The sequence below is a fragment of the Mucilaginibacter sp. P2_A4 genome, assembly GCF_056405015.1.
This window is the reverse complement of sequence record NZ_JBFUCX010000005.1, coordinates 57,672-288,357: the sequence shown is the minus strand read 5'-3', so window position 1 is coordinate 288,357 and position 230,686 is coordinate 57,672. Positions and strand designations below refer to the sequence as shown.

202 protein-coding genes and 4 tRNA genes (2 of these 206 only partly in view) are annotated in these 230,686 nt (G+C 41.1%); 78 read left to right on the top strand and 128 right to left on the bottom strand.

Annotated features, from left to right (window positions below):
• The 3 genes from AC1DYB_RS12345 to AC1DYB_RS12335 form a co-directional block, all read right to left on the bottom strand.
• Positions 1–2,042, bottom strand: partial view of a BatA domain-containing protein gene (locus AC1DYB_RS12345; protein WP_477435254.1) — the 5' portion only. The gene continues 7 nt to the left of window position 1, outside the view; the window shows 2,042 of its 2,049 coding nt (coding positions 1–2,042); it begins with the start codon at positions 2,040–2,042; its stop codon lies beyond the left edge, outside the window.
• A 178-nt stretch (positions 2,043–2,220) separates the two neighbouring features.
• Positions 2,221–3,639 carry an alpha-L-fucosidase gene (locus AC1DYB_RS12340; RefSeq protein ID WP_295718023.1) on the bottom strand — a complete coding sequence of 473 codons (1,419 nt, stop codon included), beginning with the start codon at positions 3,637–3,639 and terminating at the stop codon, positions 2,221–2,223.
• 126 nt (positions 3,640–3,765) lie between these two features.
• The gene (locus AC1DYB_RS12335) at positions 3,766–4,878 is read right to left on the bottom strand and encodes a twin-arginine translocation signal domain-containing protein (RefSeq protein ID WP_477435252.1); all 1,113 of its coding nucleotides are present in this window, start codon (positions 4,876–4,878) and stop codon (positions 3,766–3,768) included.
• Positions 4,879–5,077: 199 nt separating this feature from the next.
• Between AC1DYB_RS12335 and AC1DYB_RS12330 the strand changes: the two genes are divergently transcribed.
• From AC1DYB_RS12330 to AC1DYB_RS12320, 3 genes are all read left to right on the top strand, one after another.
• Positions 5,078–6,466, top strand: coding sequence for a sensor histidine kinase (locus AC1DYB_RS12330; protein ID WP_477435250.1), 1,389 nt, complete (start codon positions 5,078–5,080; stop codon positions 6,464–6,466).
• An 80-nt stretch (positions 6,467–6,546) separates the two neighbouring features.
• The gene (locus AC1DYB_RS12325) at positions 6,547–6,924 is read left to right on the top strand and encodes a response regulator (protein WP_295718029.1); all 378 of its coding nucleotides are present in this window, start codon (positions 6,547–6,549) and stop codon (positions 6,922–6,924) included.
• Positions 6,924–7,967, top strand: a complete 1,044-nt coding sequence (locus AC1DYB_RS12320) for an adenylate/guanylate cyclase domain-containing protein (protein ID WP_477435248.1) — start codon at positions 6,924–6,926, stop codon at positions 7,965–7,967. Before AC1DYB_RS12325 ends, AC1DYB_RS12320 begins: the two co-directional genes overlap by 1 nt.
• A gap of 98 nt (positions 7,968–8,065) precedes the next feature.
• Here the strand turns inward: AC1DYB_RS12320 and AC1DYB_RS12315 are convergent, their stop codons facing one another.
• On the bottom strand, positions 8,066–8,944 hold the full coding sequence (locus AC1DYB_RS12315; RefSeq protein ID WP_295718033.1) for a YitT family protein: 879 nt from the start codon (positions 8,942–8,944) through the stop codon (positions 8,066–8,068).
• Positions 8,937–9,533 carry an HD domain-containing protein gene (locus AC1DYB_RS12310; protein ID WP_477435246.1) on the bottom strand — a complete coding sequence of 199 codons (597 nt, stop codon included), beginning with the start codon at positions 9,531–9,533 and terminating at the stop codon, positions 8,937–8,939. The genes AC1DYB_RS12315 and AC1DYB_RS12310 overlap by 8 nt, the downstream gene beginning before the upstream one ends.
• Positions 9,534–9,661: 128 nt before the next feature.
• On the opposite strand from AC1DYB_RS12310, the gene AC1DYB_RS12305 reads away from it, so the two are divergent.
• The 6 genes from AC1DYB_RS12305 (at position 9,662) to AC1DYB_RS12280 (ending at position 15,101) form a co-directional block, all read left to right on the top strand.
• Positions 9,662–10,369 carry an SDR family NAD(P)-dependent oxidoreductase gene (locus AC1DYB_RS12305; protein WP_477435244.1) on the top strand — a complete coding sequence of 236 codons (708 nt, stop codon included), beginning with the start codon at positions 9,662–9,664 and terminating at the stop codon, positions 10,367–10,369.
• Position 10,370: 1 nt separating this feature from the next.
• Positions 10,371–11,432: an oxygenase MpaB family protein gene (locus tag AC1DYB_RS12300; RefSeq protein WP_477435242.1), complete on the top strand. Its 1,062-nt coding sequence runs from the start codon at positions 10,371–10,373 to the stop codon at positions 11,430–11,432.
• A gap of 107 nt (positions 11,433–11,539) precedes the next feature.
• On the top strand, positions 11,540–12,220 hold the full coding sequence (locus tag AC1DYB_RS12295) for a MarR family winged helix-turn-helix transcriptional regulator (protein WP_477396018.1): 681 nt from the start codon (positions 11,540–11,542) through the stop codon (positions 12,218–12,220).
• A gap of 66 nt (positions 12,221–12,286) precedes the next feature.
• Entirely contained in the window at positions 12,287–13,132 is an 846-nt protein-coding gene (locus AC1DYB_RS12290; RefSeq protein ID WP_477435240.1) for a 4-hydroxy-3-methylbut-2-enyl diphosphate reductase, read from the top strand.
• A gap of 42 nt (positions 13,133–13,174) precedes the next feature.
• Positions 13,175–14,413: a dicarboxylate/amino acid:cation symporter gene (locus AC1DYB_RS12285; RefSeq protein WP_295718043.1), complete on the top strand. Its 1,239-nt coding sequence runs from the start codon at positions 13,175–13,177 to the stop codon at positions 14,411–14,413.
• A gap of 73 nt (positions 14,414–14,486) precedes the next feature.
• Positions 14,487–15,101, top strand: coding sequence for a trimeric intracellular cation channel family protein (locus tag AC1DYB_RS12280; protein ID WP_477435238.1), 615 nt, complete (start codon positions 14,487–14,489; stop codon positions 15,099–15,101).
• Here AC1DYB_RS12280 and AC1DYB_RS12275 read toward each other — a convergent pair whose 3' ends face one another.
• The 10 genes from AC1DYB_RS12275 to AC1DYB_RS12230 all read right to left on the bottom strand — a co-directional run bounded on the left by AC1DYB_RS12275 (position 15,102) and on the right by AC1DYB_RS12230 (position 29,045).
• Complete coding sequence (locus tag AC1DYB_RS12275; protein WP_477435236.1) at positions 15,102–15,896, bottom strand: PI-PLC domain-containing protein; 795 nt, start codon at positions 15,894–15,896, stop codon at positions 15,102–15,104. It abuts the gene before it with no gap.
• Positions 15,897–15,996: 100 nt separating this feature from the next.
• Positions 15,997–18,279, bottom strand: coding sequence for a GH92 family glycosyl hydrolase (locus tag AC1DYB_RS12270; protein WP_477435234.1), 2,283 nt, complete (start codon positions 18,277–18,279; stop codon positions 15,997–15,999).
• Positions 18,280–18,381: 102 nt separating this feature from the next.
• Positions 18,382–19,887 (bottom strand): RagB/SusD family nutrient uptake outer membrane protein, encoded by a 1,506-nt coding sequence (locus AC1DYB_RS12265; RefSeq protein WP_477435232.1) that lies wholly within the window; start codon positions 19,885–19,887, stop codon positions 18,382–18,384.
• 23 nt (positions 19,888–19,910) lie between these two features.
• Positions 19,911–23,276, bottom strand: a complete 3,366-nt coding sequence (locus AC1DYB_RS12260) for a TonB-dependent receptor (RefSeq protein ID WP_477435230.1) — start codon at positions 23,274–23,276, stop codon at positions 19,911–19,913.
• A gap of 339 nt (positions 23,277–23,615) precedes the next feature.
• Positions 23,616–24,821, bottom strand: coding sequence for a FecR family protein (locus tag AC1DYB_RS12255; RefSeq protein WP_477435228.1), 1,206 nt, complete (start codon positions 24,819–24,821; stop codon positions 23,616–23,618).
• A 92-nt stretch (positions 24,822–24,913) separates the two neighbouring features.
• Positions 24,914–25,555 (bottom strand): RNA polymerase sigma factor, encoded by a 642-nt coding sequence (locus AC1DYB_RS12250; protein WP_477435226.1) that lies wholly within the window; start codon positions 25,553–25,555, stop codon positions 24,914–24,916.
• 177 nt (positions 25,556–25,732) lie between these two features.
• Positions 25,733–26,329 carry a TMEM175 family protein gene (locus AC1DYB_RS12245; protein ID WP_477435224.1) on the bottom strand — a complete coding sequence of 199 codons (597 nt, stop codon included), beginning with the start codon at positions 26,327–26,329 and terminating at the stop codon, positions 25,733–25,735.
• 21 nt (positions 26,330–26,350) lie between these two features.
• On the bottom strand, positions 26,351–27,565 hold the full coding sequence (locus tag AC1DYB_RS12240) for a glycoside hydrolase family 88 protein (protein ID WP_477435222.1): 1,215 nt from the start codon (positions 27,563–27,565) through the stop codon (positions 26,351–26,353).
• Between the two features lie 157 nt (positions 27,566–27,722).
• A complete protein-coding gene (locus AC1DYB_RS12235; RefSeq protein WP_477435220.1) occupies positions 27,723–28,370 on the bottom strand; it encodes a LamG domain-containing protein in 648 nt (215 codons plus the stop codon).
• A 33-nt stretch (positions 28,371–28,403) separates the two neighbouring features.
• On the bottom strand, positions 28,404–29,045 hold the full coding sequence (locus AC1DYB_RS12230) for a hypothetical protein (RefSeq protein ID WP_477435218.1): 642 nt from the start codon (positions 29,043–29,045) through the stop codon (positions 28,404–28,406).
• 134 nt (positions 29,046–29,179) lie between these two features.
• Between AC1DYB_RS12230 and AC1DYB_RS12225 the strand changes: the two genes are divergently transcribed.
• The gene (locus tag AC1DYB_RS12225; protein ID WP_477435216.1) at positions 29,180–30,460 is read left to right on the top strand and encodes a hypothetical protein; all 1,281 of its coding nucleotides are present in this window, start codon (positions 29,180–29,182) and stop codon (positions 30,458–30,460) included.
• Positions 30,461–30,466: 6 nt separating this feature from the next.
• On the opposite strand, the gene AC1DYB_RS12220 is transcribed toward AC1DYB_RS12225, so the two are convergent.
• The 6 genes from AC1DYB_RS12220 to AC1DYB_RS12195 form a co-directional block, all read right to left on the bottom strand.
• Positions 30,467–30,715 carry a hypothetical protein gene (locus AC1DYB_RS12220; protein ID WP_477435214.1) on the bottom strand — a complete coding sequence of 83 codons (249 nt, stop codon included), beginning with the start codon at positions 30,713–30,715 and terminating at the stop codon, positions 30,467–30,469.
• Positions 30,716–30,904: 189 nt separating this feature from the next.
• Positions 30,905–33,118 carry an outer membrane protein assembly factor BamB family protein gene (locus tag AC1DYB_RS12215; protein ID WP_477435212.1) on the bottom strand — a complete coding sequence of 738 codons (2,214 nt, stop codon included), beginning with the start codon at positions 33,116–33,118 and terminating at the stop codon, positions 30,905–30,907.
• Between the two features lie 9 nt (positions 33,119–33,127).
• Entirely contained in the window at positions 33,128–34,066 is a 939-nt protein-coding gene (locus tag AC1DYB_RS12210) for a nucleoside hydrolase (RefSeq protein WP_477435210.1), read from the bottom strand.
• Positions 34,067–34,072: 6 nt separating this feature from the next.
• On the bottom strand, positions 34,073–35,383 hold the full coding sequence (locus AC1DYB_RS12205) for a hypothetical protein (RefSeq protein ID WP_477435208.1): 1,311 nt from the start codon (positions 35,381–35,383) through the stop codon (positions 34,073–34,075).
• A gap of 424 nt (positions 35,384–35,807) precedes the next feature.
• A complete protein-coding gene (locus tag AC1DYB_RS12200; RefSeq protein WP_477435206.1) occupies positions 35,808–37,478 on the bottom strand; it encodes an alpha-amylase family protein in 1,671 nt (556 codons plus the stop codon).
• Positions 37,479–37,589: 111 nt separating this feature from the next.
• The gene (locus tag AC1DYB_RS12195; RefSeq protein WP_477435204.1) at positions 37,590–37,967 is read right to left on the bottom strand and encodes a winged helix-turn-helix transcriptional regulator; all 378 of its coding nucleotides are present in this window, start codon (positions 37,965–37,967) and stop codon (positions 37,590–37,592) included.
• A gap of 95 nt (positions 37,968–38,062) precedes the next feature.
• Here AC1DYB_RS12195 and AC1DYB_RS12190 point away from each other — a divergent pair, with 95 nt between their 5' ends.
• Positions 38,063–38,437, top strand: coding sequence for a DoxX family protein (locus tag AC1DYB_RS12190; RefSeq protein ID WP_477435202.1), 375 nt, complete (start codon positions 38,063–38,065; stop codon positions 38,435–38,437).
• Between the two features lie 457 nt (positions 38,438–38,894).
• On the opposite strand, the gene AC1DYB_RS12185 is transcribed toward AC1DYB_RS12190, so the two are convergent.
• From AC1DYB_RS12185 to AC1DYB_RS12055, 27 genes are all read right to left on the bottom strand, one after another.
• Positions 38,895–40,196: a sensor histidine kinase gene (locus AC1DYB_RS12185; RefSeq protein WP_477435200.1), complete on the bottom strand. Its 1,302-nt coding sequence runs from the start codon at positions 40,194–40,196 to the stop codon at positions 38,895–38,897.
• Positions 40,180–41,553 carry a sigma-54-dependent transcriptional regulator gene (locus AC1DYB_RS12180; RefSeq protein ID WP_477435198.1) on the bottom strand — a complete coding sequence of 458 codons (1,374 nt, stop codon included), beginning with the start codon at positions 41,551–41,553 and terminating at the stop codon, positions 40,180–40,182. The genes AC1DYB_RS12185 and AC1DYB_RS12180 overlap by 17 nt, the downstream gene beginning before the upstream one ends.
• Positions 41,554–41,574: 21 nt before the next feature.
• A complete protein-coding gene (locus tag AC1DYB_RS12175; RefSeq protein ID WP_477435196.1) occupies positions 41,575–42,762 on the bottom strand; it encodes an ABC transporter permease in 1,188 nt (395 codons plus the stop codon).
• Positions 42,763–42,788: 26 nt separating this feature from the next.
• Positions 42,789–44,018, bottom strand: coding sequence for an ABC transporter permease (locus tag AC1DYB_RS12170; protein ID WP_477435194.1), 1,230 nt, complete (start codon positions 44,016–44,018; stop codon positions 42,789–42,791).
• Between the two features lie 22 nt (positions 44,019–44,040).
• Positions 44,041–44,706 (bottom strand): ABC transporter ATP-binding protein, encoded by a 666-nt coding sequence (locus tag AC1DYB_RS12165; protein ID WP_477435192.1) that lies wholly within the window; start codon positions 44,704–44,706, stop codon positions 44,041–44,043.
• A 96-nt stretch (positions 44,707–44,802) separates the two neighbouring features.
• On the bottom strand, positions 44,803–46,260 hold the full coding sequence (locus AC1DYB_RS12160; RefSeq protein ID WP_477435190.1) for a TolC family protein: 1,458 nt from the start codon (positions 46,258–46,260) through the stop codon (positions 44,803–44,805).
• 14 nt (positions 46,261–46,274) lie between these two features.
• Positions 46,275–47,522 (bottom strand): efflux RND transporter periplasmic adaptor subunit, encoded by a 1,248-nt coding sequence (locus tag AC1DYB_RS12155; protein ID WP_477435188.1) that lies wholly within the window; start codon positions 47,520–47,522, stop codon positions 46,275–46,277.
• Positions 47,523–47,982: 460 nt separating this feature from the next.
• A complete protein-coding gene (locus AC1DYB_RS12150) occupies positions 47,983–48,321 on the bottom strand; it encodes a response regulator transcription factor (protein WP_477391998.1) in 339 nt (112 codons plus the stop codon).
• A 464-nt stretch (positions 48,322–48,785) separates the two neighbouring features.
• Positions 48,786–49,568 carry an NIPSNAP family protein gene (locus AC1DYB_RS12145; RefSeq protein WP_477435186.1) on the bottom strand — a complete coding sequence of 261 codons (783 nt, stop codon included), beginning with the start codon at positions 49,566–49,568 and terminating at the stop codon, positions 48,786–48,788.
• 197 nt (positions 49,569–49,765) lie between these two features.
• Positions 49,766–50,536 carry a 3-keto-disaccharide hydrolase gene (locus AC1DYB_RS12140; protein ID WP_477435184.1) on the bottom strand — a complete coding sequence of 257 codons (771 nt, stop codon included), beginning with the start codon at positions 50,534–50,536 and terminating at the stop codon, positions 49,766–49,768.
• A gap of 16 nt (positions 50,537–50,552) precedes the next feature.
• The gene (locus tag AC1DYB_RS12135) at positions 50,553–51,428 is read right to left on the bottom strand and encodes a sugar phosphate isomerase/epimerase family protein (protein ID WP_477435182.1); all 876 of its coding nucleotides are present in this window, start codon (positions 51,426–51,428) and stop codon (positions 50,553–50,555) included.
• Between the two features lie 50 nt (positions 51,429–51,478).
• Positions 51,479–52,369 carry a hydroxypyruvate isomerase family protein gene (locus tag AC1DYB_RS12130; RefSeq protein WP_477391994.1) on the bottom strand — a complete coding sequence of 297 codons (891 nt, stop codon included), beginning with the start codon at positions 52,367–52,369 and terminating at the stop codon, positions 51,479–51,481.
• A 14-nt stretch (positions 52,370–52,383) separates the two neighbouring features.
• Complete coding sequence (locus AC1DYB_RS12125; RefSeq protein ID WP_477391993.1) at positions 52,384–53,634, bottom strand: nucleoside permease; 1,251 nt, start codon at positions 53,632–53,634, stop codon at positions 52,384–52,386.
• Between the two features lie 30 nt (positions 53,635–53,664).
• On the bottom strand, positions 53,665–54,090 hold the full coding sequence (locus AC1DYB_RS12120) for a c-type cytochrome (protein WP_477435180.1): 426 nt from the start codon (positions 54,088–54,090) through the stop codon (positions 53,665–53,667).
• Between the two features lie 177 nt (positions 54,091–54,267).
• Complete coding sequence (locus AC1DYB_RS12115) at positions 54,268–55,548, bottom strand: MFS transporter (RefSeq protein WP_295718111.1); 1,281 nt, start codon at positions 55,546–55,548, stop codon at positions 54,268–54,270.
• A 256-nt stretch (positions 55,549–55,804) separates the two neighbouring features.
• The gene (locus tag AC1DYB_RS12110; protein ID WP_477435178.1) at positions 55,805–56,857 is read right to left on the bottom strand and encodes a sugar phosphate isomerase/epimerase family protein; all 1,053 of its coding nucleotides are present in this window, start codon (positions 56,855–56,857) and stop codon (positions 55,805–55,807) included.
• A gap of 9 nt (positions 56,858–56,866) precedes the next feature.
• Entirely contained in the window at positions 56,867–58,018 is a 1,152-nt protein-coding gene (locus tag AC1DYB_RS12105; protein ID WP_295718114.1) for a Gfo/Idh/MocA family protein, read from the bottom strand.
• 176 nt (positions 58,019–58,194) lie between these two features.
• Positions 58,195–58,761, bottom strand: a complete 567-nt coding sequence (locus AC1DYB_RS12100; protein WP_477391990.1) for a gluconate 2-dehydrogenase subunit 3 family protein — start codon at positions 58,759–58,761, stop codon at positions 58,195–58,197.
• Between the two features lie 144 nt (positions 58,762–58,905).
• The gene (locus tag AC1DYB_RS12095; protein WP_477435176.1) at positions 58,906–60,336 is read right to left on the bottom strand and encodes a Gfo/Idh/MocA family protein; all 1,431 of its coding nucleotides are present in this window, start codon (positions 60,334–60,336) and stop codon (positions 58,906–58,908) included.
• Positions 60,337–60,357: 21 nt separating this feature from the next.
• Positions 60,358–62,037 (bottom strand): GMC oxidoreductase, encoded by a 1,680-nt coding sequence (locus tag AC1DYB_RS12090; RefSeq protein WP_477391988.1) that lies wholly within the window; start codon positions 62,035–62,037, stop codon positions 60,358–60,360.
• 250 nt (positions 62,038–62,287) lie between these two features.
• Entirely contained in the window at positions 62,288–64,003 is a 1,716-nt protein-coding gene (locus AC1DYB_RS12085; RefSeq protein ID WP_477435174.1) for a GMC oxidoreductase, read from the bottom strand.
• Positions 64,004–64,006: 3 nt separating this feature from the next.
• The gene (locus AC1DYB_RS12080) at positions 64,007–64,561 is read right to left on the bottom strand and encodes a gluconate 2-dehydrogenase subunit 3 family protein (RefSeq protein WP_477435172.1); all 555 of its coding nucleotides are present in this window, start codon (positions 64,559–64,561) and stop codon (positions 64,007–64,009) included.
• Positions 64,562–64,729: 168 nt separating this feature from the next.
• Positions 64,730–65,641, bottom strand: coding sequence for a sugar phosphate isomerase/epimerase family protein (locus AC1DYB_RS12075; RefSeq protein ID WP_477435170.1), 912 nt, complete (start codon positions 65,639–65,641; stop codon positions 64,730–64,732).
• A 159-nt stretch (positions 65,642–65,800) separates the two neighbouring features.
• Positions 65,801–67,330 (bottom strand): hypothetical protein, encoded by a 1,530-nt coding sequence (locus tag AC1DYB_RS12070; RefSeq protein ID WP_477435168.1) that lies wholly within the window; start codon positions 67,328–67,330, stop codon positions 65,801–65,803.
• Positions 67,331–67,569: 239 nt separating this feature from the next.
• On the bottom strand, positions 67,570–68,649 hold the full coding sequence (locus AC1DYB_RS12065) for a fatty acid desaturase (protein ID WP_477435166.1): 1,080 nt from the start codon (positions 68,647–68,649) through the stop codon (positions 67,570–67,572).
• A 252-nt stretch (positions 68,650–68,901) separates the two neighbouring features.
• Positions 68,902–70,812, bottom strand: a complete 1,911-nt coding sequence (locus AC1DYB_RS12060) for a tetratricopeptide repeat-containing sensor histidine kinase (RefSeq protein WP_477435164.1) — start codon at positions 70,810–70,812, stop codon at positions 68,902–68,904.
• A gap of 89 nt (positions 70,813–70,901) precedes the next feature.
• Entirely contained in the window at positions 70,902–71,468 is a 567-nt protein-coding gene (locus AC1DYB_RS12055) for an acyl-CoA thioesterase (RefSeq protein WP_295718137.1), read from the bottom strand.
• Between the two features lie 127 nt (positions 71,469–71,595).
• Here AC1DYB_RS12055 and AC1DYB_RS12050 point away from each other — a divergent pair, with 127 nt between their 5' ends.
• Positions 71,596–72,333: a hypothetical protein gene (locus tag AC1DYB_RS12050; RefSeq protein WP_295718139.1), complete on the top strand. Its 738-nt coding sequence runs from the start codon at positions 71,596–71,598 to the stop codon at positions 72,331–72,333.
• A 59-nt stretch (positions 72,334–72,392) separates the two neighbouring features.
• Here AC1DYB_RS12050 and AC1DYB_RS12045 read toward each other — a convergent pair whose 3' ends face one another.
• A complete protein-coding gene (locus AC1DYB_RS12045) occupies positions 72,393–72,758 on the bottom strand; it encodes a SpoIIAA family protein (protein ID WP_295718140.1) in 366 nt (121 codons plus the stop codon).
• A gap of 152 nt (positions 72,759–72,910) precedes the next feature.
• Between AC1DYB_RS12045 and queG the strand changes: the two genes are divergently transcribed.
• Positions 72,911–73,843 carry a tRNA epoxyqueuosine(34) reductase QueG gene (gene queG / locus AC1DYB_RS12040; RefSeq protein WP_477435162.1) on the top strand — a complete coding sequence of 311 codons (933 nt, stop codon included), beginning with the start codon at positions 72,911–72,913 and terminating at the stop codon, positions 73,841–73,843.
• A gap of 282 nt (positions 73,844–74,125) precedes the next feature.
• Here the strand turns inward: queG and AC1DYB_RS12035 are convergent, their stop codons facing one another.
• Positions 74,126–75,163, bottom strand: a complete 1,038-nt coding sequence (locus AC1DYB_RS12035) for an exonuclease domain-containing protein (protein WP_477435160.1) — start codon at positions 75,161–75,163, stop codon at positions 74,126–74,128.
• 130 nt (positions 75,164–75,293) lie between these two features.
• Between AC1DYB_RS12035 and AC1DYB_RS12030 the strand changes: the two genes are divergently transcribed.
• Together AC1DYB_RS12030 and AC1DYB_RS12025 are read left to right on the top strand one after the other, a co-directional pair.
• Complete coding sequence (locus AC1DYB_RS12030; protein WP_477435158.1) at positions 75,294–77,273, top strand: transglutaminase domain-containing protein; 1,980 nt, start codon at positions 75,294–75,296, stop codon at positions 77,271–77,273.
• On the top strand, positions 77,273–79,183 hold the full coding sequence (locus tag AC1DYB_RS12025; RefSeq protein ID WP_477435156.1) for a DUF3857 domain-containing protein: 1,911 nt from the start codon (positions 77,273–77,275) through the stop codon (positions 79,181–79,183). The genes AC1DYB_RS12030 and AC1DYB_RS12025 overlap by 1 nt, the downstream gene beginning before the upstream one ends.
• 828 nt (positions 79,184–80,011) lie before the next feature.
• On the opposite strand, the gene AC1DYB_RS12020 is transcribed toward AC1DYB_RS12025, so the two are convergent.
• The 6 genes from AC1DYB_RS12020 to AC1DYB_RS11995 all read right to left on the bottom strand — a co-directional run bounded on the left by AC1DYB_RS12020 (position 80,012) and on the right by AC1DYB_RS11995 (position 87,271).
• Positions 80,012–80,575, bottom strand: coding sequence for a C40 family peptidase (locus AC1DYB_RS12020; protein WP_477435154.1), 564 nt, complete (start codon positions 80,573–80,575; stop codon positions 80,012–80,014).
• A 225-nt stretch (positions 80,576–80,800) separates the two neighbouring features.
• A complete protein-coding gene (gene mutS, locus AC1DYB_RS12015) occupies positions 80,801–83,410 on the bottom strand; it encodes a DNA mismatch repair protein MutS (RefSeq protein WP_477435152.1) in 2,610 nt (869 codons plus the stop codon).
• A gap of 453 nt (positions 83,411–83,863) precedes the next feature.
• Positions 83,864–84,403, bottom strand: a complete 540-nt coding sequence (locus AC1DYB_RS12010; protein ID WP_477435150.1) for a carboxymuconolactone decarboxylase family protein — start codon at positions 84,401–84,403, stop codon at positions 83,864–83,866.
• 28 nt (positions 84,404–84,431) lie between these two features.
• The gene (locus AC1DYB_RS12005; RefSeq protein WP_477435148.1) at positions 84,432–85,001 is read right to left on the bottom strand and encodes a DUF417 family protein; all 570 of its coding nucleotides are present in this window, start codon (positions 84,999–85,001) and stop codon (positions 84,432–84,434) included.
• Between the two features lie 64 nt (positions 85,002–85,065).
• Positions 85,066–85,926, bottom strand: a complete 861-nt coding sequence (locus AC1DYB_RS12000) for a helix-turn-helix domain-containing protein (protein ID WP_477435146.1) — start codon at positions 85,924–85,926, stop codon at positions 85,066–85,068.
• A 94-nt stretch (positions 85,927–86,020) separates the two neighbouring features.
• The gene (locus AC1DYB_RS11995) at positions 86,021–87,271 is read right to left on the bottom strand and encodes a DUF2130 domain-containing protein (protein ID WP_477435144.1); all 1,251 of its coding nucleotides are present in this window, start codon (positions 87,269–87,271) and stop codon (positions 86,021–86,023) included.
• Between the two features lie 115 nt (positions 87,272–87,386).
• Between AC1DYB_RS11995 and AC1DYB_RS11990 the strand changes: the two genes are divergently transcribed.
• A complete protein-coding gene (locus AC1DYB_RS11990) occupies positions 87,387–87,779 on the top strand; it encodes a hypothetical protein (RefSeq protein ID WP_295710940.1) in 393 nt (130 codons plus the stop codon).
• A 211-nt stretch (positions 87,780–87,990) separates the two neighbouring features.
• On the top strand, positions 87,991–88,212 hold the full coding sequence (locus tag AC1DYB_RS11985; RefSeq protein WP_295710941.1) for a hypothetical protein: 222 nt from the start codon (positions 87,991–87,993) through the stop codon (positions 88,210–88,212).
• A 60-nt stretch (positions 88,213–88,272) separates the two neighbouring features.
• Here AC1DYB_RS11985 and AC1DYB_RS11980 read toward each other — a convergent pair whose 3' ends face one another.
• The 4 genes from AC1DYB_RS11980 to AC1DYB_RS11965 all read right to left on the bottom strand — a co-directional run bounded on the left by AC1DYB_RS11980 (position 88,273) and on the right by AC1DYB_RS11965 (position 92,123).
• Positions 88,273–88,848 carry a YceI family protein gene (locus AC1DYB_RS11980; RefSeq protein ID WP_295710942.1) on the bottom strand — a complete coding sequence of 192 codons (576 nt, stop codon included), beginning with the start codon at positions 88,846–88,848 and terminating at the stop codon, positions 88,273–88,275.
• A gap of 200 nt (positions 88,849–89,048) precedes the next feature.
• Positions 89,049–90,152, bottom strand: a complete 1,104-nt coding sequence (locus AC1DYB_RS11975; RefSeq protein WP_477435141.1) for a Gfo/Idh/MocA family protein — start codon at positions 90,150–90,152, stop codon at positions 89,049–89,051.
• A 159-nt stretch (positions 90,153–90,311) separates the two neighbouring features.
• The gene (locus AC1DYB_RS11970; protein WP_477435139.1) at positions 90,312–90,977 is read right to left on the bottom strand and encodes a hypothetical protein; all 666 of its coding nucleotides are present in this window, start codon (positions 90,975–90,977) and stop codon (positions 90,312–90,314) included.
• A gap of 318 nt (positions 90,978–91,295) precedes the next feature.
• Positions 91,296–92,123 (bottom strand): N-acetylmuramoyl-L-alanine amidase family protein, encoded by an 828-nt coding sequence (locus tag AC1DYB_RS11965; RefSeq protein WP_477435137.1) that lies wholly within the window; start codon positions 92,121–92,123, stop codon positions 91,296–91,298.
• A 248-nt stretch (positions 92,124–92,371) separates the two neighbouring features.
• On the opposite strand from AC1DYB_RS11965, the gene AC1DYB_RS11960 reads away from it, so the two are divergent.
• The 5 genes from AC1DYB_RS11960 (at position 92,372) to AC1DYB_RS11940 (ending at position 99,815) form a co-directional block, all read left to right on the top strand.
• The gene (locus tag AC1DYB_RS11960; RefSeq protein ID WP_477435135.1) at positions 92,372–93,199 is read left to right on the top strand and encodes an alpha/beta fold hydrolase; all 828 of its coding nucleotides are present in this window, start codon (positions 92,372–92,374) and stop codon (positions 93,197–93,199) included.
• Positions 93,200–93,446: 247 nt separating this feature from the next.
• Positions 93,447–94,526 carry an L-rhamnose/proton symporter RhaT gene (gene rhaT / locus AC1DYB_RS11955; RefSeq protein WP_295710948.1) on the top strand — a complete coding sequence of 360 codons (1,080 nt, stop codon included), beginning with the start codon at positions 93,447–93,449 and terminating at the stop codon, positions 94,524–94,526.
• A gap of 50 nt (positions 94,527–94,576) precedes the next feature.
• Positions 94,577–96,697: a bifunctional aldolase/short-chain dehydrogenase gene (locus AC1DYB_RS11950; protein WP_477435133.1), complete on the top strand. Its 2,121-nt coding sequence runs from the start codon at positions 94,577–94,579 to the stop codon at positions 96,695–96,697.
• 453 nt (positions 96,698–97,150) lie between these two features.
• Complete coding sequence (locus tag AC1DYB_RS11945) at positions 97,151–98,425, top strand: sugar isomerase (protein WP_477435131.1); 1,275 nt, start codon at positions 97,151–97,153, stop codon at positions 98,423–98,425.
• A gap of 1 nt (position 98,426) precedes the next feature.
• Complete coding sequence (locus AC1DYB_RS11940; protein WP_477435129.1) at positions 98,427–99,815, top strand: FGGY-family carbohydrate kinase; 1,389 nt, start codon at positions 98,427–98,429, stop codon at positions 99,813–99,815.
• A 206-nt stretch (positions 99,816–100,021) separates the two neighbouring features.
• Here the strand turns inward: AC1DYB_RS11940 and AC1DYB_RS11935 are convergent, their stop codons facing one another.
• Together AC1DYB_RS11935 and AC1DYB_RS11930 are read right to left on the bottom strand one after the other, a co-directional pair.
• On the bottom strand, positions 100,022–100,882 hold the full coding sequence (locus AC1DYB_RS11935) for an alpha/beta fold hydrolase (protein ID WP_477435127.1): 861 nt from the start codon (positions 100,880–100,882) through the stop codon (positions 100,022–100,024).
• Positions 100,883–101,157: 275 nt separating this feature from the next.
• Positions 101,158–102,006: a ThuA domain-containing protein gene (locus tag AC1DYB_RS11930; protein WP_477435125.1), complete on the bottom strand. Its 849-nt coding sequence runs from the start codon at positions 102,004–102,006 to the stop codon at positions 101,158–101,160.
• A 51-nt stretch (positions 102,007–102,057) separates the two neighbouring features.
• Between AC1DYB_RS11930 and AC1DYB_RS11925 the strand changes: the two genes are divergently transcribed.
• Together AC1DYB_RS11925 and AC1DYB_RS11920 are read left to right on the top strand one after the other, a co-directional pair.
• On the top strand, positions 102,058–102,261 hold the full coding sequence (locus AC1DYB_RS11925; RefSeq protein WP_477435123.1) for a hypothetical protein: 204 nt from the start codon (positions 102,058–102,060) through the stop codon (positions 102,259–102,261).
• A gap of 158 nt (positions 102,262–102,419) precedes the next feature.
• A complete protein-coding gene (locus AC1DYB_RS11920; protein WP_295710962.1) occupies positions 102,420–102,554 on the top strand; it encodes a hypothetical protein in 135 nt (44 codons plus the stop codon).
• Positions 102,555–102,784: 230 nt separating this feature from the next.
• Here AC1DYB_RS11920 and AC1DYB_RS11915 read toward each other — a convergent pair whose 3' ends face one another.
• Complete coding sequence (locus AC1DYB_RS11915; protein WP_295710965.1) at positions 102,785–103,024, bottom strand: hypothetical protein; 240 nt, start codon at positions 103,022–103,024, stop codon at positions 102,785–102,787.
• A 194-nt stretch (positions 103,025–103,218) separates the two neighbouring features.
• Here AC1DYB_RS11915 and AC1DYB_RS11910 point away from each other — a divergent pair, with 194 nt between their 5' ends.
• From AC1DYB_RS11910 to AC1DYB_RS11900, 3 genes are all read left to right on the top strand, one after another.
• Positions 103,219–103,551, top strand: a complete 333-nt coding sequence (locus AC1DYB_RS11910; RefSeq protein WP_477435121.1) for a YnfA family protein — start codon at positions 103,219–103,221, stop codon at positions 103,549–103,551.
• A 231-nt stretch (positions 103,552–103,782) separates the two neighbouring features.
• Positions 103,783–104,013 carry a hypothetical protein gene (locus AC1DYB_RS11905; protein ID WP_295710966.1) on the top strand — a complete coding sequence of 77 codons (231 nt, stop codon included), beginning with the start codon at positions 103,783–103,785 and terminating at the stop codon, positions 104,011–104,013.
• A 200-nt stretch (positions 104,014–104,213) separates the two neighbouring features.
• Complete coding sequence (locus AC1DYB_RS11900; RefSeq protein ID WP_477435119.1) at positions 104,214–106,448, top strand: tetratricopeptide repeat protein; 2,235 nt, start codon at positions 104,214–104,216, stop codon at positions 106,446–106,448.
• 195 nt (positions 106,449–106,643) lie between these two features.
• Here AC1DYB_RS11900 and AC1DYB_RS11895 read toward each other — a convergent pair whose 3' ends face one another.
• On the bottom strand, positions 106,644–107,006 hold the full coding sequence (locus AC1DYB_RS11895; protein WP_295710971.1) for a helix-turn-helix domain-containing protein: 363 nt from the start codon (positions 107,004–107,006) through the stop codon (positions 106,644–106,646).
• Between the two features lie 146 nt (positions 107,007–107,152).
• Entirely contained in the window at positions 107,153–107,464 is a 312-nt protein-coding gene (locus AC1DYB_RS11890; RefSeq protein WP_477435117.1) for a hypothetical protein, read from the bottom strand.
• A 255-nt stretch (positions 107,465–107,719) separates the two neighbouring features.
• Here AC1DYB_RS11890 and AC1DYB_RS11885 point away from each other — a divergent pair, with 255 nt between their 5' ends.
• Positions 107,720–108,058 carry a hypothetical protein gene (locus AC1DYB_RS11885; protein WP_477435115.1) on the top strand — a complete coding sequence of 113 codons (339 nt, stop codon included), beginning with the start codon at positions 107,720–107,722 and terminating at the stop codon, positions 108,056–108,058.
• A 162-nt stretch (positions 108,059–108,220) separates the two neighbouring features.
• The gene (locus AC1DYB_RS11880) at positions 108,221–109,093 is read left to right on the top strand and encodes an alpha/beta fold hydrolase (RefSeq protein ID WP_477435113.1); all 873 of its coding nucleotides are present in this window, start codon (positions 108,221–108,223) and stop codon (positions 109,091–109,093) included.
• A 73-nt stretch (positions 109,094–109,166) separates the two neighbouring features.
• On the opposite strand, the gene AC1DYB_RS11875 is transcribed toward AC1DYB_RS11880, so the two are convergent.
• Both AC1DYB_RS11875 and AC1DYB_RS11870 read right to left on the bottom strand, forming a co-directional pair.
• The gene (locus AC1DYB_RS11875) at positions 109,167–109,577 is read right to left on the bottom strand and encodes a hypothetical protein (RefSeq protein ID WP_295710978.1); all 411 of its coding nucleotides are present in this window, start codon (positions 109,575–109,577) and stop codon (positions 109,167–109,169) included.
• 220 nt (positions 109,578–109,797) lie between these two features.
• Complete coding sequence (locus AC1DYB_RS11870) at positions 109,798–109,992, bottom strand: hypothetical protein (protein WP_477435111.1); 195 nt, start codon at positions 109,990–109,992, stop codon at positions 109,798–109,800.
• Between the two features lie 188 nt (positions 109,993–110,180).
• Between AC1DYB_RS11870 and AC1DYB_RS11865 the strand changes: the two genes are divergently transcribed.
• Positions 110,181–110,882, top strand: a complete 702-nt coding sequence (locus tag AC1DYB_RS11865; protein ID WP_477435109.1) for a S24 family peptidase — start codon at positions 110,181–110,183, stop codon at positions 110,880–110,882.
• A gap of 78 nt (positions 110,883–110,960) precedes the next feature.
• On the opposite strand, the gene AC1DYB_RS11860 is transcribed toward AC1DYB_RS11865, so the two are convergent.
• Positions 110,961–111,272 carry a hypothetical protein gene (locus AC1DYB_RS11860; protein WP_477435107.1) on the bottom strand — a complete coding sequence of 104 codons (312 nt, stop codon included), beginning with the start codon at positions 111,270–111,272 and terminating at the stop codon, positions 110,961–110,963.
• Between the two features lie 488 nt (positions 111,273–111,760).
• On the opposite strand from AC1DYB_RS11860, the gene AC1DYB_RS11855 reads away from it, so the two are divergent.
• Together AC1DYB_RS11855 and AC1DYB_RS11850 are read left to right on the top strand one after the other, a co-directional pair.
• Positions 111,761–112,264 (top strand): GNAT family N-acetyltransferase, encoded by a 504-nt coding sequence (locus AC1DYB_RS11855; protein ID WP_477435105.1) that lies wholly within the window; start codon positions 111,761–111,763, stop codon positions 112,262–112,264.
• Positions 112,265–112,412: 148 nt separating this feature from the next.
• Complete coding sequence (locus AC1DYB_RS11850; RefSeq protein WP_477435103.1) at positions 112,413–112,814, top strand: hypothetical protein; 402 nt, start codon at positions 112,413–112,415, stop codon at positions 112,812–112,814.
• A 544-nt stretch (positions 112,815–113,358) separates the two neighbouring features.
• Here the strand turns inward: AC1DYB_RS11850 and AC1DYB_RS11845 are convergent.
• The 6 genes from AC1DYB_RS11845 to AC1DYB_RS11820 form a co-directional block, all read right to left on the bottom strand.
• The gene (locus tag AC1DYB_RS11845) at positions 113,359–113,661 is read right to left on the bottom strand and encodes an RNA recognition motif domain-containing protein (protein WP_295710988.1); all 303 of its coding nucleotides are present in this window, start codon (positions 113,659–113,661) and stop codon (positions 113,359–113,361) included.
• A 155-nt stretch (positions 113,662–113,816) separates the two neighbouring features.
• The gene (locus tag AC1DYB_RS11840) at positions 113,817–114,410 is read right to left on the bottom strand and encodes a hypothetical protein (RefSeq protein ID WP_477435101.1); all 594 of its coding nucleotides are present in this window, start codon (positions 114,408–114,410) and stop codon (positions 113,817–113,819) included.
• A 281-nt stretch (positions 114,411–114,691) separates the two neighbouring features.
• The gene (locus AC1DYB_RS11835) at positions 114,692–115,939 is read right to left on the bottom strand and encodes a BamA/TamA family outer membrane protein (RefSeq protein ID WP_477397379.1); all 1,248 of its coding nucleotides are present in this window, start codon (positions 115,937–115,939) and stop codon (positions 114,692–114,694) included.
• Between the two features lie 79 nt (positions 115,940–116,018).
• On the bottom strand, positions 116,019–116,480 hold the full coding sequence (locus AC1DYB_RS11830; RefSeq protein ID WP_477397381.1) for an RES family NAD+ phosphorylase: 462 nt from the start codon (positions 116,478–116,480) through the stop codon (positions 116,019–116,021).
• 140 nt (positions 116,481–116,620) lie between these two features.
• Positions 116,621–117,124 (bottom strand): antitoxin Xre/MbcA/ParS toxin-binding domain-containing protein, encoded by a 504-nt coding sequence (locus AC1DYB_RS11825; RefSeq protein ID WP_477435099.1) that lies wholly within the window; start codon positions 117,122–117,124, stop codon positions 116,621–116,623.
• Positions 117,125–117,238: 114 nt separating this feature from the next.
• Positions 117,239–118,123 carry a slipin family protein gene (locus AC1DYB_RS11820; RefSeq protein ID WP_295710997.1) on the bottom strand — a complete coding sequence of 295 codons (885 nt, stop codon included), beginning with the start codon at positions 118,121–118,123 and terminating at the stop codon, positions 117,239–117,241.
• A 353-nt stretch (positions 118,124–118,476) separates the two neighbouring features.
• On the opposite strand from AC1DYB_RS11820, the gene AC1DYB_RS11815 reads away from it, so the two are divergent.
• The 8 genes from AC1DYB_RS11815 to AC1DYB_RS11780 all read left to right on the top strand — a co-directional run bounded on the left by AC1DYB_RS11815 (position 118,477) and on the right by AC1DYB_RS11780 (position 125,768).
• Positions 118,477–118,938, top strand: coding sequence for a terminase small subunit (locus AC1DYB_RS11815; protein WP_477435096.1), 462 nt, complete (start codon positions 118,477–118,479; stop codon positions 118,936–118,938).
• A 45-nt stretch (positions 118,939–118,983) separates the two neighbouring features.
• On the top strand, positions 118,984–119,319 hold the full coding sequence (locus AC1DYB_RS11810) for a hypothetical protein (protein ID WP_477397388.1): 336 nt from the start codon (positions 118,984–118,986) through the stop codon (positions 119,317–119,319).
• Positions 119,297–120,253: a hypothetical protein gene (locus AC1DYB_RS11805; protein ID WP_477435094.1), complete on the top strand. Its 957-nt coding sequence runs from the start codon at positions 119,297–119,299 to the stop codon at positions 120,251–120,253. The genes AC1DYB_RS11810 and AC1DYB_RS11805 overlap by 23 nt, the downstream gene beginning before the upstream one ends.
• A gap of 164 nt (positions 120,254–120,417) precedes the next feature.
• Entirely contained in the window at positions 120,418–121,005 is a 588-nt protein-coding gene (locus tag AC1DYB_RS11800) for a hypothetical protein (RefSeq protein WP_477435092.1), read from the top strand.
• A gap of 172 nt (positions 121,006–121,177) precedes the next feature.
• On the top strand, positions 121,178–122,461 hold the full coding sequence (locus AC1DYB_RS11795; RefSeq protein WP_477435090.1) for a hypothetical protein: 1,284 nt from the start codon (positions 121,178–121,180) through the stop codon (positions 122,459–122,461).
• A gap of 114 nt (positions 122,462–122,575) precedes the next feature.
• A complete protein-coding gene (locus AC1DYB_RS11790) occupies positions 122,576–123,190 on the top strand; it encodes a DUF6712 family protein (protein WP_477397396.1) in 615 nt (204 codons plus the stop codon).
• Positions 123,190–124,122 carry a hypothetical protein gene (locus AC1DYB_RS11785; protein WP_477435088.1) on the top strand — a complete coding sequence of 311 codons (933 nt, stop codon included), beginning with the start codon at positions 123,190–123,192 and terminating at the stop codon, positions 124,120–124,122. Before AC1DYB_RS11790 ends, AC1DYB_RS11785 begins: the two co-directional genes overlap by 1 nt.
• Positions 124,122–125,768, top strand: a complete 1,647-nt coding sequence (locus AC1DYB_RS11780; RefSeq protein ID WP_477435086.1) for a GDSL-type esterase/lipase family protein — start codon at positions 124,122–124,124, stop codon at positions 125,766–125,768. The genes AC1DYB_RS11785 and AC1DYB_RS11780 overlap by 1 nt, the downstream gene beginning before the upstream one ends.
• Here the strand turns inward: AC1DYB_RS11780 and AC1DYB_RS11775 are convergent.
• Entirely contained in the window at positions 125,765–126,982 is a 1,218-nt protein-coding gene (locus tag AC1DYB_RS11775; protein ID WP_477435084.1) for a DapH/DapD/GlmU-related protein, read from the bottom strand. The genes AC1DYB_RS11780 and AC1DYB_RS11775 overlap by 4 nt on opposite strands.
• 263 nt (positions 126,983–127,245) lie before the next feature.
• Here AC1DYB_RS11775 and AC1DYB_RS11770 point away from each other — a divergent pair, with 263 nt between their 5' ends.
• The 3 genes from AC1DYB_RS11770 to AC1DYB_RS11760 are packed head-to-tail and all read left to right on the top strand — an operon-like array spanning position 127,246 to position 128,184.
• Positions 127,246–127,485: a hypothetical protein gene (locus tag AC1DYB_RS11770; protein ID WP_477435082.1), complete on the top strand. Its 240-nt coding sequence runs from the start codon at positions 127,246–127,248 to the stop codon at positions 127,483–127,485.
• Entirely contained in the window at positions 127,472–127,936 is a 465-nt protein-coding gene (locus tag AC1DYB_RS11765) for a lysozyme (protein WP_477435080.1), read from the top strand. Before AC1DYB_RS11770 ends, AC1DYB_RS11765 begins: the two co-directional genes overlap by 14 nt.
• Positions 127,933–128,184 (top strand): hypothetical protein, encoded by a 252-nt coding sequence (locus AC1DYB_RS11760; protein WP_295711047.1) that lies wholly within the window; start codon positions 127,933–127,935, stop codon positions 128,182–128,184. Before AC1DYB_RS11765 ends, AC1DYB_RS11760 begins: the two co-directional genes overlap by 4 nt.
• Before the next feature lie 73 nt (positions 128,185–128,257).
• Here the strand turns inward: AC1DYB_RS11760 and AC1DYB_RS11755 are convergent, their stop codons facing one another.
• The 14 genes from AC1DYB_RS11755 to AC1DYB_RS11690 all read right to left on the bottom strand — a co-directional run bounded on the left by AC1DYB_RS11755 (position 128,258) and on the right by AC1DYB_RS11690 (position 149,422).
• Entirely contained in the window at positions 128,258–129,331 is a 1,074-nt protein-coding gene (locus AC1DYB_RS11755) for a glycoside hydrolase family 76 protein (RefSeq protein ID WP_477435078.1), read from the bottom strand.
• A gap of 63 nt (positions 129,332–129,394) precedes the next feature.
• On the bottom strand, positions 129,395–130,555 hold the full coding sequence (locus tag AC1DYB_RS11750) for a glycoside hydrolase family 76 protein (RefSeq protein WP_477435076.1): 1,161 nt from the start codon (positions 130,553–130,555) through the stop codon (positions 129,395–129,397).
• A gap of 59 nt (positions 130,556–130,614) precedes the next feature.
• On the bottom strand, positions 130,615–131,751 hold the full coding sequence (locus tag AC1DYB_RS11745; protein WP_477435074.1) for a SusE domain-containing protein: 1,137 nt from the start codon (positions 131,749–131,751) through the stop codon (positions 130,615–130,617).
• Between the two features lie 40 nt (positions 131,752–131,791).
• The gene (locus AC1DYB_RS11740) at positions 131,792–133,423 is read right to left on the bottom strand and encodes a RagB/SusD family nutrient uptake outer membrane protein (protein WP_477435072.1); all 1,632 of its coding nucleotides are present in this window, start codon (positions 133,421–133,423) and stop codon (positions 131,792–131,794) included.
• Between the two features lie 10 nt (positions 133,424–133,433).
• The gene (locus AC1DYB_RS11735) at positions 133,434–136,832 is read right to left on the bottom strand and encodes a TonB-dependent receptor (protein WP_477435070.1); all 3,399 of its coding nucleotides are present in this window, start codon (positions 136,830–136,832) and stop codon (positions 133,434–133,436) included.
• A gap of 204 nt (positions 136,833–137,036) precedes the next feature.
• Positions 137,037–137,996 (bottom strand): FecR family protein, encoded by a 960-nt coding sequence (locus AC1DYB_RS11730; protein ID WP_477435068.1) that lies wholly within the window; start codon positions 137,994–137,996, stop codon positions 137,037–137,039.
• A gap of 143 nt (positions 137,997–138,139) precedes the next feature.
• On the bottom strand, positions 138,140–140,320 hold the full coding sequence (locus AC1DYB_RS11725) for a TonB-dependent receptor (RefSeq protein ID WP_477435066.1): 2,181 nt from the start codon (positions 140,318–140,320) through the stop codon (positions 138,140–138,142).
• Positions 140,321–140,396: 76 nt separating this feature from the next.
• Entirely contained in the window at positions 140,397–140,795 is a 399-nt protein-coding gene (locus AC1DYB_RS11720) for a hypothetical protein (RefSeq protein ID WP_295711063.1), read from the bottom strand.
• Between the two features lie 79 nt (positions 140,796–140,874).
• A complete protein-coding gene (locus AC1DYB_RS11715; RefSeq protein WP_477435064.1) occupies positions 140,875–142,593 on the bottom strand; it encodes a hypothetical protein in 1,719 nt (572 codons plus the stop codon).
• A 140-nt stretch (positions 142,594–142,733) separates the two neighbouring features.
• Positions 142,734–143,324: an RNA polymerase sigma-70 factor gene (locus tag AC1DYB_RS11710; protein WP_295711067.1), complete on the bottom strand. Its 591-nt coding sequence runs from the start codon at positions 143,322–143,324 to the stop codon at positions 142,734–142,736.
• Positions 143,325–143,538: 214 nt separating this feature from the next.
• Positions 143,539–146,091 carry a phosphocholine-specific phospholipase C gene (locus tag AC1DYB_RS11705; RefSeq protein WP_477435062.1) on the bottom strand — a complete coding sequence of 851 codons (2,553 nt, stop codon included), beginning with the start codon at positions 146,089–146,091 and terminating at the stop codon, positions 143,539–143,541.
• Between the two features lie 89 nt (positions 146,092–146,180).
• The gene (locus AC1DYB_RS11700) at positions 146,181–147,311 is read right to left on the bottom strand and encodes a TIGR03364 family FAD-dependent oxidoreductase (RefSeq protein ID WP_477435060.1); all 1,131 of its coding nucleotides are present in this window, start codon (positions 147,309–147,311) and stop codon (positions 146,181–146,183) included.
• A gap of 59 nt (positions 147,312–147,370) precedes the next feature.
• On the bottom strand, positions 147,371–148,732 hold the full coding sequence (locus tag AC1DYB_RS11695; RefSeq protein ID WP_477435058.1) for a DUF5690 family protein: 1,362 nt from the start codon (positions 148,730–148,732) through the stop codon (positions 147,371–147,373).
• A 3-nt stretch (positions 148,733–148,735) separates the two neighbouring features.
• On the bottom strand, positions 148,736–149,422 hold the full coding sequence (locus tag AC1DYB_RS11690) for an HAD hydrolase-like protein (protein WP_295711075.1): 687 nt from the start codon (positions 149,420–149,422) through the stop codon (positions 148,736–148,738).
• 151 nt (positions 149,423–149,573) lie between these two features.
• Here AC1DYB_RS11690 and AC1DYB_RS11685 point away from each other — a divergent pair, with 151 nt between their 5' ends.
• Positions 149,574–149,780, top strand: a complete 207-nt coding sequence (locus AC1DYB_RS11685; RefSeq protein WP_295711279.1) for a GDCCVxC domain-containing (seleno)protein — start codon at positions 149,574–149,576, stop codon at positions 149,778–149,780.
• Positions 149,781–149,792: 12 nt separating this feature from the next.
• On the opposite strand, the gene AC1DYB_RS11680 is transcribed toward AC1DYB_RS11685, so the two are convergent.
• Positions 149,793–150,371, bottom strand: a complete 579-nt coding sequence (locus tag AC1DYB_RS11680; RefSeq protein WP_295711078.1) for a helix-turn-helix domain-containing protein — start codon at positions 150,369–150,371, stop codon at positions 149,793–149,795.
• Positions 150,372–150,569: 198 nt separating this feature from the next.
• On the opposite strand from AC1DYB_RS11680, the gene AC1DYB_RS11675 reads away from it, so the two are divergent.
• The 9 genes from AC1DYB_RS11675 (at position 150,570) to AC1DYB_RS11635 (ending at position 163,668) form a co-directional block, all read left to right on the top strand.
• A complete protein-coding gene (locus AC1DYB_RS11675) occupies positions 150,570–151,154 on the top strand; it encodes a phosphonate degradation HD-domain oxygenase (RefSeq protein ID WP_477435056.1) in 585 nt (194 codons plus the stop codon).
• A 179-nt stretch (positions 151,155–151,333) separates the two neighbouring features.
• On the top strand, positions 151,334–154,645 hold the full coding sequence (locus AC1DYB_RS11670; protein WP_477435054.1) for a SusC/RagA family TonB-linked outer membrane protein: 3,312 nt from the start codon (positions 151,334–151,336) through the stop codon (positions 154,643–154,645).
• 12 nt (positions 154,646–154,657) lie between these two features.
• Positions 154,658–156,232, top strand: coding sequence for a SusD/RagB family nutrient-binding outer membrane lipoprotein (locus AC1DYB_RS11665; RefSeq protein ID WP_477435052.1), 1,575 nt, complete (start codon positions 154,658–154,660; stop codon positions 156,230–156,232).
• 70 nt (positions 156,233–156,302) lie between these two features.
• Positions 156,303–157,400, top strand: a complete 1,098-nt coding sequence (locus AC1DYB_RS11660; RefSeq protein ID WP_477435050.1) for an alkaline phosphatase family protein — start codon at positions 156,303–156,305, stop codon at positions 157,398–157,400.
• A gap of 23 nt (positions 157,401–157,423) precedes the next feature.
• Positions 157,424–160,165 carry a bifunctional YncE family protein/alkaline phosphatase family protein gene (locus AC1DYB_RS11655; RefSeq protein WP_477435048.1) on the top strand — a complete coding sequence of 914 codons (2,742 nt, stop codon included), beginning with the start codon at positions 157,424–157,426 and terminating at the stop codon, positions 160,163–160,165.
• Between the two features lie 25 nt (positions 160,166–160,190).
• Positions 160,191–161,006, top strand: coding sequence for a glycerophosphodiester phosphodiesterase family protein (locus tag AC1DYB_RS11650; RefSeq protein WP_477435046.1), 816 nt, complete (start codon positions 160,191–160,193; stop codon positions 161,004–161,006).
• Between the two features lie 334 nt (positions 161,007–161,340).
• The gene (locus AC1DYB_RS11645; protein WP_477435044.1) at positions 161,341–161,541 is read left to right on the top strand and encodes a hypothetical protein; all 201 of its coding nucleotides are present in this window, start codon (positions 161,341–161,343) and stop codon (positions 161,539–161,541) included.
• A gap of 69 nt (positions 161,542–161,610) precedes the next feature.
• Positions 161,611–162,099 carry a peptide deformylase gene (locus AC1DYB_RS11640; RefSeq protein WP_477435042.1) on the top strand — a complete coding sequence of 163 codons (489 nt, stop codon included), beginning with the start codon at positions 161,611–161,613 and terminating at the stop codon, positions 162,097–162,099.
• Positions 162,100–162,276: 177 nt separating this feature from the next.
• Positions 162,277–163,668: a Gfo/Idh/MocA family protein gene (locus AC1DYB_RS11635; protein ID WP_477435040.1), complete on the top strand. Its 1,392-nt coding sequence runs from the start codon at positions 162,277–162,279 to the stop codon at positions 163,666–163,668.
• A 582-nt stretch (positions 163,669–164,250) separates the two neighbouring features.
• Here the strand turns inward: AC1DYB_RS11635 and AC1DYB_RS11630 are convergent.
• The 6 genes from AC1DYB_RS11630 to AC1DYB_RS11605 form a co-directional block, all read right to left on the bottom strand.
• Positions 164,251–165,285: a DUF1735 domain-containing protein gene (locus AC1DYB_RS11630; RefSeq protein WP_477435038.1), complete on the bottom strand. Its 1,035-nt coding sequence runs from the start codon at positions 165,283–165,285 to the stop codon at positions 164,251–164,253.
• Between the two features lie 75 nt (positions 165,286–165,360).
• Positions 165,361–167,037 carry a RagB/SusD family nutrient uptake outer membrane protein gene (locus tag AC1DYB_RS11625; RefSeq protein ID WP_477435036.1) on the bottom strand — a complete coding sequence of 559 codons (1,677 nt, stop codon included), beginning with the start codon at positions 167,035–167,037 and terminating at the stop codon, positions 165,361–165,363.
• A 27-nt stretch (positions 167,038–167,064) separates the two neighbouring features.
• Positions 167,065–169,914 (bottom strand): SusC/RagA family TonB-linked outer membrane protein, encoded by a 2,850-nt coding sequence (locus AC1DYB_RS11620; RefSeq protein WP_477435034.1) that lies wholly within the window; start codon positions 169,912–169,914, stop codon positions 167,065–167,067.
• Positions 169,915–169,946: 32 nt separating this feature from the next.
• Complete coding sequence (locus AC1DYB_RS11615) at positions 169,947–171,803, bottom strand: RagB/SusD family nutrient uptake outer membrane protein (protein WP_477435032.1); 1,857 nt, start codon at positions 171,801–171,803, stop codon at positions 169,947–169,949.
• A gap of 18 nt (positions 171,804–171,821) precedes the next feature.
• The gene (locus AC1DYB_RS11610) at positions 171,822–175,343 is read right to left on the bottom strand and encodes a TonB-dependent receptor (protein ID WP_477435030.1); all 3,522 of its coding nucleotides are present in this window, start codon (positions 175,341–175,343) and stop codon (positions 171,822–171,824) included.
• A 223-nt stretch (positions 175,344–175,566) separates the two neighbouring features.
• On the bottom strand, positions 175,567–176,769 hold the full coding sequence (locus tag AC1DYB_RS11605) for a FecR family protein (RefSeq protein WP_477435028.1): 1,203 nt from the start codon (positions 176,767–176,769) through the stop codon (positions 175,567–175,569).
• A 188-nt stretch (positions 176,770–176,957) separates the two neighbouring features.
• Here AC1DYB_RS11605 and AC1DYB_RS11600 point away from each other — a divergent pair, with 188 nt between their 5' ends.
• The 4 genes from AC1DYB_RS11600 (at position 176,958) to AC1DYB_RS11585 (ending at position 180,514) form a co-directional block, all read left to right on the top strand.
• Positions 176,958–177,818: a chromate resistance protein ChrB domain-containing protein gene (locus AC1DYB_RS11600; protein ID WP_477435026.1), complete on the top strand. Its 861-nt coding sequence runs from the start codon at positions 176,958–176,960 to the stop codon at positions 177,816–177,818.
• 61 nt (positions 177,819–177,879) lie between these two features.
• Positions 177,880–178,869 carry a DUF1259 domain-containing protein gene (locus AC1DYB_RS11595; RefSeq protein ID WP_477435024.1) on the top strand — a complete coding sequence of 330 codons (990 nt, stop codon included), beginning with the start codon at positions 177,880–177,882 and terminating at the stop codon, positions 178,867–178,869.
• 29 nt (positions 178,870–178,898) lie between these two features.
• The gene (locus tag AC1DYB_RS11590; RefSeq protein WP_477435022.1) at positions 178,899–179,348 is read left to right on the top strand and encodes a chromate resistance protein ChrB domain-containing protein; all 450 of its coding nucleotides are present in this window, start codon (positions 178,899–178,901) and stop codon (positions 179,346–179,348) included.
• Positions 179,333–180,514 (top strand): chromate transporter, encoded by a 1,182-nt coding sequence (locus AC1DYB_RS11585; protein WP_477435020.1) that lies wholly within the window; start codon positions 179,333–179,335, stop codon positions 180,512–180,514. The genes AC1DYB_RS11590 and AC1DYB_RS11585 overlap by 16 nt, the downstream gene beginning before the upstream one ends.
• 13 nt (positions 180,515–180,527) lie before the next feature.
• Here the strand turns inward: AC1DYB_RS11585 and AC1DYB_RS11580 are convergent, their stop codons facing one another.
• On the bottom strand, positions 180,528–181,106 hold the full coding sequence (locus AC1DYB_RS11580) for an RNA polymerase sigma factor (protein WP_477435018.1): 579 nt from the start codon (positions 181,104–181,106) through the stop codon (positions 180,528–180,530).
• A gap of 445 nt (positions 181,107–181,551) precedes the next feature.
• Between AC1DYB_RS11580 and AC1DYB_RS11575 the strand changes: the two genes are divergently transcribed.
• Positions 181,552–182,265: a DUF4397 domain-containing protein gene (locus tag AC1DYB_RS11575; RefSeq protein ID WP_477435016.1), complete on the top strand. Its 714-nt coding sequence runs from the start codon at positions 181,552–181,554 to the stop codon at positions 182,263–182,265.
• Positions 182,266–182,364: 99 nt separating this feature from the next.
• On the opposite strand, the gene AC1DYB_RS11570 is transcribed toward AC1DYB_RS11575, so the two are convergent.
• Positions 182,365–184,923, bottom strand: coding sequence for a DUF5686 family protein (locus AC1DYB_RS11570; RefSeq protein ID WP_477435014.1), 2,559 nt, complete (start codon positions 184,921–184,923; stop codon positions 182,365–182,367).
• Between the two features lie 880 nt (positions 184,924–185,803).
• Between AC1DYB_RS11570 and AC1DYB_RS11565 the strand changes: the two genes are divergently transcribed.
• Together AC1DYB_RS11565 and AC1DYB_RS11560 are read left to right on the top strand one after the other, a co-directional pair.
• Complete coding sequence (locus AC1DYB_RS11565; RefSeq protein ID WP_477435012.1) at positions 185,804–186,574, top strand: porin family protein; 771 nt, start codon at positions 185,804–185,806, stop codon at positions 186,572–186,574.
• A gap of 320 nt (positions 186,575–186,894) precedes the next feature.
• The gene (locus AC1DYB_RS11560; protein WP_295711139.1) at positions 186,895–187,317 is read left to right on the top strand and encodes a response regulator; all 423 of its coding nucleotides are present in this window, start codon (positions 186,895–186,897) and stop codon (positions 187,315–187,317) included.
• A 706-nt stretch (positions 187,318–188,023) separates the two neighbouring features.
• Here the strand turns inward: AC1DYB_RS11560 and AC1DYB_RS11555 are convergent.
• From AC1DYB_RS11555 to AC1DYB_RS11525, 7 genes are read right to left on the bottom strand one after another with little or no spacing between them, the layout of a single operon-like run.
• Positions 188,024–189,379, bottom strand: coding sequence for an alkaline phosphatase family protein (locus AC1DYB_RS11555; protein ID WP_477435010.1), 1,356 nt, complete (start codon positions 189,377–189,379; stop codon positions 188,024–188,026).
• An 8-nt stretch (positions 189,380–189,387) separates the two neighbouring features.
• A complete protein-coding gene (gene eboE, locus AC1DYB_RS11550; RefSeq protein WP_477435008.1) occupies positions 189,388–190,593 on the bottom strand; it encodes a metabolite traffic protein EboE in 1,206 nt (401 codons plus the stop codon).
• 12 nt (positions 190,594–190,605) lie between these two features.
• Entirely contained in the window at positions 190,606–191,769 is a 1,164-nt protein-coding gene (locus tag AC1DYB_RS11545) for a 3-dehydroquinate synthase (protein ID WP_477435006.1), read from the bottom strand.
• Between the two features lie 34 nt (positions 191,770–191,803).
• The gene (eboC, locus tag AC1DYB_RS11540) at positions 191,804–192,691 is read right to left on the bottom strand and encodes a UbiA-like protein EboC (RefSeq protein WP_477435004.1); all 888 of its coding nucleotides are present in this window, start codon (positions 192,689–192,691) and stop codon (positions 191,804–191,806) included.
• Positions 192,692–192,696: 5 nt separating this feature from the next.
• Positions 192,697–193,680: a TatD family hydrolase gene (locus tag AC1DYB_RS11535; protein WP_295711148.1), complete on the bottom strand. Its 984-nt coding sequence runs from the start codon at positions 193,678–193,680 to the stop codon at positions 192,697–192,699.
• Between the two features lie 35 nt (positions 193,681–193,715).
• Positions 193,716–194,435 (bottom strand): EboA domain-containing protein, encoded by a 720-nt coding sequence (locus tag AC1DYB_RS11530; RefSeq protein ID WP_477435002.1) that lies wholly within the window; start codon positions 194,433–194,435, stop codon positions 193,716–193,718.
• An 8-nt stretch (positions 194,436–194,443) separates the two neighbouring features.
• Positions 194,444–194,806, bottom strand: a complete 363-nt coding sequence (locus tag AC1DYB_RS11525; RefSeq protein WP_477435000.1) for a transmembrane 220 family protein — start codon at positions 194,804–194,806, stop codon at positions 194,444–194,446.
• A 544-nt stretch (positions 194,807–195,350) separates the two neighbouring features.
• Between AC1DYB_RS11525 and AC1DYB_RS11520 the strand changes: the two genes are divergently transcribed.
• The 5 genes from AC1DYB_RS11520 to AC1DYB_RS11500 all read left to right on the top strand — a co-directional run bounded on the left by AC1DYB_RS11520 (position 195,351) and on the right by AC1DYB_RS11500 (position 198,222).
• On the top strand, positions 195,351–196,082 hold the full coding sequence (locus AC1DYB_RS11520) for an acyl-CoA desaturase (RefSeq protein WP_477434998.1): 732 nt from the start codon (positions 195,351–195,353) through the stop codon (positions 196,080–196,082).
• Positions 196,083–196,146: 64 nt separating this feature from the next.
• Positions 196,147–196,284, top strand: a complete 138-nt coding sequence (locus AC1DYB_RS11515; protein WP_477434996.1) for a hypothetical protein — start codon at positions 196,147–196,149, stop codon at positions 196,282–196,284.
• 1 nt (position 196,285) lies between these two features.
• Positions 196,286–196,609, top strand: a complete 324-nt coding sequence (locus AC1DYB_RS11510; protein ID WP_477434994.1) for a hypothetical protein — start codon at positions 196,286–196,288, stop codon at positions 196,607–196,609.
• Between the two features lie 48 nt (positions 196,610–196,657).
• Positions 196,658–197,743 (top strand): fatty acid desaturase, encoded by a 1,086-nt coding sequence (locus tag AC1DYB_RS11505; RefSeq protein WP_477434992.1) that lies wholly within the window; start codon positions 196,658–196,660, stop codon positions 197,741–197,743.
• A gap of 116 nt (positions 197,744–197,859) precedes the next feature.
• On the top strand, positions 197,860–198,222 hold the full coding sequence (locus tag AC1DYB_RS11500) for a nuclear transport factor 2 family protein (protein ID WP_477434990.1): 363 nt from the start codon (positions 197,860–197,862) through the stop codon (positions 198,220–198,222).
• A 94-nt stretch (positions 198,223–198,316) separates the two neighbouring features.
• Here the strand turns inward: AC1DYB_RS11500 and AC1DYB_RS11495 are convergent, their stop codons facing one another.
• The 4 genes from AC1DYB_RS11495 to AC1DYB_RS11480 all read right to left on the bottom strand — a co-directional run bounded on the left by AC1DYB_RS11495 (position 198,317) and on the right by AC1DYB_RS11480 (position 201,731).
• Positions 198,317–199,186: an NmrA family NAD(P)-binding protein gene (locus tag AC1DYB_RS11495; protein ID WP_477434988.1), complete on the bottom strand. Its 870-nt coding sequence runs from the start codon at positions 199,184–199,186 to the stop codon at positions 198,317–198,319.
• A gap of 156 nt (positions 199,187–199,342) precedes the next feature.
• The gene (locus AC1DYB_RS11490) at positions 199,343–199,954 is read right to left on the bottom strand and encodes a TetR/AcrR family transcriptional regulator (protein ID WP_477434986.1); all 612 of its coding nucleotides are present in this window, start codon (positions 199,952–199,954) and stop codon (positions 199,343–199,345) included.
• 362 nt (positions 199,955–200,316) lie between these two features.
• Positions 200,317–200,916, bottom strand: a complete 600-nt coding sequence (locus tag AC1DYB_RS11485; protein ID WP_295711168.1) for a hypothetical protein — start codon at positions 200,914–200,916, stop codon at positions 200,317–200,319.
• 23 nt (positions 200,917–200,939) lie between these two features.
• On the bottom strand, positions 200,940–201,731 hold the full coding sequence (locus AC1DYB_RS11480; protein ID WP_477434984.1) for a hypothetical protein: 792 nt from the start codon (positions 201,729–201,731) through the stop codon (positions 200,940–200,942).
• A 380-nt stretch (positions 201,732–202,111) separates the two neighbouring features.
• Here AC1DYB_RS11480 and AC1DYB_RS11475 point away from each other — a divergent pair, with 380 nt between their 5' ends.
• From AC1DYB_RS11475 to AC1DYB_RS11465, 3 genes are read left to right on the top strand one after another with little or no spacing between them, the layout of a single operon-like run.
• Positions 202,112–202,342 (top strand): helix-turn-helix domain-containing protein, encoded by a 231-nt coding sequence (locus AC1DYB_RS11475; protein ID WP_477392403.1) that lies wholly within the window; start codon positions 202,112–202,114, stop codon positions 202,340–202,342.
• Positions 202,339–202,671: a HipA N-terminal domain-containing protein gene (locus tag AC1DYB_RS11470; RefSeq protein ID WP_477434982.1), complete on the top strand. Its 333-nt coding sequence runs from the start codon at positions 202,339–202,341 to the stop codon at positions 202,669–202,671. Before AC1DYB_RS11475 ends, AC1DYB_RS11470 begins: the two co-directional genes overlap by 4 nt.
• A complete protein-coding gene (locus tag AC1DYB_RS11465; protein WP_477434980.1) occupies positions 202,664–203,614 on the top strand; it encodes a HipA domain-containing protein in 951 nt (316 codons plus the stop codon). Before AC1DYB_RS11470 ends, AC1DYB_RS11465 begins: the two co-directional genes overlap by 8 nt.
• A 204-nt stretch (positions 203,615–203,818) precedes the next feature.
• On the opposite strand, the gene AC1DYB_RS11460 is transcribed toward AC1DYB_RS11465, so the two are convergent.
• The 3 genes from AC1DYB_RS11460 to AC1DYB_RS11450 all read right to left on the bottom strand — a co-directional run bounded on the left by AC1DYB_RS11460 (position 203,819) and on the right by AC1DYB_RS11450 (position 205,203).
• Positions 203,819–203,891: transfer RNA gene (locus AC1DYB_RS11460), tRNA-Lys, on the bottom strand.
• Between the two features lie 95 nt (positions 203,892–203,986).
• Positions 203,987–204,059: transfer RNA gene (locus AC1DYB_RS11455), tRNA-Lys, on the bottom strand.
• 133 nt (positions 204,060–204,192) lie between these two features.
• Positions 204,193–205,203 carry a WD40/YVTN/BNR-like repeat-containing protein gene (locus AC1DYB_RS11450; RefSeq protein WP_477434978.1) on the bottom strand — a complete coding sequence of 337 codons (1,011 nt, stop codon included), beginning with the start codon at positions 205,201–205,203 and terminating at the stop codon, positions 204,193–204,195.
• A 140-nt stretch (positions 205,204–205,343) separates the two neighbouring features.
• Here AC1DYB_RS11450 and AC1DYB_RS11445 point away from each other — a divergent pair.
• From AC1DYB_RS11445 to AC1DYB_RS11430, 4 genes are all read left to right on the top strand, one after another.
• A tRNA-Leu gene (locus AC1DYB_RS11445) sits at positions 205,344–205,427 on the top strand.
• Positions 205,428–205,522: 95 nt separating this feature from the next.
• Positions 205,523–205,606 (top strand) — tRNA-Leu (locus AC1DYB_RS11440).
• A gap of 98 nt (positions 205,607–205,704) precedes the next feature.
• Positions 205,705–206,640 (top strand): alpha/beta hydrolase, encoded by a 936-nt coding sequence (locus tag AC1DYB_RS11435; protein WP_477434976.1) that lies wholly within the window; start codon positions 205,705–205,707, stop codon positions 206,638–206,640.
• A 62-nt stretch (positions 206,641–206,702) separates the two neighbouring features.
• Entirely contained in the window at positions 206,703–206,981 is a 279-nt protein-coding gene (locus AC1DYB_RS11430) for a hypothetical protein (RefSeq protein ID WP_295711175.1), read from the top strand.
• A gap of 50 nt (positions 206,982–207,031) precedes the next feature.
• Here AC1DYB_RS11430 and AC1DYB_RS11425 read toward each other — a convergent pair whose 3' ends face one another.
• Positions 207,032–207,400, bottom strand: a complete 369-nt coding sequence (locus tag AC1DYB_RS11425; RefSeq protein WP_477434974.1) for a SnoaL-like domain-containing protein — start codon at positions 207,398–207,400, stop codon at positions 207,032–207,034.
• A gap of 214 nt (positions 207,401–207,614) precedes the next feature.
• Between AC1DYB_RS11425 and AC1DYB_RS11420 the strand changes: the two genes are divergently transcribed.
• Positions 207,615–208,394 carry a DUF5995 family protein gene (locus AC1DYB_RS11420; RefSeq protein ID WP_477434972.1) on the top strand — a complete coding sequence of 260 codons (780 nt, stop codon included), beginning with the start codon at positions 207,615–207,617 and terminating at the stop codon, positions 208,392–208,394.
• 289 nt (positions 208,395–208,683) lie between these two features.
• On the opposite strand, the gene AC1DYB_RS11415 is transcribed toward AC1DYB_RS11420, so the two are convergent.
• The 4 genes from AC1DYB_RS11415 to AC1DYB_RS11400 all read right to left on the bottom strand — a co-directional run bounded on the left by AC1DYB_RS11415 (position 208,684) and on the right by AC1DYB_RS11400 (position 214,203).
• Complete coding sequence (locus tag AC1DYB_RS11415; RefSeq protein WP_477434970.1) at positions 208,684–209,985, bottom strand: anthranilate synthase component I family protein; 1,302 nt, start codon at positions 209,983–209,985, stop codon at positions 208,684–208,686.
• A gap of 64 nt (positions 209,986–210,049) precedes the next feature.
• Positions 210,050–211,327 carry an adenylosuccinate synthase gene (locus AC1DYB_RS11410; protein ID WP_295711181.1) on the bottom strand — a complete coding sequence of 426 codons (1,278 nt, stop codon included), beginning with the start codon at positions 211,325–211,327 and terminating at the stop codon, positions 210,050–210,052.
• A gap of 45 nt (positions 211,328–211,372) precedes the next feature.
• Positions 211,373–211,840, bottom strand: a complete 468-nt coding sequence (locus AC1DYB_RS11405) for a Fur family transcriptional regulator (RefSeq protein WP_295711183.1) — start codon at positions 211,838–211,840, stop codon at positions 211,373–211,375.
• A gap of 140 nt (positions 211,841–211,980) precedes the next feature.
• Positions 211,981–214,203 carry a RelA/SpoT family protein gene (locus tag AC1DYB_RS11400; RefSeq protein WP_295711185.1) on the bottom strand — a complete coding sequence of 741 codons (2,223 nt, stop codon included), beginning with the start codon at positions 214,201–214,203 and terminating at the stop codon, positions 211,981–211,983.
• A 110-nt stretch (positions 214,204–214,313) separates the two neighbouring features.
• Here AC1DYB_RS11400 and AC1DYB_RS11395 point away from each other — a divergent pair, with 110 nt between their 5' ends.
• From AC1DYB_RS11395 to bshB1, 3 genes are read left to right on the top strand one after another with little or no spacing between them, the layout of a single operon-like run.
• Positions 214,314–214,928, top strand: coding sequence for a DUF4294 domain-containing protein (locus AC1DYB_RS11395; protein WP_477392383.1), 615 nt, complete (start codon positions 214,314–214,316; stop codon positions 214,926–214,928).
• A gap of 2 nt (positions 214,929–214,930) precedes the next feature.
• Positions 214,931–215,431: a glutathione peroxidase gene (locus tag AC1DYB_RS11390; protein WP_477392381.1), complete on the top strand. Its 501-nt coding sequence runs from the start codon at positions 214,931–214,933 to the stop codon at positions 215,429–215,431.
• A 14-nt stretch (positions 215,432–215,445) separates the two neighbouring features.
• Positions 215,446–216,168, top strand: coding sequence for a bacillithiol biosynthesis deacetylase BshB1 (gene bshB1, locus AC1DYB_RS11385; RefSeq protein WP_477434968.1), 723 nt, complete (start codon positions 215,446–215,448; stop codon positions 216,166–216,168).
• A 78-nt stretch (positions 216,169–216,246) separates the two neighbouring features.
• Here bshB1 and AC1DYB_RS11380 read toward each other — a convergent pair whose 3' ends face one another.
• The 3 genes from AC1DYB_RS11380 to AC1DYB_RS11370 all read right to left on the bottom strand — a co-directional run bounded on the left by AC1DYB_RS11380 (position 216,247) and on the right by AC1DYB_RS11370 (position 219,452).
• A complete protein-coding gene (locus tag AC1DYB_RS11380; protein WP_295711192.1) occupies positions 216,247–216,684 on the bottom strand; it encodes a hypothetical protein in 438 nt (145 codons plus the stop codon).
• Between the two features lie 199 nt (positions 216,685–216,883).
• On the bottom strand, positions 216,884–218,215 hold the full coding sequence (gene lat / locus AC1DYB_RS11375; protein ID WP_477434965.1) for an L-lysine 6-transaminase: 1,332 nt from the start codon (positions 218,213–218,215) through the stop codon (positions 216,884–216,886).
• Positions 218,216–218,564: 349 nt separating this feature from the next.
• Positions 218,565–219,452, bottom strand: a complete 888-nt coding sequence (locus AC1DYB_RS11370) for a 1-aminocyclopropane-1-carboxylate deaminase/D-cysteine desulfhydrase (protein ID WP_477434963.1) — start codon at positions 219,450–219,452, stop codon at positions 218,565–218,567.
• 73 nt (positions 219,453–219,525) lie between these two features.
• Here AC1DYB_RS11370 and AC1DYB_RS11365 point away from each other — a divergent pair, with 73 nt between their 5' ends.
• Both AC1DYB_RS11365 and AC1DYB_RS11360 read left to right on the top strand, forming a co-directional pair.
• Entirely contained in the window at positions 219,526–220,566 is a 1,041-nt protein-coding gene (locus AC1DYB_RS11365) for an RluA family pseudouridine synthase (protein ID WP_477434961.1), read from the top strand.
• 158 nt (positions 220,567–220,724) lie between these two features.
• Positions 220,725–221,561, top strand: coding sequence for an aminotransferase class IV (locus AC1DYB_RS11360; RefSeq protein WP_477434959.1), 837 nt, complete (start codon positions 220,725–220,727; stop codon positions 221,559–221,561).
• A 300-nt stretch (positions 221,562–221,861) separates the two neighbouring features.
• Here AC1DYB_RS11360 and AC1DYB_RS11355 read toward each other — a convergent pair whose 3' ends face one another.
• The 8 genes from AC1DYB_RS11355 to AC1DYB_RS11320 form a co-directional block, all read right to left on the bottom strand.
• Positions 221,862–222,536: a DUF3050 domain-containing protein gene (locus AC1DYB_RS11355; protein ID WP_477435351.1), complete on the bottom strand. Its 675-nt coding sequence runs from the start codon at positions 222,534–222,536 to the stop codon at positions 221,862–221,864.
• A gap of 629 nt (positions 222,537–223,165) precedes the next feature.
• Positions 223,166–226,711 (bottom strand): ABC transporter permease/M1 family aminopeptidase, encoded by a 3,546-nt coding sequence (locus AC1DYB_RS11350; RefSeq protein ID WP_477434957.1) that lies wholly within the window; start codon positions 226,709–226,711, stop codon positions 223,166–223,168.
• A 114-nt stretch (positions 226,712–226,825) separates the two neighbouring features.
• Positions 226,826–227,713, bottom strand: a complete 888-nt coding sequence (locus AC1DYB_RS11345) for an ABC transporter ATP-binding protein (protein WP_295711205.1) — start codon at positions 227,711–227,713, stop codon at positions 226,826–226,828.
• A 26-nt stretch (positions 227,714–227,739) separates the two neighbouring features.
• Positions 227,740–228,474, bottom strand: a complete 735-nt coding sequence (locus AC1DYB_RS11340; protein WP_477434955.1) for a hypothetical protein — start codon at positions 228,472–228,474, stop codon at positions 227,740–227,742.
• Entirely contained in the window at positions 228,471–228,863 is a 393-nt protein-coding gene (locus tag AC1DYB_RS11335) for a GntR family transcriptional regulator (protein WP_295711209.1), read from the bottom strand. The genes AC1DYB_RS11340 and AC1DYB_RS11335 overlap by 4 nt, the downstream gene beginning before the upstream one ends.
• A 12-nt stretch (positions 228,864–228,875) precedes the next feature.
• Entirely contained in the window at positions 228,876–229,661 is a 786-nt protein-coding gene (locus tag AC1DYB_RS11330; RefSeq protein WP_477434953.1) for a hypothetical protein, read from the bottom strand.
• Positions 229,654–230,499 carry an ABC transporter ATP-binding protein gene (locus AC1DYB_RS11325; protein WP_295711212.1) on the bottom strand — a complete coding sequence of 282 codons (846 nt, stop codon included), beginning with the start codon at positions 230,497–230,499 and terminating at the stop codon, positions 229,654–229,656. The genes AC1DYB_RS11330 and AC1DYB_RS11325 overlap by 8 nt, the downstream gene beginning before the upstream one ends.
• A 177-nt stretch (positions 230,500–230,676) precedes the next feature.
• Positions 230,677–230,686 carry the end of an outer membrane beta-barrel protein gene (locus tag AC1DYB_RS11320; protein ID WP_477434950.1) on the bottom strand. The gene runs 2,708 nt beyond the window's last position, so 10 of the gene's 2,718 nt are visible here — the last part of the coding sequence; its start codon lies off the right edge, out of view — the gene reads right to left on this strand; it ends in the stop codon at positions 230,677–230,679.

The window sequence follows — 230,686 nt, the reverse complement described above, 5'->3', positions numbered from 1 at the left end:
GGTTGCTTTACAGCCTGCATATCGGGTTTAAAATACCTGATGAGCAAAATTTCGGCAGCCAGAAAAATCAATGCCAAAATTATACAAAGTTTCCATAATTGTGTACCTAAATTTGTTTCGGTAACAATACCTTTTAAAGAAGCATTACCACCTGTAATTAAGGTGGTTGCCTTTGGCATGATTTCTTTTAATACCGATGGGCTAAGGTAACTCATGTCAGATTCGCTCCTGTTATCATTAAAAGCCAGCGTAGCTACTGTGCTATCCTGCTTTTTTAAAGTGTAAATTCCGGGTTGATGCAACTGGTCTGATACATAGATCAGCGTACTCCCCTCCTGCTGCCGCACATCGGGAATGCTGCTTTGATCGCCTTTGCTTAGTTTGAGTAATTGTTTCCCGGTGACCTGCACAGGTGCTATCTCTAAAGTTTCGTCCTTCCCCAACGTGTAAAACAGCGGCAGATCATGCCCGCTTAATAAAGCGATCCTGAATAACACAGGCACAAAAAGCGCGTGGCGTGGCAGGTTGCTAAAATCTTCATTAAGTGGCACGGCAGATACGTAAACCTTGCCCCGGCCGCTACTATATCCGGCTAAGAAAGGATCACCACCCGCTAAAGTCATCAGGTTATCCGGGGTGCCTGCAGAAGTACTTAACTGAAAATATTTTTTAACCGTGGGCAGATCCGGATTTGCCGGAAAGTTCTCGAACACATTTTTAAATACCGGGCTTTGGCGGTTAAGGCCGGATACTTTGCCTGTTTCAGTAATAAGTTTCAAGGGATATGCAGCATTCATCGCCTGTAGAAACGAGCGATAGTTTGTCAATTGGGCATCGGCCGACGGAAAAACCATCAAAATACCACCTTTGGATACATAGTTTTTTAATTGTTGCGCCAATCCGGAAGATATGGCTTTAATATCGCTTAAAACAATTAATGGGTAGCTGTTTAATGCTGCGTAATCAACATTACCGTCGGGCGTGCGCCGAGCCTTAAAAAACGGGTCGGCCGCAAAAACAGCCTTAAGATATGGATCTGGAGTTCCCCCATCTATCAGCAAAACGGGCATCTGCTGTGCCACGTTAAAACTAAAGTAAAATTTATTATCAAATGTGATTGGGTTATCCTGCAGTTGCACTTCGCCCTGTTGCCAGCCGGCCTGCAAGCCCATAAAGGATAATGTATCGTTTTGTTTTGATCGTGCCGCAATGGTATAACTGCCTAAAGCTTTTTGTGCGCCGTTGATCAGTACTTTAAGCGGGATTTTCTGCGCCTTTTCATCGGCATAGTTATGTAGCTGAATAACCAGTTTCTCACTTTCGCCGGGGCGATGTATGGCGCTTAATAGCCAAACTGAATCAACAGCTACATTGGGCAGGTTACCGGCTTTAAGTTGAATTAAACTAAAGGCAATACCACTATCGGTTTTTAATGGCTTATCTGCCATGTTTTTTTGCAGATCGGAGATGATATAGGCCGATCTTGTTGCGCCGGGCTGCATTTTTAATAGACCCTGTTGCCTGCTGATGATCTGCTGCAGTGTACGGGTTTGGGGGCTGATCTTTACCTGGTCAACGGCATCATTAAATTCATCACGACTTAGCAAGCGTTGATGCCGCCCTTCAAAATCCTGAGTAAGTAATTGGAAACGATCATTTATATTATAGGCTGATGCTATTTCCCTGGCTTTTTGTTTTGCATCATCAAGTAAGGAGCCCTCCCGGTTGAGGGTTTGCATGGAGTATGAGTTATCTACAAAAACACTCACGGCATTTAGCCTGCCTGCGCTTACCGAGTTTTGGGCGGGAATAAATGGCCGGGCGAAAGCGAAGACCAAAAAGGCCAATGCCAGTAACCTGGAAGCAAGGATGAGCCGCTCCTTTAAATTTCTGCGGGACGATTGCTGCTCCTGGATCTCCTTTAAAAACTGAACATTGCTGAAATTAACCTTTTGAAACTTACGAAAGTTGAATAAATGAATAATGACAGGAATGGCCAGCGTAACTAATGCAAATAAAAAGGCCGGGTAGATGAAATGCATATGTGCGGATTTCAGATGTCAGATGTGCAAATATGCAGATTTCGAAAGCCAAACGTGCAAATCCCCCATCAGATGTGCAAATTATTATAAAGGTTAAAAAACAATAGCCTCATTTTTTTAAAATGAAGCTATTGTTTTTTAGGTGGTGAGTATTTGACTACTCATGACATCTGCACATCTATTTCGTTTCGTTATAAACACCAAATTCTGTAATGCTTGGCGCATCGTTATATGTTTGGATAGACATGCGCACTTTATCTCCCTTTACCTGGTTAAAGCGGTTAACTTTAACACGGCTAAGGTTTTCGCCCTCAAAAATTGTTTTCCAGGTAGTGCCATCAAGGTACTCCAGTTTGTATTTTTTAATATTGGCTTTACGCTCAAAAATCACCACGGTATTAAATGGCTGCCCTGGTTTTAAGGTAACCTCATACCATGGGCTTTTTACCCTTGGGTTTGATTGCCATGATGATTCAAAATCATCGTCGTTGGCAAAATCCATAATATTTGAGTCATCGCTCCAGCTTGAATTAGCCGGTACACGTTTAGCCAGGTTATGCGATATAATAGGAGGACCTGTTTCGCCCAATTTAGCCACCGGACCTTCATTTTTCCATAACTGCCCTATTTGTTTTAAACCAGCAAGTGCATTATCATCAAATAAGCCATCACTGTTTGGCGCCACATTAAGGATAAAGTTACAGCTGGCATTATTAAGAGGGATCAATACATCATTTACCAGCTTGGTTACATCACGTATTGGGGTTGTAGGGAAATCAGTTTTCCAGAACCAATTGGCTTGAATTGGCAAACAAGCCAATGCCGGCATTTTGTTGGTTTCTTTTGATACCCGCTGACCGGCACCCATTTCATAGGTTTTAATATCTGTATAGTATAAACCTTCGGCTGGGTATTTGGCGCCATTAAGATCCATCAATAAGCAGTTTGGCTGTATTGATTTTACCAGCTTATAAATTTCTTCAAACGGAACATCGTCATAAGAAATTCTTGACCATGGGGCATCCCATCCATCAATTATAAGTGCTTCAATCTGACCGTAGTTGGTAAGCAACTCTGTAATTTGCTTTTTAACCATGTCAATATGCTTTGGCTGGATCATGTTTGGGCGCAAACGGTGGTGTGTATCCAAAATTGAATAATACAACATCACCTTTAAACCCTGATCCCGGAATGCTTTAGTGTATTCCTTTACCACATCCCTTTTCAGCGGGCTATGCATCACGTTATAATCGGTAGTTTTGGTATCCCAGATACAAAAACCGCTATGGTGCTTTGTGGTAAGGCAACCATAAGTCATATTTGCTGATTTTGCAGCCTTTGCCCACTGTACACAATCCAGTTTTGTTGGGTTAAATAAAGATGCAGGTGTTTCCGGATCAGGCCAATCAGCGTCCTGGTAGGTTGGAATGTTAAAGTGGATAAACATTCCAAAGCGCAGGTCTACAAATTTTTGCTGCAATTCAGATAAGGGGAGCGGCGTTTTTGAAACACTCTGTGCATTTAGGTTGGAGGCACTTAAAATTAAAGCGCACAATAAAAATGAAAGTAGCCTTTGTTTAATTGTATTAATATACATAATTAGTAAAACGTTTTATCGATTTAAATCAATTTGATAAACAGCTAAGTTTATAAAAATTTATCAACCGACATCTATTCATTTTGGCATATTATTCAATGATATTGACAAAGGCCTCCAATCAAATTATACACGCGTTAATTTTACCGGCGCGGTATGGTAGGCATTCCACTGGCATACGTACACGTTTTTATCCTCATCAACACAAACATCATGACCATGCTGAAATACCGGGTTTGTAGCCTGCAAGGTGGGCTGTAAAACGCCATTCTTATATACAGGTGCCGATCCGCCGGGATTGGAAACTACTTTGTTATCCTTATCAAGCACGGTTACAAAACCCGAATAATCAAACCGCTGCCCAGCCGCATTTTTTGACCAGCAAACACCGGCATAAATATTCTGCTCATTCATTACCGCCCGGCAAACATACATTCCCGGCATATCAATGCGTTTGATGAACTTACCATCCATGGTGAATACTTTAAAGCAGTTTTCCTCGCGGGAGGTACAGATTAGTGTGGGGTTATTCTTATCCCGGGTATCTACCGTGATGCCATGCGCGTTAACCAGGTTATGATCTTTATTGGTATTATTATGCCCGCCAAAATGACGAATATACTGCCCCTTGCTATCATAATGAATGATATAATCAGATCCGTATCCATCGGCCACATAAATATCACCGTTGGGTGCAACAGCCGTTTCGGTGGGTTTAAAAGGCTCATTATCCTTGTAAACACCGATGGTGCGCGGATGCCCAATGGCAAAGATCAGCCTGCCATCAATTGTAGTTTTCAATACCTGGCCAGATTGCCCGTAGGAATTACCGGTTTTGTCCTGCGCCCAGCCGCAATCGGTCAGCAACAGGAAATCTTCGCCGCCTTCCTTGCTGATGGTTAAACCATGCCCGCCCGGTAAGGCTGTGCCCCAGTAATCCAACAGCTTGCCCGACTTATCAAATACAAGGATGTTGTTTTGTGTATGATCGCCCAGCATGATCAGGCGGCCCTTGCTGTCCTGTACCATCTCATGGCAGTTGGCCAGGGGGTTACTATTTACGCTGATTTTGGCCCATCCCTTATCAACTTTGTAAGTAAAACCACCATGACCTATGGTTTGCACATCGGGTTGCAAATCCTTATGCAGGATTGCAAAACTGTTATTTACCGGCCCGGCAGCTACCAAAGCTGTTGCTATGGCTGATTTTTTTATAAAATCTCTTCTTGAATTTTCCATGGTTTATAATTGTACATACATAATTACAAAGTTTATATGTCTTTTACAAATCTTACCGTAATAAAGCGTTTTAAAATGTAACAGATGGCTATATAAATAATCTATATGTTTATTAAATTCTGTTTAGTGCAAATAAAATATTAGTTTTAAATTGTTTGCTTTACACATACAAAACATCACAGGTGACACCTAATACTTTATGAGCATTACATTTGAACCACTTATAGCAATTTTAATAGCAACCCAGCTACGCAAGAAGATAAAGGCCGAAGGCACCAGGCCCGATTTAGCCCAATATATGCTTTATGCCATGTATGCCGCCGTTGCATTGTTATGCCTTGGGTTTACTTTTCATAAAACAACGTTAATTCTTTGGCTTGATCACCTCCTGATATTCGGGCTGGTAGCATTACCTTATGCTATAGATGAGTTTAAAAGTAGCCGTAACCTTAGTAATGCTATAATACCCTATGCTATAGCATCTTTTATTTCGGATGTGTTTGAAAAACTTTTCCCTAAGGTTTTTGAAAGCACTGAGGACTTTTTTCAAAGCGCCGTTGCGTTTGCTTTTTTATGGGCCTGTGCTATGTGGTTTATTAATCGTAAGCAAAATAAAGCTCTGGAAGTTGAACGCACCAAACGCAGAAATGAGGAAGAGCAAAACCGCATGATGGCCGCAATGAAAGTAAACCTGGAAAGCCAGGTTAAAGAACGCACGGCCGAGCTTACTCATCAGAAAGAAGAATTGCAGGGCGCCCTGGCCGAACTAAAAAGCACCCAGGCACAACTGGTACAACAGGAAAAGATGGCATCGCTGGGTGAGCTAACTGCCGGTATTGCCCATGAAATTCAAAATCCACTAAACTTTGTAAATAATTTTAGCGAAGTAAGTATTGAGTTACTGGAAGAACTTAAGGACGAAATATTAAGCAAATTGCCGGATGACGTTAAGCAGGAAGCGGATGACATCATGAGCGATATTACCCAAAACCTTACCAAAATAAACCAGCATGGCAAGCGCGCCGATGCCATTGTAAAAGGGATGCTGCAACACTCACGCACTACAACAGGTAAAAAAGAGCCCACCGATGTTAATGCCCTTGCCGACGAATACCTGCGCTTAAGTTACCATGGTCTGCGTGCTAAAGACAAAATGTTTAACGCCGGTATGAAAACCAGTTTCGACGAAAACCTGGGTAAAATAGAAGCTATTCCGCAGGACCTGGGCCGGGTATTGCTCAATCTTTTTAATAACTCCTTTTATTCTGTTGCCGAAAAGAAAAAGCAAAACATACCGGGTTATGAACCTACTGTAAGTGTAGTTACCAAAAAGGTTAAAAACGCGGCAGGCCTAAGCGCTGTTGAAATTACCGTAAGCGATAATGGCACCGGCATCCCTCAAAAAGTGCTGGATAAAATATATCAGCCTTTCTTTACCACCAAACCTACCGGGCAGGGAACAGGGTTAGGCCTATCAATGAGCTATGATATCATTACCAAAGGGCATGGTGGCGAGTTGAAGGTGGAAACAGCCGAAGGGGAGTTTGCCCGGTTTACTATTACCATTCCCGATATAAAAACTAATTAATAGTATACAATTGACAAGAATTGCCTTTCTTAACAACTTGTACAATAAACATAAAATTTAAATTGGAATAATACTTACTTATGAAAATACTTGTTGTTGACGATGAGGCTGATGTACAGCCGTTGTTTTTGCAACGTTTCCGCAAAGAAATAAAAAGTGGAGAAATTGGGTTTAACTTTGCGCAATCCGGAGAAGAAGCCATGACATTCCTGGCTGTTAACCATTCGGAAGTGGTATTGATCTTATCAGACATCAACATGCCGGGCATGAGCGGCTTAGAGCTTTTGGATAGAATAAGGCATACTTACGAAAAGCCACCGCCGGTGGTGATGATGATAACTGCCTATGGCGATGACGAGAATTACAAACGATCAATGGAATTAGGCGCGAATGATTTTTTGACCAAGCCGCTTGATTTTAATAATTTAAAAGAAAAACTTAAACATATAGAACAATAATGGCCAAGATACTGGTGGTTGATGATGAATCGGATCTGGAATTTTTGATAAAACAAAAATTCAGGAAGAAGATACGCGAAAAGGTTTACGATTTTGTATTTGCCCATAACGGTTTTGAAGCATTAGTTAAACTTGCCGAGGAACCTGATATTGATGTTGTGCTAAGCGACATCAACATGCCCGAAATGGATGGCCTAACCCTGCTCACAAAACTGCCCGAGGCTAACCCTATACTAAAGGCTGTAATGGTGTCTGCTTACAGCGATATGGATAATATTCGTACCGCCATGAACCGTGGCGCTTTTGACTTTGTATGTAAACCGGTAAATTTTGATGATTTGGATATCACCATCGAAAAAACCCTGCTACATGTAATTGAGCTCAAAAAAACACTCCAGGCCATAAAAGAGAACAATATCCTACGCATGTATGTGGATGAGAATGTTTTGAATTTTATGACCCATAAGGAGTTTGAAGCCAGTCTGCTATCTAACGAATCCATTGATGCCACGGTTATATTTATTGATATATGTGGTTTTACAGCGATATCGGAGCATGTACCTGCCAACACTGTTGTAGGCTTAATAAACAAGCTTTTTGATTTGATGGTGAAAGAAATTATAGCGCAAACCGGGCATATTGATAAGTTTATGGGTGATGCTGTCATGGCGGTTTTCAGGGGCGAATACCACCTTGACCGTGCCATAGACGCCGCTTTGGCCGTGAGAGAAAAAATGAACGCAGCCGAAGCCATAATTTATGGCGATAAAACTTTTAAGCCCGAGGTTTCTATTGGTATAAATTCCGGCGAAATGATATCGGGCAATATTGGTTCGGCATCTTTAAAACGACTGGATTATACTGTAATTGGCGATGCTGTCAACCTGGCCCAACGCCTGCAATCGGTAGCCAAAGCCAACCAGATCATTGTTACTGACGAGGTGTATGAAAAAGCAAAAGAATCGTTCGCTTTCAGTAAGATTGGAGAAGTAAGCCTGAAAAACAAGTTGAAACCTGTGGAAATTTATGAAGTAGTGAGTTAGTGAATGGTGAATTGAGAGTGGTGAATGGTTGCATCATTCATACTTTGCTTGAACGCTATTAACTACTCACAATTCACTACTTAACCATTCACTCAACGTTAATGTTCCCTTACGCGTTTCTTTAAAACTCCGCCGGCAGCTTCTTTAATACTGTTGGTAAATACAAAAGCCTTAGGATCAATACTGTGAACCAGGTTTTTTAGTCGGCGTACCTCAAAACGGGTTATTACGGTGAAGATGATATCAACAGGCTGGTGTACATCAAAGCTCCCTTTTAAAAAACCGCGTTCACCTTTATAAATGGTAATGCCGCGCCCCAGTTCCATTACCAGTTTTTCTTTGATGATCTCGCTTTGGCCGGATATGATGTTTACTGCAGTATATTCCTCTAAACCATCAATAACAAAGCTGATAGTGCGCGAAGCCGTGTAATAAGTTAATATAGAATACAACGCGGTTGGAAGCCCCAATTCAAAAGCTGCTATTAAAAAGATAATGATATTGATACCTAAAATAATTTCGCTGATGGTAAAGCTGCTGCGTTTTAGGGTGTAAAGAGCCAGTATCTCGATACCATCAAGGGCACAGCCTCCACGGATGGAAAGCCCTACTCCTAAGCCCATAAATACTCCGCCAAATATAGATACCAGCAACTTATCAGATGTAATGACGGGGTAAGGCACATATAACAGGCAAATGCCCAATCCTATAACACAAATAAAGGTTTTAAGCGCGAATGCCCGGTTTACCTGGAACATCCCCATGATGATAAACGGGATATTGGCTGCAATGATGACGAAAGCTATATTAATATGATATAGCTCATGAATAAGCAGGGAAATTCCGGTTACCCCACCATCAAAAAATTGGTTGGGGACCAAAAATCCTTTTAAGGCAAAGCCGCAAAATAAGATCCCAATAACTACGGTAACTACATCCTTAATTATTTCAGGTAAACTATGCTCCGGTTTAGACATGTATATTATTTAAATTTAACGCTTCAATTATTGCTTGCAGGTGCTTTTCCTTGGCAGCCGCCCTTAAAGCTATAGCTGTTTTGGTAAAGTAATGATGGCTTCTTAGAAAGCTTACCTGTTGTTTATCCCATTCCTGTTCATTTTGCAGGTGATGTGTTATTACAAGTTCCGAAAATAACCTTTTGCTGAGTATAAAAAAATCATTCCGGCCTAAATAATCCAAATCGGCATCACAAATAATTTCACCCAGTTTATTGCGTGGACTTTGCGGCAGCTTAGTCGCCATAATAATATCACAGATCGTCGCTATTTCACCAGGCGAATAATCAAATTCCGGCAAGTATTCACGCGCAATTTTACAGGAGCTTTTTTCATGATCATCATGCCCATACAGAAAACCGGCATCATGAAACAAAGCGGCGGTTAATAACAAAACAGTTTCATTTGCGCTTATCCCCTCACCTAATGCAATTTGTTTTGCCGCTGTATAAACATCTTCGGCATGTGTAACATTGTGGTAGTAAAAATTGGCAGGGAGTTCCCTTTTTATTTTATCCAGTATAAATTCCCTGGCCTTATCAATCTGCATTTTAATTAAATAGGCCGCTAATATAATAAATTGCCCTGCCAGGAACGGCTGAACGTAGAAAATTTAGGACTAATACAACAATGTATTAATAATTACAATATTAGTATATTTACATACAATAGAGGTGTATGGATTTTATAAACAAAAATATTTTAGTAGTTGGCGGCAGTTCAGGTATAGGATTCTCGTTAATTAATTTACTCTCTTTGGCTGGTGCAAAAGTTTATAATGCATCAAGAAATCCAGCAATTAATTGGCCTCAAGGAATAAATCATATAGCACTCGATGTTTTAGGCGACATGAGCATGTTGGCATCTCAACTCCCCGAACAATTGCATGGATTAGTTTATTGTGTTGGCAGCATTACCCTAAAACCATTTTTACGTGTAACTACCGATGATTTTTTAAATGACTACAAGCTTAACGTTATTGGCGCTGCAGGAGTTATTCAGCAAGCGCTTAAATCTCTAAAAGCTGCACCATCATCCATTGTTTTGATAAGTACCGTTGCCGTAAAAACAGGCATGAGCTATCACACCAGTATCACGGCAGCCAAAGGCGGCGTTGAAGGCTTTGCCATATCACTTGCCGCCGAACTTGCACCCCAGCTGATCCGTGTTAATGTAGTTGCGCCCTCATTAACAGATACACAACTCACACAAAATTTATTAAACACACCAGAGAAACGGGAAAGTGCAGCCAAAAGACATCCTTTGGGAAAATTTGGCCTACCGGGCGATATTGCATCTGCTATTGCGTTCTTATTATCAGACGAGAGTTCCTGGGTAACCGGACAGGTATTGGGTGTAGATGGTGGTTTGGGTAATTTAAAATAAAATGATCAATAAACTGATAACCGATAACGCTTTTTTATCGTCACAACGGCACGTTGGTGATGTGCCCGCCGACGAGTTCATTGCCCGCGTTTTTAATGAAGCCACGCAAAAAAAAGATCTTTACAATTGGCTAAATGAATTAAATAGCAACACGCAATTATCATTACCATCACTTTTCGCGGATGAGCAACTTGTTAAAGATACGTGCCAGCTCCCATTTTGGGCAGATAGTAAATTGATGGCCAAAGGTTCCGCCTTTTTTACCCGCCATGCTACTTTGATCATGAATTTACTTGGGCTACTATCGCTGCCCTATTGCTACGCTGCAGCAGATGGTGCAATGGTATTATATTTATCAGATAAGATACGCAATGATACAGGCAAACGCCTTTATGATACCGCTGAGTTTGTATGGACCGTTATGGCGCCCGGCGCCTTTGAACAAAATGGCAGAGCGTTTGCAGCTATATTAAAAGTAAGGTTAATGCATGCGGCCGCAAGGTATTACACCTTAAAATACAATACATGGGATAGTGCGTGGGGCAATCCAATAAATCAGGAAGATATGGCAGGAACAAATCTTGCTTTTTCATTAATAGTGATGAGGGGACTGCGTAAATTTGGTATTAATATCAGCGAAACCGACAGGCGGGCATTTTTACACTTGTGGCAAGTTATAGGTTATAAACTGGGTATTAAAACTGAATTATTGCCTGCAAATGGTAAAGAAGCCTATGATCTTGAACAAGCTATAAGGTCGCAGCAATTTAAAGCATCTGAACAGGGTAAGACATTGACAACCTCTTTAACAGATTTTTTTTCCAAACTGGAAAACATCACTCCTCTATCCCATAAAGAAACCGTGCAACTTATGCGCTATCTACTTGGGGATGAAGTTGCTAACCTGTTGGATATACCGAAAGGAAACCTACCCGATAGTACTATCCGGTTAATGCAGATCACTAATACTTTTAAAGATTTAAAACCGGTTGATAATCTTCATCATACATATCTGGACCTTTATTATCAATTTAAAAAAACAAACTTAACAGGGGCAAAATAATTGCACATTATTAATAAACAAACGTAATTGTATATTTACAAGTTAAAATAACTGCTACTTAAAATAGGCCCAATATGCTTATTTTAAATACCGGGTAAAATGAAGATATGAAATCGTACGAGCTGGCCCATCAAATGTTGAATTTAATAGAGGAATTTGAAAACCAAAATCCTGGGAAAGATCTTTCGCTCCAGAACTTCGCCGGCTTCTTTTTGAACCATGTAACGGAAAGCGTTAAGCCTATAGATTCTTCGGATGTACGATTTGGTGACCAGGAGCCAGAGGCGCAGCAATTGGCTTTTCAAATTGATAATGCCATAGGGCGCTTGGTGGTTTACATGAGCCGGTATGCAAAATTCTATATAAAAAAAGCGTTAGATAAAACACCTTTGCAAACGGCCGAAGACTTTACCTGCCTGGCCATATTACTTACGCACGATAACCTTTTAAAGGGCGAACTCATCAGCCGCAACATTCAGGAAAAAACATCAGGAACAGAAGTAATCAGGCGCTTAATTGCCGCCGAACTGGTGGATCAAACTGATGATGAAAATGATAAACGCAGCAAGCGCATTACTATTACTCAAAAAGGCAGGGAGCTTTTGTACGTAGTATTTAACGATATGAATAATGTTGGTAAAATAGTAACAGGCAACCTTAATATGCATGAAAAATTAACATTGCAATTTTTACTTCAAAAACTGGAAGACTTTCATTACGATGTTTATCAAAATAAAAACATCCACTCCAAAACCGACCTGCAAAAATTAGCGGAGGAAAATTCTTAATAGTTCAATACCATTCTAAATTTTATAATTTAATACAATATTGTATATTTGATTAATCGATCAAATATGCTGCATTTACAGGTTAGTATTGATAAAAATTCAGGTTTTTGCTTTGGCGTGATATATGCCATTGATATGGCCGAGCAGATCCTTGCCGAGAAAGGTTATTTATATTGTCTTGGCGATATTGTTCATAATGATGAGGAAGTAAAGCGTTTACAGCAATTGGGCCTTATTATTATTGATCACGAAAGGTTCAATGAACTACGTAATGAAGAGGTATTGATCAGGGCGCATGGTGAACCTCCTTCAACTTATCAAACCGCACTCAATAACAATTTAAAGTTAATGGATGCCTCTTGCCCGGTGGTACTCAAACTTCAAAATCGTATCAAAAAATCATATGACAGTGGTAAAGAAATATACATTTTTGGCAAAGAACGGCATGCAGAAGTTATTGGTTTGGTAGGACAAACCGGTAACCACGCAATTGTATTTGAAAAATATGACGAACTTAACGCTCATACACTCCCCGCAGAAATAACTTTATATAGCCAAACTACCAAAAGTACTACAGAATTATACCAGGTAAAAAACAGGCTTGAATCAAGGGGTATAAAAGTTGATCTCAAAGATACCATCTGCCGCCAGGTTTCTAACCGTGATGAGGAATTGAGAGGTTTTGCCTCGCGTTTTGATGTAGTGCTATTTGTTTCGGGCTCTAAATCATCTAACGGAAAAATGCTGTTCACAGCTTGCAGGGAAGCTAACCCGGCTACTTATTTTGTTTCGAGCCCTGACGATATTGATAATTCATGGTTTAAAGGAAAAGAGCAGGTAGGCATTTGTGGCGCAACATCAACCCCGATGTGGCTTATGGAAAATGTGAGAGACAAATTGCTTAAAATTTGAGCCGCGATACTTTAATGTTTTGCAAACGGCTATATTAGCTACATGAATAGTTGGTTCAAGAGTTACAAGGGCATTATATTTCTTATAGCAGGCATTACGGCGGGAAGTATCGCCGGTTTGTTTTTGGGTGATAAAGTAAACACTATTAAACCCATTGGCGATATTTTTCTCAACCTACTCTTTACGGCGGTTGTTCCGCTGGTTTTCTTTGCTATATCATCTGCTATTGCCGGCCTGGATGCCTCAAATAAACTGGGCAAATTATTGGGCATTACTTCGGTGGTGTTTATATCAACCGTACTTGTAGCCGCTGTTATAACCATTATTGCCATCTGGGTATTCCCGATACATCAACATTTAGTGGCCAGTCCTATTACCGAGGCCATCATTAAAAAGCCAATCGGCGATCAATTAACCAACCTATTTACCACTAGCGAGTTTTACCAGCTGTTATCCCGCAAAAGTATGCTGGCCATGATCATATTTTCTGTACTGATAGGCTTTGCCACCTTGCGTTCGGGCGAAAAAGGGGCCGCTTTTGGGCGCTTTTTGCATAGCGGCAACGAGGTATTTAAAAATATATTCATCCTTATTATGAAACTTGGACCAATTGGTTTGGGCGCTTATTTTGCCTACCAGGTTGGCGTATTCGGTCCGCAGTTATTTGGTGGGTATGCCCGTTCTATGGCTTTATACTACGGCGTGGGGGCGTTTTATTTTGTGGTGATATTTAGTCTTTATGCATTTATAGCAGGTGGGGTAGGCGCCGTAAAAAGATACTGGCGCAATAACATCATCCCATCGGCAACAGCGGTTGGTACCTGCAGCAGTATAGCCACCATACCGGCCAACCTTGATGCCGCTAAAAAGATGGGCATATCTGATATTATTGCCAACGTAACCATCCCGCTGGGTGCAACGCTGCATAAAGACGGTTCAAGCATCTCCTCTATTGTAAAAATGGCTGTAGTATTTGCCTTGTTTGGCAAAAGTTTTAACAGCGCCGAAACCATCGGTATTGCCCTGGCCATGACGGTTTTGGTGAGCCTGGTAGAAGGCGGTATCCCCAACGGCGGCTATATTGGGGAATTGCTGTTCATATCGGCCTATGGCTTTCCGCCCGAGGCCCTCCCTCCTGCCATGATCATAGGCACACTGGTTGATCCTATGGCCACATTGCTAAACGCCACAGGTGATACCGTAGCTGCTATGGTGGTTTCCCGCTTTGTAAATGGGAGAAACTGGATGTCATCCATAAGCCCCGGAGAAGAGGAACAATAAATTCGGATTTTGGCCTATGTATCTTGATTAAACCTAATAACTATATTTGTTAAATAAGCCTTAATACTTCACTATGCTGCACATCTTATACATCATAGCCATTATTGCCGAAGCCATGACCGCAGCCCTATCTGCCGGGCGACGGGATATGGATTGGGTAGGTGTTTGTATTATTGCCTGGGTTACCGCATTGGGCGGTGGTACTGTACGCAATATTTTGTTTAACCATTACCCCATGAGTTGGGTGGAGCACCCCGAATACCTGTTGATAACCGCAGGCGCTGCTATACTTGCAGCTGTAATAGCCAGGCTCATGACCAAAATGAAAACGCTTTTCCTATATCTTGATGCTTTGGGTCTGGTGGTATTTACCATTATAGGTTGCCAGATAGCGCAGCAAATAAACCTGCCTGCTACCATCATTTTATTAAGCGGCATGATAACAGGTTGTGCCGGCGGTGTACTGCGCGATGTGTTGTGTAACGAAGTACCTCTCCTATTCCGCAAGGAAATTTATGCAAGCGCATCAATTATTACAGGGGCCTTGTATTTGGGTATAGAATATTTAGGAGCACCTGCGGGTATTGCTATTGTTATTGCCTGTACCATTGGCCTTGCATTACGCTTGCTATCCATCAAATACAATTGGCAAATGCCCAAGTTTGTATATCGCGAGGAATGGCATTAACTAATTTAATTTCTTTTTATTCCTGTCATTTAAAAAGTTGCCCAGTTTCTCCACTTTATCGGTACCTATCACATCAACACCTAAGCCTATAAGGGCCTGCCATGCCGTTTTATTATCGGGCGTTTCCCAAAAGCGAATCATTTTGCCGGCATTGTGCACGCTATCAATTACACCAAGCAATTTGGCGGTTTCAACGGTGGAAATCTTGCCTGTGCCCTTCCATTGGCTATATTTGGTAAAATTATAACTCAACAGGCTAATCCGCTGTAATTGTTGCGTAGTAAAACCAGTTAAATGATCAACATCAAACGTTAACCAGGAGGGGTAATTAGCAAGCTCAACAGCCGGTGGCACCCCGCCAGTTATTACTACATGCAACCTGCCGGGCAAACCATTAACTGCAGCATAGTCCATTAATGGCTCCAACTCTTTTATAATCAATGGCATTAGGATGTGGTAATCCACTTTTAGGTCGATCAGAAGCCTTAACTGCCTTGCGGTATCCGCCTTTAATTTTTTTACCAAAGGATCGATATACATATTTTTTAATGTACGCTGTGGTTTGATATCTTTTTCTGCGTGTGCCACCATCGATTTTCCATCAACAGCAAACACGTCTGCTTCTATTGATCCGAAACCTTTATCGTAAGCGCCGTAAAATGGATTTTTATTGGCATAATCATTATGCGCATGGGCATCGGCCACGGTATAGATTTGCTTTTTTTGCGCAGAAACAACATTGGCAACGTTAAGCAACGCCGCCAATGTGATTGTTATTTTTAGTAGTTTGTTCATTAGCCCCCTACCCCCCTAAAGGGGGAATTAATAGTTAATTATTTTATTTATTAAAAGTTAAACCCACCATAGTTCCCCCTTTAGGGGGTTAGGGGGCCTTCTATTTTTCGTTCGATAACGAATATGGAACGTCACTGTCTTTTATCCCCCTTGTTTTATTAGGTTGGGGCGCCATGTTGAAATTAATAGTAGCACCTTTTAATAACTCCCTATGGCTTAACCAGGTCAAATCATAAGGCTTTTCATTAAAATTGATGGTATTGATGTACCTGTTGGCATAGTTGTTATTTGCCGCATTTATGGTTACAGTTTTACCATTTTCCAGCTTGAGTGTAATTTTCTTAAATAATGGTGCTCCTATTACATACTGATCGCTGGCAGGGGTAACCGGGTAAAAACCCATTGCCGAGAAAACATACCATGCAGAAGTTTGCCCGTTATCCTCATCGCCGCAATAACCATCCGGGGTTGCTTTATACAATTTGTTCATTACATCGCGTACGTGCAACTGCGTTTTCCATGGTTCACCGGCGTAATTGTACAGGTAAATCATATGTTGAATTGGCTGGTTACCATGTGCGTACTGCCCCATGTTCACAATCTGCATTTCACGGATCTCATGAATAGTTTCTCCGTAATAACTGTCGTCAAAAATTGGCGGCAGGGTAAAAACAGAATCCAATTTGGTTATAAATTGCTTTTTACCGCCCATCAGGTTAATCAAACCCTGGATGTCATGAAAAACACTCCAGCTGTAATGCCAGCTGTTACCTTCAGTAAAGGCATCGCCCCATTTAAACGGACTAAACGGCGTTTCAAATGAGCCATCTTTATTTTTACCGCGCATTAACCCTGTTGATGGGTCGAAAAGATTGCGATAGTTCATACTGCGTTTTTTGTAAACATCAGTTTCGGCAGCCGGCTTGCCTAAGGCTTTGCCCAATTTATAAATGGTAAAATCGTCATAAGCATACTCCAAAGTACGGGCTGCATTTTCATTGATCTTTACATCGTAAGGTACATAACCCAGTGTGTTATAATATTCAACACCCTCTCTGCCCGTGGCTGCAGGGCCCTTGTTATTGGCGCCATGAACCAGTGCCTCATACAGTTTATTAATATCGTACCCTTTACCGCCTTTTAAATAGGCTTCGGAAACTACCGAGGCTGAGTTATTACCAATCATTACGGCAGAATATCCGGGGCTCGACCACTCAGGCAACCAACCTCCTTCTTTGTAATCATTGATCAACCCTTCCTGCATCTCTTTATTGATAGAAGGATAAACCAGGTTCAGGAATGGATATAATGCTCTGAAGGTATCCCAAAAGCCAGTACCCGCAAATTTGTAACCCGGAAACACTTTACCTGTTGATGCACTGTAATGCACAATTTTATTATCGGCATCTATCTCATATAATTTATTAGGGAAGAAAACCATTCGGTAAAGGCAGGAGTAAAAAGTACGCGTTTGATCAATAGTACCTCCTTCAACAGTTAAGCGATTAAGCGTTTTGTTCCAAACATCTTTTGCTTTTTGTTTGGTAACATCAAAACTATCATTGCCTACTTCTCTTTTTAAGTTTAGTTCGGCTTGTTCTATACTAATAAATGATGATGCCACCCTTAAATGCACCTTTTCGCCATGGGCGGTTTTAAAACCTATCAATGCGCTTGCATGTTCGGCTTTCAATTCAAGACCATCGCTTAATGTAGTATCACTGTAGGTTTGTGCAAGGGTTATGGCCTTATCTACATAAATAACAAAATAGTTTTTGAAGTTTTTTAACGGCCCGCGGGCGTATTTGGTAGAGTAACCTACAATCTTTTTCTCTCCGGGGATGATCTTTACATATGAACCTTTATTCAATGCATCGATCACTATAAATGAGCTATCGGTTTTAGGATAGGTGAACCTGAACTGGGCCGCTCTTTCTGTGGGTGTAATTTCGGTTGTTACATCATGATCGGCAAGATATACACTGTAGTAATATGGCTTGGCTATCTCGGCTTTGTGCGAAAACCAGCTTGCACGGCCATTTTGAGAAACTTTTAGATGTTTGGTAACCGGCATAATAGCAAACTGCCCGTAATCATTCATCCAGGGTGATGGCTGATGCGTTTGTTTAAAGCCGCGTATTTTATGCGCATCATAAGTATAAGCCCATCCATCGCCCATTACACCGGTTTGTGGGGTCCAAAAATTCATGCCCCATGGTAAGGCAATGGCCGGGTAAGTATTTCCGTTCGATAAATCGTAATGCGAGTCGGTACCCATTAAAGGGTTTATATATTCAACAGGATCGGTCACTTTATTTACCTGCTGGGCAAATGAACTTGCAGCGGTAAAAAGGGAGGCAATAAGTACCAGGGCTTTCTTCATGCTTTTAAAATGATCTTTTTGGTAAAACGTTTAACCAGCCGTAAATATAAAAAGACTGGCACGTAAATGCCAGTCTTTTACAATCTTATTCACTAAATATAATTACCAGCCGGTATTTTGGGTTAACTTACTGTTTGTGCTTATTTCGCGCTGCGGAATAGGCCACAAGTAATACTGGGCTTTCATGGTAACATTCTGCTCGTTTTTAGTTGAGGTTGCGTCACCAAACGTATTGTTGATTACATCATAAACCTGGTGTGTGCGCTGAATATCAAAATAAGCTTTGTTTTCATAAGCCAGCTCATGATAGCGTTCTTTCCAAACCTCTTTACGGAAGGCATCCTGGGTTAAAGCGCCAATTGGGGCCAACTGTGCACGTGCTCTTATTTTGTTAAGTTGTGCAATAGCTACGGTATTAGGCGCGCCTTCCGCTTCGTTACTGGCTTCCGCGTAAATCAACATCGCTTCGGGCAGGCGTAAAAATGTCCAGTTTTCATCACATTGACCATTACCCAGAGCGCTCTCTACGTGAAAATACTTATAAAGGGCGTGTTCGCCAAAGGTTATAGTTGTACCGTCTTTATATGAAGGATAGCTTGAAAAATAAAACTGTCTTTCTTTGGTGCGTAAATCTCCGGCCTCATAACTCGCAACGAAAGCATCGGTTGGGATCATTGCGCCAAGGTGATCGTTATATGCGCCAACAAGTAAGTTGAACGGCAATGTCAGCGACGCAATTGAACTAGTAGCTACACCAACCAGGTAATTAGATTGAAAAATTAGCTCGCCCTGGTTTTTGTGTGCATTGTCATGCAGGTAATCATACTTATCAAATAAACTGTAAACTGTGCTATTTATTACCGGTAAAATTTCTGCAGCAGCTAAAGCATAATTTGCAGTCTTTTTAAGCGGGAAGCCCGCTGTAGTTAAATAAACACTGGCCAATAAAGTACGCACCGCAGTTAAAGATACCCGCCCTGTTTTATCTGATTCTGGTAAGCCAGATACCTCAGCAGCTTTAAGATCGCTGATGATTTGATCATATACGGCCGTTGTTGCTGTACGTGAAGGATAAAGATCAGGACTGTTGATGGTAACCGGGGTAGTAATTAATGGCACATCGCCATATAACCTTACCAGGTGATAATAAAAGAACGCCCTTAAAAAATAAGTTTCGCCCAATATTCTCTTTTTATCTGCATCGGCAAAAGGAGTAATTGCAGGAATATTAGCGAGCGCGATATTGGCATTTGAAATAGCGTTATAACTATTTTGCCATACATCCTCAAAACCCGGGTTAACCGCATCTGTACGGTTATTAATAACGTTGTTGTTGTTAACGCTTTGGCCTAATGATGTGGCGTGGCCGGCAAAAAGCTCCATGGTTATAAAAGGACTTTCGCCATAAGCATCGCCGTTTTGAAACATATACAGCTTTTGGTAAATACCATTAACAAAGGTTTGTGCCTGCGATGCAGTGGTAAAATAATTACTTTTCACAAAACCACCTTTATTGTCTTCAACAAGGTCTTTTTTGCAACTGCTTATTAATATGGTAAGAATCAGTAATGAGTAACCAATTCGGTATTTTTTTAAATTAAACTTCATAATAGTATGTTTTAACGTTTAAATTAGAAACTTGCATTTAACCCAAACAAGAAAGTTCTTGGTTTTGGATAATCATAAAACTGGATGCCCTGTGTGAAGTTGCTGGTGTTATTTTGATTTTGCGTACCTTGTGTATACGCGGTATTATTGTTGTAGGTAGAAACTTCAGGATCGTATCCGGTATATTTTGTGATTACAAACAGGTTTTGCCCTTGCGCATATATCCTTAGCCTGCTCAGTTTCAATTTAGATGTAATTGATTGAGGGAAGTTATATCCAAGAGTTACTGCACGGCCACGTATAAAACTACCACTCTCTACTTTCGTTGAATAGATCTCAGTTTGATAATAAACATAAGCTGGTCTGTCTTCTGCGATGCTGGTATTCTGATTGGTAGGTGTCCAGGCATTTAATACAGTTGCGTAGCTGTTGGCCTGACCTGTACGGTCCTGACCTGAGTGACGGGTTAAGTTCATGATCTGGTTACCATAGTTAAATTGCAGATCGATACCCAAATCAACCGCTTTGTAACGGAATGTGTTGCTAAATGTGCCATAACCGTCTGGTAAAGATTTACCTAAAATCACCTTATCGGCAGATGTAATTTTACCATCGCCATTTGTATCCTGTATTTTTAAATCGCCTGGCAATTTGTTAAACACCGATGCTTGTGATGCTTCTGCAGTTCCCCATGTGCCTAAAACCTTGTAGCCGTAAAAGCTGCCCGCAGGTAAGCCAACACGCATCAGGTTAAATTGCGAAAGAAAAGTTGGCGGAAGGAAGATATCATCATTAGATGCTCCTAATTGCAACACTTTGTTTTTCAGGAACGAGATATTGAAAGATGAGTTCCAGGTAAAGTTTTCTGATTTTACGTTAACCGTATTGATAGTTAACTCGAGACCTTTATTTTCTAACCTGCCGATGTTTTTGTATACGCTGTTAAAACCACTTGTTTCTGGCAGTGGGGCTTTAAGCAACAATGCCTTGGTTTTTTTCAGGTATGCATCTGCATCAATGGTAATACGGTTGTTGAACAGGCCGAATGAAACTCCTAAATCATATTCAGATGTTTTTTCCCATGATAAATCTTCGTTACCGATAGTAAATTGCTGGCTTCCGATTGCCTGCGCTCCGTTAAATACATAGTTAACGGTATTTATTTGAGCTTGTGACTGGTATGAGCCAATTTCGGAGTTACCTGTTAAGCCGTAGCTTAATCTGAATTTCAAATCAGATATGGTTTTGTTGTCCTTCAGGAAATCTTCCTGTGAAGCTCTCCACGCAACAGCTGCAGAAGGGAAAAAACCATTTTTTACATTTGTACCAAAACGAGACGAACCATCTCTCCTGCCTGTTAAAGTTAACAGGTATTTGTCATCGTACCCATAATTGATACGGCCAAATATTGATTCAAACTGATAGGCAAGATAATTTGACTTTGGTATGCCAGGTATTGAACCGGCACTTAAATTATAATACTGGTAATAATTATCGGCAAGGTTAGCGGTTGAAGCATACACCCCAGTTTGTTGAAAACTTGTTTTTTCATAACCTGCAACAACGTTTAATGTATGTACTTTGTTAAATACTTTATTATACGTTGCATAGTTATCCCATTGCCAGTAAGTATTGTTGGCCTCATCTATTGATGCAGAGCTGTAAGTTTGGTTTGCAGACGGCCCACCAACTAAACCACTTTGAAAATGTGGATTGTAGTTAGCAGATGTTGTTACACCAAGTACACTACGAAAATCCAGACCTGGAAAGATGTTAATGTTTGCATAACCATTACCACTAAATACCCTGGTTTTATACAGCGACTCTACCTCATTAGCTTGTGCTACCGGGTTATCACCACCTTCTAAATTAGGATAATCGGTACGCTTGCCATAAGTTCCGTCGGGATATTTAATTGGAATGAAAGGTACCATTTCAATTAACATACGTGGGATATTGTTACCACCTGCACCATCATCGGCCGTACGTTTATCCTGGTTGTTATAGTTTAATGTAGCGCCAACTTTTAACCATGGTTTAAGTTGGTTATCAAAAGTTAAACGCACGTTATAACGCTTAAGGTAGCTATTTAAAATAATACCTTCGTCATCTGCATAATTCAGGAACAAGCCGTAGTTGATATTATCTGAACCACCTGTAAATGCCAGGTTATGGTTTTGACTAACAGATGTGCGGGTTGTTGCTTTCTGCCAATCTACATCATATAACGGTTTCAGGTTTGAATCAAATAGTTTACCTATTAAAGCTGTACGTAATTTAACCGGATCCTGATCTGCATATTTACCTGATGCCCATCCTGTTGGATCATATTTTTTAATATTGGCGTAAGATAGGTCTTCAACAGCCATGAACTGCGCAGAGTTTAAAACCGGCAATTCTTTAGCCATATGGTTTATAGATACATAAGCATCATAACTAACCGTTCCGCCTTTTTTACCTCTTTTGGTTGTTACCAATATTACACCGTTTGCACCGCGTGTACCATAAATGGCTGTTGATGATGCATCCTTTAAAACGTCAATCGTTTCAATGTCGTTAGGGTTAATAGAGTTACCGCCTTCTGTCCAAACAACACCATCAACCACATATAAAGGGTCGGTATTGGTGTTGATTGAGCTATAGCCGCGTATGCGTATTTTAGTAGCACCACCCGGCGCACCAGAGTTGGTTGATACGTTTACACCGGCAATTTTACCGGATAGCTCCTGCTCAAGGTTGGTTTGAGGCCTATCTTGCAATTGCTTGCCACTAACACTACCAACAGAACCGGTTAAATCTACACGTTTAGATGTACCGTAACCAACTACTACTACCTCGCTTAATGTTTTTGGCGATTCTGCCAGTATAACGTTTAGGGTAGTTTTGTTGCCAACGGCCACTTCCTGCGTTGTGTACCCAATAAAGCTGAATACGAACGTTGCATTTGCCGGTGCGTTTAAGGTATACTTTCCGTTGATATCTGTCTGGGTACCAATTTCAGATCCCTTGATCTTAACAGATACACCCGGCAGCGGGCCTTTTTCATCAGATACTGTACCCGATACCTTTGTATCGGCAACTGCCGTTACAACAACATCCTTCTTTTTAACCACAATGGTTTCCTGGAAAATTTTGTAGGTTAAAGGCTGATCCTTAAAACATTGGTCAAGAGCTTGCTCCAAAGAAACACCTTCTACTTCAATGTTAATAGTACTCGCTTTTGATACATCCTGCTTATCATACATAAAATGATAACCGGTTTGTTTTTCGATTGCCCTCAGCACTTTTTCAACTGTGGTGTTCTTTTGGCGCAAGGTAACTACCTGGCTATAGGTTTTGGCGCTTACGTTGGTAAGTACCGCTACCATGATAATAACTGTTAGCTTCATAGCTAAAATTATTTTGGATAATTGGGGCCATACCAAAGGCGTGGCCTTAGAATTAAAATTCATAAGTTTGTAGAGTTTGGGTTAAACATTTACGTTCAATTCGTGGATTGTAATTTTGGGGACCCAGATTTTTAGCCGGGAAAGTACTGCGAATACTTCCCGGTATTTTTTTGGCTAATTTCTATATCATACATGATACGTTTCCACATATATGATAAACCGTTTTACCAATAGGATCCCGCCCTGGATTAACTTATTTTTTGTATTTCTTCCATCATATGGTTGTTTAAAGTGAACAATTGGTTGTTTATTGGTAGATTGTAATTGGGGTTCTTTATGTTACGGCAATACCGTAATGTGTTTATCTTCTATTTTGTAATTGATACCCATGTATTTAAGCATGCCCATTAATTCTGATGCTTTTACATTGCGCGATATTCTTCCTGTAAATTCTTTTATCGGCATCTTACCTGCAAAACTTACCTGTACATCGTACCAGCGGGCTGCCTGCCTCATGATTGTTTCAATTCCGGCATCCCTGAACTGAAAGATTCCCTCTTTCCAGGCAATGGCGTCATCTGCATCCGGGTTATCAATTACTTTTATAGGTCCATTTTGATTAAGCTGAGCCTGCTGACCGGGCTTTAGCATACTGAAATTCTGGCTATTGCTTATTTTTACCGAGCCTTCTAACAAGGTGGTTTTCATTACCGCTTCATCATTGTAAGCCATAATATTAAAATGGGTTCCTAAAACCTCCACCACTGTATTATTCACCTTCACCCTAAATGGCATTTTGGCATTTTTGGCAACCTCAAAATAAGCTTCGCCAGTGATTTCAACCTCCCTTGTTTTGCCTTTGAATACCGCCGGAAAGCTTAATGACGATGCGGAGTTTAACCATACCTTACTTCCATCATCCAGCACCAACTGATACTGGCCGCCTCTTGGCGTAGATACCGTGTTCATAGGAGCAGCCGAATTATCACCATTCTTGTCGGTTTCGTAAACCAACTGACCATCCCGGGTTTTATGAATACGCGCGGAGCCCTCGTTAACTAACAGACCATTTTTTGCACTATCAAGTGTTATGGTTTTGCCATTGGCTAAGGTCAAAATTGCCTTATTACCACCTGGTAAAACATCATGCGCCTGTTTTGCTTTGGCTATGTTTTTTTTTGCAATTACATTCTTATCCTGCCTCAATAATACATAGGCTCCAAAGCCAACAAAAACCATCATGGCAGCCGCAACCCCTAATTTTAGCCACAGCTGTTTTTTATTCGGCGGACGTATTGGATGAATATTATCATGGTCAGATTTACCCTGAAGAATGCTGTTTAAGATATCAATGCTTTTTGTACGATCAAAAAGAGGTCCATCAATTTCGAGGTTATCCCAGGCCTCATGAATAAGTGCAGCTACTTCCGCATCATTTGCAGATGAGTGAATGATCTCCATGAGTTCATCCTGCTCCTCTTGGGTAGCGGTTTGATGGTAATAACTATTAAAAAGGTAAGTAAGCCTCGCATTAACTGCACTCATACAGGTAGATGTTAGTTCATAATTTAAAATTGGCAAATGGAGTTGGGGTAAAACTCACATACAAGACAACAAAAGGGGTAAAAAAGGGGGTATTAGCTTTTAAAAAAAAATAAAAAAGTTTTTATTGTTATTAAAATAGCTGTAAAAACCTCCAGGTGGGTGCGCACATAATCGGTTATAGATGTAGTAGCTATCTGCAAATATTTCTTTACCGTTTCGCGGGAGAGTTTAAGCTGATCGGCAATTTCGGCATATTTGAGGCGGTTATGCCTGCTCAATAAATAAACCTTTTGCTGCTGAGGAGGCAGGTGGTCAATTGCCTCATCCAATAAATTATAATACATGCCGGGATCTTGCTCAACATTTAGCAGGTTAATACTGCTTTGTTCCAGCTTTTTTATCTGTATCCGTTCTTTTGCAAGTTTTTTAAGGCAATTAAGCGCGTAGTTTTTTGATATAACAAACAGGTAGGCTTTAAAATCTTCAATATTACCGAGGGTTTCGCGGGTCATCCATATTTTTAAAAACACATCCTGTACAACTTCTTCAGCCAGTTCGGTAGAGTTGGTAATGTGATAAATATGAGTACCCAACTGTTGGTGATACGCTGTAAACAATAAGCGAAAGGCATGCTCATCCCCTGCCGCTACCTTTAGAAGCAATTCGTTTTCATGATGAAGCTTCTTTGCTTTGGAAAGCAATTCGGGCTCATGGTCATAAGCAATATCCAACATAGGTAATGTATAGTAGTGGCAAATAACGATTAAAATTTAAACTTGCAACGCAAAATAATTTAGGCAAAACACTTCTATAACTACGAAGTTGCAAAATAGTTTATACTTTTTTAACAACAGAGCATCTATAAACGGCATTATTTCTGAAATTGAGGCAATTATAATTTATCTGTTGCATTAGTTTTCAGCGTCCGGATGATTGAGTTCCTTCTCAATTCTCCTATCGGGAATAAACCAGATGCCGGCAACCACTACATAAAGCGTAAAGGCGGCAATGGTATTTATCAAGCTTACACCAACAGCAATTGCGTAAATGCAAACCGATATTTTCCCTTTCCAATCCTCACCAAACGCCTGGGCAATCACAGAATGCTCACCATGGTGGCGGATAAGCTTTTTCACCAAAATAAGATAAGCGAAACTATTCATTATAAGCACAAATCCGTAACATGCTACCGGCCATTTGGCAAAATGATTTTCGCCCATCCAGCTTGTAACAAACGGTATCAATGATAACCAGAAAAGCAAGTACAGGTTGGCCCATAAAATGCCCCCGTTAACAGAGCGAACGGCCTGCAACATATGGTGATGATTATTCCAGTAAATACCAACATATATAAAGCTCAAAACATAACTCATAAAAACCGGAATGAGCGGCTTTAACGATTCAATGCTTTCGCCGTGCGGCACCTTCATTTCCAACACCATTATGGTGATAATAATAGCGATAACGCCATCGCTAAAAGCCTCTAATCTTCCCTTGCCTAATGCCATAGTTTTAGCTTAGCTGCTAATTTATTTTTTTTTATCGAATGCCTGGTATCTTTTCATAGCCTCAATAAAATAATAGTCGGCATAAGATAGCGGTACATCAATTTCTGTTCCTGCAGGGAAATGGCCTACGCTGTGTTGCAAAATAAAACCACCATTGGTACCAGCAGCAGCTTTGTAAGGCGGTGCAGAAAGTGTTTTTAATATTGTTTGAGCTACGTTAAAATACTCCTGCCCGTTTTTTGCATCGCTGTATGTGCAAAGTTCCAACAATGCAGAAGCCATAACAGCGGCTGCCGAAGCATCTTTAAGTGCATTGGGGATGTTAGTGGCATTATAATCCCAATATGGAATCTTATCGGCAGGCAGGTTTGGGTTGGTTAAAATAAAATGAGCTATATTTTGAGCCTGATCAAGGTATTTTTTATCATGTGTTTCGCGGTACAATACGGTGTATCCATAAAGCCCCCATGACTGCCCCCTGGCCCATGCCGATTCATTGGCAAATCCCTGGGCCGTTTTCTTTTCTTTTACCGCACCGGTTTGGGCATCATAATTAATCACGTGGTATGAGCTATAATCGGGCCTATAATGGTTTTTCATGGTAGTGTTGGCATGAGTAACCGCTATTTTATAATAGCTGGAATCACCTGTTTCACGGGTAGCCCAAAACAGCAATTCCAGGTTCATCAAATTGTCAATAATCACCAAATAATCGCCCGGTTTTGAATCCCATGATTTTATACATCCCACCACAGGATTAAACCTTGTTGATAAAGATTTGGCGCTGTTAACCAATATTTGCTTGTACTCCGGTTTCGGCTCAATTTTATTGGCATTGCCAAAGCTGCAATACATCATAAAACCCAAATCGTGCGTATGTGTATTAAACTGTTCCTTGGCCAGTACCCCCATAATGCGGTTAGCTTCAGTTAACAGTTGCTGATCTTTATTCTCCTGATACAAATACAACAAACTGCCCGGATAAAAGCCGCTACACCACCAGCCCGAATTGCTATTTTCCTGCTTGTTTACATCGGGATGATAGGTCTTAGGAAACTCATCCGGTCCTATCTGCTTTGCCAGCACTTTATATTGAGCATCTGCATCAGCAAAGTTTTTTTTAATAGTAGCTAAAAGCTCCTTTTGGGGTTTAAAGTTGGCCTGGGCTAAGCTTAAAAAGCTTAGCATGGTAAAGCATAAAGTACACAACAACGCTGGCAAGGTCTTGAATTTCATTAGGTATAGATTTGGCTGGTGCTAAAGTTGCACATTTTGGTTGAGATTTTAAACAGAATTTAATATCAACCTAAAAACAAGATCTGCTTCAATAGCCACTAAAATATTTCGTCAGCCAGAGCCAGGTAACCCACCCAACAACGCATTATATGATATGCTATTTGAGCGCCTTCACCACCAAATTTCTATAGGCCCCTAATGATGAGTTACCATGCCAGTAACCAACAGAGCCGTTTTTTAAGGATGCATCGAGCGGGATATATACCATTGATGGTTTGGCGGCATTGTTCACATACACTTCCATTTTACTGCCCATAACCACCACTTTTACATGAAACCAGCCATTGTGCGGCAGTACAGCTTTAGCCTGGTATTTTGTAGCTTCATAATCCCACCAGTTAAATTCGGCTTTCTTTTCGGGCATGTATTGTATGGCGTTGATGGTGCCTGATGATAAAGGCCGGAAGTAAACAGTTTCGTAATGATGGGCATCTTTGATCCTGAAGGCAAGGCCTATATAACCATTTCCCTTGCCGGCAAATGCGAGGTCGAACTCAATGATACCATCCTTAAAGTTCAGATTTTTAGGATAAGCCAGGCTACCCGATTTATAGTTGTCGATCTTCCTTTTTATCAACAATGCTTTTTGGCCCTGATACGCGCCAAATTCATAATCAAGTGTATCATTTTTGGGGATGATCCACTCTTTGGGTTTGATAACAGAAAGATCATACACCTGGTATTTTTGTTGGGCAGATACCTTAATGGATACAAGCAGAATAAATAGCAGTAATAGCTTTTTCATGATGATAAATCTTAATGAGGTTTGTATTGGTTTTTATTTAATCACAAGATTGGCAAAGTCGCCTGTTAATCCGTCTGCCCATAAGCCGATGAGGCCATCCTGCCTGTTGTTGAGCTTTTTAACTGTAAGGGAGGGGCTGGTAGAATGATCTACATAAACAACAATTTCATCAGCCCTTACTACAATACGCGCATGAAACCAGGCGATTGCAAGTGGGAATGGGTTTACCGCATTTTCATATACCAGGGGGTGTTCTTTTCTCAGCCTGTCCCAGGGATAATCGGGCATACTCATATATTGAACAGTATGCTTTCGCCTCAATGTATCCGGCGACTGGAAATTAAATGGCCTGAAATAAATGACATCGTAAGTAGTGGTGTCAATACCGTGAAAAGCAATTCCCAAAAAACTTTGCTGGAAAACATCCTTGCCTCTTAGATCAACATCAATTGTCCCGGTTTTAAAGCTGACCTCCTTAAGCCATACAATACCATTACAGGATAGGCCCTGCTTGGTGCCGTCGGTAAGTTCGGTTACACTTTGACGGGGAGTTACCACCAGTTTATGCTGCTTTAATAGGCTATTAAGATCATTGGTGCCATTTTGCTGTGCATAAACGGCTTTGTTAAAAAGAAAGGTGAGTAAAAAGAGCGTAAACAAAATATTGTTCTTCATGAGTTTAGATTTTAACTTTAGTCAAAAATTGCAAATTGTACTCAAAATAAAGCTTCATAAGCTTTTCAATTCTGTTCAAATTTGTTCAAACCTTTTTTGCATTTTTAGATACTGCATCATCACCTAAAAAATCAATGGAAAAAGAAAAACAATTGCTTTTATTATGCTGCCAGCTGATTGAGCAAACATTGAACTGGGGCGAGAGCAGTATTTGGAGCAATCACGATTTTGAACAACTGAGCAAGCTGATATTTGAAAAAACAAGAGTACAACTAAGCATATCAACCCTTAAAAGGATATGGGGAAAGGTGCGTTATGAAAGCTTCCCTACCTCGGCTACCCTCAACGCGCTGGCCTGCTTTCTAGATTATACCAGCTGGCGCGATTTCAGGCAACACCACCAGGTTAACGGCGTAATTGAGCAGGTAGCAATACCCCCGGAAGAGGAGGCCAAACCAGTCATAAAACCTTTAAAGAAAGGCTATAAATATCCCTGGCTCATTGGCGGTTTACTGATTGCCCTACTATGCTTATATTTTATCGGCACAAAAAAGAAAACAATAGTCGATGCATCAACAGTAAAATTCAGCAGCAGGTATGCCTCCGATGGTTTGCCAAACTCGGTAGTATTTCAATACGATGCGTCAGCCTTTCATTCTGATAGTGTTTATATCCAGCAATCCTGGGATCCGGGACGGCGCGAGCGGGTGCCCGGAAATGGTAAACAATATACATCCATCTATTACCATCCCGGTTATTTTTTAGCAAAGCTGATAGTGGATAAGCAGATTAAAAAAGAGACTACCGTATTCATCAAAACTAAAGGCTGGATAGGCATCGTTGATCATTTACCCGTGCCTGTATACCTATCGCCCGGCGAAATGACCGGGCATGGTTACATGGGTATTTCCGGAGATATTATGCAGAAAAAACTCGGCACCGGTGTTTTTAATAATACCTGGGTAAAATTCTCAAACGTGCGCGAGTTTCCCGGCATTAAGGCCGGGGATTTTACACTTGAATGTACTTTACGTAACACCTCAACCGCCGGTCAGTCCGTTTGCAATAAAGCTAACCTGACCATTTTAGGAGTTGGAGCAGCCATTGTAATCCCCATAGTAAACAAGGGCTGCATTGCCGACATAGGTGTTTTGACAGGCGAAAACTGGATAGGCGGGAAAGATCATGACCTGAGCGCTTTTGGCTGCGATTTTGCCCAATTTCAAAACCTTAAATGCAGCGTTAAAGATCATCGCCTAAAAATTTATCTCAATAACAAACAAATAATGGATGTTGAGCAAAAACACAACATAGGTCGCGTTGTTGGTATCAGATTTGAATTTGAAGGCCCGGGGCAGGTAAAACAATTTAAGCTGGAAACACCAGGAGCACCTGCCTATGAGGAGAAATTTTGAGGGCGGTCAGGATGTTAATTCAACCTTTTGGCTAAAATCCTCATAGCTTAATTTCCCTTTTCTTAACTGGCTGATATATTTAAATACACTCAACTTATCCAGTTCTTCCTGGTAACGTCCCCGTTCTATATCGGTTGCGGGATTATTCTGCAATTTTAAACGAATAGATATCCGGGATATATCCTCCTCTAATTTATCCAGGGGACAATTACGAAGATCATCAAAATTGCTGCGGGGAAACGGTATGCGGGGCATTAGTTTTTTACTTCCCTAAATTTACCGGGAAAGCATAAACATGAATTTAACTGCACATTATGTTTTTGTTATTTGATTAAGTTCAAAATAGCAACAGGGGTTAGCAAATGCTATCCCCCATCTCAATTGCAAAACTCCTCTGGGATATTATATCACGCTATTAGTTAAAACATTGGATTTAAACATCTACTACTCCCCCAACCCAAAACACACATACTGATCTCCGGATTTACTACCTATTTTGCCTCCACCACAAGCTATAACTACATATTGCTTACCATCTATGGCGTAAGTTGCCGGTGTGGCGTAGCCCGCCGCAGGTAGTTGAGCTTCCCATACTACTTTACCTGTTTTTTTATCAAACGCCCTGATCTTTTCGTCCTTAGTTGCAGCTATAAATACCAACCCACCTTTGGTAACAAGCGGACCACCATACAATTCTGTTCCGGTAACCGGGATGCCTTTTTTGGTCAATTCAGGATATTCACCTACGGGCACTTTCCAAAGCAGCTTACCGGTGGTGAGATCAACGGCATTAAGAGTGCCCCATGGCGGTTTAATGCCGGGGTATCCATCCTTATCCAAAAACCGGTTGTAACCGGTCATGGTGTAGGGAATGTCGTCAACCACTTTCTTTTCGGTTTTGGTACTGGCAGTACGGTCAGTTGTTGGTTCTTTGGCTAATGTTTTGGGGCTTTTCGCGTCCGGCAGTTTCAGTAGGAAAGCCAGCAACGCTTTTTTATCCTGTGACGCAAGCTGTTTAAATGATGGCATCATATTACGGCCGCTGGCGATGATCTGGCTTAATTGATCTTCCTTAAATTTGGCACCAATATTTACCAGCGACGGGTACGATGTACCGTTTCCCTTCAACTCCGGTCCGTGACAGCCTATACAGTTTTTATTGTAAACTACCTGCCCCATCCCTTTAAGCGAATTATCATTCGTTGCCTTTGGCACATTGATCATTACCTGCGCCCAGGGCATTTCGGAGCAGCTGATATACATGATCTTAGTTTCATTGTCAACCGCTGCACCGCCCCACTCGCCACCTCCGTCAAAACCAGGAAAGATCCATCCGCCTTCTTTAGCCGGCGGAGTAAACATGATGCGGTTTTTAACCTGATTATATTTATCCAGCATCTCTTTATGTACCTCGGGTGTGCGGTCGGTCACGTCCTCGGGGTTAAATATCTGTCGTGCAAAAGGCTGCGGCAAGGTAGGTATTGGCTGTGTAGGCCACGGCGCCTCGCCGGGCAAGGCTTTAGTAGGCACAAGTGTTTCCACTATCGGGAATACGGGTTTACCATTCGTCCTGTCGAACATAAAAATATAACCATGCTTGGTAATCTGAGCCACTGCATCAATCTTTTTGCCATCGTGGGTAATAGTTACCAGGTTTGGATTGGCCGGCAGATCGCGGTCCCACAGATCATGATGTACCACCTGGAAATGCCATTTTAGCTTACCCGTAGCAGCATCAAGTGCCAGTAGCGAATTGGCAAACAGATTTTGCCCCTTACGGAAACCACCGTAAAAATCGCCGCCTATGGATCCGGTCGGGATATAAACAACGCCTCTTTTTTCATCTAATGACATCCCGGCCCAATTGTTGGCACCGCCAAATTTCTTGTATGCAGCGGTATCCTGCCATGTTTCGTAGCCCTTTTCGCCGGGATGCGGAATAGTATGGAAGATCCATTTTAATTTCCCTGTAAGTACATCATACGCCCTGATATGTCCGGGGGCTGCATCTGCAGATTCGGCTACGCGGGTACCTACTATCAGCAGGTTTTTGTAAACTACGCCGGGAGTAGTGCCTGCTACAAATGATTTGGTATCACGGTCGAGGTTTTTAGTGAGATCTAAATATCCATTTTTGCCAAAAGACATTATGGGCGTACCTGTTTCGGCATCAATAGCGAAGGTTTTAGCGCCTACACTGTAGAACAGGCGTTTCTGTCCGACATCCTTATTTTGCCAGTAGATCACTCCCCTGCTTACTTTATAATAAGCCATCGGATCTCCGCTGTTGGTAGTATCAGCCTTTGCCGGATCAAAAAGCCATTTTTGCTCGCCTGTGCCTGCATCCAGCGCAAATAATTTCAATTTTGGACTGGTGCCATACAATACACCATCAACCATGATGGGGTTACACTGGTTCTGGCTTCTGTTGGCCGAGTCCTTATCATTGGTACTATAAGTCCACGCTACTTTTAACTTGCTAACGTTGCTTAGATTGATCTCCTGATCTGATGAATAACGATTACCCTCCTTTGAACCGGCGTAAGTGCCCCAGTTGCTGTAAGTTGCCCGTCCCTGGTGAGTTTTTGGATTTTTACACGACGCATAAATGCCTGCCGCCAAAAAAATGGCGGTTACAAATCTGTTCTTTATCATCATTGATTTATACTATTTTACAGTAAAAAGGTTCATCCGGTTCCAGAAATCCTGCTCCATAGCTTTAGCATCAATATTTTTATATACGGACACTTCACGCTGCTCGTTTTCGGGCGGACCAGTTGCTTGTATTTTTTCGGCTTTTGAAGGATCAAGGTAGGCCATTACGAGGGCCAGATCCCACATTACCCAAGTGTCTTTAGCCTCTACAAAATCCCAGCGGTTATATAACAGTGCACCTAATTTACCCTTGTCCTTTAAGTTAGTACGGCAAACGGCGCGATTAAACCTTAAGGCAATAGCGGTGTTGATGGGCATAACGGTAAGATCCAAACCTTTACAATTAAGTAACAGGTCAAAGGCATTCAAATCGTTACGCACATTAAACTCGCTTTTATCCCAAACCTTGCGGTCGCTGAAATAACGCGCGGCCAGTACATACACCCTTATTTTAGGGATGATAGTAGTATCCAGCTGAATAGCCGAGGCGATATTTGATGCTGCCCCGATGCACAGCACATCGAGTTTTTCGCCATCCTTAAGTTGGTGTACCGCTGCTATAATTCCTTTTTCGGCAGCAGAAATAACCGGATTTTTACCTCCCCATGAATGCCCTATAGTTCCCCTGCTACCCAAAGGATGGGGCACATCTGTTCTGGAAGTAAGTTGTAGTAATTGTTCATTCAAGTCCTGACTTAGTTGTACCGTATTGATATTTTTTGTGGAGTAATAATGCCATTTATCGCCAACCAGCATATCGGCATTATTGAAATGTGCCGAACTTAGGCCAACAACATTTACCTGCGGATCTTTAAGCAGGTAAGTGATGGCATACAGATCATCCATTTCATTACCCGTATCTGAATCAAGCCAGACAGCCTTTTTTTGAGCATAGCAGGTACACGCTATTAATATAGCTATTAAACTAACAGGGATGACTTTTTTGAACATGGCGGTTTATTTTTTGAGCAACTCTTCGGTGGTTACCTCATTGCTCAGCAATCTACCAAAAAGTTCCCATCGTTTTATCGGGTCTTTGGGCGTACCGCCATTTTTTTCTATGTAGTTTTTTACCATATCCAAACCGTAGTTATAATTGATTACGTAACTGCGGTATTTTTTAATAAAACTAATGGATTTGGCAGCCGTTTCATCATTCATCAAACAATATTTGGTAAGATAAGTGGTTGCTTTATCGCGCGACATGGTGTTGTTAATCAATCCCCTCGCGGCCTCGTTACGGGCATAATTTAGTGTACCTTTTATGGCAAGGGCCTTAAAATACAGGTTGATGCCAGCTGTATCCAAACCAGCTAATGGCAACAATACGTTTTTAGCAAACTTTACTTTTTCATCCCCCGGGAAAGCTACTTCAATACCGTAGTTAGCGCTCCCCTCGGCAACTAAACTTTGCGGGCTAAAAAGCGGGTACATGGATACTTCCACCCAACCCTTATCGTGGTACAGATTTTTCTCCAGCAACATATTGTACACGTGGTGACCGGGGTAGCTTTCATGGCTGCCCACATCAATTGCCCTGTCAATAAAAATTTTGAGATCGGTATTAATCTGTACCGTGCTTTTATAATTGCCCTTGTACCAGTTATAGCCACTCCATGGTTTATTAGTTACATACTCCAGCGTAAAAGCTTCGCCTGCGGGTAAAGTGTAGTGGGCCATAGTGCGTTTGCGGGCTTCGGCAATGGCAGCTTTAATCACCGGATCGAGTTTGTCTTTCGGGATGATGAATTTATTAGCCAGCTTTTGAAAACGGTCGTTCACCCGGCCTTTACCCGGCAAAATACTATCAAGCAAATTTACCTGCGCTTTAAAATAATCTTCGGTGTAAACAGGGGCAACTACGCCGAAAAGTTCCTTTGATTCTTCATCAAAGGGCCTTTCCTCGCCAGAAAAGATCCTGATGCGCCTGCTAAATGCTACCAGCTGATCCATAAGCCAGTTTGCACGTATTTTATTGGTATCTACTGCTGAGTTAGTGGAAATAATTTTCAACTCATTCATTAAAACATTGGTATTGGCCAGCAAACTATCCTTCGGAAACTCCTTTGCAGGCGCTTGCTTCGGCTTCAATGAATCCGGACCATAGTAGGCATCTACAAAATCAGTATCATATTGACCGATGGCAAGCCCCAACCTAACATACTCAATAGCAAGGCTATTAAGCTTCTTATTTTCCTGTTGCTGAGCCGGATCATGCCCGCATGACAGTATAAAAAGTATGGGTGTAAATAGCAATATTTTCTTCATGATAAATTGTCCTGTTCAGCGTAAATGTGGAACAAGATAATGATTACATTGTTTACGGAGGGAATTGAGTTCTGTATTTATGTTAATCAGAAACAATAAGACACTGATAATCTGAACGATAAAAGGTGAAAGGCGAATGGTGAAAGGTAAAAGGTGAAAGGTGAAAAGGTGAAAAGGTGAAAAGATTTACGAAGTTTTAAAAACTTCGTAAATCTGGGATTCTACAGTCTGGCTTTGAACGCGGGCAACCGACTCACCCCGGCTATGCTACGCTGGCCGACCCTCTCTTCACCTGCGGTGGAAAGAGGGTCGGGAAGTTTTTTTAAGCCCCTCTATGCGCAAAGCGGAGAGAGGGGTGACAAGCGAAGCGATGGTCGGGATGAGTCGACTCGACGCCATGCCTTGCAATTAAGCTAAGAACACTCTACGCCCAGTTAAACTCAACCAACTTACCATTCAGTTTCCATTTTTCGGGCAGCATGGTGTCCATCCAATCCAGTGGTTCGCCCAAGGGTTGTACTTTGGCGGCAGCGGCGAATGCTTTTTTTACGGCGGCCTTTTGTTCGGCGCCCATGGCCTCGGGTTGCCCCGAGACGAATAGTGGTGCACCACTTTCTGCCAATAGTTCAAGCCATTGTTTATTTCTCGCCCATTCAATTTTGGTGGTAAGGCCGACGCAATCCCCATCAACGGCATAAAACTTATTGTGCTGCGGCAAACGGAAAGCCAACGTATTTACGCCCATTTTGCGTGTTCTGCCCCATTCATTTCCGCTGGTATCGTCACCTATCCGGCACATTTCAAATATGCCTGCACTTAAATGACTCATCGTGTTACAACCAATCACATAAATACCATCACCCGCTGCCTCGCGGATGGAACGATATAAGTGGAGGATGATCTCGGCAGTGGTCTTACTCCTGTCGTTAAAATTCCAACCAGCCGATGTAATACTATCCTTCATATCAAAACCCCAGCGGCCAGTAATATCATAGGTGCTAAAATCATGCTTCACCATCTCATAGCCCCACTGCTTGTAAAAATCAAAGTTGCGTTTAACGCGCTCTATATTTTCGGGGATGGTTGGATCGAGGGTTGGATTTTTAGGATCGTCTCTGCCGGGGATCTTTGGAGCTAATAAACTTGCTTTTTCATCATGACGGGCACAAAGCGGGCGCATCCACAAACCGGGACGCATGCCCAGCTTTTTAATCTCATCGCCCAACAGGTGCATATCCTTAAATTTATCGTTGGGTTTAGAAAAATCATCATTCCAGCCGCCGTCGCCCGGTAATAAGGGCGAGTAGGTAGCCCAGCCTGCATCAATTACAGAAAATGGCTTGTTATTGGTATCAGTAACCAGCTCGCTCATCATAGCGGTAGTTTGCTTTATCAGGTCGAAATTGTTATTGCCATAAGCAAAGTACCAGTCATTGATACCATAAATTGGTTGTTTGGGCAAACGCGGCTTTTCGCACATGATACCACAAAACCGATGATCGGTACGGAAAGGTGTTTCGCCGGGCAAGCCATGTGAAGTAACAATATCCGCAGCATGCAAAGTACGATTACCCAGCAATACACCGTTACCGCCAGAATGTGTATCTAAATTAAGATCAAGACTATCGGCACCTAAACCCCACCAACAAATACTATTAGCGCCCGTTTTCACACCAAAACACGCTGTTTGTTTAGTATCGTGAATAATTACATACCATGGACTTTTGCTGCCATTAAACCCGGTTTTCCATTGCAGGTCGCCATAAGAGCGCTCCCAGTGATCGCCAAGATATTTTGCTGAAGAAGATGTATTGTGCTTCCATTTTAAACGCACCGAATTAAGCTGCTGGGTTGGCGATTGTATATATACCCCTTTTGCATTTCCATTGGCTTTAACCGTAACCTCGATATCCTTATAATTGAATTTGCTGCCGTTGGTACTCTTCAGCTTAAACCATTCCGTGCCGGATTGTGCCCAAACCTCATCGGGCAGATTGATGGCAGTTGTTTGGGTTGATGTTGCGTAAGTTAATCGACTAAATAATATAGCCGCGCCGGTAGTTGCTGTAAGTTTAATAAAATGTCGCCTTTGCATAGTAGATGTTTGAATTGGATATACAACATTACTAAAAGGATTTAGGGATTTAAAATGATTATATTAAAATTGGTTGAAATGGATAAAAAAACAGTCAATAAACCTTAAGGTTTACATGGCTTTCTTCCGGCTGGCTACTATCCGCTCGCGGTGCTGTAAACCCCATTTCATTAACTCCTCTATCACACTATTTAATGATCGGCTATATTCTGCAAGCTGATAGGTAACGGTGACAGGCCTGGTTGACTCAACTTTGCGGGTTAAAAACTCATTCAATTCAAGTTCCCGCAATTCCTTCGACAAAATTTTAGGGGTGATATCACCCAATGCGCGCTGGATATCATTAAACCGCAGGGGGCCATTTTGCAGGGCAACTATTAATGGCAGCTTCCATTTTCCATTCAGCACGTATAGGGTATCACGCACAGCGTTTATACTGGCGTTGCAGGCTTCGGGGGTATGAATGTGATTATCTGTAAGTGTTTCCATATTGATGAACTATCCTAAAGGATACCGCTATCCTTTGGGATAGTAGTATCTTATTGATAGCAAAGATACATAAGTTTGTATCACAAAATACAAACATGAAAGCTATTAAAATTACTTACTGGGTTACTACTTCTATTATTTCGTTAATGATGACCTACTCGGCCTTTGCCTACCTCACCAAGCCAGAAATGGCACAGGCATTTAAGCACCTCGGTTTTCCCGATTATTTCAGAATTGAACTGGCCATTGCCAAAGTGATAGCCGCCATATTACTTCTTGTTCCGGCTTTATCCAAAATAAAAGAATGGGCCTATGCCGGATTATTCATCGTATTTATATCCGCCTTTATCGCGCACTCAGCCTCGGGCGATCCTGTTGCTATGCGGGTGGCTCCGCTTATATTTTTGGTGATATTGGTGGTTTCTTATGTGAGTTGGGGGAGGAAGAATAAGGTTGCAGCGACAAAATAGTACTAATTGTCATCGCTGAGAATCCCCCAGGGATAAACCTAAAAAAATGGTGATGACCTATGGCAGGCAAGGCTTTTCGTAGAGACGCATATTTGCGTCTCCAGCTATACAGAGCGGATTTACATCGCCGATTTGCACGCGGGAGACGCAAATATGCGTCTCTACAAACAACACTAACAATCAGCGACTTACATAATCGTCATTGCGAGCGCAGCACGGCAACCTCGAAACATTACAAGGCGAATATGCACAGTTCGCGATTGCTTGCAATGTCATATTTGCAAAAAAACCTTTTGTCATCCTGAACGCAGTGAAAGATCTATTCGCAGACTTTACAGGGCGAAGAAGCATGGCGAATAATAGATCCTTCACTGCGTTCAGGATGACAAATCTTTTTAAACATTAATTGATCCTTTGCTGTCCCAGGATTTTATTCCTCGTGACATAACTTATTCAACTAATTAAACCACATCACAAACTCCGTTTGTTTCTCCGCAACAGTTTTTAAACTGAACTCAAAACCGTGATTCAGCAGGATTTCCCTTGTTAGGGTAAGCCCTATCCCCTGCCCGTCTTTTTTGGTGCTGAAGAATGGCGAAAAAAGATTAGTGCTTTGCTCGGCGGTTATGCCCTTACCGGTATCGGTGATGATGAGTTTTCTTTCACTGGGGATAAGTGTAAATTTCACCAAACCATCACCATCAATAGATTCAATGGCGTTTTTTACAATATTGATTAAAGCCTGCTCCAGCTGCTGTTCATCGGCCCGTATGTTTACGGCATCATCGGGCAGGTTAAATTCAAACCTAACTCCCTTTTCTCTGGCTTTAATGTCCATTAAGGTGGCGACAGACTGAATAAGCTTCTGAAGTACCATTGGTTGTTTATTGGCAGGCGGCAGCTTCACCAAATCGGCAAAGTTGCGCATAAATAAGTTGAGGTTTTGGTTACGGTCCATAGCTACCTGCAATGCATCTTTCAGGACATCAAACTCATGGCCCTCCCAAAGCTGGTGGGTTTTCATAGCCGATTGCATAATGGAATTAACAGGACCAATGGTGTTATTTACCTCGTGCGCCATCATCCTGATCACCTTGCCATAAACCTTTTTCTCGGCCGCCAGAATCTCGGCCGTCAAATCCTCTATCATGATAAAATGGCGAGAAAACCCTCTGTCTACAAAATGCGATTTCTGCAGTTTAAATGAGCTTACGCCATCCAGCTTTACTACCACGGTTTCGCCCGATTTTAATGCCCGCATTTGTTCAAATAAGGGGTGTTCCAATTCATGTATGGAGGTACCATGCAGTTGATCCTCTGCGATAGCCAATAACTGCAGGGCCTTGGGATTTATCTGCTGTATACGATCATCAAAATCCAATATAATGATGCCCGTTGGCGAAGTATAGATCAGCTTCTCTAAAAAGAAATGCTGCTGCTCCTGCCTTGTGCGTTCTGTTCTCAGCTCGTCCATCATCTGGTTATAAACATCAATCAGCGCATCTACCTCGTGTTTGCCGGTTGATAAAAATTTAACATTAAAATCCTTGTCCTTTATAGCTTCTACCCCCTGCATCAATAATTTTAAAGGGTTGATCAACTGCCGATAAAGCTGTACAGCTACCACAACCGAAATAAGCACAAACGCCTCTGAAGCAATAAAAAAGATCTTGTTTTGGTCAAAAATAAAATAGGTGAGCACAAGGATTAGCAGGTGCAGTATTACAACAAATAAAACATATTTAGTCCTCAGCTTCATCGTATGGTATCTGGTATTTGTCCAGCCGGCGGTATAGGGCACTTCGCGTAAGTCCCAGGGCCGCCGCGGCTCTGCTTATTTTATTTTTATGATGCTCCATGGCACGCTTTATCATCTCTACCTCAACTTCCTCCAAAGTTAAAGTACCTACACCCGGCAACTGCATGTTCCCTTTTTTTACCGGTGATAGTTCCAGTTGCGAACGAAAATCGTCAATACCAAGTTCGTCTTTTTTACTTACCAGTATAGAACGTTCCACCAGGTTTTTCAACTGCCTTATGTTGCCCGGTAAAGGTAAAGTTTGCAGCCACTTCATGGCCGATGGCGCCACAGATAATTTTGGCCTGTTATAGATCTCTTTTAAATTATTTATAAAAAAATCAACCAGTAAAGGAATATCCTTTGGCCGCTCGCGCAAGGCAGGCAGATAAACAGTGATGAGATTTATACGATACAACAAATCCTCCCTGAAAGTACCGCGCGATACCATTTCATTAAGGTTTTTGTTGGTGGCACAAACCACCCGGGTATCCAGCGTTTTGGTACGGCTGCTACCCAGCATCTCGTAGGTTCTATCCTGCAATACCCGCAGCAGTTTCACTTGGCTGCTGGCATCAAGATCGCCTATCTCATCTAAAAATATAGTCCCCTTATTTGCCATTTCAAAACGGCCTACCCTATCAAACCGGGCATCTGTAAAAGCTCCCCGGATATGGCCGAACATCTCGCTCTCAAACAAAGATGTGGAGATGCCGCCCAGGTTCACCTTTATAAATGGCTTGTTGCGGCGCAAGCTATTCTGGTGAATAGCCTCCGCTATTAATTCTTTACCCGTACCGCTTTCGCCCATGATGAGGATAGATGCATCAGTGGTGGCTACCCGGCCAATGGTTTCCAGGATATCCAGCATTTTAGCATCTTCTCCTATTATGTGCTGAAAGTTGTACGTTTTATCTAATTGCTTGCGGGTACGATGCTCCGTTTTTTTATCCTGCAGATCAAGCAGGGTTTTAACCGACTGTAAAAGGTGCTCGTTGTTCCATGGCTTATTAATAAAATCATTGGCGCCCAGCTTCATTCCTTTTACAGCCAGTTCGATACTTCCCCAGCCGGTTATCAGCACCACCGGAATAGCGCTGTTAACCTGTTTTATCTTTTCAAGCAAATCCATCCCCTCCCGGCCCGAAGTATCGATAGAGAAATTCAGGTCGAGAATGATCAGTTCAGGACTTTTTTTCTTTACGATCTTAATGGCCTCAGCGGGCTCTTCGGTACTTAACACATCATAACCTTCGCTTTTTAGCAGCAACAAAAGCGAGGTACGTACAGCAATATCATCATCAATAACCAATATCATAATTGCAGGTTAATATCGTAATTATTCTTCGTGTAAAGCAACTGCCGGATAAATTGCCGCCGCCTGCCTGCCGGGATACAATGAGCATAAAAACACCAGCACATATATAAATAATACAGAGAATAAAATGGCCATTAAATAAATACCTGCCGAAAGATCAAACACATTTAACAACGGGAACTGTACGGCAAAAAAAGACCCGATGATGAGCGAAAACGTAGCCAAAATCATTGATTCTGAGATCAATTGCGTGGAGACAGAACCACCAGAAGCACCAACCGCCCTGCGCAAACCAATTTCGCCCCGCCTTTTATTAATGTTATACCACAGTACACCAAACAGCCCAAGCGCCACATTAATTATTAAAAAACCTCCTACTATTGATAAAACTATCATAGGCACCAAAGTAAAATAGTTAATATCCTTGCGTTTATTTGCCAGGTGCTCAATCTCCACGTTGGAATCTTTCATGTAGTTGGCCAGTGTTTTATACAAACGGGCTTCAAAGGCGGCATCGGCATTAGGAGTAACTTGTACCATGATCTTACCCATCCACCTGAATGTGCCGGTATCAACGCGGTGATAAATGGCGTCGCCGGGCTTTGCATAATCACCCTTCATTTTGATGGCCTGTATCACCCCTATTACTCTTTTCTTATTTTTACCATCGTCACTTTCGTCAAATATTTTACCTATTGCCTGGTCTTTTCCAAATAATTTTTCCCTTAACTCATTATTTATCACAACCGAAGGCACTTTAGAAACAATATCTGTTTTGTTAAACCATCTGCCTTCAAGTAAGGTTCCGGTCATGGTTTTAAGGTAACTATCCTCGGCATTGTACATATCAACATGGTCATATGTTTTATGATTGAAGGTTGCCGAACCATTCCATGTATTTTGCGAAAAAGGAATATTATCGCTGCAGAAACTAATTTCTTTAACCTCCGGCATCGCTTTTACGGTTTGGCGCAAAGTTTGGTAATACATATTCAGCGAATCGGTGTTTTTTGTTTGCAGGGCGTTGTTATAGCTAACCGCCCATACATTTTCATATTCCATACCCATTGTTTTTTTATAGTTGCTATAGTAATACACCATCAGCGTAAATACTGCGAACAGCACCAGGAATGAAAAAAACATTTCGGACATCAATAAAAAGTTCTGTTTCTTTTTATTCCAGATGAGCTTAAATAAATGCTTAAACATAATATCTTAATTTAATGGTAAATGATTTATTGCGCTTTTAACGCAGTTACAACGTTTAGTTTTGACATGCGCCAGGCCGGATATACGCCCGATAGCAGCCCAAAAAAGAAGCAAATAAGCAAACCTATACCCAACACCGTAAAGTTGAGGGAGAGTATAAGGTTAGGAATCAGTTTCATACTATTTAAAACCTGTATCGCTATAAATGACAATACTATTCCTATAAGCCCCCCTAACAAGGTGAGTATAATATTTTCAACAATAAATTGGTAAACCAATGTTCCGGATGATGCGCCAAATGCCTTGCGCACCCCTATTTCTGATGAGCGTTCCATAATACGGGTAATATTGATGTTCACCAGGTTGAGCGTTGGCAAAAGTGTAACCAATAACGTAAATATGGTTATCGCGGTAAGTACTATGGTTACACCCGAAAGATCGTCGTTCCCGGTATCAACATAGCTTACAATATAGGGGTCGGCATGACTGGATATTTTGTAAAAATCTTTACTCTCCATAGGCAACCTTTTTACCAATCCTTCATATTCATCGTGCATGCGCTGTACATCGCTTTTTGAATTTGCAAGTAGTATCCCAAAGTAACCGCCCTGGTATCCCTTATTCTTGGTTACATCTGATTTTGATACCGTGTAAGGAAGGAAAATATCGCTATAGGTCATATAACTGGTAACAGGTACATTTTTAACTACACCTGTCACCCTGTATTTCACGTTATCGGCTTCAATATATTTGCCTACAACTGATGGCACGTCGCCAAAATACTGTTTCTTCATGTCCTCAGATATTACCGCAACCTTATCGGCATTGGCTAATTGCTGCCTGCTAAAAGCTTTACCCTCAATAAAATCATAATCCATAATATCCCAGTAATCGTTGTTGGTGTATTTGTAGCTCACGGCTATCTTTTTATTGTTTACATAGGTATTAGTACCGTTAAACATAGATGATATCCCCAGCTTAACCGGAGTTTTAAGGGTGCGTACATAGTGGTCGAGATAGTAAAACGACATTGTACCAGAGCTTTGACCGTTTTTTGATTTTTGCTGAATGCGGGATATGTATAACGATCGATCCCGTTTCCTGTCGGGGTAACTATCCCCGGCAATTTTATCTAAAAAGGCGGTAAGCACCAGTAATATGGTAAGCGTAAAGCTGATACCAAACAGGCTGATAAAGGTGAAGAACTTTCTTCGGCGCAATACCGCTATGGCTATTTTAAAATAATTTTTAAGCATAACATTATATTTAAGCGGTTAATTATTGAACTTGCGAACCATCAAACAGGCGCACCAAACGGTGTGTTTTGTGAGCCATATTTTCATCGTGCGTAACCATTACAATGGTGGTACCTTCATTACGGTTCAGGTTGATCAGGATCTCCATAATCTCGTTACCCATGGCGCTATCCAGGTTACCGGTTGGCTCATCGGCCAAAATAATGTCCGGCCTGCCCACAATGGCTCTTGCTATAGCCACACGCTGCCTTTGACCACCCGATAATTGGGTAGGAAAATGTTTAACACGGTTAGCTAATCCAACTTTTTCCAAGGCCTCTGTTGCCAGCCTTTTGCGTTCTTTAGCCCTGGTATCGCGGTATAGCAGCGGTAACTCCACGTTATCCAATACCTGCAGATCATTGATGAGGTGATAACTCTGGAAGATAAAGCCCAGTGTTTTATTCCTGAACTGAGCCAGCTGCTTATCATTTAGATTTTCGGTTGATTTATCGGCAATTTTGATCATCCCTTTTGACGGTGCATCCAGCAGACCCATAATATTCAGCAAGGTACTTTTACCACAGCCGGATGGGCCCATGATGGATAAAAATTCGCCTTTGGCAATATCAAGGCTTATGCTGTTAAGGGCCAGGGTTTCTATAGTGTCTGTGCGGTACACTTTTTCAATGTTTTGTAAACGGATCATATCTTTTTTAATTAGTGATTTGTTGAGTTAATGAATTAATAATTCGGCTGGTTAATTATGATTGACTCTATTAGTGATTTATTGAATTTAAATTATCTATTGATATGTGATTTTTTTGTTGGTTTCAAAATCGTAAAGTGACAGGTAGCGCAACTGGTAGTAGGCTCCCCAAAAATCGCGGAGCGAAGCTACATAATCCCGCTTGGCCTGGTCGTTCTCGCGGAAGGCTATGCCCAAATCTGTGATGCTCAGATCGCCTAAAACATAGCGTTCACGGGCTATCTGGTATTTTTCGGATGCAATACTGTCAGCCTCGGCGGTGTATACCAGCTGCTCTTTCATCACGTTAAAAAGCGATACCTGGGTTACTATCTGCTGCTTAAAAGTTTGCTTGTCCTGCTCAACGGCATACTCGGTAAATTGCTGGTTGGCCAATGCAGTTTTGGCGCGCGATTTTGAACGGCCCCAATCCAATATCGGCACGGCTAACTGTACCTGCAACACCTGCTGGTTTTGTGGATTTTTATAAACGCCGGGGATACTGGTTGCCGTATTTGAATAGCCCAGGTTAGCATTCAGTGTAGCAGTTAAACCATTTTGACCCTTTGCCTTGGCCACATCCCTTTTAGCTTCGGCAACACGCCTTAAAAACGCAATGGCATCCGAGCGATTAGAAAATGCTTCTGCCAACACTTTATCTGATGATACCTGCATCTGGCTGATGTTCTCGGGCACAGCCAGCACTATCTTCTCCTCTCCCTCCAGCCCGGTATAACTGCGCAGATTTAGGGTAGCAATTTCCATATCGCGTTTAGCGGTACCTACCGCCTTTTTTGCGTTGATCTGTTCCAGCTGCAATTGCAATATCTCGTTTTTTGATACCTTGCCCAACTCAAATTTAGTGTTGGCAATGTTCATGATCTTTTGCGTATTTACATAGTTGGTTTCGGCAATTTTTAAATTAACCTGGGCCAGTAACAAGTCGAAAAAGAAACCTTCAACATCTATAGCAATCTTTTCCTGCGCCTCTATATAGGCCTGTTTGCTTTCATTATATTTTAAGGGCTCTATTTTTTTGTCCCATTTAAGGCTGTTAAACTGGAAGAGCGGCTGGGTATAACCGATCCCGTAAGGGATACCATTGTACAGGATATTATGCCTGTCGAAATCATCAAACCGCTGCAGTTGGGTAGTACCATAAACAGTACCTCCTGTAGCCGTAATGCTTTGGCTAAAATTAAGTGCCAGCGATGAGTTATCATTATGAATAGGCTGAAACCTGATGGTACCATCGGGCTGTTGCACCTGCGTAAAAGATTTAGTATAGCCAGGCAGGATGCCGCTTAATGACAGCTGCGGCTGGTAATTTGATTTATAGGTACGATATTCCCAATACTTGGTTTCGCGCACGGTGGCAGCTTGCTTGGCAGCTATAGAATTAGCCTTCGCCATTTCAACCACTTGCTGTAAAGTTAAGCGCAGCGTATCGTTGCTGCCGCCGGCAAATAACTTTGTGCTAATGGTTAGCAATAATATGGAGTATAAAAGTTTCATTTGGGCTGAGGCTATTAATTCGTAATCGTTACTTCTTTTGAGTTTTTATATTCGCTCATGTCTGTTGTAATCACCACATCGCCGGGCTTAACACCATCCTGTATTTCCACATAATCAAAATTAGTGAGACCGATGTGCACCGTGCGCTTCTCTGCTTTGCCGTTGTTTACCACAAAAATATCCTGAACAGTTGGCCCCTTGAACGCTGGTCCGTTAGCCACCCGCATGATTTTATTATGCGTTGCTGTCACCAAAAAAACATCCACTTTCATGTTTGGGCGAAGCAGTTTGTTAGCCCGGTCATCTAACTGGATATCGAAAGAAATGATGCTATTTTGTATAGATGGGGATACATTGGTTACATGGCCGCGCAGCTGATTGTCGTTAATACGGATAATAACCGGGATACCACTATGTAACTGATCCATAGAATTATCTGATATACTGCCCGATACTTTGAAACTGCCCAGATCGGCAATACGGGCAAGCGTTTCGCCTTCATGCACATTTGCTCCAATATTCTTATTTACATAGGTGATAACACCGGCACGGGTGGCAACTACATTAGCCAGGTTTAATTTGCGCTGCAATGCGTTGATATCATTTACCTGGATATCGGCCGCTATCTGCGCTTCTTTAATCTCGATCTGCATGGTTTGTTGCTTATTCCTGATCTCGTTTTCCAGTTGTTTTTTCTCTAACTGAGCAACTTTCAGATTAAGCTCGGCCTGTTCAATCCCTTCCCGGGTGCCTCCGCCAGCTTTAAACAACCGTTTGGCATTTTCAACAGCATCAGCCAGGTTGCTGATCCGCAGTTGTTTGATATCGTTATTGGATTGAATATCGTAAAAGCTCTTGCCCAGATCGAGCTTTAACTTGCTAATCTCGTTACGCTTAGATTCCAGCGTAAAATTCAGTTTATCAAATTCTGTTTGCGTAGCCGATTTATCAAGTGTGAGTATCGATTGGCCCGGCTTAATTTTATTACCGGCATCCATCAGCGCGCTTTTTATTGATGCATTTATAGGGCTGGTAATGATCTCTTCAAACTCAGGCAAAACCTCGCCTGTAGCGTTAAGGGTATTTTCTATATTGCCTACCTCAACAGTAGCCATAGTTATCTCAGATCTTTTTACCGATGATTTGATGAATCCGCGAAGTACAACTATTAACAGTACCAATACTGTGATGCTTATAACTGCTATCAACGCTCCTTTTTTTCTTTTTTGCGATGATACCTCGAGCGTTATTTCCTTATCCATTGTGATATAATTTGCATAAGGTTTTGCAAGAGCCATACCAATTGCAATTAGCTAATTATAAGATAATTACAAATTTAATACTTTAAAAAAGTGATCGATATCGGACAGATTTTGTGATAATGAACAGGGGGCTGAGAGACTGAGGAATTGCTGCTGAGATGCGCGCAATCGCTGGGATGGTTTTCGCCGACAACCATCGGCAACAGCACATGAACGCCTGATTTAACCCCTACCTCCCCTTCCCCGAGGAAGGAATCGCACATTGCCCACGCCTTTTTTAGGTCTTCAGAAGACCTATAGCTCTAAGATGAACTATACAGGTCCTGTTTTTAAAGACAAGAATTAAATAACTTGTTGTGTTGGAATGTGAGATATTCCCTTTATAAATAAAAAGACATGGATATATATTAGCCCAAGGGATGAGCTTTTAACTTTTCAATCTAATCTGTCAATTAAAACTTTACAGCAACCGCCTTATTTTCCCCAACAGATCATCAATTTCAAAAGGCTTGGCAAGAAAGTCATCAGCACCAGCTTCGTAAGCAGAGCGCTCGATATCGCGGCTGGCAGATATCATAATAATGGGAATAGCTTTGGTATCGGCTCGTTGTTTAAGTTCACGACAAATATCGCGTCCGTCTGATCCGGACATCCAGATATCAAGCAAAAGCAGGTCAGGAAACTCCGTTTTCATATCCAAAACAGTAGCTCCATTTACCGTCGACGAAACCTCATAACCTTCAAAATCCAAGATGATCTCTACCGCATCCACAATTCCCGGATCATCGTCCGCAATCATAATCTTCTTTATAATTCCCACAAGAAAAACATAGCAAAAATCAGGCCTTTAATATTAATTTTTTCATCAAAATTTCACCTTTAAAAATGTAGCGTTAGCTTCCATAACTTTTACACGGACTGTGCAGAGAAAAAAATAGTATTTCATCAACTTCTCTATCGGCTGATAAAATCCAGCACACAAAATATAAAACACTGAAAATCTGCAACTTTAAATTTTAAAATGGCAATACATATCAAGGCATCCTGTCAATTCAGATTGAAAAAACCAGCGTAAAAATGCTGAATACTTGCAATTCCATCTTTCTTTTCTAAAACTGATAAAAAATGTTCTGGTTGCATTCGGCAAACATTTTATAGCGTTTGCGAGGAAAACTAACTGGACACAGTTGTTATTTCTTTCTCAGCATACAGTTGTCCTGTTTGCTGCATATAAATAAAATCGTGAACTCTATTTAAAGAACGTTAATAGTCTGAATAATCTGCCGGGTAAAGAAAGGTGATATCAACATGTGATACATTGTTCTGAAATTCAGCTTTTGCAGATAAGGTTTTCCAATATGCATCTTTGCCAAATGCATCCCAATGCTTATCCCTATCATCCTTATTATTAAAAGTAGTCATGTACATCAAATTCGGCATGTGGGCGCCTGATACCACCTCTGAGTAAAAAACCGCGTTAAAGCCGAGCCTTTTAAAAAGGCCTATTTCATCACCATCATTAAACATGCGCACTTTGTTGAAGTTATACTTTTCGGTAGCGCTTTCATAACTCCGCAATTCATATATCCTATCGGCTTTGTTTCCGGTAAGTAGCGGTACCGCCGGGGCAGGCATACCAGGGAAGGCGTGCAATATCATTATTTCTATACGGGTGTATGGGGCATCCTTATAATCCGCGTTCATATAGTCTTCTCCATCGGTAAAATACTTGGTATCTGCCTGTAGTTTTTTATCAATACCGGTAAGTTTATCCAACGAAGTAAATGGAGTATAAACATAAATACGCCTATCGGCAGTATCCTGTTTTACCGGCTTAAATACACCAACATTAGCAATCCCGGCCCTGTGCAAGGCTGGCAAATAAGCATCTTTTAAATAATGTTCTATTCTATTTTCCTGTTCAAAGGTTTTGAAATGATAAACTTTGAGCTCGTAATAATATCTTTTGGGAGAAGCAGAAACATTCGAAGCAAAAAACAGGAAGCTTAAAAGCAAAGTAATTAAGCGAACAGATATTTTTTTCATGTGGGTTTAAAATTTCGTAAATATAATAGGAAATAGCGTCAGGAGATAAGAATCATGATAAAAGACAATGCACAAAGAATGTAACAATATTAAGCTTTCCGAGACAATCTATTTCGGCATAACAATTTGCTTTTGTAAAATTAAAAAAGCCCGCCAACTAACGCTGGCAGGCTTCCTAAATATCAAAAGAACTTATTTTACAATTCTCTAACCCAAATATTACGGAAACTAAGCGGTTCGCTTTTGTCACCATGGGCTTGTAGTTTTATAGGTGCTGCACCATGCTTCTTACCTTCGTAAGATGGTTTACCTATGTATTGGGTTGGACCAAGCAGCTCAAAGTTATTTTCAACCAGTACGCCATTGAAAAACACAGTTGCTCTTGCAGATGATTTTAGTGTACCATCCTCATTAAATACAGGGGCTGTCCAAACTACATCATAAACATTCCACTCACCTGGCTTGCGACCTGGATTTGCCAACGGAATAACTTGTTTGTACAAACTACCGGCCATACCATTAACATAGGTTTTGTTGTTGTATGAATCCAAAACCTGCAACTCATAACCAGCATCACCTTTACCTAATGAGGCTAAAAAGATACCACTATTGCCACGGGCCTGGCCTGTACCGGTAATACTTGCAGGTACGCGCCACTCAATATGCAACTGATAATTAGCAAATTTCTTTTTTGTTTCAATATTGCCTGTGCTTTTGTTTACAGTAAGGATACCTCCTTTAACAAGCCATTTTGCCGGGGTTTGATCTTCAACAGATACCCATTCGTCAAGGTTTTTACCGTCAAACAAAATAACAGCGTCTGAGGGGGCATCCCCTAATACCTTAGCCGGAGCAACAACTTTTGGAATTGGCTCCCAGGTTTCGGTATCTTCTGGTTTAGCGTTTTGTGCATTAGCCATAAAGAAACTTCCGGCTAAAATGGTGGTTAATATTATTGAATATCTCATCTTATAATTGGTTTTATTAAATATGAAGCGTGTTTTTTAAGTATGCAGCACTTTGAGCGATACTTACGTAAGGATCAATATTGGTGTAGTTTTCCTGCTCAACAATAAAGTGTTTTACACCGCCAAGTTTAGCTTTGCCCAATATTGCTTTAAAGTCGATATCACCGGTGCCAATCTCTGTGTTCAGGTTAGGGTTGGTTTTATCCCTGTCTTTAATATGCACAAAGGTAAAACGACCCGGATGCTTTTCAAAAATAGCTAAAGGATCCTGTCCTGCACGTACTACCCAGTAAAGATCCATCTCCATGTTTACCAGTTTAGGATCGGTATTGTTAAGTATCACGTCGTAAAAAGTCGTGTCACCAACTGGCGCCCACTCAAAATTGTGGTTGTGGTAGCCTAATTTTAAACCGGCTGCCTTGCAAATTTCGGCGGCTTTGTTCATTTTTTCGGCAACGCCTTTACAGTCGTCAACCGTTTTAATAAAGTTATGGTTTAATGATGGCACAATAATATAAGTTTGCCCAATGGTGTTAGCTACATCCATGTACATTTTCAACTCGTCGGTTTTACCTTCGCCAAAATACGAATCCAAACCATAGTGACCGCTTGGGCTGCTCAATCCATTATCTTTCAATAGCTGACCAAAATCCTTGCTTGGCAAACTCCAGTAGCCTGTATCTTTATTATAGCCAAAGGTTTCAACTTCTTTATAGCCTGCTTTGGCCACTTTACCTATTACGCCTTTAACATCTTTAGGTAACTGATCGCGCAGACTGTATAATTGCAGACCTGCTCCGTTTTTTTCTTTTGCCGATAATAAAGACGGCGCCAACATCACACCCGCCGAAAGTAGACCGGCCTGTGCTAAAAATGTTCTTCTGGTTGTCATGTATTTCTTTTTGGTTTATGCTTTGTTTGAGTGTATTCTGACCCGAAGGTTTAAACGTCGCAAATATGTACCGCTTTACGGAGTGACGCAACCTTATCTTTTTGCTTGGGAATAAATTCCTGAGCCACAAAACCTTTATGCCCTGTTTCTACAATAGCTTTCATAATAGCCGGATAATAAAGCTCTTGTGATTCATCAATTTCATTACGGCCGGGAACCCCACCAGTATGATAATGATTAATGTAGGGATGATACTGACGAATGTTGCGGATCACATCACCCTCATCTATTTGCATATGATAAATATCAAACAGGAGTTTAAAGTGCTCTGAACCTAACCGTTTGGCTAACTCTGCACCCCATTCTACCCTATCGCATTGGTAATCTTTGTGATCAATTTTGCTGTTCAGCAACTCCATTACCAAAACAACATTATGTTTTTCGGCAAGCTCAACCATAGGTTTTAATCCCTCCACACAGTTGTTCCAACCGGTTTCGTTATCCTTACCACGGCGACTTCCGCTAAAACAGATGAGGTTTTTATAACCTGCAGCAGCAACTTTAGGAATCATCTCGCTATAGTTTTTGTGCAACTGGGCATGAAACTCTTTATCACCAAAACCATCGGTGAGGTTAATTTCGGCACCATTACACATAGACGAGAACAAGCCGTATTTTTGAAGCGTAGGCCAATCTGCCGGGCCAACCAAATCAATACCTTTTATACCGATATCTTTAGCTGCGGCACAAAGCTGCTCTACAGACATATCGCCATAACACCAACGACATACGGCATGATTAATATTACCTTTTAAAGCAGTATCAACAATCATTTCTTTTTCTCCAGATTTAAATGACGATAACATGCCTGCCGTGGTAATTGCGGCAGTACCCGTAACTATACTTTTTATAGCCGATCGTCTGTTTTGATTTGAGGTCATAGTTTATAAGTGGTTTATATCTCGGTTTGCGCAGATGGTTCCTGGATATCTAAACCAGGTTTGGTAGCTATATCGTTAGTATCCTTAAATAACAAAAGGAAAAATATCAACACAACAGCAGCAATACCGGCAGGAATAAGCCATATAGTTTGCCAGTTGTGTGAGGTAGCGGACGTTTGCCAATGATCTACTATCGGCCCTGAAATATAGGAGCCGATAAGCATCCCTACACCGTAAGTTGCCAGAGTTATAAATCCCTGTGCAGCACTTTTAAAGCGCTCGCCAGCTAAGTTATCGGTATAAATTTGACCGGTAACAAAGAAGAAATCATAACAGATACCATGCATCACAATCCCGGCAATCAGCATCCAGTAATTGGCGCCTATATCGCCATAAGCAAACAATAAATAACGCAGCACCCAGGCTAACATGCCCACGGCAAGCATTTTCTTAACGCCCAGCCTTACAAAAAACAAAGGCATTAAAGCCATAAACAAAAGCTCAGACATTTGCCCCATGGATTGTTTACCAGCAGCAGCTGTCACGCCCACTTCATTTAAGAAGGGGTTAGTAAAATTGTAGTAAAATGCCAGCGGAATACAAATTGCCACAGATGCCAGGAAAAATGTAAGGTATGACTTGTTTTTAAGCAGACCTATAGAATCCAAGCCGATGATATCGCCAAAAGATGTTTTTTGACCTTTTTTTACAGGAGGGGTATCAGGCAATGTAAAACTCAACAAGCCCAATATTAAAGAAGCTCCTGCTGCCATTTTAAATGTAAGCACCAGGGAGCCCGATTTTTCCCATCCAAGATAACCAATAACTAAACCGGCAACTATCCATCCCGCAGTACCAAATACCCGTATAGGAGGAAACTCCTTACTTGGATTTTGCATTTGCTTAAATGAAACCGAGTTAACCAATGCCAGTGTTGGCATGTATATGATCATGTAAAATAATATATTAGGATAAAACTTGTCAAAACTGGCAATGGTAGTTGCATAAAAAAGTGAGGCAGCACCAAGCAAATGTAAAACACCTAATATTTTTTGCGCCGAAAAGTATTTATCAGCAATAAGCCCAATAACAAAAGGAGCAATAATGGCTCCTAATGATTGTGTTGCATAAGCTCCGGCATTTTGTGTACCTGTGGCTTTTAACGTAACTGTTAAATAGGTGCCCATAGTTACAAACCATGCCCCCCAGATAAAAAACTCCAGGAACATCATTGTAGAAAGCTTTGCCCTTATTCCAGCGGTCATAATTTTGGGGTTAGATGAATCTGATTAAGATTATTTTTTTAATGATAGAATGTATTTTACTAATTCTTTTGCATCGCTTTCGGCAAGCGCTGCGTGTGGAGTCATGGCCATGGTACCCCAGTTACCGCTTCCGCCTGATATTACTTTTTTGGCAAGCATGTCGATGTTAGCTTCTGACGCTTCATATTTTTTGGCGATATCCTGAAAAGCAGGGCCAATAACCTTAGTATCTACCTTATGGCAGGTACCGCAATCATTTGCCGCTAATAACTTTTCGCCTGCCGAAGCTGTAGAAGTACCAGCAGCATCGGTAGCTGTTTTGGCTACAACTGTATCTGCATCAGCGGTTGTTGCTTTTGTTGAAGCAGTGCTGTCGCCGCCAGCTTTACTTGATGAATTGCCACCGCAAGCAGTAACTACCGCACTGATGCAGAGAATAAAAAATACCTTTTTCATTGAATTAATTTTTTAAAGTTATCGAAGCCAAAACTTCAATAAATAGTTAGTTGGTTAATTGGTATAACCCGCCAAAACTCCACCTGTTTTGATGCGTATTTTGAGGGATTATACTGTTTTTTAGTTGTGTTGTTAATTATCGTGAAAAATACAATTTTATTCTAAAAAAATCGACTGTTATACTACTACTGTGGCTAAAGGTGCTGTTTTTTTCTTTGCACGCATATAAAATACAAGTCCTGTAAAGGCTACTATTAAAACCAAAGGTATAGCGAGTGTAAAATGCAGCACATCTGGCCCGGCAAGGCTTTTGGCACTTTCCAGTGCTTTGGCCATATCTGTTCCGGGAGCTGCCGTTAAATATTTAGCAGGATCAGAACCGGCAGGCAGCTTTGAAATCACAATGCTATCATAGTATTTACCCATAATAATTGTCCATATAGATACCGCGAACATACCAGCTCCACCCATCAGGTTTAAACCCAATGCGCCGGATTTGGGGATATTTTCAGAAACAAAACCCAACATAGTAGGCCAAAAGAAACAAACCCCCATACCAAATATGATAGCCGCAAGGAAAATGATATCACCTGTCATAGTACTAAGCATAAAAAGCCCTATGGACGCCACAATGGTTGACATTAAAATTACTACCTGGGGAGAAAATAATTTAAGTATAGGCTTCGCGAAAGCACGACCCAATACCATAACACCTGTTTCTAAAGTGAGCAAAAGCAAGGCGTTATTAGTTACATTTTTTAGCAAAACATCAATCCATTGCCCGGTAAATAACTCTGTTATAGCAGTACCAAACATGCAAACAAACATAAAAATGAACAATGGCGAAGCAACTGCCTTATACATTCCGGCTGTTGATACACCTGCTGCAACACGTTCGGTTACAGGAAAATCAAGCCTCGAGAACAAATAACCATATATAGCGGTTGGTACCAGCATCACTCCTACCTGAACTTGCCAGTTAAGACCAATTAGTTTAAACAGTGTAACAATCAATGTACCTATTACGATACCTCCGGGAAACCATAAATGGAAATGGCTAAGCTTTGTTGTTTTGTTTTCGGTATATAATGAGGTTACTAATGGGTTACATGCGGCTTCAACTGTACCATTTGCTATGCCGATAACCAGGGTTGAGAAAAATAAGGTCCAATAGCCGGTAGCAAAAATGGTAAGCAAAATACCCACCAGGTGAAAAATAAATGCCATTAAAAGCAAACGTTTCATCCCAATAATATCTACAATAATGCCTCCTATTACAACAGCCAGCGGAAAACCCCAGAAAGCAGTTGCTGTAATTGTTCCTAATTGTGATGCGTTAAGTTCAAATTTTGTCCCCAGGTCGCCAAGTATTCCGGCCCGGATGCCGAATGACAAGGAAGTTACCAACAAGGATAAACAACTGGCTCTGAAAAGCTGTGTACGGTTAATAGTTTGCATTTAAATTATTTTAGGTTTTGATAATTGGTTAATTGGCAATGTTAAATCACTTGTCATGCAGGGTATTTGTCCCATCTTTTATCTTGCACGTAGTATTCAGCGTTACGAAGTTTTAAAACTTCGTAACGCTGATTGTCATGTTGAACTTGTTTCATCCCACCTGTGTAGGTTAATACCTGCATATCGCAGGCTTGTCCTGTGGGATCCCGAAACAAGTCCGGGATGACTTCATTATAATGTTGACTTCATTATAATATTATATTCCCAGCGTTTTCCGGTTTAGCGCGTCATCAGCACCTGATGCGGCAAAATCGTCAAAAGCGCGTTCGGTAACCCGGATGATATGGTTCTTGATAAATTCAGCTCCTTCGCGGGCGCCGTCTTCAGGATGTTTAAGTGCACATTCCCACTCCAACACAGCCCATCCAGGGAAATCATATTGCGTTAGCTTACTAAATATTCCTTTAAAGTCAACCTGGCCATCGCCCAGTGAGCGGAAACGCCCGGCACGGTCAACCCAGTTTTGGTAACCGCCATAAACACCTTGTCTCCCGGTAGGGTTAAACTCGGCATCCTTCACATGGAACATTTTTATGCGCTCGTGATACAGGTCAATATATTCTAAATAATCCAAACATTGCAGGATAAAGTGCGATGGATCATACAGCAGGTTTGCACGTTTATGTCCTTTTACTTTATCTAAAAACATTTCAAAAGTAATACCATCATGCAAATCTTCACCGGCATGAACTTCGTAACAAAGATCGATACCATTGTCCTCATAAACATCAAGGATAGGCACCCAGCGTTTAGCCAATTCTTCAAAAGCCGTATCAACTATACCGGCAGGGCGTTGCGGCCATGGGTATAGCATTGGCCAAAGCAGCGCGCCACTAAAGGTAACCGATGCTGCCAAACCTAAATTCTTTGAGGCGATTGCTGCATATTTCAATTGCTGAACAGCCCATTTTTGTCTTTCGGCCGGATTGTTACGTAATGGTTCCGGAGCAAAGCCATCAAATAAAGTATCATATACCGGGTTTACCGCTACTAACTGGCCCTGTAAATGGGTTGATAGCTCGGTGATCTCCAATCCGTGGCTATTAACTATACCTTTTACTTCATCAGCATAAGTTTTGCTTTCGGCAGCTTTTTGCAGATCAATAAAACGGGCATCCAGTGTTGGCAGTTGAACGCCTTTGTAGCCCAAGCCTGCAGCCCATTCGCAAATGGAATCAAGGCTGTTAAATGGTGCAGTGTCACCAATAAATTGTGCTATAAATATTGCAGGTCCTTTTATGGTAGTCATAATTTTTATTTAGATAGAAAATTCAGTCCACTTTTTATCTGATTTACCCGATGCTATTACATTTTCAATAAATGCCATACCACGTACCCCTTCCTGGATACCGGGGTAATCTTTTTCTTCGGGGGTAGCTTCCCGCCCATCTAAACCAGCTTTAATAGTTAAAGCAAAGTTGCGGTACAGGTTAGCAAATGCCTCCAGGTACCCCTCAGGGTGACCCGCCGGTGTGCGGGCGTTATGCTGCGCGAAAGAACTGGTGTAACCACCGCCTGTACGCCATACTTCCATAGGTTTATCAGTATACATCAGGGTTAATGAATTAGCATCGCTTTGGTGCCATTCAAGACCGCCCTTTTCGCCATAAACCCTTATTTTAACATTATTTTCTTCGCCGGCAGCAATTTGTGTAGCAGTAAGCACACCACTTGCACCGTTGTTGAATTTCAATAATGCAGCGCCGTCATCGTCAAGTTTACGACCCGGAACAACTACATTAATATCGGCACAAATTTGTGTTACCTCCAGACCGGTAACATACTCAGCCAAATTAAAGGCATGAGTACCTATATCGCCCATGGCACCTGCAATCCCGCTTTTACCAGGATCAGTACGCCATGAGGCTTGCTTGTTATCATCACCTTCTAAAAAGCTGCTTAACCATCCTTGCGGATACTCCACATAAACTTTACGGATGGTGCCAAGTTTACCTGCTTTTATCAATTGTTTGGCTTCCTTCACCATTGGATAGCCGGTATAAGTATGCGTTAAGCAAAATAGCCTGTCGCTTGCTTTTACCACTTTATCCAATTCTTTAGCCTCGGCCAAAGAAAAGGTCATTGGTTTATCCAAAACTACATGGAAGCCATTTTCCAAAGCGGCTTTGGCAGGATCAAAGTGTACGTGATTTGGTGTAACAATACTAATTACCTGTACACGCTCATCTTCTGGCAGTTGTTTTTCTTTTTCTATAAGTTCGGTATATGAACTGTATACACGGTTGGCTTGTAAACCCAGCAGCACACCGCTTGCTTTTGATTTTTCGGCATTACTGCTAAAAGCGCCACAAACCAATTCATATTCACCATCTATGCGGGCGGCGATACGATGTACGGCACCAATAAACGCGCCCTGCCCGCCGCCAATCATTCCTAATCTTAATTTCATTGTTTTTTGAGTGAGTGGTTGATTGGGTTGATTAAGTGAATGGTTAAAAATCCCAAGAACCAATTTATAAAGTGAATGGTTGATTACGTTAATTAGGTGAGTGGTTAATAAGGTAAAAAATTACCCGATACAACAACCACTCACCTAATTAACGTAATCAACCAAAAACCAATTCTTTAGGTTGCCCAGGCTTTATCGCCTTTTTTGTATGGCAAATTACCATCATATTTTCCGGGTACTGCAATATAGCGCAGGGCTTGTGTTGCACCGGGTTTTGAGGTGAAGAAACCCAACAGGGTTAATTCCTTCATCATCCTGAAATAATGGTTAGGATCCTCTGGCTTTTTGGTTTTAGTATAGGCTTTTTGTTCAATGTCAAGCGCTGTAAGTAATTCGGTGCGCTGATTTGCATCAGCCTCCATGAACTTCTTGCCAAACTTCTTTTTACTGGCTTCATCCAAATCAGAAATACCTTTTATAAAGATCTTCTGATCTGCCGGCGTATAACAATCCTGGACCATTACAGTCATAAAATTGCCTACATCGGCCGCTTTTGCACCCGGTGAAGAAGTAGCTGGCAAAATAGTTTCGCCAACCTCGTTCAGAAAAGCAACGTTGTCTTCATCAAACAGTTCGTTTACTTTTTTTGAAGTTGATTTACATCCTGAAATGAAAAACTCGGCGCCTATCACCGTGCCTCCCAGTATCAAACCAACCCTGGTAATTGCATCTCTTCTATTCATTTTTCTAATTATTGGTTTAGTGAATTAGCGATTTAGTGATTTTTTATTTGTTGATTTTGTGAGTTATTGAGTTTATGATTTCTGATTTACTGAAATTTTCATTCTTCAACCAATTCACTAACTCACTAATCCACTAATAATTAATTATGCTTTCAGTTCAAATCCCTGACGGTACTCGCGTTTGATGTATTGGTTAACATCTTCAAAATTGGTAACCTTCATTAATGAATTATCCCATACCAATTTTATACGTCCACCTTTAAGTTCATGACCACGTACTGCAAGGTTTGCCATTAGCAAAGCTTCGGTAAGCGGACCAGCATTATCAAACGATGAGCTAAGTTCTGTTTTACCGTAACCGGCTAAACAACCTTCAACCCATTGCGCGTAGTGACCGTTTGCACCGCCTTGTACACGAGCCCATTTCTGAGGCGCTTTGGCATCCTTAGTCCGCTCTGTTGGTAACAGTGTTGGAGCATCAGAATAAGTACTTGCGTACATTTTTCCTTTTGTACCAACAAACAGTGTTCCGTTACCTTCTTCGCCGCCAAATTTTTCACTTGGTAAAAGCTCTATCGGTCTTTCGGGTTGGATACCACCATCCATCCAGTGCAGGGTAACATCCCCCTTAGTTTTATCAGTTTTAGGGAATGTTAATGTAATGTGGCTTGATGGAGGGCAGCTCTCTGGGAAATGACCTTCTTTAAACTCATCAACATAAACACTACCAACACTTGCCTGTACATCCTTAGCGTATTGTATACCCAATACTCTAAATGGCGCTTCTACAAGGTGGCATCCCATATCGCCCAGGGCGCCGGTACCGTAATCCCACCATCCGCGCCAGTTAAACGGCACTAATTTATCAACGTAATCTTTTTTAGGTGCAGTACCCAACCACAGATCCCAATCTAATTCTTTTGGAATATTTGGTTGTGGTGCAGGCCATTGTATGCCCTGAGGCCATACCGGCCTGTTTGTCCAGCAATAAACTGTATGTACATCACCAATCAGGTCGGCATCATACCATTCAGATAGCAAACGGGTACCATCATTTGATGATCCCTGGTTACCCATTTGTGTAACCACTTTATATTTTTTTGCTGCTTCTGTTAATAAGCGGGCTTCCCAAATATCATGTGTCATTGGTTTTTGCACATATACGTGCTTGCCCAACTGCATGGCGCGATAAGTTATAATCGCGTGGTTATGATCCGGGGTAGAAATAGATACGGCATCAAAATGTTTGTGTTCTTTATCATACATCTCGCGCCAATCTTTATAGTACTTTGCCTTAGGGAAATCAGCACGTGATCTGGCCGCCCTTCTATCATCAACATCGCATAAAAAACCAATCTCGGCTTTACCGCTTTTATAAAAGTTAGCGATATCGCTTTGGCCTTTACCACCTGCTCCAACGCCAGCAATAACGAGGCGATCGCTTGGAGCTGTATAACCTTTACCGCCCAAAACAAAGCGCGGAACAATCATGAAACTTGCTGCAGCTATTGTACTGCTTTTAATAAAATCCCGCCTTGATGGTTGGGGTGTAGTTTGATCTTTTTCTTCAGACATAGGTATTTGCAATTATTAGAATTAGATTTCGTTTTTCTTTAAAGCTTTAACAGCATAGTCGGCCGCACGTGCGGTTAATGCCATATAGGTAAGTGATGGGTTTTGGCAAGCAGCTGATGTCATACATGAACCATCAGTAACAAACACGTTTTTAGCATCCCAAACCTGGTTCCACTCATTAAGTACCGATGTTTTAGGATCGCGGCCCATACGTGCTGTACCCATTTCATGAATACCACGGCCTAAGTATGGATTGCTGCTGTGTGTTTGCACATCTTTAGCGCCGGCTGCCTCCAATATCTCTCTGGCATCCTTTTCTATAGCAATACGCATCTTCAACTCATTTTCCTTCAATTCGGCATCAATAGCTACAACAGGCAGTCCCCACTTATCTTTTTTGGTTTTATCAAGCGTAACTTTATTATCATGGTAAGGCAATGTTTCGCCGAAGCCGCCCATACCTAATTGCCATGAACCTGGTTCGGTTAACGCATCTTTAAACTGTCCACCTATATTTAGTTCGGCAATATCCCTGCTCCATCCTTCGCGGCTTGCACCGCCCTGGTAACCAAAGCCACGAATAAAATCGCGCTTATCATTGCCAAGGTTTGCAAAACGTGGAATGTAAAAACCATTTGCACGCCTGCCGAAATAATATTTATCCTCATAACCTTCCATACGGCCAGATGCACCAACACCCAAGTGATGATCCATCAGGTTATGGCCAAGCTCGCCGCTGCTACTACCTAAACCGCCATCCCAAACATCAGTTGCTGAGTTCATTAAAACCCAGGCCGAGTTAATAGTTGAAGCGTTAAGGAATACAACTTTAGCAAAATACTCATAGGTTTGGTTAGTTTCGGCATCCAATACCTCTACTCCTTTTGCTTTTTTAGTGTCTTTATCGTACAATATTTTAGTTACGATGGACCATGGGCGAACGGTTAAATTACCTGTAGCCATAGCTGCCGGTAAAGTAGCCGACTGCGTACTAAAATATGCGCCGAAAGGACAACCCAACCAACATTTATTACGATACTGGCAGTTTGTACGATCATTATGTGGTACCGTGATATTGGCTGTACGGCCAATGATCATAGGGCGTAAATCTTTATAATATTCTTTTAAGCGCTTGGCAACGTCTTTTTCAACAACGTTCATATCCATTGGCGGCATAAAATCGCCATCGGGCAATATGGCAAGACCATCTTTATTACCAGATATACCTGCAAATTTCTCTGCATAGCTATACCATGGCGCAACATCCTTATACCGGATAGGCCAATCAACAGCGATACCATCTTTTAAGTTGGCTTCAAAATCGACATCGGCCCAACGGTATGATTGCCTGCCCCACATTAATGAGCGCCCGCCTACGTGGTAACCGCGAAACCAGTCAAATCTTTTTGTTTCGGTATAAGGACTATCCTTATCGCTTGCCCAATAATCAAGATTAACTTCATTCAGCGGATAATCGCGTTTTAAAACAGGATAATCCTCAATCATTTTTTGCGTACGCCCGCCCCTGTGAGGAAATTCCCAGGGATCTTTATTAGCGTTTACATAGTCTTTTATATGCTTGATATCGCGGCCGCGTTCCAGCATGATGGTTTTCAAACCTTTTTGTGTTAGTTCCTTGGCAGCCCACCCGCCTGAAATTCCTGAGCCAATGACTATAGCGTCATAAGTGTTTGCAGACATACGAATATATTGATTAGTTGTTTTGTTTATTAATTGGTTACTCCGCTAAATGTATGAATAAAAATTATTTTACAAATGGTTCATTGTGTTTTTTTCACACGATGTCGTCAGTTAGCAGTTTTCCGTTCATTGTTAGCAGTTCTTGTAAGTTGACGTAAGTACTTACCGGTTCTCCGAGTGTCGTTTTGCTAACTGCTAACTATTCTGCGTCCAACTGCAAACCGCAAACTGCCTACTGTAAACTGCCCCACTATATATTCCCCTTTTTCATCTCACTCACTGCATAGTCAACCGCCCGGGCCGTAAAGGCCATGTAAGTAAGCGATGGGTTTTGGCACGAGGTTGAGGTCATGCAAGCGCCATCTGTTACAAACACATTTTTAACGGCATGCATCTGGTTCCATTTGTTAAGCACCGATGTTTTAGGATCATTACCCATGCGGGCACCGCCCATTTCATGAATATCCAATCCCGGCGCGCGGTTGTCTGTACTGGCTTTTATATTGGTAAAACCTGCGCTGGTGAACATCTCCGTTAACTGCTCCACATAATCCTTCTTCATCTTCTCGTCGTTATCATCATACTCAACAGAAATTTTTAACTGCGGGATCCCCCACTGGTCTTTCAACGTTTTATCAAGAGCTACATAATTGCTTTCTTTAGGAATAGTTTCGCCCATCATATGCGATCCTACTTTCCAGCCGCTAAGGTTATCCTTCACTAAATTATCCTTCAGGCTGCTACCAACTCCATCCCATGGGCGTTGTTGATAACGGTACGCACTAAAGCCGGATGCATAGCCCCGTAAAAAGTTGGTTTCCTGTTTATATACATTACGGAATCGCGGAATGTAACCGCCACCTGCAGGATTACGGCCATCAGTTGTCCATTCTTTGAAACCATCATACTCGGCGCCAATATGTGCCGAATAATTATGAAAAGCCACATACTTACCCAATACTCCGCTATCATTACCTAACCCGTTGGGGAAGCGGTTTGATGTGGAATTAAGCAGTACTAAATTAGTATTTAAAGCCGCCGCATTTACAAAAATAATTTGCGCGTAATATTCAATTGTTTCTTTTGTGTTTGTATCAACAATGCGCACGCCGGTTGCTTTACCCAGTTTTTCATCGTAAATAATAGATTCAACCACAGAGAACGGCCGCAAAGTACAATGGCCAGATTTAAGGGCCCATGGTATTGTTGAGGCGTTGGCGCTAAAATATCCACCAAAAGGGCAGCCACGCTGACAAAGGGTACGTTCCTGGCATTGTACGCGCCCCTGATCCAAATGAATTTGGTTGGGCTTTGACAAATGCGCACAACGCGCGCTGATCACGTGGCGGTTACTGTATTTACTTTTTACGTGCTGACTAAAATACGTTTCGACGCTATTTAGCGGGAAAGCGGGTAAAAACTCACCATCGGGAAGTTCTGCCAGGCCATCTTTATTACCAGAAATGCCGGCAAATTTTTCAACATAGCTGTACCAGGGCGCAATATCTTTATAACGGATAGGCCAATCAACCGCGAAACCATCTCGGGCCGGGCCTTCAAAATCAAATTCGCTCCAGCGTTGGGTTTGGCGCGCCCAAAGGAGCGACTTACCCCCTACCTGGTACCCACGGATCCAATCAAACGGTTTTTCCTGAACATAGGGGTGCTCCTTATCTTTTACAAAAAAATGAGCGGCATCTTCACCAAAGGCATAGCAGCGGTTCACTATAGGGTTAGCTTCCTGCACAGCCATAGGCATTTCGCCGCGGTGCTCAAACTCCCAGGGGTACATGTTGGTTGTAGGGTAATCCTTAATGTGCTTTACATCGCGGCCCCGCTCCAATATCAGGGTTTTAAGGCCCTTATCTGTAAACTCCTTAGCAGCCCAGCCACCACTCATACCCGAACCTATAACAATGGCATCAAATGTTCTGTCCTTTACGCTATCTATATTTAAATTGGCCATTATTTATACTGCTTGCTTTTGTTTATATGGAAAATGCGCATTATACCGGCCAGGTACCAGTTCATAAATTACCTGCTTGGTCATAAAATATTGTGAGTTGGTGTAACCGTTTACGGTTTGCCCTTTTACTATGCCGTAAAACGTTTTTAATTCTGTAGGTATAGAAATACTTTTAGGGTCTTTATCTTTTTCAATGCTCAACAGCATTTCTTCGCGCTGCTTAGTATTTAGCCCTGCAAATGAATTATCGTATTTCTTTTTAACAGCATCTGTAAACTGCGCCATACCGCTCATAAACGCCTGCTGGTCTGTCTTTTTATAACAATCATCAAGCATCTTCAACACAAATAAATGCAGGTTTAAATCTTTTGCACCAGGTGTGTTTGTTTTAGGGATAATGGTCTCGGCCATATCACCTATCAGCTTTTCCTGATCCGTACTGATTTCAACATTTTTAAGGGCAATGGATGCTTTACCTTTTTCCTGCATACAGGCAGGTAATAAAGCAGCGCCCCCAATAATTAAAGCCAGATTTTTGATGACCGTACGCCTGTGCATATTTAGTAAATTGTTTTAGCAATACTAATTAAATTACCTGTGGTGTTTACAGGTTAATTTAACTTATCAGTTTGCTTGGGTTTATAAACGATTGTCAAACTTAATAATTTTCGTTTTAAAAGTAATGGAGGCAAAAATTAAATCTTTGGTTAATTTACTTCTTTACTATTAATAACCCCATTTTTTCATGATTTGTAAATCAATTTTTACACAATCAACCGGATCTTTGCCCTGGTATGCTTCCTGCTCAATGATAAAAAGTGAAGTTCCCCCCTTTTTGCTGGCTGCTTTTACTATTTCTTTAACAGGTAATATCCCTGAACCTAAAATGGTGCTTTCGGTATCATCTCCATCATGCACAGGTACTTTTATCTCGTCTTTTACGTGCATTGATTCAAAACGACCGGGATATTTGTTAATAAAATCGAGTGCATGACCACCGGTGCTCAGCATATTACCAATATCTATTTGCTGGGCTACCAAAGCTGGGGCAGTATTCTGGATGATATAATCATAAAGGGTTATATCACCAACTTTGGTGCTGATCTCAAAGTTATGGTTATGGTAACCAAATTTCATGGAAGATTTTTGACATAGCTCGCCGCATTTGTTAAACTGCTCCATGGCACGTTTCAGGGCATCAGTATCGGTCCTTACCTTTTCATCAAGCCATGGGCTGATCACAAATTTCTGTCCCATGGTGGCAGCATCTTCCACAGTATATTTCCATGCATCGGTAAAATCCTTTTTTGAATCATCCCAATGCTGGGCTGTCATTACGGTATGCCCACTCGGCATTTTTAGCGACAGATCGTCCAGTATCTTTTTAAATTCCTTTGCAGGATAACCATAAAACTTGCGGTCGACATAGTTGGCATGCTCTACGTGATAGTAGCCAGCATCCGCAATTTTCTTAAGCGTCCCCTTTGGATCAACTTTCATCGCATCGCGCACGCTATATAGCTGCACACCTACCCTTTGAAGTTTCTTTTCCGCGGCAAATAGGCTATCAGGTAATAAGGCCGCGCCTGCAACTGCTAAAGCGCCGGTTTTTAAAAATGATCTGCGTGTGGTTTGCATATTGATTTATTTTGGTTCGTGATTCGTGATTCGTGTTGCGTGATTCGTGTTCCGAGTTTCCTGTTGCGTGTTTCGAGGTTCGTGGTTCCTGTTGCGTGGTTGGTGATTTGGTTTCAATTGCGCGAACCTCGTAACCCGCAACCCGAACCTCCTATACCTCTACTTTTCTATCGGGAATACCGGGAACAGCAGATTTGAGTTGCTTACAAAAGCGATATGCTTACTATCAGGCGACCATGATGGCGTGTTGATAGTACCCTGCCCGCCATATAAATAGGCCACCACTTTTGAGGGGCCACCATCTACCGGCATCAATCTAAGAAATACGTGCTTATAAAAGGGATGATCGCCTGGTGCAACTTCGTTTTTCAGGAAAGTAATATAAACTATCCATTTACCATCGGGCGATACATGCGGAAACCAGTTGTTATAATCATCATTTGTTATCTGTGTTTGCTCACTACCGTCGGCTTTCATACGCCAAACCTGCATTAAGCCACTCCGTACCGAGTTAAAGTAGATGTATTTGCCATCGGGGGTATACTCCGGGCCATCATCCAAACCTATGGTTGTTGTCAGCCTTTCTTCGGGGCCGCCGCCAGCAGGTACGCGGTATACATCAAACTCTTTATTACGCTCCCCGCAAAATACAAGATACTTGCCATCGGGCGACCACCCATGCATATAGCTTGCACCAAGCCCCAAAGCGGTCACTCTTTTAGCGGTCCCTCCAGATGAAGGCACGGTATATCCTATAGATGGCCCGCCATCTCCACTGCTAATAACTAACATTTTGCCATCAAAAGAAAGCACATGATCGTTATTGCTATTTTTTGCAGGATTGGTATTTAAGACGGCAGGCTTGTTGGTTTTAAGATCATATTTATATAGCGAACCCTCACTGTTATAGATAAGCGATTTACCATCTTTCATCCAATTGGGCGCTTGTAATGAGCGCGGCGATTGATAAATAACAGTGCTGTTTTGAGTTGCGATATCAAGTATCTCGATACTGCTGCCAAGATATTGCTTATAAGGCACCAATGATGCCGGTGCCGGCGTAACTATCCGCACATTACTGAAGGTGGCTTTTTCCGTAACATCCGCATTGTGCGAGCAGATGAAGATACCAACATAAACCTCATCGCCAAGATCAAGGTCACTTACTTCTTCGGTAACAAACAGATCGCCTTTGCGTGCTACCGACATGGTATAAACATTGCCTTTACGTTCCAGCTGAATAACATCGGCGGCGGTAATACTTGCTTTTTTTTCTTCGGTAATACCGCTAACAGTTTTACGGTATTGCAACGAGGTTAATCCATCGCCATGTACCACAGCGTTGATATGTTTTGAATTAGAATCGAGCGATGTACGGATCATCAAACCAACCTTGCGGTGAAGCTCTACCCCTTTACCAATAAACGCGGCATTAGTACGAAGTATAAAATCGCCTTTTATCCGTTTCCATACAAAGTGAAAATCATCATGGGTAGCCCATATATTTGATCCTGAACCGCTGAGCTCATATTGCTGCAATTTGGCATCATATTGGGCACTGCCCTTGTGCTTAACTGTACCTACATCTGTTTGGCTATCAAAGATACCCAAGTCCTGTGCTTTTACTCCTTGATTAAAAAGCGCAAAGCACAACAAGCAAACTGATAAACAGAATATTTTAATACGCATTGGTTTTTGGTGTTTAAGTTACACTATAATTGGGTTCACTAAGATATAAATTCAGTTTGTAATTAAAATAATACTATTTTAACATTTACGCTCTTGTTGAACAAAAAAGGAGCAACCTTTTAAGTGTCGCTCCTTTTTTATTCGTCCAATTTTATGTTGAACTTCATCAATCCTCATCAGCAAAGCGTGTTGTTTGCAGGTAATCTGAATGCCCGGTAGTAACCGGTATGATGTCTTTTTTACTTTGCTCTCACCATCACGGGCTTTACTTCGGCATATTTAACCGCCGCTATTTGCACAATGGGTGTTTTAGGAAAATAGGTTAATAAAAATTCTTTTTTTGAGTCACGATATGAACTTACGGCGCCCAACATACTCATTAACTTTATGTAACACCAGGCCAAATCAAACTGATGTGGTTTGAAGCCGGAGCGCGCGCTTTTTGGATATAGGTGATGGTTATTGTGCCATTCGCCTGCAACGTAGCCCGGCCACAATTGGTTTATTGACATATCCTCCCGGTTATGGTCAACACCTTCCCTGCGTTTATCTTCTCCTTTACCATGGCCTTCATAATTAAATGTGCGTACGCCTACAGCCCACACACCAGCCGAACCAAATACAGCACAAGCCAGCGGGAAGCCACCCAACAGGTAAAATGCCCCGAACCAGAATCCCCAGTTAAGAATGATACCTGCGACGGTACGGTACGGATTGGCAATGGTACCCCACTTTTGATATTGTTTGTAGGTATTTGGTGTAACACCAACGTGCTTCATTAAGTTAATGCATTTTTTGTAGCTGGCCTCGTTCATGTTGCGTGCTATTGGCTGGTGATTTACATCGGCCAAAAAGCAATACAGAAAACCACCCTGTGCATTGTACGGGTCGCCCGGCTGATCAGATAAAGCATGATGCACATGGTGCGATACTGCATAGATCTCCTCAGGAATAATTTTAAGCGTAAGATTTTGCGTAAAAAAACGCCAAAAATTATTACGGAATGTATAAGCACAGTGCGTACAATACCTGTGGTGCCATATAGTACCATGGGTACCCATAATGATCATGCTGTAAACAAAAGCTACAATAAGCCCTGTTATACTAAAATATTTAAAAATGAATAAAAACAGGATTGGCGCCAGGCAAAGCACCAGGAACCAGCTTAAAAATGAAAGCCAGTTTTTTTTATCAGCAAATACATTAAGCCTGGAAAAAAATTCTTTTACGATTGTAGCATTGGTAGGTTTTGAAAGGTTACCATCCTTATCAGTCCAACCATACGAAGGTGGTTCGAGCACAGTGTTTAAGAAAGCCATTAAAAAAAAGGGGAGTTTAGTTTAAATTGATCGGGCGTTAATTAGATTGTCACAAGATAGTAAAAAACTACTATTCTCATCATTTTATAAAGATATAGATGAGTTTGCCAAATCCACCAATAAACTTAAAACGTTTTCGGAATAATTAAATTACTTATCAGTAGGTATATATTTTAGATTTTATACGTATTACTTACTATTTAAGATACAATAACATGTTAATTAGATAATAAAAAAAGGAATAATTTTTGTTTAGCCGGCCAACGGGAGGCTAAAACTAAAGGTACTTCCTTTATTTACTTCGGATGTTACCCATAGCCGACCGCCATTAAACTCAACCAATTCCTTACATAAAAACAGGCCAATACCTGTACCTACTTCTCCCATGGTACCGTTCTCGGTAAAGTGCGAATTAAAACCGAATAATTTGAGCTGCTGTTCATGGGCAATACCCTTGCCTGTATCGTTTATATTGATAATAAGTTCATTTTTATCAATACGGCTGCTTAAGCTAACAGTGCCATTATCATCTGTAAACTTTATAGCATTGCTTATAAGGTTACCAATTACAACCTTAATATGCTTTTCATCGGCCTTTACAAAATCGCCCGTGATAGCCACGTTTTGAAACTCGATATTTTTTTGAAGCAGCTGGTAACTATAAATTTGCGCCATCTCCTGGCCTATCGCATAAATATTAATAGCTGATGGGCTTATATTGATGCCCCTGATCTGGCTACCGGCCCATTCCAATAAATTGGATAAGGTGAGCTCGGCCCCTTTTATTACGGGTTCCATTTTCTTCATCAAACCATGCATGTCTTCCAGGTTTAAATCATCATCTTCAAATAAACCCATTATGTTACGCAGGTTGGCAAAAGGTGTGCGCAGATCATGCCCTATAACTGCCAGTAGCTTGTCTTTTAGTTTATTTACTGCAGCCAGGTTTAGGGCTTGCTCTTCTATCAGGTTTTTCTGAATTATCAGGGCTTCCTGCTGTCTGCACAGCGATTTGCTCAGTAACTTCTTTTGATTATAGTTATAGTAAGTGATATATAAAGCAATAAGCACTACCAATAACGAAATTGCCAGTGTTATGATGATGATAGTTTGAAAATGAATTTTTTCTTTTGCCTCTCTACCCTTTCGTTCAATAGCGGCTATTTCATTCAGCCTGGCATTAAACGTAAAATAGTTTTGTATGAGCTCGGTATTATGCCTTTTATTGTAAACATTTAAGCTATCCAATGCCGCGCTGTATTTCTTTTGATAAGCCAGCGCATTTAAAAGATCATGCTTTTGCTCAAAACTAACCACCATTGCTTTGTAAGCTGACGATATGCCCTCCATCAAACCCAAACTATCAGATAACCTTGCTCCTTTTTGTGCATACCCTATAGCTTTATCGTATTGTTTAAGCTCATTATAAAGCACAGCAAATTCAATGGAGGTTTTTGCACGCAGGCGCTTATTACCTGTTTTAAAGCTCATCCTAACAGCTGTATCCGCATAAGCAATGGCTTTGGGGTAGTTTTTTTTATAGTGATGGATGGAACCAAGACGGGTATAAACAATGCTGATATTACCATCATCCTTTGCCTGCTTAAAATAGGTTAATGCCTGCATACTGGCAGGTATTGCATTATTGTAATCCTGCATCCTGATCAGGATCAGTGCCTGTTCGCTATAAAACTCACCTAACATTAGCGCATCCTTACCAGCATATTTTGCCGAGATATCGACATTGCTCTTAGCTTCTTTATAATTTTTAAGTTCGAGGTAAGTGCGACCCAGAGAATTGTAGCATTCAGCCAATATAAGTGGCTTATCCTGCGGAATATATGTTAAGGCGGATTTTAAATAGAATAAACTTATAGGATAATAAGACTGTGCCCAATAAACGTGCCCCAGGTTTAAAAACCCATACCCTATACCATAATTGTATTTTATTTTTTCAGAACGGAGCAGCGCCTTTTCGGCCATGCGGCGTGCGGAATCAGGATTACTTACATAAAGTTCATCTGCTGCTATATTTAACTTATCAATACCAGCTCTTTCTGCCGCGGCATTAACAGGTTGTACCTTAGAAACTTTGTTTTGGGCATAAGTTACGCCGCCTGGTAACAGTAACAATAATAATAACTGGCCAATAATTTGCCTCATTTATACAGGAGTTGGGAAACCTTAGTTCTTAATTTATTAATATGGCGTTACCCAAAACTTGCTGCAAATTAGCGGATAACTTAAAGACGTTACCCAGCCACTAAGCATCTTTCGCCCACAAGCAGCTGAATACAATGCTCATAATTATCAGGCATTTGTATTTGCTCAACTTCTTTCATATAACTCTGTTTGATTTCTTTACGGCGGCGTGCCTCTATAAATCGCCTTACCTGCTCGCGATGTTCCAATATCAATCCCGGAACTTTGGCTGGTTTGTTAGCATCATCCTTAGCTACCATGGTAAAATAGCTGGTATTTGTATGCTTTACAGAGTTGTTCTTGATGTTTTCTGATATTACCCGGATACCCACTACCAACGATGTGTTACCAACGTAGTTAACCGAAGCCATTAATGATACCAGCTCGCCCACCTCAACAGGGTGCAAAAAATCAACCGTATCAATAGATGCTGTTACGCAATAATTACCCGCATGTTTAGCAGCGCAAACATAGGCCACCTTATCCATCAGCGACAGCAGAATACCTCCGTGGATTTTTCCGCCAAAATTAGAATAAGAGGGGATCATCAGTTCCGTGATGGTAGTTTCAGAAAAGCTTACCGTTTTATAATCGGATTGATCTGTAAGAGCTGTCATGTGATAAAAATTGTGCTTACAAGTTTAAGCATCCCATGCTATTAATGCAACATTAGTATTACATAGTTAAAACAGATTAAACTTTAGCAAACTTAAATAGTCAATAACCAAACCCAATTATCTTCAAATGGTTGATATTAATGGCAACCTGTTTTATATTTACCCAAAATCAATATCACAATTGAAAACTATTATCCTGTTAATTGTCTCCCTATTTTGTATAAACAGTGCCTACTCACAGGAAACTGTTGAGCGGAGCCATAAAATTAACGATCATATTACAGAAAAACTGCATGTGCTAAAAAGCGACAAAAGTACAAGGCAGGGCTTGTACCAGGCCGTGTATAACAAATCAATCGCTATCGCGAGCGGTCAGTTTGATAAAGATATAAAAACTGGTGTGTGGCATTTTTATGATCCAAACGGCCATCTGCTGCAAAATTACGATTACACTAAAAAGGATCTCTTGTACGAGGCCCCGGAAGATACTACTTCAAACCTTCGTTATTTTGTAGATAAACAACTTACAGATACCGACCGCACCACTAAACCCATTAAACCAGGCGGAAGATACTATGGATACCTCCCTTATTTAAAACTATTTAAATTACCGGCAAACCTAATGGATATTAATAGGGATGTTTCCATTGCCGTGGTTGAATTGCTGGTTAGCCCGGGTGGGCGGCTGGCCTATTTTAAGGTAAGTATATACAGTGGCAACTACTCCAAAACTTTTAATGTAAACATTGATGCCCTGAATGATGAGGATAGAACATTTATCCCCGCAACCTTAAACAACGAACCTATTGGCTGCAGAATATTAATCAAATGCTTTATTGATAATGATGGCACTTTGATTTTTTAGCAAAAAAAAACACCTTCCGGTGTTTCATGCAGGCTAATAATTAGTAGCTGGATCTTTGATTATTTCTCCGCTATCCACTTAACAGCTTCGTCCAGCTCATCTATGGAGTAGCCTTTATATTTACCTGGTAATATATACTTAAACAGGTGGCTAAACTCCCGCACGCCGCGCTGATCTGTCACGATGGCCAACTTGTTCCACTTGGTAAAGTACTTAAGGCCAATACTTATATTGCCGCACCACGCCCCTGCATCAAAATTTTTTATATGAGTTTCCAATACCAATAGAAAATTTATTTTACCATTTTCTTTAATATGATCATGGATCAAAGGTTTCAACGCATCTTCATAATCTGTATTCGTGATTTCTCCAACAGCGTGTAAACCTAAGATATGTTTTGGCAGGAAATTTAAGTGCTTAAGCATTTACATACGATATATTTTATCAATAGTTACAAAAACCACACCATTAATTAACAAAAACGTCATTTTAACACTTATATTATCATTTTAAGCTGAAATGCCCTGAGAACACGTATATTTTTTGACTTTCAATTTATAGTATCTTTGTGGCAGATATGCAAAACAGAAAACCATATAGCCAGTTGATTAAAGACGAAGCCCAAAAGCTTGGTTTTTTGTTTTGCGGTATATCCAAAGCAGAGTTTCTTGAAGAAGAAGCCCCCCGGTTAGAATCATGGTTAAAAAAAAACATGCATGGCGAAATGCAATACATGGAAAACCATTTCGACAAACGCCTTGATCCGCGGCTGTTGGTGGATGGTGCTAAATCTGTGATTTCATTGGGTATTAACTACTATACAGATAATAAACAAACCGATTCATCAGCACCCAAAATTTCAAAATATGCCTATGGTATAGATTACCATACCGTTATAAAAGATAAGCTGAAGCAGCTATTACAGCTCATTAACGAGAAGATTGGCGAAGTTGGAGGCCGGGTATTTGTTGATTCGGCACCGGTATTAGATAAGGCCTGGGCCAAACGGGCTGGCATGGGCTGGATAGGCAAAAACTCCAACCTGCTAAACAAAAAGGCCGGTTCTTTCTTTTTTTTGGCAGAATTGATCATCGATCTGGAACTGGAATATGATATAGCCCCAACTATGGATCATTGTGGTACTTGTACCAATTGCATTGATGCCTGCCCAACAGATGCCATTGTAGGCCCTTATGTAGTTGATGGCAGCAGGTGCATCTCTTACCTTACCATCGAACTTAAAAACGAGATTCCACCGGAGTTTAAAGGCAAAATGGACAACTGGATGTTTGGTTGTGATGTTTGCCAGGATGTATGCCCCTGGAACCGTTTCTCCATATTAAACACTGAACCGGAATTTGCCCCACACCCCGACCTGCTTAATTTAAAAGCCACCGACTGGCAGGACATGACCCAGGATGTTTTTCAAAAGGTATTCAAAAACTCGGCAGTAAAGCGTACCAAATTTGCAGGGCTAAAAAGAAATATTGATTTTTTGAAGGAGATATGAGATATTCAAAAAGCCCCATATGGGGCTTTTTGAATTAATGAAATTGTACTTTCCTAAAAAGTCTCATATCTAAGAGGCTGTCTAAAAATAATTTATTAAATATTGTTAGACTTCTAATGAAGCATATATCCACGCGTCATTGCGAGGCACGAAGCAATCTCTAAGCTGCACAGAGGGACTCATAAGGTCGATCTGTCTATGGGGAGATTGCTTCGTTCCTCGCAATGACGACCTTTTTTTTATTTTTAGACAGACTATAACATCTCAAATCTAAATTAAACACTACCCTTTTTTAAATTTCAATGCCAGCTGGGCCAGCATATCATCATTTACAGGTTGAGCAGGTTCATCCTTCTTTTTAAATGGCTTGGGTGGATATTGAGTTTTGGTATGATCGGGCTTGTGAAACTCTTTTTTAGGATAATCCGCTTTGGGAGCTTCCGGCTTTGGAGCCTGGGTTTGCTCGGCAGGCTTTGGCTGTTGAGCAGCATTTTTTGCCTGGCGTTCCGCATTTCTTTTAGCATTCCAACGGGCGTGAATCTCTTCCAGCTTGCGTTTGGTATATAAAGGAAAATCGCCCTGCATCATCCATGAATAATAGCTCGGCTCGGCAGTTAATACATCTTCCACTCTTTTGCCTTTGTGCTTGCCAAAGTTGATGGTTTCTTCGCCCTGCTCATTATAAACCATGCGGCCGGCAAAATCAACCGGCTTACTTAAGTTAGTAAATTTATGCAAAGCCTCTACATCGCCCACAACCGGAACGGTGATATTGCCTTTTTTATCTTCCCATTGCATATTTTCATAGCGCTCAATCTGCGCCAGCAAAACTTCCATGGTGGCGCGGGTATCAGCCTCGGCCGAGTGTGCGTTCTCTATTTTTTTATCGCAATAAAACTGGTAAGCGGCTTTAAGTGTGCGCTGCTCCATCTGGTGAAATATATTTTGCACATCCACAAAATGGCGATTATCCAAAGTAAATGCAACGTTAGCACGCAAAAACTCTTCCATCAGCATAGGGATATCAAACTTGTTGGAATTGTAGCCGGCAAGGTCGCTATCGCCAATAAATTCGGCAATGGCCTGGCCCAGGGCGCCAAATTGCTGCTCGTTCTGTATATGCTCGTCATAAATGCCATGCACTAATGATGATTCCAACGGAATAGGCATACCAGGATTAACGCGCCACGTTTTAACTTCTTCGCTACCATCAGGCTGCAGCTTAATAACAGATATCTCAACTATGCGGTCGGCCCCTATATTGGTGCCCGTAGTTTCAAGATCGAAAAAGGCAAGCGGACGTTTTAATTTTAGTTTCATGGTAAAAAATCAGTAATACTGTAAAGGTCGCAAATGTCTTAAAAAGAATCAGCAGAATAAATTTTTTAATTTAAATAATATTCGGTTTTATGTATTAAATTAAAACCATCCTAATTATCGCAATTATTGCATGAAAAAAATACTCCTTATTACTATTTTATTTATTGGTATTCAACACTTTGCAATCGCTCAGGATTTTGAAGAAAGTGTAACCACCGAAGACCTCAGCCTAAAAAAATACGCAAAAGATACATCGGCCCATGCCTTATTTTTAAATGAGTTTGGTAAAAGCAGAATTGATATTACCGGGGACGACCATGTAAGACTAATTTTCAATTATCATGCCCGGATCAAAATCTTTGATAAAAAAGGACTTGAAAGTGGCACCATCGAGATACCTATTCAACATAGCGGTAATAATGAAACTACAGAAGAAGTTGAAGAAATAGTTGGCACTACTTATTACCAGGATGATGATGGCCTTATGCGAAGTGCACCATTTGATGCAAAAAAAGTATATACTGTAAAGGATCATAAGTACCGAAGTACTGTGAAGTTTGCTTTACCAGCTTTGCGGCCAGGTTGTGTAATTGATTTCAGATATAAACTTATATCACCTTACCTTGACGAATTCAGAAATTGGGATTTTCAGGATTTTATACCCAAGGCGCGGTCAAAGTACGAGGTACATATCCCCGCATTCTGGACGTTTAATGCCATATTGCGCGGAAGTTTAAAACTCTCAAACAATACATCGGAGATTGAACGGGAATGCTTTTCATCTCACGGCGCTAAATGCGATTGTTCGTTAATAGTGTACGAAATGAAAGATATCCCTGCTTTTGTAATTGAGGACCATATGACCTCGCCCAAGAACTTTTTGGCAGCTATATATTTTGATGAGGTTGAATGGACCAACCCCTACACCAGTGCAAAAACTGTTGTTTCAAAAACATGGAAAGATATTGAATATCAGCTTAAAACCAATGAGTACTTCGGATCCCAGTTTAAGCGTAAGGAGCTGATGAAAGATAGGATTGCCGCTGTAATAGCTGGAAAAACAGATGACCTGGAAAAGGCCAAAGCCATTTACGCCTACCTTCAAAAATGGTTTAAATGGAATGATCTTACCACCATTTATAGTCCTGACGGTATAAAAAAGGCATATGAAGCACATACCGGTACCATTGGCGATATTAACCTGGCCCTTGCCGCAGCCTTAAGGGCGGCAGATATAAACACAGAAGTAGTAGTTTTATCAACCCGTAATAATGGCAATATTAATATGCTTTACCCGGTAATTAATGATTTTAATTACGTAATAGCTAAAGTTAATATTGGCGATAAAAGTTACCTGCTTGATGCCACCGATCCCTTACTATCATTTGGATTACTACCGCTCAAATGCCTAAATGATAAAGGCAGGGTGATCAGTTTAGATAAACCATCGTACTGGATTGAATTAAGCGGGCTGCAGAAGGAGTCAACAACACAATCACTGGACCTTACTTTGCTTGATAATGGTAAGCTTAAAGGCACCATATCCAACTATTATTCTGGTTATGATGGCTACTTAAAACGCCAGGCAATTAAAAAGTTCAATTCGATTGATGAATATGTTGAAAACCAGGACGAAAAATTACCCAAACTCAAGATCCTTAAATCAAGCATATCAAACCTTGATAGCCTTGATATGCCGCTTGGAGAGACCTTTGAAGTTGAAATTGACGCGTTTGATAACATGAACCATAACCGGTTGGTATTTAATCCTTTTTTATGGGATAAAATTACAACCAATCCATTCAAGCTTGCCGAAAGAGATTACCCTGTTGATTGGGGAATGGCCTCAGATAACCGGTTAATACTAAATATGCACCTGCCCGATGCTTATACTGTTGAAACCCCGCCACAGTCAATAGCTTTTAAAATGCCGGGCAATGGAGGCATGTATGCAAGCAGCTTTGAAAGTATGGGCAATACATTTACGTTCTCGAACATCACTAAGTTTACCAAACCTATTTACACATCCGAGGAGTACCCTTACTTAAAAGAGCTTTATAATAAGATCATCCTTACCCAAAAAGCCGATATGGTTTTCAAGAAAAAATAATGAAAGTATTTGTAACGCTGTTATCATTCCTGGCATTAAATATAAGCGCCGGCGCACAGGAAAATTATGATGTATCACTGATACCAAAGGATTTGTTACCCTATGCCAGCGCCGTTGTGCGTAATGAGGAACTTAATATTGAGGTGAAAGATCTTGATAATACTTTTTATCATATAAAACAGGCTATAACCATATTAAACAAAAATGGCGCTGACGAAGCCGAAATAGTTGTGTTTCATGACAAAGCCAATATTATAAAAGGCATAAAAGGAATAGTATACAACCAGTTTGGTAAGCCCACAGGTAAATTTTCTGAAAGCGACTTTGAGGATGTTGACGCGGTAAGCCGGTCAACACTTTTTGATGATACCAAGGTTAAACATTTTAACCCGGCAGTATCGGATTATCCCTATACGGTGGCCTATGAATATGATATAAAATCAAAACAATCACTCAATTTCAGTGATTGGGTACCTAATTCATCAACCGGAGTAGCCGTTCAAAAAAGCACCTATACTTTCAGCTGTAAACCCGATTTCAAGATCAGGTATAAAGAGTTAAATGTACCGGTTGGTGTGGTTACAGGTACCAATAAGCTGGGAGAAAACACCTATACATGGCAGTTAACCAATTTAAAAGCAATAAAAGAAGAGCCATACAGCCCCAATCAAGATAAATATTTGAGCAGGGTAAAAGTAGCCCCCGAAAAATTTGAATACCTTGGTGTACCCGGGTCATTTAATGATTGGAATGGGATGGGTAAATGGATATATGATAAATTGCTCGCCAGCCGCACAACGCTCCCGATGTCAACAAACGAGCGGATGAAGGAGATCACTAACGGTATTACCGATCCTAAATTGAAAGCCAAAAAAATTTATGAATACATGCAGGGCAAAACACACTACATAAGTGTACAGGTTGGCATTGGCGGTTATCAGCCGTTTTTGGCAAGCGATGTAGACCAGCAAAATTACGGCGACTGTAAAGCACTGGTGAACTATACCCAGGCATTGCTTAATGCCGTTAATATCGACTCCTATTATTGCATTGTAAAATCGGGTTCACGTAAGCAGGGTCCACTGAAGGATTTTGCCAGTATGAACCAGTTTGACCATGTTATATTATGCCTGCCATTTAAAAACGATACCACTTTTCTGGAATGCACAAGCCAGCAAATCCCCTTTGGTTTTTTAAGTGATTTTACCGATGACCGTTATGTATTAGCCTGCACACCCGAAGGCGGTAAACTGCTGCACACACCTAAATACACAGCCCAGGATAACGTACAACATTGCAAAGCCAGCTTCACCATCGATGCAGATGGTATGTTAACAGGGAATATGCTTACTACTTTTAAAGGCACACAGTATGATAACCGCGAATATATCATCCAGGAAGCGCCAAAAGACCAGGTGAAAAGCCTTCAAAAAGAATATCCGATAAATAACCTCGAGATTGAAAAATTTGAATTTAAACAGGATAAAAGTATTAACCCTGTAGCCACAGAAATTATAAAGCTAAGTGCGCCTGATTATGGATCTGCAAGTAACGGTAAGATAGATTTTTTAGCTAATGCCATTAACCGTACAGACGGGGCACCCAGGGAAGTTCATAACAGGCATAACGCTTTTTATATCAACAGGGGCTATACTGATGAAGATGAAATTAGTTACACCCTGCCTAAGGGCTACCATGTTGACATGCGACCGGCAAGTGTATCCATTGACAAGCCCTTTGGAAAATTCTCTGTATCGGCCGTTGTGATTGGCGATCAGCTGATATATAAGCGTAAGCTGCAGGTAATTGATGGCACCTACAATAAAGATATGTACCAGGAGTTTGTGGATTTTTACCAGGCTATCAGCGAAACGGACAATAGCAATGTTACATTGATTAAAAATAACTAAATATAACGATGCCGAGTATGATACCTATAATCATAACCAGGTAGAGCAAAATTTCGTTCCCTGCAAACTTTTTATACTTTGACCAGAATGAGTATTCTTCTTTTTGATTTGACATAACGATGCAAAAATATTCATTTTTAATGTAGTTTGTAATTACCACATTCTTATTGCTATCTAAAAATAAAAAAATAGACCGTCACGAGTTTTATTATCCGGGGGACATTGAAAGGAAAATGACATCTCCACCATGTCATGCTGAACTTGTTTCAGCACCCCAATTCTAAGTATACTTCATGCGGTCCACCTGTCCTGTGGGATCCTGAAACAAGTTCAGGACGACTTCAGTTTTATAACTTGCAATAGGTGAGCACGAAACAATCACAGGCTTTATACAGGGCAAATCAGCACAGTTGGCGATTGCCACGCTGTGCTCGCAATGGCATGGTGTTGTTGCGTTTCAGGCAGTTTCTGAGTATTATGGATATTATTTTGCTGTGTTGTTAAAATCTGGTTTCACTACCGGCCGCTCCGTTTTCTTGACAGTTCCGCATGCCGAAATAAACATAATTACAGCAAGCACATAAAGCGTTAGATAGCGCCTATGCGAACCAAATAGCCATAATTTAAAAGTTGGCATGACAAGTTAAGTTAGTTAATATAAACTTACAAATACTGATCCATAACCAAAAGACACACTGAAAATAAATTAGTTACATCAAAAGAGTAAAGACTGGAAGATTAAGGAACAAAGATCAGAAGATTAAGGAGCAAAGACGAAAGATTAAGGACAAAACGCTAAATTACCTGCCCAATTTATTTCACCTTTCACTAATTTGTCGACACGCTCACTTCATCAATAGAGCCCGCCCTGGAAAAATATTTGTATAAAGAAGGATCCCTGAGTTTTACGATGATAACCCCACGCCTTGAGCTTGCATGAACTACATATCCGTTTTGAAGGTAAACACCTACATGGCTAAATTGCTTGCCATCAAAATCAAAGAAAACCAGGTCGCCCTCTTTCAATTCTTCTTCATATTTACGCTTAATAACGTTGATTTGCTTACTGGTCATACGTGGGATGGTGATACCATACACCTGTTGCTCTAACAAAAAAGCAAGTCCGGAGCAATCTACCCCATCCTTATCCAGGCCACCAAATTTATAGGGGGTACCCATCCACTGCTCAATAAACGCATATAATCTGCCGTTTTCTATATCGTTTTTGCTTACGCCCATGATCTCAGCGTATTTGGATGCGATATCGGCATTAGGCTGAACTACTTCGCCTGGTTGCCCCCGCATAGCGGCTTTTCTCGAATGACAGGAAGTTAAAATTACCGGTACAAAAAACAAAACGATGCAGTATAAAAAGAGGCGATGTTTGGTCATGCAGTAAAAATAGAATTTAAGCCCGAGTGAATAAGGAGGATGTTTTTAACATATCCACATGGGGATGTGCAGGTTTGCAGATTTTAGATGTGCAGATGAAATTCCACTCTTTTGTCATCCTGAGATACGAAGGATCTATTCGCAGACTACACAGGGCGAAGAAGCATAGTGGAGAATAGATCCTTCACTATCGTTCAGGATGACAAAGCTTTATTATCAGCACATCTAACTTTTAATCACCCTTTGTATCTCATCCAGCTTCATTAAAGCTTCTACAGGTGTCAGCGTATTTACGTCAAGATTATTCAGTGTATCACGAATCTTTACAAGTACCGGGTCATCTATAGAGAACATCTGCATCTGTACGGCTTGTTTTTGCACCTTACGGATGCTTTCTTTAATATGCTCGCCGCCTGTGCGTTCGTTTTCCAGTTTCTTTAATATTTCGTTGGCGCGGGTCAATACCTTTTGAGGCATCCCCGCTAATTTGGCTACGTGTATTCCAAAGCTGTGCTCACTTCCACCCGGTACCAGCTTACGCAGGAATATGATCTGATGACCAACCTCTTTTACCGATACGTTAAAATTCTTGATACGATGAAAAGTATTGCTTAGCTCGTTCAATTCATGATAGTGGGTAGCAAATAATGTTTTAGCCTTGGCAGCAGGGTGATTATGCAAATATTCGGCAATGGACCAGGCAATAGAAATACCATCATAAGTAGATGTACCACGACCGATCTCATCTAACAAAATCAAACTCCGGTCTGATATATTATTCAGGATACTGGCTGTTTCGTTCATCTCCACCATAAAGGTCGATTCGCCCGATGATAGGTTGTCTGATGCGCCTACCCTTGTAAATATCTTATCTACCAGCCCAATCGAAGCCGATTTAGCAGGCACAAAACATCCCATCTGGGCCATTAAAACAATTAAGCCGGTTTGCCTTAACAAGGCCGATTTACCCGCCATATTGGGCCCTGTAATAATGATGATCTGCTGTGTTTCCGAATCTAGGAACACATCATTAGTAATGTAACTTTCACCCAGCGGCAAGTTTTTTTCTATTACCGGGTGGCGTCCGCCTTTAATGTCCAGCACACGGCTTTCATTCATCTCCGGCTTTACATAGTAATTTTTGATGGCTATGGTAGCAAAGTTAAGCAGCACATCCAAGCGGGCTATCAGCTGGGCATTTAGTTGTATCGGTTTAATATACTCTGCAAGTGAATAAAGCAGATCATTATACAAACGTGTTTCCAGCACCAGGATCTTTTCTTCGGCACCTAAAATTTGTTCTTCGTATTCTTTTAGCTCGGGTGTAATATAACGCTCGGCATTTACCAGTGTTTGTTTACGAATCCACTCGGCAGGCACCTTATCACGATGACTATGCGTAACCTCCAGATAGTAGCCAAATACGTTATTGAACGATACTTTTAACGAGGGAATGCCTGTAGCTTCTGCTTCACGTTTCTGAATCTCCAGCAGGTAACCCTTACCTCCAAAAGCTATTTTTCGCAGCCTGTCGAGTTCCTCATTAATACCCTCGTTCATCACAGAACCTTTCACGATCATTACCGGAGGCTCGGGATGCAGTTCGCGTTCTATTTTTTCGCAGATGAGCACGCAGGGGTTAAGCTGCTCGCCTATTGCGCGTAATGGCTGGCTTTTTGAAGTTTCGGCAATCTTCTTGATAACACCAATAGCCATCAACGCTTTTTTAAGCTGACAAACCTCGCGTGGGTTGGCCTTTTGCAAACCGATCTTGGAGATCAGCCTTTCCAGGTCACCAATCTGGCGGATGTTGTTTTGCAGATTTTCGCGGAGTTCTTCATGTTCAATCATGTACTCCACCACACCAAGGCGATCGTTGATAGGTTTTATCTCCTTAAGTGGCATTACAATCCAGCGGCGCAGCAAACGGGCGCCCATGGGCGAGCAGGTATGGTCAAGTACATCAACCAGGGTAAGGGCATTATCATTGGTAGAGCCTACCAGCTCCAGGTTGCGTACGCTGAACCTATCCAACCATAAATACCTGTCTTCTTCAATCCTGCCTATGGCAGAGATATGTTGCAGGTTACGGTGCTCAGTTTCATTAAGGTAATGGATGGCCACTCCTGCCGCTATTATACCAAGGTTAAGCTTATCAATGCCAAAACCTTTAAGCGATTTTACGCCGAAGTGTTTTAACAGCGTTTCGGTAGCGTAATCGCCGCTGTAAGGCCATTCATCAAGGGCGTAGGTATAAAATCTATCGCCGTAGCTCTCCTTAAAATCGCGGGTACGGCTTTTGGGGTAGATCACCTCTGAGGGCGAAAAACTTTGCAGCAGCTTATCAATATAATCGCTGTTACCCTGTGCCGTATGAAACTCGCCGGTTGAAATATCTATAAGGGCAATGCCGATGGTATTTTTTTCAAAGTGCAGCGATGCCAGGTAATTATTACTCTTTTGATTAAGTATATTATCATTGGTGGCCACGCCGGGTGTTACCAGTTCGGTAACGCCACGTTTAACAATGGTTTTGGTAGTCTTGGGGTCTTCCAGCTGATCACAGATAGCCACACGTTGCCCTGCGCGCACCAGCTTGGGTAAATAGGTATCCAGCGAATGATGCGGGAAACCTGCCAGCTCAATATGAGTGCCCACACCATTGCCACGGCGGGTAAGTACAATGCCCAGTATGCCGGCAGCCTTAATGGCATCTTCGCCAAATGTTTCGTAAAAATCACCCACGCGAAACAGCAGCAAAGCACCGGGGTACTTCACCTTTATGGCGTTATATTGCTGCATTAAGGGGGTTTCTTTGGTAGTATCTTTAGCCAAGCGGTTTACTCCTTTTGTTAATCGGGTAAAGTTAATGCATTGCCTGCGGTTTTAGGGCATTGTGGAAAAGTTGGTTTCTTGTGGATATCAGGCAGCTGGCATCCCCTGAATAGGTTATGGTTTAAGGATTTCCTTTAAAAAAGAGAATATCGCCGATCAGATTGATTTTTAATTGTACTCTGTGTTCCATCTGGAACTATGGAAACCTTTAACAATCTAACAATCAAAATATTCCATTTTAGCAAACAGAAATAAACAGATTAAAGACTGACAATGAATCAATTATCTTTTGACGCAAACAGGCATAGCCAACAAAAATCCGCACCTTTCTTTTGCTCAGAAACAAGATCTGGTAGCAAAACAAAAACCCGGATGTAATTATATTATTTCAAAACCTCAAAAAGCTGGCTAGCCATACCTAACCTTTCTTTTCCTGATAAGCTCATCCCATTATTAATTTATAGGCTCGGCAGCAGGAAAATCAACAGGGATCTTTGTTAAAGCATATACATAATTAGTGTATACCCTTACCGCTATCAAACCTGTTAGTTCCATCAAAGCACCTTCGTCAAAACCTGCATCGTAAAAGGCGGTTAATAATTCTTCGTCTGCTTTGCCTTTATTTTCGGCTATAGACTGAGCCAAATGGATGATCGCGTTTAGCCGGGCATCTTCCGTTTGGCCTCTTCTTATGGCAAGGGTTTCGTCTTTTGTAAACCCTCTCATCAATGCCAGCGCGGTATGGCCGGCTAAGCAGTAAGCGCAACCGTTTATTTCAGATACGATCAACGCTACAGCCTCCCTTTCCTTTGGCGTAAATACCCCTTTGCTCAAGGTTTCTTCCAAGTCCAGAAATGCTTTTAGGGCGTTTGACGAATACCCCATGGTTGCATAAAGGTTTGGCACCTTGCCAACACGCTTTTTTAAAGCATCAAATAACACCTGCGATTCAGCACTCACCTGGTCGCGGTTAGGCACATTTATGGTTTTCATGATTATTTCTGTATTATAGAATTGATAATTACTTGTTTTTTTGGCGACTTAGATAAAGCCTTGCAGAATCGCTCATGGTAATGATGGCCCCGCCAAGTATCGCGATATCTTTAATTACCAGCCGCCCTCTGCCAGACAGGTACGGAAAGCCCCATTGATGATCTGTTAAGTGCGGCACCCAGCTTTCGGGGGTGGTCACCAGGAAGGATAGCGTACCCAGCGTCACTATAAAAACAAGGATGCTTCCTATCATGCTTGGCAGCGGTGCAACTTTATGCAATGCCACCAAAACGGCTAATAGCACCAGGAAAGCTCCCAGCCCCTGAGCAAAGCCGTATGTGTTGTTTTCAATATTCCATTGATGATTTGCTGGTACAAGCTCTCCTTCTTTATTCATATGCTTTTTATACTCGCCGGGGTGATTGTAAAAGAAAGACATGAATGGACTGTTAGCTACAAATGGCACAACGCCATCTGCTTCATAGGTAAAGAATTTCAGTCCTCCTATCCAAAGGAAGATAATTACAATGCCGAAGCGTATCACCTTTTTTCCTAACTGATCTAAATTGGCGATGGTATTGATAATGGAAGTTTTCATAACTGTTGTTTTTTGTTGATCAAATTTACAACAGTATGAAGCCCGCAAACATGGACGTTTACGGCTAATACTTGGACAAATCGGCCACAATGGAGATGCCTGTTTTATCGCGAAACGCTTGGGGGGATACCTTTGTGAATTTTTTAAAAACCCGGCTAAAATAAAACTCGTCCTGAAATTGGAGATTATAAGCTATTTCTTTGATGCTTTGCCGGGTTAAATGGAGTTGTTTTTTGGCTTCGAGAATGAGGCGTTCCTGTATCAGCTGTGATGGCGATTTATGAAAATACCGGGTACTGCGCCGGGCAAAATTACCTGGCGACATAGCCAGCAGCTGCGCATAATCCGAGGGTTTATGCATATCAAGGTAATGCTCATCCAACAAATGCCTAAACCTTTCCATCAGTTCATCTTTTTCAACCTTGTCCGTTTGATTGGTTATGGCTTTTATTTTGATACTGCTTGATTTGGCCAGGAAAAGTTGCAGAAAGGCCCGTAATACAATTTCTGAAGGAGCAGATTGGTTAAACTCCTCACTTAACTCATCTAACAATAAATCAAACACTTTGGCTTCCTTATCCGTAAGTACTACAACAGGATCAATATAAATATTATTAAACAGCAATCCGTTACAGGAAACCTCTTCCCGGTGGTATTCAATGCAATAAAAATCACCATGAAACTGCAGCATGATACTTTTTATGGAGGGGCATTCCTCAATATGAACCACCTGCAGCGGCGTAGAGAACAACAACACCGGACCGGTAAACACAAAGGCGCCAAAATCAGCATGAAAAGTTCCCTTTCCGTGCGGGATAAAATAAACTGTATACTCAGAAAATTGCCTGGGGACACATAAAAAGTCCTCCTGCACTTCTTTAAGTCCCAATAAAAACTCGCCCGATTTTGAATATATTTCCTTCAATTATTAATTATAATCAGCATAACCTTTATGCTAATATACTTCTTAAAATACAGTTTAATACCTTTCCTCGCCCGCATATATAGAAAATCAAATCCTATTCAAGCAACAGGGCATCTTCATCATCGGTTAAATTGAGCTGTATGGTATCGCTGCCGGCAATGCCTTCAATGCTCCCTTTAATATGGGCCGCGTTCAGTAAAACCTTATCCAGTTGTTTCTCCCGCGATTTCCACATTTTTTCCATAGCATCGCGTTCCTTCTGGATAGACAGGCGCATACTCATGTACCCTTCGCGGATAGCTTTCCATTGTTCAGAAAACTCACTGCTGGTTAAATAATCATATAGCAGGTGCATTTTATCGCCCTTATTATCCTGCGATTTTACCAGGTTTGATAGCTTAATTATCCCATCGCGCAGGATGTAGGATACTGCTTTTACCTCATCAAAACTACATATCCAAACACCATCCTTCTCGCCAAAGCAATCCATACCTTTTGGATAGCATTGAGTAACTATTACAGCTACATCAACCCCAATACCGCGCATATCTTTTTTAAGCTTATCTATCCAATCGGCGCCAAATGTAGCGGTGCGTTTACTTTCGTAAATAATGCGGCCGCACTCTTGCCCAAATTGGTTACGTACCGTTTGTACACAATCGGCACCACGTACCCCTTTGCCCACCTCACTTATCAAATCAAACGGGAAATAGTTGCGCAGCAACTCCTCTAATATCAACTCTTGTACCTCACCCTGCAATTGCATGGAGCCTTGCTCGGCCTTTCGCTTCATTTCCTCGGCCAGTTTCTTCTGGTCGTCCAATTGCTTTTCAAGCTCCTTTACTTTTAGCTGGTATTCGGTATCTTTTATACTGTGCCGTTCGGCCTCTTGTTTACGTATTTGTTCGCTCAGTTCGTTACGCTGCTCCTGTAACCGGCGCTGCACAGATAGCTCCAACTCTTCTTCCTTTAATTGAAGTTGCTTTTCACGCTGCAAAAACTCCAGCTCTTTTTGTCGGGATAATTTCAGTTTCTCCTCGCTCTCCAGTGCCGAGTTCTTCAGCATCACCACCTGGTTTTCGAAATCCTGGCTGATAGATCTGCGCAGATTTTCTTCAAGCGAAAGTTCTAATTGTTTTTTTTCGGTATTAAGGCGTTGTTCAAACTCCGCTTTTTGCTGCCGTTCCTTACTTAAAAACTCCTCATCTTTTTTGCGGTACTCTTCCTCCTTTTGGCGGGTATAATCCTGCATTTTAAGCCTGAGCTCCTTTTTATACTCCTCGGCCATCACCTCCTCTATCGGAAAACCAAAACCACAACTGGGGCATTTAACTTCTGTAGCCATACTAATTATAATACGAAAAACATTTTCGCACATCAAATATATGGATTTATACTATGCTTACGTTAATACACCGGCAGCTATTGCAGTTGTCGATTATTAATTCTACATTACATCAATGCAAATTTTACAAATTGGCAAGGCCATGTGGAGCTATGATTATGAAATCTCATCGCTTACTTTAATTGACGAGGCCGGATCTCTTTTCTCCTTAACACCTCCGCCTCACCATCGTGAGGGTGAAATTATACTGACCAATAATAGCCTGGTTATTGATGGCTATAATTACTTAAATATTCCACTTAATAAACTAGAGCAAATATACCTGGGGTTTGATGACGTATATAAACGATCATTGGTTAAAAACAATGGAATATTTTGCCAGCCTTTAAGATTACGCTACAGAGAAGGTGACAACATCAATGTTATATACCTCATTGTAGACCATCGTTTTTTTGGTACCAAAAACCAGCTTTGGTTTGATACTTTAAAGCAATTACTATCCGACTAAAGGGTTACCTTTTTCTGCTCCCTTCAAAACAGCAAAATTTTTGTGCTAAAATACATGCTTAGTAAGCCCCAACCAGGGCTGTTTTTTTATTGTGTTTAATCTGCTATATTTGAAAACGTAAGCCGTCACTAAACCAATTTAACCTAACGATCAATACTATTGATCAATAATCTGCAGTGGGGCTTCCCTAAATCTAAATATTAATATGTTTATGAAAAAGCTCGGATTTTTAAGGCTATTTACCTGTTTACCGCTCATTGCACTCATCCTTCCCAACGTTACCGAATCTTTAATGAACCCCAATTACAAAGTACCGCTTTTACATGTTATTATAGCAGCTGCACTGGTAGCGGTAATTGGTATTTGTAGTGTAATTATTTACTATTTACAAAAACAGGAATTAAAGGTGCAGTATCAACGCAATAAAAATTAAACTAAAACAAACGGCGCCCCCATTTGCATGAGCGCGCCGCAGTGTTAATGTGTGTTATAATTATTTAGCTTTAGCAAATTCGCCGTTAGCTTTAATAGTTACTTCGTCGCTTAACATAGCTGAACCAAATTTGCTACCGAAATTAAAGTCAGCACGTTTGATAGTACCAGTTAACTGGAAACCTGCATCATCTGCTTTGCTCATTGGGTTTTGAATTGTACCACGGTACCATAAATCAAATACAGCTGGTTTGGTAACACCTGCTAACGTAAGGTTACCGGTAACTTTGTAATGTTTATCAGATGTTTTAGAGATACCTGTGCTTGTGAAAGTAAGCGTTGGTTTGTTTGCTGCGTCAAAGAAATCAGCAGATTTCAAGTGACCATCGCGTTGATCGTTATCAGTACTTACAGAAGCTGTTTGTACAGTAAATGAAACTTTAGCATCGCTAAAATCTGGTTTTGTTGAAGTTATAGTAGCATCATAAGTTTTAAAAGTGCCGTCAACGTCATTTACCAATAAGTGAGTAACAGTAAATTTAACGTTTGAGTGTGCTTTGTCAACCGTCCAGGTTGTTTGTGCCGATGCAGCAGTGTACAAAAATGCTGATGCTAACAGGATGAAGATTTTTTTCATTGTTCTAAATTTTTTTAAGCTTTGTTTATTTTCTATGGCTCAAAAGTAGGTAAAGAATTTGAATTATTTATAAATAAATGTTTAAACATCTTTTTTTTAGAATAGTATGACAAAACACTACTAATTTAGTGGTATTTATAGAGTAAACTCATAGTATTAAGGGCGTTAGCTAACCAAAATATTCAATTTCGGCAATACACCTACCCTATATTTTCCCACTTCCCGGAGTCAAGGCTACGGTAAATGGCATCAACCACCCTCATATCTTTTAGGCCTTCCTCGCCCGGTACACGGCTTTGTATATTGCGGGTTACACAGCTGGCGAAATCATCCATTTGGGCCGCTTGTTGTACTATCTGCGGAAAGTTCATTGGACCATTACTGGTAAAGCCGTCAATACCGCCATATCCGTAGGCCGGTTCAAGCTGAAACTTACCGCGCTCGGCCTGTACCTTCAGGTAGCCCCAATCATGGTTATAGCTGGATTTCCCGGTAACTTTTTGCCCGCCCGGGAATTTCAGTTCCCAAAAAACGGTTTCATCAACCTCTTTAAAAAAATCGGGCCTGGTTTTCTCCTGGGTAGCTTTTACAGCCAAAGGTTCCTGCCCCAGGGTATAACGAGAACCCTGGATGGAATAAATTCCCATATCCATTAATCCTCCCCCACCGGCCAGGGCTTTTTTTAAGCGCCAGGCGTTAGGATCGCCATTGTAGGTAAAGCCATTACCTGTTTCAATACTGGTAACTTTTCCAAAAATCTGCTTTTGGCCCAACCGCATCAACTCAATAGTATGAGGCTCAAAGTGTAAGCGATAACCAATAGATAATAAACGGTTAGCCTTTTTACATGCGGCTATCATTTCTTCACAATCCTTTGCATTAAGGGCCATGGGCTTTTCGCAGATAACATGCTTACCTGCCTGTGCCGCCCTGATAGTATATTCTTTATGCATAGATACCGGCAGCACTACATATACTATATCTATATCCGGATTTTGGGCAATAGTATCAAAATTTTGATAGTTATAGATGTTCTTCTCGGGGATATTATATTTTTTGGCCCAATCCACTGCCTTTGATGGCGTACCCGTAACAATACCTGCCAAATAGCAGTTTTTTGTTTTTTGGAGGGCCGGTGCCAGTTGCCCACCGCTGTAACTCCCTAAACCAACCAAAGCAATACCCAGTTTTTTGCCGGGTTTAGCCATAGCAAACTGTGACAATGCCGGCCCCAACGCCAACGCGCCAAAACCTACAGAAGCATTACGGATAAAATTTCTGCGTGATGTATTTATTGAAGCCATTTTAATTGATTAAGTAGAATTAGGTTAATGAGCTTAATAGGTTATTAGTCAATAAAAATACAAGTTAATCTGGAATATTGTTTGATGAATTTAAAAAGCTTAATATTTAATAATGAATGGGTAAACATCCTGCCCATTCATTATTAAATTATCATTAGCTTATTTACCAAACGTATAGAAAACTGAAATTGCGATGTCGTTTGAAATTAACCTGAGATCTACGCTGTCACCACTTCCGCTTTGCTGGCCATTTGGATCTTTAGATTTATAATGGTTGTAGTTAAGATCAGCCAATGTAGCAGCAACCCCAAATTTCTTTGATGGGTAGTATACCAAACCAAGGTTTACACCAGCAATATAACCATCTGTTTTACTGTTAGTATTACTGCCGGCATAGTTAGGATCATCATATGTAAACTTATAGTTACTCCTGCCATAACCAATATAAGGGCCGGTACGTATCCCTATTTTATCGTTATACATAAAATACTTTCTTAAAAACACTTTAGCACTATATTCTGTTGTATGTTGTCTTGTGACCAAATTACTACCATTGGTTTGATTACCTGTAGCATAATACAAATTTGTGCCAAGATCCAGTTTATCGGCTATAAAATAACTGTAATTAGGACCAATAAGAAAACTTGTACGTTTGCCGTTCAGGTTTGAAACTACAGTACTTCCGGGGGTGATAAAGGAGTTATTTGAACTTGCATGACTGAACCCCAAATCGAGTCCGAGTGTTTGTGAACCTTTTTCGGTTTGGGCTTTTGAAATTTGAAAAGCCAATAAAAATGCAGGAATTAAAAGCAGGATTTTTTTCATTGTGATTGTTAGTTTGTTGAGCAGTAGGAACGGCTTTTAATATTCAATATTTTATCAAAATGACTATTATTAAATAAATATTTTTTTGGATAAATTGGAATAATATAAGGCATTAAGTGGCGTTAAATCAGGTTTTCTTAAGCCAATAATTAAATTTCGGGGGTAGCTTTCATACGCTTAATACCAGCGGGCGCGAGCGGCATTAACGTCATAAAATAATTGAAAGTAAATGTCAATACCGGGAGAAGTATAATCTGCTTATAATTTAATTATAGCATGTGAAGTTAATATGAATGATTGACGAGGCTTTAATCAATCCTATCTCCCCTCCAGGTTATCCCGATACTCCTTCAATGAGCGCAATATGGACCTCGCAATTGCATTTTGCCCGTCGTTGGAGTTAAGATAATCTTCATCGGCCGGGTTATTAATAAAACCCGTCTCTACCAATACGGCCGGCATCCCGCTTTGTGCCAACACCAGCACGCCCTGCTCTTTTACACCATAACTGTGGCGGCCATCGGTCTTTTTAAATTCGCGGTTTATCAAATCGCCAAACTGGATACTCTGCTTGCGGTATTTTTGCTGAAAAGCGTTCAATACAATGGTGTTAACCACATTATCTTCGCCATAACCATTATACTTATTTTTATAATCCTTTTCTATGTAGATGGCCGCGTTCTCGCGCAGGGCCTCGCGTTGTTCCTGGCTGCGGTGAAAACCATAAACCAACAATAAAGTACCATGCTCTGTAGCTCTTTTTTGCGGGGATGAATTGCAATGGATAGATATAAATAAGTTCCCGTTATTGCTATTGGCTATATCTGTACGTTTATGCAGTTCAATAAAAACGTCGGTACTGCGGGTCATAACTATTTTAATACCAGCCATTTCATCATTCACCAGGTCGCGCAGTTTTTTTGCGATGCTTAACGCCACATTCTTTTCTTTTGAATAAGCTCCATGAGCGCCAGGATCTTTACCGCCATGCCCGGCATCAATAATTAACGTTTTAAATTTAAAGCGACCGGCAAGCGGTTTGCTGCTATCCGTCTGTTGCGCAAATGAACTACTTGCGACTAAGAAGCAGAGTATAAAACAAAAAAATGCAGGGATATTGGTACTTTTTATGCAAGTGGCAGGCATGAATAATATATAAGGATAAGTACTGTAAACATTTTATCTATAAATGGTACAATTAAGATATTGTTTGACGCACATGGTTTAAATATATGATTAATTAAATTTCGCAAAGGTAGTATTAGTTAGCAAGTTAGGTATGTATTGTTTTACAAATTTTAAAAACAACAGCAAATCCTAAAAGCGACGCTATTTTTACGAACCTTTAATTTTATATTTATTGTTTAAAAGTAACCCGCAAACCATAAGTTATTATGTCTTTAAAGAAACTACTATTTACCCTGTTGATATCCACTACATTTGCACAAATCGGCTGCAGCCAGGAAAAACAGATACCTTATGGCGATAATGCTGCCGCAGGTAAATATTATGATGTACGTGGTGTAAAACTATATACCGAAACTTATGGCAGCGGTAAACCGCTGCTGCTAATTCACGGAAACGGCGATAAGATGAGCGCGTTTAAAAACAACATTCCCTATTTTGCCAAAAAATATAAAGTAATAGCTGTTGATAGCCGAGCGCACGGAAAATCTGTTGATATGCGCGATTCCCTGAGTTTTGAGATGATGGCTGATGATTTTGCAGGTTTACTTGATGTAATGCACATCGACTCGGCATATGTGATAGGCTGGAGCGATGGCGGCATCAATGCGCTTGAACTGGCCATGCGTTATCCTAAAAAGGTAATAAAACTGGCCTCAACAGGCGCAAACCTCTGGCCCGATTCAACCGGGATAGTTCCTAAGTATTGGAAAGAAGAACAAATACAATACAATAAAAACAAAAACACCGTTTGGAAAACCGCCAAAGAAAAAAACGACTGGAAGATTTTCCTGCTCGATTGGTTTCAGCCTAATATCAAACTCTCCGAACTAAAGAAAATACAATGCCCCTCCCTTATTATTGGTGGCGACCATGATGTGATCCCAACCGAGCACACCGTAATTATATCACAAAACATCCCTAAAGCATACCTGTGGATAGTACCCAACTCTGGCCACCCAACCCTTGCCGAACATAAGGATGATTTTAATAAGCTGGTTGATGATTTTTTTGAACAGCCTTTTAATAAAAGGTAGATACTGAAATTAAAAAGCTGCTAATGCTATACCCTTAAATGAATCTATTCATTTAAGGGTATAGCATTATTTTGTTTTAAGGCAAAATAACGAGTGACCTAACTTCTTCCCCAAAACTAAGTTATCGAATTTTGCCGCGCTATCCCCGGCAACACACGCTCCAAACCTTCCTAATCCATGACAGACAAGGACAGTTCCAAATCATATAATCCATAGATTAGCATTACCAATTAAAACCAACTATTGTATGCAAATTATTTTTGGAGTTATTTTCCATTTTATCGGCGGCTTTGCCTCGGGGAGCTTTTACATCCCCTACAAAAAAATTAAAGGATGGGCATGGGAAAGCTACTGGATAGTAGGCGGCATTTTTTCCTGGTTTATTGTACCTCCGCTGGCAGCATGGTTAACAATTCCGGGATTTACAGATATACTAACCCATACCACCACATCCGTTATCGGGTGGACTTATTTAATGGGCTTGCTCTGGGGCATTGGGGGGCTCACCTATGGTTTAGGAGTACGCTACCTGGGGGTTTCATTGGGTAGTACCATAATACTTGGGCTTTGCTCTGTATTTGGGGCACTCATACCATCAGTATACTATGATTTTTTTCCAAAAGCAGGTAAAGATACCTTTAGCATGATGGTGCATAACCAATGGGGCCAAATGGTATTATTGGGTATTTTGCTTTGCGTAGTGGGCATTGTTATATGCGGCAAGGCCGGTATGATGAAAGAAAAAGAACTCTCTGCCGATAAAACTATAGCCCAGGAAAATAAGGATTACCGCTTTGGGCTGGGTATTTTGGTTGCCATAGTATCGGGCATATTGAGTGCCTGTTTCAACTTTGGGATTGAGGCCGGTAAAACCATGGCCGATACCGCTAACCACCTTTGGCAGGCCGCACATCCAAACCAGGGTAACTTTTTGTATCAAAACAATGTTACCTATATTATTATACTATGGGGCGGGCTAACCACCAATTTTATATGGTGTATGGTGCTAAACATCCGTAATAAAACGTTTGATAATTATACCGATAAAAAAACGCCGCTGCTTAAAAACTACCTGTTTGCAGCACTGGCGGGTACCACCTGGTTTTTGCAGTTCTTTTTTTACGGTATGGGCGAAAGCAAAATGGGCAATGGCGCCAGTTCATGGATATTGCACATGGCCTTCATTATTTTAGTGGCCAACATGTGGGGCCTGGTACTTAAAGAATGGAAGGGCGTAAGCAAAAAAGCCTTTGCAACAGTAATAGCCGGCATTTTAGTAATTACATTATCAGTACTTGTGGTAGGCTATGGCAATTCATTAAAGTAAAAATCAATATTAAAATAAATCGTTAACTCAATAATTCAGTAATTAAACATATGTCTGTTAAAACAACACAATTTAAGCACGTAAGCTACCTGTGGGATGATGCAAAAGCAGCCGAGCTTGCCGGTGATGAAGTAGCATTATTAATATACCGATCAAACTTATTGGGTGCCGATCTTAGGTTAACCAACTACGGCGGTGGCAATACCTCTTGTAAAGTGACGTCCAAAGACCCACTAACCGGTAGCGATGTTGAAGTAATGTGGATCAAAGGATCGGGCGGTGATATAGGCACCCTTAAAAAAAGCGGTTTAGCAGCCCTTTATGTAGATCGACTGCGTAGCCTCAAAAACGTTTATCGCGGCGTGGCGTATGAAGACGAAATGGTGGAGCTATTTAACCATTGCATTTATGACCTGGCCTCCAAGGCGCCGTCAATCGATACCCCGCTTCATGGATTCTTGCCTTTTAAACATATAGATCACCTGCATCCTGATGCAGCCATAGCTATCGCGGCAGCTAAAGATGGTAAAAAGATAACCCAGGAACTTTTTAACGGTACCATTGGCTGGGTGGAGTGGAAAAAACCAGGCTTTGAGCTGGGCCTGCAATTAAAGCAATGTCTTGACGAAAACCCGGGCATCCGTGGTATTATGTTGGGTTCGCATGGGTTATTTACCTGGGGCGATACCGCCTACGAAAGCTACATCAACACGCTTGAAGTAATTGAGCGCTGTGCCGAATACCTGGAAGAAAACTATGGCAAAAAGGCCCCTGTTTTTGGCGGCCAAAAAATTGATAGCCTTGATGAGGCCGGCCGTAAAAAGCAAGCTGCAGCCATTGCTCCTATTCTGCGTGGTTTTTGCTCAAGTCAAAAGCACATGATTGGTCATTTTACAGATGATGCGCGGGTACTTGAGTTTATTAACTCCAATGATCTTGGCCGTTTGGCACCATTGGGTACCAGCTGCCCCGACCACTTTTTGCGCACCAAGATCAGTCCGCTGGTATTGGAGCTTGAACCGGGCGAGGACCTGAGCGATGTGAAAGCATTACAGGAACGCCTTACCCCTGCATTTGAAGCCTACCGCCAAATGTATACTGATTATTACAACACCTGTAAACACAATAACAGCCCTGCTATAAGGGATACCAACCCGGTGATCATCCTGTATCCGGGGGTTGGCTTGTTCTCGTTCTCTAAAGACAAGCAAACGGCCCGTGTTGCTGCCGAGTTTTATACCAATGCCATCAACGTAATGAAGGGCGCTGAAGCCATATCAGAGTATACCTCATTACCGCGCCAGGAGGCTTTTGATATAGAATACTGGTTATTGGAAGAAGCTAAATTACAGCGCATGCCAAAACCTAAAGCCTTATCCGGTAAAATTGCCCTTATAACAGGCAGTGCGGGTGGCATAGGTAAAGCCATCGCCAAAAAATTTGTTGACGAAGGCGCTGTAGTGATATTAAATGACATGAATACCGAACGTTTAGACAGCGCCGGTGAAGAATTTAAAAAACAATATGGTAAAGATTCATACACCACCGCGGTACTTGATGTTACCAACAGCGAACAGATCAACGCTGCCTTAGAAACTGCGGCCCTGGCTTTTGGTGGGGTTGATATTGTGATCAATAACGCCGGCCTATCCATCTCCAAATCAATTGCCGACCACACGGATAAAGATTGGGATCTGCTTTATGATGTATTGGTAAAGGGCCAGTTCTTTGTTACACAGGCAGCCGTCGCTGTAATGAAAAAACAAGCTATCGGTGGCGACATTATCAACATAGTAAGTAAGAACGCCCTGGTTAGCGGACCAAACAATGCCGGTTACGGATCGGCTAAAGCCGCGCAGCTGCACCTGAGCCGCTTAAATGCTGCTGAGTTAGGTGCCGACAGTATCCGCGTGAACGTGGTAAATCCCGACGCCGTTATCAGCGACAGCAATATATGGGCTGGCGGCTGGGCCGAAGGTCGTGCAAAAGCTTATGGTATTACCGTAGCCGAATTGCCTGCTTACTATGCAAAGCGTACCTTACTGAACGAGATCATTTTACCTGCCGATATTGCTGATGCCTGTTTTGCCTTTACCGGCGGCCTGCTCAACAAATCAACTGGTAACGTGTTGAATGTTGACGGCGGTGTAGCGATGGCGTTTGTGAGATAGATTTTTGGACAAAGGATTTTCGGACGAAGAACAAAGGACTTTAAATAAAACAAAATGTCATGCCGAACTTGTTTCGGCATCCCACAGGACGGGTCTGTAGCATGCTGAAAACTCAGCATTTGGGATCCCGAAATAAATTCGGGATGACTCGGTAGAGTTTGAGACTTACGAAGTTTTAAAAACTTCGTAAGTCTTGGATCCTGCAACTTGTCATAGGACAAAGGACTTTAAATAAAACAAAATGTTATGCCGAACTTGTTTCGGCATCCCACAGGACAGGCCTACAACATGCTGGAAACTTAGCATGTGGGATCCCGAAATAAATTCGGGATGACTCGGTAAAGTTTGAGACTTACGAAGTTTTAAAAACTTCGTAAGTCTGGATTCTACAACTTGCCATTGCGAGGCACGCTTGCAATGACATCATTCTTGAAAAATTATAAACCGATAACAATGCAATTAGAGAAGAGCATAATCGAAGAATATAATCACCAGCACCAAACAGCGCACCAACGCAAGTTTGATTTTATTGCCGCTGATGTAAACGGACTGGATACTATTCTAAAAAAGTTAATTGATTTTAATATAGCTATACCAAGCTGGGCTTTGGGCACCGGCGGTACCCGTTTTGGTCGTTTTTCTGGTGGTGGCGAACCGCGCAGTCTGGAAGAAAAAATAGAGGATGTGGGTTTGATCCACGCCTTAAACAGAAGCAGTAATTCCATATCGCTGCATATCCCATGGGATATCCCAAAGAATGCTGCTGATATTAAGGCTCATGCTGCCCAATTAGGTTTACACTTTGATGCTGTTAACTCCAACACCTTCCAGGACCAGGCATCGCAGGAACTCAGTTACAAATATGGCTCATTACACCATGTAGATAAAGCTGTACGCAAGCAAGCTATCGCCCACAACATCGAGGTGATCAAATACGGCGTTGAGCTGGATTCAAAAGCTTTGTCTGTTTGGTTATCTGATGGATCAAATTTCCCCGGTCAGTTAAATATGCGTGGCGCTTTTGAACGCACACTGGAAAGCCTGCAGGAAATTTACGAAGCCTTACCTGCCGATTGGAAAGTTTGGGTAGAATATAAACCTTACGAACCAAACTTTTACTCCACCACCATTGGCGATTGGGGGCAATCATACTTATTGTCATCCAAATTAGGCAGCAAGGCACAAACTTTGGTGGATTTAGGTCACCATTTGGGTAGTACTAATATTGAGCAAATAGTTTCTTTATTGCTGATGGAGGGCAAGCTGGCCGGTTTCCACTTTAACGATTCTAAATACGGCGATGATGACCTTACCGTTGGCAGTATCAACCCATATCAGTTGTTCTTGATATTTAACGAACTGGTAGAAGGTATGGATGCACGCGGAATGAACCATGCTACTGCTATAGGCTGGATGATAGATGCATCGCACAATGTGAAAGACCCAATTGAGGACTTGATCCAATCTGTTGAGGCTATCAAAATAGCTTATGCACAAGCCTTATTGGTTGATGTAACCGCTTTAAAACAGGCGCAGCAAGACAATGACGTAGTAAAAGCCCAGGAGATATTACAGCATGCCTACCGTACAGATGTTCGTTCGTTACTGGCAGAGGCACGTTTACGTGCCGGCGGCGTATTAGATCCGTTGGCTTTATACAGGCAACAGGCGGTCCGTAACCAACTGATTAAAGAACGGGGAGCAAAGGCAGTATCAACCGGATTATAATATGGCGCAAATACCCGTAATAGCTGTTTTTGATGTTGGCAAAACCAACAAGAAGCTGTTCCTGTTTGACGAGAACTACAAGATAGTTTTTGAACGGACGGCCCGCTTCCTGGAAACCCACGACGAGGACGGCGACCCGTGTGAAAATCTCGATAGCTTGCGCTTATCGGTATTTGATTCGCTGCGCGAAATTTTCAAGCATAAAGAGTTTGATTTAAAAGCGGTTAACTTCTCTACCTACGGGGCAAGTTTTGTTTACGTAGATGAAGATGGAACGCCACTAACCCCATTATATAATTACCTTAAACCATATCCACCAGAATTAGGCAGGCAGTTTTATGAAACCTATGGCGATGAAGCCCGGTTTGCACGTGAAACTGCCTCGCCCGTTTTGGGTAACCTCAACTCGGGCTTGCAGCTTTACCGGCTTAAATACCAGCAGCCCGAGGTTTTCAAAAAGCTAAAATATGCCCTGCACCTGCCGCAATATATGAGTTACCTGCTCAGCGGTCAGATGGTTACCGATCTTACCAGCATCGGCTGCCATACCGCCCTTTGGGATTTTGGCAGCAACAATTACCACCGCTGGGTTAGTGATGAAGGCATACTCCCTAAAATGGCACCCTTAAAACCCGCCGATAGTGTATTGCCTTCTGTATTCCCCGGAAGTACCTTTTGTGTGGGCATAGGCTTGCATGACAGTTCTGCGGCGCTTATCCCCTATTTGGTGAGTTTTAATATGCCTTTTGTGCTTATATCAACCGGCACGTGGTCTATCAGCTTAAACCCATTTAACCAAACACCGCTTACAGCCGATGAGTTAAAAAACGATTGCCTTAACTACCTGCAATATAAAGGCAGCCCCGTTAAAGCATCGCGACTTTTCACCGGTTACGAATACGAACAACAGATAAAACGAATTGCCACCCACTTTAACCAGGATCAGATAGCTTACCGCACCATCAACTATGATCCTGCGGTTATAGCAAAGCTTAATAAACAAACTACGTTACACAGTCAAAAACAGGAAGGCGAATTACAAAAATCTGTTTTTGAACAGCGCAACTTAAATGACTTTAGTACTGATATAGAAGCCTACCATCAATTAATGATAGATATAGTTAACCAGCAAACCATATCAACCAACTACATACTGCAAGGATGCAAAGTGCAAAGGATATTTGTTGATGGCGGATTTAGCAAAAACAGTGTATTTATGCACCTGCTGGCGCTCGCGTTTCCACAATTGGAGGTTTACGCTGCCTCAATGGCCCAGGCTACAGCTGTGGGTACGGCCCTGGCAGTTCATCAATGCTGGAATACCAAACCGTTGCCGCATGATTTAATTGAGCTGAAGTATTATTCTGGAGTGCATGATGAGGTAGTGTAACCTGCCAATTGCTACGCTGCCAATGATATTTTTAGCAAAAAGCTTTTGTCAATCCTGAATGATTTGAAGAATCTGTTACTCGCAATGCTTCTTCGCCCTGTAAAGTCTGCGAATAGATCCTTCGTTCCTAGCAGGACAAACCTTTTTAAAACGTCATTTCTCCTTCAGAGTCCACTTGATTTCATACCTCGCAATCACATAATTTATTATCGTAGCTCCTTTACCAAACCCACAATATCCCCAACAACCCCAGCGTCTTTAATGATCCGCTCATGCCCAAGACCAACGTACTCCTTTGTTAAAATATCAGGATGAGCGCTTAAAAACTCCCGCAAATAATTGTACGGCGAAATTTTATCGTCCTGGTCAAATGCCAGCCAGTGTTTAATAGCTGGGCTATCTTTATAAAGATCATTAAGGTTAAAATCAGATGCTTTTAACTCAAACAGTGTTTCAAAAGCTTCAAAAAACTTTTCCTTTGCCGAAGCAGGAGCTTCCACCGAGTCCATCGTGGCGATAAAGTTTTCTTTGAGTTTGATCAGTGGCGCAATACTAATCTGCAATGCCGGTTTAGCGCCGGATTCGTTCATGGCGATTATGTTAGCCATGGCACCAAGCGAGTGCCCGATCAGCACATCGGGAGTACCGTAAGTTTCGATCACAGCTTTTGCTGCCTTTACAAAAAGGATTAGGTTGGATAGTTCTCCTTCCGAACTGGCATTACCCGGTGCATCAAAGGCTATGATCTGTAAATCTTCAACGGTTTTCAAACCCGCTATCACCTCATCAAAGTCGATTGCTTTTGAGCCCCAGCCATGAGTAATTAATACCTTTCGGCTGCCATTACCCCAAATAAAACCGTTAAACTTTAATATCGATCTGCTAAAATGCGGATCATCAACTTCCAGGCTAAACCTCGTTGCTTCATCCAACAAAACTTGTTGCTGTAGTCTTGGCAACATTTTTGGCGAGTAGCAGATCAACTCCCAAAGCATGTCGGTGAGGTGTTGATTTTCTTTATTCTCTAAAGCCAGGATATGCCTGTATAGCAGTTTTAGTTTCTTCATGAAGCATGTTCAGGAAGCTAAGGTAGCTAAGTATAGTTAGATTAAAAAAAATGTCAATCCGAGTATCGCGGAGCAGCTATTTACGAACTATTCAACTCAGATTTGTATGGCGCGCAATAGATGCTTCATTTCCGTTACCCACGACGAGTTTTGCAAAAAAACTTTTTGTCATCCTGAACGCAGTGAAGGATCTGTTGTTCGCCATGCTTCTTCGCCCTGTACAGTCTGCAAATAGATCCTTCACTGCGTTCAGGATGACAAAACTTTTTAAAACGTCATTTCACCTCCTTCCCCCTACCTAACCACAGTAAAGCATTTATCAGCAACTGATTCTGCGTATCGTTATCAAATGTTTGGGAAAGAGACCTGTTGGTGCCACCATCATAATCCATATCATTGTGCCCCATGTTAAAATAAACCATGCGGTATTTCTTATTAGTCCACACTACCGGGTAGTATCCACTGTGCCATATTTCGTGTGGCTTTGGCCCGTTACCAAGCGGAAAACTGGTTGAATCAATAGATAGTAATATATCGATATCCGGATTTTTACGCAGGTCATGTTCCCAGCGGTACCATTCGTTTGGTTGTGTTTTAAATGTTGCCGGCAAGCCTTTGGTTACCGGGTGCTTAGTATCCTCTACCCGCAAAATAGCCGATGTGGGGTGCCAGGTATTACTTACATACTGACCAGCACCCAGGAACTCATTATGATACCAATCCCAATTTTGCGGATAATCTGACGGCGTAAGCGCGAATGCCGAAAAATGAAATCCCATCCAGGCACCCCCTTTTTTCATGTATTGTTCAAATGCGGCCCGTTGATCGGCATCATCTGGCCGGGTATCTAAAAACAGCACCACCTGGTATTTAGCCAAAAACTCCGGGTTCATATTGCTCCAGTTTTTGGTAGAATCGTAGGTGAAATTGTATTTCTTTCCCATCTCGGGGAAGCGTTTATTGGCTTCATGCATAAAACTGATATGCGCTTTATCGTTACGGCCAGTATAAAAGGCAATCACCTTAAAGGGCCTGGTGTTTTGTGCACCGGCAGTATAAAAGCTTAAACAAATTATACAAAGCACAATTGCCTGGGCTGCAAATTTTGAGATACGTGTGGTCATAATTTTTGTTGATTTGCTAATTGTTGTATAAAACTAAATCTTTTTACTTTAATGAAAGTGGCAGAATATGGGTTGAGAGGTAATGTAGGGCAACAACAGCAGGAAACCAAAGCCGTAAATCGTGAAAATCACTACCAATCAGTAGCTTCCTATTTAATTGGTTACACTATAAATAAAAAAACAGCCGTTGTATTACTACAAATGGCTGCTCCTAAGTTATTGCCCCTATACATAACTTATTACTCAAAAGTATAACAGGAGATTTGCAAAAATGCAAGCAGTATTACTCAATCACCATTCGGAATTTACCCTTTTTATCTGGTGGATTTTACGCTCAAAATTGCTCATTTATTCAAATAAGAATGCCCGGTTAAGATATAACCAGGCATGGGGTATTAAATATAAGTTTATAAATGGGTGCTAAACAGGTAAGCATATTACAGGCATTTCAGCTGCCTTATGATCAATACCATCAGGCTACTGTTATACTATTGCCTTTTGCTGCTTTTGGCCATACCAATACCAGCAGTACAAATAAACATGCTTAACAACAAAAAAAACTCAATGTAAACGTGGCTAAAAGGGACGAAACGCCCAGCGGATATGTACCGCGGAGATTCTGAAAATTTCCAATTCTTCCATATTTAACCATTTGCTAAGTACAATTTACAACTTTAGAAAATAAAAAGCAAATAATATACTCAAAAAGAAAATAATATTTTCAAATTGGTTAAATCATAAAAAATCTCAGTTAAGTTTATTGATTATTATAAATAAATTATAGATTAAAGTGCGCTTCAATACCCTTAGCTAAGTATTCATCTATACCTTTTCCTATTTGCTGCAATGGTATTTGATGATCACCGAAACGGTGCTCAATAACTACCCAGCCGTAAAAATTTGTTTTGGTGATGGTATGAAACGAGGAATGGCTAAAAACACTAAAGGTAGTTTTACCAGTATCTACTCTGATTATCTTATATGTTTTTTCACCTATTAATAATTCAAAAGCTTCCATAATAATGTTTATACAAACTTATAGGGTAACCCACTTACCTGCAAGCCCAATAACACCCGTATTTTAACCCATTGAAAATTCAGTGTTTTAACGGAGAGAAAACATTTAGACAGGAAACATTTTAAATATATAAGCATACATTACATTTGCTGATTTTTAAACCATTACTGTTATAAAAATCAGCCATCATAAATATGAATATCCTCAAATCGATAGCAATTTTTGTTCTTGCCGGCCTCTGCGAAATTGGCGGAGGTTACCTTGTTTGGCTGTGGCTCAAGGAGGATAAACCCTGGTGGTATGGTATTATCGGGGGTATTATACTGGCGCTTTATGGTGTAATAGCTACCTGGCAATCGGCGGGTTTCGGGCGTGTTTATGCAGCTTATGGTGGTATTTTTATATTAATGGCACTAATATGGGCCTGGCGGGTAGATGATTTTAAACCCGATAAATATGATATCATAGGCGCGGTAATAGCTGTAGCGGGTGCCTGTATTATCATTTTTATGCCACGGGGAAAGTAACTTCTCTTACTTCATAAAACTTACTTAAATGAATTGTAATATAGATTTGGCTAAATGATAGCCTCATTTGCCATGGGAGTTTATCCTTCCCTTAAAAATTAAATTAAAAAAAAGCAGTCAAAGGGCAAACAAAGATGCTACGTGGTTTGTACTATAGCTGATTTTATTATTTATTTAAATAATAACAAAACAATCACTATATTTACATTACCATACTAAATGTTAATAATTATGGAAAAATTAATAATATTAAGAATGTTTTTCTGTTTCCCCTTAGCCGGACTATTGCTTCCGGATGCCGGAATCTTACTAGCAGGTAACCCGGGCCATATACCATTAATTCGTCTTGGCATCGAAATTGGATTGATCATTTGCATTTTGATTTGCACAGTTGCAATTACGTATGGCAAAAGACGCAATCAAAATATATCTGATAAAAAAAACGAGGCATCATATTATTAGAGCCTATAACAGAAACATTACTTAACCTTCAATCCGGATTAAAGTATTGACTCAATTGGGGTTCTTGTGCCCCAAATTTCTACTACAGCTTTTTGTGTTTGGCGTTTTAATCCCAATTCCGGCGCGTTAACTTTCGGTATGTGCTTTGCTATATCAATATTGTTTTTTTTATTGATATTTGATCAACCGCTACTCCGTAAATGAAAAAAGTCTTATTCCTTATCCTCTTTCCGTTATCTTCATTTGCACAAACAGCATTTACCTACATCCAAAACGGAAACGCGAGTGCTAATGCAAAGGATTATAAAAGTGCTATCGATAATTTTACCCGGGCCATTCAGTTAAATGATAAAAATAGCGATGCTTATTTTTATCGTGCCAATGCCAACGGAAACCTGAAGGATTACAAAGCGGCGATTGCCGACTATGCCAAAGCGTTATCAATTAAATCCGACTTTACCACGGCCTACTATTATAAAGCAAATGCCGAAAGCAGCGTTCAGGATTACCAGGCTGCAATTGCAGATTTTACCCGCGCCATTGCGCTGGGCCCAAAAACCGGCGAGATGTACCTCTATCGCGGTAACGCAAAATCAAACTTAAATGATAATGCAGGTGCCATTGCCGATTTCACCATTGCCTTGCAGTATGCACCCAACAACGCCGAAATATATGAGTACCGCGGACTTGCAAAAAACAATAAAGGTAATTATGCCGCCGCTGTGGATGACTATAATATTGCCATCAAACTAAATCCACAAAAATCGGCTGTTTACCAGTATCGCGCCGGATCAAAAGCAAGCATGGGCGATAACGAAGGGGCTATTGTTGATTACACTTTGGCTATTACAATGAACCCACAAAATGCCGAAGCCTATCTTTATCGCGGAAATTCAAAAGGCAATATCCAGGACTTTAAAGGAGCTGTTGAAGATTATAAAAAAGCGGCATCCCTAAATCCCCAACTTAAAAATGTATTCCTATACCTGGCAAATGCCGAAAACAATATGGGCGATAGCCTGGGTGCGCTTGATTACTTTAATAAATCAATTAATCAGCATCCGCAGCTTAGCGAGCCTTACCTTTATCGTGGCCTGGTTGAAAGCAATATAAAGGAGTATGATAAAGCAATAGCCGATTTCAATAAGTCGATAGCGCTTGGCAACCGAACGTCTGAAGCTTACCAAAGCCGTTCATATGTAAAACTATCAATGAAGGATGCCCACGGTGCTAAACTTGATGCTGATACAGCCATATCATTGGATCCTAAAAGTTTAAATGCATATATAAGTCGCAGCAAGGCAAAACTGGCCATGAAGGATACTACCGGTGTTATGGCCGATCTGGCTTTGGCTATAGCTATCAACAGCAAAAGTGATGAAGCCTACCTGGTACGCGGTGATACGCATCGCGATCTTGGCGATATGACTGCCGCTATAAATGATTATAGCAAAGCCATACAGATAAACCCCAATTATACCTACGCATACCTAAACCGCGCTATAGAAAAAGATAAAATGAATGATAAAGTGGGCGCGGTAAGGGATTTTGAAAAACTATTATCCATTGCACCTAAAAAAGAAGATGGCTACGCCCGTTTAGGTAAAGTAAACAACTTTTATAAATACACTTCAAACGGTATACAGTTATTTACAGCTGCTATCGGAATAAACCCGGCGAACTCGAATTTTTACCTTTACCGCGGCGAGGCAAAAGCCTATGCAGGCGATATCAAAGGTGCTATGGTCGATTATAATGCAGGCTTAATTAAAGACCCTAAAAACACTGGTATTTTATTAAAACGAGGCATACTTAAAACCGCTGGCGATGATTTTGCAGGCGCATTGACCGATTATAATGCATACATTAAAATTGATTCTGTTTCTGATGCTTCGGCTTTAGCTTATCAAAACAGGGGCTTTTTATCATCAAAACAGGGGAACTATAAAGCAGCGATGAAAGATTTGGATAAAGCTGTCTCCATTTTCTCAAACGATGAAACTTTTTTATTCAGGGGCGATGTTAAACTGGCTTTAAAAGATTACGCAGGCGCAGCCGATGATTATCACAATGCCGTTTACCTTAACCCTGCTTATGCCAGGGCATTGGCACACAGTGGTATTGCCAAAAGCTATTTGGGAGATATACAGGGCGTTAATGAGGATTTTGCAGCTGCCCTAAAAGCCGAACCAAACAATGCCGATACCTATATTGACCGTGGCGCCGCCAAAGTGAACATGAAAGATGCCGCCGGTGCCGTTGCCGATTGCAGCCTGGCAATACAGCTTAATTCAAAAAACTCAAGAGCCTATTTACAACGTGGTTTGGCTAAAATAGCGCTTAACGATAAAACGGGTGCCTGTGCAGATATGAACAAAGCACTTGAACTGTGCTCAAAAGAAGCCCCCGCTTCTATTGCAAAATATTGCAAGTAGTTTTTTTGGGACAAAGGACATTCAGACAAAGGATTTTCAGACTTTCGGACATTCATACTAAGACCCTAATTATTACTAAAAAAGGTCTGGCTCGTAACAAGCCAGACCTTTTTTAATAATATTCTTTTCTATGCCCCTTTGTCCGAAAATCCTTTGTCCGAAAGTCTGAAAATCCTTTGTCTGAATGTCATCCAATCAAACCGCTTTCCTATCTCCGCTTTGTAGTTGTGCGCGTAGTTCTTTCAGCTCAATTTCATAAGCGCGCATACGGGCTTGCAAAATATCTACCTCGGTACGCATCATTTGTATTTCGGTGATTAGCTTGGCCGATTCAGGCTTGTTGATTTTTTTTTCGCCGCTGCCAAGAATAAGCCACTCGGGCGAATATTTAAGCTGAAAGCACAGTTTACGAATAAGGTAATAACTAATATCCTGCTTTTTATTGATCACTTTACTGATAAAGCCCTGATCAACACCGATAGCACCAGCCAAACCCAGCTGCCCGCCGTGTTCCTGCACAATTACTTTTAACCGTTTTATTATTGCTTCATCCGACATATACGACTGCAATAATAAACAATTTGTTCAATTGTTTATTATTGCAGTCGTGCATTCATTCATTAGTGATTTTTTGAGATATATCATATAAAGCGCCCCTATCAACAGGAACCCGTTTTGCATATTTATATACTCAAAAATGTAAATTACTTTTGCCGCTCTTCGGCTCTATACAGTAATTCATTAAGATGTTTATTGAAAATATCTATGCTGATACGGCCAGCTTTGTAATCGGCAGTTGATTTATGAAATTGCTGCTCTATATTGGCATCAGCATTACTAAGTGCTTTATTCAATCTATCCAATTTTTGCCCCAGGCTTTGCATCATCAGTAATGGTTCCACATCATTGGTTTGCCGTAACGTTTTCCTTACTTTACTGCGTTGCTGCCTATCAAATTGTAATATCAAAAACACCACAACCGATCCAATGATTACAAAAAAATAAAAAGAATTCATAAAATTAACTTAGGGTTGTTTACAGTATAAGTTATTACGACTCCTCTTATTGATAGGTTACAATAAGTTTTAAACAATGCTATCAGCAGGTTAACACACATTTAATACTATTCTCCTAAAGTTAAAACCGATCCCCCCGTCTCAAACATTGTAATTTATAACTTGCACTTTTAATTTCCGGGTAAAAAAGCGGAACTTTACGGTAAATTAATTGGCATGCAAAATAAAACGCCTCTTTAAAACGCTTATAATATTATGAAACCAGGAGATAAGGTAATTTGCATTAACGACAAAATAGATCCCGAAAAAAGCGAAGAGATAAGACGTGACTTTGAAATTTGGATTACCAGGGACAAAGAATACACCATCCGCGAGATATTGGATAACAACGGAATTGTTACCGGGGTGCTATTGGATGAAGTGCACAACTTTCCCAAATTTTTTAAACTGATCAACCGTTTCCAGGAGCCGGCATTTGCCCAATGGCGTTTCCGTAAGCTTAACTATGCCAGTCAACCTGCAGAAGCCGTAAGCGAAGTAGAAGAACTGGTGGAGCAATTGGAGCAGGAAAAACAGCAGGTGAAGGTAAAATAGGTTAATACTATTTTCGCACAAAAACGTTAAGCGTAACTATTGTTCATTTTCTTTACAAACTACCTCTTTTTGCGCGAGACAATTAAGCCGGGATATTTACTTTGTTAAACATTTGCAAAAACAATTTCAGGATCAGATATTTATAAATAATCTGATCCTGAAATGAAAAAAATACCTGCCTTAATTCTGTTTTTAATTTCTGTAGCTGCAATATCGGCTTGCAATAGTCCGTCCAAAAAATCGTCGCATGGTGCTTTAAAAGTACAAAACAATGGTGTTAATATTGCTTATACTGATAGCGGTACTGGCGATACTACCCTACTATTTGTGCACGGGTGGTGTATCAATAAAACCTACTTTACCAATCAGGTTGATGCTTTCAGTAAAAGGTACAGGGTGGTTACTATAGACCTGCCAGGCTTCGGCCAATCGGGCAAAAACAGAACCTCGTGGACGGTTGACAACTTCGGGAAAGATGTTGCCTCGGTAATTACTCAGTTAAATTTAAAACACGTAATTCTTATCGGTCATTCCATGTCGGGCGCTATCGTAGTACAGGCTAAAATAGATGCACCTGGTCAAGTTATTGGGTTGATAGGTATTGACAATTTTAAAGAATATAGCACAGGACCAGAAACCCCGGAATATAAAGCAGAATTCGATGCGGTTATAAATGTACTTAAAAAGGATTTCAAAAAAGTAGCCACCGATTATTTTAATAAATATCTATTTTACAAAACCACCGACGCTGCTTTGCGCAAACGTATACTAAATGATGTTACCCACACGGATAGCACCATTGCCATCGCCTGCATGGAAGACAACAGCTTTAATACCGCGGCCAGGCTAAAAGAGGCTAAAATGAAAATCCACTTAATCAATAGCGATAATACGCCGAATGACACTACGGGCTTTGTAAAAAACAATATCCCCTACCAGCTACTGATCGTCCATACCACAGGTCATTTCCCTATGGCCGAAAAACCAAATGAGTTTAATATACTCTTGCAAAAAGCCATTAACGATATCAAATAACAACTATAATCTATAACTCATAACCAAATAGAATAGCACCCATAATTATGTTTAAAATGCTATTTGGCATATATCAATCATAACTCCCTGCTGCTTCTGTTTCTACAAGCTGAGTAAGTATAGCTTTTAAAGTAGCTTCGCGGGCCCATTGCTGTTCCATGATTGAAGCATCATCCTGGTACCATTTAAGAGGAGTATTTATTTCGATGCGTGCCTTGTAAACAAAGTTTTTGGTTGGATGCATCTTACTCCCCTCATAGCTGTTAAGATTTTCACTTTTAATTATTTTGGCAAAGTCGCGGGCTTTAACATCCAGCTGCAGGCACTCATCAAGCGAATTTTTGAAATCCTGTTTATCTTCCAGCCAAAGGGTTAAGGTTTCGTCGTTGATGTCGTGGTCAGCGATAGAAATACGACTATAATCATAGTCAACCGAAATGATCATCCACCAAAGCTGGTCTTTTAATTTTTGAGTAATCTTCATATTATTTATTCGTTAGTTTATTGGTTATTGATCTTAGCGTGGATATGACCGCTTACCGTAAACCGGCAACGGCAAACTGATAACTGTCTATTGCAAACTGGCAACGGCAAACTGCCCACTGATAACTGTCTATTGGCAAACTGCCTACTGTAAACTGCAACTGCAAACTGATAACTGCCTACTGGCAACCGCAAACTGCCTACTGCCTACTGATAAACATCTACCTGAAAGCAGGCATCCAGCCCGGAATATATTTTTGTATGGCAACAATTTCATCGTCAAGTTTTTGACAGGCGGCCTGGTAACCCAGGTAGCGTAACAGTGGTTCATGCTGGCAAGTATCATCCACGGTTATAAATGAATGTTGAGCCGTATGATGTTCTTCGTGCTGAATGGCTGAATAAGCAATATGCATCTTTTGAGTTTAATTAGTTAAGTCAGGCTTTATTTGTTCCAATACAGTATTTCTGTATTTATTTTCTTTAAATCAGATGTAATAAATTTGTTTTTGCTTAAATTTGTATTACATTAGTAAAAATCAACAGGACAAATATAAAGAATAATCTTTATATTATTCAAGAAAAATCTTTAATATTTATTATCATGGATGATATATCAAAACCCGGAAAAATAAAAACCATTCGCCCGGAAACCCTGGAGTTTATTATCCTTTATAGCCAACTTAAGGGTAAAGCATTTACAGGCAACGCGCAACTGGCCGAAGCTTTGGGCTTTAATTCACCCAGTTCCATCACCGAAATTGTAAAGAGCCGACAAAATATCGATCCAGAAAAATTGAAGATTTTTAAAGAAAAATACAAAGAGTTCATCAATACAAATAAATCTGTACGAAATCAAGAAAATATCACAATAAATAAAGCAGAGGAGGGGATTCCGATGTATGAAATTATAGCCACCGCATCGGGTGTAGAAGTATACAATGATATAAATGATTCGCACCCGGTTGGGAGGATGAATTTTCCAGGTATTGAAGATTGCGATTTTGCCTTGCCTGTTTGGGGGCACTCCATGTACCCCTACCTGGAGAACGGTTGCTGGGTAGCGCTAAAGATCATTCATGATAAAAAGATATTACCCGGCGAGGTTTACTATATCGAGTGGGGCGATTACCGCATGTACAAACGTTTGCTTGCCGGCGATAAAACCGATGAAGTAATAGCACACTCAGACAATACTACCGAAATGGTTGGGAACCGCCTTAAATATGCCCCCTTTACTATTAATGTAGCCGATATAAAGAAACTTTGCCTGGTTAAGGATATCCATAAAAAACACAATCATTAGTACCCTCTGCCGGGTCAATAAAGGAAAGCTTTTATACAAACACACATTAATTAGCATAAGATAGCTTATCAGCCCGGATTACTCTTCCTTTAAGGGTCCGGGAGGATTTTCCATTCTAAATATCATACAATCAATATCTGTTTTTAAGCTCTCGATGATCTCCTCCAACTCGGCTTTGGATAAATCATCCCTAAAGTCGTTCCGTTTGGTGTTATTGATATACTGTAGATAAGTACCAATCATCAGGTTATGTTTTTTATCAAGCCTATCGCCATCATAAGCTATCATTTTAAACAAACGATCAAGGTGAACGTAGTAATTACGTTTAGTTAAAGTCTCAATATCAACAGATTCTTTCTTAATTTCCTTCAAAAATTCTTCGAGAATCATAATCTATTATTTATATTTATTTCACACTACTTATAAATCAAAGTAAATATATAAACAAAGGGGAAAACACCCACTATTTATAGATCATGAACATGCGTTCTTTTTGTTAAAAAATAATATTGCTAATTTCTAAAAGCTTTTAAAACAGTTTGGTAAATATTGTTGTTTATCAGTAAATACTCTCAACCTATAACCTATGGCACTCAACGTTATAAATTTCGTTACTCAGCGGCTTAGTGTTGGCAATGCATTGCAGAATATTCTTTTTTATGCGATGTTGCTTTTTTTGTTCTGCCTAATAATAGCACAGCTCCAAACAAAACGCATATCATCAAAACAGCGTTCAGTAATTAAATAAAATAAACTTTATCTTCCTGCTGTTTGCATTCTTCCCTCTTCCTTTAATTACCTCAAATTAAATTCCTGCTAAAGCTCAATTAGCTTAAATTTGCTTTTATCAATTCAGGATTTATTTTTCCTTTTTTTATATGCTGATCAGACTTGCTACACTAAATGATATCCCACAAATCATGCAGCTAATTTCCCGCGTGGTGCCGATAATGATTACTTCAGGTAATTACCAGTGGGATAATACTTACCCCAACGCCGAAGTTTTTATAGATGATATTACCCAAGGGAAGCTTTGGGTAGCAGAAGCTGAGGGGCAAATTGCAGGCATTACAGCCATTACAACCGATCAGGAAGCTGAATATGCCCAGGTAGGCTGGGACATTACCGAAGTGGCCATTGTTACTCACCGGCTTGCTGTAGATCCACAATACAGGGGAATGGGAATCGCAGCTTCATTGCTGCAACAGGCCGAATCTGAAGCCATACGCCGGGGGATAAAAACCCTGCGTATTGATACCAACACAGGTAACCAGGCTACTCAAAATCTATTTCCCAAATTAGGCTATGTTTTTGCCGGCGAAATAGGGCTGGGTTTCAGGCCGGGATTAAGATTTTACTGTTATGAAAAACGGCTTGATTGACCTTCATTAACCACAGGTTAAATTTGAATTAAAAACCATTGTTTTAGTTATTAATAGTCCCTGCAAACAATCTACTCCCCCGTTGCTGCCTGTTAATTATTAACATAGTGTCATTTTATCCACAATAAATCAAGGTTTTAACTACAATATGCTTATATTTAGTTTAACCGAAAGTTACGGCAGCGAATATCTCAGCAACTGTAATAAACAAGATTATAAACCCAAAGAAAGGAATAAAATGGACCCTGCAATGACGCTTGTAATAGCCGCAATTATTGCAGCTATTATTTTGGTTTTGTTTAATAAACAACAAGAGAACAAGGTAAGCAACAAAATGTATACTGATGATGTACGGCAACTTTACCTGCTCACCGCAGCCGAGTATAAAATTAATACTTTAGAAAGACTGCAGCGCTTAAACGTTGACCATGAACTGGCCGGGCTAATCACTGCATTTAAAAGCGGCGAAATCCAGTTAAATAAACTCAATGAGGAACTTGACTGTTTACTAAGTAAATTTAATGCCTCAGACCTTGCCCAGGTTTGTTAAGATTAAGCTCCCAAATCACCAATAATGCCATTTTATATTAAATATAATGGCCTCTTTTATAACGGACAGAATCCTACTCAGCTTGTGCTATTACTAAAATTAAAGCTATTTTAAAACAACCACGTATCCCCATAATTTGGGCCTTCCTTTTTTAAAATCTATTACATAATAATACGCGCCCGAAGGTATCAGGCTAGTATTATATGTACCATTCTATGGCTTTGTGTAATCTACAGATAAATACAATTGCTCTGCACCGATTAATTATACTTACTATAACAGTCGGAATAATTTGCCAGTGACGGAATGTTCCAGGTATCCTTATACCCCCTCGTTTGACGTAAGTGTTCCTAAGGCAATACATTTGATAACCATTGGCAAACGCATTAGAGATACTACTTTCTTTTTTTTCCGGTTAGCTAAAATCTATGCTTAGAAACCTATACTCCAAGACCTCAACCTGAACCTACTCAATCCAATTTTTAAGCATAAAAAAAGCCGGGCAGTGCCGGCTTATACTTAAAAGAATAATTTTTTTATGTTGTTAGTTACGTCTGAAACCACCTTTACCACCGCCGCTGTTGCCACCGCCGTTAAATCCAGGACCTTTATCTTCGGCTACATTAACCGTTATCCTGCGTCCGTAATAACTTGCACCGTTCATACACCTGATCGCTTCCTTCGCTTCGTTATCGTTCACCATTTCCACAAACCCAAAACCCTTACTCTCTTTTGTTTCGCGATCTTTAATGATTCTGAGCGATTTAACCGGCCCAAAGTCACCAAAAACAGCTGTTAATTCGGCCTCATCTACTTCTAAAGGAAGCCCTGCAATAAATACTTTCATCAATGTCTTTAAAATTTGTATAAAGGTACAAAAAATTGAGGGTATTTAGTAGTTATTGAAGTAAATAGGCAGGTTGCAACGGCTTTTTTACCTTGAAATTACCCAATCACTTTTAGCTTATAAAATAGCTCTCCTATTGATTTAAAAACGTTTTTTTATTTAAGCTGTAGTTCAAAACTACCTTCAACCCTATAAAACGGAGAATTTTCTTTATCATCTTTAGCCAAAAAAGTAAAGAAAGTGCCTTTGGCTATCATATTATCCTTGTTGTATTTATCCAAAGTAATTTTCCCGGAATCGTCTTTCCCAACAAATTGGGTTAACGTATATTGTAACAAAGGTTTTTTTTCATCAACCGTAAAAAGAAATTGGCTTCCGGCTACTTTACTGTTAACATTTGCCGATGCAAAACCCTCAGAGCTTATTCCAAAACTCATGGTGTGTGCCTTATTAATGGCAGTAATGCCAAAGTACTTATTATCACCATTATGTACGTTAATAAACGCTATAGAATCTATTGAAGCATCAAAAGTATAGGTTGAGTCTTCAATGGTTATTTTTAGTATACCTTTCCCTGCCAAAAAATTACCTGGAGTATTTATAATACCTAATGATGCGCTATCAATAGCTGCAACGGGCTTAATGGTTCCCATGTCTTTTACTCCCTCATCTTTCTGGCATGACGAAGCCATCACCGAAATGAGTAAAACACATAAAATGAACCAATTAGTAAACCTTTTATTGCCCATAGGTAAATTGATGGTTAAAGCTAATAATAAAAACCCTGAAAGTTTATCTATGCAATAAATTTAATAAATATTTAACACTTTTTAACCCCTTGGCGACAAATTCTGCAAAAAGATTATTGCGCAGTATATTTTCAAAAAACAAACGCAATCAATCGATATACAAAAGCTAAGAAAGCTTATTTAGTGATTGGATAAAAACCCATGTTATTGCGAAGCTAACAGGTACCAGGAAGGCATTATTTAAAAATTGTAGTTTTTTGAGAAAAGCAGGCAAAAAGGGATTAAAACACCTCACCCACATTAATAAACAACCCTCTCGAGCCCTCCCTGCCAAAACCATAATCTATGGCTATATTGGTTTTTGATACTTTATTAAGTTTAACGCGCAAGCCCGGGCCGAAGGCTGGCTGTATGGCTTCTAAACGTGTACCCGGCGCAGCCGAAAACGACTGCCCGTTCACAAACAACACACCGCCCAATAATCCATTCCTTGTTATTTTAAAACGATATTCGCTTTCAAGGTATACCATTTGCGCCCCTCTAAATCTTCCCTGTATATACCCCCTGCCGGTGGTAAAACTTGGGTCATGCCCCGTCGCGGGCAAATCAAGATAGGCAGGCCTGCCGTTTAGTACCAGCCAATTGTATGACCAAAAGGCAATTATATTATCAGAGTTTCCGGGCAACCGGTAATACTTACGCACATCAATAATTAATGATCGCCATGGTGCAGTGCTGCCTAAAAAGGTAAAGTTGTCCCGGTACTGCGCCGATGCATAAAACCCGCGCGAAGGATTGATAGAATTATCACGACTATCAAACAAGGTGTTAAAGGTTACTCCTGTGGATATGGCGCGTGATACAGGCCCATATCTTTCATAATCAGATACGCCGCCATTTAACTGTCCTTTCTCGCCCATGTTCCAGCGATCATCAAAAATATATCCCAGGCCAGCAAAAAAATCTCCTCCTACATGTTTCAATACGGTTTCATTAAACCTAAAAAAGGAATAATCCAACGGGTTTTCATTAGCTATATTTGAATTGGAGCCCAGGCCAAAGGTACTTTGAGGGTATTTGTAAAATCTAAAATCGCCTATAAAAGTGTATTGATTATCCTTTGTATAAATATTGGATTGCAGGGGAATGATTACCTGTTTTTTTTGAGTATAAGCAGGATTTATGGTGATAGTAGATATCCGCGCTTTAGGGCCGGTACGGAAAGCAATATTACCCGAAATAGTTGCGGCCAATGATGTTTGCAAGGTATAACCAACAGCCGGCAAAATTGATAATACAGGTTTTGTGCTTATTGAATCAACCTTGGCCGGTTTATCTGCTTTAACAAAAGCCGCCTTTATAACATCAAATATATCTTTTTCATAAGCAGTATCGGCAGGGGCGGCAATAACAGTATCCTTCAGTTTTGAACGACCAATAGGAATATATTTTTTTTCTTGCGCGGATAGCTTTGTGTAGCAGAACAATGAAAAAACAAAACATAAAAGAAGTACTTTTTTGCCGGGCATTATAATGAGCAATTTGCGAAGGATTGGTTTAAAATTGCAATTATAAATAATTATTCCATTAAATTCTTCCACAATCATATTAAGCTTTTAGTCGTGGATCGAAAGAGAAAACATTCACATCGATAATTTTTATCTTATCAAAATCAGGATGTGCCGGGTTAAGCAGGTAATTATACTCCAGGTCGATAATGGCCGATGGCACTTTTAAAACCGCGGTTTCCATTTTGGCAAGCCAATTATCACCCAGCTGCTGGGTAATGGGGTAATTGATTACCTTATGCCAGTTTGCGTCAAGTTTTATAAGTTGCTTCGTAGTAATTTCGGTAATTGGCAGATTACCTGGAATTTCGATAATTACAACCGAAAAATTACCACTATATAAAGATGTTCCCACTGAATGTACCAGTTTTTCGAGACAGGAAAGCGCCAGGGATCCGCCCGTATAAATTACATATTGCCCAAGCGAATTCCATCGGCCATCTATTCCGGATCCCTTGCGGTCATGACTATACTTGGTTTGACTGATACGGTAAACGCGCAAATTAATTAGTGATTTAGTGATTGGTTGAATTTGTGATTTTTATTAATTTTCGCTTTAGTTGGTTTGCAAGTTATGATAGTGCTAAAAATGGGCGAGCAATTAAACCACTCTCCACTCACACAATCAACCACTCTCCATTATTAAGCCAAAACTCCGTAATCGATACGAATAAGCTGAGTTAATACAATACTGATGCCGGTAAGGGTATCAAGCAAATCAAAGGGGATGGCATCAATGCCGGGATTATAGTGCTTAAGCCAGCTTTTAAACTCATCCAGAGAGCCAAAGGTATCCAACCCTTTATCAAAAAGTTCAAAAAGCTGAATAATGTGCTCACTAAGCCCCTGGTTTAACTCGCGCGAACTTTGGATATGTTTACGCAGTGTTGGTTCGGTAATATCAAGCCATTTGGCAATATCAATTTGGGTAGCTCCGGTAACTTGTATTAAATCGGTAATAGCGGCAGAACGCAATCCCTGCTTTATAGCCCCCAACTTAGCCAGCGGCGATTTAAAATAAGTTTCATAAGGTACCAAAAGATTATTCACAATAAATGTTGATGCATTTTCATGAACCACATACGCCCTTGAAGCAGTTTGCCCTGCCACGGTTGCTACTGCCTGCCTTTTAATTGATTTGCTCATACACAAATGTAATTATTTTCTTTTTAAAAAGAAAATAATTACTAAATTCATCATAGATCTTCGCCTGCATGACTAATCATACCGAATATTAAATCGTTGTTAGCCAACTGCCTTTTATTTTTTACCGGCAGTCTTATCTTTGTTTGCTTTTTCCTGGCCAATACCCATAGTCAGTGCCGTTAATCCTGCCATACTGCCAAGTTGCATCGTATCAATTGCCGAACTGGGTACAATTACAATAGTAGAGTTTTGTTTCAAACCTTCGTAAAGCATGTTCATTGCCCTTAAATGTAATGCCACCGGGTTGTCTGCGTAAGTTAGGGCTGCTTCTCCAAATTTTTCGGCTACCTGTTTCTCAGAGTCTCCCAAAATTACCCTGGCCTGCCGTTCTCTTTCTGCCTGTGCCTGCATAGACATGGCGTTCTCCAGTGCGCCGGGGATCAAAACGTCTTTGATCTCCACAGAGTTTACATTGATACCCCATGGCTCTGTACGTTCATCAATAATCTTTTGCAGTATGCCACTAATTTTCTCCCGTCCTTCAAGCATGTCCGATAACATGGTCTTTCCGATAACATCGCGCAATGCAGTTTGCGAGGCCCAACTAATTGCCCCCATATAGTCCGCAACTTCGAGGGCAGCTTTTTTGGGGTCAAGCACCTTCCAAAATAATACGGCAACCACATCAACCGGTACCGTGTCTTTGGTAAGTGTTTTTTCAGCCTTAAACGATGTCGTGATTACCCGGGTATCAATCCAGTAGGGTATGGTATCCAGAATGGGGATAATGAAAAACAGCCCTGGCCCCCTGAGCGATTGAAAACGCCCCAGGCGTAAAACCACACCCCTTTCCCAGGGATTAGCAATCTTGATAGCAAGAGAAATTAGCAAAGCAACCACAAAGGCGCTTACCATAATGATGGTGCTTGTTGCGGCACTCGAAGCATCATATGCCATCCTTGCCCATACAATACCAAGACCCAAAATTAGAAAAAACATGATTACAGGAAACGAATTTTGATTTCTCATATCAAACCACCTCCTAATTGGTTAATATATTGTATATTAAAGATAATCAAATTATGTAACTGATTAGTAATGGTATTCACACATTTTGCAATCGAAGGATCTTTGTACCTTTCAGGATGAAATTCATACTGAAAGCATCAGCTTGTTTTGATGCACTCTAAATTCTTTAACCTGCAATGGTTCAAACCAGCTAACTGTTTTACGGAGTAGCATGGTGCTGACCATTAACAATTAGCGCGCATATTTTACCAAAAAAATTAGCATATATCAAATATATTCCCTACTTTTGATTCTACTTTATGCCAATCGGCATTTTAAACATAATGAAAACCTATTCCTACACCTTTAAAACAGCCAGCGAGCTGGCGAGACTCATCGACGAATATTTTTTATACATCGAGGGTGAATATCATCTTGAACAAAAACCTGCAACTGATAAAAAAGAACAAACCGAAAACAAAGTTTGGGACCGGGAACCTGCGCCACCAACTTTTTGCGGACTGGCCCTATTTCTGGGATTCAATAGTATGCAGGAATTTGAAGATTATGAACAGAATGGCAAACACCCAAAATTACTTAAACGTGGCAGGCTGCGCATTGAAGCCTCCTATGAAGCTAAACTTTTTGAAAAACCTACCGGGGCCATATTTGCTTTGAAAAGCATGGGTTGGAATGATAAATCAGAACCAAATTCACCACCCGATAAAAGTAATAACACCCTTAAAGTTGAAATAACCAATACAGGCCCAGATACAGCCCGAAACGAAAAAGAGGTCAAAATTTAACAACCTCTCCCCTATCTCCTCTATTAATGCCTAATTACCAAAAGGATGACTAATGACCTGATACCTGATGCACCAAAATTTGAAGTTTCGATACTCTTTGGGCAAAACTACCACACAGAAACACATATAACGGTAAACCAGGGCGGCACAAGTTCTGGAAAAACCTACGCCATTACCCAGGTGCTGCTTTGCCTGGCTTGCCAAACCGCCAAGCTTGTAATTACCATAGTAGGCCAGGATATTCCAAACCTAAAAGCTGGTGCCCTGCGCGATGCACTCAGCATTTACAATAATTCTACCGCATTAAAATCTGCTGTAAAAAATTATAATAAAACCGATCGCATTTTTGAGTTTCATAATGGTACAGGAACAATGGGATAAGCTGGCTCAAAGCTGGGAAGCACAATCCCTTAAACCAGGCGCGTTTATGGATTACGAAGGCATTGTAGACCTATCTGATTTTATGGTTCAGCGTTATTTAACCAAGATACAGGTAGCCAACGAGCGTTTGTACTGGTTGGGTAAAGGCTCAACCAAAGAGGCTACATTCAGCGCCGCATTCCCTGGTTTATTGCCAACTATCGCAGCAGCATCGGGTGTATACAAGGTAGGTTTAGGCAAACCAACAACATCTATGAGCGCTACCGCTATTAATGCTTCGGGTGTGGTAACAGTATCAGACACCTCTACCTTAGCTGATGGCGATGTGGTAACGGTGACCGCAGTAACCGGCACAAGCAAAGATACAACCAATAGCACGCCGGGCATTGATGTACAGGGTCAATCATACTTTATCCAGGTGCTGAGCTCCACGTCGTTTAAACTGGTGCGTAATTATAACGAGGTTAACAGCCGTAGACCTGCTACTTTTACAGGTACATCAACAGCCTCAACCATCAGCTACATTAACGTAAGCAATGTGTTGCAGGTATTGGGCAGCGTTTATGCCCAGCTTGATCCAGCCGACCGTATCCAGGAAGATTTTAACCTGCAGATTCCGTTACATGTGGGTTATGCTTATGCACAGGCACAGGCTAATAAAGCACTGAACGTTATCAACGCCTTTACCGACATGAAAAAGATGGATTACCTGGGTATCCCCTTGCAGATCATGAACCACTGGCAGGCTAACACCATTCTTGGTGCACGCTCATCAAACCTGTTCTTAGGGGTCGATTTATTAGGTGATGCTTCTGAACTATCCACAGTTTACATGAAGCCTTATACCAACGATAACGTAGTACGCATGAAAGCCCGCATGAAAGCAGCCGTGAACTTCAAATTTGCCAACGAACTGTTTTACTTAAGCGCCTAAGCGCTTCGCAGTAGCAGGTAATTAGTATCAAGTAGCAAGATTTTATTATCTGGTAATCTGATGAGTAACTCTTGCCAATAAACCACCCCCTCTTGATACTTGATACTAACTACTTGATACTAAAAATCACTCATTCAATAATTCACCAAATCACTAATTAATTCATGTCAATTTACAATAAAATAAACGCGGGCTTTAAACTGGGTACAGATGAGCCTGTAACATCGGGGATCGAAGATGTGATCTACATTTTTAACCAGGATGATATCACATTAACCTATGATGTTACCAATCCACTGATCATAACCGGTTTAGCGGCTGTAGGCAGTGCTAAGATCTATAAATTTGAAGGCACCAATAATAGTTTCAATACCATGTCTAAACTGGCTAAAACGCAGGTTGGACCACGCTTTACTGAAGAGATCGACTTTAATATAGCTGGATTATCTGTTGATGTTAAAGCGCAGCTAATGGCGATGGGCTATGGCAGGTTACGTGCAATAGCGGTTAACAACTACAAATCAAGCGACTCGGCAATTGAACTATTTGGCGCCGTAAACGGATTGATCCTTACCGATGCAGAACGCAATGCCGCTGATGAAACATTGGATGGTGGTTACAAACTAAAATTAACCAACCCCGATAAGCTAAAAGAGCCTTACCCTCCACGTGCTATCTCTATTTCGGCCGAATCTGGCCCGGCAACATATACCAGTACCATTACCGCCATTGAGGCACTGGTAGCGGCGTAATGAATAATTATTGAATTATTGATTGACTGCATTATTGAATCACTTGTTATTAATTCAATAACTCAATTCAAAACCTAACCCTCTTAATTCAATAATTCATTAACTCAATAATTCAATAATTAAAAAGTCTTATCAATCAATAATTCAATAACTCAATAATCCAATAATTAACATGAAAACCTACCTTCCCCAAATTGAGCGAAGAATATTGGTAAGGCCCAACCAAACATACGGCATCCTTAATTACGATCTCGATAACGCTTACCCGCAACGCATGCTGGAATTGGTGGCCGGCTCGCCCACCGCAAAAGATTGCTGGAACAAGCGAGCAAAATTCATTGCAGGTAACGGTTTCGAGGCACAAGACCTGGGTAAGCAAGTGATAAATGCCAAAGGTTTAACCTTAGCAAGGCTATTAAAAGCTTTGGCTACCGATAAGGCGCTGTTCACCGGTTTTGGTATCCACGTAAACTATAATGCCAATTTTAAAATAGCATCTGTTAACTACGTAAAGTTTGAAGACATCCGGATGGGAGATACCGACTGCCCGGGTACAGCTGATAAATTTGCGGTTTATAACGACTGGGGGCGCAAAACCTGGAAGAATATTATGCGCAGCAAGATCACTTTTTTGGATAAATACAATCCTGATTCTGCAGTAATTCAGCAACAGGCTACCGACGCCGGCGGATGGGATCAATACAAGGGCCAGTTATTATACTTTAATCCCGAAGTTGACGACTACCCTTTAATTGAAGCAGATTCTGTTTGGGAAGACTTTGAAACAGAAGCGGGCATTAAAATATTTAATAACCGGGAAGTAACCACTGGCTTTTTACCATCAACCATGTTGTTTATGCAGGCCCGCCGCGAAGAAGCTGACAATAGCAGGCCCGAAGCGGATGAATTTGCCGGTGTAAATACACCATCGCAATTGGAGAAAGATCTTGGGGCTTTCCAGGGAGCCAAAAGCGCTCAAAAAATTATTGTAATTGAGTACGAGGACGAAAACTCCAAGCCGGAATTTAAAGCCTACCCTATTCAAAACAACGATAAATTATTTGAAACAACAGAAAGATCCGTCGAGGCGCGCATCATCAAAGGGTTTTCGGTACCAAAGGAACTCATCAATGCCGAAAAATCATCTGGCTTAAGCAATGGCGGCGAAAAGAAACAGGCAATCATTGAGTTTAATGACAATACGGCCCCCGACAGATTGGAGCTTTCTGAAACCCTGGCCGAAATATTTAGTCACTTTTATACCACTGTTAACCCATCTGCGAATTGGAATATTGTAACCGTGCCAGCCATAGCTGCCGACGATAATGCAGGTATAAAAGCGGGCAAGAGCATCAACGAACTGCTTGCTTCGGCCATTCCGTTGAAAAACAAAATAGCCACCCTGATTTACGCCTACGGCTTTAAACAGGCAGAGGCAGAAGCAATGTGTAGCTAAAGGCCAGCTCCCCTAAACCCTCCCCAAAAGGAACGCTTAAAAACTTTTCAATTACCCGCCATCCAAAAGTCTCCCCTACTGGGGGAGATTTAGAGGGGGCTAAGAAATCACGCTATGATCTATCTCATTAACCAAACTACATTTCAGCAATTTGAGGATATTGCTATAAACATTAAACCCGAACGCCTGAAGGTATTTATTAAAAAAGCACAGGAACTTGATCTGAAACCATTTTTAGGCCATTCGTTGTATTACGATATTTTATCCCATTTTAATGATGATGGCACCTTAAAAGACGATGCACCGCAAGCCTATAAAGATTTGATAAACGGCACCGAATACCTGGACCAATACGGACATATTGTGCTGTATGAAGGCCTGGCGCCAACCATGGTTTACTTCACTTTTGCCCGCTTTATTGAAAACGACGCGGTACATTACACAGCTACCGGCCCGGTGATTAAACGCCATGAAAATGGCGATCCGCTTTCATCTCCCGAAATTGTAAAATTGGTGCAACAACAACGAAGCGTAGCCAACGCCTATGCAAACGACGTTGAAAAGTTTCTGTGGGATAATAAAGAGGATTTTCCGCTGTGGCGATATAATGCCAAAAACAAAAGCAGCAGGCAGGCGGGTCCGCGCATCAGGGGAATTGATAAAACAGACTTCAATTATCCTGGCAGCTACAATAATTACAATTTAACCATAACCGAATTTTTAAACTGATGGCGACAGATAAAAAAATAAGCGATTTACCTGTAGCATCCCTAATCAGCGCAACCGACAATTCCATCCTGGTAAAAAGTGGCACCGATTATCAATTTGCTTTTAGCACACTGCTACAGTTTATCGGGTCGGAATTACCCGTGGGTGCCAGTATTTCCTTTGGAGCTACCCTTCCCCAGAACATATCGGGTAAAAATGGCGACGTTTTTATCAATACAGCTGCCGGTTCTATAGCACAAAAAATCTCCGCCGTTTGGACAGTAGTTTACACTTTCCCCCAAGGGAACGCTTCAGACGGAACAGTTTTGTATGGCACTGCCAATCCAGGTTCGATTACAGGAAAAAACAATGATACTTACATCAACACATTAAGTGGCATTTTCTACAAAAAATCGGCAGGTGTATGGAGCCAGGCCTTCTCGATGCAAACAGGACCGGCGGGCGCAACAGGGCCACCAGGCGTAACAGGTCCGGCCGGTATTAATGGAAAAACCATCCTAAGCGGCGCAGGCAACCCATCAAATTTATATACAGGTACCGATGGGGATTATTACATTAATACATCCACCTATTACTTTTTTGGGCCGAAAATAGCCGGCGTATGGCCGGTCGGATTCTCGCTGGATAACACGGATGAGGAAGCCATTGCAAACGAAGCCAGTTTAAGAACCTCGGCCGACAATAATCTGCAATCCCAGATAAATGAACTGGCCGGTAGTAGCTTCAATATGACAGCATACATCCAGGCCGCGCCCACGTACGCCGACGAAGCGGCAGCCCTCGCAGGAGGTATAGCTGCATATACGCTTTACAAAACGGCGGAGGGGGAGTTGAGATATAAATTACCAAACGCAGTAACTCCTGAACCGCCTACAAGTGGCGTAGTGGATGATGTTGCGAATACATTTACTTATACAGGAGGTGAAGCATAATGAAACGACCATTAACAGATCACGAATACCAAATAAACGGCGGCGCATGGATAGACTGTACAACAGCCAATAGCACCAACCACGGCGATGGTACATACACTATCCACAACGGTTTAAATGTGGCTATCCCTATTGGCGGCTTAAAAGTACGCGTAAAATCATTGGGAATTAACCCGGAAAGTTCTGCACTATTAAATACCGTTGCATTTAGTACCCCAGCAATCCGTAATTATCAAATTATTTTTAGGGGTGATAGCCTTACTTGTGGTATAGGTACAACAGGAACGGGAACATCTGCAACCGGCGTGTATTTCGGTCCTAATTCGTATCCTGTTAAAACGATAAGTAAATTAACAGGTATCGACGTAACACCATTTTATGGCGGATATCCTGGTGAAACTGCAATTTTCGGAGCCTCACACGATCAGGCAACCACTGTTTCAATTGTTGACAGAGAAAATTATACAGATACTTATTGTATTGTTTTTTGGGGTGCCAATGATCTTGTTTTAGATACTGATGTTGCTTTCAGAACAGCGTTAGCAGATTATTGCACACCTATAAAAGCAGCAGGGGTTAAGGTTATTATTGTCCCCGTTTTGAGTAGAAAGGATAGCTATGCAGCATCTGTAAGCTATATCAACATTACCAGACGGAACAATTTTAATACATGGTTAAATGCTAATTATAGCAACTTTGCCGATGCAGTTGTTGACCTAAGTGGTTCACCGGAAATTTTTGCTGACGATGCACCTGATAACGGTACATATTTTGCGAGGCCGGATACTGATGGTTTGTATGGAGTTCACCTTGCTGATGCGGGTGCCGATATGCTGGCTATTGCTGTTGCATCTACAATTACCACACTAAATGCAACCGCCCCCATTCCGTTTGTCCCGGTTGACTACGCTGCCAACTTTATTGCAGCAGCCGGAATTACCGATAGTACACAGATTTCAGCGATAAACACTTTTGTAAGTTCAATGGTAGCTGCCAAATTATGGCACAAAATCCCTGTAATATATCCTTATGTAGGTGGTACACCAGTAGCCCATAAGTTAAACTTAAGAAATCCGCTTGATACGGATGCAGCTTACAGACAGTTATTTAATGGTGTACCAACACACGACGCCAATGGGGTCACCTGGGTTTCTGGCTCATACGCAGATACTAATTACAAACATAGTATTGCTTTGTTTATTGGTGAAAATGCATCACTACATTATTACTCAAGAACAGCAACACCAGCAAGCGAAGGTATTGATATTGGTTTATATGCTTTACGCACTAATTGGTTAGGTATAAAATTAGGTAGTAATAGTTACAGTAGTGTGAGTGATTCCGATGGTGGAGGAACGCCTGAAACATATACAGCAACTGGGTTGTTTACAGTATCAAGAAATTCACCTACTCAAAGAAGCCTTTACAAAAACGGTGTTCTAGTCCGAGATACATTATCGGCGGTTGGTTTTCCAGTAGCTAACAACCTATACATAGGTGCAGCTAATAATGCCGGATCGCCAAACTACCCATCAAGTCGTAATTGTGCTTATGCGGCAATCGGGCTGGGGTTAACAGCAGATGAAGAGGCAGCACATTATACGATAGTTCAAGCATTTCAAACTGCATTAGGAAGGGCTGTTTAATTAAAAACACCTCTTCCTAAGTCTTTAAGTAGCTTTCCGGCTAAATCCGCGTCAAGATTCCACCAGTTTGAGGTCGTTAGTTTATCTGTTTGACTTTGGTCAAATCTAAACCTTAAAATTCTAGCAGGACTACCAACGACTATCGCAAAGGGCGGGACATCTTTTGTAACCACGGAATTTGCTCCGATTATCGCACCATTGCCAATTTTTACACCTCTTTTGATGATACTATCAACACCTATCCAAACATCATTTCCGATCTCACAAGCCCCTTTTGTTAACTCATGTAGTATATCTTCGTAGAAGATTGCGCTCGTTGAAAAGGCGTTTAAATTATGCTCACCTGGCCCAATCGTTACATTATCAGCTATACTACAATACCGGCCAATATTTGCCTTAGTTACAACGCACCGATTCCCAATGTATACGTAGCTTCCTATTTTGCTAAATTGATCTATAGAAGTACCCTCTCGTACTTCTATATGATGACCTAATAAACTTTCCGGTCGAACAGTTGATGAGTAAATACTGTTACCGATATGGTGTAAATCAGACGACATATTTGAATGAATGCGTATTATATCATCGTCAACAGAAAATATCAAATTTTCATCATGTTTGTGTACGAATTTTCTAAGATAATCGACAGTAGGATAGTCATCCTCACCTGTAAAGCACCTTGCGTCATCTATTAATATTGTATGGTTTTTTATTGGATGCGCAAAAATATGTTTAAGTTCGTTTAAGAGAGGGGTATTGAGACTACCTTTAGCGGTGAAGCCCTCTGAATAATGCCCATCTAACCAGAATAATGTAGGCTTTGAAATACCCGTTAATACCTCTGCTAACACATTTCCGCTATCTCCCCGATAGACAGATACCTTTTTGTGCTGGCTAAATTTAGCTATCGCATTGTTAAAAAGTTGTTCGTCAAGTTCAATGGTTATTAAGCGTTCAAAACTATCTAAGCAGGCGGTAGTCGTGTCGCCTAAAAATGTACCTGTTTCAACAAAAATGGTCGTTCCATGAAGCCTCGCGTAGTCTTTTATAGTAGACTGTTTTACGGGTGGTGGTGGCGGTACTGGCCGACCATTTTTGACCCATTCTTCGATAAGAAAGTCTGTGCTAGGTGTTTTTGAATTTTTACTGGTTTTCATTCGGTATTTATTCCACAGGTAGTAAAAAAAAGTTTTTTTCAAAAATTCTTTTAGCATAAAAATCAATTGTTATTGTAACTGACCAAATATAAACAAAGCGTATAATATACCGCTAATTGATCTCTATGACTACATAGGACTAATATTACTTACTTATAATCATTTCAATAACTTTATGTGATTACAGCCAAAGAGAACAACCACCGTATAGCCTTGCGTATATGTAACTTCTTTTTATACACCCGCCCCCAAACATCAAAAATCACCAAAACAAGGTATAGCCCATCCCCCAGGCTCATACCGCTAAAAAAATAAAAATCATGGAAAAAAAATACACGTTATGGCAACGTATCACCAGTGATACGCCCTCATTTTTTAAGAAAGCACAAATTTTAGGTGCAGGATTGGTAACGCTTTCAATTTCATTAACAGGAATTGGAATTATACCCGTAGCCATCACAGCCGTAATGGCTATGGTTGGCACTACCGTTGCCGCTGTTGCCCAGTTTGCGGTAAAACAAACTGAACCTGGTAATACAAGCTCCAATGAAACTAAGTAATAACGGGGCTAAACTGATTAAAGAGTTTGAAGGTTTAGTACTACACCCATACAAAGACGTAGCCGGTATTTGGACAATTGGATACGGATCTACCAGTTATGCTGATGGTAATACTGTAAAGGCTACCGACAAGCCGATTGACAAAAAACAGGCAAATGAGCTTTTTAGCATCACTCTTAGCCAGTACGAAACCGCAGTAAACAAATTTGTACTGGTGCCGCTTACTCAAAATCAATTCGATGCGCTGGTATCCTTTACTTACAATGAAGGCACCGGTGCATTAAAACAATCTACCTTATTAAAAAAGCTCAATGTTAAAGATTATGCCGCTGCAGCTGACTGCTTTTCTGCCTGGAATAAGATCACAGATCCGCATACCGGTAAAAAAGTAGTTTATGATACTTTAACAAAACGCCGAAACAAGGAAAGTAACTTATTTAAACAGCTATGACAACGCTTGAACAACACGAAATAAGGGGCATTACCCTTAAGAATATTACGGTAACAATCATTAGTACAATAAGTATTGTTGTATCTGTTATGACTACTTATTTCCAGCTAAAGGGCGATATAAAAGATGTTCGGTCTACCCAGGAAACTCAAAATCGTGTCAACGAAATAAGGCTGAAAGTTCTTGAGGGCGAGGTGACTATATTACAACAGGAGGTAAGAGAATTGAAAGACAGTAAAAAATCCTAAAAAAACAAAATGGAGGTAAAATTAAAATAGGTCCATTTTTCGTCGAAAATGAACCTATTCCCCACAAACTAATTTAAAGCTTCAGGTTATCCAGCCTTGAATATATCTCCAGCATAGCAGCCTGGTCAATTAACGCTTTTGCTTTTTTGGGACCTAATAAGTTTTGATCGTCCTTTTCTTCGGCCCAGGTGCGGTTAGCATCATCAATCATAAACTGTAGCTGAGCCTTATTTTTATCAACCTTATACAGTTCAATATAGCCTCGCAGTAATACTGCATTAAACCAATAGTTACCGGGTAATCTCCCATTTTTGTAAAAATGCTTTTCGGCGGCTTTGGCTACACCATGTGCATCGTTAAGATACTTTTTATCTTTGGTTATGTTATATAATATAACTCCTGATTGTAGCATCGTCCCAGCATTATAAGTATAATAAGCAGAGTCAACCCTCATAGACGGCACTCTTATGGCGTCATAATAAACTCCATTAGGCGACAACAAGTGTTGCTTTGTCCAGTTGTAAGTAACAATTGCGGTATCCAGGTAAGCTTTTTTATGGGTAGCCTGGTATAATTGCAAGGCAACCAATACCGCCGGGCCATTTGAACAGGTGTTCTTTCCCTTTTTGTTTCCCTCAACCCAATAAAAGCCGCCACCGCCAACGTTATCATGACCAGATAACAGGAAACGGTATATCATTTCGGATTTATTAAGATATTCCTTTTTATGATTACGGGCGTAAGCATCCATTAAAGCGATAGCAACCCATTCATTATCATCGTAAAAACGGGAATCAATTTTTTCTTTAGTTACCATAGCCTGGTAACCGGGCACAGGTGGTTTAGCAGAATAATACTGATCAATAGCCTTCATAACCGGGGCTATATAATTTTTTGAGGGTTGGCCTGCTTCCATTTCATTTGCGGCCTGCACTAATGCGCACAATGGCCACAAAAACGAATGATTTCCTCTATTGGCTAATGAATCATTTGTTTCCAAATATAGGCCGCTTTTTTTGTCGTAAAACTTATCATAGATATTTTTACTGATGATGGCGATACGGCTTTTGTAATCGGTAGCAGTTTGGGCCCCAGCATTTAAAATAATGGAAAGGCAGATAATTAAAGTTAGTGTGGTGTTTTTCATAGCAGGTATAGGATCAGTTAAATATCTTCCGGGAGGATGCAAACCCCGGAAGATATTCCAAATTTAAAATTTACCGTCGGCTTTTAAAACAGCTGCGGCTTCTATCATCATTACACCGCTTAATTGGGTGGTAAGGTCGGTAGTTCCCGACGGCAGACTTTTCCAATCAGGACTTACAAAAAGCGCTGGGCGACTAATGCCCTTGGTATATAATGTTTGCGCGTTATATTTCAAAAATTTAACATAAGCATCGCGATCAGCTGTACTAACGGCGGGTTCTTCAATTAATAAAGTAAGGTACCTAACCAGGATCCCTTTAAACAAACCGCCATCGCCCTGCCCTTCTGATTTTAGTAACCCACCGGGAGATATATCAGTATCATTAATAGTAGCAGTTGCATTACGTACGGCATCGGCAAGGTAATCGGCATTATTAGTTACCTTATAAAGCGCCAGCGCGGCGCCAATGTAAACACCTTGGTTATAGGTAAATTTATTTTTGCTGATTAGCCCATCGTGATTGCCATTTATACCATCCCAGATGATACCACTTGCCGGATCAACCAAAGTAGCATTGAGCCAGGTGTAAATATTTTTGGCTAAAGTAAGATCCGCGTCGTTCTTTTTTAAGGCATAAAGGCGGCAGGCAAATATGACAGCCGGCGCATTGGCAGGTGTATTTTTATAATCCAGCTGCGATTTACGCCAGGCTATGCCACCACCCTGGTTATTGTTTTGGCCGGTTTTAATATCGGTCCATAATGTGTTAGCCGCATCCAGGTAGTCGTTATCATTTGTGGCTTCGTAAGCGCGGAGGCTTGCCAGGGCAAGCCATTCCATATCATCATAATATTCGTTTTGATATTTATTACCGTTAGTAACGCGCGTACCGTTAAGTAACGATTTCATCCGTTGTTTGTAAACCTCATTTTTGGTTCTCAAATAAGCATCGGTAAAAACATCAAGAGTATGCGCCTGGGGCCAGTAGTTATAGTTGGTGTTCCCAGCGTTATCCTGTACAAAATAGTTCCCGTTTGATGATAAATAGGTACTGTATGTTTTATCCTGTAATGAATCGGCGGTTGCGGCATACTTATAATCAACCGTTGCAGTTTGCTTATTGGGGTAAAGGGGAAAAGGCTTATCCTTTAAACACGAGGTAAGCATCAGCGGAATTAATGCCGCGCATGCCATGCTCTTTATATAGTGAGTTGTGATCTTCATAAATTGTGTTTTAAATTGTGTGCCGATTACTACCGGCACACAACTGATAAATTTATTTATTACTTAACGGTAACTAAATGGGTATACGCAGGTACATCCGCACTCCAGATAACCTTAATATCGGCTTTACCATTATCGGCAGCGTGATTAAATTTAAAGCAGTAATCATACTGTGAATTGTTAACCGGCACCATAAAATAATATGAAGCTGCGGTGGTTGAGGTAGCTGCATTATTATCTGAATTGGTGCTTCCATAATACTGCGTTGAAGTTACACCGGCCGCATCTTTAAGGGTATACATAAACTTGTACCGCTCATCTCTGCCCCATGATTCCTGGTGGAAAACTATGGATGCATTGTCAATTTCCCAACTACTGTTACCAACGTATGGCAAATTAAACCAGATTTTATTATCGGCAGCAAACCATAAACCTACTGATACTATTTGTGTCATTGATGTTGAAGCGGTTGTGAAGTCAACCACTATTTTCTCAACTTTTGTATCGCCTGTAACTGTAGTGCTGCCGTCCTTTAACAATTTAACACCGTCATTTGAGTAAGTTGCAGGGGTACCTGTATTGCGCTCTGCAAAATGGTATACTCCGGCCTTTAAAGAGGTATATGCTTCAAAAACACCGGTTGATGTTTGTTTTAAATGCACTGCTTTGCTCAGGTCGTCCCCGCCTTCGGTAGCCGTTCCTGTTAAATACAGATCGGCAGGAATTTCGCTGAACCCGGCGGCACGCTGCACCTCAATAGTGCGCGACAGGCTGCTTTTTTTAACGTTAATACCTTTAGACGACATTACCGTCCATTTTATTTTACCGGTTTCTTGTGGTTGAATACCTGCCAGGTCCGCAATTTTGTTCAGATCTTTAAATGAGATCGTTAGTTTATTATACAAGCCATTACCATCTGATGGCATGGTGTATATCGGCTTTGAAAAATCCCCCGCAGCTTTATCAAAAGCAACTTCGTACATCACAAGCCCGTTATCTTCGGCTTGTGCCTGCTCCCATTCAAATGATGCCGAACCAGAAGCCGGTTCAAGTTTCAGGAATTTGTTATCGGCCGGGGCAAAAAAGTTATTTACTGCCGATACCTGTGTATGTTGAAGGGTTTTATCTTTTTTGCAACCCGATACAATTATTAGTGCCAATATGCCCGCCATCAGGCAGAAAGTAATTTTTTTCATGATCTTAATTGATTATAAGTTTTTATAAATAATTATTGAACTACCAACCCGGATTTTGCGTAAGATTTGGATCAACGGCTCGCTCATCGCGCGGAACAGGCCACAAATAAGCTTTGCTTTTATCAAAGCTGCGCAGGTTGGCTCTTATGTATCCGTTATCTACAGACAGCGGACCAAATCTTGCACCATGTGCCCAGCCATTCAATACTACTTCGGCGGTTTTCCATCGGCGGATATCAAATATGCGCAGTCCTTCCATTGCCAGTTCAACACGACGCTCATTACGAACGGTGTTGCGTAAATCGGCCTGGGCAGCACCACTAAAGTTGAGCGCAGCAGGATCAGTAAATCCGGCCCGTGAGCGGATTGGTTTTATGGTTTTATCCCATACGCCGGCATCAAGCTGGCCAAGTTCATTTTTAGCCTCGGCGTACATCAGCAGCACATCGGCATAACGGATCAGAATCAAATTTAAACCCGACTGGAAATTTACGGCAGATGTAGGGTCGTAATATTTGCGGATGTAATAACCTGTTGGCGAGCTTACTTTACCTGGTGCGTACTCATCCAATTTATCTGTTCCAGGATCGGATCCCGGCTTGGTATAGATTGTCTGTATCGAGTTATCAGGCTTTTTCCAACGATATAAATTGTAAACCACCGTATTGGTCATCCTCGGATCGCGATTTACGTATGGATTGTCTTCGTTATACCCAGATCCTGAATCCCCTATCTTTTTCCCATTGGTCATCAGGTAACTATCAACCAGTTCTTGGGTTGGTGCAAGCGCATTTAAGCGGGCACCAACAGCCAATGGTGCAAAGTCAAAAAACTGGCTGTATGTTTTAATAAGTGGTACAAACTCCAGGTCAAAAATAACTTCACTGTTATACTCGTTTTCTGGCAAAAACAATCCCTCGTATGATGGAAACAGGCTGTAAGTACCATTGGTATTATCGTTGATCAGTTTTTCGCAGGTATTTGCAACATCCTGCCAACGGCTATCGTAAAGGTATACCCTTGCTTTTAGTGCAATGGCGGCCCCCTTTGTAATACGCCCTCTATCCGCAGCGGCATATGCAGTGTTAACAGGTAGTGTAGCAGCAGCGTCATCAAGTTCTTTTAACACAAAATCAATTACCTGCGCTTTTGGTGTGCGGGCAATCGTCTTTGAATCGCTTATGGATATATCCTTATCAAACAAAGGCACATCACCAAACCAGGTAGCCAACTGAAAGTAATGGTAAGCACGAATAAACCGAGCCTCGGCTTTCATCCTGCTTTTAAGTCCCGCATCCATAGCGGTTACCTTATCAACATTCTCCAGGAATATATTACAGGTTTTTATGCCAGTATAATGATAACCCCACTCCTCTTTTATGCGGCCAAGAGATGCGTCATATGTTCCTGCGGCAAGCGATGCTACTCCATTGGCATCTCCCCTACCATTGTAAGCATTATCTGATGCTCCCTCGTTATAAAAGAAATAATCACTGCGGAACATTTGTGAATAGGCTGTATTTAATACGCTGCTCGCTTTTGCTGTGGTTGTCCAGAAATTGGCATCGGTAAACTTATTTACAGGTGCCAGATCGAGTTTTTTACAGGCCGAAACTATAACAGTTACCAGGGCCATAAAAAACACGGTTCTATATGTTTTTAATTTCTTCATGTATAATAAATTATAATGTTACATCAATACCAAACCCGTAATATATCGGCGTAGGGTAAGACCTGCCGCTATTAGCACCGCCACCTTGCGGTACATTGGCGTTACTAGTAAGCTCAGTTGATTCAGGGTCAAGGAATTTCATACCTGAGAAAGTGAGAATATTTTGACCTGACACATAAGCCCTAATCTTATGCATACCTATTGCTTTGGCAACACTTTGGGGTAATGAATATCCCAAAGTCACGTTTTTAACGCGCAGGTATGAACCGTCAAAAATGTACATATCAGATCCCCGCCTGAAGTTATTGGTATTCGACTGGCTGCCTGCCGCGGCAAGGCGCGGATAACGGGCATCAGGATTTTGAGGAGTCCAGTAGTCCAGCTGGTGCTGATAGATCACCTGGGAGTAATTAAAGTGGAATGGTTCCACCTGCTCGCCACGTACAAACATGCTGCGTTTACCTACCCCCTGCATAAACAGGTTAAAATCGAAATTTTTGTATGTGACATTATAGGTAAACCCAAAAGTTAAACGGGGGAAACCGTTACCTAAAACAAACCTGTCGTTATCGTCAATTACGCCATCCTTATTAACATCCACGTAACGGTTATCACCCGGCGAAACAGTTAAACCGGCAGGTTTTGGCCCGTTAACAATATCATTCAGGTTTTGGAAATAGCCATCGCGTTTTAACCCAACATATGAGCCAATTGGCAAACCAACTTTATTAATCAACTGCAATTCATCGTAGGATTTTATCTGATCGCCACCTTCAAGATATAATACTTTGTTTTTGGTATCGGCTACGTTGAAGGAGAAAGAGTGGTTGAAGTTTTTACCGGATAAACGGTAATTTACAGTAAGTTCCCAACCGCGGTTTTGAACTTTACCTGCGTTATAATCAGGTACCTGGGCACCATAAACACCAGGCACTATTGGTGGCAATAAAATATCTCTCGTCTCTTTATTAAAATAATCAACCGCAATATTCAATGTATTTTTCAGGAACCCGGCATCAACACCTATATTCAATGTTGCAGCTCGCTCCCAACGAATATCGGGATTGGCAAATTTGATCTCAGTACCACCTACACCTGAGTTATTAAATCCATACGCATTCTGGAATGGCCCATAAGTACGCTGATATTGGTAATCGCCAACATTTTGGTTGCCCAATATACCGTATGACGCCCTTAATTTCAGATCGCCATAATTATCGCGATAGTTCTGCATAAAGTTTTCCTCGGTAAGCCTGTAACCAACAGATCCTGATGGGAAAAAAGCATTACGGTTTTGCGTATTGAATTTTGAGGAAGCATCTATCCTGAAATCAAACTCGCCATAAATTTTATTCTGAAAATTATAGGTTGCGCGCCCAAAAACAGAATTAAGACTACTTTCGGTAGTATTATTATTTGTTGCTGATGATGATGGATCTATAATTGTACCCGTTACCGGCGTACCCAATTCAGGATCGGTATATTTTAGATGCAGGTAATTGCTTTGATTAGTGGTTGATTCATTGGCCACGCCCACCAGTACATCAACATTATGCGATTTATTGAATGTTTTGGTATACTGTGCCAATACCTGCGTGTTTAAGAATAGATTTTTATTATTCTCGTCATCAGTATTCCTATCTGCACCATAAGTTCCTTTAGGGAAATAATCAACCTCTATTACCCTCCCAAACATGTGATTTGCCAATAGCGTACCACCAAAAACACCTTTCAACTTAAAATCCTTAGTTACGGATAGTTCGGCATTTAAATTGCCAAAAATATTATCGTTGTCCCGCTTGCGGTAACCACCTGCTTCTAATATTCCCAGTGGGTTAAACTCTGTTAATACATCATTGGTCAAATACCGGCCCTGGTCATCTTTTATTTTGTAATAAGTGGGTGTTCTGCCGGCATCAACTATTAAGGTTGATGTATTGTAAGAGTGTTCCTTTATTTCGGTGCGCGAATATGATAAAATACTTGTAAGCTTCAACTTACCATACTCGCTACTTAAATTAATACGATAATTATAGCGACGCAAACCATAATCAGGTCCTACTAAATTGCTGCGCTGATCAGTAACCCCTGCCGATACGAGGTACGATGAAGTGGCATTCCCCCCAGTTAAAGCCAGGTTGTGGTTTTGTAATACAGCATTTTTCAAAATAGCATCCAGGAACCATTGATTATCACCCTGCTGCTGAAAATTGCGAATGTCCTGTGGGCTATAGATAGGTTGTAAACCGGCGTTCACAACAGCCTCGTTCCTCAGGATGGCGTTTTCATAACTGTGCACCGGCTTATAACCTACATGAGGTTCCTGCACACCGGCCTGCCCATTATAGGTTAATTGCGTATTTGAATTTTTCTTCCCTTTTTTAGTAGTAACCAATATAACACCATTTGCAGAGCGCGAGCCGTAAATGGCCGCACTACCCGCATCTTTCAGTATGGATACGCTTTCAATATCCTGCGGATTAAGCAAATTGATATCGCCTCCGGTTATACCGTCAATTACCACCAGGGGGCTATTATTACCTAACGTGCTTACACCACGGATATTGATATTTGCATAGGCTCCTGGCTCGGAGTTGTTTTGCTGAATGATCAGATTGGGGGATGTTCCCTGCAAAGCCTGGGTTAAATTGATAGATGGCTTGCCCTCGATTGCTTTTGATGAGATTTGATCAACTGCGCCAATGATATTAGCGCGTTTTTGTGTACCGTAACCAACCACAACAACTTCGTTTAAGGAAGTACGCTCTGGTGATAGCTTTATATTTATTGTAGTTTGATTATCTACAGGCACTTCCCTGGGTGTATAACCTATAAAACTGAATACCAATATATCATCACTGCCAACATTATTCAAAGTGAATACTCCATCGATATTGGTTATGGTGCCGTTTGTGGTTCCCTTTATTTTTACACCAACACCAGGGAAAGGCAGGTTACTTTCGTCGGTTACCTTACCCGTTATTTTAATGGGAACCGGCCGAGCATTCTGTATACCACCGGGGTTGCTTTCCGGTTCGGTTTTTTCATCAATAACAACTACATCATCAATAATTTTGTAGCTGAGGTTAAATGGAGTTAAGACCTCATTAAGCACCTCTTTGATGCTTTTATTTTTGGCATTCAAGCTCACCCTGAAATCCGGCTTCAATACATTATCCGCGTAAGCAAATTTTATATGTTTATCGGCCGAAATTTTATCAAGAGCATCAGTAAGCTTTACATTTTTAAACTTTAGCGTAACCGATACCTCTAAAAATTTCTGGCCAAATGAATCATTTGCAACGGCCGACAGGCACATAAAGCAAACAACAAAGCAGGCGAGCGAGGTAAATTTCATTAATATTAATACATAACGAACTACTCCATTTGAAAATAGAGATATATTCATAGATTTGAGATAATTAAAGTGTTTGAAATTAAAGTGCTTTGTTCTGAATTGGACCTCGAAACGTTGCACTTATTATTAACCTGGCATTTTAAGCAGCCCTGTTCAAATCCCTTTGATCAGGGTTTTTTTATGTATTTATGTCATCATTCTTTTTTAATTTAGGTTAGTTAATAATTGATTATATACTTTATAAATTGGTTTATTTTAACAGCCTTTACCCCTCAGGCGATAGCCGGTTCCCTCTTGTATAGCTTTACCTTTCACCAGCTTTGACATGATCTTCATGATATTTACCAGGGACACATTGGTGAAGTTGGCCGAGATAGAACATCTCACCAAGTTCAAATCGGCATTGATTTTTACATTGAAGCGGTGTTCAATAGTATTTAACACTTCGGGCAATGGCATATTTTTAAATACCAGTTCGCCGTTTCTCCAGGCTGTAAGCGCATTTACATCAACCATCACTTTTTTAACGGCCAGGTTGTTATCTGTGTTAAATACCACCTCCTCGGCAGGAGTTAAAAAAATAGTTTGCGATCTTTTTGCATTATTAGATGCACCAATAACACCTACTTTACCGCTTAAAACGTCAACTTTCACAACCCGATCCTCGGGATAGGCTTTTACATTAAAACTTGTACCCAAAACCTGCGTGCGGATTACACCAGTATGTACAATGAATGATTTTTGTGCGTCATGAGTTACATCTAAAAATGCCTCACCCACAAGTGTGATCTCTCTTTTATCGCCACGAAATTTTTCGGGATAGGTTAGCTTACTGCCGCCATTGAGCCAAACTTTGGTACCATCGGCAAGCGTTATATTTATCATTTTACCGTTAATAGCCGCTATCTGTTTACTTGCAATTGGAGAAACTAAATCGAGAATATTATTACGGAAGATGTATGCCGAGAAGCATAAACCGGCAAGCAGTGAAGCAGCAACAAGCCATTGCTTTTTAAAGCTCTTAGTTTTGCCACCACCATCAATTTGAGCGGTTATGCGATTGTATATCTCATCGCTTCTAAATTCAACACCATGATCGCTTACTTCGGGCACATTGCCCAAATCCAGCTTATCAAAATATTGATTTACAATTTCCTCCTGCAAAGATTGGTCCTTAGCGGTGATATGTTTTTTCCTGAAATTAAACTTTCTCATGGTTTATATATGCAGGATGCATTGAACCAGCCCTACCCCCCAAAGAAGTTGAAAGTTTTTTTTAGATTTTTTTTCGAAATTCTTTGTCTTTTAACAAACTAATTAAAAGCCAACCCTGTTTTGCAAAGGGTTGGCTTTTTCAGTTACTTGTTTAATAATTTAATGCGGATACCGGCATTAACCACAACACCATCCAGGGGCGCATAAATATCCTTGAAATCGGGCCTTGTTATACTACCCGAATAAATAGCGCCCCACCTGGTTTGACGCTGGTCGGTCAAATTTTCAGCGTTTATAAAAACATCCAGGTGTTTCCACATTTTTTGGGCCAATAACCCAAAAGTAATATACCCTCTCCCTGTAGTACCGTCGCTTAATAGTTGACGGCCGGTGTAAAAGCTCTCGGCTCCAAAACGAAAACGGCCCTCAATTTCATAAGTCGAATCGAAGCTGAACTGGTTTTTAGGAGTCAGGGGCTGAATGTCTGTTAGCCCGTTAAAAAACCGTTTGGTATCGGTATAGGTATATCCCAGATAAAACACCAGTTCATCCATAACCAACTTGATATTAGTTTCCGCACCCTTGGTAATCAAATGGCCTGCGGCGTTCATAAATGCATTGTTTTGCAAAATCAGTGGCTTATCCACTTTGGTATAAAATACCAGCTGGTTAATATTAACAAATATCTCATCGCCTAATGCCCCACGGTAATTCAGATCGCCGTTCAATCCGTAAGATTGTTCGGCCTGCGTGTTACCTGTATTTAAAGGCTGAATATGCTGATAACCGTCCCGTTCACTTTCATCATTAAACAAGCTTGGCATTTTATAACCCAATCCGCCACCTATGCGGCTGGTCAAACGGTCCGTCAGCTTAAATAAGGCATTTATTCTTGGCAGGAAAAAAAGTCCGCTGGCCGGTTTATGAGGTACGGGTGTATTATCGTCCAGCCTTAACCCGGTCTCCAGCGAAAACCAACTTGCGGCTTTATAGGTGTTTTGTGCAAACGCACCTATCGTGGTCAAATTGTAATTCAAATTATTTTGCGGCGGTTCGGCCGTAAAATGATCGGTTACCAGGTTAGCACCTGCAACCCAGGAAGCCTTTTCGCCATTGCGCACATAACTTAATTCGCTGAACGAGGATAGCTGCCGGGCTTTAAAATCGAACCCCGGTTGGCCCAATTGCCGGTCAAAATAGCCTACAGTATTCTTAAAATTGACGCGGCTTTCCTCGTCTATCTTGTGAGTTAATGACAATTGGGTAGAAAAACGGAACGTTTTATTCTTTTCAAAATACTGATGAACATCATCTGCCTTACCATCTATTACCTTCAAATCGCCACCTAAACGATTTTCATAAGTGGTGTTTACACCGAACCAACCCAAATTATGATCATCCATATACAAGAATACTTTGGGATTTATTGAAAAGCGATTGGTTTTCGGGATAGCCGTAAAGCTATTATCCGATGGGTTAAAAACTCCATTATAGTTATAAGAGCCGAATATTGTTGTCCCTATATGCTGCCATTTTTGACCATAAAAAACGCTTGCATCTGCGCCCCTCGCACTCGTGCCGTTCAACAAAAACGTAAGTTCCGGTTCTTTTTCAGGTACTTTACTGATCAGGTTTACCAGGCCGGCAATTGCACCTCCGCCGTATAAAGTTGATGCGGAACCCTTTATAAACTCAACCTGTTTTAAATTGAGCGGACTAATTTGTAACAAACTTAAATTACCCGAAAAACCAGTGTAAAGCGGCATTCCATCCTGTAGCAATTGCGTATAACGGCTATCCAACCCCTGGATACGGAAACTGGCCGTGCCACTTACAGGCGAAGTTTGCTGTACATGAATGCCGGTGGCTTCGCCCAGCAGCATTTTAATATCACCCGGCCTCATGATACTTTTTTCGTCCAGTTCTTCCAAAGGTAATGCTTCAATCCGCGTGGGTACGTCTTTTAGGTTTTGATTAGTCCGGGTGGTTTGAATTGTTACTTCGGCCAGTTCGCCGGTTGATGGTTCAAGACTTACTTCGATAACCTTATCTGCGTCCCGCATCGGGAAACTATAAACTTTGGTACTTGTAGCAAAGCCCACATACGCAATCTCAATCTGAAATCTCCCGTTTGGAATATTGGCTATATTAATTAGCCCTGCAGTATCTGCACTTATAGTCAGTTTTAGGCCTGGGATAGTGGCGGTTGCACCTTTTAGGGTGACTTTTGTTTGATCATTAACAACTTTTGCCTTAAATGTATTTTGCGCCATGGTACATTGAGATAATAGCACACCGAATAGCAGCATGAAAAAAAATTTCATAGATATGAATTGAGCCTGCACATAATAATGGCAGGCGGATAAATAAATAGTACGATAAAACCTTGGCTAATAATGATCAGGCAAGAGGAGGCCTGAAAAGTGTGTTCCGATAATCGGAAGTATAAAACACCTGGTTAAATGATGGATGAGTTAAAATTGAAAAATAATTAAAAAACACTGTAAAAGGCAACTGGCTAACTACTACATTGAGCGGACTGGCCTGGTGCTGAAACTGCACATCCAATCCCTTCGCCGGCGCTTTATCATGTTCATTATGCCCGAAGATCTGCTTGCCGTACAGCAGGTAATCGCCGATAAAATCGATCACCCCCATTTCTTCCCCAGAAGTGATCTTTGTATAATTCTGATACATTTTCGGAATATCACGCATCAACGAGAAATCGCCTAATGGCAACATCACGCTGCCCGTTAAAAACAGGCTCGCTAAAAAATAACAGATGATCTTCCTATACATTTATAAACAAATATATGAAACTGTGCCATAATTCAGCTCTGAGCCGATTAGACTAACAGTGCAAACCTGCCCTCCTCTTTCAATTCATAAAAACCGAAGTAGCCGGCACCACATCGGCATGTGAAAATGAGCGAAGAAACCCAGCCTTATAATAAGCAAGCTTTTCTTTATGGTTTTGTGCTTTAAGGCTTTGATATAAGCCCAGCAACGACCAGCCATTACCAGGATTGCGCACCAAATCGGCCCGGTAAACTTGCTCGGCCTTTACATTATCATCGTTTTTTAATAGATAAGCGCCTAAAAACTGCCTCGCTGGGATAGGCCATTCAGAAGGCTCCGCGTATATCATACGATCTTCAGCTGCTATGGCTTTGTTAAAACTGGCTATACCGCTTTCATACTTGTTTTGCGCTAATAAAATTGCGCCGTCCAATATATTCTCCGCTACGGTTGCCCCGTCCAACGGGGTATTAAAAGGAATGTTTCTTATCTTTAAAACCGGCGCATCAATTTTACTACGGATCAACGCGAGCTGCCGTTCGGCAGAGTCTGGCTTGCCGGTATAAATAAAGGCCAGGCCTTTTGCAAAGCTATTGAGTACTTGTGCATAAGTCCAACTGGCATCCGGTGGGTTATCGTCTTTCAATATTTCATCCCATTTACCCAGGCGCACCATCGTAAGCACCGGCATCATATACAAATATTGGGCATAATTATCTTCGGCAGTTGGCTTTATGCTTTTGCGGCAACGCAGCGCAATTACTCTCGCCTTTTCATACATGCCTCCACTAAAGGCACAGTACGTTTCCACAGCATATATATGAGGCACGGAGGTGGCAAGGGGTACATTTTTAACTATAGAGGCATATAAACTAACGCTTTTACTCGCCTTTTCATTGGCGTCCACACCCTGAAAATACAGCCCGTTTCGTTGATAAAGATGGCTTGACATATGCACCATATGTCCTACGTCCGGAAAAAGCCTTTTCAACGCTTCAGCACTCGCCATAGCCACTTCGGGATTATGGGATGCCTCTGTAAGGTGAATATAATAATGTAAGGCGGCGGGGTTATCGGGTTTTGTTTTCAATACACCTTTACATAAGTCCACCAACTCTGGCGTCCATTCTTTTGCCAATCCGTCGGTAGTCCAAAAATCCCATGGATGTATCAGCATCATGGCATCTATATAGAGCATTTTTATATCAGCGTCTTCGGGGTACGCCGATATTAGCTTCCTCATACTTTGCGCATAAGCCTTTTCATCATGGGTAGTTTGTTCCTGCAATACCGGGTACCGCAGTTTCATAACCCGGATGAGTGCTTTTTCCTTTTCAGACGAGTTGGCTGCTTTCGCGTTCAATTGCTTTAAAACGGCAGATACCCCCTTGGGCACTTTGTACAGGTTAACTGCATTATAGTAAGGCCCCATAGCTAATGCCTGGCCCCAATAAACCATAGGCGAAGCGGGATCAAACCGGGTAGCCTCTTTGAATGATGCAAGCGCCTCCTTCATATGATAACTATAATACATGGTTAAGCCCTGGTTAAAGTAAAATTGGGCACTATCGTTATGGGTCGATATCGGGTAGTTGTACCCACCCCATCCCGGTAGTTTTATCATGTATTTACCGCCTGCTGTTGTATCAATATCCTCAACAGCATTAGATGATCCACAGGTAATAGCAGTTATCTTTTTTATAGATTTTTCGCCCGATGAAATATGTACCTTGAATGCAAGCAAACATATCCCTGTTAAAACTACAGGGAATACAAAAAATAGCGATACCTTTTTCATTTTCAGCTTTTTAAACAGAAGTTAGCGATAAACAGGCGACCGGCAATATTTAAATTAGGAATTGGATAAAAACTATAAGCTTATATTGATTAAACAAATTTAAACAATAGTTTTTTAAATATCATTGGATGGAATTATCACTACCTCGCCATATACACCATCAGCAAAGCGATAACTGATGGCAAATAATCAGTGAGCCCGGTGCGTAGATAGCGTAAGGCTATGGTGATTTGATTTTCGACAGTTTTTATGGAGATATTTAAGCGGGATGCGATCTCTTTGTTAGATAAATATTCCTTACGACTCAGGGTAAATATCTGGCGGCATTTTTCGGGCAGCCGGGCTACATTGGTTTCCAGTAGCTGGCTGATGTCGCTTTGCAGCAATTTGCTGTCGGCGGTGTATTTTTCAATCAGTTCTTCAACAACATCCAGGTCAAGCGTGGCTTTTTTAGTGCGGATATAATATATAACCCGGTTCCTGATAGCGACTTTAAGGTATGCCTCTAACGAAGTAATGTTAAGTTGATTTCTTTTAGTCCACAGATCAATAAACAATTCCTGCACCAGGTCTTCGCAAACGTCGCGGTCCCGGAAAAGATTGTAAGCGGCATGGAATAGCCTGGACGAATATCTTTTGTACAGTAATTCAAATGCCTCACGGTCATCCAGCCTTAGTAAATCTAATAATTTACCATCGGGCCACATTTGATATTCCTTACCTGGAAGCATAAATGGACTGTAAAACGGTTTCTGAATTGGATAGGCATAATTACAAGATTATTTTTAAATAAAAAACTTTTTTTGTTTAAAGCAAATTTCGGCCACAAAGCTACATGCTCCCCTGGAGCAAGTAGAACCGTAACTTGATAGTATTATGGGGAGAAAAAACAAAACCCGGCAGCTTTATTAAAACTGCCGGGTTGGTAAAAAGATAAATAATTTTCTAAACCACCTTTCCCATCAAAGGATCGCTAAAGCTGTGTTTACCGGTTTCAACACGACCTGCATACCTTTTTTCGAAAGTGTGACTACCGGTAACTTTCACGCTAAAATCATACCATCCATGGCTTTTAGCCAGGTTAAGAACCAGCGAATTTTGGCCTTTTTTATTCAATAAAGTTTTATGATTGTTGGTTTTATAACCGTGATCAATAACTTCAATCGTATATGCCTTATCATGGTTTAAATTAGCCAGTTTTAGGTCGATATTACCACTTAGCTTTCCGCCGACAGCCTGATATTCACAGGCAACTTCAACCAGTGGATCGGTAGTGTTACCTTTATACTCCCGGAAAAAACCATTTGGCCCGTAAACACGCAGGTGGTATTCGCTGTTTTCAAACTCATTTATTGGCCATGCGTCAGACAGGCGATCCCCCGCAGTTAGGGCATAGGCCCAGGTACGTAAAGGCTCCATTTGCTGTGGATCTTTAAAGCTGGCATATTTACCCGGCGCATAAACGTTAAAAGGCGAGCCTAAAGCCTTATCGCCAAATGCATTGTTACTGGCATTAAATTTTATCTCGAACGTTTTTTTATCGGCACTTAATTTACCATCGGCATAAAGCTGGTATGGCAAAGCCGATGACGGTTTAATGCCCTTTTCCTGTTGCGGCATATAAGGAGACGCATACGGATCTGTGTTGATCACGGCTATTTCATCGGCGGTAAGCAGTTTATAGGTAGGTAGTTTTTTAAACTTAGCCATGTGGATACTTTCGTAAAAAGCATCTTTAGCAACAAACTCCGGGTTAGCTATTTTTTCGCCGTTGTATGGGCGAAAAACGGTTGTCAAGTCACCGCAAACTGTACGGCGCCAATTGCTGATATTGGGCTCAGCCACTTTCTTACCTGTCTTTTTGCTTAAAAAATTCTCCAAAAACTGCAAAGTCGAAGTATGGTCAAATACTTCTGAGTTAACCCAACCTCCCCTGCTCCACGGCGACGCTATAACCAATGGCACACGATAGCCTAAACCAATAGCACTTTCACGATCATAAACCTCGGGGAAATTTTCGCGGGCTTTTTCCTGCTCAAGGGTTACAAACTCAACACTGGTATCAATTCCTTTTGATACTTTACCGGTTCCTTCTTTATGTGGATGAGGTGCTGTAAACGGAGGCACGTGGTCAAAATAACCATCGTTTTCATCATAGGCTAATATGAAAATTGTTTTTTTCCATACTTCGGGATTTTTGGTCAGGATATCCATCACCTCGGATACATACCACGCACCGTACCAGGCTGCGCTTGGATGATCGGAAAAATTCTCGGGTGCAGACAACCAGGAAACGGTTGGTAAAGCCCCGTTTTTTACATCATCCCTAAACTGATGCAAAACATCACCTTTTGGTACAAGTAATTCGCGTTCGGTACCGTTATCATCATACTTAAGATTTACCAGTGTACGATAATGGGGGTCATTTGTATTGGTAACAAAACCTTTTTGATGCAGATTTTTTTCGCGCTGCGATAGCTTGGCAAATTTACCAGGATCGAGGCTGGCCATATCCTTTTTGATATTATCCAGATCGCGTTTCTTTTGTTTAAGCTGTTTTTTAAGATGATCAATATGTGCATCGCCGGCAGGTAAAGCTGCAATTTGCTTTTCTATATCAGCTATCTCATCAGGCAACAGGGTTGATCTTTTTTGCAGGTGAGCTATATGTTTATCATAAAGCTTGATATTATACTGCCCAAAAAACTCCAGCGGATTATCCTGGAAATTTGATAACCATGGATCTTCTTCACCCTCAAAACCGGTATCAATAGCTATCTCATTCTGATAATGTTTCCATGAAATATCATGATCCTCTAAACGCTCGGGAAAAGTAGCCCAGTTAAGTGTGCCATAATCCATATCATCATTCCAAACATGGGCAAGGGATTTTTCATGCTGCTCGGCGCGTATGGTTCCACTCCAAAAGTATAACCTGTTGGGGTTAGTGCCGGTAAGCGATGAGCAAAAATTCTGGTCACATACCGTAAATGCATCTGCAAGAGCGTAGTAAAAAGGCAGATCCTCACGATTATAATAACCAAGCGTTAAAGGCATATGACGGTACTCTTTAATGCTGTTTTGTTTTACATTAAGCCACTGATCAAATTTACCATCGTTACGGGCATTAACCTGGTTGGCCCAGGAGTGCGGTAATGACGACATCCAGGTAGCTTTGGTACCTTTAATATCCAAACGAAAAGGCGCATAAGTTTCGCCCTTATTATTTGATTGCAACCATACCTTATTTTTATTTGGCAGATCAATAGCCCGCGGATCGTTATATCCTCTTACGCCTTTAAGCGTACCGTAAGTATGATCAAACGAACGATTTTCCTGCATCAGGATCACGATATGCTCCGCATCCATAAAGGTGCTGCCCGGTGCCGGGTTTATAGCCATCGCTTTTTGAATAGATTCGGGCAAAACGCTGGCAAGACCAGCCGCGCCTGTTAATAAAGCCGCTTTTTTAAGAAAATCTCTCCTTGAATCACGCATGAGTTTTTATTTAGACCATGGTCGATAGTCCATAGACCATGGCTTTTTTTTATGAAAATATAATATTTATTTAGTCCATGGACTATCAACTAATTATCCTTCCTTTTAGCAATCACCTGTTCGCATAAACCTAATGAAAGTGTCATTCCGTTACCACCCAGGCCGTTTATGATGGTTACACCAGGCTCAACATCCACAATAAGTTCAGTTGCGCCGTTTGTCATTTTGGGGTAGATACCATGCCATGATTGCAATAAGTTCCAGTCCTTAAAGTTGGCAAAAGTATGTAAGTACTCCGTTATTAAATTATTAATAAATGCCTTGTCAAATGGGTCATGCACCAGCCCATACTCATGCGAATCGCCGATGGTAAGCTCACCACTACCATTTTGAGAAACCATTACGTGGATCCCCCAATTTAAATGAACCGCATACTGCTCTTCATAACGTTTACGCAAAGCAGGCAATGATGCCGCGGCCTGGAAACCGGGGTAATGGATCATAGATAAACCACCACACAATGACGGACCAATACGCCATTCATCCGGCTGCGTAACCAAACGCATCATTTGCAGCTTGCATTTAGTTATTTTGGTTTCAGCAAAAAGTTCGGGGTATAAGGTTTCAAAATCGGCACCGCTGCAAACGTATATCTCATCAGCCTGCCAGCTTTGGGTTCCAGATAATACTTTAGGATGTTCTATACGGCTGATAGCTGTGTTCCAATGAAATTCTACACCGAATTTATCAGCCAGGTATTTTGCTACCTGACCAACTGCTTCCCGCGATTCTATGATCATTTCTTCACCACTCCACAATGCTCCCTTCAATCCATCGGTATTAATGGCCGGAGACTTTGAAATGGCTTCTTCGGGAGTTAACAAAGCACAATCGCGATGTTGTTGATTTACCTCTACATATTCCTTTATTACCTGCAACTCGTCATCATGATAAGCCAGGTGTAATGAGCCAACTTCATTATGCCAGATATTGGCTTCGATGCAAATGGTTTTCCAGATGCTACGCGATAACATGGCACGTTCAAACATAGGTCCGGTGGCTTGCCCTATTGGCCAAACCATCCCAAAGTTACGGATAGAAGCACCTACCGCACGTTCATTACGCTCAAACACGGTTACTTTATAACCACGTATGGCAAGAGCGCGGGCGGTTGCAAGGCCTACTATTCCCGCGCCGATTACTATAGCATTTTTGTTCATTGATTCAATGGTTCATTAGTTCATTGGTCTAAGCAAGGTTACCTGCAAAAGCCAATGATTTATTCATTTATTGGGTTATTACTCATTAAGTCATTAGCAGTAAACTCCGTGTTACTTTTTGACTTTTGAACTTTGACTTTTGAATTTTGACTTCCCTTAGCGCTTTGCAAAAAGTAAATCAGCGACAGCACGCTGCAAATGCCACCTACAACAGCAACAACCATTACACCCTCTTTAAAAAACGTGCCCCAGCTAATATTTGGACGCCCCAACTCTTTTATAAACAAGATACTTACGCTGCCCAGGTAACCCATAGAATCGGCTATGTACATAATGAAACCTACATTACTGCGATAGTTAAAGGTAGCTATCATCCTATCAAAAAAGATAGCATTGTAAGGAACATAGCCCATATAAAGGCCAAGCCCCGCCATGGTCATCCAGCTTATAGGGCTGATCATTTTTAAAGAAAATAGCAGGGTTGAAACACCTACCAACACACATCCACCAATTATAAACAGGTGAATAATGCTAAACGCCCGTAAATTCTTTTTTACGAGGATCAGCAAACTCATACCTACCAGTACAATAACGGATATGATAGAATCAATATTGGTATATATGCTGTTACTTTTCACCCCGAAGTCGGCCCATATCTCCACCTCAAAATTATCACGCACATCGCGCATAATTGTGAGCAGTACGTATATAATAATAGTGAGTATAATACCGGGTAAAAACCGAACAAGAAATTGCTTACGCTCGGTAGCATTCATGGGGCTGCGCTCAGCACGCAACAGCTTGTCTTCGGCAGTTGGGGCAGGCATCAGTTCCATGCAAAAAACAAACAATAACAGGGGTAAAATAAAAATAGCACCTGTTAAAAAAGGCATGTGATATTCGTTCACATGAAAAACGGTGAGCAGCGTGCGGCCAATAGTTTTTACAAAACCCGATGCAAATATCAGGCTGATAGACAATACCGCGGCCATGAACTCCGTTGAGCGCCGGCCCTCGAGGTAGCCAAACACCAAACCCCATATCAACCCCAACGGAAAACCATTCAGGAAAAGAAAAACAATATTCCAGGGAGCGGGAACAAAGGCAAAAGCGAGCAAAGCAAGCCAGGCAAAGCCAATAAGCGCTAAAATATAGCGCCCCCTGTTTTTGCTGTTCACCTCGGCAATAAAACGGATACCGTAAAATTTGCTTAAGGTGTATCCTATTACCTGGGCAATTACCAGCCAAACCTTGTAATCAACGTGCAGGTATTGCTGCCCGGTAAAAGTGCCGGCGGCAAAAGCCTTACGGAAAGCGTACATAGAAGTATACAAGCCAAACGCCGAAATGGCGGCCATTACAGAAAGCAACGAATATGGCCATTTGGCAACCTTTGCTCTTAAACCGTCAATCGGGCTCATTGTTTACTGGTTTATGATATCAATAACCTGTGCTATATCATCAATAATATGGGTAGGATTGTAGCTTTCCAGCTCGGCACGTGTAAATATGCCGGTGGTAACACCAATTACATATTTGCAACCTGTGTTTTGTCCCTCGCGAACGTCAACTTCAGTATCCCCTACTTTGGCAACTTCCAATGGATCGGTTATCCCTCCCGCCAACATCATTTTTTGGATCATATATGGATGCGGTCTACCAAACTCAACTTCGTCTGATCCTACCACGTAGTCTATCAATCCTTTTTCGCGCCATTGCAGGCGGGTAACTATTGTATCAGCTATATCGCGCGAAAAACCTGTATTTATACCTACTAATACGCCATTTGCACGCAAAGCAGCCAATGTTTTCTCTACATTGGGCAAGGGCTCAATTCCTGGTTCGTATTGATAAAAATTGATCATTTGCTGCACAAATTCTTTATGAATAGTGCTTACAAGCTTATCAGTTATTATAGTTGCATCCGGCTCATGCTCGCCTAACATTTTCCTGATAGCGAGGGTCTTTTCATAACCCATCAATGGGTCTATCTTTGATATTTCAACCGCATACCCCGATTTTTTCATTGCAGCCTGGAAGGCTTTACTCACTTCATGATCATCCTTTACCGTAGTGCCGGCTATATCAAAAACAACTAATTTAATACTCATAAACAAATATAAAATGTTTAGCAATACTAAACTTATTTTATTAATACCAAACTAAATTTATGTTAAGGTTTAGTTAAGGGATACAATTAAAAAAATTTGAGGATTTGAAAATATCGCTTTGGATTTCAATAATCACGGCTTAACTTTATAAATGCAAGTTACATTGATTTCCGAAATTACATGTCCGGAATGTGGTTTTAAATCAGAAGAAGAAATGCCGGTTGATGCCTGTCAGTTTTTTTACCAGTGTAATAACTGCAAGGTGGTGTTAAAACCAAAACAAGGCGACTGCTGTGTATTTTGCAGCTATGGCACGCACAAATGCCCGCCTTTGCAAACTAACAAATCCTGCTGTTAGCCTTTTTCAAATTCATTTCTTTTCCTCAAAAAAATAAATAACCAGCATACTTGCTGTTGTAATACCCAGGTTTTTGGGTGTATGCGGGATACGCCCATCAAACAGCATCGAATCTCCCTGGTGAAGTATTATTTTTTCGTCATTAAAGCGGTATTCTACCTCGCCGTTTAAAATATACTTATACTCAAACGCTTCTGTTTCAACCATAGGCCGCGATGCATCAGGCTCCAGTTCAAGTATTACAATATCAACAGTGGATTGTGTTATAGATTGAGTAAATATCCTTTGGTAATGAAAACCATCGGCATATTCTTTTTCAAAATGTTCGTATTCGCTTTTGCGTTTTATCAATATCGGCACCGGACTATCTTTTGACCTGATATCTTTAAAAAACTCGTTAAGATCAATTTCAAGCGCCTGAATTATATCTATTAAAACAATAAGTGATGGTACGGTACGACTATTCTCTATTTGCGATATTAGCCCTTTACTTACATTGGCCCTTACGGCCAACTCCTGCACAGTTATATTTTTCTCTCTTCTACGTTCTTTTATACGGTTACTGATCTGTATCAGTATATCTTCTTCCATCCTGTTTAGTATTAATAAACTTTTGCAAAGTAATTAATAACACATCTTATACAAAATGATTTTTTTGTTAATAAAGGTTAAATTTTAACTAAAGGGTTAATTTAATTACCAATCAAAAGATTGAGTTTAAAATATTTCATAAACATTTAATAATACCATAACCTTAATCGCTTTAATTTGCAATAAAAACCTAACAATATGACATTTCCATCTTATGACCCGCAGGCTGTAGTGAAAGAGGTATTTTCACTTTATGAAAAATTTGGCGACGAAGACTATATAGGCGAACCGGTTTCGCAGCTGGAGCATATGTCGCAGGCCGCTGCATTGGCACAGGCAGAAGGACATGACGATGAAGTAATTTTGGCTGCCTTTTTTCATGACATTGGTCATTTATGTGCCGAAGCCGGTGAAGCAGAAAGTATGGATGGTATGGGCAATGTTGACCATGAACAAATTGGAGCCGACTATTTGCTGGAACGCGGATTTTCTGAGCGGGTAGCCAACCTGGTACAGGGACACGTAATTGCCAAAAGGTACCTTACTTATAAATACCCGGAGTATTATAACCGGCTATCAGATGCAAGCAAAGCAACGCTGAATTTTCAGGGTGGCGTGATGACTGCTGATGAAGCTGCTGATTTTGAGCTTAGTCCGGATGCCGAACTGATTATCAGATTGCGTTACTGGGATGATATGGCTAAGGAGATGAATGTCCCTGTTGATAACATTGCCTATTTAAAAACTATTGCACTTACTCATTTACAACAGGTTAACGCTTAAACCCTCATATTAAGTTTTTGTAACGGACGTGTGATATTTCCGTTACAAAAACTCACTGCTTAACACAGGGTGAACAAAAGCTTAAGTATAGCTTAATATTAAATTGGTTTACTAATAATAAACAAAGTTTAGTATTGCTGTATGAAAAAAGCAAATCTTTCACCCTTAAATTTTAGCAGATGAATAAGTTTTACCAGAAATTAAAAACCGTTATTACGGTTTTGTTATTTTGTATTGCGCCATCTATTTTATTAGCACAAAGCAAAATAAGCGGTACAGTTACCGACGAGAATCATTTACCATTACCCGGGGTAAGTGTGAGAATTAAAGAACAAAATAAAGGAACGGTTACAGATATTGAAGGCCGTTACATCATTTCTGCAAGTGCAGGTCAAACTCTTTCGTTTTCATTTATTGGTTACACTTCACAATCAGCAGTTGTTGGTGATAAAGCGGTGATCAATATAAGCCTAACCGGCGACAACAAAACATTAAACGAAGTAGTTGTAACCGCATTGGGTATTAAAAAGGAAACCAGGCGTGTTGGTTACGCTGTACAAACAGTTCAGGGTGATGCCTTAACTACAGCACGTGACCCTAACCCAATTGCAGGTTTAATAGGTAAGGTTGCCGGTGTATCGGTGGGCCCATCTGCCGAGTTATTGGGTAACCCTAACGTATTGATCCGTGGTAACCAGGTATCATTATACGTTGTGGATGGTTTTCCAATCAACACTGATACCTATAATATCAGCCCGGATGATATCGAAACTTATACCGTACTAAAAGGTCCTGCTGCGGCAGCGCTTTACGGTAGCCGTGCACAATATGGCGCTATCCTGATCACCACAAAAAAAGGTGATAAAAACAAAAAAGGCTTAACTGTTGATATCAACAGCAGTACTGTATTAAACTCAGGCTTTTTAGCATTCCCGCGTACTCAAAACTCTTACGGACCAGGCGAAAACACGTTTTACGAGTTTGTTGACGGTAAAGGTGGCGCAAGAGGTGGTGTTGATGGTGACTATGACGTTTGGGGGCCGTATTTTAACGGACAGTTAATCCCACAATACGATAGCCCTATTAAAAATGGTGTGCGCCAGGGAACCCCTTGGTTAGCCCGCGGCAAGGATAACCTTAAAAACTTTTTGCAGGTTGGTACACAAACCAACAACAACGTTGCATTAGGCGTTGTTGGCGATAATTACACAACCCGCTTTTCGGTTTCACAGCAACATCAAACCAGCTATATCCCTTCACAGTATTTAAATATTGCAAATGCGAACTTCTACGCGTCATTTACGCCAACTCCAAAATTGACATTTGAAGGTAACATTGATTTCAACAGGCAATCAACTGATAATTTCCCTGATGTTCAATACGGCCCTAACAGTATCATCTATAACATCTCTATCTGGACCGGTGCCGACTGGGATGTTAACGCACCTGATATTAAAGCCATTTGGCAGCCAGGTAAAACAGGTGTTCAGTCACAGTTTGAAGAATACCAACGTTACCATAACCCTTATTTGCTAACTCAAAAATGGACCCGTGGTCATTACAAAAATGACACTTACGGTTATTTGGGTGGTACTTATAAATTTAATGATAACCTGAATTTAAGGTTACGTTCGCAAATTGATACGTATAACATTTTACGTACCGAAGACCTTCCGTATTCTGCCCACCCATACGGCCGTGAAGGCAACCAGGGCGACTACCGCGAAGATCGCCGCGATTTGTTTGATAACAACACCGAGTTGATTTTGAACTATAACTATACCATTAAAAATTTCTTAAACCTGTCTGGTTTAGTAGGTTCAAACCTGCGTACCATGAGCTACAATTCAAACTGGGTATCTACCGACTATTTGAACGTGCCTGAGGTTTACGCTTTCAGCAACTCAAAAAACCCTGTACAAGCAACCAGCTTCCACTCATCTGAGCGTGTATTTAGCTACTACGCTTCGTTAGATATGTCGTTTGGTAAATATGCAACGTTATCAGCAACTTACCGCAGCGATCATACCAGCGCATTCCAAAACCCGGTCACTTATTTTTATCCAAGTGTATCAGTAGCTACCGTAGTTTCTGATTACGTTAAATTGCCAGAGGTAATTTCATTCCTGAAATTGCGTGGTTCATATGCTAACGTAAGGGCAGATGCTTCCAGCTCAACAATTGGTCCGGCCCCCTTCAGCGCTATAACCGCTTTCGGTGGTGGTCCAAATACCAATAATCCATTATTTACCAATCCACTGGGTTATGGCTCCACCTATGCATCACCTTACAACGGTCCGGATTATTCATTGAATACCTCATTTAGAACAGATAAGCCATATAACGGCCAAACAGCCGGTTATGCAACCGACTACCTGTATGCTAACAACATCAAAACATCTACCCGTGTAAACTACGAAGAAGGCTTTGATATTAAATTTCTGCAAAACCGTTTAGGTTTCAGCGGTAGCGCGTTTCAATACATTGACGGGCCGAGGATTTTCCCAAGTGCAATCTCAACCGCCACTGGTTATACTACACTTTATTTAAATACTTTAAAAACCAAGCGGTCTGGTTATGAGGGATCATTAGAGGGTACACCAATTAAAAACCTGGGTGGATTTACCTGGAATGTATTGGTGAACGTTGCGACCAATAAAGAAGTTTACAAGGAACTGCCTCCGGGTCAAGATGGTACCTATCAAGGTTATTATAAAGTTGGCGATCGTACTGATGTTTTACGCGGCAGTAAATTTTTACGAACTAAAGACGGCCAGATCATTAATGACGAAGCAGGTAAGCCAAGATCAGTAGGTGGCCAGGTATTGGGTAATATGAATGCTAAGTATAACTGGAGTATTGCCAACAAGATCAGGTACAAAAACTTAAGCATGGGCTTCCAGTTTGATGGTGCCGTTGGTGGTGTTATTATTGATTACATGCACAACAAAACAATGCGTGGTGGTGCAAATATTGAAACTGCTACTGGCGCACTTGGCGATGCTCGTTATAAAGACTGGAGAGACTACAACTACGATCACGTTGCAGGCTATAATGGCAGCTATGTTGGTCCGGGTGTAGTTGTATCAAACAAAGGTGCCGATGGTAAACCTGTACCAATCAACCTTGATTCACAAACCGGTGCCATAAAAAACTATGGCGATCTGCAATTTGCAAGTAACAAACAAACTGCCCTGGTTCAGGATTATGTGAGTAAATATTACAACGTTGATGAATCAAACCTGATGGATAAAACCTTCAGTAAATTACGTGAAGTTACCTTTAGCTACGATTTCCCTAAAGCATGGTTACAAAAAAGCTTTATCCAAAAAATCTCCGCTTCGCTTTACGGCCGTAACCTGTTGTATTTCTACAAAGACAAACGCTTTAAGGATGTGGATCTTGACCAATACAATGGTGTCCAGCCTCAAACTGTATTGCAATCGCCAACAGTACGTAGCTACGGCTTCAATTTAAATTTATCATTCTAATAACAGATGAATATGAAAAAGATTTTAAGCATTAATTTACTGGCAGTATTTATGATATTGACCGTAACAGGCTGTAAAAAGAGTTTCCAGGAATTAACCGTGAATGAAAACGTACCCACCGCGGTACCGGCCTCTTTATTACTTAACGGTGTATTGAACAACATTGCTGAATTTCCGGATGGCTCAAAGGAAATTTACTCACAATACTTTCTTTACAATTATGATTATTACGGCAACAACCGTTATGATTTTGGTAGCGGTGATAACTACTACACCACTTTAAAAAACGTGGTAGCTATGGAAGACCAGGCTGTTAAGGCAGGTGCCCCGGCTGTTAATCCATACAGTGCCCTGGGTAAGTTTTTCAGGGCCTATCTTTTCAGCAAAATGAGCATGGAAATGGGAGATATTCCGATGACTCAGGCTTTACAAGGCGAAAAGAATCTAACGCCTGCTTACGATTCGCAAAAAACAGTAATGACTCAATCATTGGCCTGGCTGGAAAGCGCCAATACTGATATCAACGCCTTGATTGCATCGGGTAATACTACGCTTGCGGGTGATATTTACCTTGGCAACAATTTAGCTGCATGGCAAAAAGTTGTAAACTCATTCAGGATAAGGTTATTAGTACAATTAAGCAAAAAAAATGGAGACATTGATGTTGCCGCGCAATTTGCAAAAGTTGTTGGTAGTCCTGCAATATATCCTATCATGACAAGCGCCGCTGATAACTTTCAGTATACTTTTGTGGTCCCAACCAATTACTATCCGCAAACACCTGATAATTTCGGTCAAAATGGTGGTCGTAAAAATTCATCAGCTACTTATATTGGCTTATTAACCAATTTAAAAGACCCGCGCGTATTTGTTACTGCCGAGCCTGCCCGTTACAACGTGGATAACCTGAAGGAAAGCCCTACCGCTTTTTCATCATTTATAGGTGCCGATCCCGGTTTGGATTTGGGTGTGATGTATAACAACGCATCGTTAGGAAAATACTCATTTATAAACAGAAAACATTACTATTCTACCTTCACAGGCGAGCCCGCTGTTCAGGTTGGCTATCCAGAGCTAATGTTTAACATTGCCGAAGGTATTAATCGTGGCTGGGCAACCGGTAACGCCGAAGATTATTACATTAAAGGCATCCAGGCTTCATTCGCTTATTATAGTATCCCAACAGGCACTGGTACTTTTACAGCTTCGTTTTATCGTCCGGGTTCAACAAGTACTGCAAACCCTGCAAATTACGATACTTATCCTATCAATGTTAACTGGACTACTTACTACGCGCAATCGGGTGTTAAGTATAGTGCAGATGCGGCAGGGCTTACCAAAATATTACAGCAAAAATACCTGGCATTGTTCCGTCAGTCAGGCCTGGAGTCGTATTTCACCTATCGCCGTACTGGTGTACCAAACTTTACAACCGGACCGGGTACAGGTAATAGCACCCGTATCGCTTTACGTTTTCAATATCCCGGTTCTGAGCGTACTTCAAATGCTATTAATTATAACAAAGCATTGGCCGGCCAATATGGTGGTAACGATGATATAAATGGTGTTATGTACATTTTGAAATAGTTAAACATTTTTATATTAAAATCAATAAAGGCTCCTTAACCGGGGCCTTTATTTTTAACTCAAAAAACCCATGAAAAAGTTTATTGCATTATTATTGTTCGGTGCCTCGTTCAGCACCTTATTAGCACAGAAGCATAAAACTCAAAATATAATAGTTGTTACACTTGATGGTTTTCGTTGGCAAGAACTTTATCGCGGCGCCGATTCGGCCATTATCAATTCAAAATCCACCAGCGATAAAGGAGGTATTACCAAGAAATTCTGGGCACCAACCCCTCAGGAACGCCGCAAGTTGCTGCTTCCATTTTTTTGGAATGTTATAGGGCAAGAAGGCCAGCTTTATGGCAACAGGGACGAGGGCAACAAAGATGAGGTTGCTAACCCATATCATTTTTCGTACCCTGGCTATAACGAAATATTCACCGGTTTCCCGGATGTAAAGATAAATTCTAACGATGAGGTATTTAATCCCAACGTTAACATATTTGAATACCTGAGCAAGCAAAAAGGATTTAAAAACCAGGTGGCCGTATTTTCATCATGGCAGCTTTTTCCTTTTATACTTAATGCAAATCGTTCCGGTTTAATGGTAAACTCGGGTTATACTAATTTTAATGATCCTAAGGCAAGCGAGCGTTTAAAATATTTGAACGAAATTCAACATAAAGTACCAGAGGTTATAGGCCCCGATGAGCGGCTTGATTTTTTAACCTTTGAATTTGGCTTTGAATATCTGAAACAATATAAACCACGTGTGCTGGTTTTAGGTTTTGATGAAACAGACGATTTGGCTCATGAGGGTAACTACAAGTTTTATTTGCAATCTGCCCATAAAGAGGACGGCTTTTTAGGTCAGTTATGGCAGTACATACAATCCGACCCCCAGTACAAAGACAAAACTACCTTGCTAATTACCTGTGACCATGGCCGGGGCGATGTACCTTTAGAAAACTGGCGCACCCACGGCACCGATACACCCAACTCAGAACAAACATGGTTTGCTGTAATCGGCCCCGATACTCCACCAACAGGCGTAATAAAAACACCAACTACCATTTACCATAAACAACTTGCACAAACCATAGCCAACCTGCTTGGATTTGATTTTAAGGCAGCCGCAGGTCATGAAGTTGGCGATGCAATTGGCAGTGTTACCCAAACTAAATAATTTTAATTATTAATTTGTACCCTATGAAAAGTAATCTATTAACCTTACTCGTGTTATTAGGCGCAGGCAATTTTGCTTTGGCTCAAAAACAGGTAAATATTTTGCAGGTACCCGGTATTAACCGATATAGTAAAATTGATACCGCCGGCACTTCTGTTTTACCAAGTGGCAGGTTTATAACACCTGCAGGGGAAACCATCCGCATAACGCATGATCCATTTGGCCTCTCTGTTTCTCCCGATGGCAAAAAGGCAGTAACCCTGCATAATGGGGTTATAACACTCATTGACATTGCCTCCATGAATGGAATCAGGGTACCTGCATATGGTAAAAAAATCGCCTCGCCTCTACCCAATGGCTCATTTTTAGGCGTTGCTTTTTCTCCCGATTCAAAAACCTTATACCTTAGTGGCGGCGATAACGGGGCCGTAATTGTTTACGATGCCGAAAAGTTTATTAAAACAGATTCCTTATCCCTCAACGGTAATATTGGCGGCAAGGAATATGATGACAGTTTTACATCCGACCTACTTTTTAATACCGATAAAAATGAACTGCTGGTGCTTGATCGTGGTAACTTCCGGTTGGTAAGGATTGATCTGGGCACAAAAAAAATAACGGCATCAATTAATGCCGGCAGACAACCGTTTGGCCTGGCTTTAAGTCCGGATAAAAAAACTGCTTTTGTTGCCAACGTTGGCAGGTACGCCTACCCGCTCATCAGCGGCGCAACACCCCAAAATGCCGATTCAATCATGATATCGCAGCACCCTTATGGCGATAATACCAAAGAATCGCGCGAGGGAACGGTAATTGAAGGCAGAAAAATCCCGGGAGTTGGAGATCCGTTATCGCCCGAGGCGATGAGTGTTTTCACTATTGATTTAGCCAGCAACCAGGTTACGGATAAATTTAAAACCGGCCACCAGATTGGCCAAATGCTGGAGGATGCCGAAGTAACAGGTGGCGCAAGTCCAAATTCAATAGCGGTAGGCAGTCAATACGCTTATGTTACCAATGCCACCAATGATAATATTACCATTATTGATTACAAAAACCATAAGTTACTGGGCGATATCCCAATTAAGGTTGATAATCGTATTGATAAATTCAGAGGGTTATTGCCTTTCGGTATCAGCATAAGCAAAGATGAAAAAACACTTTATGTCGCCCTTTTAGGCTTTAATGCCGTGGCGGTAATTGATATACCTACCAAAAGTACCAGAGGCCTTATCCCCACAGGTTGGGGAACGTCAAGAGTAAAATTGTCTGCCGATGAAAGCGAAATGTACATAACATCATGCCGCGGTTACGGTGCCGGCCCTAATGGCGGGCATGGCTTTCTAGCGCCACCGCAGGGTACCTATATTGGCGATATTCAATTGGGCACCTTTCAAAAAGTGGCCATGCCTACCGATGCGCAACTTGCAGCGTACACCCGGCAGGTTATAGGAAATACTTTTGTAAGTGAACCAATATCCGCAGCCACCAAAAACCCTTTGCCGGTATTGCCAGGTTCGTCACCTACCCCAATAAAATACATCGTTTACATTACTAAAGAAAACCGCACTTATGATGAGGTTTTAGGGCAGCTAAAAAATGCAGATGGCGACAGCACCTTAGCCCGGTTTGGCGTGCATTGCGAATATACTTTACCAGATGCCTTAAAGGTAAGATTCCCAAATCTTGATGTTTCACCAAACCATATAAAAGCAGCCAAACAGTTTGCGTTTTCTGATAACTATTATTGCGATAGCGATGCATCCATACACGGGCATCACTGGATGATGGGCGTTATCCCTAATGAATGGGTCGAAGCTAATTCAAACGTAAGCAAAACAGCTAAGCTTTTCTCAAAAGCTCCTGGTCGTCGTTTCCCCGGTTCAACCGGAAGCATGGATCCTGAGGATTATGCAGAAACAGGCGGTTTATGGGAAGCTTTGGAACGTAAACATGTAGAGTTTTACAATTTTGGCGAAGCTAATGAAACCGCACACGTTCGCGAAGATTGGCAGGATGTAAACACCGGCGCCGCCCACCTTGTAATGGTACCTATGCAAAAGGCCTTATTTACCCGTACCAGCCACAATTACGCGGGCTTTAACACCAACATTCCCGATCAGTTTAGAATGGATCAATTTGAAGGTGAGTTCACCAAAATGTGGATAAAGGGCAAAAAGAAAATGCCTTCGCTTATTACTATGCAGGTACCCAATGATCACGGGGCCGATATAAGACCGAAGGATGGTTATCCCTACAGGCAATCATACATGGCCGATAATGATCTGGCCGTTGGCCGCATCCTTCATTTTTTATCGCGTATCAAGTACTGGAAAAACATGCTGGTAATTATTACAGAGGATGACCCGCAGGGTGGAGTTGACCATATAGATGCGCACCGTTCTATACTGATGCTGGCCGGTCCTTATGTTAAAAAAGGTTATGTGAGCCATACGCATGCCAATTTTGGATCGATATTAAAAACTATTTATAATATTCTTGATGTTCCTTATGTAAACCAATATGATGTTACCGCATCATTACTACAGGACTTTTTTACCGACAAGCCTGATTATACTCCTTACACTTTTGTAAAGAGCGATACCCGTGTATTTGATCCGCAGAAAGCAATGAGCCGTTACAACAAAACCATCAACTGGCGCAAAATTGAAAAGGGCCCCGAGATGGACGATGAGGATCGCGAACGCGAAGATCATTACAAACAGCAAAAAGGAAAAAAAACATCGGGCACTATAGTTAATTAAAAACCTTTTATCTACCTAAAAACAAATGCAATTTTCATTCATTTCATTCATAGCTTTTATTTTAAGCATAGGGGTTTTCACCCCAAACCCTGCCCCAAAATCAAAACATAAGTTTATAATAGCCGCTCACCGGGGAGATCATGTGATATACCCCGAAAATACCCTGGAAGCCTACCGGCAAGCCATCAAAAACGAAGCCGATTATGTGGAGATAGACCTCCGCACCACCAAAGATGGTGAACTGGTGAGTATGCATGACGGCAGCATCAACCGCATGACTGATGGCAAAGGCAATGTTAAAGATTTTACACTTGCTCAATTACTGGAGTTAAAGGTAAAAAGTAAGGACACAAGTACTACGGAAGTTTTCCATATTCCAACCTTTAAGCAGATCCTTTCATTGTGTAAAAACAAGATCAATATCTACCTGGATTTTAAAGCGGCCGATCCGGAGCTGGCCTACCAGGTGATAAAAGAATACGGTATGGAAAAGCAGGTATTGGTTTATATAAACAGTGCACCTCAGTTTACCGGCTGGCGTAAGGCAGCACCGCAAATGCCGTTAATGCTGAGCTTACCCGATAGCGTTAAAACTGTGGCAGGTATGGATAGCTTTATTGACAAATACCATCCCGATATACTTGATGGCTCATACAACCAATATACTAATGATATGGTTGCATTGGCCGATAAATACCACATCCCGGTTTGGCCTGATATTCAAAGTGCAGGTGAAGGCCCGGCTGATTGGAACAAGGCACTGGACAAAGGGCTGAGAGGTTTACAAACCGACCATCCCGCCGCGTTGGTGAAGTTTTTAAAGGAGAAAGGTTTAAGGTAAAAGTTTTTTAGGTTAAGGATTTGCTATATATTTAAGCACATTTTTCAAAATGGAATATATAGCGAATCCTTATCTATTTGAATTAATTGAAAAGCATGTAAAGTTTTTTGGGCGAAGTTTCTTTACTTCATTAGTAGTCATATTGATATATACGCCTCTATTATATAAATCATCAGCTGGGTCAATTCTCTTTTTTGGTGGCATTGAGGTTTTTTTTATTTTACTTTTAATATCTATTAATTATGGCGTTACCTTATCCCGAAGTAAAAAGTTAAATAGGGTTGTAACGAATATATTCATTAATGGCCCTGAAATTACACTTATTACGGCACCAGTGAAAACACTTATATGGATTAATTTGCCGGCAATAAAACATACAATAAAAAAAAAGCATTTTTATAAAAGCAGCGAATATGAATTAAAACAACAGATGCAGGTAAGCGGTATGGTTTTAATGTTCGACTTTTTAACAGAACAGATCTATGTAATTACGGATTATTTTGAGGAGGATATAGTGGATAAATTAAACCCTTAAACTATTTTTATTAATAAAGTTTTACCTCTGCCTGGGAACGAAAAGATAAAATAAAACCTACTCGTAAAAATGAAAACACTGGATGATCTGTTAATGCTTGGAGATGAACGTCTGTATCAAACCTCAACGCCGGTTTTAAAAACAGAGCTTCAGACTGTAAAGGACTGGGTTGCTGATATGCACAACGTGATGGAGCAGATCAGGAATAAATATCATTTTGGCAGGGCCATTGCAGCGCCCCAGTTAGGCATAATGAAAAGGCTTATTTATATGAATATAGATAAGCCTGTAGTGTTTATAAATCCCGAAATTATTGACTCAAGTACAGAGCTTTTTGAATTATGGGATGATTGCATGAGTTTCCCAAACTTGCTGGTTAAAGTAAAAAGACATCAAAAAATAACCGTGAACTATCTTGACGAGCAATGGCAGCCACAGCAATGGATAATGGACGGCAGTCTTTCCGAATTGCTGCAGCATGAGTACGACCACTTAAACGGCGTTTTGTGCACCATGAGAGCTATTGACAATACCTCCTTTAAATGGAGGGCTTCCTAAAAAAGCGTCGAGTTGATCAGCGGTAGCTAAGTTCCCGGAACCATCCCATATCCCCTACCTTATTTTTGGCAATCGCTGGTATTCTCATTTCCCTTTATTAAATTGCTTGCTGTAAACCTTAGTGACCGCGCCTTGCCGTCAACATAATAACCAATTATTGAAACTTAACTTACAGCTATGTCTACTGATCGCAGAAAATTCCTAAAGCACCTGGGTACTTCCGTTTTGTTAACTTCCGCATCCCTCAGCAGCTTAGCAGCCAGGGAAGAAAATGAACTTAGAATATTGCGCGCCGAGAAACGCATCTCACCAAATGATAAGATCCGCATAGCAACCATAGGTATGGGTATTATGGGATTTAATGATACCCAGGCAGCATTAAGCGTTCCCGGTGTGGAGCTGGTTGGCTGCTGCGATTTATATAAGGGACGACTGGACAGGGCAAAGGAAGTTTACGGAGCAAGCCTTTTTACAACCGGCGATTATCGTGAAATATTGGCCCGTAAGGATGTGGATGCAGTGATTATTGCCACCAGCGATAACTGGCACAGCCAGATAGCTATTGATGCCATGCACAGCGGCAAAGCCGTTTACAGCGAAAAGCCCATGGTGCACAAAATAAGCCAGGGCCTTGCAGAAATAAAAGCACAGCAGGATACCAAAATGGTTTTTCAGGTGGGCAGCCAGCGGGTAAGCAGTATTGCCTATAAAAAAGCTAAAGAGTTATATGATGCAGGCGCTATCGGCAAGATCAATTCTATCGAGGCTTCATTTAACCGGCAAAGCGCTTTAGGCGCCTGGCAATACACTATTCCCCTGGATGCGTCGCCGCAAAGTGTGGATTGGGCCCGGTTTCAGTCAAACGCCAAAATGAAATATGATTATGATAGCAAACGCTTCTTCAGGTGGAGGAACTACCGCGAATATGGTACCGGTGTTGCAGGCGACTTATTTGTCCACCTGCTTAGCGGCATCCATTTTATAACCGGCTCAAAAGGGCCCGAAAGGATATATTCTATCGGCGATCTGGCCTATTGGAAAGATGGCCGCAATGTGCCCGATGTGATGAGCGCGGTGATCCATTATGGCGAAACAAAAGAGCACCCTGCTTTCCAGGTAACGCTCCGGGTTAATTTCATTAGCGGTGAGGGCGACCATAGTACCACCAAAATTGTAGGCTCGGAAGGTGTAATGAACCTTATGGGCGATGATAGCTTTACTATCACCAAAAGTAAAATGCCGGTAGCCACCGGCATTGGCGGTTGGGATTCGCTATCAACCTTTACCGAAGCGCAACAGAAAGCTTTAACGAACGATTATAATAAACGCTTTTCGCAAGCCGATCAGCAAGCCCCTGCTATCCCCGGTATTACCTACAGGGCTCCGGAGGGTTACAATACCTCAAATGACCATTTCGCCAACTTCTTTGATTCCATCAGGACGGGTAAACCTGTGGTTGAGGATGCGGTATTCGGGTTTAGGGCGGCCGCGCCTTGTTTAGCCTGTAACGATAGCTATTTTGAAAACAAGGTGATCCATTGGGATGCAGAGAATATGAAGATAGTGTAAGTAAACCTGACAGCGATATTAATCACCGGAAGGCAAATTTTTTTTCAGCACGAATACTCCCCTTTAAACTAAAAAAGCGCCCCGTATCTCATTACGGGGACGCCTCATAGTATGCACTTACTATTCAACTAAATCTCAAGATATATGAAGAGATCTCAAGTCGTTTAATATATTGGATTAAAAAGAATGATCCTCCTAGGGAGAAAGACAAGCGACGAAAGACTTACGAAGTTTTAAAAACTTCGTAAGTCTGGGATTCTTAATGACATGTTATTTGCCCAAAAAACTTTCTTTGTCATCCTGAACGATAGTGAAGGATCTATTATCCATCATGCTTCTTCGCCCGGTATAGTCTGCAAATAGATCCTTCGTTCCTACCCATGACGTATTGGATTTTGAGGCGTGTGGGCCTGTCAGTCTGAGCCTGTCGAAGACTCGCGCGTAGAGGCCTTTGCCCGCTATCCTTCGACAGGCTCAGGATGACAGCCTTTTTTTGTTACGTCATTTTCTCCTTCATAGGCCACCGGATTTTATCAACTCAGGATGACAAACTTTTAGAACATCATCCTATCACTAATCACCTTAATTTACCCTTCTAAAATCGATAGCAGTAAGCTTGATACCCGTTGTTCCCAGGCTTGAGCCACCTGAACGGATAACCAGGTAAACGGTACCTGCAGTTGGGAACGAAACAACGTTGCCTGTGCCTGCACATGACAGTGATGACAGTAATGCATCAAAAGGTGTTTTACCGCAACCATTCCAGGTGTTTAAGGCAATGCGGGTTCCGCCGTCACTATAATCCTTGCCGGCTACAGGTGCAGCTTTACCAACGTAAACCTCAAACCAGCAGTCGGTAGCGCCAGAGCCTGCTACGTGCATATCAATTTTATACTGTTTGTTCGCTCTTACCTCGAAGGTTTGGATAACGCCCTGCTGCCCCCAATTGCCACCTGTTGCCAGTATGCTGCCATCATCGTTCACTTTAAAGGTAACACCGTCGCCATACTTCACAATGCTCCATTTGGTTTTATCAACCATGTTTGTTTTGGGGGTTACCGCGTCTATCAGTGCATCTGCATCAAAGTAGATGATCACCTTATTCATATCCGCGTTAATTTCCTGTTTTGATGAATTACTGATCTTAACACCCAGCGCCAAAACTTTGCCGCTATACTTATTTAGGTTAGCTATTTTAATTTTGGGTACAATGTTGCCTTTCATGATGTTGTTATCAAAAACAACGGAATCTTTTGTCGCCAAAGTAAAATCGGTCGGGTCCATCGGGATAGTATTGGCAGGGAGTGCGCCAGATGTAACCAAAGCAGCGATGTTGCCGTTATCAACGCTTACATCTACGGTTAAGGGATCAAATCCCGATTCGCCGCCCCGGTAAACCGGGATAGCAAAATTAGCGGTATGCGCTATTGTATCCACAGCCAGCTTTGAATCGTTTAGGGCGGCAACAAGGCCGTTGGGCTTTTCTGCCTGTGGCAAATAAACCTTAACTGTTTCTGTGGTTTTTGGTCCCTGCAGATATTCCTGCTTACAGGATAATACCATCGTCAGCATAAAGCAAACCGACAACTTTAGTATTGTTGATGCATGAGTTTTCATAAAATATTTTTTACTTTAATAATTCAAATCATGAAGGATCATTGCACCAGGTGGTGCAATGATCCGTTTATAGTATTACCAGCCCGGATTTTGTGCCCAATGTGTTTTTGCAATTTCGCTTTGTGGTATAGGATACCAGTTCATCTTATCGTAAAACACCCTGTTTTCTAACTGTTTAACAACATAGGTATTGGTAGCACCCGTGTTGGTGATCTCTATCCGGTTTACAGGTTTGTTAAAATAAGCCACCCCTTTTTTCCAGCGGCGCACATCCCATAAGCGGTTATTTTCAAAACTTAACTCCACATTGCGCTCATGCTCAATACGTGCCTGGTTTAATTGTACCGCTGTTATTACGGGCATTGCCGCACGCTGCCTTACCGTGTTGATAGCTTTAAGGGCCGTCATTCCATATCCTTCGGGATCAGCATCGGCACCGTAGGCATTAAACATTGCTTCCGCATAGTTTAGCAGCACTTCGCCGTACCTGAAATAGCTCCATGTATGATTAGCTGTAGTAGCGTTTACAAGATCAACAGATTGGTTTACCCATTTGGATAAGTAGTAGCCTGTTTTGGTGGCATTTTGCTTTGGCAAGCCGCTATTGCCACCGGTAAAGGTTTCAATATTAGTTGCTTTAAACAATGAACCGTTATAAACCACTGTAGCAGCAAAACGCGGATCGCGGTTGGCATAGGGATTTGCAGCATGGGCCGGATTATTCCAATCAAACGGGACGGCATTACCACCGGTAACAACCTCGTAATCATCTACAAAATTCTGGCTTGGCGTGATACTGTTACCAACGCTGTTTTGAAAAGCAATAGGGAAATTATAATACTCCACATAATTTATTGCACCGTAACGACGGTAAAAAATAAACTCCTTTGATGCAGCATTATTGGAGCCAAACAGGTTGGTGTAGCTGCCATCAAGCTGATATTTGCCTAATGCAATTACATCATGCGCGGCTTTCGCTGCCTGTGCCCATGTAGTGGTTGATCCATTGTCTTTAAACAGCGGACTTGCACCATACAATAAAGCCTTGGCCTTTAAAGCCTTGATAGCGCCTTGCGTTACCCGGCCATCATCGTACCATGAATAGGGTGAAAGATCGGCTGGAATTATGGCGCCGGCTTTATCACATAAAGTAGCTATATATTTTATACACTCATCAACAGAATTTCTTGGAATATTATCCCAGCTGCTTTTGTTACTGTAATCAAGCGGCTCTTCGAGAATGGGCATGCCGCCATAACGCTTAACCAATTCAAAATAAAAGAAAGCTTTCAAAAAAAGCACTTCCCCCTGCATAAACTTCACGTTATCGCGGGCGTTAAAATAAGCAGTTGAATCTGTTGATGTTATCTTGCCTTTAATGTAGGATATATCAACCTTATCCTTGTTTTTCAGATATTCATTAGCTTGCCTTATCCCGTTAAAATTAGTTAGCCACGCATTATCCGGGTTATTATACTGGTTCCAGATACCGTAATTATAGGTTTGTGATCTGGAGTTCACATTGGTACTTTCGGCATTATCCGAGGCCGCTTCCAGATCAAGATTAGCAAATCCATCCGGCAGGTAGCTGTACGTATTCCAAACTACCTGCTGCACGTAAGTGTAATTGGCGTATAGTTTTTCTACAGAAATATCAGCCTTTATCGTCTTTACATCCAGGTAATCCTTTTTACAGGAGTACAGCAGAGTGCTCAGCACCAACACTGTTATTATATAATGATTTCTTTTCATTTCTTGGTAATTACTAATAGTTTACTATTACAATTTCACTCTCAATCCAAAGCTTACAACCTTCATTAAAGGATAGCCCATAGAAAGCCGTTCGGCCTCCAGGTTATCAATTTTATCCCAGGTTATGAGGTTGGTGCCATTTACAAATAGCCTGATGGCATCAAGTTTCTTTAAAAATGCTTTTTTAGGCAACGTGTAACCCAACTCAATACTGCGCAGCTTAAAGAAATTACCGTTACGCAACCAAAAATCAGATTGTTGGTTGTTATTGGCATTACTTAGGGTTGACAGGCGTGGCGTTGTAGCTGTATTTGCCGTTTCGGGGGTCCAGCTATTGGCAGAAAATGGCGTAATGGAATTGCTGTTTACAAAAGGATGAGTATATAAATAGGCATCATCAAGCAGGCTTACCGTGCGGTGCATCACACCTTCTAAATAGGCGTCAAAATCAAAACCCATGTACTTAAACCCAAGGTTAAAACCTAAAGTGATCTCGGGCAGTTTAGCGTAGTTCATAGGTATTTTATCATAATCATTGATGATACCGTTACCGTCCTGATCGGCAAATTTCAAATCGCCGGGTTTCACATTTGCATATGAGGATGAAACAACACCTTGTTTTAAATTACCGCTGGCATCAAAATCAGATTGCTGGTAAAACCCTTTGTAAACCAGGCCTTTCATTTGGTCGAGCCTGTAACCCTGGGTGTACAGGTAGTTATAAGGCTGGGCGCTTTCTGATCGTTTGGTTATTTTATTACGGGCAAAAGCTACCGAGCCGCCCAGGTTATATTGAAAAGAATTAACCTGGTCATTGAAATTAAGTGCTGCTTCAAAACCTTTATTCTTTACTTCGCCGGTATTGGCATACTGCAAATTAAAGCCGGTAAAGTAGGGTACATCAGCCGATGGAATCTCTAAAATACCAGTACGTTTTTCGCTAAATACATCAACCGTTGCCGATAGTTTTTTCCATAGTTTCAGATCGACACCAAAATTCAGCGTGGTTTTTTGCTCCCATGACGCGTTGATATTAGCAAACGAACCTTCGGTCATACCGTTTTTATAGGTATTGTTTGTTCCGACGATATAGCCATTGGCGCCTACCGCCCATTGCTCATTTAAAAAACGAAAGTTTTCATTAATATTACCGGTAGTACCATAAGAAGCCCTCACTTTTAAAAAGCTGATCACGGTATTATCCTTCAGGAAATCTTCTTTAGATACTATCCAGCCCAAACCTGCTGCAGGGAAAAATCCATAGCGATGTCCCTGGGCAAAGTCGGCCGATCCATTGTAAGCGGCAGACAGATCAACAATGTATTTTTGATCATAATCATAAGTTACATTGCCCGACAGGCCCTGGGTACGAACCTGGTAAACCAGCCCATCATGGCTATAGCCCTGTCTTTGGCCCAGCACCATACCACTAAAAGTACTTTTGCCAAAGCTGCGGTTATAATCAAACCCAATTTTAATGGCGGTTCTGTTCCAGTGTTGGTTGCCTCCATCAAGTATGCCCTGGCTAACTGTGCCTATGGTTTTGTAAACCACTTTTCCGGCATCTATTACGGGCATATCATTGGCATCCTTAACAATTTCATAAGATGGTACCGTAAAAATCTTTTGATAAGTACCAACGTATTGATTGCTGAATGACAACGATCCGTTTAAGGCCAGCCCCGGGGTTATTACATCCAATTTTTCAATAAAGCCAAAGTTGGTTTGCAGGTTACGGGTATGCGAGTTATAAATACCATTTTGCTGTAAAAGCTCAACAGGGTTAAAATTATATACCGAGCTGTTTCCCCAGGTACCATTAGGGTTTTTTACAGGAAACGCAGCCGGTGGCAAGCCCAACAGGTTGTTGAACAATGATGTTGCCGTAAAGCCTGCAGGGGTATTTTTATCCTCGGTTATACCGGTGATGTTGGCCTCAACAGATAAGCTTTTACTTAGCTGCAACTCCACATTGGCCCTCAGGTTAATTTTGTTGTAATGTGCGTTTGTACCAAAATCCTTATCAATGGCGTTGGCGTTTTTGTATAAACCTTCAAAATCGGTATAGTTCATCAACACAAAAAACTTAGCCATATCATTCCCACCACGAAACGAGAAGTTATAATCCTGTATGGTGGAGGTCTTTTTCAGCATTTCATCATACCAGTTCACGTTTGGATGAAAAGGATCATTAGTTGCTTTATATAAGTCGGGATTTTTGTACTTAGTTGGCAAGCCATCGTTTTGCAAAGCCTGGTTATACAAGCGGGTATAATCATAGGCATTCATAACAGTTGGTAATTGTACCGCGCTTAATATGCCGTACCTGCCGTTAACGGTTATCTGGGTTTTAGGCAAATTGCCCCCCTTTTTGGTGCGGATGCTTAGTACACCTGCCCCACCCTGCAAGCCATATATAGCTGTAGCGGCGGCATCTTTTAAAAGCGTTACCGATTCAATTTCATAAGCCGACAAGGAGCTGATAGCGCCCATATCTACCTGGAAACCATCAAGGTAAATCACTACCTGGTTACCGGCAATATTCCAGCTGCTTTGCCCGCGTACATAAAGCGTGGGGTTATCATAGCCAGGCTCGCCAGAACCGGTTACTACAGTTAAACCGGGAATACGGCCCTGCAGCGTATTTAATAAATTACCGGCCATCATATGGGTTAGTTCCTCGCCTTTAAGCGTAAAAACAGCGCCCGTATTTCTCCATGATTTTTCAGTCCTTAATCCATAGTCAACTGTGTTGGTTTTATTCTGATCAGTTTTAATGGAATCTGCTGAAATTACATTCTTAGTTTGCGCATTCGCGACAGAAAAACTACAGAATGAAAAAATCCAGGCAAAAAGTTTTATATATTCTTTTTTCATTTTTTTCATTAGTTAAAATGTGTAAAAGCCAATTACCATCCTGGATTTTGTCCATCCCAGCCCTTAGCATTACCCAGGTAACGCTTACTTACTTCATCATTAGGGAATGGAACGTAATAGTACCTTGCCGGGAAAACCCTTGTAACAAACGAGGTAGTTTGCCAGGTACGTTTTAAGGTACCGCCAACATTACGGGCTGTAGTTACAATGCCATGCAAGGTTCCGTTTAATACAGATTTGGCTTTTAACCAACGATTAAGATCATTATACCTGTGGCCTTCATAAGCAAATTCAATAGTACGCTCATTATGTACTGCATCTCTGAAAGCGTTTGCATCTACGGGATGTTTCTCGGGCATGCCTGCTCTTTTCCTGATCAGGTTAAGATAGTTGGTGGCATCACCTGTAGGGCCCTGGTACTCGTTAATAGCTTCGGCATAGTTTAAATAAAACTCTGCAAGGCGAAACACCGGCCATGCAAAATGATTATCGCTCATGTTATCAACACGGGCAACAAACTTGTAGGTTTCCATGGCATACCCATCAACACCGGCATCGCTGCTGGCCAGGTTACCATCGGTACTGTAATCGCCTTTTTTGTAGTAGGCCAATGTACCCCGCTGGCTGCTGTAGTACATACCATCATAAGCAATGGTTTGGTAAAAGCGCGGGTCGAGGTCGAGCGCCTTAATATCGGTAGGCAAATCGGTTCCGCTGGCGGGTAGTGTCCATTTTGTACCATCCTTTTTTTCATACTGCTGCATAAACTCAATGGGCACATTATTTTTAACACCCCATTGGGCCAAACGCAGTTTTGATGACAGGTACTGGCCCCATGCAGATCCATCGCCCCAGGCATTACCGCTTGGTACCTGGTTTGAGGTGTTTACCAATATCAGTTCCTGGTTGGCAAACACATTCCAAACAGATTCATAATCGCCAATGGTTGCATAGGTTTCGCCGGTAGTTACCGCTTTGCCTGTGTTGTAAAGCGATACTGCCGATGCGCCGGCGGCGTCAATCACATCTTTAGCAGCTTTTGCAGCCTTGTTCCAACGCTCGGGATCATAGGTAGGATAAGCCAATACTGTATCCCGGCCATCGCCATAACGGGCTCCGGTAACTTCTGATTTAAGATTGGCCGGTGTATTATACAACGGGCTTGCCGCATACAACAGGATTCGTGATTTAAGGGCAAGTGCCGCCAGTTTTGTTATCCGGCCATAATCTGCCGATGGGCGTGTGGCCGGCAACAGCGCCGCAGCCTGATCACACCATTTAACTACACTATCAACCACAGATTGCACCGAACTACGGGGTACAGATATTTTACCGGTACCATCCAACGGTTTATTTACAATTGGGATGCCTCCGTAATACCTGAACAGCTCATAATGCTGCATGGCGCGGCAAAATAAAGCCTGCCCTTTTACATCCTGTTTCCAGCTGTTATCGGCATCGGTAACCATATTGATGTTTTTTAATACCAGGTTGGCCTGGCGGATACCTTTATAATGCCAGCCAAAGCCGTTGCCGTTATCGGCACCAAAGCCATAATCACAAGTGGCGTTGGCGCTCATGTTACCGGTAATGTAGGTACCTGTACCAATGGTGTTTGAGGCCCAGTCATACGCCGGATGGATAATATAAAGCTGATCTGTAATAGCTTCTGGGCGGCAGCCGTCATACGTTTCGGGAAAATAGCCCCGGATACATAGCATGTACATTTGCGCCACAGCGTATTGCGCCTGGTTTTTAGTATGAAAAATAGTATCAACCGTTACCGAACCACCTTTTGGTTTTTCAAGAAAACTCTTCTTACATCCCGGTGAAAGTATACCGCCAATTAAGCATGCAAAAAGCAGTATAATTATATTTTTTGTTTTCATCTTTTCTCGCTTTATTAATTAAAAATTAACATTTAAGCCAATATTGTAGGTTTTGGTAAGCGGGTAGCCCACGTAGCCCAAATTCTCCGGATCGCCCCAGATTTTGTTTGGCGACCAGGTATAAAGGTTGGCTCCGTTCACATACAGGCGCGCCGTGCGGATACCTGCCCGTTTTAAAAAGGCCGGTTTAAATGTGTAGCCTATCTCCATGTTTTTTAACCTTGTATAGGAAGTATTTTTAAGGAAAAAAGTATTGTAGGTAGCCGCCTGGTTATATGCCGCGATAGGGAAATCTATCCGCTCGCCGGCATTGTACCGTTCCTGGGTAAAACGGTTTGCATCTACCTCAAAAAGCGATTGTTGTTTATTAAAGTGGATGGTGCTGTTGGCAAACTTGGCTACTCCGGCTACTCCCTGTAATAAGGCCGAAAAATCAAACCCCTTAAAGCTAAAGCCAAATGATAGACCATAGCTTAATTCCGGAATATCTGTTTTGCCGGTCCTGGTATAATCTTTTTCGTTGATCACGCCATCTTCATTAATATCAACCAAACGAACTTCGCCCGGTTGTAGCGCCGCCCCGGCATAACCAAGGTCTTTTTGATAAACCGGCTGACCTGCGGCGTTTACATAAGGCTGGCCCGCTTTGTTAAGCGCCCTTACAGGGTTTGATAACACCGGGTTACCATTACCATCAATTGCATACAGGGTTGACCATGATGTATACAGTCCATTGGCTTGCAACATTAAAGGTTGATTAATTGGGCGTCCTGTGGCAGCCTGGTATTCTAAGCCCGGCACAATGGCTTCATCCCTGAAAATGATTTTGTTTTTATTGGTTGAAGCATTGCCCTTTACCCACCAGGTAAATTTGCCGGGGGTACTGTTGTAGGTTAATTCAAGCTCGTTACCCCAGTTTTTAACCTCGCCCAGGTTATACGGCGGCAAGGTAGCCTGCACAATTTGAGGCACTGTGCCTTTATAGGAGAGGATGTTGATACGGTGTTCATTGTAATGATCAAAAACAACGGTTACCCTATCATTAAATAAATGGGCCTCTAAACCGATGTTTGATTTTGTAGCGGTTTCCCAGGTAACATCAGGGTTACCGATAACGCTTTCATATGCACCGCGGATGGTATTACGATCATTAAGGGTACCAAAGGTGTAACCACCACCGTTGTTGTAACCCTGCCCATATTGCCAGGTATCCGGTAAGTACAAATAACGGGCGCCGCCTATATTATCATTACCAACCTTACCCAAACTACCGCGTACCTTTAAATAGGTTACGTAATCGTTTTTAGGGAAGAAAGATTCGTTACTGGCTACCCAGCCTAATGAATAGGCAGGCAAAAAGCCAAACCGTTTACCTTCGGGGAAGTTTTCTGATCCGTTATATCCCATGTTATACTCGGCAAAATACCGGTTATCATAGGCGTAGGTAACCCTGCCGGCCACACCCATATAAGCATGCGGAAGATCATAGGCTAAATTCGGGTCGTATTTTTTCTCGGCATTGTACAGCAAAAGGCCGGTTACCGCGTGTTTTTTGGCAAACGTGCGGTTGTAGTTAATGGAGAACTCGCCATAAACCTTGCGCCATTTACCGTTGTTCCAGTCAGACCATCTTTGCGGCGGGGTATCATCATTTAGCTGTACCAAAATGGGGTCCAGCTTATTACCGTTAGGATTTGCCCTCACTCCATACAACAATGGCTTGTAACCACCACCTGTACGGCTGCTGAAATAGCTATCATAAGCTCCCTTGGCATTTACAGATAAACCTTCGGTAATAAAATCAAGCTTATGGCTTAGCCTGATGGCCGAGTTTAATGTACTGTTATTGGTAATATTATAGTTATTGCTGCTGGCAATAGCATATAGCGGATTCAGCTGATCGTTTTGGTTACTGAATGGCACCACAAATTTGCCATTAATCATTCCCGGCGATCCAAGCGGAGATGACCACAGGATACGTTTCTCCCAGGTGTAGCCATCATTATCCATCCCGGTGATGGTAACAAACTGGGTACCTACATCTACCGAGATCCTGAAATTTTTGTTTACATCAAAATCCAGGTTGCCGCGCAAATTGTAGCGTTTCTTTTTAAACTGCATCTCATCAGAGAAAGGCATATAATCGGTATTAAATAAACCGCCCTGGGTAAGGTAACCTAAGGAAACAAAGTATTTTACAGATTCGGTACCGCCGGTGATGTTGGCATTATACTGGGTTTGAGGCGCGAAATTTTTAAAGATCTGCTTTTTCCAATCCTGGTCCGGGTGACCGTAGGGATCATAATAAGGATTTGTTTGCCCGTTTAAGGTTGGCGTATGCGCGTTCTGATAATATTTCAGATCCTCGGGCGAGTAATAAATGGTAGCCTCTTTTATCCAGTTGGCATCCCTTTTTTGAGCAAAATCATTCCAGGTTTTGATATCCGCATCTTTAGCATGCTGAATCCAGTAATTTTCATAACTCTGCTCATTCAGCAAGGAAGCATATTGATAGGAGTTAACAAAATTAGGCATCCTCGAAAACTGCGATATCGCGGTTTGGGCAGTTGCACTAACCTTTGGCGCTCCTTCTTTACCACGCTTGGTGGTAATTAATATTACGCCGTTGGCACCACGCACACCATACACAGCCGTAGCCGATGCATCTTTTAGTATGCTGATGGTTTCTACTTCGTTGGCATCAATATCATTATAACTATCCCGCACAATACCATCAACCATAATTAATGGGGCAGTTTGGCCTGTGTAAGTACCTACACCCCTGATATACAGGGTTGAGTTATCATCGCCCGGTTTTCCCGATGTTTGGATAGCTGTTAAACCAGATAACCTACCGGCCAAAGCATTGCTTAAATTGGCAACAGGCGATTGTGTAAGATCCTTAGTGCCGATTGTAGAAATAGCACCGGTGATGGATTCCTTTTTTTGCGTACCGTAACCTACCACAACAACCTCGTTAAGCCCCTGCTGGGTATCTTCGAGTATTACGTTTAGTTCCGAACCGCCGTTGAGCGCTACTTCTTTAGTGGTAAACCCAATGAAAGAGAATGTTAATGTGGCATTGGCATCTGATACATTAATGGCATAAGTACCGTCGGTACCTGTTACGGCCATAGCCTTGCCTCCTTTTTCTTTAACGGTTACACCGGGTACAGGTAAACCCAATTTATCGGTTATTTTACCGGTTATTTTTTTGGGCGGACCATTGCTGTTGTTTTGATTGGTTGATTTTTTTTGGATGAGTATGGTTTTATCCTCAATTGAATAGGTTAAAGCTTGTTTACCCATACAAGCGTCCATGGCCTGTTTTAAGGTTACATTGTTAAGATCAATTGTAACGGGTTTGGCAAATTTAATATCGTCTGAGTTGTACAGGAAATCATAATTGGTTTGATTCCGTATCTCCTCAAAAACTTCTTTTAAAGTAGCCTGTTTTACTTTTATAGTAACTTTCTGCGCGTAAGTTGCAGCAGTTACCTGTAAAAAAGTTGCCGTTAACAAAATAAGAGTTAGCTTCATGATAAGCACAGGTTTATATAGGCGCCCACGTTGTTTTCCGCAAGTAAATGCAGTAAAAATTTTATACATTTGAATGTCAGTTTATTAATAAGTGGTTGTATTCGCTGCAATTATTTTCATTATCTGACGCAGCCATAACACGGCTGAGGCCAGGGGCGGTACGAACGCTCCTGGTTTTTATTTTGTGCAGATAATTACTGGTATAGAAAAGGAGAGTGTAAAACTATTCCATAGCAGTAACCCTCCTTCCTGTGACCTTAAAGTGAACTTTCCCAATTTTTTCCAGGTTTTTCAATAATTCATCAATGCCTTTTGTGCGGTAAAATGTGCCGCCAAAATGCTGTCCTTCAAAATTTCCCTTTTGCTCCACATCAACATCATACCAGCGCGATACCTTTTTTAGTATGGTGGCAATGTTATCATCATTAAATATGAAATAACCGTTTTTCCAGGCCATTACCTCGTTGATATTGGCTTGCGAAACCCGGATCATATCGGCGCCATTGTTTATCACTGCCTGCTGACCGGGCTTTAACAAACTCTGGCTATTATTCTTACTCACCTGAACTGAGCCTTCCAATAAAGTAGCTTTAAGCTCGTCATCATCATTATAGGCCGAAATATTGAAATGTGTACCCAATACCCTTACCTGCACGTTGTTGCTGTTTACATAAAAAGGCTTGTCTTTATTTTTAGCCACTTCAAAATAGGCCTCGCCGGTTAGCTTAACCCGTCTTTCGTTACCAGCAAACTCAACAGGATAGCTTAATGACGATGCAGAGTTTAACCATACGTGGGTGCCATCGGGCAGCACCACCTGGTATTCGCCGCCGCGCGGGGTAGATAGCGTATTGTACACTAAGGCGTTATCAATAACTTTTGCCTTAACATCAGTTGGCAAAGCATCATACACCAACTTTCCGTTGGCCACTTTATTTACCTGTACCTGGCCGGCCTTTGCAAGCGTGCCGTTAGCCTTATTATCCAGCACTATGGCTTTGCCATTGGCCAGTGTTAATACCGCCTTATTACTCCCCGGTAAAATTTTTGACGACTTAACCATTGCAACCTGGTTATCAACGGGCTTGTGTTTATGTATCAAATAAAATCCAACGGCGCTAAAAACAGCAATTACCGCTGCAACTTTCGCCACGCTGCCAAACAGACTTACAATTTTTGTTTTGGGCTTAACAGCCAGCGGAGCTTGGTTAAACCTTGGGTCGGTTTTAATATTATCTAACACCTTGCGGGCCTGTATTTGGTTAAACTCGGGGTCAGCATCAAGCTTTAATGATTCTTCATCAACAAGGTCGGCTATTTCGGCAGGGTTCTCTTTCAGATAGTTGAGTAGCTCTGTACAATCAGCCCTACTTATAGTATCATCAAAATATTGCTGCAGCAAATACTTTAGCCTGTTATTGTTCATATAATTGGTTTATAACAAAACCCGGAAGGGGTTAATTATGTAGAGAACACGCAGAAACTACCATAGGACTAGTTGAGAATAAAGTTTTTTTTATTGCGTGCGAATTTTCTCTTTTCATGCCAGTGTTTTTTTAGTTTTAGTGAGACACTAAAGGTTCTTGATTACATTTACAGCTCGAATCATAACAAATGAAATGGATCACCCGTGAACGCCCTAAGATTGACCGCATCGCCTGCCCCTGGCTGATCAAAAGGTTTATTGATGCTGATGCGGAGATCATCTTTGTACCATTTGACCAGGTGTTGATAAAGGCCGGCGAGTTAAACGCCACACCCTTTGACTTGCCTGGCGTGGAATACACGCATTATGACGACCATTGCACCTTTGATTATTTTATCAAAAAGCACCAGTTGAAAGATGCCGCGCTTGACCGTGTAGCCGCCATAGTTCGCGGTGCGGATACCGACCGGCATGACTTTGCCCCACAGGCAGCGGGGCTGGAAGCGATATTTTCGGGGCTGGCGTATAATATTAAAAATGACCAGGAACTCCTGAACCTGGGCATGACCATTTACGATGGCCTGTATAGCTGGGCGAAACATCTCCACCAGTTGAAACATACCCAGGCCGGGCCCGTGGAGCAAATGCTGCTGGAGGTATACCATAAATACATCAAAGAAAACAAATCTAAAAAAGCGCCTGAATGGGCAAAAGAGCTTAAAGAAATGATCCAGGATCAGCTGGATACCAATATGGCTTTAAGCCTGCAGCAGGTATCCGATGAGCTGGAGATCAACCCAACCTATTTATCAAGAGAATTTTCCAAATACTTTGAAAACCTTTCTTTTGGAGAATACATCCGGAAACTACGCATTGAAAAAGCCATGCACCTGATGGGCAGCACCGATTACTCCTTAACCGAGATCGCTTACCTCACCGGCTTTTCTGATCAGAGCCATTTTACCCGCATATTCAAAAAACAGACCGGTCAGACGCCTACCCTCTATAAAAAAAACAGCGGAAAAAGTAAAAAGGATACCAATAGTTAAATCCATTCTATTTACAGCACGCCTTTATCGGTAGTATTGCATAGATGAAATTCCACTATCTATGAAAACACCAAATAATAACCGCAGGCAATTTTTACAAACTACAGCACTTGCCGGTGCAGCTTTACTGTTACCCATTGATCAGTTAAAAGCCCTTCCCATGCCGCAGGGTAAAACACCCGCCTTAACGACAGAGGAAATGGCCGCTGTTGATGCAGCTTTGGGTAAAAAAGGCAGCTACAAAGATGCTGAAGCTGTTTACACCACTCCATTGCCCCGCAACGATCTTAAAATGAAAATTAAAGGTGAGCCTGTACCAATTCCTTTTGGTTTTGGTGGTTGGGTATCATTCAAAAAGACCATTGATGGAAAATCGGCCATGGTGATGAGTGATACGGTATTGCAAATGGAGGAAGTTAATCCATTGATCTCCGCAGCCCATGCCAACGGCCTGGAAATAGCCGCTATACACAACCACTTTTTTTACGAAGAGCCCCGCATATTCTACATGCATATTCACGGGATGGGGAGCGTGGCTGAACTGGCCAAAAAATATGCGGATACCATCCGCGACAGCAAACTCTTCCCATCTAACCAGCCAGCACCATCAGCACCGCCAACGGTTACCGGAAAGGAAAACTTTGACCTGCCCGCATTGGACGCCATTGTGAAATATACCGGCACGGTGAACGGGCCGACCTATAAATATACTATTGGCCGGGCCGACCTGAACGTTGTGGCAATGGGCGTGGAAATGACAACCAACATCGGCCTGAATAGCTGGGCTTCTTTCGCTGGTAAACATGATGATGCACATATTGCCGGGGACATTGCTATGCTGCAAAGTGAAGTAAATGGCGTGATCAAAACCTTACGGGCGCATAACCTGGAAGTAGTTGCAGTACACAACCACATGCTGGGCGATGATCCGCACATGATTTTCCTGCATTATTATGGCCGTGGCAATGCGGCTACATTGGCGCAAGGTTTCCGTGCTGCTTTGGATGTTTTAGGAAAACAAGCAAAAAAAATGGAAAGTATGAAGATGTAATTATCCATGAACCTTTAAACCCGATTGTTATGAAATGGATCACCCGTGAACGGCCAAAAATTGACCGTATCGCCTGCCCCTGGCTCATTAAAAACTTTGTCGACCCATCAGCCGAGTTTTTATTTGTGCCTAAGGAACAGGTTATCGAACTGGCAAAATCGCTTAACGCGATACCGTACGATATTGCCGGAGTGGAATACACTCATGAGGGCAAGCGCTGCACGTTTGACTATATCATCAAAAAACATGGCTTAACAGATTCAGCGCTTTTGCAGATGGCAGATATTGTCCGCGGCGCCGACACCAACCGCTTTGACCTGGCACAACAGGCAGCCGGCCTTTGGGCCATCTCCGCCGGATTATCCTATAACTTTAAAGATGATCAGGAGCAACTTGCTTATGGGCTGATCATTTACGATGCCCTGTATAGCTGGGCTAAATATGTACAAACGGAAATACACACATGGAAGAACAATTGATAAAACTGCGCCCCGCTTATTCTTTGGCGGATATTACAAAGTACTTTCTAAAGCTCGGCACCTGGGGGTTCGGCGGTCCGGTGGCCTTAGTTGGCTACATGCAGCGTGACCTGGTAGACAAAAAAGGCTGGCTAACCGAGGAAGAATACAAGGAGGGCCTTGCATTGGCGCAGCTTGCACCAGGACCTTTGGCCGCGCAATTAGGCATCTATATTGGCTTTGTACATTACGGACTGATAGGCGCCACGTTAACAGGGCTGGCTTTTGTACTGCCTTCGTTTATCATGGTGGTATTATTAGGGATGGCTTACCAGCTTTACGGGGGACTGCCCTGGATGCAGGCGGTGTTTTACGGCGTTGGTGCAGCCGTGATTGGTATCATCGCTATGAGTGCTTACAAACTCACTATAAAATCCATCAGCAAATTTGAGCCGGCTGCTATGAAATCCAAATGGCCTTTGTGGCTGTTTTATATAGCGGGCATCGTTATCACCGTTATTACCGAGCGGGAAGAGATCCTTTTATTTATCGCTTGCGGCATTTTATATATGGTTATTAAAGCGCCGCCGCAATGGCTCAAAAAACCTGCGGTATTACCTGCGGGTATAATGATCAGCACGGGCTTTTGGAAATATGAAGGCAAAACCCTGGAACAAATTGCCTGGTTCTTTGCCAAAGCAGGGGCTTTCGTCTTTGGCAGCGGGCTGGCCATTGTGCCTTTCCTGCATGGCGGTGTGGTGAAAGAATTTGGCTGGCTGAATGAGCACCAGTTTGTGGATGCAGTTGCCGTGGCAATGATCACACCTGGCCCGGTGGTGATTACCGTTGGCTTCATCGGCTACCTGGTTGCAGGTTTTCCCGGTGCTTGCGTTGCTGCATTGGCTACTTTCCTGCCATGTTATCTATTTACAGTTGCCTTAGCGCCATCTTTTAAAAAAATTGCTAAGAATACCAGCATCAAAGCTTTTGTTGATGGCATTACAGCAGCGGTGATTGGCGCTTTGGTAGGCTCTGTAATTGTGATTGGTCTGCGGTCAATCATTGATATACCTACCGTACTCATCGCAATTGCAGCTGTATTGGCCCTTATTTATATCAAAAAATTACAGGAGCCGTATATCATTGGTATTGCCGCAATCATCGGCATATTGATAAAAACGCTATAATCAACGTTTTTTGCTAAACCCAAAAAAACAGGGCTAAAAAATAGATCAGGTCAGAATATTGCAGGTGGGATTTTAAAGTTTTAAGCGCCTCAACCATATGATTTTTTACAGTATTTGGTGATATCTGTAACTGTTCTGCAATCTCCTTATGCGTAAGGTGCTCTACCCTGCTTAGTCTGAAGATGAGTTGCTGTTGCTTAGGCAGTTTATTGATGATCTGTTCGGTAAAATGTTCAAGGTCATGTACCAGCACATCCTCTTCGGTACCGTTATGTACTGTAGTGATATGATCAATTAATTTTTCGCTAAGCTCTCTCGACTGGCAAATTTGCCTCAGCGCATTTAGGGATAGCCTTTTAGCAATTACATACAAATACAGCCATATATTTCCTTCCGGATTTAGCTTTTGCCGGTTAATCCAAAGGTTTATGAAGCATTCCTGCACAATTTCCTGGCTTTGCGCAGCATCCTTTAAAAACCTAAATGCCACCCTGTAAACCTTACCGCAGTATGTTTCATAGATCATATCAAACGCGGCTTCATCGCCCGCAATCAATTGCTGAATATAACTGCTGCTAATTTCCTGGTGCACTTTTGCTGTTTATAAATTGGTTTATAAATATAAAGAGTAAATTTTCGCAATTCATAACATTAAATTAAAGTAGTGGTATTGTAGTGGCAATAAAAGCATCAATTACACGTTGTGTAAAAAGCAAGACAAGTGAGATAATACACTATCTTACAGCACATAACGTCAAATTATTATCATTTACCTATCACAACTCCTGCCTGTTAAAAAAATAAAAAAAAGTCCAAAAACTTATTTCAAGTTATTGAAATTGTTCAGTGGCTATCCTCCGCTTAGTTTAAACTTTGGTTTTATATAGATTTATTTTACACGGCTTTCCTGTTAAAAGCAGTACAGTATGTGGCCTGTAAAAATGGGCCGAAATACATTTTAACATTAAAAAAAACTATTTGCCGTAGCGTTTTGCTATTGCTCACCGTATTGGTAGAATAAATAATAATAACCAACTATGAAAAAATTCTTTACACAAGGGGCAGCCATGTTCGGGATGATGTGTTTGCTCAGCGGCCTGTTAACCTCATGCCTTAAGAATAACGACAACAACCATTATGTGGTACCGCCTGTAGCGCTCATCTCTGCCATCAATGCCTCGCCGGATGCCCAGCCTGTTGATTTCTATCTTGATCAAAACAGGGCAAATAACTTCTCTATCAAAAGCGGCGAAAGTCTTGATTACATCAGGGCCTATACCGGCAAAAGAACCGCAACATTCTATGTAGGAGGAAGCCAGCAGAAAGTAAAAAGCGACACAATTACCCTTAAAGCCGATAAACTATATTCGCTGTTCCTGGCTAACCAGGTGAGTACACCCGATTTTTTGTTGATAGCCGATTCTGTTAGCCGTCCGGCTGAAGGAAAAGCCACCGTAAGATTTATTAATCTGAGCCCCGATGCAGGCGCTGCCGACCTGGCAATAAAAGGCGGTGCAGTACTGGCCACAGGCTTAACTTATAAAAAGTATTCTGCGTTCATCCCTGTTGATGGCGCTACCCCTTATACGTTCGAAATCCGCAAAGCCGGAACAACCACTGTACTATTCACACTTACTGATGTTACATTTAGGAGAAACACCATTAATACCATATGGTTACAGGGATTGGCAGCAGCCACCGATGTAAAAAAGATTAGCGGACATACGCAGGAGAATGTATACTATTATTGATCTACTTCCTTTATATAGAAACAAAAATCCCTGCCTCCGAAAAGAAGCAGGGATTTTGTTTTTAATATAATTTGAGGCCTCAAGAACCCGGGCTACAGATTAAAAATCAGGATTTATGCTAAACTTAATGCCATACGCCGAGATACCTGAATGATCAAGGTAATTAAACCGTTTAATCACATCTATACGCAACAACTTAAAAATATTTCCAACACCAACTCCCGCTTCCACATAGGGCGTGCTGCCTAAGGCATAAGTACCGTTTGCACCATTTGAACCTACTGGAAATTTGTATAAATTTTTTGAGTAAAGGGGATTATTTTCGTTACGCAAGCCCCCGTATAAAACTTTAAATGATAAAAACTCCCGCCATTTTAAATGCTCTATTAATGGTATTTTATTCAGAAAAAAGCCATTAAAACTGTGTGTAATATTTAAGCCCACATAGTGATCGCTCACAAACTCCAGGTAATTCATCTTATTGTAAGCATCGGGTTCATAACCAAAAGATTGATTGGCCGGACTGATATTCAGCAGCGGAAATGGCACCTTTCCGGTTAACAGATTACCCAGCAGCGTAACATCCGAGTAACCCAACTGTGATAAATAAAATCGTTTAAAAATATTCGCGCTTATATTGTTATAGCTGTAAGCTCCGTTGAGCAGCCCTTCAAAACCATGGTTTATCTGCAAGTTAAAAATGGGGTATTTGCTATAAATAGTATGGCGGGACTGCGTTCCCTGTAAAATTTGTTCATGAGGCGCATACCTCAACCCAAGGCCAACTTCGGTAGTGGTTAAATCATGTATGATGGTGTTATTTGCATCATTTTCTTCAAACACGAGGGTTCCGGCGGCTTGTTGGTTCCAGTTTTTGAAAGTAACATTATATGAAAAATGATTCTCAAAATCTTTCACATAATCAACCCTGAAAATTTTATTATAAAGCCAGTAATCCGTTTTGCCCGTTTGGAATGAGGCGAGCGTAGCCTGCGAGTTATTTATTGAATAAATCTTTCCTGGTTTATCAATATCATACTGGTAGCTAACTTTAAAATAATCGTTAGGGAAACGATAAGGCGGCGTTTGATTTAATGAAAAATAAGTGCTTAAATTAAATTTTGCTTTAGTATCCCTCGTTCCGTAGGCTGTAAAACCTTCCAAATAGATGGATCTGTTAAACTTTGGCGTAGTTCGTCCGCCCAACTGGAAGCGTGCCCCTTCTACATTATCAAAAGCATAAATAGAGCCTATCGGTCCTATTTGTACCGGGCCAAAATCGCCATATCCCCCTGTAAATGTTGATGCAATCCACGATAATCTTTTAAAAGACGGCATACTTTCCAGCTTGCTAATACGCCCATACAACTGTTTCTGCTGTGTACTCAATGTATCGGCCCTGTTTTTCATCCAGTAGGCAGTATCTTGTTTTTGGGAATTTACAGCGGTTTGCAAACTTTTACCCTGGTAAAATTCCTCCGCGAGCGGAGAATTTAATTTATAGTGGTCATAAAGCACCATTCGTTCGCCAAAAACGCCGGTTCCCTTGTTTTTTAAAATACCAAAGTCTGCTTTTACGTCACTTTTGTTCAGGTAATAACGTCCACCGGGATATTGTTCAAAATCCAGCCGAATTTTAAGGCTGCGCATAAAATTGATATTGATCTGCTTATTTACGTTAAGCTCACAAGCTTCAACAGCATAATGCCCATCCAGGGTTACCATTAACTTACCTTCAAAAAGCAGATCACCTTTATTGCGGGGTATAAAACTGACCTCCACTAATTTTCCTTTAGCTGTTTGTATAGTATCGGTTATAAAAAACTTATAAAACTCCGGGGCATGATTAGCAATAGGGCTCAGAAACTGGTTGGTGATGATAAAAATATTATTGTCGTATATATCTATATCATTACCATAGAGCCGGTTAAGGTAGGTATCCAGTCCAACGGTATCCACAAATTTGATAATGTTGGTTTCCTTTTGCGCGTTTAATACCCTTATAGACTTTGATGGGTTTTTGCGGTAATAGTTTTGAAATAGCTTTTCGCTGAAATAAACCGGAAGGGAAGTTTCCTGCTGGCCGTTTATTTTTTGAGTAGTATCAAGCATGAACTTGTATTTACTAAAAAAATGACTGTTGATGAGTTTTTGTGGGAGATGAAAAAAGGATAAGCCTATCTTTTCATATTGATCATATTGAAGATAGTCGGCACTTTCCATCCGGTTCTGCTCCTTATGGTCAATAATCTGCTGAATAAGTTCAACGGCTGGGTTTCCTTTATTGGTGTATTTCTTTTTTTTGCCAGAAACAACCGAAACTTCTTTTAACTGGGTTTGACTGCTATGCAGCCGGATTTGCAATTCATTAACCTGGCCCGGTTTAATAATTTTGGTAACCGACTGGTAGCCCATATAAGAAAATGTTACCCGGCTATAAGAGCCTGTGGCACTCAATATAAATCGCCCCACCCTATCTGTACTGGAGCCATACCTGCTGCCATTAAAGTTTACGCCCACAAAAGGCAGTGGCCGGCCAGATACATCATCAACAACCAATCCGTTCACAGTTGTTACCGTTTGTACATTCAATTGCTTTTTCCCGGCAATAGTACTATCCGGCTGCTGGGCTTCACTGTATAAAGGAGATAAAAGCAACGATAAATAAATAATTCTTTTTAGCCCGGGAAGAGTCGAAAACTTAAAAAGCGGGGATATAACCTGCTTCCGCGAAGCTAATTTTATAATGAGATTCCAAAAAATAAGTAACAAATTAAATTAAGAGTTAAGAGTAAAAATGAACCTAAAGCAAAGTAACATTTAGCCATATCTTTTTTAACTGTGAAGTTTCAACTATGTCTAAAATAAATTATAATTCTGTTTTGTTTCTGAAGAAGGCCGGCATGAAAGCATAATGTATGGCTAAAACTCATGAGCCGGACAACAATTAAACGACAACAAATTTTCAGAAGAACTTCAAAATCAATCAGAAACATTAACGAACGGTAACTTTATAAAGTATAAAATCATTTTCAGGTTATTTTTCATGTTTAGATACTCTAATGTCAAAGATGAAAGGAAAGAGCGTGAATATTGTTTTTGAACCATTAAAAATATCTGCATATAAATAACAGATCTGAATAGCCCTCAAAATCATGGGGTACCGGAAAACGCCGGTCATTTACCCAAAAAAACCACGACGGGGCAATAACAGCTTCATGATAGCGGTCATTTTTTTGCAGGAAAAAATTATTAAGCTTTGTATAGATCAAATAGTACTTAAACCTGATTTACCTAACAGGCTGTCTAAAAGTAAATAAACCACCCGTCATTGCGAGTTGTAAAATCCGGTGGCCTTTGAAGGAGAAAATGACAAACGGCGAAAGACTTACGAAGTTTTAAAAACTTCGTAAGTCTGGGATTCTGCAACTTGTCATGGGTAGGTTGTTATATACTTCATTATAAGTTAATTAATCAATTTTAAACAGCTTTTAAGATATTTAGTTCCTGGTTATTTTTTTACTTAAAGCAAACTCTTATGAAAAATTTAACTTTTTACTTTTTGGCAGCAGGTTTCCTGCTTTTTGGTTTTTGCGCAAAGGCCCAGAATTTTGCTTTGGGTGTTCGGGGGGGCATTAGTATTCCTAATTTAACCGGCGGGGCTGGTAGTCAAAACCCACTGAATACCGGTTATAGTTCGCGCTTAGGGCTGGACGCAGGTATATTTGTTGAATATAAAATCTCAACTCTTTTTTCAATACAACCCATGATAGAATATTCTTCGCAGGGAGGTAAAAAAAATGGGTTCCAGGCTTTTACCACTCCCGATGCTTTAGCTGCGATGTTTCCTCCCGGGCAAGCACCTCCATACCTTTATGCCAATTACAACAGTAAGGCAAAATTAAACTACCTGATGCTGCCATTACTGGCTAAATTTGGATGGAATATTAAAAAATCACCATTTCGTGTTTATGTTGATGCAGGTCCGTTTGTTGGGCTCCTGGTCTCTGCTCACCAGGTTACCAGCGGCAAAAGCGAATTTTTCACCGATGCTTCCGGGCAACAGGCCCTGCCAGGAGGCGCGCAATCCTTTGATAATAATGAAGATATAAAAGATCAGCTTCATAAATTCAACACAGGAATTGAAGGTAATATAGGCCTTAACTACCGTATAGGGTACTGTAATTTATTTATTGAAGGGGGTGGCAATTATGGATTTCTGAATATCCAAAAAGGCACGCAAAATGGAAAAAATGAAGTTGGCGCGGCCACAGTTACCATAGGTTACAGTTATTGGTTTGGAAAGTGATTGGTACTTCATTAACAAACAACGGTCTCTTTTTATTTTACCGCACATTTAATTAGAACAACAATCAAAATGTTTTGATTAATTAAATCTGCGGTAAATTATTATTTATTAAATTGTTTAAAAAATCATGTATGTGAACATTTTGTTTAACTTTAGCTTTAGAAATTGACCTATCCTTATTACTTCGTTACTTAATAAGATATTTTTAAATACCTTCTACAGCTATTTTTTGACCCTTAGCAGGTATTTTTTAACAAGTAACTTCGTTAGGTTTATATCCCGTTTCCGTCTTAATTAAATATAACCACAAACCTAACGCCATGATTGCTAACCCACTAAATGTTTTATTAATTGATGATGACTTTTTGAACAATTATATTTCAACTAAATTCATTCAAAGGTATTTTACCAATTCAAATATAACCTCTTGTTTAAATGGGAAAATTGCCATAGATCTGTTAGCGGATAATAAAGCAAAGCAACCCGAATTTAACTATGACTATATTTTTCTTGATTTGAACATGCCGGTGATGAATGGGTGGGAGTTTCTGGATCAGTATACTTTTTTAAAAATTGACCCTACAGTTAAAAGCAATCTATTTCTTTTAACCTCATCGATCCATAAAGACGATGTCAGCAAAGCAAGCAAATACCCCTTGATAAAGGAATTTATTACCAAGCCTCTGTATTCAGAAAAAATAATGGAAATTTTCAATGTGGCCCAGCTAAGCGATTCCAATTAAGTTAGGATCCTAAACAATACAGTACATAAAATTAAGAACAAAGCTCCTTTAGCGTGGCTAAAGCTCAGCTGCAATTTGCAGATAGCTTGGCCCGGATCAAAACAATTCAGGTTGCACACCACTGGTGGCAATATATTTATCAATACTTTGTTCTGCAGAACCTAATTAAACTTTAATGCGAGGGCTACTGATAATTTTCCCCGGCTATTTTCAAGGCCTTTTACCTGAAAGTAGCAGTTAATAGTAAGTGTCCATACTTACATTAATTTTAAGCATGGCACTTAAATTAAATAAGTTCAAGCGTCCCTCAACCCGAACCCGTACGTGGCTAAAAATTTATAGCCTTAAAATGAAAATGGCCCGTGGTTACTTCCGAAAGGGAATTTATTAACCCTGCCATATGCGTGATCACAATGAGTATGATCGCGATACGTTTTTTGAGTAAGATGTTGATTGGTCAGCAGTTCCGATTTATTAGTTTCAGTCTTCTCAGGCTGATTAACTATTACAGTTTTCTTCTTCATGGTGACTCCTCCTGGTTTTAAGGTTTCTTTACAATTGGTATACTAATATAAGCATAAATACACTCATTTCCAATCGCGTTTAAAGAAAAATCCAAGCAGATACAAAGCAGATGTACACGCTGTATTGACAGGGACCTAAGTTAAACTTTCACCAGAAGCCGGTAACGTTTCTTAATTTCCGTTTATTCGTTTTTTAAATGCTTCCAAATAATATTAAAAACATCAACCGGGGCAACCTTATCCTGCAATACCTTATCATTGGTTATCAATACAGGCTTATATTTAGCAGGAATGCCAATGCGGCCATGTGAACCTTTAATAAGGGTGGCATCCAGCGGTATAACATCCATTACATACCTAAAGCCGGCTTTTTTACGCAACAGCTTGTAGCCGGCCCTGGCTTTTGAGGTCATAAACATTTCTACAGGATCGTAACCCGGCTTTTTATGAATATCAACTACGCGGGCATAATCAGGCGCTTTGGCATCGTCGAGCCAAAAGTAGTAGGTAAACCAGCTATGCTCATTTGCCATTAAAACCAGTTCGCCGGCACGTTCATGATCTATATGATAAGCCGCCTGTTCAGCACGATCAAGCACCAACTCAATGCCCGGAACCGTTTTTAGTAAAGCCTTTACCTGCTCAGTTACCGCCGGATCATTGATATACACATGGGCTATCTGATGATCGGCAACAACAAATGCCTTTGAGGCACCCGGATCAAGCAGCTCCAGGCCTCGCTCTACCCTAATCTGTAATAAGTTATGCTGGCGAAATAAGCGGTTTAAATGGATAGGATTGTTAACGGGAGCGATACCATATTCAGATAAAAGGATAATTCTTGCACCCTTCTTTTCGTAAAATGTAACCAGCTCCTCAACCAAAGCATCAATCTCTTTAAGCTCGTTAGCTATTTTTGATTCATCTGGTCCAAACTTTTGAAGGCAGTAATCCAAATGCGGAAGATAGATAAGGGTAAGCGTAGGATCGTGAAGATCATCGGTATACATAGACGCATCTGCTATCCATTTGCTCGATTTAATATTTGCTCCCGGCCCCCAGAACTGAAACAGCGGAAACTGCCCCAATTTTTCCTGTAAAATATCACGCAATTCGGCAGGGTGTGTATAGCAATCCGGCATCTTTCGGCCATCGGCCAGGTAATTTGGCCTTGGTGTTACAGAGTAATCGGCAGTTGAATACATATTATACCACCAAAACATCATAGATGAGGTAAAAGACGGATCTTCTTTTTTTGCCTTATCCCATATTTTATCTCCGGCAACCAGCTTGTTTGATTGTTTCCAGAATTTAACTTCACTGTCAATACGATCATACCAACCGTTACCTACTATACCATTTGCCACCGGGTATGTCCCTGTAAGATAGGCCGATTGTACCGCTGTAGTTACTGCAGGCAAAAGCGGTTCAATGGTGGTTAAATTTTTTGAGGCTATATACTTTTTTAAAAAAGGTGTATGCTCACCAATTACCGAGGTAGATAACCCCACAATATCAATAACAACCGTTTTATTCATAACAGCACTTAATTTGTTAACTCGTATTTAACCCATTCCAGCTCTCTTATTATCGATTGGGTAAGCGGGATCCTCATGGCATCCGGCAATACTCCCCATGTATAAGTTTCTACTTCCAGATGATTGGTGAAAGGACTGTTTTTTTGGATGCCTAATACCTTTACAATATCGGCTTGTGTGGATTGTAACAGGCCAAAATCTTCCAAAAATACAGGAACATGAAAATGGGCGCGCCATTCTTCAGCATCATCTGTTGCCATTAATGCTTCGGGCAAATCAGCATATCGCAGCAAATTACCATCGGCAAGCCGCGCAATAACCTGGTGCAAGTAAGTGGGTTCATTAAACTTTTCAAATTCAGTTAATATTGCCTGCTTATTGCCCGGTGTATGGTCAAATGAGGCCTTGAGGGCGGCACTGATCTGTATCTTGCCTACTTTTACTCCTTTTTGCGCCAGTTCATCAATGATAGCTTCATGTGGCTCATACCCTATTGCAAAATGGCAAACATCATAGCATAAATTCACATGTTCTTTTATGAGGATTTCCGCTTCTGCAGTAGGTATATTAAAATTATGCTGGAAATAGCTGATGCCTTGCGGCAACAGATCGGTCTCAAACCATTCTATAAATTCCCTTCCGGTTTCTAACACGCCATCAGGCTCGGGCTCAATATCCAAATGTAATTTAACACCTGTTTTTTGCTTTATTGAATGGAGTTCGGCAGCTACCTGTAGTATATTTTTAGTGGCTTCCTGCTTAGCTTCATCCATTGCCTCTTTACTATTAAACCAATGTTTATAGCTTAAAGGCGAAGTTGATATACCACCATCCATTCCCTGGGGTAGTAAAAGCGCTAATATGTTAAAAAGCCTTACTGTATAGGCCAGCCTATCGGCGGTCGTCCAATCGGGGGCATGTACCTGGTCTTTAACTATCACATTGTGAAAGCCGCCATACGGAAAACCATTCATGGTAAACACATAGGCATCGTTCAGTTGTAACCATTGTTTAAATTGGGCCAGGTTATCGCCCTGGAGCAGTTCGATACTGGCTATGTTAGATAAGCGCAAACCAATACCCATGGGTGCATCAGGAGATAGTTGTGCCTTTATTTGCGGAAAGCTAAGTTCCAGGGCATTGAAATGGTCGGCCCAGTTTTCACCCGCGTGTATATTGGTGCAATAGCTTAAATGTCCTGCTGTAAGTTTCATAAGTATATCAAATTATTGCAATTGATGTTGTTGCAATTCACCCAGCTTTTTAGCGGCTTGCTTTAATAAAGCGGCATCAATTTCATGTACTTCTTCGCCTTCGCCAATTGAGTTAAGAAGCATAATGGTTAGCTGGCCACCCAAATGCTCGCGAAATTCTTCCAAACCGGCCAATATTGGGCTATCCTCTTTATCAACCTGCAACAAGGGATGCGAAACATCAAAGCCAAGGTTTAGCAAAGTTTGTACAATTCTTTTGCTATCTGCAGCTGATAAACGGCCCGAAAGTTCGGAATAAACGGTATCAAGGGCAATGCCCATGGCTACTGCCTCGCCGTGGCGCACTTCAAAATTGCTCAGGTATTCCAGTTTATGAGCGCTCCAATGTCCAAAATCAAGTGGCCGGGAAGAACCGCTTTCAAAAGGATCTGTACCGGCAATATGCTCCATATGGAGTTGCGCGCACTTCCAGATCAGGTAATTCATTGTCGCTCTATCGCGTTGAACCAAAGTACCGGCATTATGCTCTATCCAATTAAAAAACTCTGCATCTTTCAATAATGCAACCTTAACCGCTTCTGACATTCCTGAGCGCCAATCGCGGTCGCTGAGGGTTTCTAAAAACTTTTCATCATTAAAAACAGCAACCGGAGGCATAAATGTCCCTAAAAAGTTTTTCTTCGAAAAAAAGTTAATCCCATTTTTCACCCCAATGCCTGAGTCATTTTGCGATAATACCGTAGTGGGTATGCGGATATGTTTAATGCCGCGATGAGATACCGCGGCAGCATAACCCACCATATCAAGCACCGAACCGCCGCCAATAGCCGCTATATAAGAGTGCCTGTCAATACCATAAGTATTTACCGCTTCAACAACCTGGTTAAAGTGAGCCACATCATTTTTAACATCCTCGCCCCCGGTTACTATTAAAATATCAGGAATGAGTTGAACTGTAGGGTAAATGGAAAAGTAATTTTTTATTTCGTTTATTAAATTTGGATGTGCATCTATAACACCCTTATCGGCCACAAAAAGTATTTTCCGCAATGACGCCGGTGTGCCGGCGCTCAATAAAAAATCGTTAAAAAGGATATTGGTTATATTAAAAATACCGGTTGTAAAGTAAACCTGGTACTCAAACTTCACAGTAAAAGATTGGGATAAATGCTTCATGTATAAACTAAAGAACGTTTTTTAATAAATGTAATTACGTAACGGCAAAAATCTTTGCCAGCCAGATAGATAATGGCAATAAACAGGCTATGATCAATGCCGCGTAAATAGTACTGAATGTTGCCGCCCATGCCGCATCCATCAATATCAATGAAATAACGCCGGCTTTTACTGCCTTGCCTATATTTTTACCTATCGGATCCTGAATTGCCTTAAACAGCGGCTTAAATATCATCCGCAAAAACGGGATCATGATAATGCCAGATAAAAGCATATTTTTATTAAGATAGGAAAACCAGAATATTAAACCTGCCACTATAACATATAAAAGCGCCGCGATGTATAAATTACGTTTGTTACCACCATGCACTTCGCCCCGGCTAATCATGGTGATTGAAAAGATATAAATAATGGGCACAATTGCCAAAAAGTACCATTGTGGCAGTGCGCTTGTTATTATGCTCACCCCTAAAAGTAAATTTAAGCCCCGGCAAAAACCCATGTTCAGCGGACCAAAAAAAGGATGATGCTTACCTATCTTATTATACAACAGCGCAAAAAAGCTGATGGCTGTTGCCAATAAAGCAGATACCAGGCTAACCATGCCCGCGCTTATAATGCCCGCCAGTAACAGTATACTACCAAATATTGCCGCTTGCCGCAAGCTAACCCTGCCGCTTGGTATGGCACGCTCCGGGCGTTCAACCCTATCCAGGTCGGCATCAAAAACATCATTAAAAACTATGCCGCCGCCATACAGGCAAGCTGTTGAAAAACAAAGCATTAAAACACTTTGCAAATACCCTTTGTAGGCAACTTCAGAAAAAGCTCCGGCTATGGCCGCACCCGCCAGCACATCGGCAACCGAGGTTACTACATTGGCCGGCCTCATCATACGCAAGTAAACAATTATTTTTTCCAATGCGCTTAGCTAATAATAATTGAAGACTTATTGATGCGCGGCTGCTGACCACCACGTAAGATGCTATTTCCTTCAAACCTGGCGCTTTGATCAATGGTTGCAATAAAATCTGCCTCGTTGATTTGCCCGCTTTGTGCAAACGCTGTTATGGCGTTGCGATAGGTAACCAGTTCAATATCCGCATCACTTATTCCGTTAAGCTTCATTAAAGCCGCGGTTTTTGGAACAGCCAGCGGATCACTGATACCCCAATCGGCGGCAGAATTAACCATGATCCGTTCGGGGCCATATTGCTTTGTAATTTCCACCATGCGCTGGTTACCCATTTTGGTAAAGGGGTAAATAGTAAAGGCTGTCCAAAAGCCCCTGTCAAGTACTTCCTTTACAGTTTCCTCGTTGTTATGGTCAATAATTACCATATCCGGGGCAAGCCCATGTTCAATGGCAATATCCATACTGCGCTGCGTTCCGCGTTTTTTATCGCGGTGTGGAGTATGAACCTGTACCGGTAAACCAGCGGCTTTAGCCAGTTCAAGCTGCAAACGATAATATTTTTCTTCGGCAGCGGTTTGATCGTCAAACCCTATTTCGCCAATACCAACCACACCATCTTTATACATAAACAGGGGTAGCATTTCCATTACCTGCTCGGCCAATGGTTCGTTATTAGCTTCTCTTGAGTTAAGCCCTATAGTACAGTAATGCTTTATTCCAAATTGCGATGAACGAAACCTTTCCCAGCCAACCAGGCTGCTGTAATAATCTTTAAAGCTATCTACCCCGGTACGCGGCTGGCCCAGCCAAAAGGAAGGCTCTATAAGCGCCACTATGCCGGCATCGGCCATAGCCTGGTAGTCATCGGTAGTGCGTGAAGTCATGTGCACATGCGGATCAAAAAACTTCATGCCCTTTATTACACCTATATCAAACGCCTCTGTTGATTGTTCAGCGGGTAAACTTCTCTCTTCTGGATTATGACTGCAACACATTTTTTTAATTTTTTATGATCAACGATTTATTACTGCTAAAACTTCCCTTGTTTCATACCATCCAATTGTTCATCGTTAACAAATTTGCCAACAATGTACCAAAGCATATCCTCAACTTTACGGTTGGCTGCCTGGCGTTCTTTAGCATAATCAATTAATATACGGGCAAGCTCCTGGTTTGCCCTGTTATCCAAACCGAATAACTTGTTCACTTGTTTTTCTGTAAAAAAGGCTTTTAAAACCATTTGGTTCCATGCCGCTTCCTCCAGGTTCTCTGCCGGATAAGGATTATTGTACATAATAGCCTCCAGCACCGTACCTATGTTACTCCTGATCCCCTCGGCACAGCGTTTAACCCATAATTTAGGGTACTGCAGTACAGGCAGGGCGGTGTATAATGCAACCTGTTCATTCATTTCGGCTGCCGAAAAAAGGTTTTCAATCGCCTTAAAATAACGGCCTTCGTCAACATCCTTATACCTCATCAACAACCAAACCCTGCTCAGCCTGTCTGCCGTCCAGTTATCGATTGCAAAGCCCGGCCTGATGGATTTTAATAACTCTTCCTGCTCATGAGCTACCCTTACAACTGCTTTGCCCGTTTTACGCGGTATAATTGCAAAGGCGGTATTTAAAGCCAAATTGCTACTGGTATTACTATCCGCATTAAGCCAGGTCCAGGCCTCGGCAGTGATATTATTTTTCGTTATGTCAGCAATTACCGCGTTTAATTCCTCTGTATTGTAAGTAACCATAACTTTTGTTAAGCTGCAAAGTAATTAATGAGCAATGCCCCCGCAATAATAAGTAAACCAAAAAATTCCCTTGTTTTTTCAATGTATGGCTTGGTTGCCTGCATGCTTTCAACCAGGCTGGGTTTATTGTATTTGGTTATCCAGTCGCGTACACCATCTTTCTGAAAAAAAAGTATAACCGCGTAAACCAGGTAAAAGGCTATAAGCAAAATATCAACAAGCGGATAAAATTTACCCATGGCGGCCAGGCCACAACATATGGTAGCACTCAGGTATATGGGCACCCATAAGTACCAGTCAACATCATTCAGGTTTACATAGGCAAAAGCCAAAAACGAAACCACAAAAATTACATTTAAAACAACAAGCATATTAATTTAGATTATTGGGCCGATAACAGCAATTTGTAATTGCTTGTTAACAGCCAGCCAATTTAAAGAATAAAACTATTCCAGAAATCCAATTGTGCATTATTAACAGGAAATTTACCATAATCCATTAAATCTTTGTTCGCAAACCGTAACTTTTTGTGCACAAGCGGTCATTAAAATATTCTTAAACAATCTGAGAAATGATTAGGCTAGGATGCTGTCCCCCTATCCTTTGTTATCACCCAGCCTCAAATCATACCAAAATAAATATTGCAAACAGCGTAACAAATTGTTTAATCATCAGTTATTATATTATAGTATTTTTAATTATACTACAAAGTACCTGCAGTTTCTGGTTTAATACCACAACATTTTACCCGTTGATCTCAAGCGCATCTTAAATTTCAAGCTTGTATCTCATCAGGCAGATTCAGGCCACAGAGAGCAAAACTTCATCTGTTTCCACCCCATCTAAAATGCATGATTCCTTAAAAGGGGTAACCATGTATCTATTTTATTGTAATTGCTATTAATACTTTTTTTTATGCCGATCCTGATTTTCTTTATTGCGCACTGGTTTTTATCCCTGTTTTTCCAAACCTTCTTCCAACACCGCTATGCTTCGCACCGGATGTTCACAACCAATAAATTCTGGGAACGTGTATTTTACATTATGGCCTACTTGTTTGAAGGTGCATCCTTTTTAAACCCCAGGGCTTATGCCTTAATGCACCGGGAACACCATGCCTATAGCGACACGGAAAAGGACCCGCACTCGCCACATTTTTTTACAGACATTTTCCAAATGACAAAGGCTACCTTTAAAACATTTGGCGATCATATGCAAAGAACAAAAGACCCGGAAGCCCGCTTTGCCGGTAACTACCCCGAATGGCCGTTAATAGACCGGATGGGGTCTTCGATACTATCCCGACTGTTATTTGGCGCAGCATATACTTGCTTCTATATATTTTTTGCCGACCATTGGTGGATGTTTCTACTGTTGCCTATTCATTTTTTAATGGGACCCATCCATGGCGCCATTGTAAACTGGTGCGGGCACAAATATGGCTACACTAATTTCGACAACAAGGATAAATCAAAAAACACCACACCTTTCGACTTCCTGATGCTGGGCGAACTGTTTCAAAACAATCACCACAAACACCCCAATAGCGCCAACTTTGGCAAAAAATGGTTTGAGATAGATCCGGTATACCCGGTTATGAAACTGATGCACTGGATGCGAATTATTAAACTGCGGAAAGCGTATTAAATTTTACACATTGGCTATTAAACCTGCATTTGCTGATGAGCCACTGATATTAAACAACAAAACAATGAGTAAAGATAAAGGCAGTAAAGCCATCAAAAAAACACCAAGCTTAAACGGTAAAAAGGAGATATCTAATTACCAGGCGGGCAAATCCCCGGAATATAAAACCGAGGTTGTATCCACCAATAAAAAACACCACTAACATGGCCGGAAAGACAGTTGATTTACAGGCCAGCATGTTTTTGTTTGACCTGGGCAATAGCGCCAAAGAACATTGGTTTAAAACAGAAGAAACATGGGAGGTTAGCTTAGCCACAAATGATGAAAAATTAGCTATGGAAAAGAAATATTTTCCAACCGTTTCTATAAAAGTTTTACCCGAGCAATTGGCAGAATTGTACGGATTGGTCAAAAAAAGATCAACCATTGTACATGCCAACGTTGAAAACACTTTGAATACTGATACGATCATTAAAAACAACTTACAATACCTCATTGCCTTTAATCCAAACAGGCAACGATCTTAAATAGTCACCCATTTTTATACGTGCCGATTACCTTTAATTTTTTAGCCGATGCCCTTTTTAGATTACGTACTGCAAATGCCTTCCTATGGTTGGAAGGACGAACAGGGAGCTTTGATAAAGCCGACTGTACTACAAATATTAACCGAGTTTTTCTCGAGATTAAACCCAATTGCAAACCGTAAAAACTGGTTGCCATTTTTTAGTTGGCTAAAAGTTTTATGCCTTATTCCTTTTTTTGTGCTCTTCATCATTTATTTTTTAACCTGGTGGACCATACTGGCGGCCTTTATTTATGGAATGATTATCATGGGCACACATGGCACCATCTGGCACCACCGCTATTGCACGCATGGCGCTTATGCTTTTACCAACAAATTCTGGCGTTTTGTTACGCAGAATCTCACTTTAAATGTTATCCCCGAAGAGATCTACGTGATATCGCATCATGTGCATCATTCCAAATCTGATCAGCCCGGCGACCCTTATAATGCCCAGGCCGGGTTTTTATATTGCTTTTTAGCCGATGTTAACCACCAGCCGATTGCCAAATATTTAAGTGAGGGTGATTACAACCGGGTAAAACGATTAATGAAACATACAGGTGTTAAAGCAAATACTTATGTGCAATATCAGCACTGGGGCTCTTATGTAAATCCCTGGCGCGCGGTTATGTCATGGATATTAAACTGGTCTTTCTGGTATGTGGTATTTTACCTGGTAGGCGGGCATGCGCTGGCTTGTAGTTTATTTGGCGCCGCCGGCTTTTGGGCAGTTGGAGTACGTACGTTTAACTACGAAGGGCATGCAAAAGGTAAAGAGAAACAGCATGAGGGTACAGACTATAACCAGAAAGACAAATCAATTAACCAGCTATGGCCGGGTATTGTAGCCGGCGAGTGGCATAACAATCATCATCTGTTTCCAAAGAGCGCCAGGAGTGGTTTTAAACCCTTTCAGATAGATTTTGCCTGGTATTACATTAAGCTAATGAGTATGCTTGGTGCCGTGAGCCATTACAAGGATGCTAAAAAGCAATTTTATCAGCAATATTATCTGCCTTATTTAAACAATAAAAATGCAAATAAAATGGAGCAGCCAATAAGTTGTTATGATCCGATAAAGATAGGTGATTGACGATCGGGCAATCAGCATAATTTGTCGCCTACAGCCCTGTACAATGTCGCTTAATGGTACCCGGTTTACTTTATGCCAATACTATATTTGTATATGGATCTTTAAAATATACAGGTATGGAAAACAGGCAAATTATAGAGACTATCACTAAAGCTTTTAATGATAATGATGACGAAACGATATTAAAATATATGGCCGATGATGTGGAGTGGCATATATTAGGTGATGATGTCATATCGGGTAAGGAAAACATCGGCCATTTTTTTTCTAAGAATCCGGAGATCAAAGTGATCACCTGCACTCAGGATCACTTTTTGATTGACGGCGACCAAGCATCCGTAAGCGGCGAAGTGCAATGCCAGAACCGTGACGGAAAGGTATTTGATATGTATTATTGCGATATCTATGAACTACTGAACGGAAAAGTCAAAAAAATGATCACCTATGGGGTAAAGAAACCAACCGGTGCCCAGGATTAAATGAGGCACCAGTTAGCTTGATTCGAATTAATTTGCGATGATCTGTTATTTTGGGGCAAAGAACCCAAAAGTGCTTTTTCCGAATTTAAATTGATCATTTAAATAGTTCAATATTTTTACGGATATAGTCGACAATATGCAATGGCTTTGAACCGGATATTTTTTCTACAAAATCATTTGTTCCGGAAAATACACCGTCCCGGCTGTCCTGTGCAACCGATTCAACATGCTGTATAAAATATGGGGTATATCTCGCCTTCATCAACTCAGCAAACTTATCAATATCAGCAGCTACATAGGTGATCTTCCGGCCAAGTTCCCCAGATAATATTTCGGCTATTTCATATTGGGTAAGTTCTGTAGAACCGTACAAAGGATAAATTTTACCGGCGTGGCCTTCCGGGTTAGCCAGGATAGATGCAATAACCCTTCCGGAATCTTCCCCTGCAATAGGCGCATAACGGGCCTCACCGAAAGGAAGCACAATGCGGTTGTTTTCCTTAATTTCTTTAGCAAAATATTTCAGCCACTCCGCAAAAAAGGTCGGGCGTACGTGAGTAACAGGAATGCCGGTACGGTCAAGCAATCTTTCTGCTATCCAATGGTTTTGAGATGCATTGCTCTTCGCGTCCCTACGGGCGGCCACCTGCGACATATTGACGATATGTGTTAAACCTTCATCAACTGCAGCCTGGGCAAAATAAGCAGTTCCTTCTACCAACCCATCTACCTGGATAGGGTACATGTAATAAGCGCTGCCAATACCCTTTAACGCCGCACTTACAGAATTAAAATTTGAAAGATCTCCCTCCACAATTTCTACCCCTTGCTCTGTTAAATGTGCGGTACGCTCATCTATTTTGTGAACCAGCGCTCTGACCGGTATGTTCAGCTCCAATAATTTTTCTATAACGCTGCTTCCTGTTGCGCCAGTGGCGCCTGTAACCAAAACTTTAGTATTCATGATATTATTTATTTATGTTTTTTAATTATTTGTTAGTGATTATTTAGTCCTTATTTTCTTTTTGTTTCCAGGTATCTAATTTGTAATGAACATATTATATATAAAAAAGAACAATGATTTAAAATAGAACAGTGTTCGAAATTATTGTAAAAAAAATCAGATTTTTTCCATCATGTAAATTAAATTTTCATAGCCTTTTTTCATCAACTCCTCTGAGGTTTTGCCTTTAAATGTGCTCGTTCTGTCTTTACAAAAAAGGGCGCATATGCCATGAAGTGAAGAAAGGAATGTAAATGCCAGGTCTTCGGCATCCATGCCTTTAAAATGGCCATTCTCCATACAAATTTTTATCACATCAATGAGATAATTTAGTGTCTTTACCCCCATGCGCCAGGGATCGGTCTCTGATTTCTTTTTCAACGGTTCATCTACTATGAACATCAGGTTATAAAAATCCCTGTTATTAATTGCAAAGTCTAAAAATGCGTATCCCATTGCTTTCAAACGTTCAAATGGGTCTTCATTATGTTCAAACGCCTGCAGCTCTGACAAAAGCAATCTGAAACCTTCCTCATGCAGTTCGTGAAATATTTCGCCTTTTTCTTTGAAATAAAAATAGATGCTGCTGGGGCTGTAATTAATTGCTTCCGCTATGTTGCGGATACTTGCCATTTCATAGCCTTTTTCCAAAAAAACTCTTCGGGCACCGTCGAGGATCAGCTTACGCATCTCCTCTTTTTCCTTGACTTTTCTGATTGCTATTGACATCTTGTTAATTAATACAGCACAAAGATATAGAACACTGTTCGAAAAAAGAACAGCTAATTAGCAATTTTCGTTATTTTGCCCGTTATATGACTTTGGAATAACAAATAGGTGGGTTTTACCGGTTAAGTCGAGAAGGAAAGGTTAAATTTTGCTGGCTTTCTCGGATTGATCCGAATGTTGTTTACCCTTTGCCGGAGCGATCAAAAATGCATTTTAAACAGAAAAGGCCCATTTTCGTGACCAAGTTGTTCTTAAAAAGTTGAAAAAAATACTTCCCGTTTTTCAAGCTCTGCCCCGTTTTGGTTTAAGGGCATATATTAAAATTAGTATTGAAAAGTACAAGGACCTTTTAATACCGTAAACTATTGAATCAACTTAGCTATCTTTTGCAATGGAATTGTTTCTGCAAATTCCAGTATTTGTGTATCTGTGCAATCATCTACCTTAAAAGTAATTAAAGCACTTCCCAAAGGTATCTGTAACTCGTAATCATTTTTGTCATTGGTGCTACCCGCCTGTTTTTCAAGCCTTGCTTTATAACCTTGTACTTTTACAGTTTTGCTCTTACCATCACTCATCATTCCACCTAAAAGAGGTGTATTTAATACCGTATTCGTCATAGCAACCAAAGGGGAATTACTAATGATAGAAATATCGGCTTTCCTCCCGCTTTTCTCATAAGAGCGGTGTATAGTAGCGCCAACGTAACCAACATTGGAAGCAACATTATCTTCCCTTGCAATAATTTCCATTGCATCCATTTTAGGTGGCAATAATTTTAAAACCTCCTTACCAATTACCAGGTCAACTTCCTGCATGGCTTGCTGTAGCGCAAAATGTGTATCTTCCAGTTTGCCTGCACCGTAGGCAGTTTTAGCAGTGCTCATTGCTTTAGTGAAATCCTGTGCAACGCCAGTACTTACAAAGGCGATGACTGCGATTAATGTTATAAAAGCCTTCATGAATTTTTATGTTGAGATTAAAATTATTGTTCCCCAAGCATCTTTTTTATTCCGTCAATATCAAAAGTATTAGCGGCAGTCATCACTTCCTGCTCGTTGGCAAAGTTGATACACTCCCAAACAATCATGGAAGCTTGGCCAATGGACACTATCAATGTATATCCCTTACTGTCTTCGTATTGAATGATTGCCTTGTTGCCTTTAACTCTCACCTGTTTAAAATTCTGTTTAGCGCCATTGGCTTCAATCATACCGGCATTTGAAAAATATAAAGCAGCTAAACCTGCATAGATCCCTGCATTTCCAATAGTAATTGTCAACTGTTTATCAGCGTTGTTTTTCCACACCCGGTGAATGTTCAGGTTACTCCAGCCCCATTGGGTACTCATTACTATGTCCTGTAGTGTATCTACTTTTAAAGCTACTACCGAAGCGGGTAAAGATTTGAGAATCTGCCGCCCCAATTGAAGCTCTACCCCCATGAGTGCCTGCTGTAACGAATACCGGGCATCGCTGTAATTCTTAGCCGCATGGGCTGTTTCGGCTTCTGCCATTTGCGCTTTTACATCAGGCGGAGTGGTATTACTTAATCCGCCACCGCCTTTATTGGAGGGGTTACCGGATGTGCCGGAGTTACTATTGCCCGATCCGGTTTCAGGAGGAATGCCGACCTTTTTGTCTACTTCCTTATCTACTGCTTTATCTACAGTTTTATTCACCTTGTCTTTGATCTTCTTAAAAAATCCTTGCGACGAGGCGGTATTAGTAACCGTAAGTGCAATAAGGAAACAGAGCAAGTACAAAACCTTTTTCATAAATAAACATTTATATATTGTCAATAAAGATAAAGATAAGCCACACTGATATAAGACACTTAAAGCTAAGTATTTAAATTGATTATTGCAAAACGTAAAATCAACAGATTGTAGATAATTATAGGCAAAAGCCCCACATTTACTGATTTTTTTGAAAGTGATCCCTGCAAGATTATGCTCCATGATCCTTGTAAAAATTCTACGTTAAGCTCCCTTATTTCGATATATGTAATTATATGCAATTACATATAATTTTAATAAAATCCAATAATTATATGTAATTGCATATAGCTAAGTTGAAAATAAAAAATTATATGTAATTGCATATAAAAAACATTATATTTGATTAACTATATGCATTTACATATAATTAATCAAATATGGAGACTTTAGCGAATTTTGTTAAACAAAAGCGAAAAGAAGCAAGGCTAACACAAGAAGACTTCGCTTTAAAGGCAGGTGTTGCATTAACAGTCATCAGGAAAATAGAACAAGGTAAGGGTAACTTAAATTTAGAAAAAGCAAATCAAGTACTAAAAATGTTTGGTCACGAGCTGGCACCAATTAATAGTCGGGAGCTTTTACAGGCAGATAAAAACTTGCAACCATGAGAGAGGCGAGCATATTTTATAAAGAAGTAGAGGCCGGGAAATTGACCGAAACCGATGACGGATTATATGAATTTCGATACCTGCCCGAATACATAAAAACATACCCCGGGCAGTTTATTACATTTACTATGCCGGTTAGTGACAAGGTGTATACTGACAAAAGGTTGTTTGCTTTTTTCGAAGGCCTTATACCTGAAGGCTGGTTATTAGATATCGCCATAACCAGTTGGAAAATTAACACAAATGACCGTATGGGGCTTTTATTAGCCTGCTGCCGGAATTGTATCGGAGCCGTAAGCGTTATACCAACGGAGAAAGAAAATGAGTAGGAAGTGTTTATATTGCTACCAGCCGCTTAATGAGCAGGAAGACGGCGACTATCATGAACGTTGTAGCTTGAAATTTTTTGGAATCAAAACACCACCGGAGTTTAGTTATACCATGGACCAAATGACAGATCTGGCTAAAAACGTAATAGAACGTAGCATAGCGGTTCCAGGCGTGCAACCCAAATTATCACTGACGATTGTTAAGGATGCCATGGCAAATGGTCCGCGTGGCAGGCTTACTGTTGTTGGTGCGTTAGGTGGTAATTACATTTTAAAACCACCATCTACGCATTACCCTGAAATGCCGGCAAACGAACATGTGACTATGCGAATAGCCGAAGACGCATTTGGGATACGGACTGTTCCATCAAGTTTAATCAGACTGGCCTCTGGCGAACTTGCTTATATCACTAAAAGAATAGACCGAACTATAGACGGTGAAAAAATACATATGATCGATATGTTTCAAATATTGGAAGCTTTTGATAAATACAAAAGTTCTATGGAGCGTATAGGAAAAGCGATTACAGCCTACTCAAGTAGTACATTACTTGATCAATTTTATTTTTTTGAATTAGCATTATTCAGCTATTTGATTGGTAATAATGATATGCACCTGAAAAATTTCTCCATATTTAATAGCAAAGGTGGCTGGAATTTATCGCCAGCCTATGATCTTTTAAATGTAACTATAGCTAATCCTAAAGACGAAGATGAATTGGCGTTAACCCTTGAAGGAAAGAAAAGCAATTTCAGACCGGAGCATTTTCAAAGATTTGGTATCGGGCTTGGCTTAACTGAAAAGCAAATACAAAACACCTATACTAATTTTCTAAAAAATAAGGAAAAGGCATTTTCCTGGCTTGATAATTCATTTTTATCACAAGAAATGGTTGATGGGTATAAGATTGTAATGGATAAAAGATATACAATCCTTAATTAAATAATAATATGCGGGAATATTGCGCCGTTTGGAGCTTGCATAAAAACGTGGAGAGTTTGCTATAGTCGTATGCTTTTATTATCCCACAAAATAAATACTTATTTCTTCATCCCCCAAATTATCGGACTGATCCCCAAATTTCCGCTTGATCCATAATTATAAGGCATTAACCGAAAAAAGCCCCACAGTTGTGAGGCTTTTTTGTGATCCCGCTGGGATTCGAACCCAGGACCCCAACATTAAAAGTGTTATGCTCTACCAGCTGAGCTACGGAATCAGACTTTTCAACTTCTCCAACAATGCTGCTGTTTCTGTTTAAAGAGATTCAATTGTAATTTTTAAAAAGAAAAGCCTTCTCTCAAAGGCTTTTCGTGATCCCGCTGGGATTCGAACCCAGGACCCCAACATTAAAAGTGTTATGCTCTACCAGCTGAGCTACGGAATCAAACTTTCAACTTTTTCGATAATGTTACCGTTTCCGTTTAAAGTGGTGCAAATATAGGGCGATTAATAATACGGTGCAAGTGCTATTTGCAATTAATTGTAAAGTATTTGTTAAGCCATTAGTTGCCAATAAACTACATTTTAAAAATGGCTATTTTACCCTTGTCTCCAGCCAATAAAACCAATTTTCCGTGCTTAGCTTTGCGGCAAACGTTAAAACTTGTGGTATCAAATTGCTTCCAATTGGCTCCCCCATCTATTGTAAGGTTACTTCCTGTTGTACCTGTAGATAGGAAAGTGCCGCTATTAATGTATTCAACTCCCGATTGAAAGCCTGCGGGTGCAGTCTGTGGGCTAACAAACTGCAGGGAAGGACGAACCTTGTAAATAGTAGCAACCGAATCTAATTTTTTCCCATTTGCATAATCGCCGCCAACTATGATCCCTTCATTTTTTCCCAATGCTATAGAAAATGCACCTTCGCTTTGCTTGCCCTGGGTTATTGGCAAATTAGTATATTCCCATTCTTTTCCTGTTGGCTTCAACGAGATCAAACTGCTGTTTTTTCCGCCCGAAACGATATAGACAAACCCGTTATTCACCCTTAAGCAAGTACCGCTTGCCGCAAATGCCGCTTCTCCGGGTAAGGCATCGGGTGCGGTTTTCAATTCGGCCCAGGTTTCGCCGCCATCTGTGGTTTCCATCAGCAGGAATTTATCTTTTATCGGGTCGCCCAAAATATAGCCGTGTTTGGCATCGGCAAAATCCATGGCATCAAAAAAGTAAACACTATCAGTTTTGCGGCATTTTTCCTGCCAGGTTTTACCACCATCAACGGTTTTTAAAACCAGGGCCGGCGTACCCGAGCTCATGATTACGGCTTCCTTATCGTTAAATGCTTCAATATCCCTAAAATCTGCCTTTTCGTAGCCTTTCACCTGCTGCCAGTTCCAGGTTGTTCCGCCATCATTAGTGGTGGCTATATGCCCTTTGCTGCCGCTAATCCAGGCTATTTTATCATTTACCACAGATAATCCCCGAATACTTGTGGGCTTATCCTGTTGCAAAATAGTTATAGTTTGCGCCGATGACAACAAGGGCAAAAGGAGTAAAGTACTGAATATTAGCCGATAAAAACGTTTCATTAATTTGAGTGTAAATATGAATATGGTTCCTAAATTAATTGTAAACAAGTCAAGTAACAACAACCTATGGATTTTTATATTTATTATAATGCTTTTTGATAGAAACGATTATATTTGCACGCTTGTTAATAAAACAACAGGCCCGGATGGCGAAATTGGTAAACGTTGCGGTCTCAGAAGCCGTTGAGAATTGTCTCTTGAGAGTTCGAGTCTCTCTTCGGGCACGCCTTTTTTAAGATAAGAGATCTGAGACATGAGATTTGATAAAATTTTGTGTCTCACCTCTCAAATCTAACATCTCAGATCTTTTTTAGTAACTGCCCAGGTGGCGAAATTGGTAGACGCACCATCTTGAGGGGGTGGTATTCGTAAGGATGTACGAGTTCGAATCTCGTTCTGGGCACTAAAAAAATTCAAAATCCCCCTCGCAGGCCATAATTAAAAAGCCTGGCAAACATCTGGAAATGTTAGTTGTAACGTATATACAGCAAATACTACCTGATGCAAAAACCATCCATATTTACATTAATTATTTTAGTTACGGCGCTTACCGTAAAAGCCCAAATCCAGCCGGCTCATCAATATAAAGATCACGTTTTCCCTAATGTTGATCTTAAGCAAAATCTGAGTTATAGCCCTCTTGCTCCACTTGCCGATAAAGAATCGTACCTGTTTGATCTCTATGAGCCAAAAGGCGATCATTCCAGGGCACGCCCATTAATTATATGGATGCATGGCGGAGGTTTTAAGTATGGTTCAAAAACAGCTCAGGGCATACAAATCTGGAGCAGGGATTTTGCCCAGCGTGGTTATGTTTGCGCGGCTATCAACTATCGGTTAAGTAAAAAGAACCCGGCATTTCATTTTAATGAACTGCAAAAAAGCTGCTACTACGCCGTACAAGACGCGAAAACCGCCATTGAATATTTTAAACAGCACCATACCGAATATAATATTGATCCCAACAAAATTATCGTGGCCGGCAATTCGGCCGGGGCAATTATAGCATTGCAGGCCGCCTACAGCAGCAATGCAGAACTTTCCAGGCGTACCGGCGTGGCAGATTCAACGGCCACATTAAAACCCGATGACAGGGCGCGGATTGCCGGCATCATCAATTTTTGGGGAGGTATCTTTGATATCCGCTGGTTAAAAAACGCACGGGTGCCCATCGTGAGTGCTTATGGTTCAAATGACCATATTGTAAAACCTGCTCAAACTGATACGGGCATGTATGGCAGTATATCTGTTCATGAAAAGGCCAATGAGTTAAAAATCCCAAACGGAATAAAAGCTTTTGATGGTTTTGGTCACGAACTGCAAAAACATTTTAATCCGTTGTTTGGGGTTGGTAACCCAACACAAAAAAGATGGCTGGAAGCCGCCCAATTTGCCGCGGATTTTTATTACGATATATTATTTAAGAAACAGGAGTAAACAATTGCCAACCTTTAAGGTTATTGTATTGAAAAATGCTTAAAACAAACTAATTATACACCATGAAATTAACCAGGATAGTCACAATTGCTACAGTAGCTATTTTTAGCTTGCAAGCTTTGGAAATATCTGCCGAGGAATTGCCAGCCGTTGCGGAAGCATCTGTTTTACAGATCAGGCTACCGCCACCACCGCCACGGCCACCTAATCCATTCAGAAGGCATCACAGGCGTTATCGCCGGCACCGCAGCGGAACACTGCATATCAAACTTCCGCCGCCACCACCACATCCACCGGGCTTACCAAGGCCGCCACGTCCGCCCTTGCCGCCACGTCCATAAAATGAATAAAGCCCCGGGAATTCCCGGGGCTTTATTCATTTTATATTGTTTTATTGCTGAGGCAAGTTGTAGAAAAAATTCTCGGCAACAATTTTACCATCTTTAACTTCATAAACGCAAACTTCGCTCATCATGCTGCGGCCATGCCCTTTATAGGTAACATCCATATCCATTGTGCACGAAAAGAAATTACCACTCACAATAGGATCTGATACTTCACCGCTGTGAATCTCTTCAACCATATCATACCATTGCTGATTTTTGGCCAATGCTGCCTCTTTACCCTCAGAAAGCTCCATCTGCGAGCCCTTTGGTTCATGGCTTACCACATCATCGGCATACAGTTCATGTATGGCATCTAAATTTTTGCCTTCACGGCAAAACTGCACTAATTTTTCAGCTACTTCTTGTGTGTTCATTTTATTGTTTTTAATTGGTTATTGTTAGTATAAAGTTATTCATAATTACAAAAACAACACCGTCAGGTATTTTAAATTTAAGTTAAGTTTCTTTGGCGCTCATTACCCCACCTGCTTGCCCCAAATTTAAGCTATAACCTCTTGACTGTAATTGTTTTATAATGGTATATTACATGTGCAATAATTAACCTTTTCTTATCCATAAAATAAACCTATGAATGCCGTTAGCATTGATCAGATCATCACCGATTTAGAGGCCATCATAACCGATTCAATTGCAACCAGTAACCGGGCCGGGTATTTTGCCGCCTTATACCACAAGGTTACCTGCCGGGTAAAGGAAGGCATCCTGGCCGGTGAATTTGAAAACGCTGCCCGTATGGAACAACTTGACGTGACGTTTGCAAGCCGTTATATTACTGCTTATAAGCAATGGCAGCAAAAGCAGCAACCCTCTGCCTCCTGGCTGCTGGCCTTCGGCATCTTTAACAAATCATCAAAGGTGGTGCTGCAGCATTTACTGGCAGGTATGAACGCACATATTAACCTCGACCTGGGCATTGCGGTTGTGGAGGTAGCAAATGCCCTTAATCAGCCGCTAAGTTTGATTCATAAGGATTTTAATGCCATCAATACCATACTTTCTGCCCTTACCTATGAGGTGATCAACGAGCTTAACCAGGTATCACCGCTTTTATCGCTGGCGGGTTTACATGCCCAAAATAATTCTATACTCATTCAGTTTGCACTTGGCAATGCCAGGGACGGCGCCTGGTGCTTTGCCGAAGACCTTTTTACCCGGAAAGACCAGGATTATCTTAACCTGATAGCCAAACGCGACGATGACATAAACAAACTGGGCATTGGCATCGCGAAGCCTGTGGGCCTGTTGCGCTGTACCATGTGGCTAATCCACCTGTTTGAGTGGAGAAACCCCTCAAAGATCACCGAGGTATTGAATACCTACAAAAAAACTTATCTCAAGGTGAATTAATGGTGAAGGTGGTTTAGAAAACGAATTTAAATAAGCAAGGATGTTTTAAAAGATTTGTCATCCTGAGTGATTTGAAGGACCTATTCTCAGACTTACAGGGCGAATAATAGATCCTTCACTATCGTTCAGGATGACAAAAAGTTTTTTTGCAAAAAAAATCATAGGTAGTTGATGAAATTTGGAAAACTCTAAAGGTAGAAATGACAAGCGGCGAAAGACTTACGAAGTTTCTAAAACTTCGTAAGTCTGGGATTCTACAACATGTTATAGGTAATACTTAACAAAGCCCTTATCTTCCCAAAACTTCTAAAACGGCCTGGGCTTTAAGCAAACACTCCTCGTATTCTTTTTCAGCATCGGCGTGGTAAGTTATCGCGCTACCAGCATGGAAGGAAAGATAGCCATTAGCCGAATTGTATAATAACGAACGGATCACTACATTGAAATCAAAATCATCATCGGCACTCATATACCCTACTGCACCCGAATAAACACCACGCCTACTGCGCTCATATTGCTCCATCAGCTGCATCGCGCTTACTTTGGGAGCTCCAGTCATGCTACCCATAGGAAAAGTGTTTTTAATGGCCTCGATGACCGATAATCCGTCCTGAAGTTCACATACCACCGTCGAGATCATCTGGTGTACTTGTTTGAAACTGTATATACCAAACAAATCCTCCGTTTTAACCGTACCCTGCCTGGCCGATTTGGTAAGGTCGTTACGCACCAGGTCAACAATCATCACGTTTTCCTGTAATTCTTTTGGATGATTGCGCAGCTCCTGTTTAGCCTCCTCATCTGCTTTAAAATCAGCAGCTCTTTTGGCCGTACCCTTTATAGGCTGCGAAATTAATTTGTTGCCGCGCTTAGCCATGAACCGCTCGGGCGAAGCACCAAGAATATAATTATCCTTCCACTTAAAAAAGGTAGCGAACGGATTGGGCGAAACGCTGTTGAGCTGTAAAAATATGGGTAAGGGATTGATCTTTATATCCGTGGCAAAAAACTCCTGACAAAAATTGGTTACATAAATATCGCCCCGGTTAATGTGTTCCTTTATGCCATTTACCGCATCAATATATTCCTGTTTGCTAAAACGGGCCTGCAAATCAATGTTAGGCTGGGCGGAGCCGGCATTTAATTCCTCCTGTTCAATGAGTGCTAAAACCTCCTGCTCATCATCACTAATGATCTCTACTTTTTCATCTTTAATAATGATGAGATGTTTTGGCGAAAAGAAATAAAGATCTGGAAATTGCAGGCCGTCAGCATTTTGGGAGGATAGTTTTTCAACTTCGTTTTTCAGATCGTAACCAAAAAAACCGGTGATCCAGCCCAGATTTTTTTTTCGAAAGTTTTCCAGTTCATCAAAAGCATTGCCTGCATAAGCGGTGATCTCGGCCTTAGCACCTATTGCTATCAGGGTATCAAATTTAGAATACGGATCATCAAAGCCGTTGGAGTCAAGGTAACATACCGCGTTAAATGATTGGGCCCATTGTAAGGCTTTATGCTTAAAATTTTGCAGATGATCTACCTGTACTATCACCTTGCAAAAATAACCAAGTAAATGAAAAAAGGCCGGCATAACCGACCTTTTAATAATATTATGTTTTAAAGTTTGTGTTGATACAAACCTGCAGCGGGTTAAATTAGTGCAACACTAAAGTTTGTTTCCTGTCTGGTCCTACCGAAAGGTATTTTACAGGCACGCCCAATTCTGCTTCAAGATAATCAATGTATAACTGCAGTTTAGCAGGGATCTCATTTAACTCGGTGATACCTGTTAAATCCTCGTTCCATCCGTCAATTTCTTTTAATATCGGCTCCGGACTAACCGAGCAGATATCATAAGGCATATAGTCGATTTTTTCGCCTAAATAGTTATAGTGCGTACAAGCGTATATTTTATCAAAACCACTCAATACATCGGCTTTGGTCATTACCAGTTGGGTAACACCATTAAGCATAATTGCGTACTTTAATGCCGGCAAATCAATCCAGCCGGTACGGCGTGGCCTGCCTGTAGTAGCACCAAATTCATGACCTATGCGGCGCAATTCTTCGCCAGTTTCGTCCTCCAGCTCTGTTGGGAACGGACCGCCACCTACGCGGGTGCAATAGGCTTTAAAAATACCTATCACATCACCAATTTGCTGTGGTGCTATACCTAAACCGGTACAAGCGCCGGCTGCAGTTGTATTTGATGAAGTAACAAAAGGATATGAACCAAAATCGATATCCAGCATAGCGCCTTGTGCACCTTCGGCCAAAACCTTTTTGCCTTTTTTAATATAGTCGTTTACCAAATGCTCAGAATCAACCAACGGAAATCCTTTAATGAACTCTATGGCTTCAAAAAATGCCTGTTCGCGTTCAGAAAAATCTGCAACCTCACCATACATGGCCTGTAGCATAGCAGTATGCTTATCAACCAGTTTCTGGTAACGTTCCTTAAAATCGGGCAGTGTGATATCGCCAATGCGTAAACCATTTCTGCCGGTTTTATCCATATAGGTTGGTCCTATCCCTTTTAAGGTTGAACCAATTTTACCTTCGCCCATTTTTTTCTCAGATGCAGCATCCAGTAATTGGTGGGTTGGTAATATCAGGTGAGCCTTTTTGGCTATCAGAAGATTCTTTTTAGCTAAAAGATCATGACCTGCATCTTTCAGCTTATCAATTTCCTTTTTAAGTGTAATAGGATCTATCACTACACCATTACCAATAAGGTTCATCGTGTTTTCAAAAAATATACCTGAAGGAATGGTATTCAAAACGAATTTTTTACCGTCGAACTCCAAAGTATGCCCTGCATTAGGGCCACCCTGGAAACGTGCAATCAGGTCATAACCTGCGCTAAGCACATCAACAATTTTTCCTTTACCTTCATCGCCCCATTGGAGGCCTAATAATACGTCAACAGCCATTTATGTTATTGTAAATTCAGTACTTAAATAAGAAAGGTGGCAAAGTTATATTTTTCTGTCACAAAAACCTGCTCTTAATTTCTCGCAGTTTCCATAAAGATTTAAAGAGTGGTGATTGATTTCAAATTTCAACAATGTGCCCATCATGCTTTGGATCTGCTGTATACGGGGATCGCAGAATTCAACCACTTTGCCGCAGTCGATACAAATGATGTGATCATGCTGCTTGTAGCCGTATGATTTTTCAAACTGTGCCATATTTTTACCAAACTGGTGTTTGGTAACCAAATCACATGATACCAACAGCTCAAGCGTGTTATAAACAGTGGCACGACTAACACGGTATTTTTTATTTTTCATGTGGATGTATAATGATTCCACATCAAAGTGATCTGAGCGAGAGTAAATTTCTTCGAGAATAGCAAAACGCTCTGGCGTTTTGCGCAGGTTTTTATTTTCAAGGTAGGCCTCAAAAATTTTTTTAACCAATGCTATAGTATCCGGCTGGGGCATAATAGTCTGTTAAGCAGGCAAAGTTATTAATAATTTGTTAAGATAGAGGCAAGAGTCAAGAATCAAGAATTAAGACATTTTTTAATGAAAACGTTTTCTCCCGTCTTGATTCCTGACTCTAATTTCTTGACTCTCTTTCATCAGGATGCTTTTTCAATAGCCGAATCAAACCTGTTTACGCCGGTAACACCTTTAATCAATTTTATTTTTTTGATCAGGTTTTCGAGGTGATTGGTGTCATTTACATACACCATGATTGATCCTTCAAAAATCCCATTGTCACTATCAACAGTAATAGAGCGGATATTCACCTTAAAATCCGTTGATATAACTGTAGTAAGCTTATTAATGAGGCCAACTTCATCAATACCGGTTATCCTTAAACCGGTTAAAAATGCCAGTTCCTGTTGGTTGGTCCAGCGGGCTTTTACTATACGGTAGCCGTAATTGGCCATCAGTTTGGCGGCATTAGGGCAATTGGTTCGGTGAATTTTAATACCATCGCTAACGGTTACAAAGCCAAACACATCATCACCAGGAATTGGGTTACAGCAATTGGCCAGCTTGTAGTCAATTTTCTGCATATCCTCGCCAATCAGCAGCATATCGCTGTCTTTAGATTTCAGGTTGCGAATAAGGCTTTGAACCTGTTCCTGCTCAATTTTATCCTGCGGCTTGTTTTCAACAATTTTCTCAAATGCCTGGTATTCTTTCAGGTCCTTCATATCAATAACACCCTTCGCGATGTTATAAAACAGATCCTGGGTAGATTGCAGCTTGAAAAAATAGCTGAGCTTATGTATATTCTCAGAATTGTAAGTGATCTTGAGCGATTTCATTTTGCGCTCCAGTATCTCCTTGCCATCCTCAGCAATTTTACGTTTCTCTTCTTTTAATGCCGATTTTATTTTGGCTTTGGCTTTGGCAGTAACCACAAAGTTAAGCCAGTCTTCTTTAGGTGTTTGCTTACCTGATGTAATGATCTCCACCTGGTCGCCGTTTTGCAGTTTGTAGCTTAACGGCACCAGTTTATGGTTCACCTTGGCGCCAATACAGCTGGCTCCAACGTCGGTATGGATCTCGAAGGCAAAATCAAGCGCGGTAGCGTTTAATGGCAACTGGATGAGCGCTCCCTTTGGGGTAAAAATGAAGATCTCATCGCTGAAAAGGTTCATTTTAAAATCATCAAGAAAGTCGAGCGCATTTGAGTCTGGATTTTTAAGCATATCCCTCACCTTTTGCACCCATTGATCAAGGCCGCTATCGGTTGATGATTCCTTATATTTCCAGTGAGCGGCAAAGCCTTTTTCGGCAATCTCGTTCATCCTTTTGGTACGTATCTGCACCTCCACCCATTGGCCCCGGGGGCCCATAACGGTAGTATGCAATGATTCATAACCATTTGCTTTGGGCGATGATATCCAGTCACGTAACCTATCGGGATTTGGGCGGTATTGGTCGGTAACTATACTGTAAGCTTTCCAGCAATCAGCCTTTTCCTGGTCAGGGGCACTATCAAGAATTATCCTGATGGCGAAAAGATCATATACCTCCTCAAAAGGAATAGATTTTTTCTTCATCTTATTCCAAATGGAATGGATAGATTTTGGGCGGCCAAAAACATCAGCATGTAATCCCTGGCCTTCCAGAACCTTGGTTACCGGTTCAGTAAAATCGCGGATAAATCTTTCACGCTCCGCCTTTTTTTCATTCAGTTTCTTTTTGATGAACTGGTAGGTTTCCCGCTCCATGTATTTCATGGACAGATCTTCCAGTTCAGACTTTATGGTATACAAGCCCAATCTGTGCGCAAGAGGGGCATACAGATAAACGGTTTCTGACGATAGTTTAAGCTGCTTATCACGGGGCATAAACTCCATGGTACGCATGTTGTGTAACCTATCGGCCAATTTTATCAGGATAACCCTGACATCATCGGCCAGGGTGAGCAGCATTTTACGAAAGTTTTCGGCTTGTAAAGAGCTGTTGGTATCAAACACGCCCGATATTTTGGTTAAGCCATCAATAATTTTGGCTACCTTTTTACCAAACTCCATCTCAATTTCGTCCAGCGTTACGTTGGTGTCTTCAACCACATCATGCAGCAGGGCGCAAACTATTGAAGTGGTACCAAGTCCAATTTCCTCGGCAGCAATTTGTGCAACGGCAATAGGATGGTATATATAGGGTTCGCCGCTTTTACGGCGCATGTCTTTATGACTTTCAAGGGCCATATCAAATGCCTTGCGAATCATTCGCTTATCGCCCTTTTGCAAGGTTGATTTACAGGCACGTAGTAAAGCACGATATCTTTTTAATATCTCATTTTTTTCTGCTTCCAGATCAATCACTATCTCTTTCATATATGAATATATGTGGTAAAAAAAATGGATAAACCCGTAATAAAAATTATTATTACAGATTATATTTAAATACCACAAAAATTTGCTTTAATTTTGTATTAAGTAAAATTATGAAATTTATTGGTTTTCTGTTGATGTTTTGTTGCATTATGGGCGAGGTAAAAGCCCAATCAGATAAACCTGCACCTATGATTGTAGGCAAAAATGATACCATAAGAGTAGCGGTAACAAGTATTGACGGAGAATTGGTTCCGTGGGTGGTATGCGCCCCAGTAAGAATTGTTGATACCCGCATATTTGCCAGCGATGCCGACAGAGATAATTACCGCCGTTTAAGGTATAATGTGATGAAGGTGCTACCGTATGCCCGTTTTGCAGGCCAGCGATATGCTAAACTACAACGCGACCTGGCACTTACCGGTGATAAAAAGAAGCAGAAAGAGCTGATTGGCACCTGCGAAACAGAAATTAAAACATTGTTTAATAAGGAAATAAAAAATCTGACAATTAGTCAGGGTGAAGTTTTAATCAAGTTAATTGACCGGGAAACCGGCACTACCAGTTATACTATGGTTAAAGAGCTTAAAGGTGGTTTTAAAGCATTTATGTTTCAATCCGTAGCCAGCATATTTGGCCACAACCTTAAAGAAACTTACGATCCTGAGGAGCAGAGAGATATCGAGGCCATCCTTACCCAGGCCGGATACAATTCCACTAACTTCTAATAATGGATACTACAAGCGTCTACAAGTTTAACGTTCAAAAGTTAAACGGTGATGAAATCAGTCTATCGGCTTATAAAAATAAAGTACTTTTAATTGTTAACACCGCTTCCCAATGCGGCTTTACCCCACAGTATAATGATCTTGTATCATTAAAAGAAGCCTTTATTAATACGGATTTTGAAATACTCGCATTCCCTTCAAATGATTTTGGCGGCCAGGAGCCGCTGGAGGGCGCTGCTATTGACGCTTTTTGTGAAAACATGGGTGTAAACTATCCGGTATTTGATAAGATAAGGGTACGCGGACCATTTGCCCATCCTTTATACCAGTTTTTTGCTGATAAAAAAGAAAATGGCACGCTTAAATCAGTCCCGAGATGGAACTTTCATAAATTTTTAATCAACAGGGACGGCCATGTTACTGACTTTTATTATCCCTTTACCAAACCAACATCTTCAAAGATCAGGAAGAAAATAGAGCGTCTTTTATCAACCGCTCAATAACCACAAATACAATAATGAAATTAGATATTTTAGTTTTATCGGTACACCCTGATGACGCAGAACTTGGCTGCGCAGGCACCGTTTTGAAACATATAGCCATGGGCCATAAAGTAGGCATCGTTGACCTTACCCGTGGCGAGTTAGGAACGCGTGGCTCGGCAGAGATCCGTGAGCAGGAAGCTACAGCAGCGGCAAACATATTAGGCCTTGCCATAAGAGAAAATTTAGGCATCCCCGATGGCTTTTTTGAAAACACAAAAGAATACCAGCTACAGGTTATCTCTACAATTCGCAAGTACCAGCCCAAAATTATAATTACCAACGCTTATCATGACAGGCACCCGGATCATGGCCGGGCTAATGAGCTGGTAGAGCACTCGGCGTTTTTAGCAGGTTTGCGCAAAATAGAAACCGTTGACGACAATGGTGAACCGCAGTTGGCCTGGCGCCCAAACCTGGTACTTCACTTTATACAGGATAATTATATCAGGCCTGATATTTTGGTAGATGTTACTGAATTTTGGGACAAAAAAATAGAAAGTATCCGTGCTTACGGCTCCCAGTTTTTCAATCCTGAATGGAGCGACGAACCCCAAACCTACATATCATCGCCCGAATTTATTAATGTGGTGGCTGCCCGTGCAAGCGAATTTGGTAAAAGCATAGGTGTTAAATATGCAGAAGGCTACACAAGCAGGAAAATTTTAGGTGTAGATAATTTATTTGCTTTAAAATAATATATTATTTAACTATAAATAAATAAGCCGCTAATCCTTAATAAGATAGCGGCTTATTTTATAATATTAGTTAAATATTTAAGCTTTAATATATTCAAAACGATTATTCTCATTACTTCTTTCTCTTCTTAGTTTATTTTCGTTCGCAAGCTTTAAAAGGATGCCCGATAGTTCAGAAGTTTTAAAGTCGGAGTCAAACTGATCCTTACAATAAGTTGCAATTGATGATATGGAACGCTGGGTATCAAAGAAATCGGTACTCAATAACTGGTTCAATATTTTAGTTGCTCCTGGTTTTTTTCGGCCCGGCGTTGCAAAGTTTTCATCCTCTGAGCGCATCCTACGGCCTTTTTTGCTAAAAATCTCAGATCCTTCAGCATCTGCTTTTTCGCCCTCAATCATTACATCCAGTAGCCTGTCGATAATTCTTACCTGTACAGCTTCTGATTGAAATGAGTTAACAACTTCTGCTACCTCAACAAGTTGTTTTTTTAATTTCTCTATATGTTTGCTCATGATGAATTAGATTTGATCTAATAAAGGATAGTACAAATTTAATCCGAATAATAATTAAAAATATAGCCTATTTTGGTAAAAAAATAGTTTATATTATTAATTTGTCCTTTCCAGGATGATTAATGTCATAAGCAAATATTAAATACTAAGGCTGTTTCTGTGTTGATTATTAACAAACAGAGTTACTTATTGCACTATATTACAGTGATTTAGATATTTTTTCTAACATTTCTAAACCTGTATCTATATGTTTTTTTTCAATAATAAGGGCCGGTCTGAAACGAATACTCTTTTCGCCACAACCTAAATACATGATATTATTATCTAAGCCTTTGTTAATGAATGCATCACGCCTGTTTTTATCAGGAAAATCAAAGGCTGTTAATAAACCTTTGCCCCGCACGTTACTTATTATAGGAAGCGTGCTGGCGATATCACTTAACCGGCTTTGTAAGTATTCGCCCATCTGAGCCGCGTTTTCGCAAAGGTTATCTTCTTCTATCACTTCCATGATTTTTGATGACCGAACCATATCAACTAAACTACCTCCCCAGGTAGAGTTAATCCGTGACGAAACATGGAAAACATTGTTCTCTACCTCATCAACGCGGTTGCTGCAAAGTATGCCACAAACCTGCATCTTTTTACCAAAGGCCAAAATATCAGGCCTTGCCTTTTCACCAAAATGTTCGTGACACCAAAATTTACCTGTAAGGCCTACTCCTGTTTGAACTTCATCATATATCAGCATGGCTTCATACTCATCGGCAAGTTCTCTGAGTTTTTCTAAAAACTCTTTGCGTACATGGTTATCACCACCTTCTGATTGTACAGGCTCTATAATAATAGCACAAACATCATCCTTGTTATCTTCAAAGGCTTTCCTGATCTGCGCTACAGAAAGTAGTTCTCTTTGCAGCAGATCCTCATGATTGCTATCACTGTAAGGGAAATTCATGTAGGGTACTGATACGCGGGGCCAATCAAACTTGGCAAACCATTTAGTTTTATTGGGCACAGTATTGGTTAAACTTAATGTATAACCAGAGCGACCGTGAAAAGCATGCTCAAAGTGAATCACCTTAAAACCACGCTCTTTGGTATAACCTTTGGCAAAGTTTTTCTGAACCTTCCAGTCCATAGCGGTTTTAAGCGCGTTTTCAATAGCCAACGAACCTCCTGCTATAAAAAAAGCATGCGGCAAATAATCAGGAATACCTACCCGCGAAAAAGTTTCAACGAACTGAGCATATTGCGTGGTATAAATATCAGAGTTTGATGGGTTGGTTAACGCTGCCAGCATCAGGTTTTTTTTAAACTCCTCATCGTTCAGCATTTTGGGATGATTGTAACCTAAAGGCACCGATGCAAAGCATGTAAAAAAATCAAGCAGGGTACGATCATTCTTCGAATCATAAATATACACACCCTTACTTTTTTCCATGTCAAAAGTGAGATCGAAGCCATCGGCAAGTACATGCTTCTGCAAAGAAGCCTGCACGTTTTGGGGAGAAACAAGTAGGTTATACATATTAATTTTGGTTTACACAAATTTAATAAAAAGCCCCAAAAAACCAAATTTAGGCGGTTTTTGAACCGATTGACAAAAAAGTAACTTTAAATTGTTTAAAGTTACTTTTTGTACCAAAGGCCAAACCGGTACACCACATTTTAATAAAAAAACTTTCGCCTTACATCAAAAAAAACTCCTTTTCCTGATGGATTTTAATATTCGTTTGAGAAGAAATTTCAAAATTATTAATCGCTCAGGAGCCGAGCCCCGGCAAATATGTACCAATGACTTTATTATTTTGAAGATGCTACCAATACATCATCTAAAATCTGCACATCTAAAATTTGCACATCTGTAATCTGCACACCTAAAACCTATCCTTCATACCCAGTAAACCCCAGATGCCACCACTATGTATAGCCAATATTTTGCTTCCGGTTTTAAAATAGCCCTTACCGATTAAATCATATAGCGCATATACCATTTTACCGGTATAAATGGGTTCAATTACTATCCCGGTGGTGGCCACAAACTGTTTTATAAAACTGATCAGCTCATCAGTAGCTTTTCCATATCCTCCAAAGTGATAATCGGTATGAATAGAGTATTCAACGGAAGCAGTTAAAAACCGGTCAATCTCATCCTTTATAAACCCGCCATTTTTAAAAACAGGCACCGCGTTAAATTGGGTTTTAAGCTGGTGATTGTTTAGTCCGTTAATAATGCCGGCCGCAGTAGTTCCGGTTCCGCAGGCACAAAAAATATGATCATAGGCACCTGTAAGCTCGTCAACCAGCTCGCTGCAGCCCAGGGCCCCTTCTGCAGATGCACCGCCCTCATCAATAAAAATAGCGTCCTCATCATCCCCAAAGTATTTGTGATACAGTGCTTGTTTATCCCGATAGCTATCCCGATCGGTAAATATCAATTGCATGCCGTGTAGTTTGCATAAAAACAGGGTATCGTTTTTAACTTCCTCCCCACGCACAATACCGGTAGCCTTAAACCCAAACTTCGCGGCAGCAGCGGCAGTAGCCAGTAAATGATTGGAGTAAGCCCCGCCAAATGTTACCAAATGATTTCTCTGCTTATCCTGCGCATTTTTAAGCAGGTATTTTAATTTACGCCATTTATTGCCGGATATCATGGGGTGTATCAGATCGTCGCGTTTTAAAAAAACTGTTACACCATGCTCATCAAATAAAGGGTTCGTGACCTGGTGTACCGGGCTAAAAATCTCCAAATCAATATTCATAAAATAACCTGTACTTAATGCTATTGCAATATTACACTTAACCTACACAAAAAACGATTACTTTTGCCCTCAAATGGCATACGAACCCGAGCTGATAGAGCAGGAAGAACAGGATTTATTTGAGCACTTACGTATTGTGGTTGACAAGGGTCAATCCTTGTTGCGTATTGATAAGTTTTTGATGCATAGGGTGGAGAATGCATCGCGCAACCGTATCCAAAACGCTATTGAGCTTGGTAATGTGCTGGTGAACGATAAGCCCATTAAAAGCAGCTACCGCGTAAAGCCCTTAGATGTAATATCGGTGGTATTGCCGCACCCGCCGCGTGATACCGAGGTTTATCCCGAAAATCTCCCCATTAATATTGTTTACGAGGATCATGATGTATTGATTGTGGATAAGGCCGCAGGTATGGTTGTGCACCCCGGTTATAATAACTACACCGGCACATTGGTTAATGCATTGGTTTACCATTTTCAACAACTCCCTACCCTGCCGGGTAATGATGGAAGGCCAGGTTTGGTGCACCGGATTGATAAAGACACTTCGGGGTTATTGCTTATCAGCAAAAACGAGCGCTCTATGAGTTGGCTGGCCAAACAGTTTTTTGATCATAGCATCACCCGTAAATACATTGCTTTGGTTTGGGGCGATCTGGAGCACGACGGCACTGTAACAGGCTATATTGGCCGCAGTATTGCTGATAGAAGGGTAATGTCTATATATGATGATCCCGAAAAAGGAAAATGGTCTGTAACGCATTACAAAGTATTGGAGCGCATGGGTTATGTTACCCTGATTGAATGCCAGCTGGAAACAGGCCGCACGCACCAGATCCGGGCACATATGCGCCACATTGGCCATCCGCTTTTTAGTGACGCAACTTACGGTGGCGACAAAATTTTAAAAGGTACCGTGTTTAGCAAATACAAGCAATTTGTTGAAAATTGTTTTGAGTTGATGCCCCGGCAGGCACTTCACGCGCAAACACTGGGCTTTTTACACCCCACACTCAAAAAACAAATCCTTTTTGAGTCGCCTTTGCCACCTGATTTTGAAAGCGTACTACTAAAATGGCGTAAGTACACTACAGATCTGAGAAATGAGATTTGAGAAAAAACAAATGAACAGACTTGATCATTAAACAAAGTATCAAACCTAATATCCAAAATTTATATATTAAACGTTAGATAGGAGATAAAATCCAACCGAATAACAAATTAGTTTACACCAAAAGTCAAAATCTCAAACCTAATATCTCATATCTAAAAATGACGCCTGTGCTTATCAATTTTAACGGACAGATACTTCCTCAAAATAGTCAGCTGCTTACTATAGCCAACCGTGCCTTTAAATACGGCGATGGCCTGTTTGAGAGTATGCGCCTGATGAAAGGGCAGCTAAAGTTTGCCGATTTGCACGCCGACCGCTTACAACGCGGAATGAAGGCCCTTAAAATTGATGGTTATTCGCAAATGGATGCCTGGTTTTTGAAGGAGATTGTGGAGGAGCTGGCCAAACGGAACAAAGCGAAACATGGCAGACTGCGTTTAACCGTTTATCGTGATGCCGAAGGGTTATATACCCCCACGCAAAACAAAATGGGCTACTGCCTGGAACTAACCGCATCTGATGAACCCCGTTATTTTTTGAATGAGAAGGGCCTCATCATGGATGTGTTTACCGAGCTGCCCAAGCCTTCAAACTACCTATCCAACATCAAAACCTGCAACTCGCTTATTTACGTGATGGCGGGGATCTACAAAACGCAAAACAAGCTGGATGATGTTTTCCTCCTCAACCAGAATGGTTTTTTATGCGAAGCCAGCAGCTCCAACATATTTATCCATTACCAAAACCATTTATATACCCCGGCGCTAAGCGAAGGCTGCGTAGAAGGCGTTATGCGCCAGGTGGTGATCAAGCTGGCACAGGATAATAACATTCAAATTACCGAAGCCCAGATAAACCCCGATATATTATACGAGGCCGATGAGGTGTTTTTAACCAATTCTACCCGCGGTATCCAAACCGTAATGGGCTTTGGCGTAAGGCGCTACTTTAACAGGATAAGTAAGCAGTTAATGGATGAGTTGAATAAGGTATGATAAACTATTTCATTGTCATGCTGAACGAAGTGAAGCATCTATTGCAAACTGTACAGGGGGAAGAAGCATGGTGGAGAGTAGATCCTTCATTTTACAGAGTCTTCCTAAAAATAAAAAACAGATCGTCATTGCGAGGTACGAAGCAATCCCGAACTCTGCAGATCCGATTTGCAAAGCCACTCTGTAAGGCGGGGATTGCTTCGTACCTCGCAATGACGAGTGGTTATGTGCTTCATTAAAAGTCCAAAAACATTTAATAAATCATTTTTAGAAAGCCTCAAGGATGACAAATTAAAAGTATTACTCCACACCTACCGGCGCTTTAATGGCCGTCAATATGCCATCCCATAAAGCAATTCTGGCCTGTAAAGCTTCTTTAACCGCGGCGGTTGCTTCCTCCCATTTCTGGTCGTCATTGCCACAAAGTTCGGCCGTCATTTGGTAGGCTAATTGTGAGTGATGATCGCCATCAACTTCGATGTGGCGTTCAAGGTAATATAACAGGATATCAACCTTGCCGGGCAGTTGTTTGTTAATCTCCTTTACAATACTTAAAAACATATCTGGTATCAAATCTTCGCGCCCAAAGGTAAATACAGCTGCCTGCACGTGATTTTTATTAGTACCGATAACATCAAAAGTATGCTGCATAAAGTTACGCGTAGCCAACGGAATCTCCGCAATGATCAAAGCTTCATCAATGTGCTTGCCAAAGTTTAACTCATCAAACAGGTTGTTAATGGCTGTTGCCTGGCTGCCGGCTTGCTCCATGGCGCGCAGGTACAGCTCAAAATGGCTGGTACGGTTACCCTGCTCGTCTACATCGCTTTCTTCGCCGGTTACAATTTCATTAATGAGGTAGCGTGTGTTTGCATTCCCGGTTGGCATCCATGGTGTAACCGTACAGGTAAGTTTTTGCTGCAACGATTTTAACAGCGACATAAAATCCCAAACAGCAAATACGTGGTGGTCCATAAAAACGGTAAGCTCATCAAGGGTATTGATGTTTTTATAAAGCTCATGTTGTATTAGTTGATCACGTAAAGGCTTAATCTGTTTTTTTAAAAGTTCTATGCGGTCGCTGTAATTTGCCATGGGGTAATAAAATTATGAAGCCGCAAAAGTAGCAATCCAGTTTGTTAAATAACAGCAAGTTGCAGTTTTTGACTTTGGGTTGATAGGACGTTAGTTGAAAATGATTTAAAGTAATGGCAAATTTTATTATTGCCACAAAATAAATATGGCTGTTGTTTTAGATGCCCATAAAGCATTTTGATTAAAAAGCCAGCTACCTTTATGTAAAAGCAGCTGACTTTTTAATTATGGTGCAATGCTATCAGGGAAATCGCGTTTTAAATTTATAGCGACTTATCCATCAGTCTGAGGGAGTTCAAAGTTAAAATGCGGAAGTCATGCCGAATTTATTTCGGCATCCCACAGGACAATCACACCTGCCAGTTCTCCGGCTTGCCCGGTGCACACTTTCCCCGTGCTTACCTGCACGTGGGATGCCGAAATAAATTCGGCATGACGTTGTGTTTTTTTAAAAGCGATTTCCCTGGCAATGCTATCCGGCAGCGTAAAAATTTAATGAATTATCACGATTAAAGATCTTTCGAATTATCATTAGGCATGCGGTCAATCAGTTTATTATATGGATCTATACCCACATTTATTGGTTTGCCTTTAACAATAGCAGTTATTGTATGCAGCCCAGCCGTTAATTTATATCTTTTAAAATAAAGCGGATTGGTAACCATGCGGCCTTCCTTATTAGTACTGTTAGCAGCAAATACCCCTATATCAAAATAATCGTTCATGTTCCTGGCTAGTATGTCATTGCCCTTTTTATCTATCCAAACCTTTTCAACATTTACCTTTAAGGTTACCTTATATTCATTTTTGTTACCTGTTGGTATAGCTTTGGCTTCGGTCACCTTATTATCATACAGAGTGATTTTCTGCCATGTATCGGTTAAATAATATTGCAATGAATCGGGCACATGCTTTTGCAGGTATCGGTACAAGTCATTACTGCCTGCAAAGGGTGGCTTACTTTTAAATTGATAGGCATCTTTAAACTCGCGCAGGGCGGCGTTTAAACTATCTTCGCCCATGAGGTCTTTCAACGTGTAAAGCACCAAACCGGCTTTGCCGCCCCACTCAAACCATTTATCGGCTTTTATTAGCGGGTGTTCTTTGTCTTCCATGCGCCGCCTGATAAACGAGTAAAAGTCAATCTGATCTAACAAGATCCATTTCAGGTTATCTTTCCCGTATTTCTTTTCGGCCATTACCAGGGCACTGTAGGTTGCCAATCCTTCCGGAATTACCAACGATCCTACGGTACTATTAGGTGCTACCTGGTAACGCCACCATTGCTGGGCCAGTTCGCGCGTGGTATTAAAATAGCAAAAATCAAACTGGTTAGGGTCTTTAAAATCAGCGTTCCACGCGTAATACTCGGCATAGGTATCCATGGTATTTAATGAAGCATCATGAGGGCCGTATACAGAGGTTTCGGCCAGGCGGATATTTTTAAAAGGGTATGGCCCAAAAGCTGTGGAATAATAACGAAGACCATCTTTATATGCCGCCATAAACCGCCCTATATTGGCATTATGAGCAGGGTGATAATAGATATTGATATTAACCTTATGATCAAGCTGTACACTATCATGCAATGTCGAAAACTTTGCCGATACAATAGCTAATGGAGCATACATACCGGGTTGCGTTTGTACATAGCGATAATAATTCCGGCCGTTTTGCTGCCATTGTTTTTGCAGTTCGCCGGGCGCGATGGCAGTTTGATCGCCCGATGTGCTCACTGTAATATCTATGCTCAGAAGATCAGAAGCGCTGCCCGATTTTAGCGTGCTAATACCAACCGGGTTGTTCTGCGCAATTTCATCTTCATGCTTCTCTGGCAAGCCATTTTTTTTACGCACGTAATTGCTGTTCAGTTCGTCATCGTCATCATAACCTATACCGGGCAACCCTCCGTTAAAAAACGTACCGTTACGCAGTCTGTTTTTAGCATACAAGCCATTTTCAAAACCTTTGTGGGTAACTGATGAATTAATCTCGAACACTGCCGAATCGCCGGGAGCTAATGGTTTTTGAAATTGGTACAAACGAAAATCGGCTGTATCCCGCTTTGGCCTGAACCAATTGAACATCCCCCTTTGGTAGGTTAAAGGATAAGTAAACGGCACCGGTTTACCATCCATTTTAATGGAGTAATCAGCAAGCTCATCGCCATCCATCAGCACCTTTGAAATAGGCTTATCCGTTCTGTTAAAAACGGTGATAAAGGCCTTTACAAATTCCTGCTGCTTATCGGGGAATATATCCGCATTTATCACCATGCGGGTTACTTTGGGTAGCGGCAGGCTGGCATATTTTTTTAACGTTTTTTCATAAATAATGGCCCTGCTCTCATTTTCTCCCTGGGTTAAAAAGTTATTTAAATAGCTTATATTATAGTAGTTATAAGCGCCAACGGCTAAAAACGCTGCTACTAATATGGCGGTGAATAACTTGGTTTTAGCATCAAACCGTTCGGCCAGCAACTGAAGCCGTTCCTTAAATGAACTGGTGACGCCTCGATAATAAAACAATGCCGAAAGGATGATAAGCAGACTGCCAAAAAGCAGCCAGTACAGGTTAAACCAGTATATAGGTTTCAACATATGACCCAATCCGTCCATATCCGAGATGCCGTACCAGGGCGTATAGGAATATATGAGCAGGTTATAGTTAAACATGCCTGTTACATTCAGGAAAAAAACCAGCACCCAAAAGGCTACCCCTACCCCATGTGCCACAAATTTGTTATTAATAAGCACATGCACCATGTACGAGAATATAACCATCTCCAACAGGCGGGGCATTACAATGGTAAACACGTAAACCAAATAAAAAGACAGGTTATAGTGATAAAACCCTTTTGCAGTTTGTACCACCAGCCCTGTTATTAAGGGAACCAGGGATAATCCAAATCCAAGAATGAGCAACGCGATGAGTTTAGAGCCATTTAGCACCCAGTTTGGCGGCGGCAGAGAATCGTTAATAAAAGCATACCTGGTTATCCTGTCGCGGTGAAGCGTTTCGCCAGTGTAAAATATAATGATGAAAAATATGAAGAATGGGAATACATCATTAAATATATCCATCAACATAATGGTACGCGGAAAATAGGATACACCGAACTCGGTATTACCCATCCAAAAAACAAAACCCAGGAAGCCAACACCGCTTAATAAAATGATCCAGAAATAATTATCACGGATAATGTTGGTTAACTCTACTTTGGTAAGGCTAAACAAAGTATTGCGATTATAGGGGCTTGCAAAACTAACTTTGGAATTTAAGATGAGCGAACGCTTTACTTTTGATACTACATCATCAATAGCCGATTTATCCCGTTTTCCGCTAAAGAACCGCTCAAAATTAAAACGCACATAAGTAAACAACAAAATGACTAACCCTACACCTGTCCACAGGATGCGGTTAAATAAAAAGGCGCCTTCAATAGGAAACAAGGTTGTGTTTTTTTGAATTGAAGTTGCCGTACCCGAAAGCAACCGAACCGCGTTGAGACCAAAAGGATCGGCATTAATAATTACCGTGGCATTATTGGTGTGATTAAGGAAAAAGATGGAAAGAAAATAGCCTAAAAATAACAGGATGCCACCGCTGTAAATCACTTTTACATTGCGGGTAAGCGCTACTAATCCAAAAAACAATGAAGAAGTAAAAAACAGGTTTGGGAGTGCCATTGTAAAAAACGGGTGCAGATAATACACCAGCTTATTAGGGCCATACTCCTTAGGGTCTTTCCAGCCCATTAAAGGACCAAGTTTAGTCCCTATATAAGCCCCAATAATAATGGAGCTTGCTATAAAAAGCATAAATAAAAACGAACCCAAATATCTACCCCAAAAATATCCGGCTTTGGTGATGGGATAAGTAAGGTAGTAGTCTTTGGTATTATATTCAATATCGCGATATAAAGCTACCCCCATAATGGACGAGCTTACCAACATCATAAGCATGGTGATACCCGAGCACCAAAGGGCAATTACATAAGGCGCATTGATGTGTTCTTTTTCGCCTAAAGGTAATGAACCGGTGGCGAAGGTCATTACGGTAAAAATTAGCGCGGCCGCAAAATATAGGTACACCGCGGGCCTCCTGAGGCGATTTTGCACCTCGAAAATAAATATTTTCCAGAACATATTGTTGTGATTTAAAGAGGGTTAAATGGTATTTACATCTACACGGGTAGCAATATTACTGAAGTAAACATCCTCAAGACCAGGGCTTACCGCTACAAAACCATTGCCCGGGTCGGTATCCTGTATCACGCGGATATGTAGTTTACCTATTTTTAACTGTGTAGATATCACGGTAAAATCGTCCTGGTAAAAATTGAGGTCCTGCTTACTGATGGCTTTACTAAATATTTTACCTTCCAATTCATTTACGGCAGTATCTGGCTGGCCTGCATACAACACCTCGCCCTGGCAAATGATGGCAAAGTTGGAGCAAAGCGTGCTTACATCTTCAACAATATGGGTTGATAGGATCACTATCGTATTTTCGCCCAGCTGACTTAGCAGGTTATAAAAGCGGTTCCGCTCGGCTGGGTCAAGCCCGGCGGTTGGTTCATCAACAATGATGAGCTTAGGGTTTCCTATCAGTGCCTGGGCAATGCCAAAACGCTGCTTCATCCCACCCGAATAGGTGCCAAGGTGCTTCTTCCTGTCTTTTGAAAGGTTCACGTTTTCAAGCAGGCTGCCCACCAGGTCCTTCCGTTCGCCGGCGTTCCCAATCCCTTTAAGCTGGGCGATGTGATCAAGCATCCGCTCGGCAGATATTTTAGGGTAAACCCCAAACTCCTGCGGCAGGTAGCCTAATAATTGCCTTACTTCGGTTTTATTTTTCAGCACATCCAGGTCATCCAAAAAAACGCTGCCTTTATCGGCCTCCTGCAAGGTAGCTATGGTACGCATCAGGGATGATTTGCCCGCACCGTTTGGCCCCAGCAAACCAAACATGCCATTTGATAGGGTCAGTGATACATCCTTTAAGGCATGCACCCCATTGGCATAGGTTTTTGAAAGTGAATTGATAACTAATTTCATAAGTTGTAAGTGGTTAGGTATTTCTATTATCGTTTTATTGTATTATTGGCCGCTCCATTGATAAGAAGCTGTGTACTATCGGCCATGCTATAATCCAGGTGCTGTATGCTTGCCTGGTGTAAAATCAGTTTGCTCCGGTTTAAAATCCGCAGCTTGGCATTTTCAAACCGGTTATTTTTTAAAATATTGAGTATCGAGCCACTTAAAAGAGCTTCGCCTACAACAGCATTTACAGATCGAATATGATTATTAGCCAACACAACATGACTCCCGTAGCTTTGGGTAATAGTTAAGCTATCCTGTTTAAAGCCATCAATCAAAACCTCGCGCGAATTCCAGCCTTCTGTTGTTACCGTATCAATAATTTTTTGACCTTTAACCGTACTAAAAGCATTAACGTTCACACTTTTTAAATCAGGACAGGATATCAGCAACAGTTGGGCATTGTGGTTGTAGTAACGTTCAACTGCCAGGTTCACATCTATTTGAAGGTGAGTACCCGTTTGTTTTACTTTTACATAATGCCGGGCGTCTGATTCTATCTTCACACTAAACGGCCCTTGTATCAATTTTACATTGGCTATGTGCCCCGCATTAATATCCAACACATCAAAGTTTTTAAAATCAAGCGGGATGTAATAGGCGTATACATCCTTATACTTGCCGGTATTAAATTCCTTTTTTAGCAAATAATCATATCCCAGTATTGATAACACCAGAAACAGTAAGGCAGCTATAAATATTTTTGTACTCGTCTTCATTTGTTTGGGTCTGTTTTGGGTTGAGCAATGGCCAATCTGTATTTTTCGTACATCGCCTCTAAATCCTTAATATCTATATCAAGCAGGTATATATTTCTAAAAAACTCAGGCATCTGCTGTTGAATAAAACGTTCCTTACGGTAGGCTTTAACTTTTTGAGGGCCATCTGCCGCCACAAATATTCCCAGTCCGCGTTTGTTTACGACCACCTCCTGACTCTGCAAAAACTCGTACGATCTGATAACAGTATTTGGATTTACTTCCAGCTCAATAGCAAGGTCCCTTGTCGACGGAATCTTTTGATCCGGCAACCATTTACCTAATAATATATTTTCGCTCACATAGGCTGCTATTTGCAGGTATATGGCATCCTTATCTTTAAACTCCATAGTTAAACCAGATCATACCTGTTTTTCTTTTAAACGAAAGTAAGCGGCTACCCAAAAAAACAAAGCCATACCTACAAACACCACCTGGCCCGTCCACACAAAACCCGACACGTTAACAGAATACATGGTTCCTTTTTCCATGAACCCTACATTGCTAAACGGCATTACCTGGATAATATCCCGGTTTAACATTTGCCGCATAACCAAATTATTGCATATAATTAAAACACCTATAACTATAAAAAACAGCAACGCTGTTTTTACAAAATGCATCTTTTTAAAATAGATGGCTCCAAAAAAAGCAATGGAGTGCAATACACCATATATGGTAAGCAGTACAAAAAGCACGCTGGTGCTTAAACCATTTACATTATAAAATAAGCTGAACACCTCTTGCTGCTCCCCAGGAAAATGCTTGATGTTCAATAAAAATAACATCACCAGGTAAAAAGCTGATATTACCAGTACCAGGAATATAACGAAGGAATAGAGCCACGCCACCAGGTACTTTTCAAAATGTGTGGCTGGTAAGGTGAGGCTTGTAATGGCCTTTTTACTATTTATATCAGCAAATATGGTACTTGTAAATACCGTTCCGGTAAACATTACAACCCACAATAACAGCAATAATTGCAGGCTTATTTCCATACGTACGTTTATCAGGTACACCATAAAGCTGCCGCCAAGCATGAGTACCCCCATGAGCACCATCAACGACATTAGGTAGCTTTTATAATGCTCCGCTGTGAATTTTACAAACAGCATCCCGAAACGTGCGGGCTTAAAAATATTATTCATTTACTGATGCATTTAAAGTTTTTAAAACAGGTTGATTATCGGCAATGATGGCATTAAAAAGTATTTCCAGATCTACCTTACTATACTCGCCGGTAGTATTCTTAAGGATGGCGTTTTTACCCCGCGGACCATTTTCCTCATATAAAACCGGCAGATCTTCCGTATCTGAATAACTACCGAATGTGATTTTTTCAATTACATCATCAATAGACTGATTGATCACAATCTCGCCACCATGCAATACCAGCAGGGTATCAATTAAGCTGTCAAGATCCCTTACCTGGTGTGTGGATATTACAATACACCTATCCTCGGTAAGTATTGATGCGATGAGCTTTCTGAACTGCACCTTAGATGGAATATCAAGCCCATTGGTGGGCTCGTCCATGATCATCAATCCTGTATTTGTGGCCAGCCCAAAAGCAATCATGGCCTTCTTTTGCTGCCCGTATGATTGTTTATTCATAACGGCATCAATATCCACATCCAAAGCCCTCAGGTATTGATAAAAATCGGCTTTGCTAAAGTTGGGATAAAAATATGCCGTATTGGCCACAAACTGGGCGGGTGTAAGATCAGGTACAAATAGCTCTTCGGCCAGGAAGTAAATATCTTCAAGTACTGAAACCGGCCTGTCGGAAACGTTCATGCCATTAAAAGCACAACTTCCTTTTAAAGGAAAAGCCAACCCCGCTATGTTTTTTAACAAGGTTGATTTACCGGCGCCGTTTTTTCCCAGCAAGCCGTAAATATGCCCTTTAGTTAGTTTGAGGTTCAATCCACTAAAAAGCAGCTTGTTTTTTTGGTACCCGAAATGCAGATCTTTTATCTCTATCATTGTAGTGCTATAGTTAGATAGTGCACTACAAATGTACGCAAGTATAATTGAGAATTCCAAGCACTCAGAAAAAAATATAAATGTTTTTTCTGACTGCCTGGAACAATGGATAGCTTAATGTGAAAATAGAGGTAACGATGAAGTTAAGCTATTAAAGGCTTAAATATCAATCCCCTCCTATTTAGTA

Excerpts from the sequence above, each read along its gene's own strand:
- AC1DYB_RS11935 (WP_477435127.1), bottom strand. The coding sequence starts at position 100,882 with ATGAAGAAACTAAAACTGCTATACAGGCATATCCTGGCTTTAGAGAAT.
- AC1DYB_RS12240 (WP_477435222.1), bottom strand. The coding sequence starts at position 27,565 with ATGAAATTCAAGACCTTGCCAGCGTTGTTGTGTACTTTATGCTTTACC.
- AC1DYB_RS12275 (WP_477435236.1), bottom strand. The coding sequence starts at position 15,896 with ATGAACAAACTACTAAAAATAACAATCACATTGGCGGCGTTGCTTAAC.
- AC1DYB_RS11670 (WP_477435054.1), top strand. The coding sequence starts at position 151,334 with ATGAATAAGTTTTACCAGAAATTAAAAACCGTTATTACGGTTTTGTTA.
- AC1DYB_RS12005 (WP_477435148.1), bottom strand. The coding sequence starts at position 85,001 with ATGAAAACTTCCATTATCAATACCATCGCCAATTTAGATCAGTTAGGA.
- AC1DYB_RS11810 (WP_477397388.1), top strand. The coding sequence starts at position 118,984 with ATGACTAATGACCTGATACCTGATGCACCAAAATTTGAAGTTTCGATA.
- AC1DYB_RS11905 (WP_295710966.1), top strand. The coding sequence starts at position 103,783 with ATGGAAAAATTAATAATATTAAGAATGTTTTTCTGTTTCCCCTTAGCC.
- AC1DYB_RS12150 (WP_477391998.1), bottom strand. The coding sequence starts at position 48,321 with ATGATTGCGGACGATGATCCGGGAATTGTGGATGCGGTAGAGATCATC.
- AC1DYB_RS11465 (WP_477434980.1), top strand. The coding sequence starts at position 202,664 with ATGAGTAGGAAGTGTTTATATTGCTACCAGCCGCTTAATGAGCAGGAA.
- AC1DYB_RS11945 (WP_477435131.1), top strand. The coding sequence starts at position 97,151 with ATGCAATTAGAGAAGAGCATAATCGAAGAATATAATCACCAGCACCAA.
- AC1DYB_RS11770 (WP_477435082.1), top strand. The coding sequence starts at position 127,246 with ATGGAAAAAAAATACACGTTATGGCAACGTATCACCAGTGATACGCCC.
- AC1DYB_RS11530 (WP_477435002.1), bottom strand. The coding sequence starts at position 194,435 with ATGGTTACTTACAATACAGAGGAATTAAACGCGGTAATTGCTGACATA.
- AC1DYB_RS12225 (WP_477435216.1), top strand. The coding sequence starts at position 29,180 with ATGGAAAAAGAAAAACAATTGCTTTTATTATGCTGCCAGCTGATTGAG.
- AC1DYB_RS12270 (WP_477435234.1), bottom strand. The coding sequence starts at position 18,279 with ATGAAGAAAGCCCTGGTACTTATTGCCTCCCTTTTTACCGCTGCAAGT.
- AC1DYB_RS11605 (WP_477435028.1), bottom strand. The coding sequence starts at position 176,769 with ATGAACAATAACAGGCTAAAGTATTTGCTGCAGCAATATTTTGATGAT.
- AC1DYB_RS11880 (WP_477435113.1), top strand. The coding sequence starts at position 108,221 with ATGAAAAAAATACCTGCCTTAATTCTGTTTTTAATTTCTGTAGCTGCA.
- AC1DYB_RS11680 (WP_295711078.1), bottom strand. The coding sequence starts at position 150,371 with ATGGAAGAAGATATACTGATACAGATCAGTAACCGTATAAAAGAACGT.
- AC1DYB_RS11800 (WP_477435092.1), top strand. The coding sequence starts at position 120,418 with ATGTCAATTTACAATAAAATAAACGCGGGCTTTAAACTGGGTACAGAT.
- AC1DYB_RS11655 (WP_477435048.1), top strand. The coding sequence starts at position 157,424 with ATGAAAAGTAATCTATTAACCTTACTCGTGTTATTAGGCGCAGGCAAT.
- AC1DYB_RS11970 (WP_477435139.1), bottom strand. The coding sequence starts at position 90,977 with ATGAAAAAAATCCTGCTTTTAATTCCTGCATTTTTATTGGCTTTTCAA.
- AC1DYB_RS11485 (WP_295711168.1), bottom strand. The coding sequence starts at position 200,916 with ATGAAGGCTTTTATAACATTAATCGCAGTCATCGCCTTTGTAAGTACT.
- AC1DYB_RS11910 (WP_477435121.1), top strand. The coding sequence starts at position 103,219 with ATGAATATCCTCAAATCGATAGCAATTTTTGTTCTTGCCGGCCTCTGC.
- AC1DYB_RS11420 (WP_477434972.1), top strand. The coding sequence starts at position 207,615 with ATGAATGCCGTTAGCATTGATCAGATCATCACCGATTTAGAGGCCATC.
- AC1DYB_RS11505 (WP_477434992.1), top strand. The coding sequence starts at position 196,658 with ATGCCCTTTTTAGATTACGTACTGCAAATGCCTTCCTATGGTTGGAAG.
- AC1DYB_RS11835 (WP_477397379.1), bottom strand. The coding sequence starts at position 115,939 with ATGCCCGGCAAAAAAGTACTTCTTTTATGTTTTGTTTTTTCATTGTTC.
- AC1DYB_RS11425 (WP_477434974.1), bottom strand. The coding sequence starts at position 207,400 with ATGAACACACAAGAAGTAGCTGAAAAATTAGTGCAGTTTTGCCGTGAA.
- AC1DYB_RS12070 (WP_477435168.1), bottom strand. The coding sequence starts at position 67,330 with ATGCGTATTAAAATATTCTGTTTATCAGTTTGCTTGTTGTGCTTTGCG.
- AC1DYB_RS11515 (WP_477434996.1), top strand. The coding sequence starts at position 196,147 with ATGAGTAAAGATAAAGGCAGTAAAGCCATCAAAAAAACACCAAGCTTA.
- AC1DYB_RS11915 (WP_295710965.1), bottom strand. The coding sequence starts at position 103,024 with ATGGAAGCTTTTGAATTATTAATAGGTGAAAAAACATATAAGATAATC.
- eboE (WP_477435008.1), bottom strand. The coding sequence starts at position 190,593 with ATGAAACTTACAGCAGGACATTTAAGCTATTGCACCAATATACACGCG.
- AC1DYB_RS12155 (WP_477435188.1), bottom strand. The coding sequence starts at position 47,522 with ATGGATAAGGAAATAACGCTCGAGGTATCATCGCAAAAAAGAAAAAAA.
- AC1DYB_RS11525 (WP_477435000.1), bottom strand. The coding sequence starts at position 194,806 with ATGCTTGTTGTTTTAAATGTAATTTTTGTGGTTTCGTTTTTGGCTTTT.
- AC1DYB_RS11365 (WP_477434961.1), top strand. The coding sequence starts at position 219,526 with ATGGCATACGAACCCGAGCTGATAGAGCAGGAAGAACAGGATTTATTT.
- AC1DYB_RS11350 (WP_477434957.1), bottom strand. The coding sequence starts at position 226,711 with ATGACCTTCGCCACCGGTTCATTACCTTTAGGCGAAAAAGAACACATC.
- AC1DYB_RS11500 (WP_477434990.1), top strand. The coding sequence starts at position 197,860 with ATGGAAAACAGGCAAATTATAGAGACTATCACTAAAGCTTTTAATGAT.
- AC1DYB_RS11725 (WP_477435066.1), bottom strand. The coding sequence starts at position 140,320 with ATGAAATTTTTTTTCATGCTGCTATTCGGTGTGCTATTATCTCAATGT.
- AC1DYB_RS11730 (WP_477435068.1), bottom strand. The coding sequence starts at position 137,996 with ATGAGAAAGTTTAATTTCAGGAAAAAACATATCACCGCTAAGGACCAA.
- AC1DYB_RS11545 (WP_477435006.1), bottom strand. The coding sequence starts at position 191,769 with ATGAAGCATTTATCCCAATCTTTTACTGTGAAGTTTGAGTACCAGGTT.
- AC1DYB_RS11865 (WP_477435109.1), top strand. The coding sequence starts at position 110,181 with ATGGATGATATATCAAAACCCGGAAAAATAAAAACCATTCGCCCGGAA.
- AC1DYB_RS11560 (WP_295711139.1), top strand. The coding sequence starts at position 186,895 with ATGATTGCTAACCCACTAAATGTTTTATTAATTGATGATGACTTTTTG.
- AC1DYB_RS11745 (WP_477435074.1), bottom strand. The coding sequence starts at position 131,751 with ATGAAAAAAATTACTTTCTGCCTGATGGCGGGCATATTGGCACTAATA.
- AC1DYB_RS11585 (WP_477435020.1), top strand. The coding sequence starts at position 179,333 with ATGGAAGAACAATTGATAAAACTGCGCCCCGCTTATTCTTTGGCGGAT.
- AC1DYB_RS12030 (WP_477435158.1), top strand. The coding sequence starts at position 75,294 with ATGAAAAAAATACTCCTTATTACTATTTTATTTATTGGTATTCAACAC.
- AC1DYB_RS11665 (WP_477435052.1), top strand. The coding sequence starts at position 154,658 with ATGAAAAAGATTTTAAGCATTAATTTACTGGCAGTATTTATGATATTG.
- AC1DYB_RS12025 (WP_477435156.1), top strand. The coding sequence starts at position 77,273 with ATGAAAGTATTTGTAACGCTGTTATCATTCCTGGCATTAAATATAAGC.
- AC1DYB_RS11435 (WP_477434976.1), top strand. The coding sequence starts at position 205,705 with ATGCAAAAACCATCCATATTTACATTAATTATTTTAGTTACGGCGCTT.
- AC1DYB_RS11930 (WP_477435125.1), bottom strand. The coding sequence starts at position 102,006 with ATGACCACACGTATCTCAAAATTTGCAGCCCAGGCAATTGTGCTTTGT.
- AC1DYB_RS12075 (WP_477435170.1), bottom strand. The coding sequence starts at position 65,641 with ATGCAAACCACACGCAGATCATTTTTAAAAACCGGCGCTTTAGCAGTT.
- AC1DYB_RS12165 (WP_477435192.1), bottom strand. The coding sequence starts at position 44,706 with ATGATCCGTTTACAAAACATTGAAAAAGTGTACCGCACAGACACTATA.
- AC1DYB_RS11985 (WP_295710941.1), top strand. The coding sequence starts at position 87,991 with ATGAAAAAGCTCGGATTTTTAAGGCTATTTACCTGTTTACCGCTCATT.
- AC1DYB_RS11710 (WP_295711067.1), bottom strand. The coding sequence starts at position 143,324 with ATGCTTCCAGGTAAGGAATATCAAATGTGGCCCGATGGTAAATTATTA.
- AC1DYB_RS12265 (WP_477435232.1), bottom strand. The coding sequence starts at position 19,887 with ATGAAGTTTAATTTAAAAAAATACCGAATTGGTTACTCATTACTGATT.
- AC1DYB_RS12140 (WP_477435184.1), bottom strand. The coding sequence starts at position 50,536 with ATGAGATATTCAATAATATTAACCACCATTTTAGCCGGAAGTTTCTTT.
- AC1DYB_RS11980 (WP_295710942.1), bottom strand. The coding sequence starts at position 88,848 with ATGAAAAAAATCTTCATCCTGTTAGCATCAGCATTTTTGTACACTGCT.
- AC1DYB_RS12180 (WP_477435198.1), bottom strand. The coding sequence starts at position 41,553 with ATGATATTGGTTATTGATGATGATATTGCTGTACGTACCTCGCTTTTG.
- AC1DYB_RS11925 (WP_477435123.1), top strand. The coding sequence starts at position 102,058 with ATGAAAGTGGCAGAATATGGGTTGAGAGGTAATGTAGGGCAACAACAG.
- AC1DYB_RS11355 (WP_477435351.1), bottom strand. The coding sequence starts at position 222,536 with ATGGACCACCACGTATTTGCTGTTTGGGATTTTATGTCGCTGTTAAAA.
- AC1DYB_RS11825 (WP_477435099.1), bottom strand. The coding sequence starts at position 117,124 with ATGAGCAAATCAATTAAAAGGCAGGCAGTAGCAACCGTGGCAGGGCAA.
- AC1DYB_RS12130 (WP_477391994.1), bottom strand. The coding sequence starts at position 52,369 with ATGACCTCAAATCAAAACAGACGATCGGCTATAAAAAGTATAGTTACG.
- AC1DYB_RS11335 (WP_295711209.1), bottom strand. The coding sequence starts at position 228,863 with ATGGAGTTTAAAGATAAGGATGCCATATACCTGCAAATAGCAGCCTAT.
- AC1DYB_RS11470 (WP_477434982.1), top strand. The coding sequence starts at position 202,339 with ATGAGAGAGGCGAGCATATTTTATAAAGAAGTAGAGGCCGGGAAATTG.
- AC1DYB_RS12090 (WP_477391988.1), bottom strand. The coding sequence starts at position 62,037 with ATGTCTGCAAACACTTATGACGCTATAGTCATTGGCTCAGGAATTTCA.
- AC1DYB_RS11360 (WP_477434959.1), top strand. The coding sequence starts at position 220,725 with ATGACGCCTGTGCTTATCAATTTTAACGGACAGATACTTCCTCAAAAT.
- AC1DYB_RS12210 (WP_477435210.1), bottom strand. The coding sequence starts at position 34,066 with ATGTTCAAAAAAGTCATCCCTGTTAGTTTAATAGCTATATTAATAGCG.
- AC1DYB_RS11620 (WP_477435034.1), bottom strand. The coding sequence starts at position 169,914 with ATGAAAAAAGAATATATAAAACTTTTTGCCTGGATTTTTTCATTCTGT.
- AC1DYB_RS12205 (WP_477435208.1), bottom strand. The coding sequence starts at position 35,383 with ATGAAGAAAATATTGCTATTTACACCCATACTTTTTATACTGTCATGC.
- AC1DYB_RS11650 (WP_477435046.1), top strand. The coding sequence starts at position 160,191 with ATGCAATTTTCATTCATTTCATTCATAGCTTTTATTTTAAGCATAGGG.
- AC1DYB_RS12255 (WP_477435228.1), bottom strand. The coding sequence starts at position 24,821 with ATGAGTGCAGTTAATGCGAGGCTTACTTACCTTTTTAATAGTTATTAC.
- AC1DYB_RS12230 (WP_477435218.1), bottom strand. The coding sequence starts at position 29,045 with ATGAAGAACAATATTTTGTTTACGCTCTTTTTACTCACCTTTCTTTTT.
- AC1DYB_RS11345 (WP_295711205.1), bottom strand. The coding sequence starts at position 227,713 with ATGAAATTAGTTATCAATTCACTTTCAAAAACCTATGCCAATGGGGTG.
- AC1DYB_RS11755 (WP_477435078.1), bottom strand. The coding sequence starts at position 129,331 with ATGAAAAACACCACACTAACTTTAATTATCTGCCTTTCCATTATTTTA.
- AC1DYB_RS12045 (WP_295718140.1), bottom strand. The coding sequence starts at position 72,758 with ATGCTTAAGCACTTAAATTTCCTGCCAAAACATATCTTAGGTTTACAC.
- AC1DYB_RS11520 (WP_477434998.1), top strand. The coding sequence starts at position 195,351 with ATGCCGATCCTGATTTTCTTTATTGCGCACTGGTTTTTATCCCTGTTT.
- AC1DYB_RS11950 (WP_477435133.1), top strand. The coding sequence starts at position 94,577 with ATGTCTGTTAAAACAACACAATTTAAGCACGTAAGCTACCTGTGGGAT.
- AC1DYB_RS12235 (WP_477435220.1), bottom strand. The coding sequence starts at position 28,370 with ATGAAAAAGCTATTACTGCTATTTATTCTGCTTGTATCCATTAAGGTA.
- AC1DYB_RS11695 (WP_477435058.1), bottom strand. The coding sequence starts at position 148,732 with ATGAGCCCGATTGACGGTTTAAGAGCAAAGGTTGCCAAATGGCCATAT.
- AC1DYB_RS11590 (WP_477435022.1), top strand. The coding sequence starts at position 178,899 with ATGAAATGGATCACCCGTGAACGGCCAAAAATTGACCGTATCGCCTGC.
- AC1DYB_RS11875 (WP_295710978.1), bottom strand. The coding sequence starts at position 109,577 with ATGAAGATTACTCAAAAATTAAAAGACCAGCTTTGGTGGATGATCATT.
- AC1DYB_RS11330 (WP_477434953.1), bottom strand. The coding sequence starts at position 229,661 with ATGAATAATATTTTTAAGCCCGCACGTTTCGGGATGCTGTTTGTAAAA.
- AC1DYB_RS12055 (WP_295718137.1), bottom strand. The coding sequence starts at position 71,468 with ATGACAGCTCTTACAGATCAATCCGATTATAAAACGGTAAGCTTTTCT.
- AC1DYB_RS12295 (WP_477396018.1), top strand. The coding sequence starts at position 11,540 with ATGAAATCGTACGAGCTGGCCCATCAAATGTTGAATTTAATAGAGGAA.
- AC1DYB_RS12175 (WP_477435196.1), bottom strand. The coding sequence starts at position 42,762 with ATGTTTAAGCATTTATTTAAGCTCATCTGGAATAAAAAGAAACAGAAC.
- AC1DYB_RS12335 (WP_477435252.1), bottom strand. The coding sequence starts at position 4,878 with ATGGAAAATTCAAGAAGAGATTTTATAAAAAAATCAGCCATAGCAACA.
- AC1DYB_RS11575 (WP_477435016.1), top strand. The coding sequence starts at position 181,552 with ATGAAAAAATTCTTTACACAAGGGGCAGCCATGTTCGGGATGATGTGT.
- AC1DYB_RS11885 (WP_477435115.1), top strand. The coding sequence starts at position 107,720 with ATGAAACCAGGAGATAAGGTAATTTGCATTAACGACAAAATAGATCCC.
- AC1DYB_RS11900 (WP_477435119.1), top strand. The coding sequence starts at position 104,214 with ATGAAAAAAGTCTTATTCCTTATCCTCTTTCCGTTATCTTCATTTGCA.
- AC1DYB_RS12010 (WP_477435150.1), bottom strand. The coding sequence starts at position 84,403 with ATGAAAACCATAAATGTGCCTAACCGCGACCAGGTGAGTGCTGAATCG.
- AC1DYB_RS11735 (WP_477435070.1), bottom strand. The coding sequence starts at position 136,832 with ATGAATATATCTCTATTTTCAAATGGAGTAGTTCGTTATGTATTAATA.
- AC1DYB_RS12260 (WP_477435230.1), bottom strand. The coding sequence starts at position 23,276 with ATGAAGCTAACAGTTATTATCATGGTAGCGGTACTTACCAACGTAAGC.
- AC1DYB_RS12160 (WP_477435190.1), bottom strand. The coding sequence starts at position 46,260 with ATGAAACTTTTATACTCCATATTATTGCTAACCATTAGCACAAAGTTA.
- AC1DYB_RS11840 (WP_477435101.1), bottom strand. The coding sequence starts at position 114,410 with ATGGGCAATAAAAGGTTTACTAATTGGTTCATTTTATGTGTTTTACTC.
- AC1DYB_RS11325 (WP_295711212.1), bottom strand. The coding sequence starts at position 230,499 with ATGATAGAGATAAAAGATCTGCATTTCGGGTACCAAAAAAACAAGCTG.
- AC1DYB_RS11555 (WP_477435010.1), bottom strand. The coding sequence starts at position 189,379 with ATGAATAAAACGGTTGTTATTGATATTGTGGGGTTATCTACCTCGGTA.
- AC1DYB_RS11410 (WP_295711181.1), bottom strand. The coding sequence starts at position 211,327 with ATGGCTGTTGACGTATTATTAGGCCTCCAATGGGGCGATGAAGGTAAA.
- AC1DYB_RS12290 (WP_477435240.1), top strand. The coding sequence starts at position 12,287 with ATGCTGCATTTACAGGTTAGTATTGATAAAAATTCAGGTTTTTGCTTT.
- AC1DYB_RS11370 (WP_477434963.1), bottom strand. The coding sequence starts at position 219,452 with ATGAATATTGATTTGGAGATTTTTAGCCCGGTACACCAGGTCACGAAC.
- AC1DYB_RS12125 (WP_477391993.1), bottom strand. The coding sequence starts at position 53,634 with ATGACCGCTGGAATAAGGGCAAAGCTTTCTACAATGATGTTCCTGGAG.
- AC1DYB_RS11615 (WP_477435032.1), bottom strand. The coding sequence starts at position 171,803 with ATGAAAACAAAAAATATAATTATACTGCTTTTTGCATGCTTAATTGGC.
- AC1DYB_RS12065 (WP_477435166.1), bottom strand. The coding sequence starts at position 68,649 with ATGGCTTTCTTAAACACTGTGCTCGAACCACCTTCGTATGGTTGGACT.
- AC1DYB_RS11705 (WP_477435062.1), bottom strand. The coding sequence starts at position 146,091 with ATGCGTGATTCAAGGAGAGATTTTCTTAAAAAAGCGGCTTTATTAACA.
- AC1DYB_RS12095 (WP_477435176.1), bottom strand. The coding sequence starts at position 60,336 with ATGTCTGAAGAAAAAGATCAAACTACACCCCAACCATCAAGGCGGGAT.
- AC1DYB_RS12115 (WP_295718111.1), bottom strand. The coding sequence starts at position 55,548 with ATGCAAACTATTAACCGTACACAGCTTTTCAGAGCCAGTTGTTTATCC.
- AC1DYB_RS11785 (WP_477435088.1), top strand. The coding sequence starts at position 123,190 with ATGGCGACAGATAAAAAAATAAGCGATTTACCTGTAGCATCCCTAATC.
- AC1DYB_RS12285 (WP_295718043.1), top strand. The coding sequence starts at position 13,175 with ATGAATAGTTGGTTCAAGAGTTACAAGGGCATTATATTTCTTATAGCA.
- bshB1 (WP_477434968.1), top strand. The coding sequence starts at position 215,446 with ATGAAATTAGATATTTTAGTTTTATCGGTACACCCTGATGACGCAGAA.
- AC1DYB_RS12060 (WP_477435164.1), bottom strand. The coding sequence starts at position 70,812 with ATGAGGCAAATTATTGGCCAGTTATTATTATTGTTACTGTTACCAGGC.
- AC1DYB_RS12315 (WP_295718033.1), bottom strand. The coding sequence starts at position 8,944 with ATGTCTAAACCGGAGCATAGTTTACCTGAAATAATTAAGGATGTAGTT.
- AC1DYB_RS12190 (WP_477435202.1), top strand. The coding sequence starts at position 38,063 with ATGAAAGCTATTAAAATTACTTACTGGGTTACTACTTCTATTATTTCG.
- AC1DYB_RS12220 (WP_477435214.1), bottom strand. The coding sequence starts at position 30,715 with ATGCCCCGCATACCGTTTCCCCGCAGCAATTTTGATGATCTTCGTAAT.
- AC1DYB_RS11595 (WP_477435024.1), top strand. The coding sequence starts at position 177,880 with ATGAAAACACCAAATAATAACCGCAGGCAATTTTTACAAACTACAGCA.
- AC1DYB_RS11720 (WP_295711063.1), bottom strand. The coding sequence starts at position 140,795 with ATGTATAGGAAGATCATCTGTTATTTTTTAGCGAGCCTGTTTTTAACG.
- AC1DYB_RS11790 (WP_477397396.1), top strand. The coding sequence starts at position 122,576 with ATGATCTATCTCATTAACCAAACTACATTTCAGCAATTTGAGGATATT.
- AC1DYB_RS11625 (WP_477435036.1), bottom strand. The coding sequence starts at position 167,037 with ATGAAAAGAAATCATTATATAATAACAGTGTTGGTGCTGAGCACTCTG.
- AC1DYB_RS11715 (WP_477435064.1), bottom strand. The coding sequence starts at position 142,593 with ATGAAAAAGGTATCGCTATTTTTTGTATTCCCTGTAGTTTTAACAGGG.
- AC1DYB_RS11895 (WP_295710971.1), bottom strand. The coding sequence starts at position 107,006 with ATGTCGGATGAAGCAATAATAAAACGGTTAAAAGTAATTGTGCAGGAA.
- AC1DYB_RS11380 (WP_295711192.1), bottom strand. The coding sequence starts at position 216,684 with ATGAGCAAACATATAGAGAAATTAAAAAAACAACTTGTTGAGGTAGCA.
- AC1DYB_RS11390 (WP_477392381.1), top strand. The coding sequence starts at position 214,931 with ATGGATACTACAAGCGTCTACAAGTTTAACGTTCAAAAGTTAAACGGT.
- AC1DYB_RS12195 (WP_477435204.1), bottom strand. The coding sequence starts at position 37,967 with ATGGAAACACTTACAGATAATCACATTCATACCCCCGAAGCCTGCAAC.
- AC1DYB_RS12120 (WP_477435180.1), bottom strand. The coding sequence starts at position 54,090 with ATGAAAAAGGTATTTTTTATTCTCTGCATCAGTGCGGTAGTTACTGCT.
- AC1DYB_RS12170 (WP_477435194.1), bottom strand. The coding sequence starts at position 44,018 with ATGCTTAAAAATTATTTTAAAATAGCCATAGCGGTATTGCGCCGAAGA.
- AC1DYB_RS11845 (WP_295710988.1), bottom strand. The coding sequence starts at position 113,661 with ATGAAAGTATTTATTGCAGGGCTTCCTTTAGAAGTAGATGAGGCCGAA.
- AC1DYB_RS11855 (WP_477435105.1), top strand. The coding sequence starts at position 111,761 with ATGCTGATCAGACTTGCTACACTAAATGATATCCCACAAATCATGCAG.
- AC1DYB_RS11630 (WP_477435038.1), bottom strand. The coding sequence starts at position 165,285 with ATGAAAACTCATGCATCAACAATACTAAAGTTGTCGGTTTGCTTTATG.
- AC1DYB_RS12325 (WP_295718029.1), top strand. The coding sequence starts at position 6,547 with ATGAAAATACTTGTTGTTGACGATGAGGCTGATGTACAGCCGTTGTTT.
- AC1DYB_RS11340 (WP_477434955.1), bottom strand. The coding sequence starts at position 228,474 with ATGAAGACGAGTACAAAAATATTTATAGCTGCCTTACTGTTTCTGGTG.
- AC1DYB_RS12085 (WP_477435174.1), bottom strand. The coding sequence starts at position 64,003 with ATGGCCAATTTAAATATAGATAGCGTAAAGGACAGAACATTTGATGCC.
- AC1DYB_RS12305 (WP_477435244.1), top strand. The coding sequence starts at position 9,662 with ATGGATTTTATAAACAAAAATATTTTAGTAGTTGGCGGCAGTTCAGGT.
- AC1DYB_RS11795 (WP_477435090.1), top strand. The coding sequence starts at position 121,178 with ATGAAAACCTACCTTCCCCAAATTGAGCGAAGAATATTGGTAAGGCCC.
- AC1DYB_RS11920 (WP_295710962.1), top strand. The coding sequence starts at position 102,420 with ATGGGTGCTAAACAGGTAAGCATATTACAGGCATTTCAGCTGCCTTAT.
- AC1DYB_RS11415 (WP_477434970.1), bottom strand. The coding sequence starts at position 209,985 with ATGCCGGCCTTTTTTCATTTACTTGGTTATTTTTGCAAGGTGATAGTA.
- AC1DYB_RS11480 (WP_477434984.1), bottom strand. The coding sequence starts at position 201,731 with ATGAAAAAGGTTTTGTACTTGCTCTGTTTCCTTATTGCACTTACGGTT.
- AC1DYB_RS11965 (WP_477435137.1), bottom strand. The coding sequence starts at position 92,123 with ATGCCTGCCACTTGCATAAAAAGTACCAATATCCCTGCATTTTTTTGT.
- AC1DYB_RS12215 (WP_477435212.1), bottom strand. The coding sequence starts at position 33,118 with ATGATGATAAAGAACAGATTTGTAACCGCCATTTTTTTGGCGGCAGGC.
- AC1DYB_RS11760 (WP_295711047.1), top strand. The coding sequence starts at position 127,933 with ATGACAACGCTTGAACAACACGAAATAAGGGGCATTACCCTTAAGAAT.
- AC1DYB_RS11780 (WP_477435086.1), top strand. The coding sequence starts at position 124,122 with ATGAAACGACCATTAACAGATCACGAATACCAAATAAACGGCGGCGCA.
- AC1DYB_RS11400 (WP_295711185.1), bottom strand. The coding sequence starts at position 214,203 with ATGAAAGAGATAGTGATTGATCTGGAAGCAGAAAAAAATGAGATATTA.
- lat (WP_477434965.1), bottom strand. The coding sequence starts at position 218,215 with ATGTATAACCTACTTGTTTCTCCCCAAAACGTGCAGGCTTCTTTGCAG.
- rhaT (WP_295710948.1), top strand. The coding sequence starts at position 93,447 with ATGCAAATTATTTTTGGAGTTATTTTCCATTTTATCGGCGGCTTTGCC.
- AC1DYB_RS11975 (WP_477435141.1), bottom strand. The coding sequence starts at position 90,152 with ATGGCTTCAATAAATACATCACGCAGAAATTTTATCCGTAATGCTTCT.
- AC1DYB_RS11675 (WP_477435056.1), top strand. The coding sequence starts at position 150,570 with ATGACATTTCCATCTTATGACCCGCAGGCTGTAGTGAAAGAGGTATTT.
- AC1DYB_RS12145 (WP_477435186.1), bottom strand. The coding sequence starts at position 49,568 with ATGAAAAAAATATCTGTTCGCTTAATTACTTTGCTTTTAAGCTTCCTG.
- AC1DYB_RS11475 (WP_477392403.1), top strand. The coding sequence starts at position 202,112 with ATGGAGACTTTAGCGAATTTTGTTAAACAAAAGCGAAAAGAAGCAAGG.
- AC1DYB_RS12245 (WP_477435224.1), bottom strand. The coding sequence starts at position 26,329 with ATGGCATTAGGCAAGGGAAGATTAGAGGCTTTTAGCGATGGCGTTATC.
- AC1DYB_RS11990 (WP_295710940.1), top strand. The coding sequence starts at position 87,387 with ATGCAAATTTTACAAATTGGCAAGGCCATGTGGAGCTATGATTATGAA.
- AC1DYB_RS12110 (WP_477435178.1), bottom strand. The coding sequence starts at position 56,857 with ATGACTACCATAAAAGGACCTGCAATATTTATAGCACAATTTATTGGT.
- queG (WP_477435162.1), top strand. The coding sequence starts at position 72,911 with ATGCAAAACAGAAAACCATATAGCCAGTTGATTAAAGACGAAGCCCAA.
- AC1DYB_RS11870 (WP_477435111.1), bottom strand. The coding sequence starts at position 109,992 with ATGCATATTGCTTATTCAGCCATTCAGCACGAAGAACATCATACGGCT.
- AC1DYB_RS12020 (WP_477435154.1), bottom strand. The coding sequence starts at position 80,575 with ATGACCAAACATCGCCTCTTTTTATACTGCATCGTTTTGTTTTTTGTA.
- AC1DYB_RS11610 (WP_477435030.1), bottom strand. The coding sequence starts at position 175,343 with ATGAAGCTAACTCTTATTTTGTTAACGGCAACTTTTTTACAGGTAACT.
- AC1DYB_RS11890 (WP_477435117.1), bottom strand. The coding sequence starts at position 107,464 with ATGAATTCTTTTTATTTTTTTGTAATCATTGGATCGGTTGTGGTGTTT.
- AC1DYB_RS12330 (WP_477435250.1), top strand. The coding sequence starts at position 5,078 with ATGAGCATTACATTTGAACCACTTATAGCAATTTTAATAGCAACCCAG.
- AC1DYB_RS11960 (WP_477435135.1), top strand. The coding sequence starts at position 92,372 with ATGTCTTTAAAGAAACTACTATTTACCCTGTTGATATCCACTACATTT.
- AC1DYB_RS11535 (WP_295711148.1), bottom strand. The coding sequence starts at position 193,680 with ATGTGTTGCAGTCATAATCCAGAAGAGAGAAGTTTACCCGCTGAACAA.
- AC1DYB_RS11600 (WP_477435026.1), top strand. The coding sequence starts at position 176,958 with ATGAAATGGATCACCCGTGAACGCCCTAAGATTGACCGCATCGCCTGC.
- AC1DYB_RS11740 (WP_477435072.1), bottom strand. The coding sequence starts at position 133,423 with ATGAAGAAATTAAAAACATATAGAACCGTGTTTTTTATGGCCCTGGTA.
- AC1DYB_RS12280 (WP_477435238.1), top strand. The coding sequence starts at position 14,487 with ATGCTGCACATCTTATACATCATAGCCATTATTGCCGAAGCCATGACC.
- AC1DYB_RS11490 (WP_477434986.1), bottom strand. The coding sequence starts at position 199,954 with ATGTCAATAGCAATCAGAAAAGTCAAGGAAAAAGAGGAGATGCGTAAG.
- AC1DYB_RS11940 (WP_477435129.1), top strand. The coding sequence starts at position 98,427 with ATGGCGCAAATACCCGTAATAGCTGTTTTTGATGTTGGCAAAACCAAC.
- AC1DYB_RS11995 (WP_477435144.1), bottom strand. The coding sequence starts at position 87,271 with ATGGCTACAGAAGTTAAATGCCCCAGTTGTGGTTTTGGTTTTCCGATA.
- AC1DYB_RS11510 (WP_477434994.1), top strand. The coding sequence starts at position 196,286 with ATGGCCGGAAAGACAGTTGATTTACAGGCCAGCATGTTTTTGTTTGAC.
- AC1DYB_RS12100 (WP_477391990.1), bottom strand. The coding sequence starts at position 58,761 with ATGAATAGAAGAGATGCAATTACCAGGGTTGGTTTGATACTGGGAGGC.
- AC1DYB_RS11565 (WP_477435012.1), top strand. The coding sequence starts at position 185,804 with ATGAAAAATTTAACTTTTTACTTTTTGGCAGCAGGTTTCCTGCTTTTT.
- AC1DYB_RS12300 (WP_477435242.1), top strand. The coding sequence starts at position 10,371 with ATGATCAATAAACTGATAACCGATAACGCTTTTTTATCGTCACAACGG.
- AC1DYB_RS11430 (WP_295711175.1), top strand. The coding sequence starts at position 206,703 with ATGAAATTAACCAGGATAGTCACAATTGCTACAGTAGCTATTTTTAGC.
- AC1DYB_RS11815 (WP_477435096.1), top strand. The coding sequence starts at position 118,477 with ATGAAAACCTATTCCTACACCTTTAAAACAGCCAGCGAGCTGGCGAGA.
- AC1DYB_RS12320 (WP_477435248.1), top strand. The coding sequence starts at position 6,924 with ATGGCCAAGATACTGGTGGTTGATGATGAATCGGATCTGGAATTTTTG.
- AC1DYB_RS11750 (WP_477435076.1), bottom strand. The coding sequence starts at position 130,555 with ATGAAGATCACAACTCACTATATAAAGAGCATGGCATGCGCGGCATTA.
- AC1DYB_RS12200 (WP_477435206.1), bottom strand. The coding sequence starts at position 37,478 with ATGCAAAGGCGACATTTTATTAAACTTACAGCAACTACCGGCGCGGCT.
- AC1DYB_RS11635 (WP_477435040.1), top strand. The coding sequence starts at position 162,277 with ATGTCTACTGATCGCAGAAAATTCCTAAAGCACCTGGGTACTTCCGTT.
- AC1DYB_RS11495 (WP_477434988.1), bottom strand. The coding sequence starts at position 199,186 with ATGAATACTAAAGTTTTGGTTACAGGCGCCACTGGCGCAACAGGAAGC.
- AC1DYB_RS12340 (WP_295718023.1), bottom strand. The coding sequence starts at position 3,639 with ATGTATATTAATACAATTAAACAAAGGCTACTTTCATTTTTATTGTGC.
- AC1DYB_RS11660 (WP_477435050.1), top strand. The coding sequence starts at position 156,303 with ATGAAAAAGTTTATTGCATTATTATTGTTCGGTGCCTCGTTCAGCACC.
- AC1DYB_RS11690 (WP_295711075.1), bottom strand. The coding sequence starts at position 149,422 with ATGAGTATTAAATTAGTTGTTTTTGATATAGCCGGCACTACGGTAAAG.
- AC1DYB_RS12080 (WP_477435172.1), bottom strand. The coding sequence starts at position 64,561 with ATGCACAGGCGTACGGTCATCAAAAATCTGGCTTTAATTATTGGGGGC.
- AC1DYB_RS11685 (WP_295711279.1), top strand. The coding sequence starts at position 149,574 with ATGCAAGTTACATTGATTTCCGAAATTACATGTCCGGAATGTGGTTTT.
- AC1DYB_RS11850 (WP_477435103.1), top strand. The coding sequence starts at position 112,413 with ATGCTTATATTTAGTTTAACCGAAAGTTACGGCAGCGAATATCTCAGC.
- AC1DYB_RS11860 (WP_477435107.1), bottom strand. The coding sequence starts at position 111,272 with ATGATTCTCGAAGAATTTTTGAAGGAAATTAAGAAAGAATCTGTTGAT.
- AC1DYB_RS12185 (WP_477435200.1), bottom strand. The coding sequence starts at position 40,196 with ATGAAGCTGAGGACTAAATATGTTTTATTTGTTGTAATACTGCACCTG.
- AC1DYB_RS12105 (WP_295718114.1), bottom strand. The coding sequence starts at position 58,018 with ATGAAATTAAGATTAGGAATGATTGGCGGCGGGCAGGGCGCGTTTATT.
- AC1DYB_RS11765 (WP_477435080.1), top strand. The coding sequence starts at position 127,472 with ATGAAACTAAGTAATAACGGGGCTAAACTGATTAAAGAGTTTGAAGGT.
- AC1DYB_RS11450 (WP_477434978.1), bottom strand. The coding sequence starts at position 205,203 with ATGAAACGTTTTTATCGGCTAATATTCAGTACTTTACTCCTTTTGCCC.
- AC1DYB_RS11775 (WP_477435084.1), bottom strand. The coding sequence starts at position 126,982 with ATGCTAAAAGAATTTTTGAAAAAAACTTTTTTTTACTACCTGTGGAAT.
- AC1DYB_RS11805 (WP_477435094.1), top strand. The coding sequence starts at position 119,297 with ATGGTACAGGAACAATGGGATAAGCTGGCTCAAAGCTGGGAAGCACAA.
- AC1DYB_RS11820 (WP_295710997.1), bottom strand. The coding sequence starts at position 118,123 with ATGTTTTTTCTAATTTTGGGTCTTGGTATTGTATGGGCAAGGATGGCA.
- AC1DYB_RS11405 (WP_295711183.1), bottom strand. The coding sequence starts at position 211,840 with ATGCCCCAGCCGGATACTATAGCATTGGTTAAAAAAATTTTTGAGGCC.
- AC1DYB_RS12035 (WP_477435160.1), bottom strand. The coding sequence starts at position 75,163 with ATGAAACTAAAATTAAAACGTCCGCTTGCCTTTTTCGATCTTGAAACT.
- AC1DYB_RS12250 (WP_477435226.1), bottom strand. The coding sequence starts at position 25,555 with ATGTTGGATATTGCTTATGACCATGAGCCCGAATTGCTTTCCAAAGCA.
- AC1DYB_RS11640 (WP_477435042.1), top strand. The coding sequence starts at position 161,611 with ATGAAAACACTGGATGATCTGTTAATGCTTGGAGATGAACGTCTGTAT.
- AC1DYB_RS11700 (WP_477435060.1), bottom strand. The coding sequence starts at position 147,311 with ATGAACAAAAATGCTATAGTAATCGGCGCGGGAATAGTAGGCCTTGCA.
- AC1DYB_RS11395 (WP_477392383.1), top strand. The coding sequence starts at position 214,314 with ATGAAATTTATTGGTTTTCTGTTGATGTTTTGTTGCATTATGGGCGAG.
- AC1DYB_RS12050 (WP_295718139.1), top strand. The coding sequence starts at position 71,596 with ATGGTTGATATTAATGGCAACCTGTTTTATATTTACCCAAAATCAATA.
- AC1DYB_RS12310 (WP_477435246.1), bottom strand. The coding sequence starts at position 9,533 with ATGCAGATTGATAAGGCCAGGGAATTTATACTGGATAAAATAAAAAGG.
- AC1DYB_RS12135 (WP_477435182.1), bottom strand. The coding sequence starts at position 51,428 with ATGACAACCAGAAGAACATTTTTAGCACAGGCCGGTCTACTTTCGGCG.